A 230686-nucleotide genomic window follows, 5' to 3' on the forward strand; every position below is an offset into this window, starting at 1 on the left:
CGTCTCTCGCTCAGATCAAGCCCTTGAAAAAAGGGCTTTCTTGTTTCAAGTCACAAGTAGCTCAGGCATATGCCGGAGTGAAGCCGGGATGGTGGAATTGGTAGACACGCAAGACTTAAAATCTTGTGCCCATTTGGGCGTGCGGGTTCAAGTCCCGCTCCTGGTACAGAAGCCTCGCAGCAATGCGGGGCTTTTTGTATTAAAAGTCGTTGGTTTCGTAATCGCGAGTGAAACGAAGCGATCTCAATTTTGATTTAAAATAAATCAAGGAAGATTGCTTCACTCCGTTCGCAATGACGAAAATTTTTGAGAGAGCCTCTTAAATTTTTTTGGGTTTGGCAATTATTTTTCAATAATTCCTTTTAAATCAGCTGGAGAATAGTTGACCGATTTTAAGGTCTTATGATCTCCTTCTCTAAAGACCAAATACAAATCGCCCTCTTTTTCATAAAAACAAGGAGTTCCTTTGGCTTCGTAATGTGCTACTGTTGCTTTGGCCTCCTGTTCCGTTTTACAGGCTTTGCTCATATTAGAGCGTTGAACCTCGTCAAATAGGGCTTTGAATTTTTCTCCTAGTCCAAACTCTAGGATCGCACCCGACAATACATATTGTAAATCACAGAGAGCATCAGCGATTTCTACCAAGTCCTTATTCTCAATCGCTTCCTCTAGTTCTCTCAATTCTTCAGCTAAAAGAGAAACCCTGAGATTACATCTAGTATCGGAAGGAATGGTAGGCTCTTTCAATACAGGATGTTTGAAGGTCTCATGAAACAAAGCAACGGAAGTAAGGGATTTTGGATCTTGCATAGATTAATTATTCTTTTCGAAAATCGAATTAAACAAAAAAGACCGGAAAACCCGGCCTTTTTTGCTTCGAAGTCTCGATAGTTTTACATGGATGCTGCAGCAAATCGCTCTGCTACCGTTTTCCAATTGATGATATTCCAGAATGCAGAAACATAATCCGCTCGCCTATTTTGATAATGCAGGTAATAGGCATGTTCCCAAACATCAAGACCTAAAAGTGGCGTTCCTTTGAAATCCGAAATATCCATCAATGGATTGTCTTGATTTGGGGTAGAGCCCACTGCCAATTTTTTGTCTTCTCCCACTACCAACCAAGCCCAACCTGATCCAAATCGAGTTTTGGCAGCAGTCTCGAATTGTTCGGCAAAGGTTTCAAAACTTCCAAATGATTCATTGATGGCTGCAGCAAGTGCTCCTTCCGGTCTTTCGGCGGCGTCTGGAGTCATGATTTTCCAAAACAATTCATGGTTGTAATGCCCCCCGCCATTATTGCGCATTTTAGTAGAGTATTGAGAAATTTTCCCTAAAACTTCTTCCAACGGTTTGTTGGTATCGACATTTTCCTCGCTAATTGCCGCCTCTAAATTTCTAGCATAGCCTGCAGCATGTTTTGTATAATGGATTTCCATGGTCATAGCATCGATATGAGGCTCCAACGCAGAAAAGTCAAATGCCAAAGGAGTTTGGGTAAAGCTAGTGGCTAAGATAGCCTGCGAATCACCCTTTGCATCCCCTGCACAAGCACTTAAAATGGCGGTGCCCCCCAAACTTAAAGCTAGGCCGGCTTTGCTGCTATTTGACAAAAATGCTCTTCGTGAAAGGTTGAAATTTAAATTATCCATAGGGTATTAGATTCTTAAGATGATCATACAAATGAGATGCTGAAATTAAGGATTATCTGTCGAAATTAGAATTGGAATCGGACATATAGTCTGAAACTGTGACAAGATGTTAAAGTTTATAAGGATAAAACTCTCTTGGAGAAGTTTTTGAAACAAAGCCCATAGATTCGATAGCAATGGAAATTACATTTTATAAATATCAAGGAACCGGAAATGACTTTGTCATGGTGGATGACCGTGAAGAAAAGCTGAATCTGCACGATATTTCATGGGTAAAGCAGCTTTGTGATCGCAAGTTCGGTATCGGTTCAGATGGCCTTATCGTTATTAGAAATCATCCCGATTTTGATTTTGAGATGATTTATTTCAATGCAGATGGAAGCCAAAGCATGTGTGGGAATGGGGCCCGATGTGCAGTTGCTTTTGCAGGTTTTTTGGGAATTATTCAAGGCAAGACGCATTTTCTTGCCATTGATGGGCCTCACGATTCAGTTCTCAATGACAAGCAAGTAGAATTAAAAATGGGTAAGGTTTCGGGTGTAGACCCGAAAGGGTCTGACTGTTTTGTAAATACAGGATCTCCGCATCACATTCGATTTGTTTCCGAAATCGAGAATTATCCGGTTTTTGAGGAAGGTAAGAAAATCCGTTATGCAGAGACGTATGCCCCTGCTGGTACAAATGTGAATTTTGTAAAAGCAATTTCGGATCAGGAGCTATTTGTACGCACTTATGAACGAGGGGTAGAAAATGAAACCCTTTCCTGTGGAACAGGAGTGACGGCTGCGGCTTTGGCTTTTGCCCAAGAAAAAGATGCAGGAGAGGTCAAAATTCAAACCTTAGGAGGCAACTTGTCCGTTCGATTTGAAAAAGGTCCCCAAGGTGATTTTGAGACCGTTTGGTTGATTGGACCTGCCGAGCAGGTTTTTCATGGGAAAATCAGTCTTTAATCTGTTTTTCGAATACTCATCAGGCTTTTAAAGCCAATTATCAATTCTAATAAAAAGGGCTTAATTTTAGGCCCGCAAGTAGCATAAGAAAAGAAAGATGTTAGATTTTATTGCAAAAGGAATAGCAAAAGTTTTCGGCACTAAGTCCGATCGAGATATTAAAGAGTTACTTCCCAAGGTTAAGGAAACAAATCAGATTTTTGCAGGATTAGCCAAATTAAGTGACGAAGAACTCCGAGCCCAGACTTCCGAAATCAAAGATAAAGTAAATGCTTATTTGAAGGATTATGATGAAAAAATCGAAAGCCTTCGCTCTGAGGTAGAATCCTTGCCTGCCGATGCCATTCACCAAAAGGACCAACTGTTTTCCCAAATCGAAGAAATCGAAAAAAACAGGGACAAAGCTCTCGAGGAAGTATTGGAGCAGGTAATGCCGCAAGCATTTGCAGTAGTGAAAGAAACTGCCCGTCGTTTCAAAGAGAACGGTAAACTAGTGGTGAATGCCACCATTAAAGATAAAGAACTAGCTGCCCGAAAGCCGAATGTGGAAATTGACGGCGAACAAGCCATTTGGCACAATCGCTGGGAGGCTGCCGGAAGCGAGGTCGTATGGGATATGGTCCATTATGACGTGCAGTTGATTGGGGGTATGGTATTACACTCTGGTAAAATTGCCGAGATGGCGACAGGAGAAGGTAAAACATTGGTATCTACTCTTCCTGCTTACCTTAATGCACTTGCTGGACGAGGTGTACACATCGTAACGGTCAATGATTACCTAGCGAAGCGTGATTCCGAATGGAATGCGCCACTTTTTGAATTTCATGGCCTTTCTGTGGATTGTATTGATAAATACCAACCCAATTCCCTGGGAAGAAAGAAAGCCTACCAATGCGATATTGTTTATGGTACCAATAACGAATTTGGTTTTGACTACCTCCGGGATAATATGGCCCGGGATGCTTCGGATTTGGTACAAGGAAAGCATCACTTTGCCATGGTTGATGAGGTGGACTCTGTATTAATTGACGATGCTAGAACGCCATTGATTATTTCTGGGCCTGTTCCACGAGGAGATGTGCATGAGTTTGAACAAATGAAACCTCGTGTGTCCACCTTGGTAGATGAACAGCGGAAGTTGGTTCAGGGATTTTTGACAACAGCAAAAAGACAAATTGCTGAAGGTGATGAAAAAGAAGGTGGTTTGGCTCTTTTCCGCGCCTATCGCGGAATGCCGAAATACAAGCCTTTGATTAAATACCTATCCGAGCCAGGCATTCGGGTGATTTTGCAAAAAACCGAAAACTACTACCTGCAGGATAACAAGCGAAATATGCCGGAAGCGGATGAACCGCTACTTTTCACCATCGATGAAAAAAGTAATGTGGTGGATTTGACAGACCGGGGAATTGAAACTCTGACTTCAAAAAATGAAGATCCTAATTTCTTTATTCTTCCGGATATCGGGATGGTGATCGCCGAACTTGAGAAAGATGAATCGATAGAGGATAAAGAAAAGCTCATCCGAAAAGAAGAGGTCATCAAGGATTATAGTGTCAAGGCGCAACGTATCCACACAGTCAATCAGCTTTTGAAAGCATATTGTATGTTTGAGCGGGACACCGAGTATATCATCGTTGATGGAAAGGTGAAGATCGTCGATGAACAAACAGGGCGTGTGATGGAAGGTCGCCGTTATTCAGACGGTTTGCACCAGGCAATTGAAGCGAAGGAAAATGTGAAAGTGGAGGATGCAACGCAGACCTACGCTACCATTACACTTCAAAATTACTTCAGAATGTATCATAAGCTTGCCGGTATGACTGGTACAGCGGAAACGGAAGCTGGAGAGTTTTGGGAAATCTACAAGCTTGATGTGGTAGTTATTCCTACCAATAAGCCTATTCTTCGTCAGGACAAGGAGGATAAAGTATATAAAACAGTCCGTGAGAAGTTTAATGCAGTAGTAGACGAAATCAATGAATTGGTGGCTCAGGGCAGACCGGTATTGGTGGGTACTACGTCTGTGGAAATTTCGGAGGTGCTGAGCCGAATGCTGACTTTGAAGAAAATCCCTCATCAAGTATTGAATGCGAAGCAACATGCCCGGGAAGCGGAAGTTGTTGCGGAAGCTGGAAAGCCAGGTACCGTGACCATTGCAACGAACATGGCAGGTCGTGGTACAGATATCAAACTTACAGCTGAATCCAGAGCAGCAGGTGGACTAGCCATCATTGGTACAGAACGCCATGAATCACGTCGAGTAGACCGACAGCTACGAGGTCGATCCGGTCGTCAGGGTGATGTGGGATCATCTCAATTCTTTGTGTCTTTGGAAGATTCCTTGATGCGTCTTTTTGGTTCCGATAGAATCGCCAAACTGATGGATCGAATGGGGCTGGAAGAAGGAGAAGTGATCCAGCACAGCATGATTACCAAATCAATTGAACGTGCGCAGCGTAAGGTTGAGGAAAACAACTTCGGTACCCGAAAGCGTCTACTTGAATATGATGACGTGATGAACTCTCAGCGGGAAGTGGTTTATCGCCGTCGTCGAAATGCCCTGAAAGGGGAGCGATTGGAGTTGGATATTCTGAACATCATGTATGATGTAGCAGAAAGCATCATCGAAATGGCCAAATCAACCGAAGATGCGGAAAACCTTCGAATGAATATTTTCACTTCGCTTGGTTTGGATTATCAAATCTCAGATGGGGATTTGAAATCCAAAGATGCAGGGGTATTGACTCAGGAATTGTACGAAGCCGCATTTAAAAATTATCAGCAGAAAAATCAGCGAATTCTTCAAACAGCCTTGCCAGTTCTTCAGCGAGTTCAGGATGAGCGAGGTGCTACTGTAAAAGACATCATGGTGCCAATTTCTGATGGAATTAAGCAGATTGGTGTGGTAGTGAATTTGGAAAAAATGCTTGAGTCCGAAGGCCGGGAATTAATCCGTTCGCTAGAGAAAAGCGTAACCCTGGCGATCATCGACCAAAACTGGAAAGAGCACCTTCGGGACATGGATGATTTGAAGCAGTCGGTACAAAATGCGGTTTATGAGCAAAAGGATCCTTTGTTGATCTATAAATTCGAAGCTTTTGAAATGTTCAAACGTTTCATTGGCAAATTGAATGAGGATATGATTTCCTTCCTTACCAGAGCGGAATTACCGAAGCAGGATCCTGCCCAAGTGCAACAAGCTCAGGCACCGCGTACTTCTGAACCAAATGTTCAGGCATCGAAGGCGGAGGCTGGAAGTACCCTCAATCCGGGAGCGAATCGAGCTGCAGCAGCAGCTGCTACCGCAGGAAGACCTGCCCCTCAGGTTGTTGCTCCTCGAAAATCTGAAAAAACCTACGGTAGAAATGATCGCATTTCTGTACAATACAATGATGGCTCCACCAAAAAAGACGTCAAGTTCAAAAGTGTGGAACAGGATATCCATGAAGGAAAGTGTGTAATTATTGAAGATTAAGAAATGCGTAGAATCTGGATATTGGCGTTCGTAATTCTTGGTTTTTCTTGCACTTCTAGCAAGACTGTGGTCAGTAGTGCAGAAAGCTTTGCAAACTATCAGGAGGATTTGAGTTCAAGTCTTCCTTCCTATCCGGATTATAAAGAACAATTAGAAGCGATTCCTGCTATTCCACTCGAAGAATCTCCTCAGGCCATTGATTCCAAACTAGCAGAATTAGGCCGTCTGGAATACGAAAAAAACACATCTGAGCCATATTTTAACGGGTTTAGAGTATTAGTGTATTCTGGATTGAACAGGGATGAAGCCTTCAAAACACAGGAGGAAATGGCCGAGGCTTTTCCCGAAATTAATGCAGAGATGCAATACGAGCAGCCTCGGTATCTTCTCAAAGTCGGAAGATATGGATATAAAGTGGAGGCCCTGAAAGTACTTTATGAAATCAAAAGTCTCTTCCCATCAGCAAGGATAATCAGAGATCGCATTCAACGTAAGGACTTTACCTTACCAAGCCAAACAAACAATGCTGAAGGAGAAAATTAAGTCCCTAGCCCAATCGTATAAAGAAGAAGTCATTTCCAATAGACGTCATCTTCATGCGAATCCGGAGCTTTCCTACAAGGAGTTTCAAACCGCTCAATTTGTAAAAGAAAAACTCCAGGAAATCGGTATTAACCAAATCGAATCCAAAGCCGATACCGGATGGACGGCCTTGATTGAAGGGGAAAACCCTACAAAAAAGGTCATTGCGCTTCGAGCGGATATGGATGCACTTCCGATTGTTGAGGCTAACGAAGTTCCCTATAAATCTCAAAATCCGGGAGTCATGCATGCTTGTGGGCATGATGCTCATACGGCTTCTTTATTAGGTGCTGCCAAGATTTTGTATGAAGTTCGGGATCAATTTGAAGGAACAATAAAATTGTTGTTTCAGCCGGGAGAAGAGGTGGCCCCGGGGGGAGCCTCATTCATGATCCGTGATGGAGCTCTTCAAAACCCCAAACCATCCGGAATTATTGGCCAGCATGTGATGCCTTTCATTCCTGCTGGAAAAGTAGGCTTTCGTCAAGGAATCTACATGGCCAGTGCGGATGAACTGTATCTCACTGTAAAAGGAAAAGGAGGTCATGGTGCCATGCCGGAAACCTTGATTGATCCGGTTTTGATTGCTTCGCATCTCATCGTCGCATTACAACAAGTGGTAAGCCGTGCAGCCAACCCTAAAATTCCTTCTGTTCTATCTTTTGGCCGAGTGGAGGCTTTGGGCGCAACCAATGTGATCCCGAATGAGGTTAAAATTCAGGGTACTTTCCGGACTTTGAATGAAGAATGGAGAGCAGCTGCCCATCAGAAAATGTTGCAGATCGCACATGGATTGGTAGAAGGGATGGGAGGAAAATTGGATTTTGAAATCCGGAAAGGGTATCCATTTCTCCAAAATGACCCGGAATTGACTGCAAGAGCAACAGACGCTGCCAAAGAGTATTTAGGGGAAGAAAATGTCTTGGATTTGGATATTTGGATGGCTGCTGAGGACTTTGCTTATTACTCCCAGGAAATCAATGGATGTTTTTATCGGCTTGGAACCCGCAATGAAGCAAAAGGAATTGTTTCGGGAGTTCATACACCGACATTTGATATTGATGAGGATGCCTTAGAAATAGGAGCCGGATTGATGGCCTGGTTGGCAGTTTCAGAATTACAGCAAGCATAATACTTGGATAACCTATTTATAAAACTCTGCTCCTAGTTTTGTGAGTAAATGATCACCTATGAAAGCATTTAAACAGTTTTTACTATCCTTGATCCTTACCTTATTTGTTTCACAGGCTTTTGCTTGGGGCCAATTGGGTCATTATTTAATCGGATACATGGCCGAAAAGCAGATGAAGAAATCTGTTCTCAAAAAAGTAGAAAAAGTTTTGGACCCCATGTCCTTGGGAAGAAGTGGAACCTGGATGGATGAGATTCGATCAGATCGAGCCTATGATTATGCGACCACTTGGCATTATCTCACCAGCAAAAATGGTGAATATGATCCAACTATTCAGGAAAAAACTGGAGATGCGTACGAGGCGATCAATCGACTGAAAAGTGAATTGAAAGCTGGCGGCCTATCTGCTAAAGAAGAATCTGAGAAGCTCAAAATGCTCATTCATATGGTGGAGGATATCCATCAGCCACTTCATGTGGGTACAGGAGAGGACCGAGGAGGTAATGATGTGAAAATCGAGTTTTTTGGACAACCCACCAACCTTCATGCTTTGTGGGATAGTGGAATGATTGATCGGCAGGGCATGAGCTATTCTGAATTGGGTGATGAACTCTTTCGAAGAATCACGCCGGAACTTCAGGCAAAATATCGGTCTGCGTCCATGGAAGATTGGCTAAAAGAAGCAGTAAGTTTACGTGGAGATGTTTACAACTTGCCGGAAAGCCGCCGAATCAGCTATGCTTATATGTATGAGAATTTTCACATCGCGGAGGAGCGAATGATTGCAGCAAGCGTTCGGCTAGCTCAGATTTTGGAAGAGATTTACGAATAACTTCTTTTTCTATAAGATTTTGACCGGTAGATGTTTAGCGCTACCGGTCATTTTTTTTACATTGAATTCAGTTTCTTAAATAGGATTTGTTTAACTGAATTTTAGTGGGGTATGGCGATCAAATTGGCTATTGCTGAAGACAATTCATTTTTATTAAAAGCGGTCAAAGAGAAAATTTCCTTTTATCCAGAATTGAATCTGAAATTCCATGCTTTCAATGGCGAGGAATTATTGAAAAAATTGGAGGAAGACTCGAATGTCCAATTGATTTTAATGGATATCGAAATGCCAAAATGGATGGGATAACCGCTGTATCCGAAGTAACGCGGCGCTATCCTCAAATCAAGACAATCATGTTGACTGTTTTTGATAATGATGAAAATATTTTCAAAGCCATCCAAGCGGGAGCGAGTGGGTATTTTCTCAAGGAAGTTTCTCCTCTAGAGTTATTTCAAGGAATTTTGGACACTCTCGACGGCGGTGCGGCCAGGTCCCCAAGTATTGCTTTGAAAACACTAAAACTTCTTCGGAATCCACCCCAGTTTGAAGAACCTAAAGAGGAAATTTCCCTTACAAATCGGGAGACAGAAATTTTGGAGCAAATCGCAAAAGGGTTGAGCTACAATCAAATTGGTGAAAATTTATTCATTTCACCCAAGACGGTTCGAAAGCACATTGAGAATATTTACAGTAAACTCCAAGTGCACAATAAGATGGAGGCCGTTCAGAAAGCCATTAAAAATCGGATCATTGAAGGATGATTAAAGATTCCGAATTCTCCATTCCTTTGGGTAGTAGTTATTGACACGGTTACCGAGGTTTTTTACCCATCCCAGCGGGAGCTTTTGATAAGTCAAAAGCACCCATCCTACTTTTTCCAGTGTCAATTCAAGATCATTTTTTCTCAAAAATTCCAATGCCTCATTCTCAGAAATTTCTTGGTTTGAAAAGTCTTTTTTAGGCAAAATGGATACAGCCCAATCATGAGAAGGAATCCATTCCTCTTTCTGTTTTTTGCCGATTTCAGTTCCAAAATATCGGATATTTAAACTTTGGAGAATTTGCTCAAAATGAGTTTTCCACATACTTGGAAACCGAAAATAGGAATCGTTTAAAAGGTAATATTGGCTGTTTTCAAAGCCCAATTCTTCATCTAAAGTCTGGCAGGTTTTTTCATCCACCATCTTCAAAAATGGATGCTTAAAGTCTTTTTTCTTTTTAGGCTCCTGATTGTAGGCATCATTGGGTCGCTTCAAAACTGAAATGAAAAATCCTTCACCCGGCACCCGATGTGGATAAAAACGGTATCCAAAAAATGTTCCTTCCTCCGTTGGAATGGAAGATTCTTCAATTTTCCACTTTGGGTCTAATTCCATCCGAACAGGTTCGTAAGCAAACTCTGAAACTAGAAAGCGTATCATTTCTTCATTTTCCTGCTCATTGAAGGTGCAGGTACTGTAAATGAGATAACCGCCTCCTTTTACCAAGCCGCCAACTTGATCCAAAATTCGCTGTTGCCGTCCTGCACATAGCTTGACGTGGTCAGGACTCCATTCATTTCGGGCTTCAGGATCTTTCCGAAACATTCCTTCACCTGAGCAGGGAGCATCAATCAAAACCAGATCAAAAAATCCTTCTAGTTCTTGAAAATGTGCCGGATCGTTATTGGTGACTATGGTATTTCCCAAACCCCATTTGATCAAATTCTCCTTTAAAATCTGATTTCTGCTTTGGATAACTTCATTGGCAACCAAAAGGCCTTCCTGCGCGAGGTAAGTAGAAAGAAGGGTGGATTTTCCTCCGGGTGCAGCCGCCAAATCCAAAAAGATTCCTTTCGGAACTTGAAGCTGGCGGAGGATCTCCGAAATAAACATGGATGAAGCTTCCTGGACATAGTATGCCCCCGCATGAAAAAGAGGATCCAAGGTAAATCCTGGCCGTTTCTTTAAGGTAAACCCATTCGAGGACCATGGAATAGGGTTTCCTTCAAAAGGGCAAGTCGAAATTTTGAAAGGGTTTAGCCGGATGCTCGTTAAAGAATCTTCCTGTAGGGCCATTTCAAACTCCTGATATTCTACCTCTCCCAGTAGAAGATTCATTCGCTTTTGAAATTCCGGATGAATAGTTATCTCGCTCATGGCTTCCAAGATTCTTCGACTTAAAATTGGGGCTTTTTTCTGAATTGCCTGTTTCGATCTTCTCTGGAAATATCTAACTTCCTGCAAATCAAATTCTTGGTATGGAAATCTTTTTAAAAATCTTGATTGGTACTATTGCCCTGCTTCATATCTTCTTTTTTTGGATGGAAAGTGTGGCTTGGACTACACTGGGTCGTAAGGTTTTTGGTGGGAAAAAGGATTTTTTCCAAACCACTAAATCACTTGCAGCTAACCAAGGCCTTTATAATGGATTCTTGGCTGCAGGCTTGCTATGGTCAATCTGGTCAAAAAATCCAGAGGTTTCAGGTCCTGTTTCTCATTTTTTTCTGGCCTGTGTGGCTATTGCAGGAATTTTTGGTGCCCTTACCGTCAGTAAAAAGATTTTTTGGGTACAAGCTTTTCCTGCTATTTTGGGATTAATTCTTCTTCATTTGCAGTAAACAAGCTATTCGATATGAAACTGTATAAAACCGCTCTAGGCACTCTTTTGTGTGATTCAGATCAAAATTATTTAGGCCCAAACTATAACTGGGATCAGTTATTGGCTAAGGAAAATTTAAAGGAATATCTAAAGTCAGTAATTAAAAATTGGGAAAAGATATCCTCTGATCGGGCCCGAGAAATTCAAGAATCGGGCTTGATGGCACCCATGGGAAATCAAGAAATATGGGCAGCGGGAGTTACTTACTATCGAAGCCGAACAGCTCGAATGGAAGAATCCAAGGATGCAGGTGGTGCTGACTTTTATGATAAGGTTTATGCAGCAGACCGCCCCGAGCTATTTTTCAAAGCAACCGCCTCAAGAGTTTCTAATCCTGGAGAGGCAGTGAATATCCGCCAGGATTCTACATGGGATGTACCAGAACCTGAGTTGACGCTGTTGATTTCGCCATCGGGAAAAATTCAGGGTTTCACGATAGGGAATGATATGAGTAGTCGGAGCATTGAAGGAGAAAACCCGCTCTATTTGCCTCAAGCGAAGGTTTACCAAGGCTGTGCATCCATTGGTCCTTGCCTTCTGATTCAAGATGAGTTGGATCCATCTACAGCCATTGAGCTAGTGATTGAACGTAACGGGAAGCAAGTTGCAAGCGGAAAAACTGATTTGACACAATTAAAACGTAAACCACAGGAATTAGCGGACTGGTTGTTTCGCGCAAACACATTTCCTAATGGATGTTTTTTAATGACAGGTACTGGAATTGTTCCGGATGATTTTACCCTACAAGCAGCTGACTTGGTAAAAATTAGTATTTCGGGAATTGGTACGTTGACCAATGCGGTGGAAAAAATATAAAAAACAGTAGCGAATTCCAGATGCTATGCGTTAAAGAATTCGTGAACCAATAAAATACCATGAAAAAAGTATTCGGCACCTTCTTCATAATTCTAGTAATTTTTTCCTGTCAAGATGAAACTGATCCCATTCATCCGGTTTTCGATCGGGACTGGGTTTTTTCAGGCTATCAAAGTAGCTGGTCACCCGATCCAACCTTTTACCCGATTTCAGACTCCTTATATACTTATCGGTTCAATTCCAATGGGGATTTTTCAAAAATCATAGGATCGTATACATTGACCGGTACTTTTGAGATTGAGGATGATCAGGTAAATGAGCGTGAATATTTGCTCTTGGAATATGATGAAGACTCTTATCAATTGCACCGAAACTCCAACGGTTTTCCTTTGATTCACTCTTGTAATGCAGGAATCGAAACATTATTTTTTGAAGACCCTGAAACCCTTTTTGGTTCTTGGAGCGCCTGTGATGGACCGGTTTTGTTTTTTACCAGAAAATAAAAAGCATTCCCAAATTCAAATGTTGTTTCATTTCCTGAGGCAGCTTTTTTTAATTTGCTTCATGAGCGAATTCTTCCAGAAAAAACTTAGTCTTCCTCCATTTCCTAGTGGATATCATTTAATCACTGATTTAGTGGAGGAAGGAATTCCCGAAATCCGGCAGATTCAGACGGGGTTTTTGCAGGTTTTTATTCAGCATACCTCAGCGGCTTTGACTATTAATGAAAATGCTGATCCAACCGTTAGAAAAGACTTCCAAACCTTTGTAAATGAGTTAATTCCAGAAAATTATCCACGCTTTATCCACACGTATGAAGGGCCGGATGATATGCCTGCGCACATTAAAGCCAGTTTTTTTGATTCCAGCCTTCAAATTCCCATTTCCGGTGGAAAACTTGCGCTTGGCATTTGGCAAGGGATTTATCTCTGTGAATTTCGAAGATATGCCTCCCCTAGAAGCTTGATTTTGACCGCTTTTGGGACTGTTAATAAATGAAATTATACCATTCATAAAATTGTCCTCTTGATCGTATAGGACTAGTGTACTTTTGTGAGATCAACTAGTCTATGAGAGTTCTATTAAGCCTATTAATCCTAGGAAATGTCTTGCTGTTTGGTGCCCAGCAACAGGCATTTTCCCAACAAGTCAATGCCTTCGCTTTTAAAGTAAAGGATCCGATTGTTCTTGATGGAGTTTTGGATGAGGAAATTTGGACTTCAGAAGAAGGTTGGAACGATAATTTTACCCAATATTTTCCCTACGATACTTCTGCCGCCGCCGCACAAAGTCGGGTGAAAATTGCATTCGATGAAAATAACCTGTATCTCGCTGCGGTCATGTTTAATAATGGTCCAAGGAAATATGTGTCTACTTCCTTGCGTCGAGATTATCGGGGAGAGCAAAATGATGGGATTAGTTTTGTCTTCGATACCTTTAACGACAAGACTAATGCCTTTCAGTTTGGAATCAATCCTTATGGTGTGCAACGAGAGGCACTTTTGGCAAATGGGGGGGCACGATCCGAAGACCTGAATTTGGCTTGGGACAATAAATGGTTTGCAAGAGCCTCCATTCATGAAAACCATTGGCAAATAGAGGCAATTATTCCACTTTCAACTTTACGTTTCAAGGACGGCGCTCAAAACTGGAATGTCAACTTTTACCGAATCGATAGCCATTTGGGTGAACGTAGTACTTGGGCACCAATCCCCCGAAATTTTCCGATTATTTCTACTGCATTTAGCCGAAAGCTAATTTTTGAAGAACCGCTCAAAAAAAACTCAGCCAATATTTCCCTGATCCCTTACATGGCTGCCCGAACCTCCACGAATTATTTGGAGGGTACTTCTGAAAAACTCACTCCGGCATTTGGAGGGGACGCCAAGGTTGGAATTGGCCCAGCTCTGAATTTGGATTTGACTTTTAATCCAGATTTTTCTCAAGTGGAGGTCGATCAGCAGGTAACCAACTTGGACCGATTTGAGATTTTCTTTCCTGAAAGGCGACAGTTCTTTCTTGAAAATGGAGACCTTTTTGCCAGCTTTGGTCACCCTTTAGCAAGGCCATTCTTTTCCCGAAGAATTGGAGTCGACCGAGATGAGGCTACTGGTCAAAATGTGCAAAATAAAATTATCTATGGAGCCCGACTTTCTGGGAAAGTGACGGATGATTGGCGCGTTGGTTTGATGAATATGCAAACTGCTACCGAGGAAGAACGCGGCATTGTAGGTAAGAACTTCAGTGTCATGGCAGTTCAGAAAAAAGTCTTTTCTCGTTCCAATGTGGGGTTGATTTTTGTGGATCGGGAGTCCTTGGCTGTGGATGAATTCCAAAGCCTTTTTGATCCAACTGCCTACAATCGTATGTTGGGTGTAGAGTACAACTTAGCCTCTGAGGATAATCGTTGGACTGGAAAGGCTCTTTACCACAGGACTTTTGAAAGTACTGAAAAGGAGGCTCCCCGAACGCTCAATGCCTATCTTTTGTACAGTGATTTGCATTGGCGATGGAGCATCAGTTATTTGGATATCGGCGCGGGATACAATCCAGAGGTTGGTTTTGTACCTCGGGTAGATTACAAAAGATTTAATCCTGATTTAGGCTATCGATTTTTCCCAAAATCAACGTTTATCAATAGCCATGGCCCGCAAGCGGAATATGAATTGAGATGGAATGAGGCCTTTGGGTCGACAGACCGGGACATCAAATTTCAATACGAAGTTCGGTTCCAGTCTTTAGCCCAACTGACGTTCGGCTATACGAATAGTTATATCTATTTGTTTGATGATTTTGATCCTACACGAACGGGAGGTGAGCCATTGCCTGCTGGCACGGACTATACTACCGACCGCTTTGGGTTTGAATTTCGAAGCAATCCTCGACAGCCGTTCAATGTCAGATTAGAAGGTCAGGCAGGAGAATACTTCACTGGAGATATTGCCTCGCTTCGAAGCGAAATTGCTTGGCGAATTGGGTATATAGCAAATATCGGAATGAATTTTAGTTATAATCGCATCCGTCTTCCGGAGCCTCAAAATGATGCGGATTTGCTTTTAGTTGGCCCTAGAATCGATCTTACCTTTTCAAAATCCCTTTTCTGGACAACGTTTATCCAATACAATAATCAGATCGAAAATATCAATATCAACACGCGCTTGCAGTGGCGTTTTGCCCCTGTATCCGACTTCTTCCTAGTTTATACAGACAATTATTTCCCAGATTCCTTTAGCCCCAAACAGCGAAGCTTGGTATTGAAGTTGAATTACTGGTTGAATATTTAAGGTCTGGGATTTCCAAATAGGGCTTCCATTTTACTGAGGATTCTTCCTTTGCGGTAGCTATTCCAGGTTTTTTCGATTTTTCCCTCTGGACTGATTAAAATATAGGTGGGCCAAACTTTTACTTCATAAAGCTGGGTAACCTTCCCGGTTTTATCCCAGAGATCCGTCCAGCGAATCAATTCTTTGTGCTTTTTGGCTCCATTGAGCCAAATATCCCGACTTTTATCATTCCAAATACTTATTACCTCGAGGCTTGCACCAAATCGGCTAATAATCTCGCTTATTTCCGGAAGTGCATCCAGGCATGGTTTGCATCCGGTAAAGGAAAATTCCAAAAAGGCAGTATTTTCCTTCAAAATCATTTAAAGAAACCTGTTTTCCTTCTCGACTTTCTAGAGAAAAATCAAGGCTTTCCGACCCTTCTTTTACTTCAAAGGACATCCCAGTTAATTCGAAATTAGAGGCAAAGCGTTTAAAGGAATTTAAATTTTTTAGCTCAGGAGAAACTTGATTAAGTGCCTTCTCTAATTCCTGCTTTGAAAAAATTTCAGATTTCGAAATAAGCGCATTCAAGGCGACTTCTTTGTCCAGATTTTCCAGAATTAACGCCTTTTTCTTTTCAATTCCGCTTTTCTCAATCTCACGGGAGAGTTCTTCAAAAGGATGCTTCTGATCAATTTCTAATGTGGATAAGTCATTCACCTGACCACTAATTTGATATGTTCCATCCCCAACCCAGAATTCTCGTTGGTCAATTATTTTACCGTTGTTTTTTATGATATAAAAGGAAATCTGGGAAGGTTTTTCCAATTTCGCCCTCAATTCCCCTTCAAACTTATTCACACTTTGATAAACCTGCTCGTCAAAACTGGTTCTCAAAACATCTTTTCCCGAAAGCGAACCTTCTAAATCAATGATGATTTGAGTTTCTTGAGCTGCTACGGGTAAATAAAGAATATAAAATAAGAGAGGAAAAAGCAGTCTAGACTTTATCATAAGTAAAGCTAAATTATTGAATAGCTTTACGGGAAATTTTGTTTGTTAGTTTTTACTAGCCTCAATTCTAACCTTTGCTCCCGTCATCAGGATTCGTCGATAGCCTTGTTGAGTATCCGAACTTACCTCCTTGCCTAAGATTTTTACTTTGGAATAACTTTCAGGAATTTCAATCGATAAGCCCCATTTCTTTTCGCTTTGTTCTACTTCAATGACAAGTTCCCCGTTTGATTTTTGATAGCTGAGTGAAATTTCATTTTCTCCTACATGTACTTTTTGAATGGAAGCATTTTCCCAAGAGCTAGGCATCTGAGGACGAATGTGGATAACTTTATTGCCTGTATCGGGCTGTATACCAAAGAATTGAGTCACCATGGGAACCGCATAACTGTACAAATTCCAGGCTTGGGTAAACATTCCATAATCTGGCGATACTTCGTAAATGGAGCCGGGCAAGGCAAAGCCAAAGCTTCGTGTCATTCGTTTTAGGTAATCTAGTGCTGCATCGGGATTCCCATACTTGTTCTCCCCGATGGCAGAAACACCGGTAGGCAAAGTCATAACGGCACCGGTATAGGAAAAGGCCTTACTTCCTGCAAACGAACCATCCTCATTTTCTGCGCTTTCATCCCGGTCGATTCCAGTGACAAATACGCCAAATGGATTGGTATATTTCCTTCCCGTCTCTAAGGCAATTTTAGCTTTTTCGGGATCAGCAACCCCCACTTCCATGGGTGTATTGACCACCCAATTGTGATAAAGGACAAATCCTCTCTTTTTATCGTTGGGCAATGTGGATAACTTCGCTTTGGTGGCTTTTAGTTCTTCCACTGCCCAAGGTTTGTTTAGTGTATCGGCTCGGATGATAGCTCCATCAATAAGATGAAGCGCATCTTCCACTGTACCGATAAAATCTGCATAGCTTCCAAATTCATCAACCCAGAAATCGGAATTGATTTTCTCAGCCAAGGTATCTGCTGTCTGTTGATAACTTTCAGAAAGGGCTGTTTTTCCCAAAATTTCAGCCATTTTGGAGGCATCTGAAAATGCTTTGTAACTATAAGCCGCCACATCAATCATTTCTGATTTCAAGCCATGGATTTCCATCATGCCATAGCCGTCAGCTAATAGATTCCCATCCGAATCATTTTCCTCCAAAAGCCAATTCAGACCTTTTTCCGCAGATGGAAAATACTTCTCCAAAAATTCCCGGTCCCCGGTCCAACGATAAACTTCCCAAATAGTGGATACCCACTGGGGAGTTTCGTTGATATTTCCTGGATTGAAAACCACGCCATTGGTAGAAGCTTCATGAATGATGCGCCCATTGCCATTGGTTTTTTCGGAAAGATTGTGGATTAACGCTATGGTACTGTAAACCAGATCTTTTTGTCCCGTTGCCAGCAAACCTTGAATTGTGTATTCACTATCCACACCAAAATACCAGGGATAATCCGGTAGTCCTGCTCCAAACCCTCTTCCCATTTCAGGCACTTCTCTGACTAGCCACTGCGTGTTGTATTTCACCCATTCAAAGGCTTTTTGGAGTTCTGGGTCTGGAATTTCAATTTTTGATTTTTCAAAAACCGCTTGAAAATTGCTTTTCTTCGAAAACCAATCAGATTGGAGATTATTCCGCAAGTCTGCTAAGGTCTCCAATGCCTTCAATTCGCTTTCTGTAGAGCCTGCAATGAAAATCGGGAAAATCAATGTTGAGTTTCCGGGTATAGTCAAATTTACCCCAAAGGCAGCTTTCTTGCCCTTGCCTAATGATTCGAAGGAACAAATCTCCTCTCTTGGAGTAAGGGGAATTCCTGCTTCACTTCCCCAAACCGTATACCAATCGTTTCCTTGGTCTTTTGCGGTAAAGGTACCTGTCAATTCATTGAAGTTAATCTCATCTTCTAGATCGATCATTCCGCTTCTATCCCCCAACCAAACGGGTCGAAGATCCACTTGTGCCACCCATGAAAAATCGATGCTTTTCTCCTCAGAGGATCCATTTTCAAAACGATAAAAAATAGCCAAGCCTTCCCTACCATCTGGAACGAAGTGAAGCCGGTCTATTTTTAAGTCTGAAGCAATAGTTCCGAAATGGATCCGGTTAGAGAATGGATAATTGATGAAATTTTGGCCTTGATTTAGACAAATTGCTTGCCCTTCTATTTCAACTTGGGCAGAAAAACCATCCATTAATTTGATGGGATGCATCCAAATGCCACCCATTTCTCCCTCCACATGCCACCCTAAATCCGGGAAACTCCCATCTTGATGCCCAATCAAATAAACCCGATCTCCAGCCGTGACGAATGGAGAGTTTAAATAATTTGCATTGCCTGAAAGCCCTTCCTGATTTTCAAGATCATTAAAAAGGACCGCATAGGGATTACTTTGCTCTTGGCATGAGGCCAATAGTAAAGAGATTAAAAAAAGATAAACAAGTGTATTTCGCATTTTTAAACTAGTCCGATTCGGGGTAAAATGAGTTTTCAGATAAACTGTGAATATAAAAAATCACGTCATTCTTAGAATTTAAATTTTTTAAAACACTTCGATTCCACAGCCTGTTGGGACTACATGAATTTCAAAAGAATCATTGTTTGGTTTCGAAATGATCTTCGAACTAGAGATCAAGAGGCACTTTATAAGGCTTGCCAAACCGGGGCTGAAGTGATTCCGGTCTATTGTTTTGATCCTCGTCATTTCGAAGCAACTGTGCTTGGATTTCCGAAGACTGGGAACTATCGAACAAAATTTCTTTTGGAATCCATTCAAGACTTGCGAAAGAACTTACAAGATCTGGGAGGAAATCTGGTTTTATTGAGGGGTAAACCTGAGTTAGAGGTAATCACCTTTGCGGAGCGGATTGGAGCTGATGCAATTTTCTTCTCAGAAGAAGTAACCGCTGAAGAGCGAAATGTGGATAAGCCTTTGGAGAAAGCAGCCTGGAGTAAAGGTATTGCTACAGAAAGCTTTTGGCAGAGCACCTTGTATCATATCGATGATCTTCCATTTCCAGTAGCTCAAATTCCTGAAGTTTTTACGCAGTTTCGAAAATCTGTGGAAAAAATGGCGGCTGTTCATTCCACTTATCCACAGCCAAGTTCCATTAATTTTCCCTCGAAAGATCTTATTCCTTTGGAAGGTACACTTCCTGATATTACTACTTATGGTTTGGAGGAGCCTGAGGCCGAGCACCGGTCGGTGATGCAGTTTGATGGTGGAGAAAGTGCTGGTCTCAGGCGAATCCAGTCCTATTTTTGGGAAGAGGATAGATTAAAATTCTATAAGGAGACTAGAAACGGGCTTATTGGTTCCGATTATAGTTCCAAGTTTTCGGCATGGTTAGCACTGGGATGTATTTCTCCTCGAACTGTTTATGAGGAGGTAAAGCGCTACGAAAAAGAGCGGAAAAAGAACCAGAGCACTTATTGGTTGGTATTTGAGCTGATTTGGCGGGATTATTTTCGTTTCATCTGTAAAAAACACGGCAATCAAGTTTTCCACATTGGTGGCATCAAACATCAAGAGGACTCCTGGCGAAGGGATAATGCTGATTTTCAGCGTTGGTGTGAGGGGCAGACGGGAGTTCCTTTTGTTGATGCCAATATGCGGGAATTAAAATACTCTGGTTTCATGTCGAATCGGGGCAGACAGAATGTGGCTAGTTTTCTGGTCAATGATTTGGGAATTGACTGGACGTGGGGAGCAAGCTATTTCGAAAGTCAATTGATCGATTATGATGTTTGCTCCAATTGGGGAAATTGGATGTATGTAGGAGGCGTTGGGAATGACCCTCGAGAAAATCGCTACTTCAATATTTTGCGTCAGGGTAAAAATTACGACCGAAATGGAGATTATGTGCGTTTGTGGATTCCTGAACTTTCCAAACTGAACGGATTTGGAATCCATCATCCTTGGGACTTATCCACAGCTGAATTGAAAAGTGCTGGAGTGATTTTGGGAGCTACTTATCCACAGGCTATGGTTGATTTAGAGGGAGTATATTAAAAAAATGATTGTGGATAAGTCAATTTGACTTGCTACGTTTCTGTTTAATTTTTTCGCGAAAATTTGGATTGGGTTTCCAAAAAAGAAAAAACTCAAATGCAGCCCAAAATAGGATATAGAATAAAAGTGATAAATAGGATTCTGGTTGTTCAAGAAAACTCCAATCAAATCCTAACTTTAATCTGTAATTGCCTAAGGTTACGATCCAATTGACCACACCAACCAGAACCGTCCAAATCCAAAATGTTTTTAGAAAAAGCGTAAAATCAGGGAATCGCTCTTTTTTCATTTTTCTAATAATCCATTTTTAATTCCCCAAAATCCGGCTTCAAAATCTTTTTGCGTCCTAATTCCAATTGATACAAATATTCCCCTAACTCTGCAAAGAATGGTAAGCCAATCGTCTCGGTTTCATAGGTATCATCGTTCAACGTTTGATTCTTATTGGTGTAAATAATCGCTGAGACAAAGAATTCCACTCCGTTTTCATAATCCACAAAATAGGTTCCGTCAATTAGGTGTCCATAAGCCCAACCGGTTTTATTAAAGATTCGGAACCGATCAGGAATGGGACTTTTGTCAGTTCCAAACTTGAAAAATTTGGAATAACTGTCGTAGAAATCGGGACCCTCATACTTTGGAAAATCGGATTCACCCGGTAGCATACTCATGTATGTTAGGATGAATTTTCGATGCTCATCATTCAAATGAAAGCGCTCATCCTCCATAAAGGATCGAGGAAAAATGATGCGTTGTACTACCCCATGAAGGTCTGACAATGCAAATTTGTTTTTATAGGTAAACTCCATCCCTTTTTCAATCAAGGAATCACCTGCATAGTAAGCTAGTCCAATAACTGGTCGCTCTGGGTTGGAATAGATACTTTCCGTCTTTCGTTCTGGAATTTCAAGGATTACTTCTCCGGATTTATCCACAAATCGAATTGGATTGAAATAGCGATTTTCAATTTCGTTTGCTGGATAACTTAATCGATGGTTGATAACGGTATGATTCAGACCTTTTTCAGCTAATTTTTGATTAATATAATCCTGACCCAATAGCTCATAAAGGCGATTGTATGCATCATTGTCAGATACCAATAGGATTTTCTTGATGTAATGCCCAATGCTTGGAAGCGAGTCTGCTGATGAGTTATCCACATTAGCGGGTAATTGGGAAGGGCGAACCGAATCAGTCAGCATGGGGGTATTCAAAGTGAGGTTATCCACATTTTGTTCTTCCAGCCATTCTAGAGCTAAAATGGCTACTGGAAGTTTGACCGTTGAAGCGGGATAAAAGTATCGTTCATCATCTAAGTTGAATGAAAAAGTTTCGAACATAGGATTCATATGTTCATTTCGGTCAATCCTGGTGAATAAGATTTGAACCTGGTACTTATCCACACTATCTAGGACCTTTTGAAGGATGGGATAAGGTTCTATACCATCTTCAAAGGGTACTGGCTCTTTGGGGGAACAAGAAAAAATCAATAAAGCAATCGTAAAGAAATAAAGAAAGATTCGCATGCTGTTTTATGAAACTAGGTTATCCAGAATATCGGCTAAGAATTGAATATCTTCTTTTTCGTGAAAAGCTGAAAGAACAATCCGATTTACCTTTGGACTATGGGAGTGTGGATAAGGAAAACTGGAGGTTATGATTCCTGATTTTTCAAGCTGTTCAACCCAGAGATCTTTTGTGTATCGAAAAATCGGAAAATCTGCATATCCCACCACTTGAGGGAGAAAGGCTGTTCGCTCATAGAAATATTGGATGTTTTCTTTGAGCTGTTCTTGAGCAACCTCATAGGTATGCTGCATTTCGAGGAAGGTCTGTAGATGAGCAGGTGAACCCGGAGAGGCACCGGTAAAGAGCGGTGTTGATTGTATTTTTTCCAATTGTTGCTGATCACTCAAGACAATACCTGCGGGGAGACCCAAGCCTTTTCCAAGCGAACCGGAAACCGTCAAATGAATCGAACTGTGTTTCCATTTCGAATAGGTTCCGAAGATTCCATCTCCCACAATTCCAAAAGCATGGGAATCATCAATCAGAAGAAATACCTTGTGTTTTTTGGCGATTTCTTGCACCCAAGCATAATCGTGTATTTCAACATGTAAGGCATCTACCGCATTCCCAATAATTAGAATGCTCTGTGGAGACAGGCTTTCCGAAAGTTCTAAGCAGTGATTTTTCCATTGTTTAAAACTTAATTGGATACCTGCCTTAAGGCCGTCAGGGATGATTGACGGATGGGCATCGGGACCAATCCAGACTTCTTCAGATACCTCCCTTAAACTTTTCCATGCAGCAATGCCAGCTAGGTAGCCGGAACTAAACACTGCAGCACCTTCAGCTCCAGCTGATTGAGCAAAATATTCCTCAAACTCATCAAAAACCTGGAGTTGTATGTTGTTTTTGCGGCTTTGCCCAAAATTGGACCCGTATTCGAAAATATTATTGGCCAAGACGTCCAAAAAGTCTGAATTCTGAGCAATACCCAAATAGGAGGTGCCACTGAAATAGAAGTATTCCTTTCCTTCTACTTCAATCAACCTTCCTATTCCGGTATTTATATTGTGTTTTTTCAAGTAGGATTATTTCGCAAAAATCTGTGATTCGTCTTGGAATGATTTAAACTCCAAAGCATTTCCACAGGGGTCCAAGAAAAACATGGTGGCCTGCTCTCCTACTTCTCCTTTGAATCGAATATAAGGTTCGATCACAAAGTCGATTCCATGGGCCTTGAGCTTATCTGCCAAATCATGCCACTCTTCCCAAGGAAGAATTACTCCAAAATGTCGGACAGGTACATTTTTCCCATCTACTGCATTGGTTTTTGCTTGAGCTAATTCTTCAGGCTTGATATGCGCAGAGAGCTGATGTCCGAAGAAGTTGAAATCAATCCATTTGTCCGTGCTTCTACCAATATCGCAACCCAAAAGGTCGCCGTAAAATTTCCGGGTTTCCTCGATATCCCGAATCGGGAATGCCAGATGAAAGGGTTTAAATTGGCTCATATTGTGTACATTCGTTTGTAAATTTTTCATCCTAAAGATATGGCAAAAAAGCAGAAAGTTTCATTGGTTTTGAGTAGTGGTGGAGCTCGCGGATTAGCCCATGTCGGTGTCATTGAAGAATTGGAGGAAAGAGGCTTTGAAATTGCTGAAATTGCGGGTTGCTCCGCTGGTGCACTGGTTGGCGGCATGTATACTGCAGGCAAGCTGGCAGAGTTTAAAAACTGGATATGCAATCTGGATCGGATTGATGTCTTTTCCTTGATGGATTTCACCTTCTCTAGCCGAGGTTTTATTAAGGGAGAGAAAGTCTTTTCCGCGTTGAAAAAGGTGGTCCAAGATTGTCAAATTGAAGATCTTCAGATTCCATTTTCCTGCAATGCTGTAGATGTCCATAGTGGGAAAGAGGTGGTGTTTTCAAAAGGAAGTTTGTTAACCGCCATTCGAGCTTCCGGTAGTATTCCTTCTGTGATTATTCCGGCAAAGCAAGGGAAACAGCAATTGATTGATGGAGGTGTATTAAATCCAATTCCGATCTCACTCTTAAAAAAAGCGGAAAATAACCTGGTGATGGTGGTGGATGTAAATGGACTCGATCAGGATTATGTTTCGCCTCCAAAAAAGGATTCCGAAGGAAACCGCTTTATTTCGCTTCCAAAATGGCTTTCTGAATACCGAGATAAGATGAAGCAATATTTTCCAGATGATGAAGAGGAAGAAGAAAAGCCCACCTCTTTTTCAGCCTTGGATTTGGTGAGCCGTTCCTTTGATTTGCTGCAGGACCGCTATTGTGAAATGGTGATCGCTCAAAATAATGTGGAGGTTTTAGTCAAGATTGCACGAAAGCAGGCAGGAACTTTAGAATTCCATCGATCGGCAGAAATGATCGAAGTAGGCCGAATTAAAGCAAAAGAAGCCTTAGATAAATGGGAAAATGGAAATAGCTGAGCTAAATCGCCTGCTGGGCAATGTGGATATCTATCTTTTGGACCAAATTTTAAAAGGACGGTTTTCCAAGGAAATGCGAATCCTGGATGCGGGCTGTGGAGAGGGAAGAAATACGGTATATTTTATCAACCAAGGCTATCAGATTTTTGGTATTGACCCCAATGAACTGGCCATTCAATATTGCCGATATCAGGCAAAAAGCCTTCAATCTGAATACGATGTTCATCGCTTTCAAGTTGGGCGGCTTGAGGAAATCCCTTTTCATGCAGAGGCCTTTGATGCCGTTATTTGTTCAGCAGTGCTGCATTTTGCGGAAAGTGTGGATAACTTTTGGCAAATGATTTCAGAAATCCACCGAGTTCTAAAACCAGGAGGAATCTTTTGGTTTCGGATGTGTACCGGCTTTGGCGGGATTTTAGAGCAATCCAAACCTTTGGGAAAGGGTAAGTTCTTGCTTCCAGATGGAACAGAGCGCTTTGTTTTGAGTAATGAGCAACTGAAAGAATTAGAGCAAAAGGGGTTTCGGTTCTTAGAAGCTACCAAAACCGTTTTTGTCCTTGATCAGCGGGAAATGGGTGTTTTTTTGCTAGAAAAAATATAAATACAATTTAATTGTAAACAATATAAAATGACGCTTCAATACGCCTTAGAACTTGTAGGAACCTTTGTTTTTGCCATTTCTGGTGCCTTGGCAATTCGTGAACGGGAGCATGATCTGTTTGGAGCGGGCTTTACCGGTTTTATTACGGCTATAGGTGGAGGAACCTTGCGAGATATTTTATTGGATGCCTATCCGCTGGTTTGGATAGGTGATATTTATTTTTTGTATGCGATTTTATTGGGCGTATTAGCAGCTTTTATATTTCCGAATTTTCTCAGTCGATTGAGAAAGACTTTTTTCCTATTCGATACATTGGGGATAGGGTTTTTCACGGTTTTGGGGGTGGAAAAGGCACTGAGTTTGGGGGTTAGGCCAGAAATCGCTGCCATTATGGGGATGTTTTCTGCCGTGATGGGAGGAGTGATTCGGGATACCCTGACGAATGAAATTCCGATTTTATTCCGAAAGGAAATTTATGCATCCGCCTGTCTAGCAGGAGCGATTTTATACCTGGTATTGAATTATTTTGGATTGGATCGAGATTGGAATTTATTGATTTCCATGTCCACGGTGATTTCTATTCGAATGATTGCGGTGAAGTATCAATTGAGTTTACCGAGATTGGATTAAGGAGTTTGGCGCGCCAAGACGCAAAGTCGCACCGGATTTTTTCTCCCGCAAAGAATCGAAGAGGCATAGGTTTGGTTCCGTCACTACGAGCGAAGCTTGTGGAGCGCGTTAGTATCAAACTACTATTGGATATAGCTTTTTGACTTCACTCTAAAAAAAGAAGGTCTTTTCTATGTGACTATGTGGTTCTTTTTTTTAAAACCACATAAAAACATTGCACATAAAACAGAGCTTATTAGAGGCTTAATGCCTTGCAAAATCATTTGCTCTATCCAATTTGGAAAAAAGAAAATCAGCCTATTCTTTAGGTTGGAGATGCGGAAAAGAATTACTCCACTTTAGATTTAAATCTTTGCGCCGTCGCGACTTTGCGATGGCATTAAAATTTAAAATCCATCACCGCAAAGCCCAATTCGTCCTCCACATTGACATAGGACCAGAGCTTGCCGTCTTTGAAAAAGGGGCTGCTAGGTGTTTTGTCTAATTCGGGAAGAGCTGTCTCTCCGATAAGATTCAAGTTATTATCAAAGGCAAACAAAAATACTTCTGCCTTGGAGGGAGCCTCGGGATCATCACCTTTGGGCTCATAGATCCTCCCAAAGCGATAGAAACGTTTGGTTTGCTCATCGTACAGGAGTTTTTCAAACCCGATCTGGGTCCTTGCCTTTTCCATTTCAGCCCTAAACTCCTCCAAGGAGGAGACCTCTCTTCGGATCGGAGTCTCCTTTTGATTAGATACTAGGCTAAAGTCATACTCAAATAGTTGGAGAGAATCCTGACCCGGTTCCAATCGATAAATGCTATTGCTCGTTTCAGCAGTGATATAAAATTTCCCAGCTATTTCCTGTAGTGAAACCTCTTCCATGTAGATAGAAAAACCATCGCCGGATTGCCAGAGAATTAGATATTCTCCCGCAATGTCCAAAGCTGGAATGGGTAGAACAGTTCCGCTTTTGGTTTCCAGATTGATTTTTGCCATTTGGGTGGTACCCTCCATAAAGTCACCTGGAAGAGAATAGGCTATTTTTCTATCGGGAGAGAGGCGGATGGAGTTGGTGACATTGAATTGGGCATTTTCTCCCAGGCCCTCAATGTCGAGTTCCTCCGGCTTAAGGGTCAGATCGAGAACCTTTTTGCCTTGTTTATTAAAAATTCCCGTCGATTGAAAATTGGAAAACAGGAACTCTTCACCCGGGAGATATCGGGAAGTGGTAATAAAATTAGATCCGATGCCATTTGGACCTTCCTTCTCAAATGGAATTTGCTCCTCTAAATAAAGTTCATCCAAATTGATTTTATTCATCTGGGTGGTCGCCTCATCAAAAAGATAGAAATAGGTTTTGGTCTCATCCAAAGAGCTTCCCCTTACTCCCCTAGAGAGATTGATAATTTCTTCCCCTGGATCAACCACCAGTGTATCCACACTGAAAGTGAAGTTTTCGAGGATATTGGATGGTGTTGATTCGGCAGAATCATTTTCTCCGCCACAGGAAAAAGCCAATGCAGCGAACAGGCTTGGAAAAAGTAGTTTTTTCATAAAATAGTTATTCAGAAATCTAAAGTCATGATCACAAAGCCAGGATCCTCGTCGACGGGAAGGTAGTTGTATATTTTCCCTTCGTAGAAAAAGCTTTGATAAAAGAAATTGGAGAGGTTTTCAAGTTCGGTTTCGCCGAGTAAGTTGAAATTTTCATCGTATGAAAAAAGATACCAATCGGATTTTCGCGGTTCGCCGGTTTCCAAAAGGCCATTTTGTTTGTTGGCAAAACGGAAATATTGCTGACGGCTATCATCCCAAAGTAAACCCATGAAAGAGACCTGATTCCGGATTTGCTGGGCAATTTCCATCAGTTCCTCTCGCGATCCTGCCTCCGTTGGGAAGTCGCCGCTTTTTCCATTAGGGACCAATTGATGGTCAAATTCGATCAATTTCAATTCTTTACTATTCCAGTCATATACATAGATGTCGGCTGTACTGGCAGAATATATGACAAATTGATCGCGAACTTCCTGAATAACCAGATTATCCCCCATAGTCGTGGTGCCGCCACCTTGTGAAAAGGAAGCCCTGAATTTTTTGGTGATTTCCAATCCGGGTAAAGAAAGTACTTGTCCTGTTTTGTTTTCCAAATCCATCAATACGAGGCTTACGGACTCCTTTCCGTATTCTAAAGGTCTGGAAATAGCCAACTTTTTATCCGGACTGACATGCAAAAAGCCATACAAACTGCTTAAGGACTCATCCAAACCTTCATATTCTTCAGGCAGGGCTTTGATATCCAGGATTTTTTCTGTCTGATCATTAAAAACTGCCTGAATGGCATAGTTGGCTAGCATGAATTCTTCGTTGGGGAGAACTTGAAAAAAGTTGATAAAATCGGGAGCTTGATTTGGTCCGTCTTTTTCAAAAACAATTCGACGCTCCAGCTTCCTTTCTCGCAGATTATACCCATGAACTTCCGTATTCATGCCATCTGCGAAGTAGATTCGTTTCTTATCCGTGCTAAGTCCAAAGCCAAAATAGGCAGTGGCATTTATGATCTCTTCTCCGACGTCTACTTTGATGGTATCCATTGTAATTTGGAGATTTTCTAGTTGGTTTTCGGTATAGGAATGAGAGCCTGAGGGATTTTCTTTTTGTTGATCAGGTGTGCCGCAGGCAAAAAATAGGGCAAGGGAAAGCAGCAGGATGATTTTTTTCATAGGCATTTTTAAAATCTCCCGTAAAACTAAATTTATACAGCTAAAAACCTAGTGAATAATTGTTAAACCCGTTGATATGATAAGGACTTTAATTTAACCACCAAATCGAAAAATTGAGCACGCTTGCAAAGGTCACCCAAGCCAGGTAAGGAATCATCAACCAAGAAGCCCAGGAAGAAACAGGCTTGAATTTTTGGATACAAATGAAAATCAAAACCAACAAGGGCAAAATGATGATCAGTCCCATTAGCGGAGATTCCATTCCAAAAAATGCCGGGGACCAAATTCCATTTAGGGCAAGCTGTACAAAATACAAGGTCAACAGGTTCTTTTTCTGGGGGTGATCACTTTTCCAAATTAAGTAGCAAGCGATACCCATCAGAATGTATAAGGTGGTCCATACTGGACCGAAAAGCCAATTGGGTGGATTGAAGCTTGGTTTGGAAATGGTTTGATACCAGCTTCCAACCGAAGAAATGGTGAAATAAGCCCCTGTTCCACCGACCAATTGTGGAAGAATGAGGCTAATGATCAATTTGAGCCAATTGGGCATTTTTAGAGAATTTCTAGTAAGGTACGGAAAGCCAAGGCCTTGTCCTGATAACGTTCCAGGGTTTTTGCACGCAATGTGGGAGCAAAATTCTTTTCGTAATCCTGCATTCGCTCCATGCTTTCTGTAAAGAACTGAACCGCATAATTGGTGCTTCCATCATCGGCTTCATGCAAGAGTCGAAGAAATTTGTGTTCGGTAAACATACCTGTAGCCATGACTTCCGGAATATGCGTTTCCCTCATCCATTGGATAAAATCAGACTCAATTTCCGGTGACACGTTGATGGTTACATTATAGAGAATCATCCTTTTTTTCAATTAATTACTTTCCTTTGTCAACAAATTACGATTTGCAAAGTTAGGAATCCCAAACAGAAAAAAGTATTTCTGCCAACCCAAGCACCCTATGCATCAAGTAGTACCCGAGCGCGGCACCTCTTATCAACTTCGATTAACCATTGCGAAGGCAGTGATTATTATTCTTCATGTGGTTGGAATCGTGGGGTTGAGTTTGCCGGAATACCAAGATTGGTTTCTGTCCTTGACGCCGGTGCAGTTGTTGACCAGCTTATTGATCATTTTGCTGTTTCATCGAGGCTGGACGGATGCATTTCCGATTTTTGCAGCGGCAGCATTTTGGATTGGGTTTGGAGCTGAATTGATCGGGATTCATACGGGATACCTGTTTGGGGATTATGTATATGGACCGACTTTAGGACCAAAATTGTGGGAAGTTCCCATCATAATTGGAGTCAATTGGTTTATCCTGTCCTATTTGACGGGTTCTGTTTTCCATAGAGTTCCTAATGATTATTATGCTGCCTTTTTGGGAGCTTTTGCTATGACCGCCTTGGATTACATCATGGAGCCAGTTGCCGTTGCCTTGGATTTTTGGTATTGGAAATTCGACATTATTCCAGTTGGAAATTACATCGGTTGGTTTGGGGTTTCCTTTGTGGTTCATTTAATATATCGGAAGGCAAATTTTGAAAAATACAACCCCATTGCGTTGTTGTTATTGCTGACGCTTGTGGCTTTTTTCACCATCTTGAATTTTACGGTATTGTAGTTGCTGATGAAAATCATGAAATTTTCTTATACAAATTCAAAACACAAAAGCCTTTTGTAAGATTAAACATAAGGTGAAGTCTATCAGTTATTAACGTCATGTTGGAAGCTATTGGGTTTACATTCTTAGGTTTTCTTTTGATGGAACTTGCGGGATGGTTCATTCACAAGTATATCATGCATGGACCTTTGTGGATGATCCACAAGACGCACCATCAACCTTCCAAGTCATTCTTTGAGTTGAATGATTTGTTTTCCTTAGGGTTTGGTACAGTCGCAGTAGTATTGATTTTCCTAGGAATGGAAAGCATGGACTATCGATTTTGGATAGGAATGGGAATCAGCCTTTATGGCATTTCGTATTTCTTTCTTCATGATGTTTTAGTTCATCGGAGATTAAAATGGTTTGATCGCCCAAAAAATGCCTTTTTGAAAGGAATTTTCCGGGCCCACCAAGCACATCATCGGACCAATAAAAAAGATGATGCCGTTTCATTTGGCCTTTTTATTGTTCCCAAGGAATTCTTTAAAAACAAAAAGCAGTGAGTACTTATTCGATTAAGGATTTAGAACAACTTTCTGGTATCAAAGCGCACACCTTGCGGATTTGGGAGCAGCGCTATAACCTTTTGAGCCCGAAACGAACTGACACGAATATTCGCTATTATGATGATGCGGATTTAAAATTGATTTTGAATGTAGCCTTGTTGAATGACAATGGTTTCAAGATCAGCAAAATCGCATCCATGGAAGAGCGCGAACTTCGGGAAGAAGTCATGAAGTTAACAGAGCGTTCTCTTACTCATGACGATCAAATTCATGCTTTGACCATCTGCATGATTGAAATGGACGAGGAGCGATTTGATAAAATTTTGTCCTCCAATATTCTCAAGCTTGGATTTGAGCAGACCATGCTTAATATCATTTATCCCTTTATGTCAAAGATAGGGGTACTGTGGCAGACCGGTGCGATAAACCCTGCCCAGGAACATTTTATTTCCAATTTGGTACGGCAGAAGCTCATTGTGGCGATTGACGGCCAGCTTTCAAATGGTGGAGGAAAGAAATTCTTGTTGTTTCTTCCAGAAGGTGAATTGCACGAGATATCCATTCTTTTTGCTTCTTACTTGATTAAAAGTAAAGGGCATAAAGTTGTGTATTTGGGACAAAGCACTCCCAATGATGATTTATTGGCTGTTTATAAGTTGCATCAACCGGATTATTTGATGACTGTCGTGACCACCTCTCCAAGCTCAGAATACGTTCAAGAATACGTTAATGCATTGGCTGATCGATTTAAAGATGCAAAAATCCTGATTTCTGGTTATCAGGTGATTGGGCAGGATTTGAAGCTTCCAGCAAACGTCGAACAGCTTAATTATATCCGAGATGTCAAGGATCTCTTGGAGGAAATAGACCGGGTTCCACAGGAAAAATAGATTGGTCTAATTAATTTAACAAAAACTTAAACAAAAGGCGGTTTCCAAAAACCGCCTTTTTTTTGCCATTTATCCTCCAGAATCTCCATTTAGCTGGATTAATAGAGCCTCAGATTTATTTTGTTTAAGAAAAAGAGAAAAAAATTAGACAAAATGTTTTCATTTTGTTTAATCATTCCTACATTTGGTTAAACAAAAAATCGCTACGGCCATGACAACTCTAGAATTCAGTTACTCACTAAACAAATTGTCCAGTACACTGAAGCCTTTTGCGCTGAAGTTGACCCGGGATATGGATGATGCCAACGACCTTCTCCAGGATACTATGGTAAAGGCGTTCACCAATCGAGATAAATTTACGGAGGGTACCAACTTGAAAGCTTGGTTGTATACCATTATGAAGAATACCTTCATCACGAATTATCAGCGAATGGTTCGACGTGGGACATTTGTCGATACGACAGACAACCTTCACTATATCAATTCCAGTGATTCATTAATCGAGAATGATGCCTATGGTAATTTTACAATGGATGACATTACCGAGGCAATCGAAAGACTAGACGATGTTTATAAAACTCCTTTCATGATGCATTACCGAGGTTTTAAGTATCATGAAATTGCAGACAAGCTTCAAATTCCAATTGGAACTGTCAAAAATAGGATTCATATTGCCAGAAAGCTACTCAAGGAGGATTTGGTAGTGTACAGACACAAAAATTGATCCTATGAATCAAAAACATGTGGTGGTGATCGGTTCTGGTTTTGCCGGACTATCGGCAGCCACCCATCTAGCAGAGGATAGTAGTTGTAAAATCACCCTTTTAGAAAAAAACAGTACCCCCGGTGGTCGAGCCCGAAAGTTCGAGCACCAGGGGTTTGTTTTTGACATGGGGCCCAGTTGGTATTGGATGCCGGATGTATTTGAAGACTATTTTGCCAAGTTTGGGAAAAAGCCTTCGGATTACTACGATTTGGTCCGATTGGATCCTTCCTATGCGGTGGTCTACGGCAAAGACCGAATTTTAGATATTCCGGCCAATTTGGATGAATTTAAATCCATGTTGGATCAGTTGGAACCCGGTGCTGGAAAGCAACTCGATAAATTTTTAGAACAAGCCAAATACAAATACGAGGTTGGAATTCATGATTTGGTCGAAAAGCCAAGCCGTTCCCTTTTGGAATTCGCTTCCCCTGGTTTATTGGTGGATGTGGTTCGGATGGACATATTCCAATCCATGGCGAAGCATATACGGAAATTTTTTAAGTCTGAGGAAATTATCCGCTTGATGGAATTTCCGGTTTTGTTCCTAGGAGAGACCGCTGAAAATATTCCTGCACTTTATTCCTTGATGAACTATGCTGATATCGCTTTGGGAACTTGGTATCCCAAAAAAGGAATGCATGAGATTATCAAAGGAATGGTGGCTCTAGCAGAAGAAAAGGGTGTAGAGATCCGCTTAGATGCTGAAGTGGAGGAAATCGAAATTGAAAACGGCTTGGCAAAATGGGTTCGCCTGGTTTCAGGTGAAAAAATTGAGGCGGATGTCATCGTAGCGGGAGCAGATTACCATCATGTGGATAAACACCTCGTCAACCCTAAATACAGCAACTATTCAGATGACTATTGGGACAAGCGTGTGATGGCCCCTTCCAGTTTGCTTTTCTATTTGGGAATTGATAAAAAATTAAAAAATCTACGCCATCATAATTTGTTTTTTGATGAGCCACTAGGGCCACATGCTGATGCGATTTATAAAAATCCGAGATGGCCTGAAAAACCGCTCTTTTATGCATCGGTTCCTTCAATGACTGATCCAACGGTAGCTCCCGAGGGGAAAGAAAATATGTTCCTGCTAGTTCCTTTAGCACCGGATTTGGAAGATGGTGAAGAGATGCGGGAAAAGTATTTTGACATTATCATGGATCGTTTGGAAGAGATTACGGGACAAGAAATCCGGTCTCACATTATCTACAAACGTTCCTATGCGCATTCAGATTTCAAATCAGACTACCATGCATTCAAGGGAAATGCGTATGGACTGGCAAATACCTTGTTGCAAACGGCTATTTTGAAGCCGTCTTTGAAAAACAAAAAGGTTAGAAATTTGTATTACACAGGCCAGTTAACCGTTCCCGGTCCCGGCGTACCACCCTCCTTGATTTCAGGAGGAGTCGTTGCTCGGGAAGTGATCAAAGAAAACAATCTGTAAATAAATGGGTATATTATGGCAATGGATGCTAAAAAACTTTTTGACCAAACTACCCTAGAGTGTAGTCGTTTGATTACACAACGCTACAGCACAAGCTTTACCCTGGGCATCAAAACCTTGGATAAAAAGTTTCATTTGCCGATTTATGCGATTTATGGATTCGTTCGCTATGCTGACGAAATCGTAGATACCTTTCATGATCAGGATAAAGCTGGTCTTTTGGAACGATTCAAGGCTGATACCTATGAAGCGATTGAAAGGAAAATTTCCCTTAATCCTGTTTTACATGCATTTCAGCTGATTGTCAATGAATATGAAATCGGCTTAGATCTAATCGAGGCTTTCCTGCACAGCATGGAAATGGACCTTGATTTCAAAACCTACAATGACTCCCGATACAAGGAATATATTTATGGTTCAGCCGAAGTAGTAGGCCTCATGTGTCTCAAGGTCTTTTGTGGAAACGATACAGCATATTATGAGCGATTGAAAGAACCTGCCTGTAAGCTGGGAGCCGCTTTCCAAAAGGTGAATTTTCTTCGGGATTTAAAGAGTGATTACGAAGAACGTGGTCGCGTTTATTTCCCTGGGGTGGACTTCAAACTATTCGATAGCATTGTAAAGGAGGAAATCGAAAAAGACATCCAACAGGATTTCGATGATGCCTTGGTAGGCATCGAGGCTTTGCCTGAAGGAGCCAAATTGGGTGTAAAAGTGGCCTATCTGTATTACCAAAAATTATTTGACAAGATCAAGGGCCTTCCTGCAGAAACCATCACCCAGCGAAGAATCCGTATTCCAAACTCACAAAAACTTTCCTTATTGGTAGGAACCTATTTTGGAACCAAATTGGGAATCAGCTGATGGAAAAGTACCTGTATTTCGGCGTCTTACTTTTTGCCATATCCTATCCTTTGGCACAATCCTTTGAGCATCGAATTCGCTATGCTACCAAATGGGGGCAGATGCTGCCGGGGATGGTTATTACGGCAGCCTTTTTTATCATTTGGGATGTTTGGTTTACAGATATTGGTGTATGGGAATTTAACCCAACCTACATTTCCGGTTTGTACCTTTTGAATCTTCCGGTGGAGGAATGGCTTTTCTTCTTTGTTATTCCCTTTGCCTGTCTATTTATATATGAAGTATTGATCTATTTTTTTCCCAAAGATCCTTTTCGGGATTGGGGCAAGCCTTTCGTCTACATTATGGTCCCTTTTCTGATAGGATTCGCGCTTTTGCATTTAGACAAATGGTATACTTCTGTCAATTTTTTGGTGGGAGGTATTGCCTTATTGACTCATTTTCTGCTATTTAACGATAAGTATTTGGGTAAATTTCTCTTTGCTTATTTTGTGCATTTGATTCCCTTCTTTCTGTGTAATGGAATTCTGACAGGAGGTTTAACCGAAGAACCGGTCGTGATTTACAACAATGCGGAGAATTTGGGAATCCGTATTTGGACCGTTCCGATTGAGGATAGTATTTATTCGATGACCCTGCTCCTGATGAATGTTAGTTTCTTTGAAGCTATTCGTGGAGCAAAAACAATTCATTCTGTCAAAAGTTTATAGGCTATGAAAAATCTCCATGTAGAAATCGACCAACACTCAGGATTCTGTTTCGGGGTGGTCTATGCCATTGAAATGGCAGAGGAGATTTTGGATGAACAGGGATATCTCTACTGCTTGGGAGATATTGTCCACAATGATGAGGAGGTAAGTCGACTTACCCGAAAGGGCCTACGAATCATCGACCATCAAGAACTCAAGCAACTTACCAATGAAAAGGTTTTGATTCGAGCTCATGGTGAGCCACCCTCTACCTACGAGCTATCCATACAGAATAACCTTACGTTAATTGACGCTTCCTGTCCGGTTGTTTTAAAGCTTCAGAATCGTATCAAAAATTCCTTTGATAAGGATGAGACGATCTATATCTATGGAAAACATGGACATGCGGAGGTTATTGGGCTTTTGGGACAGACGAATAATAAAGCTGTTGTTTTTCAGGATATTTCAGAGTTGGATATTCCTTCCCTTCCTAAAAATTTGACGCTTTACAGTCAAACGACCAAGAGTACCGACAAATTCTATGAGATTAATCAAGTGCTTCGGGAAAATGGGATTACGGTAAATACCAATGATACCATCTGTCGTCAAGTATCCAATCGAGACAAGGAACTCCGGGAATTTGCAGATAAATACAACAAAATTGTATTCGTCAGCGGAACAAAATCCTCAAATGGGAAGGTTCTGTATAATGTCTGTAAAGAAAAAAACCCGAACACCTACTTTGTTTCCAATCCAGATCAGATTGAAGAATCTTGGTTTAATCAAAATGATTCGGTGGGCATTTGTGGAGCTACCTCAACACCTATGTGGTTGATGGAGCAAGTTCGGGAACGTATCCTCACTTTCTAAATCGGAAGGCCTTTATGGCTCAAATTCGAAAAATTTACAAAAAAGTTGATCCGCAGGGACTCCTCATCGGTTGGGGTATAATTTTGCTGTGGGCGGCCAGTCTGATTTTTTTGTTGCAAGTTGAAATCAATTGGAAAAGCCCACTGACCTATTTGGGAATACTTATTCAAATGCATTTATACACAGGGCTTTTTATCACAGCCCATGATGCCATGCATGGAGTAGTATCGAGTAATAAGCGACTTAATCATTTGACAGGCTGGATCGCTGCCATCCTTTTTTCTTATAATTTCTATTGGAAATTATTTCCAAAGCATCATGAGCATCACCGACATGTGGCTACAGATCAGGATCCGGATTATCACCCTTCTGGGAATTTCTTCATTTGGTATTTCTCCTTTATTCGTCAATATGTCAATCTTTGGCAGATCTTACTGATGGCGGTCACTTTTAATATTCTAAAGCTTTTTCTTCCCACGGAAAATCTTATCGTTTTTTGGATGCTGCCAGCGGTTCTTTCTACGCTTCAGTTGTTTTATTTTGGAACCTATCTTCCTCATCGGGGGGAAAGCGACAACATTCACCATTCCAAATCCCAGCCTAAAAACCACATGTGGGCCTTCTTGAGCTGTTACTTTTTCGGATATCATTACGAGCATCATGATTCTCCCGGTACGCCATGGTGGAGACTTTGGCGGGTCAAGGAGCAACAAACGGCCGATTTTCGATGATTTATGTCAAAATCTTCTGATTTTCTGAAACTATCCTAGGCGAATTTGATTTTCATAGTAATTGAAAAACCAACTATGAAATCAAAACTACTTTCACTGATTCTGGTCTTTTTGTCTTTGCAGCTTTTTGGGCAGGGAATTATCCGGGGAAGGATATATAATCCCGTGAATAATGAGCCCATTGCGTATGCCAATATTTTGATCTTGGAGACTGATTTGGGAGCAATTTCTGATGAAGATGGGAACTATGAAATCCAAGGAATTCCTCCAGGGTTGTACAACGTGCGAGCAAGCTTTGTAGGCTATAAAACATCCACCAAGTACGAGATTCAAATTACCCAAGCGAAGGCGGTTCAGCTTGATTTTGAATTATTGGAGGATGCATCTGAGCTAAATGAGGTAGTGGTAAGCTCTGAGTTTTCACGTTCAGAAGAAACGCCTCTTTCCGTAAGGCGATTGAATACCAATGAAATTGAACGTTATCCTGGAGGAAATCGTGATATTTCGCGGGTTATTCAGGCATTGCCGGGAGTAGCAAGTACGCCTAGCTTTCGGAATGACATTTTGATTCGTGGTGGGGCTCCCAACGAGAATAAATTTTTCATTGACGAAATCGAAGTTCCAGTCATCAATCACTTCGCAACTCAAGGTTCTTCTGGAGGTCCAGTGGGGATTTTGAATGTAAATCTGATCAAAAATGTGGATGTGATTACAGGAGGATTTCCTGCTAACCGGATGAATTCATTGAGTTCGTTTTTTGAAATTCAGCTTAAAGAAGGACGCCGCGATCAAATGTTCACCCAGTTGACCTTGGGTGCTTCTGAATTGACCCTGTCTAACGAAGGGCCTATTGGTGAGAATACTACCTATTTATTGTCTGCCCGCCGTTCTTATTTGCAAGGACTTTTCAGGCTGCTTGGTCTTCCTTTTCTACCAACATTCAATGATTTTCAGCTTAAGACAACCACCAAGCTTAATGACAAAACTGAATTGACATTCTTGGGAGTTGGTGCGATTGACAACTTTGTTCTCAATCAAGATATTCCAGATGATGAGACGGAAGAAGAACGTGAAAATAGGCTCTATTTATTGGATGTTTTACCCATTCAGGAGCAATGGAATTATACTACGGGATTAAAGCTCAAACGCTATCGCGATAATGGCTTTTGGACTTTCGTGCTCAGTAGGAATATGCTGAATAATCATTCCTACAAATACGCCAATAATGACGCGAGCAATGAGGATAATTTATTGTTTGATTACTTATCCCAAGAATCGGAAAATAAATTCAGGGCAGAAAATTCCATTTTTGGGGCCGGTTACACGTTGAAGTATGGGGTCAACTACGAATATTCCCGATACTTAATTGATAATTTTGATCGGGCGACTCTTGCTGGCATTGGAGAGGTAATTGATGTACAAGCCACTTCCAATTTTAGCTCGTACGGAGCCTTTATTTCCGGAAGCCGCACCTTGGATAATGAACGCTTGTTGTTGACGGGTGGAATTCGAATGGATGGGGCAGATTTTGGATCTACAGCCCAAAACCCCCTCAATCAAATAAGCCCTCGGTTTTCTGTTTCCTATCAGTTGAAGCCAAATTTATTTTTGACTGCCAACTCTGGGATTTATTACCAAAGACCTCCTTACACGGTTCTTGGGTATCGAGACAATGAGGGAAATTTGTTGAACCAGGAAAATGACGTTCGTTTTATCAGGAATACACAGTTTATTGCCGGGTTTGAGTTACTGAAGCCTGAGAAAAACCGCCGCTTTACAGTGGAAGGATTCTATAAAAAATATTCCAACTATCCCTCCTCGATCCGAAATGGAATCTCATTGGCAAACTTAGGAGCTGATTTTGGGGTAATTGGAAATGAGCCTGTGGTTTCCAATTCAGAGGGAAGAGCCTATGGTTTGGAGTTTTTAGCGCAACAGCGCTTATTCCAGGATTTTTATGGAATTGCAGCATTAACCTTAGTTCGAAGCGAATTTACCAACCCGAATACGGACGGGTTTATTCCTTCCTCCTGGGATAATCGGGTGATTGTGAGTTTGACTGCGGGAAAAAGGTTTTCCAGAAACTGGGAAATCGGAGCACGTTGGCGGTATTTAGGGGGAACACCGTATACCCCTTATGATTATGAAGAATCTTCCTTGATCAGCAATTGGGATTTGAGAAATCAAGCTGTTTTGGATTATGATCGGATCAATGAGGAGCGCCTGCCTGCCTTTCATCAGCTGGATCTTCGCATAGACAAAAAATACTATTTCAAAAACTGGAATTTGAACTGGTATCTGGACATTCAGAATGCCTATAATTTTGAGGCTCTACAGGCCCCATTATTGGTTCCTGTACGCGATGATGCAGGGCAAATTCTGATTGACCCAAATGATCCTTCCCGTTATCAGTTGAAAGAGATTAAGAATACAGCAGGAACGATTCTTCCAACTGTCGGGATAATCGTAGAATTTTAATAATTGCCGGAAGAATCTTTCTTATTTGGTGGGGGCTTCAGGAAAGCTTATCCAACAATTGGATGATTCTTTCGGCTTTTTGATTTTCTGATTTTGCAGCGTAGATAAAGGCTAGCCAGTCAGATTTTTCCTTTATCTCTAAGGCAAAAAACGTTTCTAACTTCCCAGGATAGTCTTTTAGACATTCGATTAATTCTGCTGGAGCCTTTGTAGGATCTTTGGGAATTACCAGAAGTAAATGGATGGGATCTCCTGCCTCTTTGCCAATGGCTTTTCGGATAGGTTTGGAAATAGGAAGAAAAACCTGTCCATCACCTTTGGGCATTAGATGCTTTTTTTCAAAGGGAAACTCATCGATTTTTCCGGAGACCATGTGCATTCCAAAGTAATAGCCTTTCTTTTCAAACGAAAGGGGTATTTGGGCATAGGTCCAACCTCCTATTCCTAAGAATTTTTCCAGGTAAATCGTTCCTTCAAAAATTTTTTTCATAAAAAAAGCAGGACAAAATTGCCCTGCTATCAAATTTTTAAATCTTAATCATTCGGTCCAAATCGCCATCTGACGTTAAATCCAAATCCATCTCCCACGAATCGGGTATTTTCTACGATAACGAATACCGGTCTGTAATCTGCACCGATGGTGATGGGCACATCCGCAAATGCATATTCAATCCCGATTTCACCTGCTGCTCCTAAGGTAAATGGATCACCAAGAAACAAAGAAGGACCAAAACCAGCATACCAATTAAAATCGCTGCTGCCCACAGGTTTGAAAATCGGATTCCACAATGCATCGATCCCTACACCTCCACCGCCGAAGCTGACGTCAGCATGGATTCTGGAAAATTCTCCTAAAGCAAATACTCCGTCAACAGCAACATTATTTCCTGAGAAATTTCCGAATCGGATACCTACTTCCTGAGAGTAGGCTTCTACACTGACAAAAAGAGTCAGAAAAAAGAAGATTGAAAGTAATTGTAGTTTTTTCATATAAAATTAGAGTTAGATGGTTCTCATTTCGACCAGTATTAGCTGCCAAAATCGCACCAATTTTTGATTTTTATTGGTGAGGAGGATCAGATAGTACCTATTAAATTAATCCAAGTCCTACTTTAAGGCTTTAGATAAAGGTAAAAATTATTGACATAGATGTTGCTTTTACTTGGCCATTTGCCCAGGTATTTTTTGAATCTCGAAACCAATCCTTAAAATTTCTTTCACTAGCAAATCCATATCCTCAAATCGGGTGCGTTGATTTACATTAGCCACTCTAAGTGTGAATTTTCCATTTAATATAGTAGAACTAGGAGAAGCGATGCCTTCCTCTTGAAGTCGAACTAATATCTCCCGATTGAGATCTCGAATTTGTTCCTCCGTAAAATTGGGTGGAGACATTCGGAAGCAGGTAATACTCATGGAAGTAGGAGCCATGAGTTCCAAATAGGGATTCTCCAGAACCAACTGGGTTAGGTATTCTGCCTGTCGGTTGTTTTGTGCAATCATTTGGGCATACTTTTCTCTCCCATGTTCTTTGATTGACATCCATATTTTTAGGGCTTTAAAACCCCGGGAAAGTTCGAACCCATAGTGATTGATGGAGTCCAGCCCTCCTGACAAACCCCGACTTTCCTGAAGAAGATAGTTTGGTGTGTATGCAAAGGCATCCCGATGCTTTTTGGCATCCCGAATGAGGGTACATCCTACTTCATAAGGTACATATAGCCACTTGTGGAGGTCGAATGCCAAGCTATCTGCTTCTTCTATGGCTTTTAATCGATCGGAATAAACGGGGTCTAATTTCGCCAAGGCACCATAGGCGCCATCCACATGAAACCATAAACCATAGGATCGGGCAATTTCCGACAAATCGTCCAAGGGATCGATAGCTCCTGTATTGACAGTTCCGGCAGTTCCAACAATTGCAAAGGGGCTGAGTCCTGATTTTAAATCCTCCTCAATTTGAACCTTTAATAGGTCGGACCGCATTTCAAAGGCTTCATTTACAGGAATATTTCGAACAAATTCACTCCCTATTCCCAGAATCTCAGCAGCTTTTTTGATGCAGGCATGGGTCTCCGTGGAGCAATAAAGTACCAACTGTTCTGCATTTCCAAGTAAGCCTTTTTCACGGATTTTTCCTTCACCAAAGGCATTTCGGGCAACAGTGAGCGCTGTTATATTGGCCATGGATCCACCACTTACCAAAATTCCGGAAGCATCGCTTGGGAAGCCCATTAATTCCTTGCACCAGTTGACCACTTGGCGATCCACATACATGGCCGAGTGCTCCCCAATGGTGGTGTTTGGGTTCATTCCTGAAGCTAGGAGATCTGCAAAAGTTCCCATGGGGGTGCCTGTCCCTTGAATCCATGCAAAGAATCGAGGATGAACATTTCCTTTGTTGTAAGGAAAAATGGTTTTCTTGAAATCCTCGTAAACAGCTTGTGGATCCAATCCATCTTCCGGAATGGGTGTGTCCAAGCGTTCCTTAATCTCTTTCGGAATCGGTCTCCAAATTTTTTCTTCTCGGATTCCTTTCCAATAATCGATGAGGTCATCAATCATTTGATGTCCCAATTCTCGCATAGCTTCCCAATCCTGGGGGTCGAGGGTAAGGTTTTTAGAATTGTTCATGTAGAAATTTTTTGTTGGCAAAGGGTTGAATGGGATAAGAATGCAAGCGTTCCTGTCGGATTTATGATATCCTGCTCCAATTGACAGCTGTTTTTTTCTGTTGTTGGATTTGCTTTAAAACAGGCTGATTTTCAGGTAAAGATAAATGTGGATCAGCTGTCAATAGTTGCTGTGCGGCATCCCGAGCTAAGGTCAAAAGTCCCGCATCCTTACTTAAATCTGCTATCAGTAAGTCAGTTACCCCGCTTTGTTGGGTTCCCATGAGATCCCCAGGGCCTCGAAGCCGAAGATCTACATCTGCGATTTCAAATCCATCATTGGTTCGCACCATGGTTTCCAACCGAATTCTAGAATCTTTGGACAATTCATACTTGCTCATCAGGATGCAATAGCTTTGCTCCGCTCCCCGTCCTACACGGCCTCGCAACTGATGCAATTGGGAAAGGCCAAAGCGCTCTGCATTTTCGATGATCATGACGGAAGCATTGGGTACGTTTACGCCTACCTCAATGACTGTAGTCGCTACCATGATTTTAGTCTCTCCCTTTACGAATCGCTGCATCTCAAAATCCTTTGCTTCGGCTTTCATGCCTCCATGGACTATGCTTAGCGGGTATTGAGGAAAAGCCCTTGCAATACTCTCATAGCCATCCATGAGATTTTTTAAATTCAATTTTTCTGACTCCTCGATCAAAGGATAAACGATGTATACCTGACGCCCTTTTTGGATTTCTTGATTGATAAAGCCAAATACCTTCAGCCGGTCTTTGTCGTAGCGATGGACGGTTTGAATCGGTTTTCGTCCTGCGGGTAGTTCATCAATGACAGAAACATCCAAATCTCCATACAGGGTCATGGCAAGAGTTCGAGGAATGGGCGTTGCGGTCATGACCAGGACATGGGGATAAAACTCCTCATTTTTTGCCCACAACTTTGCCCGTTGGGCTACGCCAAATCGATGCTGCTCATCCACAATGGCCAATCCCAAATTTTGAAATTGTACTATATCCTCCAAAAGCGCGTGGGTGCCGATCAGGATTTTAAGTTCTCCTGATAACAACCCCTCATGAATTACCTTTCGGCTGGATTTTTTCACGGAACCAGTCAATAAAGCGATGGGTATGCCCATCATATCAGCATATTCCTTCAAGCCTTCATAATGCTGATTGGCTAGGATTTCTGTCGGTGCCATCAAGCAGGCTTGTGCACCAGATCCTATGGCAAGCAACATACAGATAAATGCCACCATGGTTTTTCCACTGCCTACATCTCCCTGAATCAGTCGATTCATTTGTTTGCCCGACTTCATGTCTTGGTAGGACTCCCGGATGACTCGTTTTTGGGCTCCTGTCAATTCGAAAGGAATATTGTTCTGGTAAAAGTCCGTTACCAACGCGGTGTTATCCAAAACTTGACCCCGGAATTTCTCAGTTCGAGCGACTTTCATCTTGAGTAGCCGCAATTGCAAAAAGAAAAACTCTTCGAATTTCAAACGCTTTCGAGCTTGTTGTAGAAGTTCGGGACGACTCGGAAAGTGAATTTCCCGCAAGGATTCCTTCTTTCCAATCAATTGGTATTGTTCTAAAATATTCAAGGGCAGTGTTTCCTGAACATGAGGCAGGCTCACTTGAACCAGCTGCTCCATAAGTTTGGAGATTCCTCTTGAATCCAGGAATCGGGACCTTAGTTTTTCAGTAGTTGAATAAACCGGCTGAAAACTGTTTCGATTTTCGGAAGCGTGACTTAGGGGCTCCATTTCCGGATGGGCAATGCTCCACTTTCGACCGAATTGGGCAGGCTTTCCGAAGAAAATGAAGACACTACCGATGGGTAATTTCTTTTGAACCCACTGGATACCCTTAAACCAAGTCATTTCCATTTCCCCGGTTTCATCGGCTACATGCGCTACCAAACGCTTTTTTCCGCCTACACCGACGATTTCCATTTTCATTACCCGTGCAATGACCTGGACATTTTCCAAATCAGGATTGAGTTGGTGGATTTTATAAAACTTGCTCCGGTCCTCATAGCGAAAGGGATAATGCTGTAATAAATCCCCATAGGTAAAAATTTGGAGCTCTTTATTGAGCAGCTCGGCGCGTTGTGGACCGACTCCTTTGAGGAACTCTATTTTGGTGGAAAAAAAACCAGACAAGGGATGGATGAATTTGTAAGAGGCAATTTACTCTTGGCAGGAAAATTTTACCAAGTTTTCAAGCTAATTGTCTGAGGACTGCACTTTTTCAAGTGATTTTTCCCAAATATCCCGCAAAATTGCTCGTTTTGCCTGTTGATCACGTAGCAAGATCATTTGGTTTTTTGCCCGATGGAGGTTTTGCTCCGGATAGTTTACTCGATAATACACATTCCCTTGAAGGTGATCGGTAAAAAAACGTAGTCCCATCATGCAGGTCATGACCTCTCCGCCGATCAGAAGTGATTCAAACTCTGCTGGACTCCCCATATGTTTGATCCCTTCTAAATATCCTACTACCAATTGCTCAAAAATTTCCTCCTGAAGACGAATTTCCTCCCAGTGAGTGCTGGTTTCAGGTTGACTACATGTGACCGTTCGCACCAAATCCCCAAAATCATAAAGCAGCAAACCCGGCATGACGGTATCGAGATCGATAAGGGCCTTTATTTGTTGAAGGTCTTCCGAAAAAATCAAGTTGTTGATTTTGGTATCGCTATGGGTTAATCGAAGTGGAAGTTGCTTTCGTTGGATTTTGTAGAATTCGATTAAAGGTTTTTGGTTGAGGTAAAAATGCAAAAGCCCTTTCTCCTCCTCAGACAAATGAGTTGCAGTACTCGCTACCTCCTGAAAACGATCAAACCGAAGGTCCAATCGATGAAAGTTGGGAATGGTCTCTTGGAAAGCCTCCATGGATAAATTTTTCCCTGCTGCAGAAAAGGCTCCGAACGCCCTAGCTGCTAACCAAGCTTGATTTGGCGCTTGAATTTGTTCCAAAGTTCTACCAGCCACAAAAGGAAAGATCCGCCATCGTTTTCCTTGAAATTCAGTTAGCTGTTGTCCTTCTTGGTTGGGAATCGGAAGGGGTAATTCAAAAGGGAGCGTGTCGGCAACTTGATTTTGAAAGAGAATTTCCAAATTATTCTGAATCCGTTCAGGATAGGGAAATACAGATTGATTGTAGCCCTGCAAAACTACCTGCTTTTGTGGGGTGGATATTTTCCATGTTTCGTGAATTAAGCCATTTCCCAAGGCTTCAATTGAAAAATCATTCGAATCAAAAAGATTCGGATAATAGGTGAGAAGTAGGCTGATTTGATCCAGATTCATTCTCAAAAGTAGGGAGATTTTGGTCTGTTTTGAAAACTAAAAATCTTTTGGTGCCATCCTAAGTAACTCAAAAATTCATGGGATTTCATGTAGGTTCTTAAATAGCAGTTGTGTTTTAATGGATAGATGCTGATATCTAGAGTGTTTTTAAAATTTATTAAAAAAGTGAAAAGACATTCAAATAAAATTTTGTTTATTGGATGATTGATTAATCCCTCATACTATGAATGTTACCGCGATTGATTGGGCGATTATCGGCGCCTTCTTTGTCATCTCATTGCTAATCGGAATTTTTACTTCCAAAAAAGCAGGTACCTCGGCGAAGGAATTTTTCCTTTCAGGTCGAAATATGCCTTGGTGGTTATTAGGTGTAAGTATGGTGGCGACCACCTTTTCTGCAGATACCCCCAATTTGGTAACGGATATTGTCCGAAAAAATGGGGTCAGTGGAAACTGGGCTTGGTGGGCTTTTCTTTTGACAGGGATGTTGACTGTTTTTGTCTACGCCAAGCTATGGCGAAGATCCGAAGTCACGACGGATTTGGAGTTTTATGAACTTCGATATTCTGGAAAAGGAGCAGCCTTCCTGCGTGCATTCCGAGCACTTTATCTTGGGGTATTTTTCAATGTGGTAATTATGGCTACGGTTTCCCTTGCGGCCATTAAAATCGGAGGGGTCATGCTTGGTCTCAGTCCTATTCAGACCTTGTTGATGGCCTCGATCGTGACAGTTATTTATAGTTCCTTGGGTGGATTAAAAGGGGTTTTATTGACCGATTTCTTTCAGTTTTTCATAGCGATGATCGGAGCCTTTGGAGCGGCTTATTTCGTCTTGGATCTCCCTGAAATAGGAAGTTTACAGGGCTTACTGTCTCATGAAAATGTGATTGAAAAATTAGACTTTGTTCCGGATTTTGATGATCCGAATGTATATATCCCATTATTTATCATTCCTATTGCCATTCAATGGTGGGCTACCTGGTATCCTGGAGCCGAACCGGGAGGTGGAGGTTACATCGCGCAGCGAATGCTTTCTGCAAAGGATGAAAACAATGCCGTAGGAGCGACCCTGTTTTTCAATATTGCTCATTATGCTTTGAGACCTTGGCCTTGGATTATCATTGCGCTTTCTTCCTTGGTGGTTTTCCCATCGATTTCTGATATCCAAACCGCATTTCCCGATATCCCTGTTGATAAATTAGGAGATGATTTAGCTTATTCAGCGATGTTGACCTTCCTGCCAACAGGCCTATTGGGAATTGTTTTGGCATCTCTGATTGCAGCCGTGATGTCCACACTTTCTACCCACCTCAATTGGGGTTCTTCTTATATTGTGAATGATTTTTACCTTCGATTTATCAAGCCGGAAGCTTCGGATAAAGAACTAGTTGCTGTGGGAAGAATTTCTACGGTGGGTTTGATGGTTTTATCAGCATTTTTGGCCTTGGCGCTATCCTCTGCTTTGGATGCTTTCAATATTTTGCTTCAGATCGGAGCAGGTACCGGTCTTATCTTTATCCTAAGATGGTTTTGGTGGCGAATCAATGCCTTCACGGAAATCTCTGCTATGGCGATTTCCTTCGTGGTCGCGATTTTCTTTGAAGTTATCAACCCGAAAGTCAACTGGATTATGATTCCGGAAAATCAAGCCTACCTCAAATTGATTTACTCGGTTTCTATTACCACTGCAGGCTGGTTATTGGTGACTTTCTTGACACGACCTGAAAAGGATGAGGTATTGTTGAGTTTCTACAGAAAAGTCCATCCTGCTGCTTGGGGATGGAAAAAAGTGTTGGATCGCTATCCCGCCGAAAAGCAGTTTACCGGTCAGCTTCCACGAGAAATTGGATTGATGCTGATTGGGTCCATAATGATCTACTCAGCCCTTTTTGCTACGGGTTTCTGGATTTACGGAGAGGCTTTAGCAGGAAGTATTGCCACAGTAGTTGCTTTGGCCGGAGGGGTAATTGTATACAGATCTTGGAAGTATATCAGCTAGTTTTCAAATTTCAATGAGTTCATCAAGTGGGCCATGTCCACTTTGATGTACTCTATGACAGGTGCCAACGAGTCATTTTTCATGGCAGTGTTGAAATACAAGGCGCCACGCAGGAAATGTTCCGTTGAGTCGGTAACAAAAAACTGAAATTGTGTAGGAACTTCCCCTGATAGCTCAGCCACTACTCCTGTATAACCTTCTGGGGTCATGAGAACAGATTCTTCGATTCCATAGGCTTTGATTTGATGCTTGGCTGTCAGCTTAAAGGCATCATTGGATAAGGTTCGAAAATCTACCTCATCAGAAATGGCTTTGTAGGTTAGGTGCACCTTAGCCCCAAAATCCTTATAGTTCAAATTGATCCAAGCTTTTTCTTGTAGGTTAAAGGAATCCGGTTCTATTTCACTGAATCTTGAATATTCCAATTGGTAAGGATATCCCTCTTCCAGTGCTTGATAATTGTGATTAGGTAAGTCAATTCGGTTGTACCCTTTGGGTTTGGGCAAAAAGGTATTTTCACAACTTGCTAATAATCCAGCAATTAGAAAGAAAATCAGGAATCGTTTCATCATATAAAATTAGCCTTTCGATTTGATTTCATTTTGGAATAGTGGAACTTTAATATCTAACTAACCTAATCCAAAAAATGAAAAAGCAAGTTAAAACACTTTTATCCAGCCTCTTTACTTTGGTATTTTTGTTTGTCTTGGGAAATCTTCATGCTCAAACGACGATGGATGAATTTCTCAGTAAATGGAGAAATGGAAAGCAGTTTACTATAGATGTATTAAATGCCATGCCTGAATCCGGTATGGATTACAAAACGGATCCGGAGGCAATGAGTTTCAAAGAGCAGATTCACCACATAGCTTCTTCAGCTGTGGGGATTTCTCAGGGATATTTAATGGGTAAAGACCCTGGTTTTAGCATCGATGTGGCTACTGCAAGCAAGGCAGAATTAGCAGATTATGTAGCAAAGGCCTACGATTATGCTGAAGCAACGATGAAAGCAGTGCCTGCTGACAAGGCTGGTGAAGTGATTGAAGTTTTTGGAATGAATGCCAGCAGAAGACAGATTATGGCATTGATCATGGACCATAGTACACACCATCGCGGCGCAGCTATCGCATACTTAAGGGCGAATGGGATCACTCCTCCTGCATTTGTAGCACTTTAATAAAAATGGCCGCTAATTTTTAGCGGCCATTTTTTTATTCTCTGATCCAACCAACACGGTCTGCGATCGGCTCCCGCTTACCAGCAGGCCAATTATCCGTTGCAGGTTTGGCTACATAGAAGAATCCCATCAACATGTCTTCACCTTCCAAACCGAAATCTTCCCGCGCTTCCTCCCAGAAAGTCGGTCCACCGGTGCCCCAGTAACAAGCTAATCCATGAGCACAAGCCGTCAAATACATATTTTGAATGGCCATTGAAACAGCAGCGATTTCTTCCATCACCGGAATACCGGAACCTTCTGTTCGGTTCATCAAAATGGCAATCACGTGTGAGGCTTTCAGTGGATTTTCCTTGAATCGCTGATAGGTTGCCTCGATGAAAGGAGTCCCGTTTTTCTCAGCTCGCTTTTTATACAACTCTGCCTGATAGTCAGCAAATTTCTTTAATCCGGCTCCTGTGTACACGATGAATCTCCACGGTTGAGTCAATTTGTGAGTAGGTGCCCAATTGGCATTCTCCAGCATTTCCTCAATGATGGCATCATCTACCGGGTCATTTTCTTTGAATTGAGCGACGAACATCGATCGTCTGCCGCGAATGATTTTAGTAACTTCTTCGCTATTGAAATTTGGTTTTTCCATTGGAATTAAACGGCTTTTGAGGTTTCCATTTTGTTGATAATGTCTTCATAGTCTAGGCGCTCCCAATTTTCAGTGATCAAGGGATCTGCCATTACCCGATCCATGATGGCTTCTTGCAATTTTCCCTGTGCATAGGCTTCTGCATAGCCCATATCCGAAAAGGTCACCATAGAATAGAGGGGAATCCAGTCCTTCGGATATAATTCATGGAGCTTATTTTCGATGTTTTTGCGGATAGTAAATTTGGGATCTGCCACTGTATCGCGCATTTCGATGAAATTTTCCATTGCTAATCGGCAAATCGCATCGGTATCAGGCTTTCTCTTCTTCTGAAATTTTTCAAAAACCAAATCCCAGGAGTTATGCCCATACTTATCTATCAATTGGTTGAGGATATAGCAATCCTCGAAGCCACAATTCATGCCTTGTCCATAGAAAGGAACCATCGCATGAGATGCATCTCCCAAAAGCAAACTGTGACCCTGTACCCAAGGATAGCATTCGATATTGATCAGCGCTGAAGTAGGGTTTTTGAAAAACTCGGTTTTCAAGTCCGGCATCAATTCGTAAGCATCATTGAAGTAGCTTTGGAATACGGTCTCCAAATCATCCTCGTCATTGATCTTGTCGAAGCAAACTTTGGTGCCTTCAAAAGGCAAAAAGAGGGTACAAGTGAATGATTTATCTGGATTGGGAAGAGCAATCAACATGAATTTTCCTCGCGGCCAGATGTGCAGTGCATTCGGGTCCATGGCAAATTCCCCCTCTTCAGTTGGTGGGATAGTCAATTCCTTGTAACCATGGGAGATGTATTCTTGCTTATAGTTGAAGCGAACTTGCTTCTGCATGGACATGCGCAAAGAGGAATATGCCCCGTCCGCACCAATGATGACCGGAGCTTCCTTTTCCAATGTTCCATCAGGGGTCGAAAAGGTGATTTTTTGGTCACGAAAATCCACTTCTTCACACTTATGCTCAAAATTTATTTGAGCACCCAGTCGCTCCGCTTCCTCCATAAGGAGTTGATTGAACTTGCCACGGGAAATGGAATAAATAGCCTGCCCTTCCAGCCCATAAGGCATGAATGATGTTCCTCCATGTTCATCATGAATCCGGCGCCCATACATGGGAATGGCGAGTGGCTTGACTTGGTCGATTAGGCCAACTTGTTCGAGACTTTTCCATCCACGATGACTCAACGCCATATTGATGGTTCGTCCACCTTCATAATATTGGGATTTTCGCATATCAGGGCGCTTGTCGTACACCTGTACGTCTAGTCCCTGTTTTTTGAGAAAGATGCTGATTAGGGAGCCGATCAAGCCCGCCCCTAGCACCGTAATTTCTTCTTTTTTCATGGGGGATGAATTAATCCTCGCTTCCTTAAGCGAATTTCTCCAAGGATTGTTCCAAAATCTTTGCAAAACGGAACACATCCAAGTAGCTGTTATACAGAGGAGTAGGCGCTAGGCGAATCACATTGGGGTTGCGCCAATCCCCTACTACTCCATGCTGATACCATTCATCGAATACTGCTTTACCTCCTCGATGAATCAGCAAAGATAATTGACATCCCCGTTCAGCCGGGTTTTCGGGAGTAATAATTTCCAAAACCCCTGATTCTCCGCTGATTTGCTGGATAAGGTAAGCCAAATAACCGGTCAGTTTTTCGCTTTTTTCCCGTAGGTTTTTGATGCCTGCTTCCTGAAAAATATCCAAGGAAGCTTGATGGGCTGCTAAAGCTAAGACGTTGGAATTGGCAAGTTGCCAACCGTCTGCACCAAACATGGGGATAAAGCCTTTTTCCATCAAGAAGCGTTTTCCCTCATCATACCCCCACCAGCCAGCAAAACGTGGAAGATCAGGTCGTTCTGCATATTTTTCATGGACAAAAATTCCAGAGACATTCCCGGGACCGGAATTCAGATATTTATACGAACACCAAGTTGCAAAATCTACCTCCCATTCATGCAAAGCCAAGGGAGCATTCCCTACCGCATGTGCCAAATCAAATCCAGCATAGGCACCTACTGAATGAGCCGCTTCGGTTATGGCTTTCATATCAAAAATCTGCCCTGTATAATATTGCAGCCCAGCCATATTGACCAAAGCCAATTGATCGCCTTGATTTTTGATTTCTGTAATGATGTCTTCGGTTCGAAGGGTATGTTCTCCAGGCCTAGGCTTTAATTCCACAATTGCTTCAGCGGGATCATAGCCATGAAACTTCACCTGACTTTCCAGCATATACTGATCGGAAGGAAAAGCTCCTGCTTCGATGATAATCTTAAATCGCTCAGAAGTAGGTTGGTAGAATGAAACCATTAGCAAGTGCAAATTCACACTGAGGTTATTCATGGCAACTACTTCATGCTCATGTGCTCCTAAAATTTCCGCTAAGGCAGGTTTGGATTTTTTTCGGATATGATACCATGCATCTTCCCCATGAAAATGTCCATCTACTGCTAATTCAGCCCAATTCGAAAGTTCTCGATCCAAATAATCCCGAACACTTTTGGGTTGAAGTCCGAGAGAATTCCCGCAAAAATATAGGGCCTCTTGACCGTTTACTTTTGGGAAATGAAAGCGGTTTCGAAAATCCTTCAAAGGATCCTCTGCATCCATTTTTCGGGCAAATGATTCTGAAAATTCGTAGTTCTGATGACTCATAGGAAATAGGGTGGTTTGAGATGGGCTTATTTTTCCATGACAGTTCCGCAATTCTTACAGGTGCGGAGTTCTAGATTGGACCAGAAGCGTTCCATAATAGGAGGCAGCTGGTTGACGATATCGGTCAGTTCCACATATTCTTCATGGAGGAGGTGATTGCAGTTTTCACAATACCACATAAAACCATCCTTTTCTCCTTCTCGTCGGTAGCGTTCCATGACCAAACCGACCGTATTGGCAGGACGTTGTGGAGAATGTGGAACGCGGGGTGGTAGCAGGAATATTTCCCCTTCCTTGATGGGAATATCTTTTGGCACTCCCTCATCAATCACTTTGAGGACAATATCCCCTTCCAATTGATAGAAAAACTCCTCACCTTCCTCATAATGATAATCTTTCCGCGCATTGGGTCCACCGACTACCATCACGATAAAGTCGTCATTCCCTTTGAATACTTGTTGATTCCCTACAGGGGGTTTCAATAAATGTCGATGTTCATCAATCCATTTTTTGAAACTGAAAGGAGGAGTAAGTGCCATGTCGTGATTTTTTTGATGATCTTAAAATCTAACTCGCTGAGGTGCTAAAAGTATTAAAAAACACGCATTTTTTTGGTTTACTTTGTTTGAAACTACCTGCCAATGAACTTTCCCATTTACGACCTTCATTGCGATATGCTCTCCTATTTGGCGAAAGTGCCAAATGCGAATCCCTTTTCTTCGGAGGATATTGCCTGTGCTGTTCCCCTACTTCAAAAAGGGAATGTGAAGCTCCAAGTGATGGCGATTTACACGGATGTCCGTCCAGGCTCAATGGCGTTGGCCAGAAAACAAGCCGATATTTTTCAGGAGCTTTTGCAAAACCACCCCGAAACCTTTGCCTTTTTTGAGCCGGATAAGGAAATTAAATCCGACCAAATCGGAATCATGGCATCCATTGAAAATGCTGCTGGCCTGGGTGAGGAGCATGCAAGTTGGAAGGAGATTGAGCAGCAGCTGGAGGCAATTCTTGAATCCGTTGGCAAATTGGCCTATATCAGCCTGACCCATCATACTGAAAACCGATTTGGAGGAGGAAATTACACAGAAGCAATTGGCCTGAAAGCAGATGGAAAACGACTGCTAGATTGGATGAGTGGAAAACGCATCCCCATCGACTTATCCCATACCTCGGATTTATTGGCAGCAGGGATTTTGAATCACATTGATCAGCAAAACCTAGATATCCCAGTGATTGCCAGCCATTCCAATTACCGGTCAATTTGGGATCACAAGCGAAACTTAACGGATGAATTTGCCCAAGAGATTATCCGAAGAAAAGGGATTATTGGCGTAAACTTTTTACGGGCTTTTTTGGATAATTCGGTACCTGAGCGTCTATTTGAGCATATTTTACATGGATTTGAAATTGGAGGAGATAATGCGCAAAGTTTTGGAGCCGACTTTTTCTATACAGGTGATTTTCCGGATCCAAGTCGATATCCTTTTTACTTTCCTCTGGCTGAAAATGCATCTAAGTATCCTGAAATACTAGAAACATTGAAGGGATCCTTATCTGCTAGCCAATTGGGAAAATTGGCCTATCAAAACGTTCGAAACTTCTATCAAAATCTCTATACCTGATGTCTTCCCATCATTTTGTCAAAGAGCAGCAGGAGCCAGCAGTAGTAATACTTGATATCGAGGATTTTACTTGGGATCAATTATCGGGGCTCTTGGAATGGGTACCAACGGTTTTAGTGGCCGAGCCTGCTGTAGAGCAAGTCCTTTCTTGGGGAATTAAAGTTGATGTGATCTTGGCATCAGCAGCATTTCAAAAGGAAAACATTCATCTACTAGAAGAGCAATACCCATTACGATTTTATGAAAGTGGAAAAGGGAAATTTATCAATGATGCCCTACACTATTTGATGGCATCTGATCATCGGGCTGCTCATTTGGTGGGTTTTCCCATCGGTCAATTTGAAGAGTTGCAGCTATTCATGGAAAAAATGGATTTGTGCATTTTCGATCAAGGCAGAAAGTATTTTCCAGTCAAATCAGGGGAATTAAAAAAGTGGTATCCGAAAGGAGAATTGGAGCTTTTTGGACGAAAAGGGCAATCTGTTCAAATAGAAAATCAGGAAGAAGTCCTTGACCCTTCAGCTTCTATCTGCATCTCGGAAGGTTTGAATCACTTTTATTCGGAAAAGCTCTTTTGGATCGGGGAATCCTTAGCTTAAATCTGTCGGGCAAGGATTTCCATCAACTGCTCTAAATAGTGCTGATCCTCCTTGTCAAAGTCATTCAATTGATCACTGTCCACATCCAAGACCAGTTGGACCTCCCCGTTTTTAATCAATGGAACCACAACTTCGGATCGGCTAGCTGAACTGCAGGCAATATGTCCAGGGAATAAATCCACATCGGGAACGAGTTGGGTTTTGGCTTCTTTCCAAGCGGTACCGCAAACTCCCTTTCCAAAATTAATCCTAGTACAGGCGATGGGTCCCTGAAATGGTCCCAAAACGAGTTGATCATTTTTTACCAGATAAAAGCCCACCCAAAAAAATCCAAATACCTCCTTAAGCGCGGCGGCGATATTGGACAGATTTGCATAGAGGTCTGGTTCTCCATGGATAAGCGCCTCAATTTGTGGGAGCAAATTCTCGTATTTTTCAGCCTTGGTGGCTTTTTCAGGGATATATAAATTTTCAGCCATGGATGTAAAAGGAAAGTAAATCGTCTTCTAATTGTATCTGTGAGCTCGGCGGAATAGGCATGACAGGGGCAGCAATTCCCTCACCAAATCGAACTTGGCTGGTAAACACTCTGGCCTCGTCCCAAAGTTCAGCATTCAGAAATTTTTTCAATATAAAAGCACCGCCTTCTATGAGGACACTTTGAATTTTCCGCTGCTTAAGGTCAGTCAAAATTTCTGATGGGTGCATTTCGGGCGAGACTTGGACATATGCCAGATTTTCGGATTCCTCGGTTTTTAGGGTATTGTAGCAGATGGTTGCCTGATTGCGATCAAAAAGCTTAAGCCCGGGATCCAAACTTAATTCGGGATCGAGGACGATGCGTATAGGATCTTTCCCTTCCCAGTCCCGCACATTCAGGGAGGGATTGTCATAAGCAGCGGTATTTTTTCCAACGAGGATAGCGTCTTCCTCCCCTCGCCAGCGGTGTACGAGTTGACGGCTCAGCGCATTGGAAATCCATTTGGAAGAAAAGTCCTTCCTCGCCACAAAGCCATCTGCTGTTTGAGCCCATTTCAGGATTACATAGGGTCTGTTTTGTTCGATTTGTGTAAAAAAGCGTCGGTTTTGTGTACGTGCTTCCTGTTCCAACAATCCCGTTTCAACCTCGATACCCGCTCGCTTCAAAATTTCAACACCCTTTCCACCTACCAAGGGATTGGAGTCCATTGCTGCAATCACCACTTTTTTTACTCCTTTCTGAACCAATAAATTGGCGCAAGGAGGTGTCTTTCCAAAATGAGCGCAGGGCTCTAGGGTAACATAAACCGTAGCTTTCGAAAAAAGACTCGAGTCTTGAACGGAATTGACTGCATGAACTTCTGCATGCGGACCTCCATACTGTTGATGATAGCCTTCACCAATGATTTTTCCATCCGCTACAATGACACATCCCACCATTGGATTAGGACTGACACTGCCCTTCCCCAATTCGGCCAGTTCCAAAGCTCTGCGCATGTATGCTGCTGGATTTTCCATTAGGGTTTGGGTCTAAAGCTGATTCGGTCCAAGGTTATACTCTTACGATTAATAATTTCCACTCCAAAAAGCGTATCGGCAAGAAAAGCATCATCCTTGGGATCTAAGTAAATATCATAGATTCCTTCAGGAAGTCGAAATAAAAAAGAGCCGGAGGAATTCGTATGGGTGCTGGTACTGTCTCCATTTCGGATCGCAAAAATGGCAGGCCTTAAGGTGGTTTGGGAGATACTTCCTTTTAGTTCACCAAACTGACCGGGATAGATGGTTTCGATTTTTGGGTCTAACTCGAAAGAAAAGGGTTCTAGTGAGATAGTTCGAATGGATTTTTCCAAATCAAAATCTAAAATCAAATCATAGGAAAGGCCAGCGTCTAGGCTCAGTTCTGCATCAATGGGAATAAGCGGATCCAAATCGGATTTTAAGGGAAGGGGATATGATTTTTCATTTTCCCAAAGACTATGGCTACTTCCTAAGCGCATTTCCATCCCAATAATTTGACCGGGAGGAAGTGTACCTCGACCTAGGAGAAGAACCTCCCCTGCTACTAAATCAGAAATTTTAATCCGTTTATCACCTAGCTCATACGGAATGAAAAAAGATTGCTGTTCGGTATCCCTGCCTTCTACATTCATCAGGACATCTACTCCGAGGATCTCTACGAAGACAGAATCATAAGCGGGAGGAGCGTCGACCAGAACCAGATTGAGCAGGGCCTTGGGGCTTTCGTCACCACTGGAGCAGCCGAGAAAGCTCAGGGAAAGGATAGAAAAAATAAAAAGGGCGTGGATTTTTCTCACGCCCAAATTTAGGTCAAAACTTTGATGGAATCGAGTTCCAATTCCGGAAAATTGAGTTTTTGCTTTATTCCACAGGGACTAAAACAATAGGGTCGGCTGTTGTGATTTTTCCTTCTTCGACCACTACGTCAATTACTTCCAAAGCTTGGAATGATTCATTGGGTGTGATTTTCAAGGTATAGGTTCCGGGTTCCAAGCCTTGAATGACAAAGGCTCCTTCTCCATTGGTAAAGGTGGAGAATGAATTCCCATTTTGGAGGGCTTCAACTAAGACAGGTTGAGCTTCTGTAGGAAGAACCTGTCCCTGAATACCTGCTGTTTCCTGCAAAAATGCCCGAAGTACTGGCTTTAAGTTGATGTTTCCTGAATTGCCTGCGACGATAATGGATTTAGCTACATCAAAATCAATGATAATTCCATAGGCATTTCCTGCTATGATTTCCTGATCCAATTTGATTTTGAGTCCGCTTTGCTGGGCGGAAGGTGTTTTCAATTCAAATTGCTCCTCCCCTTTGACTACGTAGTTATTTTCTCCAAGAACAAGCCGGATTTGATTGATTCTTCCGGATTCAAACCCTTCTGTCCCAATCAAGAAAGAATTTTCTCCTGTTAATTCCATCAGGTTAACCAGTTGGCTACCTCCTTGGACGGGGATTTCTTCCCAAGTAGATTCGTCCTCATTTTCTGCTTCATTCTCCGAAATATGCTGAACGCGTACTGATAGCACTTCAACCCATACCTCGTCAAAATCACCTGGGGCATCCACTAAAGTAAAGCTGACAGAGGCCTTGGGGTCTTCTGGGGAGTCATTGAAATCACAAGAAAAAGAAATGAGAAGAATGGATAGGATTAAGAATTTTTGGATAAGATTTTTCATAGTATGGTTTAATTTCTGGTTATAACATACAAGGGTGATGCCAAGGAATAACGAATCAAGGAAAGATTTCGCATGAAGATTGAATAAAATTGCGGAATTGGAGCCCGGGATTTTAGTATCAAAGCGAAATCCCTAAAAATCCCGTGAATTCTTTGTGAGCCTTCTTATTTTTGGGCATGATGAAATGGGAACGCCTCCTCAGCCGAGGAAGATTTGGAGAAAAACCGGGATTTATTCCCACACAAGCAGCACGTAGTGAATTTGAAGTCGACTATGATCGGATCATTTTTTCAGCGCCTTTTCGAAATCTGCAGGATAAAACGCAGGTTTTCCCCCTGCCCGAACAGGCCTTCGTGCATACGCGGTTGACCCATAGTCTTGAGGTTTCTTCTGTAGGGCGCTCTTTAGGGAAAGCTGCTGGGGAATACTTACTTGAAAAATATCCCAACCTGAAAAAAACGGAGCTTTCTGCTTCTGAAATTGGGGGGATTGTGGCAGCCGCTGCCCTAACCCACGATATTGGGAATCCACCTTTTGGTCATGCAGGTGAGGAAGCCATCTCCGATTTCTTCAAATTCCACCCAAAAGGAATGGCCTGGGAAAAGCACCTTCGTCCAGAGCAATGGGTAGACCTTTGCAATTTTGAAGGAAACGCCCAAGGCTTCCGTATATTGGTTTCCAAGCAAAATGGACTGAAACTTACCTATGCGACGCTGGCGGCCTTTACCAAATACCCAAGACCAAGTTTTATTTCCCATCGGGATATTGCCCGCCGAAGTCAGAAGAAGTTTGGCTTTTTTATCAATCAGCTTTCGGATTTTGAGCAATTGACCGATTTTCTGGGAATTGAAAAATCCAGTGAGGAATGTTGGTTTCGCCACCCTTTGGCCTTCTTGGTGGAGGCAGCAGATGATATCTGTTATTCCATTATAGATTTGGAAGATGGTTGTACCATGGGCTTGGTCAGCTTTGAAGAGACCCTCGCTTTACTAAAGCCTATTTTAGGCGACAAGTTTGATTCCAAAAAACTGCAAAACCGAACTCTTTCGCAAAACTTGGGGGCCTTGCGCGCCTTGACAATCGGGATTTTGATCCAAGAGACGGTGGAGGCTTTTGCTCAATATGAAGAAAGTATGTGCAAAGGCCATTTCGACAAAGCTCTGACGGATGTGATCCCTTCCGCAAAAGCTTTACAGGCCATCTCAGAACTCTCCATTCAAAATATTTATCGTTCCAAGGTGGTGTTGGAAAAAGAAGCCGCGGGATTCCAGGTTTTGGAAGGACTGCTGGATGTATTTGGGCAAGCCTTGTATCATAAATTCTATGCCCCAGAATTATTCTCCGGTCAGGACAAAAGCATTTTACGTTTGCTTCCTGAAGATTTCCCGCTGAAGGGCTGGGGAGCAGAAGTAAACCCCTATCCTTTATTGAGGCAATTGATTGATTTTATTGCTGGGATGACTGATAAATATGCACTTAATCTCTATCGTCGCGTAAAAGGCATCTCCTTCCCGGGAGTTTGATAAGTTTGCCTTCTTCCTCCTATCTTTGGCCTATGTGGAAAGAAATCAGCGTCTTGATCCGAAAGGAAATTACCTTAGAGTGGCGACAAAAGTATGCTCTGAATGGGATTCTCCTTTACGTGGTCTCGGCTGTTTTTATCACCTATCTGAGCGTAGGAGCCAAGATGGGAAATCTTTCCGTACCGACCTGGAATGCACTGTATTGGATCATTATCCTGTTTTCAGCAGTGAATGCCGTGGCCAAAAGTTTTGTACAGGAGCATCAGGGGCGGCAACTTTATTACTATATGATCGCATCTCCTGAAGCGATCATCCTTTCCAAAATCATCTACAATACGGCCCTAACCCTGATATTGGCGTTGTTGGGCTATGTGGTTTTTTCAGTGATTTTGGGAAATCCTGTCCAAGATCAAACCCTCTTTTTACTCAACTTGGTTTTAGGAGCTATGGGCTTTTCAGCATGCCTGACAATGGTTTCGGGTATCGCTTCAAAAGCTGGAAATAATGCCACCTTGATGGCAATTCTGAGTTTCCCTGTGATTATTCCGATTTTGTTGATGGCCATCCGAATTTCCAAAAATGCCCTAGATGGATTGGACTGGTCAGTTAGTGCAGACAAGTTGTTGAGTTTGCTAGCGATCAATGCGATTGTAGCCGCAGCCGGGTATTTGCTATTTCCTTATCTGTGGAGAAGCTAGGACAGTATACAGTTAGCAGTTAACAGGAGGCAAGCCCGATGTTGGTCAAAGCAGGGATGGTTTGAGAATTTGTGGAAAGTAGAATTATCCTAAACTTAATGATCGGCTTTTCCATTCCGGGAAAGAATTTTTTACCTTTCATCAAGCACTATTTAAAAATCCCCCTCAATATGAAGAATTCGATCATTTGGATCAGTCTTTTTGCGATCAGCTTTTTCTCCTGCTCTCCCCAAAAGCAATGGTACAAAGGAAATCTGCACACCCATTCCTATTGGAGTGATGGGGATAATTATCCGGAGATGATCATGAATTGGTACAAAAACCAAGGCTATGATTTCGCTGTGCTTTCCGATCACAATACCCTGCAAGTAGGAGAAAAGTGGAAATTGATTCCCAAGTCTCCAATGCACGAACAAGCTTTTGAAAATTATCTCGAAAAATATGGGACTGATTGGGTGGAGTATCGAAAGGATACTGCAGAGCGGATTCACGTGCGCTTGAAAACCTTGGAGGAATATCGTCCGCTTTTTGAAGAAGAAGAGAAATTTTTAATCATCCCCTCTGAAGAAGTAACGGCAAGTTTTGAAAAGAAGCCGATACACATGAATGTTACCAACATTCAGGAATACATTGAGCCAGCCACTGGTAACTCTGTCTCGGAGGTTTTGCAGCGGAACATTGACCTTGTAAAAAAGCAACGGGAGGAAACGGGGCACCCCATGTTTTTACATATCAACCATCCGAATTTTATTTGGGCTATCACGCCGGAAGACATGATGAGTTTAACGGGAGAGCGATTTTTTGAAGTTTACAATGGTCATCCGGAGGTTCATAATTATGGCGATAGCCTCCGCCCAAGTATGGAGGCACTTTGGGATAAAGTTCAGGTGTCTTACCTCCTCTCGGGGAAGCCCTTACTTTATGGCTTGGCAGTAGATGATGCCCATCATTACCATGTTTTTGGAGAAAAGCAAAGTAATCCCGGCAGAGGATGGGTCCAAGTTTGGTCCAAATCCCTGAGCGCTGAAGATTTGATTGAGGCGATGGAAATGGGGGATTTCTATGCAAGTACGGGGGTCTTGTTGAATGAAGTTGATTTCAATGGTAAGCGGCTTGAAGTATCCGTAAATCAGGAGGAGGGAGTAACTTATACCATTCGCTTTTTTGGAACTAAAAAGTCCGATCCTCAAGCAGCAGGGGTCTTACTTGAGGAGATTCAAGGAACGGAAGGATCTTATACCTTAGCGGATAACGACCTTTATGTCCGAGCCAAAGTCACCTCTTCTAAATCCAAAGAAAACCCCTATCGACCCGGGGATTTTGAGGAGGCTTGGACCCAGCCTGTAGTGAAAAGGTAAAGAAGGGAGCTCAAAAAGTTTATCCCTCCCAATCCAAATAATTTCTCCAATTATGCTGCTCTTTGAAACCAAGGACCTCGCGAATTTTACGGTTGGAAAAAAGGGCTTCGTGTTCTTCGAGTTCGCGGGTGAGAGGCACTCCCGGGAAAAAGCGTTCGGCTAACTCCTTACTAGGAATGACAGCTCCATTGTGGTCATTGCCAGCATTAAAAACCTGATACCCCAGTCCGTCTTTTTTCAGACATAAGTCCACAATCTGTCCCAAATCACGCGCATCGATGTAGCAAAAAGCATTTCTGCGACGTACCTCTGGATGTTTAAAATAGTGAGGAAAAAGTTCGGCATATTCATGTGGCTCGATGACATTTCCAATTCGAAGCGCATAAATATCCACTCCAGATCTGCGCTGAAAACTTCTGGCTGTTTGTTCATTCACCACCTTGGAAAGCCCGTAGCTATCCATAGGATCCACATCATATTCTTCATCTAGCGGAAGGTACTTTGGGTTGGTTTGCCCATCGGAAAAACAAATGCCATAAGTCGTTTCTGAAGAGGCAATGATGATCTTCTTGATTCCCAATTTTACCGCAGCCTCTATTACATTGTAAGTCCCGATGGTGTTGACGCGAAATGTTTCATTGTCCGGTTTGAGTAGGATTCGGGGAACTGCCGCAAAATGTACGACTGCATCAAATTTGGGAACGCCAGTGCCCAGTTCTAGTTCATCGAAGCCTGCATACATGCTCATGGCATTGAACATTTGCCCCGAATCGGTGATATCGGCTGTAAGATTATCTACCCCCGGATAATCCAAGGGAGTAAGGTCTACATTCATCACACGATGGCCTTGTTGAAGCAGATATGGGATGACGTGCTTTCCGGCTTTTCCTGATCCTCCGGTGAAGAAAATTCGCATTTTTTTCATGGCTTCTGGTAAATGGGGTGAAATTCAAACTAAATACGAGGTAGGAAATCCCTCTAAAGAATCCAAGTGATTTTACGCAGAAAGTTGGTCATAGTGAAGTAGCGGAACTCCAAAAAATTCCCATTTCAGGGTGCTTGTGAAAATTGTAAAGCTGAGTCCTAGTCCATTCTGGCCCAGCCTTGGACCAATTCGGTTCGACCTGCCTTGTATGATAATATCAAATAATCCCGATCCGCATTCATTGAATAGGAAGCTAGGATATCTGTACCGTCTTTCCCCCGAAAAATGAGTTCTTGTTTGGTAGGATCCACAATAAAAACCCCATCAATGTTCCCGGAATTGTCCTCAGAATAGGTGTATTCACCTACTAAATCATTGGGATTTCCATCCAGGTAAAAATTAAAATACTTGCAACATTTCTGAAGCAAGTCAGATGACCCATTGATTGACTCTTCTGATATTTCCCAAGAACCTGAGAAGCCGTTTTCCAATAAGGGGTCATCTTCCGAAAAAATTTCCTCTCCACATTGAAATGCCATCAAAAAGGGCAGAAAAATTAAAAGTCTTGAAAATTTTATCTTATTCATAATAACTTCAAGATACGAGGTGCAATCCTTCAGGTTTTATTTTCTACGTTTTTTAATTGTTAAGAATGGGTCAGAGAGAATTTTTGCTGAAATCCTATCCGCTGTGGTTTCCCATTTTCCCGGTAGGCTTTCTGGAGATTTTCTACAAAATCCTCAGTTCGTTAGTTTGGGGCAGGCAAATTTTAATGATGATTCAGGCGTAGGCTAAAATAGGCGGGGGTAAGAAAACTCTATCTAAGTGTACATTTAATCCGCTTATATATTTTTCTTTTTCCCTCACGTGGACTTTTTCTGATATTCCCATTCTAAAATCACCATGACATGAAACCATTTAAATACCTTACGCCTATCCTGTTTTTTGGATTGATCGGTATCAGCTATGCGCAGGAAGCTCCACCGCAGATTGATACCCGCATTTATGAAATCATAGAAAACACCTCTTCCGAGCGTATCGAAAAAGATATTCGGACCTTGGCAGGATTTGGAACGAGAAATACCTTTTCAGATACAGTTTCTAATACGCGCGGAATTGGAGCAGCCCGAAGATGGATCAAGGCGCAGTTTGATCAAATTTCTGAGGAATGTGGGGGATGCTTAGAGGTCTTCTATCAAAAGGATTTTGTGACGAAAGAAGGAAATCGTCGCGTTCCAAAAGACGCCTATGTGGTGAATGTGGTCGCTATCCTTCGAGGAACGGATTATCCGAACTCTCACGTAATCATGTCAGGAGATATTGACTCACGAGCTTCGGATACCATGGATTTTGAAATCGATGCACCAGGTGCCAATGACAATGCCTCTGGAATGGCTGGTACTATCGAAGCGGCTCGGGTTCTTTCAAAGTATAAATTCAAGCATAGCATCGCCTTTGTTGGTTTATCCGGCGAAGAGCAGGGCTTGTTTGGAGGAGCAGGTTTGGCACGATATGCCCAGGAAAACGGCTGGGAGATCGTCGGTGTTCTGAACAATGATATGATCGGAAATATCGAGGGCGTGGATGGAGTTATTGATAATCGAACCTTCCGGATTTTCTCAGAGCCTACTCCTGCAAATGAAACCGAGCAGGAGCGAAGAGCTCGAAGATTCACAGGGGGCGAAGTAGATGGGATTTCCAGACAATTGGCTAGATATATCCATAAGCAAGTCAAAACATATATGCCCGAAATGAACCCCATGATGATTTATCGCTTGGATCGATTTGGCCGTGGTGGTCATCACCGACCGTTTAATGATCTAGGATTCGCCGGGGTGCGAATCATGGAGGCGCATGAAAATTACAACCGTCAGCATCAGGATATCCGTGTGGAAAATGGAATAGCCTATGGCGATGTGATCGAGGGAGTGAATTTTGACTATGCAGAAAAGTTAACTTCCGTTAATGCCATTTCATTGGCAGGCCTGGCCTGGGCACCACCAGCTCCTAAAGATGTACGAATTGGGGGAGCCGTTCGTCCTTCTACGACCTTGGCTTGGGAGGAAAGTAATGACCCAAATATTGCAGGCTACAAGATCTATTTCCGATTGACGACTTCTCCTACCTGGGATAATTTTGTGTATGTATCTGGGGTGAATGAGCACACCTTGGAGGGAATTGTCATTGACAATTACTACTTCGGTGTGGCTGCCGTCGGCAAAGATGGCAATGAGTCCCCAGTGGTATTCCCTTATCAACAAATTAGGAGATAATTCAATGGGCTCGGACCCATTGAGAATCTTAGAAAGAGGTTTTTAGCTTTTTGAATACACCGTGAGTGAAGACACTCACGGTGGCATTTAAGCGCTTTCGCTTTTTGGAAATTTAGAATTTTCCTTGAAGGGGGTTAAAATTTTTCAGCCAAGGTAATAATAGCCATGGCTGCAAATAGTAAAATACCACCGAATAAGAAGTATAAAATGTAGTTGAGGAAAGTTCGGAAGATCCGGCCTGCTGGTTTGGCTTGATCAAACAAAAACCAAAATACCCATAGCGTATAGCCAATGGAGAAAATGATTGTAAGGCTTTCGAATAATTCATTTCGGAAGATTGCTTCCCCTAAAATGCAAAGCGAGTAGAATAGTGCCTGTTGCCCGGTGATGTAGCAATTGATTACGATATGTTCCAGATAATTGAAGCCAAACTTTCGGAACGCAAGGAAAGAGGCGAATGAGTAAATAGGAAGTAAGAATAGGGTGGAGAATCGATAATTGTTCACAAACCAGGCTAATACTTTCTCAGCATTGCTTTCTTGGTCAAAATCGGATGCCCCCGAAATCCAGCCATTACCGAAGTCGCCAAGCCAGGTGCTTTGATCGGTCATTTCGGCGAGAAGAAAGTAAACAGTGGATAAGGTTAATAAGAATGCAAAAGGCTTGAAATAGGCTTTTCGCTTTCCCTAAAGAAAGTTTTTAAGGCTAATTCCCGGCCGAACGATCATCTCCCAAATCGTGAAAAATAAACCCCGCTCTACCTGAAAGACTGAGGAAGACAGTTCCTGAATAAAATTTGAAAAGTTGATTCTGCCTACCCGCCGGTTTTGTCCGCAATTGCTGCAAAAATTTCCCTCGACCAGCTTTCCACAATTTTTACAATTCATCGATTGACGTATTTTGGAATAATCTACCGATTTTTTTGAAAAACAAGGATTGAAATTCAGAAGAAGATCTTGTTTCGGGAAGTATTCAGGCTTTTGAAAGATTTAAAAAGCAGCATACAATGCTGGTTCTTTTTCTAATTATAGAAAATACTCATAATCTGTGACTTATACTGATCCACCCTTGCAAGAACTCTGACTGTATAACCACCCCACCTAGGCAGGAAAACGTTCAACTCGAAAGATTGATGGCCAATTTCATCAACTAAATGGGTGAAAACGTTATTAGTTTGGGATATACCACTTGTTTTCTCGCAGATTTACGCCTCCATGGAGCTCTTCCTGAACTACCCGGTCGATGATCCAGATTCCTTTTTTTGCCATTTTTTCGAAGGTATCGATGCCCTCCCCGTCAAAACCGATCCGAGTTCGGTGAATATGAAAACGATTGGAAAATTTCCTCCCGAATGCTTTTTCTATCCCTTCTTTACCGATAATAAAACCAATTAATCCTCCCCAAGTAGCCGTAGGGTTATCCGAATCCCAACCGGCAAGCACTCCGATTTTGAGGGTTTCGATTAAATCCCCTTCTCCGTAAAACAGACTGACCAAGCTTGCCGCAAAGTTGATCCCTGCTGCAAAACATCCATTGCAATAGAGGTTTCGACTGGTCAACTCATAACCATCCAATTCATTGACCTGGTAGCGGTAGTACACCGAATCGCGGGCTTGCTCCCAGGGAATGCCTTCCTCATACTTTGATTTGACATACTCATACATCAACGCGGGATAAGAGCCTGATGGAAGCTGTTTTTTAGCCTCTTCGGCCATCCTAAAGAGCTGTTCCTTCAGGGGTTGAGAAGGATCTGCAGTTGCGGCAAGGGAAAAAAGAGTTACATAAAAATTCGAAATCCATTCGCTTTCCTTTCTTGCTGTTGTCTGAATAGGAAGTTGAGCCATTTGCAAAGCTAATTCCGGTCTTCCGGGAGCATAGAGCCCAAAGATTTCTGTGGTGAGTTGGGCGTCGATCATCTCGTATTCAGGATTGTTTGCGGGATCTCCTGTGGCGGGAGGAATCAAACCCTCATTCATCAGGTCCAGCGCTTTTTGATTGGAAACCCACAGGTAGTTTTCCTCTTCGGCCTTGATATGACGGAGCCAACCTTCCCGGATTTGTTCTCCTGTGAGGAAGGAGGTTTGATTTCTGAGGAGGAGTTCCTGATAGATGTATTCGATATCAGTATCATCATCTGCTCCCCAGACACTGTCCTCGTCGGCAAAAATAAAATCGATAGTTGGAGACAAGGCACTTGGAATACCGGCTGCCCAGATGCTGGGTTGATCGGCTTTTCCCCAATCCTCACGGGTATAAAAATCTCCTGTTTGGATTTCCCCAATATTTCCGATTTTATCCATCTCGGTAATCAGTCCCGTCCAGTTGGCGATACAGGTTCCCAACCAAAACCCCTGTAATTTGGATTCATAGGCTTCTCGATCCAGGACCCAATCTGATGCCTTCGGTTCATAGTTGAGGTACTCTATGTCAGGATTTTTTTCAGAACTCTGCTCTGATTTGCAGGCAAAGAGCATAGCCCCAATCAAGGTGATACTTAAGGCTCGGAATTGGATGAAATTAGAGAAGTTCATGGTGCCAAATGGTGGATTTTACTGCTATGTAGCTCTATTTGCCTTCCTCCAAGTAAGGATAATTCCCAAGACAATGAGGATAAAAGCTGGGTAACGTGTCAATACTATCAAGGGGCCGGTACCTAAGGCAAAGTTTCCTGACGTAACCAAACCCAGAGAGTCCAAAACCATCACAATCAGGAATGGAAGTGAACCGAAAATAAGAAGGAGAATCCCGATTTTGAGGGTAATGTGAAATTTTTTCCAGGTAGTTTTCATGCTTTAATCTAAAAAACAGCGAAGAGTTATCCAATTAAGGGTCTATTGATTACTGAGGCTAGTTGGGCTTAAATTTTTTGGCCAAAAGGCCTATTCAACGAGAATTGGATCAGTACAAAAGATCAGCATAGCCTTGGGCAAAGTTTTGCCAAAGCTCACTATAGTCGATCTGCCAAAGAATGGAACCGATTAAGAATACGATGAAAATGTTGAGATTCGGTTTGTAGTCTTTTTTCTTAATCAAATCATAGCCTAGAAATGCACCTACAATCAGCAGGTCAAGTACATCAGTTGTAGTTAACGCAGCCTGTAAAGAAAAATCAAAAGTATTTGTTAACCCTCGCCCAATCCCTGGCCCAATTGCCAATAGGCCTGTCCCAATCATGTAGCGCATATGAGCAGAAGAGTTTTTTCGATAGGCCATGGCTAAAGCCCAAAAGATCGCGAAAGTGATATAACCTCGAATATCCAAAACCATCGTAGCTAGGAGATCGCTGACTTGAAAAGGACCGGGGTTTGCGTTTATGAAATCCAGGCCTCTCCAGTAGGAACCTCTTCCCACTAAAAACATGGAGATAATAATTAAGGGACCAAGTACCCATGAAACTTTACCAAGGCTTCGGTGCCATTTTGCCTTTTTCAAATAGATGAGCATGGGCTGCACCACTAGGAGCATCATCCAGGCCATTAATAGGGCTCCGTGAACATGGATAGTTGGAGTGGAGTCTACAAAATTGGGAAACTGGCTGAGGTAAGGTCTATAAAATCCCCACTGTATGCCGAGGATCAATATGATCATCAATAATGAGGTAAGACGATAGCTGTCTTTTGTGGAGATTGTTATCATGGCTGGGAAGGGTTAAAAGATTATCTAATCTATTGATTTTTATGGTCTTGTGAAATAGGCGGAAAAAAAGGGTCAAGTGATCATCCCAGTACTGAGATGAAGAGGGTTCGTTCAGAACTGCAAATTCTGTGTGATTGAAAAGTATATATACAACCTCCCCCTGTAAGGAGATCATTTCTTCGGTAAGAGCAGATTCATTTTTCCGATTTCCAGTTCATCTAAATGCCCCATTTTAGTTTCGTCTTTGGTGATCAAGTGCATATGTACAAAGGAGTCGTGGTGGGTAAAAACTCCTTGGTGTTCGGTTGAGAAAAATCCAACGATTTCTACCTCTTCATTTTCCAGTTCATAATTGATTTGCCCTTGATGTGCTTCATCCGGAGATGATACGCTTGTTCCTTCGGGTAAATTCTGAATATGGATAATCGCATTAGAAACCTGTCCGGTTAATTTGAAGGCAAAAGGTCTTTTAAAATTCTTTGTCTGCTCGTCAATAAACTGCTCCAAATCTTGAAGGGTCTTCACTTGGGCAGGCAATTCGATTTCATTCCAATCCTTCACATTTCCATACACAAAGAAAGGGGCAGAAATTTCAAATGTTTCTTCAAGGGACATGCTTGAGTCGGATGTTACTCTTGAGACATAACTTTTTCCGTTATTGATCAGCAATTCCCCTCTCAAGTAGCTAACAGGTCCAATTCCATAAAGTCCGTTTTTGTCCCAAATGGTATCTAGGTCAATGTTACTGCCTAATTCCCCTTTCCACATCACATTGCGCATAGCACCGGCAATTTTAAGGTCGAGATAGGTTTCTCTTTCACTTGAATTCGAATGACAGCTAATCAGTACACTAGTCAGAAGTCCGAAGAGGGAGTGTTTTAGGTTCATTTTTTCTATTTCTCAAAATTCCGAAACTCAACAGCTCTTATTCTTTTTTTGCGCAACTAATTCTGTGGCCTTCGAGGAGGAAGATACAATCTAATTTGAGGCAAAGGTATATTTTCTACCGCTCTCTTAATTTACTGCTTTCCCTTTTGATCCAATCGATGGCAATCGTAATAGGCTCCTTGGAGGCAACATTCCCTGTATTATGTCCCAATTCTGGGAAAAGGACATATTCATAGGGTTTGCCCTGTGCTTTTAATAGGTTTAGATGCTCCATACACATTTTTACAGGGATTTGAATGTCTTTTTCACCGAAAACCCAAAGTCCCGGAATTGAAAGATTGCTCAAAGCATCTATTGGGTCAGTGGCTATAAAATCGAAGCGATCTGGGTCGTGAAATGTGTGAAACCTTACCTCTTCTTCGGAATGATTTTTCCAGAAATCTTGATCTCCATTAGTATAAAACTGAAACCGGAGTTGTTCTAGCGTAGTGATCGTTGGCCCACTGAATAAAACCATAAATTCGATCAAGGGATTTTTGTTGGCAGCGAGGGGGATGATCCAACCGGCTTGACTGAAGCCCATCAAACCAATTGGCAGGTTTTGATACTCTTGATGAATCAAATTTACTGCGGCACTAGCATCATTTGCCAATATGGTAAGGTTTTCATTACTGATATTATTTGTGCCAACTTCCGGACCTGCATAAACTCCTCCCGATTCTCCAACTCCGCGTTTATCATAGGTCAATACCAATAAGTTATTTTCCGCTACAAATTCGGCAAAGGCTGTCATCCGTGGCACTTGGTCTGAGCCATGTACAAGGACAAGAGCAGCGATAGGGTTTTGGGGAATGTAAATGGTACCTGCCAGTCTAATTCCTGCACTTTCAAATGTCACATTTCTAGCGATGATTGAATCAGTCCGTGTCTGGGTCTTGGACATCGCTTTTTGTTGGAAGCTCACTAAGGTGAAAAATAATGACACTAGTGAAAGGGCAAGACTTGCCTTCATAGTTTGGTAATTTTGATGGTTCATTCCCTACTTCTTCTTTCCTTCTCCAACCAATTACATCATTTTAAGATGAAGTTTCTATTCTCTGATTTGGATAAGGGAATTTCCGGGACGGAATTCCCTTGGAGCCACGAATTCTCCGCATTTAAAAAAAACTGTTTTAGAAATCGGGGGAAAGGTAGCTGAAATCGACACCTAGGAACATTACCTTCCAAACCGTCAAAAATCTGCCAAATGATCTCCCTAGACCCAACCAAAGGAGAAAGAGAACTCCCTATTTAATCCAATAATTATCAGATATTTAATTTTATTAATGGCTTTACGTATTTTTTTCTATATTCTTACAAAAAAATCTTCAATATGAAATCGAGCATGGCTAAAAAGTCACAGAGTGGTATGTCCCGAGACATCGGGAATACCTGCGAGATTCCATGTGACTTTCCAAAATCAATTATAAACACATGAAAAAGAACAGCTTTTTACTCACGGTACTCATCCTTCTGTTTTTAGGGTCAACCAATGCTTTTAGCCAGCGGGCAAAGGATATCACGATTAATTTTAAAATTAATGCTGAAGCTATCTTTCATGGAGCAAGTGTAGAGGAGAACTCTCAACTTTCCGATAATAACAATGGTAGAAGCAATAACGGAAAACCTTCTGATTTCGAGTCAACCGCCTATCCTTCCAAGTTTGTCAATTGGGAAATTTTTGATGTCGGTCCCCATCAAGATAATTATCAGTTGAAATTTTTAGACTTCCCCTGGACTGGCAATGTTGCAGCATTTGCGCAGAATCCAATCCCGGGAGGTGGCAGGAAAGCCAAGGTCAAGGTGGAGGATAATACACCGGACGGAACGGTAAAATATACTATCCGCTTTACGATTACATCTAAAACAACTGGTGAGACTCGTACCTTTGTATTGGATCCTAAGATCAGAATTACCACCAATCCCTAACCAATCTTTTGATCTAGTCATATCGGTTCAGAAATTAACTTTAACCTGGGTTTTTGAGAAAAAAACGGGAGTGAGTTGATTGTTACCTGTTAGGTAGAAACTGATTAAAAATTAGCTTAGACTACTCTAAATGCCTTAAAAGCGCGCAGTTAAACTTGAAAAATCTGGTTTTCTTTTTTCTGTACTTTTCGATTTTTAATCTGGCACTTGCACAGTCTGTGGAGGAGTCTAATAATATTCGTACTAAAGCTGATAGCATCAAGGATTTATATTTCGCCAGTGGGGAAGAAAACCTAGACTACTTGGCTAGCTTCATGGTATATGAGACCAATCCGGATAGCCTATTGAAATATGGGGAAATCTACTTGGAAAAAGCCCTGCGAGATTCCCTTGATAACCATATTTCCAGTGCCAATACGATGATTGGCTATTCCTACAAATTCAAGGGGGACTTGTCCAAGGCCCTTGAATATTTTTTAGAATCGCTGAAGTATGCCCAAAAGTCAGGGTCCATGGAAGCGCAGGGCGGAGCTTATATAACGATCGCTGACACCTATTCTGTCAGCGAAAACAGTCAAAATGCGGCAATTTATTACCGAAAAGGAATTGAAATCCTGGAGCAGGAAAACGATTCCACCGCGCTTGGCTCGGCCATCTTCAATGCAGGGGATGAGTATTTGAAATTGGGAAAGCTGGATTCTGCTTTGCTTTTTATAGAACGGGCCCAACTAATTTTTAAAAAGGTAAATTTTGAATTGGGACAGGCCTATTGCCTCGGAAACCTAGGGATGATTTATGCGGAGAATGGAGATAAAATAACTTCCGAAAAAGAGATCAATCAAGCGATTGAGATTCTTGAAAAGTACGAGGACTACTATGCCATATCTGACTATCTGAACTATTTGTCCAATATTTATTTGGAGAAAGGGGATAACCAATCTGCTTTGCCTTATGCCCTCCGGAGTCTTGATCTCGCAAGTAAATATGGGTTGAAAGACCAGATCAGTGAAGCCAACCTTCTCCTGTCCACTATTTATGAAGGTTTGAACAATTCGGCCAAAGCGCTGGAGTCTTACAAAAGGCATATTCAGTATAGGGACAGTGTCAATAATATCCAGGCCGTACAGGAAATGGCCAATCTGCGTACCGATTATGAGGTTTCCCAAAAACAAGCCGAAGTAGATCTCCTCGAAAGTGCCGCGACCATCGCCACTCTTCGGGCCAAGCGCCAGACTTTGCTTCTTTATGGGGTCTTGTTGATGCTCATTTTAGTGGCTTTGTTGGCTATAGGTTCCTATAGACGTTTCCAATTTGAAAACAAGACGAAAAAAATTATAGAGGAGGAGAAAAATCGCTCTGACGAACTCTTACTCAATATTCTCCCGGAGGAAATCGCGGATGAGTTAAAGGTCTATGGAAAAGTAAAGGCACATCGCTTCAATTCTGCGACGGTACTCTTTACAGATTTCAAGAGTTTTTCTACCATGGCCGAACAAATAGCTCCAGAACAATTAGTGGAAAGCATTGACTACTATTTCAAGGAGTTTGATGTGATTGTGGATAAGTATGGGCTGGAAAAGATCAAAACCATCGGGGATTCTTACATGTGTGCCGGTGGGCTACCTACTGAAACCGAACGGCATGCCTTTGATGTGGTCCATGCTGCAATCGAAATGATGGCTTTAATTAAAAAACCAAAGCCAGCCGGAATTGTGCAATTTGAAATGCGGATAGGAATCCACACAGGCCCCATTGTTGCAGGTATTGTAGGAGTGAAAAAGTGGCAGTACGATATCTGGGGTGATACGGTCAACATCGCTTCCCGAATGGAAAGTAATTCAGAAGAAGGAAAGATCAATATCTCGGGAACGACCTATGAGATCATCAAGGATGAATTCGAATGTGAATACCGAGGCAGTGTCGAGATCAAAAATCGAGGGATCTGGGATATGTATTATTTGAAGACTTAAAGGGAAAGGCAGGTAAAGTCTTAATTTCCCAAAACCCTGAATCATTCATCATTAACTAGGTTGGCTATGTTTCTACGTGGTTCAAAATCTAGATTATTGAATCTTCTCCATTAATTGCCTCGGCTTTAAAGCCGAGGATAGGGAATATCAACCCTAATTGGCTTTAGCCAAATATTTTCTCTTTTGTAGTAACCCGTCCTGAGCTCCTCCATTGCTATTCTATTCCTTACTTTTTGTTGTCAAAAAGTAACAAAAAAATTTTCCCTGAATCAGGCTGGAATGGCCTTCGGACCATTCCTGCTTGAACTTGCCAAACGCTAAAAATTGGTGGATCACCGAGACAAGCTCGGCGCTAACCGATTTTCTTCACGCTTATTGGCTGCGTTCAATTACCGCCTGCTTCAAAGGCAGATTGAATTCAATGGGAATTCTTTTCGCTTCGAAAAACGCTGTGCTATTCTTTAATCAAAAACCTATGTGGTTTTAATCCCACAATAAAATGGTGAGAACCCGCATTAATTGCCCTGAGTTTTAACTCGGGGATAAGGAATGCCGACCCTAATTGGCTTTAGCCAAATAGCATGCTTCTTAGGTTCTCAAAGCATCCAAAATATCCTTCCATTTCACTATAGTTTTTCCTGAGAAAGCAACCTTTTTCTTTCCTCCAACCCAGCATTTATCATTTCCTCAAGCTGACTTCTCAATTTGAGCAAAACCTCCTGATAAGCTGGGTCCCCTGCTAAATTTCTTTTTTCCAGAACATCTTCCCTTAGATCATAGAGTTCTTCCTGTTCGGGATGATTGATATAGCGGAAGTATTTCCAGCGATCCGTTCGAATGCCCTCACTCGGGGGAATGATGGGAGTCTGCCAAAGGTGTTCCACCAATATGGATTTTCTCTTGCTCAGCTCAGGAACAAGAAGCGGGACACCTTGCCAGTATTTAGGTATTTCGGCGTTGGCCAAATCCAAAATCGTGGCAGGCACATCAATATTCAGGGCCAATTCTTTTATGCGTTTTCCTCCTTCCTTTCTTGGATCATAAATGATCAAGGGGACTCGAAGCGAATTTTCATACATCAACCACTTTCCTGCAAGCTGTCTTTCACCGAGAAAATATCCATTATCCCCCATCAAAATGATAATGGTGTTTTTTGCCAAGCCTTGCTTTTCCAGGGTCTTTCTGATTTTCCCAATCTCTGCATCCACTTCTGAGATCATTCTGAAATACCCTTTGACACTATGCTGGTATTTCTCCGGGGTATCATATCGCCAATGCCAACGGGTGCGGTTTTCACCGGTTCGTACATCTTCTGGTTGATCTAAAAAATATCCTTCATCCCCCAGCATGGGGGCAGGAATCTCGATGTCTCCGTACAACTCATCAAATTCCTCTGACCAGAAATACTGTAGCTCAGCAGGATCATGCGCATGGGGTGCGCTAAAGCTTAGCGAAAGCATAAACGGTTTATCCGGAGGAGCATTTTTGATAAAGTCTATCGCTTGCTGACCGGTATATCTGCTGAGATGGACCGTATCGGTATCAAGGGTTTTAAAAAAATACCCTCTTCGATCCGTAAAATTTCCGTTTCGATCATAGCTTTCCCCTACATCAAAAAGCGCTGAGAACCCGGAGAAGTTGACTCCAAACTTCCCAAAGAAACCTGTGAAATAGCCGACTTTTCTCAGCTCTACCGGATAGGATTGATCCATAAATGCCTGATCGATCTCCCCTTGTCCAAAGGTATAGCCATGGGTGCGCTCATACAGTCCTGTCAGGATACTCGCCCGACTTGCCGCACAGATAGGAGTAGTGACAAAGGCGTTTTCATAGTAAGTCCCTTCCTTGGCTAGGGCATCCATTTCCGGGGTTTGGATGATTGGATTTCCTGCAAAACCCAAGGCATCCCATCGCTGATCATCGGTGAGAATAAAAATGATATTCGGGCGATTATCACGTTGAGCAAATCCACGATAGAAAAGGAGAAAGAAGACTAGAAGAAAGAGGAACTTTTTCATTTCTCAATATAAGAAAATGGTAAATCAAGGTATTTCTATTTGGTCCAGGAAAAATGAGGGGGGATTAGAATTTGGGAGCTTTTTTTTAATCAAAAAACTTTGCCCGCTATATTTCTATGTGGTTCAAAACCAAAACCATTAAAGTGACTTTCAATTGCTTGTAATCAATGGAAGTCTTACCAACTGAATGAGATGCATTGAATTGGGCAACTTTCGGTATTTTTAAAGTGCAACACCACTATCGCCATTTTGGTCATTCAAAATTATCATCCAGAAGAACCCTTCAATGCCCTTTTTAAGGAGTGTTATTACATCCATATGGAAAGAGGTTCCGGAGTGCGCAGCATTCCGGTAATCGATGATTGCTACTATGATTTGGTCTTTTTCAAAGAGGCTAAGGGCGCTTTATGCTATGGCCCAAAAGCCACGGTCCTGCCCATCCATCACAAAGTCTTTACCATCCATGATTTGCAGCCACCTTATCGTATTGAAGTGGAGGGAGCGCTTACCTTCTTTACCATTAAGGTGCAACCTTGGGCCAATGGGTATTTTTTTTCTGAGTTAAAAGGAAAGGGGATTCTCGATATCAAAAACAAAGAGCTGGGTGAATTATGGAAAGCCTTGTTTGCTGCTACTTCCCTGGCCGAACGCTTCCAATTGGCAGAGGGGTTTATGGAGTCGCATCCGGTGGAGGCATCTCCCTCGATGACCCTGGCTCGGGAAATCTGTGAATACATTTGTGAACAGCAGGGCAAGGTTTCGGTAAACGAAATCAGCAATCGATTTGGACGCTCCCGCCAATATTTGGGTAAGGTCTTCAGAAAAGAGGTGCTCTATCCCTTAAAAAAATTCATCATTACCGTCCGCATTTTAGATTTGGTCAAGTACAAGGCAAGCCATCCTGAAATTTCCTTGACCGAATTGGGGTATTTGTACGGCTATTTTGACCAACCCCATTTTATCAACGATTTCAAGAAAGTCTGCGGGGTTCAGCCTATGCATTTTTTCAATAAGCTCCCCGAATTTATGCTGCGGCATGTGTAGGTTTCCATTTTTACAATTTTATCTGCAAAGCAGGCCCCTTCTTTGCACAAAATTGAAGCACATGCGGTACATAGGAATTCTGTTTATACTGTTGATGGGTATGGCCTGCGGGCAGCCTAATACGCTTGAAGACAAAGTGCTAGTTTCCGAATGGTCTGGAATGCGGGATTCAGTGGACACCTATTTTTCCAAACTGACAGCCTTGAAGCAGTTCAATGGGGTCGTGATGGCCTACCAAGGGGATGAAGTGATCCTGCATCAAGCCTACAATCTTCAAGGAGATACCAGTTCTTTGTTTGTGACTACGGAATCCCAATTCGACATCCACTCTGTTTCGAAACTGATGACCCATTATCTCCTGGTGCAATTGGAATCGCAGGGCAAACTGTCCATGGATCAGACCCTGGATGATTTTTTTGAAGGTTTTCCCCAAGGAGACCAAATCACCCTGCAAATGCTCTTGGAGCATCGCTCCGGATTGCCGCGAGAGTTAACGAATTTGGAGGGAGAGGAAATCGAACTGACACCGACCGAAATCGTCGCATTGGCCAAGAAAGAACCCTTGCTTTTTGAACCGGGAAGTGATGTGCAATATTCCAATGTAGGCTATGAACTCCTGTATGAAATTGTGGCCCAGATCTACGGCAAGCCCTTTGCTCAATGTGTGGTGGATGAACTCTTCGTACCCTTGCAGATGGACCATAGCGGAGTCCATTTTTATACCCAAGATTCCCAAATCACCCATTTGGCCAAGAACCACGTGTTGCAGGATACCCTATTGGTGGAGGTACCTAATATTTCTCGTGATGAGTTCCGTACGGCCCGTTTGTTTTCGACCACGGCCGATTTAAAGAAGTTCCTGGATGCCGTATCCCAAGAGCCCTTTGAGAGCGCCTTGCGACATCAGGGAATCATTCAAAAGGATGGCGGTTCCCGAGGGATTCGGGCGCAGGTATACCGGGATTTAAACCATGATTTTGGCTTTGTGCTCTTGGCCAATTATGATGAAATGCCCTTTTTCCAAACCGTGGAGGACCTGGCCAAGATGATGAAATCCGAACCGGTGGACTATCCCCAAGAAATCAACCGGAAGGCTATAGAAGTGGAGGAATCTATTTTAGAAAACTATGTTGGTTCCTACATCTTTCCCGACTTTGATGGATTGGTCCTGGAAGTAGCGATCCAAGATGGGGAATTAGTGATCCTGCAGGATGGGGAGATTATTGGAAGGCTTCAGGCTGAATCGCCCACGGTATTTTTTGAAGATCCCAAATCCCGGGAGTCCTTTGAGTTTGTGAAAAACGAATCAGGAACCTATGATGCGCGTATGGGTTGGAAGGGTATTGTCGTGGAGGGGGCTAGGAAGAGGGTGGAATAAAAAAGTAGAGGAGGCTCGGTATTAGGGTATAGATGCATTTTCGCCTAATAGGATTACGTGTTTTTCAATCAATGCCTAGCCTTTTGTGTAATTCGTACATTTGATTTGCAAGATCAATTTTTTCTAAGGTTGCTTTTCGTTTTTCTTCTGGCAAGCATTGAATGCATGTTTGATATTGAATTCCTTTATAGTTTTTCTTACAACTTGGACACAGATCCATTTTATTTATATCAAAATTGAATGCACATCTATTACAGGCTGTAATAGTATCCTCAAAGGAAAGGTATTTAATCTGATCATCTAGATAGAGCAAAAATGCTTCGCGTTCAATTTTCTTGGCATTCCTATTTTTGGCCTCATCCCTTTGGAAGTAGTATTTTATGTTAAAAAGATTTTGACGGTTTTTCCACTGATTTCTAGAAACAAAACATTTATCCCTTGTATCAGCTGAATCTATATCCTTGAAAAATATGTCAATCAATTCTTCAACTGATCTAGAAACTGTTTCATCGAATTCATAATGACAGGATGTACACAGATACTTAGGTGACTTCTTCATCCTTACGTTTGGTTTCCTGCTGAAACATTTTGGGCAGAGAGGAGCAGCTTTGTAGTCGAAGTCATTTATAACGTGCTCCCTAAATTTATTTTTGTCAAATACATCAGTATTGCTGATATGAGATTCTGTATACTCCCTGATGATTAAGTTTTCGTATTCATTGTATTTTTTGGGATGGGAAAGATGCTGTAAAGTGAGTTTATCTGTACTACCACAAATCTGACAATTATCCTTAATGAAATTTTTACGCCTTTCTTGCCAGTCTTTTGAACGCCAAGATTCTTTTCCTTTTTTATTCTGTTCCCAGAATAAACCCTTTGCTTTTTCTAAAGAAATGCAATCAGATTCAAGGTCTTTTTTTAATTGAATAATCTCTTTTAATGCAAGCATATTCCAATCATTTTTAATTAACCAGAAGTCGAGAAATTTTGTCAATTCTCGATTCTTTATTTGTTAAGAGGTTCTCAAGTTTAGCGATAATGAGAATAAATAATGATATAGGATTCAACATGGATAGTCGATTAGTGTCAGAAGAATTTTAAGTTTTAGTCCTTGTCATTCAAATAATTCCCCCCTTCCCGTTTTTAAAAAGTAATAGTATATCAGAGAGAGGGAGTGACTTTCAGTAGTATTTTAGAAAAATTTCAAATTTGTAAGGATAGGAAGGAGTAGATACAATCTACACCTAGGTGGGGGGATTAATAGTATCCTTTGCCCTTTATACAATGTCGGATTCCTCCTCTTGGATCATCCATATCTCCCTTATATCTAGGAATAACATGACAATGAAAATGCATAACAGTTTGTCCAGCAGCTGCTCCACAATTCATTCCGATATTAAACCCATTTGGTTTCCGGTCCTTTTCAATAATTTCTTTCGCAAGATTAATAAGGGAGGTTAATTCACTTTGTTCTTCCTTATTTAAAGAAAAATAGTCACTCTTTTCTTCATTTGAAATAATCAAAATATGACCTGGCGATACGGGGTATCTATCATAGATCATAAAGAAAAATTTACCTGAGTAAATCTTCTTGTCTTCAGATATTTTTGAAAATATACTCATTAAAATGTTCCTTCAAGTTCTTCACTAGGTGTCCAAGTTACAATTGAATTCTCTAAAGCTAGATTGTATTGTTTTTCTAAAAAAGAACGTCTTTGTTCTTTTGTTTTTCCCGTTTGGTTAATAATGGTCTCAGCCAAGGGATGTTTACTGCTTATATAAAACTCATTTCTATTAAAAAGTCTTTGTAAGTATTTACGATCTGGAACTTTTGCGCCTTTTTCCTTCGTGCTGTTCATAGATGAATGTGCAAGAACAAGATTCCAAACTCCGTTGATATTTGCTCCATTTTCCGCATGTATTTGCTTATTAATGTGGGGAAGAAAATGATCAACATGGCAAATATCTGGACTTCCTTGTATCACAGAAATATCTAGGAAACTATAGAAACATTTCCCTTTTTGGTACCCATTTAGTGAATCCCTTACGGAGGTAATATCAACTCTTCTCATCAAGTCATTCTCGAGGAAGAAAAGAGAAGAGTCTTCATCATACTTTACCTCTAGTAGATTTGGATTTATTTTCAGATTCCAAGCAGTTTCGACTAATTTCCACCTTGCTTCTGTTTCGTATTCAAAGTTTTCAAAGTGAAAACTTTCTTTTAGTTTAAGTAAGTGGTCTTTTATGATAATTCTCTTATTTCCATTTGAAAAGTCTTTTTCGTAAAACAAGTTTGGAATTTGCCCACCATTCACATTTTGAAATGCGTCAACTACATTGACGAAGCCTAATCTTTCGGTCTGAAATAGTAGTTGGGCTTCATCAATTATTCCATTGTTGTATTCCCTACAATAGTTTAAAAACTTGCTTGAGCTAGAATTCCCTTGTTTATCACTTTGTTTTAAATGATCTGTAATGTTGTGAGAAAATGGTCTGGCTAATTCTTTTAATGAAATAGATGTGGTTTCCTTTTCAATCAGCTCTAAAAGACTTTTAGCGAAGGCAAATTTGTAGGTCGCTGAATTTTTTCCAAATAGAATTAAAGCTCTCCATTGAGACTCTAAACTAGGGTCATTTATTTGGAAATTTGTCATTGTTATTTAATTCAATTTTTCCCTAGGTGAGGCAAAGTTTGAAATCACTCCAAGGACTTCAATCCCTTATTAATTTAATAACCTTGAAATCCCATCTACAAATTTTTTCTTACCACCATTGGCGGGATGCCTAACATATTCATAACTAATATTTAGACTTTGTAATTTCGATTCGGGCTTTCTTCCTACTGCTGCAATTAATTCGATATTGAATAGGTGGAGAAGTTTAAGGAGATATTCTTTTCCTAATTCTAATTCGGTATCAGTCGGGGTTCGATTACTATTCAGATTTATTCCATCATAAGGATGAAAAGGGAAAATATTCCAAATCAATGGTTTGTTTTCAAAATCTTGGAGGACATTCCAAACAATAGTTGCTGATTGTTCTGATTCAAGCGTTTGATTTATGAATTGAAAATTTTGATTCTTAAAAAAATCGTGATTTGCTAATATTTTTTCACTAGTAAAAGGGACGCCTGTAAGTCTACAACCTTTATATCCTGGGGCTTCTCCTAACAAAAGAATTTTTGGATTTAAAGATTTCATTTTCGAAAAATAGGTCAAAAGATTGTGTCTTCTTATGTGAGCATCTCTATCGTTACCAGAATACAGATTTTCAGAAAATCCAAGTCTATGATTTTTTTCATTTTTTAAATCTTCTATAAAACTCTCAATTGTGTACATTTATTCTTAATCAAACTTGGCTTTAGGATCGTCAATCAATTATGGCTCAAAAAACAGATATAGTTAAATTAGACATTTGGCACCCTGGCATTGTAAGAATCCAAGACTTCAAAATTCTCAGCTTCTTTAAGGAGTACGTCCAATTGTGAATAAGGCTCCCCTAATTCTTTGAGATTTTTGATTTTGATAGCTGTTCCTGCCATGCATACCATCAGCATTCCTTTTCCTGCTCCTGCCTCGGAATAATCAATATCGGTAGCAATGATCGCATGGCATTTCAATTTCATAGCTTGTGCACGCAACTGTTGTTTACAGTTTTCCTCCGCATCAATCAATTTCTGTCGATAGGTATTCGAGTTATTCCCAAAAAAATCCGACCAGTTGGAAGCGATTTCAGCAACCAAACCTGTTCCTGCTACAATTTGTGCTGTTACAATTGAAATTGGTTCATAATCCCATTGGGGAGGATTAGGTATCGTAAGAATGGGAATATTGGTTATGTGTTTGGTTATATACTCTTCTGCCTTCTTGAGTTTGGGTTGATAGTTTTTATTTGCCTCTTCAAATAAGGCAGGATAGCATTTTCCGCAGTAACCCTCCGCGTTTGACTCTGTAAAGTCATTGATAAAACGGACTTCTTTACCATCATATCTTTCATTACTAGAGACTAATCCGAATCCGGTTTTTGCTCCACAATTAGGACAGATTTCTTTGGTCATTTTTTAAGGAATTTAATGGTTTGCATTTGGCTTGTGGCGGCTTCGGAACTCTTTCCTGTCCGCTTGAAAGGAATTTTGCTACGGAGCGCCTTGCTGGTTTCCGTTCACCCGTATCAAGCTCTATGCGTTGTTACATTGCGTTTTTTATTATTCAAAGTCCATTTACAAAATCTCCAATATTAGCCCAAGTCCAAGAGACTTTTTTAATTCCACTTAATTCGATTGGTACGTCAAGTATATTGCAATCTTTCATATATACACCTAAGATTGGAATTCCTTCTTCCGTTGCACATTTGATCTCCCAAATTGCTCCGTCAGCATTCTTCAAGTGTTTAGAAATCAAAACTATTACACCATGACAGCCTTTTATTTTGGTACGACACCTTGTTTTCCATGAATCACTCCATGGCTCTTTTACTGACATGTCAACAAGTTCATAAGGTACTCTCGCGTTGCGAGCTTGACCAACGAATAAATCTCTTGTAGTTTTATCTTCGATTGCGAAGCTGGTGAAAATTCTCTTTACCATATTGTTTGTTTTAAATTGCAACTGTTTAATAAAGGGTAAATTTCATAAAGTAGATAGCCGATTTGAAACATTGCTAAGACTATTATAAAAACTCTAAATCTCTTGATTACTTTAATTTCTGTTTGACTGTTAGGCTCATACCCAATTTCTTTCAGTATTTGCCATTCATCTTCGAACATATTTGTACGGAGCTGTTTTTCAATTTTGTCAATGACCTTGAACTTACCTGTGTTCAGTGTACCATAGGAGTTAATCAGTTTTGCCCAAAAGAACGATACAATAAAGGCCATAATAGTCATGAAAAGCATTCCAATTACACCAAAAGTTGAAAACTCAAAAGCTTTGGCTAGAATGAATCCTATTGATAGAATTGAGGAAGTAACAGTAAAAAAGAGGTTGTTTACTTTTAATCGCTGGTCAGTAACCTTTTCCGTTGAACTTACCATCATTTTGTATTGCTCAAATTTTAATTTACGGTCGTCCTCATAGGTTTTTGTTAAAAATTTAAAGCTCTGCTTGGCATTATCAAATACCTGAAAACCCTGGCAGAATAGAATTGAATCTTCTGTTATCTCATTTAGCTTGATGCCAATTATTTGTTTGTTTAACTTCTTTGCTTTTGCATATTCCCATTTTACCTGATCACTTTGAAAAGTCTCCTTACCAATTGCGAAAACGATAAAATCAGACTCCTTCATCTTTTGTTCAACAATATTCTTCCAATTGTCGGAATGTTCAGTTTCTCGTTGTATGGCAAAAGTATTTTCTGAAACCTTGAGCAAATCGTCAATTAGCGATTCTACTTCCTGATTTTCAATTGTCCTATTGCAGATAAATAGCTTCATATTAAACTATTAATAACCTTAGGCAAATTTTCCCAAGACCAAGTGATTACTTTTTTTTTCCGTTAAATTTCAATCAAAACCCAATAAAACTATTTTCAAACTAAAAGTCTATACCATAAATAGGGGATATTGAGGTTTTTTTAGTCAATGGTTGATGGTTTTCGGTCCATAGACCACAGTCCATGGTCCATGGCTGGGGTGGAGTGGAAGGAGGTTAGGGCTTATACGAAGGAGATTGCTTTGTGCTGTCTCCAGTTGGGAGGCAAGTTCGCAATGACGTTTCCGACTGCCCACTGCTCCCGATTCCTATCGGGACTGCTCTCTGTGCCCTCTGTGGTAAAAAATAGTAAATCCTCCCCATGGATGGATGAGCATTATGCGGCAAATTCTTTTGTAATGAAAATCCAATATCTTGGGTATATATTCCAACCAACCACTGGGGCCATGTTTAATTGTACAATACCTAGAAAGGCAATCCTATCCCAATGAATAAATGCGCATAAATATGAGAATTCGACAATTATTCCCGGTGCTATTATTCACCCTAATCGTTTCATCTTGCAAAACAGAAAGAGAAGATGATCTCAGCCGAGATAGGCCTAAGCCAAATATCATCTTGATAATGACGGATGATCAAGGTTGGGGGGATTTGGGTATCAATGGTAATCCTGGGGTAAATACTCCGAATATCGATCAATTGACGAAAGATGGGGCCAGGTTTGACCGCTTTTTTGTAAGCCCTGTTTGCTCACCAACGCGTGCAGAGCTGCTCACCGGCCGATATGCTGTACGGGGAGGGGTTTATTCTACTTCTTCAGGCGGGGAACGGTTGGATTTGGATGAGACCACCATCGCTGAAGTTTTCAAGCGCGCCGGATACCATACCGCAGCTTATGGTAAGTGGCACAACGGTATGCAACCGCCTTACCATCCTAATGCCAGAGGATTTGATGATTTTTATGGTTTCTGCTCAGGCCATTGGGGGGACTATTTCAGCCCTATGCTGGAAAGGAATAATGAAATCGTCAAGGGGGAAGGATTTCTGGTAGATGACTTGACGGATAAAGGTTTGGCCTTTATAGAAGCCAACAAGGACCATCCTTTTTTTCTATACCTCCCTTACAATACTCCCCATAGCCCCATGCAAGTACCTGATGAATGGTGGCAAAAATATGAAGGGAAGGAGCTGGATAGCTTATACCAAGACCCTGAAATGCAAGATATTCCCTTTACGCGTGCTGCTTATGCAATGTGTGAAAATATTGACTGGAATGTGGGACGTATCCTTACTAAACTGGAGGAATTAGGAATGATGGAAAATACCATTGTCCTCTACCTTTCTGATAATGGACCCAATGGTTGGCGATGGAATGAAGGGATGCGTGGAAGGAAAGGGTCGACGGATGAAGGGGGTGTGCGTTCTCCATTGGCTATTAAATGGAAGGGAAAAATCGAAGCAGGCACGATTATTCCGCAGATTACATTCGCCCCTGATCTCCTTCCAACCTTGGCCGATTTAGCAGGAATCCCTGTTGATACTAATAAACCACTCGATGGAAAAAGCTTAAAATCGTTGCTGCTCAAGGAAGAGGGAGAATGGCCCGAAAGACTCTTGGTCAGTCATTGGGGAAACCAAACCAGTGTCCGTAGCCAAGACTTTCGCCTCGACCATGAAGACAGACTTTATCACATTCCTAGCGATCCAGGTCAACAGGTGGATGTGTCGTCGCAGTATGTTGATATCAAAGAGAAATTACTTGCCAAAAAGAAGGAATGGATATCTACTGTCTTGGTCGAGCTGCCGGAAAATGATACGCGTACATTTACTATTGGGCATCCGGATTTTGCAAACACCCAAATTCCGGCCCGGGATGGGCAGGCTCATGGCAATATCCAACGATCTAACCGATGGCCCAATGACTCATTTTTTACGAATTGGATCAGTACTGAGGATAAAATCACCTGGGAAGTGGAGGTCTTGGAAACAGGGACCTATGAAGTAGAAATCTATTATACCTGCACCGAAGAAAATATGGCTCCTATGATGCGTTTGAGCATGGGTGATTCATACCTAAGTGGACTTGTGAATGTACCTAATGACCCGCCTTTAGTGGGAATGGAGTACGATCGAGTTCCCAGAGAAGAATCCTATGTAAAAGATTTCCGGCCTTTCACTCTGGGGTCTGTTTACTTGGAAAAAGGTAAAGGGACTTTAACCCTAGAAGCCACTCAAATTCCCGGAAATCAGGCCATCGATTTTAGGTTGATGACGCTGCGAAGGGTGGAGGAGAATTGAATAAAAAAAGCCTCCCCATTGCTGGAAGAGGCTTTTTAGTCCACAGTCGATGGTCCATGGACCATAGCTGTGTCGTTTTGGACTAAAACAAATCGGCTGTCGACTATTGACTGTGGTCTGTTGACTACTTAAGGCTTCCAATCATATCCTCTGGCTTCACCCACTCGTCGAATTGCTCGGAGGTGAGAAGACCCAAGGCGATGGCAGATTCACGCAGGCTGGTGCCTTCTTTATGCGCTTTCTTAGCGATCGCAGCCGCATTTTCATAACCGATATGGGTATTCAAAGCGGTAACGAGCATGAGGGAGTTTTCCAAGTGACGCTTGATGACTGGCGTGTTTGGTTCGATACCAATAGCACAGTTGTCATTGAAGGACACACAAGCATCCCCGATCAAGCGGGCAGACTGAAGGAAGTTAGCCGCAATTAAAGGCTTGAATACGTTCAGTTCGAAATGACCATTGGAACCTCCGATAGAGATGGCTACGTCATTACCCATTACTTGAGCAGCGACCATGGTTAGGGCTTCTACCTGGGTTGGGTTGACCTTGCCTGGCATAATGGAAGAACCGGGTTCGTTTTCAGGAATTAGGATCTCACCGATACCGGAACGTGGACCGGAAGAAAGCATGCGGATGTCATTGGCGATTTTCATTAGAGATACTGCCAATTGCTTCAAGGCACCATGGGCTTCTACCATACCATCATGGGCAGCCAAAGCCTCGAATTTGTTGGGTGCTGTCACGAAAGGTTGTCCGGAAAGTTCAGCGATTTTCTTCGCCACCAATTCCGCATAGCCTTTTGGTGTGTTCAAACCTGTTCCTACTGCTGTACCGCCTAAAGCCAGTTCAGACAGGTGGCTTAGGGTATTTTTCAAAGCTCTTAACCCATGATCCAATTGGGCGACATAGCCGCTAAACTCCTGTCCCAAGGTAAGAGGAGTCGCATCCATAAAGTGGGTTCTACCGATTTTCACCACATCCTTGAAAGCTTTGGCTTTGGCATCCAAGGTATCACGTAACTTCTGAACGCCTGGGATGGTGGTTTCCATGACCATTTTGTAAGCAGCGATGTGCATGGCCGTTGGATAGGTATCGTTGGAAGACTGAGACTTGTTTACATCATCATTCGGGTGGATGGATTTCTTTGCATCTTCCAAGGAACCGCCTAGTAGAACGTGTGCTCGGTAAGCGATTACCTCATTGGTGTTCATGTTGGATTGGGTACCGGAACCGGTCTGCCAAACAACCAATGGGAATTGGTCGTCCAGTTTTCCTTCCAAAATCTCGTCGCAGACCGTGGAAATGATATCGGCTTTGTCCTGCGCCAAGACGCCCAGTTCAGCATTGGTTTGGGCAGCAGCCTTTTTCAGGATGGCAAAAGCGCGGATGATTTCAATCGGCATGCGGTTTTTCTCCCCACCGATTTTGAAGTTGTTGATGGATCGTTGGGTCTGTGCGCCCCAGTACTTATCAGCAGGGACCTCTACCGGGCCCATGGTATCTTTTTCGATTCGGATGCTCATGATATCAGGGTTTGTTGTTTCGATTTTCAGCACGCTAAATTAAGACCTAGCGCCTTTATTCCCTACCGCTTAGGGATTTAATCCTTCAATTGGTAATTGATGATTTGATGGAAGTTAGCCCGGGATTCCTTGACTTGGCGATCAAAGAAAAAAACAGCCAGAAAATAGTTGATCAAAGCCAATCCCAGACAGATTCCTCCATTGAGCCAATGTTGGGAGATTCCCCAATAAAAGGCCGTGAATCCGAGCAGTACCAAACTCCAGAAGACCACAAAGAACAAGGCTCCGGGGAAAAGTTTGTATCGGAGAAAAATAATGGATCCCCGAGGGGTGTCCTCTACTTTTCCCAAGATGAGGGGAAGAAAGGTATTGCTGCGCTGTATGACTTTGGAAATGCGGAAACTCTGATTCCCGACAATCCCATTGAAAGCAATGCCTTTTTGATTTTGTAGCTGATTTTTATCCAAAAAATTCACCTCCCGGGTTTTGCGGGAAATATGCTCCATGACTTCCTCCTTGGAGAGCGCACTAACCAGGGTTTCGGTATGGAAAGGGATTAGGTTCATGGGTTTTATAACTCGATTTTGGAGAAAAGGGTTGGCTAATTTACGATTTACAAAAGGGAAGTACGAATTACGATTGACGAATTAGGAGGAGCAAAGGAAGTTTTTGGCTCGCGCAACGGCGCAGTGGCGCAACGGATTGTCTTCCGTGAAGAGGCAAAGAGTGAAGAAGATTGGAAGGAAGTACGAATTACGAGATACGAAGTACGTAGGGAAGAGTAGTTTTTATGGTGATTTCGCTCTCTGGGTACAATTGAAATCATTGTCAGTCCGAGCGGAGTCGAGGACAACATAATTACGAAATACGAAGTACGAGATACGCGGGGCAGAGAGGTTGCTTGGTGGATTTTTAAATATCGAATGATGAATAATGAATGTCGAATGATGAAGTTCGACTTACTACTTACCTCTTAGGAAGTATGGGAGGCAAAGTAGTTTTGAAGAGGACTCACTCTCTGTGTGCAATTGAAATTATTGTCACCCTGAGCACTTGAGAGACGTGAGTCTCGAAATCGAAGGGTCCCCTAATCTCAAGACTCCCGTTTTTCGATTGCTCGGACTGACATGGAATAATTTTCCAATCTTTCAATCTTTCAATTTTTCAATCTTCAAATCTTCCAATCACCTCACCGCAATACAGGAAATCTCCACATTCACGTTTTTGGGAAGTTTGCTAACTTCGACGGTTTCCCGGGCAGGAGGATTGGATTTGAAATACTGTCCATAAGCCTCGTTGATCGTCGCAAAATCATCCATGGATTTGATGAAAATGGTGCATTTGACCACATCGGCAAAGCTAAATCCAGCTGCACGCAGAACCGCTTCCAGATTTTTCATGACTGCATGAGTTTCCTCGGTGATGTTTTCATTGATCAGCTCGCCGGAATCCGCATCCAAGGGAATTTGACCGGAAACATAGAGCGTATTTCCTGCCAAAACAGCCTGGGAATAAGGACCAATAGGAGCAGGAGCCTCAGGGGTGAAAATGATTTGATTTGCCATAGAAAAGCTGTGTTTAGAAGGTTGGGAGTTCAAAGTTAGAAATCTTATCGAATTACGATTTACGAAGGACTAATTACGAAGCGTAGAGATTTAAAAGTGGGGGTCGATTTTTGGATGCAAATGCAATTATTGTCAGTCCGAGCGGAGTCGAGGACAGCAGAATTACGAAAGGCAGAGTAGTGTTTGGCGGGTTTTAGAATATCGAATTATTGACTCACACTAAGGCGCTACGACGCAACGGATTTTTTAAATGTCGAATGGTGAATGAAGAATGTAGAATGATGAAGTTCGACTCACTACTTACTTCTTACGATGTATGGGCGGCATAGTGGTTTGGACGAGGACTCACACTCTGGGTGCAATTGAATTTATTGTCACCCTGAGCACTTGAGAGACGTGAGTCTCGAAATCGAAGGGTCCCCTAATCTCAAGACTCCCGTTTTTCGATTGCTCGGACTGACATGGAATAATTTTCCAATCTTTCAATTTTTCAATCTTCCAATCATCTACTCACCACTTACTGTTCACCATTTACTCTCAAAACCCTACTTACCAACTACCCCCGGCACCGCCGCCACCGAAGCTTCCGCCACCGAAACCTCCGAATCCGCCGCCACCGCCGCCGAATCCACCGAAGCTTCCTCCCCCACTGGAGAAGTCACCGAATTTTCCACGACCACCGCCTTTAAGCATATTGGCCAGCATGATGGTCGTCCAGAGGTCAACGCCTCCTCCCCGGCCACCCATGTGGTTGTCATTGTCCCGTCGGTTGCGAATCATCGGAATGATTACAAACAGAATGATGAACAGGATAATGATGGCAATTCCCCCACCCTCATTTCCATTTTCCATGACTTCTTCAGCCTGGTATTCGCCGGAAGCAAGTTTGATAATCATATCCGTCGCCTGATTAAGTCCCTCGTAATAATTCTCCATTTTGAAATTGGGGATAATCAGGTTATTAACGATTCGCTTGGCCAAGGCATCCGGTACCGCTCCTTCCATTCCGTAGCCCGTGGCAATAAATACCTTTCGGTCATCCATTGCAGCTAGGATAAGGATCCCATTGTCATTTTGAGCGCCACCGATTCCCCATTGATCTCCGAGTTGGAAGGCGTAATCGGAAATGTCATAAGGACCCACCGAGCGAATCATGACAATGGACACTTGTGTGGAGGTGCTGTCATTGTAAGCGACCAACTTGCGCTCCAATTGGTTGACTTCGCTTTGACTCAGGGTTTGGGTAAAGTCATTGACCAATCGGGGTGGATTGGGAGGAGGAGGAAAGTCCTGTGCAGCCAATCCGGTCAGTATGAAAAAAGTTAGAAATAAAGAGAAAAGGGTCTTAAGACCCGAATGAAATTTCATCAGATAGTTCGTTTTCGTCAGAATCCCCCTGGTAAGGGAAGTGTTCGGAAAGGGCATGACCTGCTTCGTGGATGCCATCGATTAAGCCTTGGGTAAATTGCCCTTGACTGAAAAGCTTGGCCATGCGGTTTTTGATTTGTTCCCAAAAATCAGGGGGTACAACCTGATTGATGCCTGCATCCCCCAAGACAGCGAACTTGTGGTCTTCTACAGCCAAGTAGAAAAGCACCCCGTTCCGGTCTTTGGTTTGGTACATTTTCAAGGTTTCGAAGACCTCTGCCGCCCGATCGAGTACGTCGATGCGGCAGTGGTTTTCAATATGCACTTGAATTTCTCCGGAGGTAACTTTTTCTGCCGCTACAATGGCTTGGACGATTTGTTCCTTGTCTTGTGCGGAAAAGAGTTTCTCTGCCATTTTTCAGTGATTAAAACTGAACCGTTGGTGCATTCTCAGCGCCAGCTGAGGCTTCAAAGGTTCCTTTGGTTTCAAATCCATACCAGCCCGCAAAGATGTTGTTTGGGAAGGTTCGCAGGTTGGTGTTATAAGCGACAACTTCTTGGTTGAAGTTTCTGCGTGCCACGGCAATTCGGTTTTCCGTTCCTTCCAATTGTGCCTGTAGTTCCAGAAAGTTTTGGTTGGCTTTCAGATCCGGATAGCGCTCGACGGCCACCAATAAGCGACTCAAAGCCCCTGAAAGTTGATCCTGAGCCTGCTGGAACTGCTCCAGATTTTCAGGAGTCAAATTGGTAGGATCGATGGTGATGGATGTAGCTTTTGCACGGGCTTCGATGACGCCTGTCAGGGTTTCCTGCTCGAAATCTGCATAGCCTTTCACTGTATTTACCAAGTTTGGAATAAGATCTGCCCGACGTTGGTACTGGGTTTCTACTTCAGCCCACATACCATTGACTTGCTCTTCCGTAGCAACAAAGCTGTTGTAAGTTCCTACCGCTTTGGTGTAAATGAAAATTCCCAATACAGCGAGAATAGCAATTGGAATCAATACTTTTTTCATAGTGTCTGTTTTTTAAGCTGTGATCAAGTTGGTTAGTTTTTGATTTTTACTGGATTGTGATCAAAAGTAATAATTTTTTGATGCTTTGCTTTCGATCAAATCTGTTTCTGCAAGGTAATCTGATACGTAAAATCCTCGTAACGGGTTAGGGTATCGTCAAAGTACCTGCGCACTTCAAATTCTACTACCTTTCCTTCCTCTGACCGAAGGAGTTTGATGACTTCTGCAAGCTCCCAAATAATTACTGGGATTTTATTGATGCTAAGAACTTCATCGTAAGGTAGGATTCCGGCTTTGGCAGCAGGAGATCCTTCACGCACAGTTCCGATGTAGAATCGCTGGTCATCCGTGGGTACTTTTTTGACGGTCATCCCGCTCATGTCATATTCATAAGGAACATAAAAAGTCTCTCCTTTCTTAAACATGGCCCGCTTCCGTGGATAATCCAGAATAATTCGAGTTCGGCCCAGAATCTCCGATCCCAAACTTCCATAGCGACCTGTTTCTTTGATTACATAGCTAAAAGCCGTTTCCTCAGGATAGGAAGTGAGGACTTCCCGTTGCTTTAGACTGTTGATTTTAACCCAATCCACCCGGGCGATATGCCCGAAAAGCGTTCCTCCCAGGCTTTGTCCCAATTCGGTTTCAATATTCAATGGAGGGAGTTCGATGCGATCGGTGGTTTCCTGATTGAGCAAAAGCCCGTGATTTGCACCGGTATCGATAAGTAATTTGGATTCCAGAATTTCTCCGTTTCGTTGCTTGACAGTGGCATTGATATAAGGTTTGTTTTGCTCAATGGTCATGTCCAGTTTCGTATAAAAAGGCGGTCGCCATTTCATAGCATTCCTTCGGAAAAATTCAATTCGCTCATCATCGTAATTGATTTTAACAGGGTTGAATTTGAAAAACTCATAGCCAATAATTCCATAAATCGGCACCCCTACTACTGATTCCAATTCCAAAAAGTCCTCTTCCAATACCAGCAGGCTTTGAGCAACACCTTCAATAGGTCCCAGGTCCAAATGATTCACAGGAGAAACCTGAGCCATGATTTCTTCTTTGCCATCGGCTCCCATAAGATTGAGTCTACGGGAATATTCCAAGCCCATGGCATCGCCAAGATTTTTACTGAAGAGAATATTGGAGCGTACACCGGTATCGATCAGAAAGTTTACTGGATAGGTGCCATTGATGGATACGGGAACGATGATCAGGCTATTGGATGCATAAAAAGGTAAAATCACACGCCGCTTATCTTCTTTCATGAAGAAGCCCGGAATTTGGGCGATTGCTCCAAACTCGATGGAAAAGATGAGGAAAAACAGAAAAAGGAATCGTTTCAAGTCTCTTGGGTTCGGGTGGTTTCTTAATTTACAATTTTGAGCGAAAACCTCTTACTGACTTAACGAAAATCCCTACCCTCAATGTTTCCCTAAATTTTAATTAGATTGAAACCAAATTATCTTAAAGACACAGGGGCTATTTGTCAAAAAATCGAATATCCCGCATCTTTAATTTTCAGACTCAAAAGAAATGGCAGATACGGCGCTGATTGAAAAAGCAAAAAAGATTTTCGAGAATTTTCTGATCAAAAAAGGAAGCCGAAAAACCCCGGAGCGTTTTTCAGTAATCGATGAATTGTACCTGCTTCCACAAGATGAGCACATCGATGTGGAGGGACTTTTTCTCAAAATGCGAAATAAAGGCTACACGATCAGCCGGGCGACCATTTACAATACCTTGGATTTGTTGGTAGAAAGCGGTTTGGCCGTTAAGCATCAGTTCAAAGACAAGGTGGCCTTGTATGAGCAGGCGCTCACTTACAAGCATCATGATCACCATGTTTGCAATCAGTGCCGAAAAATCCGGGAATTTTCAGATCCCAAAATCAATGAGATCAAGGAAATGATCGGCAAGGAATTTCAATCGTCCATTACCTCGCATTCCCTCGTATTATATGGGGATTGTCAAATTGAAAATTGCGAGAATCTCACGCAGCTCTAAGACTTTTTGAAAAAGCGTCGGTAGATGGGCTTTCGGTAGAGAAATTGCCCCCAAAGTGCAGGATAGAGTAGAATTGTTAAGAGTCCGTTGGGTCCTTCAAACTCGATTTCATCCCGAATAATGCTGCCCTTTTCCGCAGCGATTACGCGATGCTTGTGTGTCCATTTTTTGAGGAAAAAAGGAAGCCGGGTTCCCTGATCGATGAAATAAAACTCTCGCTCATCCGTATGATCCTCGGTAATATCGCTTACCCATTTTTGCTTGAAAAAGATAAAATTCAGTTCCAAAGCCACTTGATCCCCTTTTTTCGAACCATCAAATCGCAATAATTTCACCGGAGGAAAAGGGGGGCTCAGTTTTTTGAAAAGCGCTTCATGAAACCCTTCCTTGACGGTCAGGTAGTCTTGTTCTACATGGGTTTCGAGGATGAGTTTCATTTTTTACAAACTGATTACAAATAATAAAAAAAGGACTAACCAAATCCCATCCATGAATTGCCAATAAACCGTGAAAAGGCGGAGGCGCATTTTTTCAAAGGGATTGGTAAAGAGGATGAGTCGTTGAATCTGATCGTTTTGGCGTTTCCTCAATTGAACCCATAGAATCATGGCAAAAACCATGGCACCCAACAGATGGAAAATATGGATTCCTGAAAGAAGATATAGAAAACTACCGCTGGGTATTCCTTTAAAATCGATACCCATGGCCTGTAATTCCATCCATCCGGAAACTTGGAGTGAGGTAAAGATGATGCCCAAGAGGAGGGTTGTTCCCAACGCTCGGGTGACTTTTTCTGCGTTTTCCTCTTGGTAAAAGATGCGCATTTTGGTTGCTGTATAGCCACTGGAAACCAACAAGAAGGTCGAAATCAAAAAGGAAACAGGGATTTTTTTATTCAATCCACTGAGCTGATCCAAGCCTGAAAAAAGAAAGGCTACCACGAGAAAGAGAAAGATCAAACCACTTCCAATCATTCCCAGATAGAGGAGCGTCTCGTAGGGGTGCAGGGATTCGATCCGCTGGAACCAAGTTTTTTGTTGGGAAGTTTGATTCATTGTGAGGAAAACAATTTAAAGCGGCTTAGGTTCAGGACTTGGGATATTTCAGGCAAAATCTAAGCTGAAAAATTGAAATCGCCGTAAATTGCGCCCCCAACTAAAAATCCACTGTCTTGGATAGAGCATCCTTCCTTTCCATTTATCATTCGGATCCCTTTCTGCGAACGTTCACGGAAAAGCTTGCCCAAAGTGCGCTTGGGAATTTCCAAATAAAAGGACTTTCCGGCAGTTTGGATATGGTCGTTTTTGCCACCATTTTTCAGCGGATAGGAGGATTCCATCTGATTATTGCGCAGGATAAGGAAGAAGCCGCCTATTTAAATACGGATCTGCAGAACCTGTTGGGAAAAGAAGAATACCTGGTTTTTCCTTCCAGTTTCAAAAAGCCTTATCACTATGAGGAAGTGGACAATGCCAATGTGCTGCTGCGTTCCGAGATTCTAAATCAGGTATTGAATGAGGAAGAGAAAGCTCAAATTCTGATCACCTATCCTGAGGCCTTGTATGAAAAGGTCATCAACAAGCGCTCACTCCAGGAAAATACCTTTCAGGCTAGGGTCGGCGAGCAAGTGGATATGGAGTTTGTATCAGAGCTCCTGCATAGCTATGATTTTGAGCGGACTGATTTTGTGTATGAACCCGGACAATTTGCCATTCGGGGTGGGATTTTAGATGTATTTTCTTTTTCCAATGAGCACCCCTATCGGTTGGAATTATTTGGGAAAGAGATTGAAAGTATCCGGACCTTTGATCCGGAATCGCAGTTGTCCATCGCCGAGGTGGAGCTGATTTCCCTGATTCCAAATACTCAAACCAAGTTACTTCAGGAATTTCGCCAGTCCTTTTTGGCCTTTTTACCAGAATCAACTACCCTGTGGATCAAGGATTACCAGCTTACCGCAGATGTGATGGGGGAATGTTTTCACAAAGCGGAAATGGCCTTTGATCAAATTCTGGCGAAGACCAATCAGACAAAGACCTTGCTGCAACCTGCTGATCTTTTTGAGACCTCGGAGGATTTTATCCGTTTGGTTAAAGGCTTCAAGATTGTCGAGTTTGGAAAGCAATTCTATCTTAAAGGAAGTACCGAATTAGCTTGGGATTCCAAACCCCAGCCTTCATTCAATAAGAATTTTGACCTATTGGTAAGCACCTTGGCGGAAAATGAAAAGCAGGGCTTTACCAATTTGATTACAGGGGAAAATGCCAAGCAGATTGATCGGCTCATCGGGATTTTTGCCGAATTGGATCCCACCTTGCAGGTACAGACGATGTTGATGGGCCTTCGGGAAGGATTTGAAGATCGGCAGAACAAGTTGATTTGTTATACCGATCATCAGTTGTTTGAGCGTTTTCATCGCTATCGATCCCGTAAGAAGGCCAGCAAATCCAAAGCCCTTACCCTAAAGGAACTGAAAGCTTTACATCCCGGGGACTATGTGGTCCATGTGGATTATGGGGTAGGACGTTTTGCCGGCTTGGAGAAGGTAGAAGTTGGTGGAAAAATGCAGGAGGCCGTCCGTTTGGTGTTTCGGGATGATGATCTTTTGTACGTCAACATTCACTCCCTGCATAAGATTTCCAAATATTCCGGACAGGAAGGCCAAATGCCTACCATGTCCAAATTGGGATCTCCGGAGTGGGAAAATAAGAAGAAAAAGGCCAAGAAACAGGTCAAGGACATCGCTAAGGACCTGATTGCACTTTACGCGAAACGCAGATCCGCACAGGGTTTTGCTTACTCAAATGATTCTGTGATGCAAGTCGAGTTGGAGAGTTCTTTTATATATGAAGACACTCCAGATCAGGCGGCAGCAACAAGCGATGTGAAGGCTGATATGGAAAAAACCTATCCTATGGATAGACTGGTCTGCGGGGATGTGGGATTTGGTAAAACGGAAGTAGCCATTCGAGCTGCCTTCAAAGCGGTCAATGATGGAAAACAGGTAGCTGTCTTGGTGCCTACCACCATTTTGGCGATGCAGCATTTTCAAACCTTTAAGGAGCGGCTTTCGGGATTCCCGGTGACGGTTGATTACATTAACCGATTCCGAACTGCAAAAGAGGTGAAGCAGATCGTGGAGGAGGTAAAATCCGGTAAGATTGATATCCTAATCGGAACACATAAGATTGTTAATAAAAGCCTTGAATTCAAGGATTTGGGCTTGTTAATCATTGATGAGGAGCAGAAGTTTGGGGTCCGGGTAAAGGACCAATTGAAAAACCTACGGGTGAATGTGGATGTGCTGACCTTGACGGCCACGCCGATTCCGAGAACCCTCCATTTTTCCTTGATGGGTGCAAGGGATCTTTCTGTAATTTCTACTCCTCCCCCAAATCGCCAGCCCGTAACAACAGAGGTACAGACCTTTCAGGAAGAAGTGATTCGGGATGCAGTAGCATACGAACTCCGACGTGGAGGGCAAGTGTTCTTCGTTCACAATCGGGTTGGGGAGATTGACAGCATTGCTAGCCTGATCAAAAAGCTGGTTCCGGATGCACGTGTCGTAGGGGCCCATGGTCAGATGGATGGAAAGAAGCTGGAAAAAATTATGGTCGATTTTATTGAGCATGAATACGATGTGCTTGTTTCCACGAATATCATTGAATCCGGACTGGACATCCCGAACGCCAATACCATTATCATCAATCGCGCACACATGTTCGGCTTGAGTGACTTGCACCAAATGCGTGGTCGGGTAGGCCGAAGTAATAAAAAGGCCTTTTGCTATCTGTTGACGCCACCGATGTCAGGCTTGACTCCCGAATCCAGGAAGCGATTACAAACTTTGGAGGAGTTTTCAGATCTGGGAGATGGATTCAAGGTGGCGATGCGGGATTTGGATATTCGGGGAGCGGGAAATTTACTAGGCGCTGAACAAAGCGGGTTCATTACTGACCTGGGTTTTGAGATGTATCATAAAATCCTGGATGAAGCCGTGCAGGAGTTGAAGGAAAATGAATTTGCTGCTTTGTTTGAAGTGGATTTGAAGGAGAAGGTGAAAGTACTGGTACAGGATTGTACGGTGGAAACGGATCTCGAATTGTTGATTCCGGAGGATTATGTGGCCAATATCAGCGAGCGCTTGAGTTTATATTCCAAGTTGGATTCCATCAAAGACGAAGAAGAACTGGGACAGTTTGCCCAAATGCTGGATGATCGCTTTGGGCCGGTACCTCCGGTCGTTCAGGATTTGATGGAAACTGTAAGATTACGATGGAAAGCGGAGAAGTTGGGTATTGAAAAACTGGTATTGAAAAATGGGCAGATGAAATGTTACCTCCTGCCTTCAGACCGAGCTGATTTTTACTCCTCTCCTATCTTCCAGAAAATCATGGCATTTGCTCAAATAAACTCCCGTTATTTTAAAATAAAAGAATACAAGAATCGTTTGATTTTAACCATTTCACATGTTTCAAGCATTTCTGAAGGCCAAAAATGGCTCAAAGACATGCTAGAAAGTTAATTTTACAAAAATTTAACTGGCATAAATATTGCAGTTTCGCACTGGAATTTTGCAGATACTTTGTGATTTGGGCAAATTTGGCAAAAATCAATGATTTTAGGCGGTTGGCGATAATTGCAAGTCCATCCGAATGAACCTATATTAGCAAATCAAATTGGGCATAAAAACCTCTTTTCATATGAATTCGAGTAGAAAATCTTGGGGATTATGGGCTACAGCTCTACTAATTGTAGGTGGCTCTATCCTTTCTTCTTGTAACAAAACTCCAGGCTATGGCCGGAGAACTGCTGCAAAACCTGGTAAGCGAAGTGCTACCACCGGAGCGGAGTTTTCCTTTGATGAGCAGGACACCACGCAATTTTTTGTGGCTAGAAATGCTGAACAGATTCCTGGTCCAAACTTGAAATTTATTCAAGGCGGTCGTGCTGTTTTAGGTTCTCAGGAAGAGGATATCATGGCCTTCCGTGACAACTTGGAGCGAACAGTGACGGTTGCGAATTTCTACATGGACGAGACAGAAATTACCAATAATGACTATCGGGAATTCCTGTTTGACATGAAGAAAAAAGTTAGTGCAGACTCTTTATTGAATCTCGAGCCTAGAGAAGACGTATGGGGTGGTGCTTTGTCGTTCAATGACATGTACCAGTCCTATTATTTCCGATTCCCTGGTTTCAATTTTTATCCGGTTGCAGGGGTTTCTTGGAAGCAAGCTAATATTTATGCCAAGTGGCGTACTGATTATGTTCAGGAATTGATCAGAAAAGAAAGAGAATTGGATTCCACTTTTACCAAAGCCCAATTGATTGAAAGAGGTGTAGCCATGGCCGATTTCCGACTTCCATCTGAAGCAGAATGGGAATACGCAGCTAAGGCGATGATTGGAACCCAATATTTAGATGAAAATCAAGAGTACGGACGAATCTATCCTTGGGATGGCCGTGGTGTTCGTAATCCATACAACGTGAAGCGTAAAGGTAAGCAAGGTGACTTCTTGGCTAACTTTAAGCGAGGACGAGGTGACTACGGAGGTATTTCCGGAAATCAGCGAAATGACGGTGAGATCCTACCAACCAATGTATATGATATGGCGCCGAATGACTTTGGCTTGTATCACATGGCTGGTAATATGAACGAATGGGTTTATGATGTATACCGTCCTTTGACTTATCAGGATGCGGATGATTTGAACCCACTTCGAAAAGACGGATATGGTGACGAGGCAGAAAACTATGAAGTTTCCATGATCACCGACGAAATGCGTGTTTACAAGGGAGGAAGCTGGAGAGACGTAACCTACTGGTTGGCTCCGGGTACTCGAAGATTCATGCATCAAGATTCCGCAACCAATCATATTGGATTCCGATGTGCAATGATTTCTATCGGAGAAAAAGGAAAATAATAAAGGTTAAATCAATAAAAGAAGGCTAGCTGAATATTCGGCTAGCCTTTTTTGTTTGGGTTGATTTTATTATTACTCTACTGCTTTAACGTTCACTTCAATATTTCCACGTGTTGCTTTAGAATAAGGGCAAACTTCATGTGCAGCTTCGACTAATTTTTGGGCGTGCTCCAAAGATTCTGCCTGTGGAATTTTTACTTCTATATCCACTGCCAAACCAAAGCTATTAGGGCCGTAATTTCCAAGATGAACTTTGGCTTTGATTTCGGAATTCCGAAGGCTGGTTTTGCCTGCAACAGCACCTAATGCGCCACCGAAACAAGTAGCATAAGCAGCTGCAAAAAATTGTTCCGGATTGGTCTTTTCTCCGTCACCCCCAATTTCCTTGGGCATGGATACTTCAAAATCCAATTTTCCATCGTCCGTTCGAACATGTCCTTTTCGGCCACCGGTATTGATGGCTACTGCTGTGTAGTCGATGTTTAGTTTTTCCATATTAGTCAAGTGATTTTAATTGGGATAACAAGTCCGAGAGGGAACTGTTTAGCTTGGTCAACTTAGAATCTGATAAAAGCTCTAACCCTTCTGAAAACTCTCCTAAAATTGACTCAACTTTTGTCTGAAGTGATTTCCCTGGATAGGTGAGTTCAACTTTTACTTTCCGTTCGTCTTCTTCACTTCGAATTCGCCGGAGGTAGTTTTGGGCTTCTAGTTTTTTCAACAAAGGGGTAAGCGTCCCGGAGTCCAATTCCAACTTCTGGCCAATTTGGTTGACATATTGGCCATCCTCTTCCCAGAGTACCGACAGGGTTAAATATTGGGTGTAAGTAAGTCCAAAATCCTGAAGTTTGGCCTGGATTTGCTGGATGAGTAGGCGAGAATTGCTGTAGAGCAAATAGCTGAGTTTTTGTAAGGAATCCATTGAATTTCAATTTGACTCAATTTAATTGAAAAAATTTATTTTTCGGGATTTTCTGCCTCCAGCTAAAGCTGGGGAATGGGGAAGAAAAACAAAAATGATATTAACCGAATGCGTTTTTAGGCTAAAGCCAATGAGAAAAATAGATTCTCTAGGGAGGAGCTAAAGCACCCTCCCTATTGAAAGATTGGAAATAAAACTTTGGATAAAAGCATTAGGAGTATTAACAACTCTAAAATTCAATTTGTATAATCACTTGCCTCCATCTTTAGCTGGAGGAATTAGAATTGAAAAAGTAAGATTGGCTTTAGCCAAATGATTCTCTTTTTTAGGCTAAAGACACATAAAAAGAACTTCTTTTTTAAGGAGGGGCTGAAGCGCCCTCCCTATTGATGTATTGGGAAATCCAATGGGAGAGACTAGATAGATTTAGGATTTATTGATAACAAAATTTTATTACTGAATCATTTGCCTCCAGCTTTAGCTGGAGAATATAGAATTCAAAAGCCAAAAATTGGCTTTACCCAAACACTTCAATTCTTTGTGCCAGGAGATAAAATGGGAGGCTTTCTGTGTTTAGTCCCTTGCTCATAAGAATAGGTCAGCCGAATTAAGGTAGGCTCAGCATACATCCTTCCCAAAAATTGAATTCCTGCAGGTAAATTTCCACTTACAAATCCCATCGGAATCGTAAAAGCAGGTTGGCCGGTATGTGGAGCAATGATTTGGCTGTTGTCTCCTCGGTATTCCTCCTGAAAATTCTCGATTCGGGCCGGCTTGTGATTCCAAGAAGGATAGACGATTGCATCTAATTGCAAGGAGTCCATGACATGTTCAATGGCTTCGCGAAAGGCAATTCTTCTAGGATCCTCATAAGCATTACCGCATGCTTCTCCTTCAAGTCCCCATCTTCCTGAATTATCTTTCATCATTTCCAATCGATCTTGGGCGAATTGAGAATTTGAGCCGATTCGAATAATATCCTCCAGAGTTTGAATCGTGTCATTTTTCACATATTCTGCCAAGAATGCTTCCAAATCCTCCCGAAAGGTAGCACACCATTGATTCTGTCTAAGCGTTGAAAAATCGGGAATAGTCACGGGATCGATGACGGTTGCACCAAGGGTTTGAAGATCCACCAAAGACTGTTCAAATAATGCTTTCACTTCAGGATCTAGGTCCTGCATAATTTCACGAAGTACCCCAATTCGAGCGCCTTGCAAGCCGTTTGGATCCAAGGATTGTTGGTAACTGGTTTGAGCTTTCCCATCGGAATACTGCGTAAGCGGATCATTAGGATCTATTCCTGCCATTACCTCCATTACTCGGGTAGCATCTTCCACGGTCCGGCACATAGGCCCTACCACGTCATTTCGTAGATACAAGGGCACAATTCCCGTTCGACTGATCAGACCCAAAGTGGTTCGAAATCCTACCAAGGCATTGTGGGAGGAAGGACCTCGAATGGAATTTCCCGTATCGGTTCCCAAACCCACCGTTCCGAAATTTGCTGCGACCGCGGCTCCTGTGCCTCCACTGGAGCCAGCAGGTACATAATCCAAATTGTATGGATTATGGGTGGTGCCATGGGTAGAACTTTCGGAATGCATGGGGGAAAATGCCCATTCGGCCATATTGGATTTTGCGAGAACAATTGCGCCCGCTTCTACTAATTTGGAAATAATGGGAGAATCCTTTTCCGGAATAAAGTCATTTAAGGCTAAAGCTCCAGCAGTTGTAAGAAGTCCTGCCGTATTGATATTGTCCTTGACGATGATGGGAATGCCATGAAGCGGTCTCAGTTTTCCACTTTGCTCAAATTCCTGATCGAGCTCTTTAGCCTTTGCAATCGCATCTGGATTGATGACAGTAATAGAATTAATTGGTCCATCAAAGGCGGCAATTCGATCTAGATAAGCCTTTGTTAAGTCCTCTGCTGAAAAAGTCCCATTTTGAAAGGCCTCATGAATTTCTGAAATGGTCAATTCTTCCAGTGAAATAGGAGCTTTTTCCTCGGCTTTTTGGCACCCGAAAATTCCAAAAATAAAAAGGTATAAAAACGCGTGAAATTTGTTCATAGTTGAATTTTGGATGTATCGATTCAAACCAACAAGAAGATGTTTTCACCGAATTTAAGCGATTTTAAATCAAATTGTAGCTGACATCTTTCTCTTTAAACCAATCAATAGAATCACGCAAGTAGCAATCATTGCTATCGAAAGTGAAATCAATGAAAATCCGATTATTCCTTCAACAATTGGTGAACTTTCATCGGTTGGAGCCATTATTCCCAGCATTTTTCCTCCATTGAAAATTGCGGACAATAGGATTCCAAACCAATTCATAAAGGTTCCATAAATCGCCAACCAAAAAGTGATCTTCAGCCACTTTTCCGAAACGAGGATTTTATCCCAAATCAGCCCCAAGATGATTAGGAACATTCCATTCAAAATTCCTTCAATATGACTGGAAACCCCCATTCTTGGATTGGCAAAAAGAGGAGCCATTAAACCTACGACTAGACCTAGAAGAAAAAGGAAAACGCCCCAATAGATAAGTCTATTGGATTGAATTTTTAATAATAAAGACTTTTCCATGGATTATAGGGGTTAGAAATAAAAAGAGAGCCTTAATTATAAAAGGCTCTCTATCGGAATTTGAAAACCTGATTTTTAACTATAAGGAATTCCTACTAGCGTAGGGAAATCCCATTTTGATACGTGTAATGCAATTTGGTATTGGCTTCAAAATCATCCCCAAAATGCTGCAAAATCGGATCCCACTTGAGTGGCCGGTTCAATTCCTTAGCAATGTTTCCAATCGTACAAGAAGTACAGGTGCTATGACCAATTTCTACAGGTACGATAGGATCCTTCCGTCGCTGAATGGATTCGATGAAGTCGATGTAATGTTGGGAATAATTGAAATTTTCATCGTTTTTTTCAAGGCTGATTTCTGGAAGAGAGCTTTCGAAATTTCCTCGCGAAACCTTGATCCATCCTTTTTCTCCCATGAATTTCACTCCCTGACGGCCCTCATCGAAGGAAGTAATTTTCATCGGGATACCATCGGCAAAACGATAGGTGAGCGGAGCATCACCCATAGGAGGAATGACTTCAACGGGACCTTTTCGGTCCTGATTCAAACCCCATTGAGCAACGTCAACCATATGGGCACCCCAGTCAGTCATTAGTCCGCCGCCAGTTTCTTTAAACCATCGCCAAGCGGCCCAAAGCTTCTCATTTTCTACTGGATCCAATGAAATGGGGGGATTTAAGTTAGGGTGGTAAGGTAAATCAGGTAGGGGACCCAACCATGCCTTCCAATCAAGCCCTGTAGGAACTGCTTCAGGAGTTAAGTCAAATGGTTTTGGGAATGGGTTATCTCCCACATGTACAAGCACCTCTTGAATTTTACCAATGCTTCCTTTTTGGACGTGAGCAACGGCTGTTTGAAAATTGACTGCGGAACGCTGCATGCTCCCTACTGCGAGTACGGTTCCATTTTCACGGACAGCTTTCACCAGTTGCTGTCCCTCATAAACCGTAAAAGTCAGTGGTTTTTCCAGATAGATGTCCTTCTTGGCCTTGCAGGCGTCTATGGCGATTTTGGCATGCCAATGATCAGGTGTTGCAATCACAACGGCATCTACCTCCGAACTGGCCAATAGATCTCGATAGTCGTCATATACTTTTAAACTGAGCGGTTGAGTACCTCGCTGTGCATATGCAGCTCGGACTCGCTGTTCGAATCGCGTTCGTTTAATTTCATACACATCTGCTCCAGCGGTGACTTCCACCTCTGGGAGTTGCATAAAACGATTTAGCAAGCCCATGGCTTGTCGGCCTACACCGATGAAGCCGAGTCGGACTGTTTTGCCAAAAGATGTACGCTTGGTTTTGGCAAAGGAAAACTCAGGAGCAATTGTCAATCCTGCCCCTGCAAGGGCGCTGGTTAAGAAAAATTTTCTTCTGGAAATAGCCATAGCTTATTGGTTTTTTGGGTTGAAAACATTGGAATTTAAGTATTTCGAAGAATTTTTTGACTATTTTTTGATAAAAGGCATTCTTCTAAGTGAAATATGAAAATGTCCAATGGGGGGTTGAACTATTTGAGGTTTTTCTAACTTAGGGATTCAGATTTAGGTCCCTTATGACGATTCAGCAGCTCGAATATTTGATTGCCGTGGATAAGCACCGGCACTTTGGCCATGCGGCCGAATCCTGTTTTGTAACACAACCCACCCTTAGTGCCCAATTGAGTAAGTTGGAACGGGAACTGGGTGTAATTCTTTTTGATCGGAGCAAGATGCCTGTTATCCCGACTGAAATTGGAGTTCAGGTAATCGCCCAAGCCAAGCGGGTGGTTTCGGAAAGCAAGGGTATTTACGAATTGGTCGCCCAGTTGAAGGGGGATATTTCAGGTACTATCAAACTGGGCATTATCCCAACCCTAGCTCCTTACTTGTTACACCTTTTTGTCCGGGGATTTTTGGAAAAGTACCCCAATGTCAAGCTAGAAGTTCAGGAGATGGTGACTGAAGAGGTAGTGCGGCGATTGAAAAATGATGAGTTGGACTTGGGGATTATTGTGACACCTTTGGATGAACCAGGTATTTTGGAAAAACCCATGTTTTACGAAAAGTTCTATGCCTACCTGTCAAAAGATCATCCACTTTTAGAGAAAAAGGAAATAACAGCTGATGAAATCAAGTCCAATGAATTATGGATTTTGCAGCAAGGACACTGTTTCCGGGATCAAGTGATAAATTTCTGTGATCAGACTGCAAGTGGACCGGAGAATTTTCATTACGAAAGTGGGTCTTTGGAAGGCCTTCGGAATATGGTAAATCGCTACAAAGGCGTGACCTTACTTCCAGAATTGGCAACGCATGATCTTTCTGGAGAAGAAAAAGCCAGGCTTCGTCCCTTTAAGGGAGCAGCTCCCATCCGGGAGGTAAGTATCATTTTGAATCGAAGTTTTTTGAAGCAAAAATTGGTAGAGCTGCTATTTAATGAGATTTCAGCCGCTATCCCTGAAGAAATGACTTCCAAGGCGCATGGGAAAATTGTGCGCTTCAAATAAGCTATTGCTTCTTTAAAATATAACGGTCCGCCAAATCCCCTTCGATGCGATTTCCATTCTCATCGAGGTGCCATAGCTGGTTTTCTCCTACCTGATATTTTCCGGGTGCTCCTTCCATTTCCAGAAGAGTTATCATGGAACCTGTCTCATCCCATTGGAAAGGGGCGGAAATTTCAAAACCTTGACTCCCTTTCCTAAATAAGTGGCTTTATAGAGGTAGTTGCCATCCAAGTTTAGGGTAAGTTCCGTTTCGATTCCCTCACAGTCAGCACAGGGAAGGGTTCCCTTGTAGGTTCCGTTCCAGTCTAGGGCATTTTGAGAAGTATCCCCAATTGGAATCTGGTTTTTAATCGTATCATCCCTTTCTATTTCGATAGTCTTGGTGATTTCTTCAGTAATTTCCACCGTTTTTTTCTCCTCTTTTTGGCACGAAAGCAAAATAAATGCGGGAAGGATAAATAAGTAGCTGAGTTTTTTCATAATCCCAATTTAAAAATTTACGGTCCCCTGAACTACTCGAGTACTGACTACTCCAAAGACTTTGATATCGATTTTTGCCAGCGTTTTTTCCTGAAGCCGCTGGTTTTCCAAAAGATCAGCGGTTGCCGCTTCTTCATTTCCAAGTTGCCGATTGATCTGGGACCGAAGCTCCAGATAGGTTGGTTCAAAAGGCTTTTGAGTCACCAGGCGATCTGCAATTTTTAGAGCTTTTTCAGGTTTTCCTTTGTAAATGTATTTCGTGGCCGCTTCAATCGCCTCATCAGGAGTATTGGCATCAATCATTTCAAAATTGAAGATCAATTGATAGGTTTCATCCCGATTTCGATCCCCCAGCATTTCCGGTTTCCAAAGTTCCAAGGCATTCTCCAAGGCTGTCTCAGCGGATTTTTGCATTTCCTTGTATTTGGTCTCAGCAATTTCATAGGAAGAGATATTGCCCTCCTCGTCAAAATTGATATCCAAGATGATGAATCCACTTTTTCTTGCCCTTAGATCGGCAGTGGGATACCGGGTATGAGATGCCAGAACTTTTTCCCAAACTTTCAACGCACCATTGGAAGCTTGGGCTTCTTGAGCCAAGACAGGGGAGGAAAAGATAAAAGAAGCAGTGAAAATAAGAATCAGAAGTCTGATAGGACGCATTTTAGGTTAACTCAATGTTGTACTAACAATATAATTTTTTCCAAAAAATAAGTAAAAAACTAAACACCAAATTGAGTCAAATGATGATCGAGATGTTTGTAGAATAAATTATTCCATTCCTTTGCCGTCATTGTCCCGAAGGAAGGAGATTCTTTTCCTTCGAAATAGGAGGTCCCCAGTTCTTGGGTTTTTTTGATGTAGTCAATTAATTTTTTCTTTTCTTTCTCAAAATCCCTGCGGTCCGCGATGATAAAAACAGGAGCCGTTCGGGCATTTTTTGGATAAGGCTTTTCATTGACTACTCCGGATTTCACAAAGGTTTTGAGTAAAAACCGCATCACTGCATTAGGTTTGGGATGCTTATCAGTGTAGGCCATTTCATAAGCCATAGCACAATGGGCTAGCATTTGATCCACACTCATTTTCCCCCAAATGGGTTGCGAATCGGGCTTGAGGGACTCAATTCGGGCTATAAGTTCATCGGTGACAGGCTTTTCAAAAATATTTTTCATGGGCTGGTGATTTTGGGTTTTTTAATTGTTTTTTCCAAATGGAAAGAATTAGATGAAGTTGTAGATTTATTTTTCCTTTCCAAAAAAGCCCTCCTTGTAAAAAATTCTAGGCAGTCCCTTATGGATTTGTATTTTTGCCGGCAAACTATTCCAATTATGACGCTTTTTCAATCGATCATCATTGCCATTATTGAAGGACTGACGGAGTTTTTGCCAATTTCCTCTACCGGGCACATGATTTTGGCATCTACCGCCATGGGCATTCATGATGATGAATTTGTGAAAACCTTTGAGGTCTTTATTCAGCTAGGGGCCATTTTAGCCATTGCCCTGATGTACATCAAACGATTTTTCCGGGGCCTGAAAATTTATTTCAAACTTTTGGCAGCATTCATTCCTACTGCTATCGTTGGATTGCTGGCCTATGACATCATCAAGGGGTATTTATTCAATCCCGTGGTGGTTTCGGTTTCGTTGATTTTAGGGGGTGTGATTTTGATTTTGATTGACAAAAAGGTGGTTAACCAAACATCTCATCTTTCGGAAGTGGAAGATATTTCCTACAAAAACGCCTTTTTCATCGGGCTATTTCAATGCCTGTCTATGGTACCTGGCACTTCCCGGGCTGCTGCCACGATCATTGGTGGAGTATTTAATGGGTTGGATAAAAAACAGGCCACTGAGTTTTCTTTTTTATTGGCGGTACCTACCATGATGGCTGCTGGTGGTTATGACTTAATCAAGTCAGATTTGGCATTTACCCAAGAGCAAATCATTCTTTTGGCGATTGGTTCAGGTGTGGCCTTTATTTCCGCTTGGATTGCTGTAAAGCTTTTTATCCGTTACGTTTCCAATCATGGATTTACCGCATTTGGCTGGTATCGAATTGTCCTGGGGATTCTTTTCCTTGCCTTGATGTGGGGAACGGATTTAGGTTGATTGCAAAATACAATTAACAAAAAACTGTCACTTTTGTAAAACTAATATTGCAAAACAAAACCCTCCTCAGCTCATGCCGGGGAGGGTTTCTACTTTTTATCTTCTGCCTCTTTTATTTAGACCGATCGATTTGATTTCGGTTTTTCACATATTTCTCCAGCCAGGTATCCATTTCATACAAAGTATGCAGGATGGATTCTTGTGCCGCATAGCCATGGCTTTCATGCGGTAGGAATACCAATCTTGCGGTAGCTCCATGACCTTTTAAGGCATTGTAATAACGTTCCGACTGAATTGGGAAGGTTCCGGAATTATTATCCGCTTGTCCATGAATCAAGAGAATCGGAGTTTTCACTTTGTGTGCAAACGAGAATGGAGACATGTTGAAATACACCTCCGGTGCCTGCCAATAGGTACGTTGTTCATACTGGAATCCGAATGGAGTCAAGGTCCGGTTGTAGGCACCACTTCGGGCAATGCCCGCAGCAAATAAATCCGTGTGCGAAAGCAAATTGGCCGTCATAAAGGCACCGTAAGAATGCCCACCTACAGCAATTCGATTGCGATCACCGATTCCTAAGCTGACGATGTGATCAATCGCTGCTTCAGCATTTGCTACCAATTGCTCGATGAAGAAATCATTAGGTTCCTGATCACCTTCACCTACAATGGGCATCTCGGTTTGATCCATGATAGCATAGCCTTGTGTCACCCAATAGATCGGAGAGCCCCAGCTCAATCGGGTAAAGCGATATTTAGAACCTCTTACTTGAGCCGCGATTTCAGCAGATTTGTACTCCCGTGGATATGCCCACATCAAAACAGGCAGCGGACCATCAGTTGCCGGATTATATCCTTCTGGCGTGTAAATTACTGCAGAAAGATCCAAGCCATCGTTTCGCTTGTATTTAACCAATTGCTTATTGATTCCTTTGAGACCCTCATAAGGATGGGCGAAATCCGTGATTTGCATTGGTGCAATTCGCTTTTTGGTATTGACCATCCAGTAATTTGGCTGAATATCTGTACTTTCTTTTAGCGTGATAAATTCCGTAGCATCTTCACCGACTACTTTTACTACTCGCTCGTAGTAAGGGGCCTGTGATCTCCAAAGTATTTTTTGCTCCTTGGTTTTTACATTGAAAGTAGAAAGGAAAGGCATGCTTCCTTCTGGGCTTCCTCCTTCGGAAGTCATAAACAGCAAATCCCCTTTTCTTTTCAACACATTTTTACCAAACTCATTGGTCTCGTAAATAGGGTCCCCCGGATCATTGTAAATGTCATCGTAAGAGCGATCGATGATGACTTGTTTCCCTTGGGAAGGATTGGAAGGATTGATGACAGAGCGGATTTCTCGTCGGGCACCAAACCAGCGCTCATTTAAAATTGCGAAATCATCGGTAGACCAAGCTATTCCACCAAAACGCAGGGATGTGGTTGCCAATTTTTGATTTTCACCTGTGAAAGGGGCTGCGAGTGTATAGACAATCTCTCGATTTTCCATTTTTACTTTTCCATCGCCACCATCTTGGGCTTCTACCCAGTAGAGAACAGCACCTTTATCTGCTCGCCAGTTGATGCTTCTGGGACCAGTGACAGTTGCATCGAAACCAGTAGGCCTTACCTCATCCAAAGGAATCTGGGCAAAAGTTTTCACTTTTTGACCGGTACTGGACCAGATTTCCACATCATATGGGAATCTACCCGCAGGAACTAAGTAAGAGAAAGGTTTTTTGATAATATCCACCAAGATGTATTTTCCATCCGGAGAAAGGTCAAAGGATTTGATCATGGCAGTAGGGCCTACTGCTTTTTTGGTACCATCCAGACTGATCATCATCAGCTGAGAGTCCATGAAATAAGCGAATAATTGCTCATCATATGGGTTTTTCAACAAATCCTGATAGGTTCGACTAGGTGCAGCATCTCCTGATGTTTCCTGTACAATCGGACCAGCAGGTGCTGATGGCGCCTGAGGCATGCTTCCTCGGGATGGATTGACCGCCTTGATCAAAATCTGATTATCCGGAGTCCAGGTCATCACATTGCCATAGACATCATTAAGGATAGCATCGGTCAATTTTTTCGCTTCAAATGTGTTTAAGTCCACCACCCACAAGCTGATTCCATTGGACTCGGTGTGGGTAAAAGCCAGGTATTTTTCATCATTGGAAAGGGCAATATCTCCAATGGAGGTATTTGCAGGTAGGTTTTTGATCTGGATTTCTTCTCCGGATCGGGTCATCCGAACTTTCAGGTTTTCGATTCCTCGAATTCGGCTAGGTCCGGAGGTAGCAGGATTAATTCGCATGCCTGCGATCCGCAACTCAGGTTGGGAAAGGGTTTCGATCGATGGATTGTCTGCCCGCTCTAGGAGCAGCATCCAATCTGCATTTTCTGAAAACACCACGGAAGGTGTACTCGGTGCATTTACCAAATCCGCAATGGCTTTGGGAGGGGTTTGGTAAGTGATTTGGGCCTGAAGTCCTGAAAAGACTCCCCAAACCAATAAAATAAGTAGGGAAAGCTTTTTTAATTGTGGGCTCATATAGATTTAGTTTTTTAGAAAAATACTATAATTCACCTTGCTCGATCCGGAAAACTCCGTGTATGGTTAACGGAATGTTTAAAGGGATAGAAAGCGTATTTTATCTGATTGTTTAACCAAATGAAACTTGGGAATATGTTTAATCCCGACCTAGTTCACTTTTAATCAGCTTTTCAGAATATCCGATTGATTTTGACACCTCTTCTATACTACTTCCTGAATCCAGGAGTTGTTTTGCCTGCTTCAATTTTACCTTTTTTAGGAATTTACCTGGGGTAATGCCCATTTTTTTGAAGTTGCGGTTGAGTTGAACGGTATTGGTATCCAAGGCAGTGGCTAGACCCTCAACGGTGAGTATTTTCTCTTGAATCACCCTCTGTTCCAAATCTTTTAAATTCCATTCTTCAGCTCCGGATTTTCTAAGGTTCAAGACCCGTTCTTTTTTCTTTTTCATGTAAAATAGGTACCCTCCAACAGAAATGAAAACCAAAATAAAAGCACCAACTATCCACATGGATTTTCGCTCATTTTTCGATACTTGGAGCGTATTTAATATATTAGGCAAGTAGGATTTTTCAATTTCATAGGTGTTTAATGTATAGAGACCATCCACTGCCCCTGCATAGAGCATTTCACTCTGAAGAAGAAGTGCTTCCCTGTTAAATTCCACATTGGGGATGATGATAACAGGGTCTGGAAAATCAGGCGTTAAGACGTAAAGCCCATTTTCAGTAGCTATCCACAAGTTGTTAAAATCGTCCAATGTGCTCATGACAGCAAAGGGGGTGTCAGCCAGTTTCTTCGGTTCATTTTCCTCGTCTTTCCATTCAAAAACCCCCGAATCTGAACTTAAAATGAGTCTGTCCCCAACAGGATAAATATCTTTGACTTTTGCAGGGAGAACGGCTAATGTATCGATCCGATTCCCATCCCATTTCAGACAGACACCCTGAAATGTTGAGAATACTAAACCATCCTGAAATTCTTCCAAATCTAGATATTCTAGTCCTTGGTGAATGGGTTGGAGTTCAAAACCAGGAAGAACTTTTGAGACAGCCTGAGTATGCAGCGTGTAAAGATCTTCTCCTGAAGAAATGATCTTTCTGGCTTTTCCTGAAAAGCGGCTTGTTCCGTTTGGAATTAAAAAAACGGAATCAGGTGGGAAGAAAAGACTGATTTCATCCCAAGCAAAGTAATACTTGCCACCTATTTTAGATAAAGGCCCGTTGGAGTAAAGTATCTCCTTTAACCGAATGGTATCATTTACGTAAATCCCCGAATAAGTAGAAATTACTTTTAAACTGTCCTCCAGAAAGATGTCCCGAATGGACCTATTGTGATAGGTTTTGGTGTAGTGATCCCGAATTTCATATTCGAATAATTCACTGCCGCTTGCTACAAAAAACCTGGATCCTACTCTCGCCGCAGTTGCTATAAATTTACCCCGCTGCGGGACAAGTTCCTTGATAGGATAAATATCAAAAAGCTCCGAATTGGGAATAAAATCGGACTCATAAAAATTGTCTTTAAAGAAAACGTAAGGTTTTGAGAATTGCTGTTCGAAAGGAATCCAATTATCACCTTCTAATTGAAATAATTGCCCTGTAGTTTTTACAAAAACCCGCCCCTCGGCATCAAATACATTTTGTACCGGGCTAATAAACTGATGTTTATTGACAAAGAGAGTATCTTGAGAAAATGCAGAATTCCAAAGTAACAAAAAGCTTAAAAGAGTAAGAAGAAGCCTCATTTCATTGTTTATAACAGTTAAAAATAACGAGATTAACAAAAAAAACAGTCATTGTAATATTTTTTGAAATTAAAAAATCATGTTATCGATTCGGAATGCCGAAATTTTCAATCGATAATTTTAAAAACCTTTTAACATGAAAAAATTATGGATTTTGACTGCTGCTCTATTTGTGATGGCAGTGGGTGCTCAGGCTCAAACCCAAGTGAAGCCGGGAATTGGATTAAATTTCACCAATATTAGTGGTGAGGGAACAGACGCCAAAGGACAAGCAGGCTGGCAAGTTGGTGCTAGCGTGGCCTTCGGAGAGAAGTTTTATTTTGAACCTGGAGTATTTTATCAAACCAATTCTTTTGAATTCACAACTGCAAATGGTGGGCCTGTAACGGACCTCACCTACAGTGGTCTCCGGATTCCAGTAGCAGTAGGTTTGGATGTATTGGGAAATGCAGATTCTTTCGCTGGGCTTCGGGTTTTTGGTGGAGCATCCGGATTTCTGGTAACTGGAACCAGTAGTGAATTCTTCGACAAAGATGAAATCGAGTCTCCGCAATGGGGTGTTTTCGCAGGTGCTGGTTTGGATATTGCCCTATTTTATATAGACTTCTCCTATCAGTGGTCTTTATCAAATGTGCAAAAGGATATTGATCAGATCGACATCGGTAAATCAAAAGGCATTTTTCTTACAGCAGGTTTGAGGTTCTAATCTTTTGGATAAAACAATCGAGTTCGTAATAGTAACCACTAACCTGAAGGGAACCTGAATTTTCAGGTTCCCTTTAATACCATTCCCTTTAATACCATATGAAAAACTACCCTATAAATTTAATTTTTATTTTCCTTCTTTTTTGGGGATGTAAGCCTTCTGAATCATTAGAGGATTTAGCGGATGAGCTCGAAATCATCTCTGAAGAGCCAGGTGATTCTCAGGAAACTCAAACATTCACAGAAGAAGACCAGAAAAATATTCAGCGACTGATCCAATTGACACTTGGTGATCTGTTCCAAGAAGAGCTGGCTGGTGATTTTTTGGATTCCCTCGACAGAAGATACATGTATGATCAGGTAGACCTGAATGCTGATGGAAATAAAGAAATTTTGGTAGGTCTTGCCGGACCTTATTTCTGTGGATCAGGAGGTTGTACTCTCCTTTTGCTCACTAATCATGGTGATGTAATCACTCGATTTTCCGTAGTCAAATACCCAGTATTTATAGATCAAGAATCTACCAATGGATGGAAGAATTTGATCCTATACAGTGGTAGCGAAAATAGATTAGTAACCTTCGATGGACAAACCTATCCTTCGAATCCTTCTACTCTGGAAGTTTATGGCTCTTCTATAGATGAATTATCAAAAATTCTTGAATGGGAAAGCAATAATATCTTCAGCTTTTAAATCGGCCTATAGATTTTTTTCTTCTTTCACAATCAACACACCCTTTCCGAGCATTTTTAGACCTAGGATATCCTGTAGGCCTTTGTATATATTTTTCATTAGAATGGAAAACCGATCATTTTCCGTGATTTTCCATTACCTTAAGATTATCACTTCCCAATCCCCTCACTATGAAAATCGTTCTTGCTTCCCTATGCCTCTTGTTCTTTTCTTATTCCCTTTCCGCTCAAAGACTTAAACCTAGTTGGGGATTAAATTTTTCCAATGTCAGTTCATCAGAGGATGTCTTAAATGGAAAAAGCGGATGGCAGGTAGGTCTTGGTGTTGAGTTTGGGGGCGAGAAAATGTATGTGGAGCCAGGGATTTTTTATACAAGTAAAAATCTAGAGTTCAATCAAGGCTCTTCACCAAACATACAAGTTGAGTTTCCTGAATTAAAAGGAATTAGAATCCCCCTAAATCTTGGGATGTATCTTGTTGGAAACTCAGAATCTTCGGTAGCATGGCGGGCATTCGGTGGACCTTCAGTCTTCTTCCTTCTTGATCAAAAAGATTTTGGCGATGAACTTCAATCGACCAATTGGGGAGTATTTGCCGGCACTGGATTAAATATTTCTTTCCTGTTTATTGATTTGTCCTATGAATGGTCTGTGACTAATATTTCAACTCAATTTGCAAGTATAGATTTTGGCAGGACGAATGGTTTTTTTGCCAATGCTGGCTTTCGCCTTAAGCTTTAGAAGGACCTTTTTTTCAAGAAATTTCATCCCGATCCTGTTCAATTTTTATTCTCATCATCCAATCCAACTGTTCATCGGAACCTAGTTTGAAAATGTGCTGATCGAAAATCTGAAACCCGTTTTTTTGATAAAAATCCATCGCCTTGGTATTCTTTTCCCAGACTCCCAACCAAAGCCATTTTGCTCCTAATTCTTTTCCAAATTGAAGAGCCTGTTTCAAAAGCAAGCTTCCAGTTTTTCTTCCTTGAAAATCCTTTCTGACATAAATCCGGGCGATTTCAACTGATGAATCCAAGTTTTCACTCTGTGCTTTCCCCCAATTGATCTGAAGGTATCCTATGATTTCACCTCCGTTTAGTGCGAAAAAGAATTTAACATTAGGCTCATTCAAAAGCTCTAGGATTTTTTCTTCTGAAAACTCCTCTTTTAAATAAAGACTCATGTTCTCTGCTGTGTTTTGACTGGCATAGGTATCCACAAAACAATCTCGGGCAAACTGAAGTAATTCCTTCAATTCAGAAATATGCACTTCTTTAATTTCGAATGGGGGCATTAGAACCTTTATTTTTTAAGGTTTCACAATCACCACACCCTTCCCGAGCATTTTTCGATCCAGGATGTCCCGTAAGGCCTTTGGGGAATTTTCTAAAGAAAAACGTTCGCCAATGTGTTGCTGGATTTTTCCATCTTGGACCCATTGCATGAGTTGAGCGATATTTTGAAAGCTTTTCTCTGGTTCGAGTTTGGAGAATTGTCCCCAAAAAACCCCGACGATAGAGCAGCCTTTTAACAAGGGTAGGTTCATGGGAATCTTTGGAATTTCTCCATTGGCAAAACCAACGATCAGGTAGCGTCCTTTCCAGGTCATTCCGCGAAGTGCGGGTTCTGTAAATTTGCCGCCTACAGGATCGTAGACCACATCAACTCCCTTTCCAGAAGTCAATTCTTTGATTCTGACTTTGAGATCTTCCTTTTCATAATTAATGGTTAGTTCAGCACCTTTTTCCTTGCAAAGCGATAATTTTTCCTCGGATGAGGCTGCAGCAATGACTTTGGCTCCCAACAATTTTCCCAATTCCACGGCAGCTAATCCCACCCCTCCTGCAGCGCCAAGAACCAAAAGAGTCTCGGCTTCCTGCAGCTTGGCTCGGTCTTTCAAAGCGTGAAAGGAAGTCCCGTAAGTGTATAAGGTAGTGGCTGCGATTTCCGCCGGAAGATTAGGTGGAAGTTTAAACACTCGTTCAGCATCTACCGCAACTTTTTCAGCGAAACCTCCCCATCCACATAATGCCAATACCGAGTCGCCGATTTTGGAACCCCTCACATTTTCGCCTATTCCAATGATTTTACCGGCAACTTCGCCACCTGGGGAAAAAGGCAGTACGGGTTTGAATTGATATAGGTTTTGAATAATCAGGACATCTGGAAAATTCACCCCGCAGGCTTCCACTTCAATCAGGACTTGATTGGGGCCTGGGATTGGATCTGGGAGTTCTCCAAATCTAAGGGTTTCCGGTAGTCCAAATTGCTCGCAAATAATGGCCTTCATGTTTGTATGTATAGTTTGTCACCAATAAAAGATCATTGGAAAATAGGCATTTCCTATTGAATCCGATAATTTTGGGGACTTTCATTAATCTCATAAGACATGTCAGTTAACAACTATATTCAAACCCATAAAGACCGATTTTTAAATGAATTGCTGGATCTACTGCGGATTCCATCTGTCAGTGCCGATCCCAAATTCAAAGAAGAGGTTTTTAAAGCAGCAGATTTTGTAAAAGATAGTCTCCTTAAAGCTGGAGCCGATGTGGCGGAAATTTGTCAAACAGCTGGCTATCCGATCGTTTACGGAGAGAAGATCGTAGATCCCAATCTTCCTACTGTTTTGGTATATGGTCACTACGACGTGCAGCCTGCCGATCCCTACGAACTGTGGGATTCACCGCCTTTTGAACCGGTGATCAAAAAGACAGAAAATCATCCGGAAGGAGCGATTTTCGCTCGGGGTTCGGCCGATGACAAGGGGCAGTTTTACATGCATGTGAAGGCATTTGAAGCGATGATAGCCGCTGATGATTTGCCTTGCAATGTCAAATTTATGATCGAAGGCGAAGAGGAAGTCGGGTCAGATAATCTAGAAGCCTTCGTTTTGGAAAATAAGGAAAAGCTAAAATCAGATGTTATTCTGATTTCGGATACCCATATGATTTCCATGCAGGATCCTTCTATTACGGTAGGTTTACGTGGTTTGACTTACATGGAAGTAGAGGTTACAGGTCCAAATCGGGATTTGCATTCCGGTACCTATGGAGGAGCGGTAGCCAATCCAATCAATGTGCTTTGTAAGATGATTGCTTCATTGAAGGACGAGAATGAGCACATCACTATCCCTGGATTTTATGATAAGGTGCAGGAGTTGACCGCCGAGCAGCGAGAGCGATTGAATGAAGCTCCCTTTGATTTGGCAGATTATAAATCCAAACTGGATGTGGCTACAGTTCATGGGGAAAAAGGCTACACCACCATCGAACGGGTCGGAATCCGTCCAACTTTGGATGTAAATGGAATTTGGGGGGGCTATACGGGAGAAGGAGCTAAGACCGTTTTGCCATCCAAAGCCTATGCGAAAATTTCCATGCGTTTGGTGCCTGATCAGGATTGGAAAGAAATCGCCCGATTGTTTGAAGATTATTTTAAATCATTGGCACCTTCTTCGGTAAAAGTAAAAGTGAAAAGTCACCATGGGGGCTCTCCGGCAGTTGTTTCGGATACTTCCATTGGCTATCGCGCTGCAGAAGCCGCGATGGAGGAAACTTTCGGAAAAAGACCCATCCCTACCCGGGAAGGCGGGTCCATTCCAATTGTGGCCTTATTCCAAAAAGAGCTGGGCTCGGATCCAATTCTATTTGGCTTTGGACTGGATACGGATGCGCTTCACTCGCCCAATGAGCATTATGGGGTTCAAAATTACTTTATCGGAATCGAAACTATTGCTGCTTTCTTCCGACACTTCCGTAAACTGAATGAAGCCTAATCGGAACTAAGCCGCTATCATTTTCCTTTCTCATTAAAAGCTGTTCAAAAGGTATGAAGAACTCCAATTCTTGGACTAAAAACCTCCTGCTCATTTTATCATTTTTGATGAGCCTGGGGGCGCAGGCCCAAATAATTTCTCCACCCCAGTGGACGGTCAGTCTTTCATCTGAGCAGCTCAAGGTCGGAGAGGAGGTTAAATTGATTCTCCAAGCTCAAATCCCTGGAGGCTGGTATATCTACGGAACGGATTTTGACCCCGACTTGGGACCTTTAGTCACTACTTTGATATTGGACGAATCAAGTGCTTATGAGCGGGTCGGAAGCTTACAGGAAATAGAGGGGAAGAAAAAATATGATGAGATTTTTGAGGGAGATATTACCTTTTTCATCAAGGAGGGAAATTTTGAGCAACTTCTAAAAATTAATTCTTCCGGGACCATTTCAGGGACTTTGGAATATCAGATGTGTTCCGATTTGACGGGGCAGTGCATCAACTATGAAGAGGACATTGAATTGTCATTTTCGGCAGTTGAGTCCCCTGAAAATGTGAGCGCTTTTGAAAGCGAGGACTCAGATGAAGGAGAAACCCTGTTCAACCAAATTGACTCTGAGGAATCCACTCCTGAACTTGAGCCAGTTGTTACCGATTTTGAACCTGAGGGAGGAACCGAAGAAAGTCTTTGGGGATTTATGGTTTTGGCTTTCTTGGCGGGGCTGGCGGCCCTATTGACGCCTTGTGTTTTCCCTATGATCCCAATGACCGTGAGTTTCTTCACAGGTAGGGCGAGTAGCCGATCTGCGGGGATACGACAAGCTTTTATTTATGGCTTTTCTATCATTGGGATTTATACCATAGCAGGAACTGCGGTTTCAGCCATACAAGGCCCTGAATTTGCCAACTGGTTGGCGACCCACTGGCTTCCCAATCTCTTTTTCTTTGGAATCTTTATCGTTTTCGCATTGGCATTCTTGGGAATGTTTGAGATTACGCTTCCTTCCAGCTTTGTTAACAAAGTAGATGCAAAAGCAGAAAAAGGAGGTTTGGCTGGGATTTTCTTCATGGCCTTTACCTTGGTTTTGGTGTCTTTTTCCTGCACGGGACCTATTGTCGGATCGATTCTGATTTCTTCCGCTGGTGGAGAATTGATCAAGCCGATTTTGGGGATGTTTTCCTTTTCCTTAGCCTTTGCCATTCCTTTTACCCTTTTTGCGATTTTCCCGGAGTGGTTGAACCGACTTCCCAAATCAGGAGGCTGGCTCAATTCCGTGAAGGTGGTACTTGGATTTTTGGAACTAGCCCTGGCCTTCAAATTCCTTTCTATTGCCGATTTGGTTTACCATTGGGGAATTTTGGACCGGGATATCTTCTTGGTGATTTGGATTGTAATTTTTGGAGCCTTAGGCTTATATCTGTTGGGTAAGATTCGTCTTCCGCATGATTCCCCATTGGAATTCATTTCGGTTCCTCGCCTGCTATTGGCACTCTTGACCTTCATGTTTGTGGTTTATATGATTCCCGGATTATGGGGGGCTCCCCTCAAATATTTAAGTGGATACTTGCCGCCGATGAGTACCCAACAATTCAAAATGGAAGGGGGAATGAGTAGCGATTTGGGCTCCGGATATGTGTTGGATGAGCCCGTGAAATATGCAGATATCTTGGAAATTCCTCACGGAATCAAGGGCTATTTTGATTATCAGCAGGCTTTGAAAGCAGCAAAAGAAGCCAATAAACCCTTATTGATTGATTTCACCGGGCATGGCTGTGTGAATTGCCGAAAAATGGAAGAGAATGTCTGGGTTGATCCAGATGTACTTCGCCGACTCAAAGAAGATTTTGTAATGGTGGCCTTGTATATCGATGAGCGCCTGGAGCTTCCGGAAAGTGAATGGTATACCTCTTCCTATGATGGGAAAGTGAAAAAGACCCTCGGAAAGCAAAATGCGGATTTTCAGATCACTAGATTTCAAAATAATGCCCAGCCCTACTATGTGATCTTGGATCATGAGGAAGAGTTGCTTGCCAAACCCCGGGCCTATGATACCGATATTCAGGCTTTTATCGAGTTTTTGGATGGGGCGAAACGGGAGTTTGAAATTCGGGACTAACTATTTTTCCGGGTTTACGTCGGAGCTTGGTTGATTCTTTCTGGAATAAAGCATCGCGCCGATTGCGAGAAGAAGATAGCAGCCGAGAATCACTATAAATTGACTTAGGTTTTCCGTGAACTCGAAATACACGATCAAAATCGCTGCGATTAAAAGACCAAACATGGCTATTCCAGTGAACCAAGGACTAGAATTGGTTTCTTTCCGCTTTTTAAAATTTGCGACAGCCATCAAAAAAGAAACGAGAATAAACGTAATACTTCCGAATTCCAGAATGACTTGCAGTCCTCCGGATAGGACTAGGATCCAAGCAAGTATGCTCATGGTAATGATGGCCTTGTAGGGAATATAAGTTTGAATTTTTTCACCGAGAGGCTTGGGAAAAAACCCATCTTTGGAGATGACGGCCATTAGACGGGAAGCGCCAAAAAGAGTTCCGCTGATGGCACTTGAAGTGGCCAATAGAGCTCCAAATATGACGATGAATTGCCCAAATCCGCCCAAAAATGTTTTGGCACCGGCCGCCAAGGCGTATTCTTTATCGGCAATGATATTTTCCTTTGGGATGACCGAGAGTGCGGCTACCGCAAGGACGACGTATAACGTAATGGCAATTCCGATGGAGATGTAAATGGCTCGCGGAATATTCACCTGCGGTTTATCCATTTCATCATAAGCATTTATTACAAGTTGAAATCCTTCATAGGCCACGAAGGTGATCGCAGATACAATTAGAACTTGCATCCAGGTGGTATCGACTGAAATCAGAGGTTGAAGTTTTTGCAAATCCCCTTTTCCAGCCAGAAGTCCAGATATAAACAGAAGGATAATAATCTTAGTGTAGACCATGACGTCTTCCACTTTTCCCATTCCCTTCACAGAGATTAAATTCACAATGGCGAAAACCGAAATTATCGCTCCAGCTACTAGTTTTTGCCCTAGAGGATGATTTAAGGACTCAATTTGACTGCAGAAATAGGAGGAGAAGGTAAAAGCATAAAGGGCGAGTGTGCTGATATATCCGAAAGTAATGAGCCATCCAATTATGGATGAAGCCATTCGGCTTTGAGGAAATGTTTTTTTGAAAAATGAATAAGTAGCACCCTCATCTTTGTATAGCAGTGCCAATTTCACGTAAGAATAAGCCGCGAAAAAGGCCAATAAGCCACCGACAAGAATGGCTATAGGAGTAGCGTTTCCAATTTGTTCGGTTGAAATCCCTAAAATGGAGAAAATACCTCCCCCTACCATCCCTCCAAGTGCCACAGCAATGAGTTCTCCTAGGCCTAGGGGATTATTTCTTTCTCGGCTAATTTTATTCATGCAGGATAGGTCATGGTCTTTGACAAAAAGAATCCAGGTGTATTTAAACAAAAATGCCTTCCGAGTCAATCAGAAGGCATTTTAAAGTTAGAATTTCACTTTTGCTTCGAGTCGTTTTCCATCCCGTTCATAGACGACTTGGGTTTCTTCTCCTTTTTGGAAGGCACTTAGAGAACGCATATAGCTCATCATATCCACAATGGTTGAATCTCCCAATTGGACAATTACATCACCCTTTTGTAAGCCGGCAGCTTGGGCAGGTTTGTCTTCCGAAACCCCATCGATTCGCATTCCTTTTCCATCAAACAGGTAATCCGGAACTACGCCCAAGGTCACGGTGAAGCGAGGGGAATCTCCCGAACTATCTTTGGTTTTTGTGAAAGCCAGTTTAGGCTCATTATCCAATTCCCCGATTAATCGGTGGATGTATTGAACTACTTGAAGGAGACCTTCGTAATTGATCTTTTCAGAATCATCGGAAGGACGGTGATAATCCTCGTGCTGTCCGGTGAAGAAATGCAGTACTGGTAAATCTTGGAGGTAAAAAGAGGTATGGTCAGAAGGGCCTACTCCTGATTCAGAAGTGACTAGTTTTAAACTATCGCTATTTACCAAGTCCAAGGCAGGTACAAAGCTCGGGCTAGTTCCTACTCCATTGATAGCAAGTGTATTTTCCTCGTTCAGGCGACCTACCATGTCCATGTTGATCATGTAATTCACGGTGGATAAGTCGATGGTTGGGTTTTTCACAAAATAATTCGACCCCCAAAGTCCATTTTCTTCTCCTGAGAAAGCAATGAAAAGGAAGTTGGAAGGATGCTTTTCATGCTTAAGAATGTCAGCAAGTGCAACCAAAGCTGATGTCCCAGAGGCGTTGTCATCGGCGCCATTGTGGATGGCAGAATCTCCTCGGTACAAAGATCCAGATCCTCCATATCCTAAATGGTCAAAGTGCGCTCCAATGACGATGGTATTTTCGGATTGGTTATCAATAAATCCGATTACATTTCGTCCGGTTACCCCTTCACCATCGGTACCGATAATAGCTTCTTCATGAGGGTTGGTAGGCTTCGAAACAGTAAATTCCTGAAAAAAACCGTCTGTCCCCTTAGGGCTAAGTCCGATTTCTGCAAATCGCTCAGCAAGGTAGGTAGCGGCTTGTTCTTCCCCCGAGGTTCCAATGGCCCGACCTTCCAATTTGTCAGCAGCTAGGTAGCTCACATCGGTTCTTAGATTTTGAAGAAGTATATCATTCGAAGGCGCGCTGTTGCAGGCCAGTAAAAGGCTTGCAGCAATAATTGATAGGCGATAGATTTTCATTATTCAATTTCAGTTTAGCTCAAAGATAATAATTGGTATCTTCGCGCTTCAATGATTATCAACTAATATCTATCATGCGATTTCAAATTCTGATTTTATTGATGTATGTCATGGCCTGCTCACCTAAGGCCACAGAGACAGTAGCTATAGATGAACCACAGCATACCGCGCAGGATTCCCTTTTGCTTTCTGAAAATGAAATGAAGTATCTCCGAAATATCAAGCAGTTGACTTTTGGAGGAAATAATGCAGAAGCGTATTGGTCATTTGATGACGAAATGCTGGTATTCCAATCCGATTATGCAGGTTGGGGATCAGAATGTGATCAAATTTTCTATACCCATTGGAAGACCGATGATTTGAAAAATAATGCTCCTCAACGGCTTTCTACTGGTTTAGGACGTACTACTTGTTCTTATTTTCTTCCTGGAAATGAAACCATTGTGTATGCTTCTACTCACTTGGGAGGAGATGCCTGTCCGCCTGTTCCGGAGAGACGCACCGATGGCAAATATGTATGGCCGATTTACGACACCTACGATATTTTTACCGCTGATTTAGAGGGGAATTTATTGGCTCAATTGACGAATGAGCCTGGGTATGATGGAGAGGCAACCGTTTCTCCGAATGGAGATAAAATCGTATTTACTTCCATGCGTACAGGCGATTTGGAACTGTTTACCATGAATATTGATGGTTCCGATGTGCGTCAGGTAACAAATGATTTGGGGTATGATGGTGGCGCTTTCTTTTCTCCCGATGGCACCAAATTGATTTGGAGAGCTTCCCGTCCTCAAACTGAAGAGGAGATTGCTGAATACAAAGAATTGTTGGCTGAAGGTTTGGTGAAGCCAACAGAAATGGAATTGTACGTTTCCAATGTAGATGGATCTGACTTACGAAAAATTACCGATCTCGGCCAGGCTAACTGGGCACCATTTTTCCACCCATCCGGTGAAAAAATCATTTTTGCTTCCAACCACCACACGGAGCGAGGCTTTCCTTTCAACTTATATATGATCAATTTGGATGGTACCGGCTTGGTCAGAATCACCGAGAATGACACCTTTGATGCTTTCCCTGTTTTCTCGAATGATGGAAAGTATTTGGTCTTCTCTTCCAACCGAAATAATGGAGGTACACGGGATACCAACTTGTTTGTGGCAGAGTGGATTGGAGATTAAGGTTAGGATATATCTTTTGTTAAAGAATTCGAAGCGGGGGTAGTTCACTCCCGCTTTTTTTGTCGTATGGGATTCCTTTTTTAATTTGACTGCTTACCAATTGATTTTTAGATGAAGATTTACCGCAGATTAATCATTCCCCTGTTGGTTACCTTACTTTTGGTGTTTGCCAAAATTTATTTTCGAGGCCAGTCGGAAAACTGGGAGGGCTTACTGGGCTGGTTGCCCCATTTGAATACCATACTCATTATTTCTGGTTTCACTTGGTGTCTTCTCGTGTTAACTGGGATCTTGAAAAGGATTTTTTTGAAGCAATTTGATATCAGTCAGGAGGATAATTTAAGGGCTAGGAAGATTTATACCCAGCTGAATATCCTCCAGAAGATTGTCAATTTCATCATCATCATCTTAGGGATAGGATTGATTTTGGTCTCTTTTGATCCCATCCGGAAAATAGGAGTAGGGCTCTTTGCTTCAGCGGGGGTGGCTGGAATCATCATCGGTTTTTCAGCTCAAAAGGCCATTGGAACCTTGATAGCAGGAATTCAGATTGCATTTGCCCAACCTTTTCGCCTCGATGATGCAGTGGTTGTAGAGGGAGAATGGGGCTGGATCGAAGAAATCAATTTAACCTATGTGGTGGTGAGAATTTGGGATCAGCGCCGTCTGGTACTTCCAACCACCTATTTTTTGGAAAAACCTTTTCAGAATTGGACCCGGACTTCGGCAGATATCATTGGTTCGGTTTTCATCTATACGGATTATACCGTGTCTTTTGATGCCATGCGTCAGGAATTAGACCGCATCTTGGAAAAAACGAATCTTTGGGATAAAAAAGTAAAAGTCTTGCAGGTAACTGATGCAAAAGAGCGAACCGTAGAAACTCGGATTTTGGTCTCTGCGAGAAACTCGCCAACAGCTTGGGACTTGCGGGTCCATGTACGGGAGAAAATGATTGAATTTTTGCAGAAAAATTATCCCGAAGCACTTCCACGTACACGTATTGTATTAGATGGCGCAACTGAAAAATGAAAAGGCTTCTTCTGGTATTTCTTTTTTTAATTTCGTTTTCTGCCTTTTCGCAGGAAAAGAAAAGTGGGCTTCAATGGGATTTTTCCGGGTTTTTGGATCTGTATTATGGCAATGATTTCGATGATCAGACGGAAGGATCACCAAGGCTTCCTTTTCTTTACAATCACACCAATCAAAGTCGGATTGGAATCAATCTGGCACTGGTAACTGTCAGTGTGAAATCTGATTTTTTCCGTGCTAATCTTGGCCTACAGCAAGGTTCTTATATGCGTGACAATTATGCAAACGAACCTCAAACGCTGAAATGGATTCACCAAGCAAATGTAGGAGTCGCAATTGATAAGGAGCAAAAGCTTTGGTTGGACATTGGGGTGCTGCCCTCTCACATAGGATTTGAAAATGCTGTTTCTACAGAAAATCTTACGCTTTCAAGGTCAATCATCGCCGAAAATTCACCCTATTTTGAAACAGGTGCCCAATTAAGTTGGCAAAAGGATGCACATTGGTATTTTGCTTTTTTGTATTTGAATGGATGGCAGCGGATTCGGTCCATTCCTGGAAGAAACAGACCTTCCTTTGGTACGCAAGCCACTTTTACTCCAAACGAAAACACCAAGCTAAATTGGAGTACTTTCTTGGGAACGGATCAGCCCTTAGAAGCTGAAACCATGCTGTACTTCACCAATTTCTATGGAGATTTTCAGTTGGGAAATGATTGGAGATTGATTGCTGGGGTAGATGGGGGAAGAAGAACTTTGGCCTTTGATTTTGATCGAAATTGGTGGGGGATGTCTACGATTCTTCAAAAGCGATTTTCTGAAAAACTAGCCGCTGCTGCCCGATTTGAGTATTACAATGATCCTTTCCAGGCAATAGCAACCAGTCTAATTGATCAAGGAATCCAAACGAGTGGAATTTCTTTGAATGGAGATTGGAAGCTGGGGAAAGTAGCCACTTTCCGATTGGAAGGGCGCTGGTTGACCGGTCCGGAATTGGGTTTGGACAGTAGTAATTCAGACAACTTCTTTTTGCTTGGCTCCTTTGCTTTTTCGTGGAATTAAAGCGATTCGATTTCGGAGAGGTATTTTTCCGCCTGATTTAAGATTTCTTGCTTGTTTTTCATTTTGTCCCAGGTTCTATAGGCCATTCCGATCCGTGGATTTTTCTCTAGCTTTTCCCGGTTTCGGTCATAGAAATGCCAGTACAGGCTATTAAAAGGACAGGCTTTTTCGCCAACTTTTTCCCGATGGCTGTAGGCACAATGATCACAGTAATTTCCTTGTTTTTTGATGTAATTCGCGGAAGAAACATAGGGTTTGGTTCCTACGATTCCTCCATCCGCAAACTGGCTCATTCCACGGGTATTTGTGATTTCTACCCATTCCAGCGCATCAATGTAAATTCCCAAATACCACTGATCGACTTCATTCGGATGGATTCCGGCCAGAAGTGCAAAGTTACCCGTAACCATTAAGCGCTGAATGTGATGGGCATAAGCCAGATCTAAGGACTGAGTGATGGCTTCTGAAAGGCATTTCATTTTGGTCTTTCCGGTCCAAAACCAATCGGGAAGTTTCCGCTCATGTCCAAAGTAATTCAGTTGGGCATAGTCTGGCATTTTTGCCCAATAAACTCCACGCATGTATTCCCGCCAACCGATAATTTGGCGAATGAATCCCTCTACTTGAGCTATCGAAATCTCGTCTTGATGACTTTCCCAATATTTTTCAACTTTTTGAACCACTTCCAGTGGAGAAAGCATTTTGCTGTTCATTGCAAAGCTCAGTCGGGAATGAAATAAATAAGGATCCCAGGTGGTCAAAGCATCTTGGTAATCCCCAAAGTGTACCAACAAATTTTCGCAGAAGTAATCCAACACCTCTAGGCATTCCTGCCGAGTTGTCGGCCAAAGGAATCGTTGAGGATCAACCTCTCCAATGGTTTTTATGTTGGCCTTTTGAATACTCTCATAGAGTTCCCTGGCATCTTTCGGGTGGGTTTTGGGTTTCCGAAGGAGGCGTTTATCCTTAAGAGCAGATCGGTTTTCCAGATCAAAATTCCATCTTCCCTGTACTGGCTCTTTCCCGTCCATCAGGATGTTATATTTTCGACGCATTTCCCGGTAGAAGGACTCCATCAAGTAGGTCTTTTTACCCTTGAAGAAGTTTCCTAAAAAGGCCCGATCCGTCAAAAAATGTTCAGTGCCTGAAACCTCGGTTTCGATCTCTAAGTCTGCGCAAATTGCCTTCAATTGTTTGTCCAAGCGGTATTCATCCGGGAGTTGGTATTCAAACTTTTCAATTCTGTGCTTTTTGATGCTAGTGAGAATAATTTGTTCCAGCTCCTGTAGATTGCTGGAAACGTCAATTTTAAAATAAAGAACCTGATGCCCATGCTGTTGGAGCTTTTCAGCAAAGGCTCTCATTGAAAGAAAGAAAGCGAGGATTTTTTGAATATGGTGCGTAACATAATCTGTTTCCTGACGCATTTCTGCCATCAGATAAAGTACCTGGTCGTTTTTTTGATCAAACCAAGAATGAGCTTCATTAAGCTGATCGCCTAGAATTAGTCGTAATATTCTTGCCATAAAAAAAGGCTTTACCCTAAGATAAAGCCCCTTTGATCAACTATTGTTTACTAAAATCAATATTTAAAGCATGGCATGGAAGACTTTCTTCCAGCACCTTTCGCAGATCCTGCCAAGAAGCTGTATCGGATAGAAATTTCATTGGCACCTCCGGTAGTAGCATTCCCTAAGGAAGAAAGGGTAAAATCATGACTATACCCAATATCCAAACCTCCTCCAAGAGAGATGCCTACCAAAGCGATGATGGATTCATGATTTGGGATGGAGTTCTCTTGAATTGGAATACCCCGGTACCAAACTCCTAAGACGAGGGGTTGAATATTAATTTGAGTCCCTAAATCCAACTGGGTAAAAGGGCCTTGGTTTTTATAATTAAAGGCAAAAGTCAATTCTCGCGTACCGGTTCGTTGGTTGAAAAATTCGGTTGAAGTTCCGCCCGATAAATCCAATTTCACACCTCCATGGGCTGAAAGCTTGAGTGGAAGTTCGCTGATTTCTCCATCGATAAAGGAAATATTAGGCTGGGTTACATGATGTGCTGAAGCGCCAAACCAAAAATTATCATTGTGGAAAAGCATTCCAAAACTGTAATCCACAAACTGGTGGCGCATGTCTTCTCCTAAGTTTTCCCCTGAAAAATCACCGATCGAACCTGTCATATCGTCGATCTGGCTTCCAAAAACTAAATCCCCAAAATAAGCGTCACGATCCATGTAGCTCACCTGTCCACCTACTCTCAAAAAAGAACGGAATCCCAATCGGGCTCTGTAAGAGTAAGTTGCACCAATTTCGGAAACACTGAGGTTGGCCATACTTTGCTCAGAGCGATTGAAAATGATTCCAACGCCACTGTTTGCTCCAAAAATAAAATGATCAAGATATGCTGAATAGGAATTGAATGATTGATCCAATCCAGGCCATTGGTTGCGGTAATTTACCCCGATTCGGGTCATTTCGGAAGCACCAGCCATGGCTGGGTTGAGGTACAATGGGTTGGCATAGAATTGAGAATATTGCACATCCTGGGCGCGGAGGCCCAGGCTGGCAATAAAAAGGATGATAAACGTAAAGATTCTTCTCATAATCTATCGGATTAAGGTGACACCACCGGTTTTCTCGGTTAGTTGAGAATCCCGATCGATATAGGTGATTTTGTAGAGATAATTCCCAGGTGGAAGCAACTGTCCACGATAGGTACCATCCCAACCTTTGCTTTCCTGTGAATTGGTGAAAAAGAGTTTTTCACCCCAGGTATTAAATATTTCAAGGGTAATGGATTCGATATTTTTTGCCTTAGGGAAGAAGTAATCGTTCAGTCCATCTCCATTAGGAGTAAAGGCATTTGGAATGACTACTTGAGCGTCAGCGCTGGTTACCTGCACTTGATTGACTTCAACTGCAGAGCAGCCGAAAATGTCATAGCCCGTCAACTTCACTTCGAAAACACCCGGACTTTCGTAGACATGAACAGGATCTTTTTCAGTGGAAGTTAATCCGTCACCGAAGTTCCATTCCCAAGCGATGATTTCAGGAGCGATTTCACTTTCAAATAGGATGCTTTCATCTGTGAATACTTCAGATTGGCTGGTGATTTGGAGTTTTCGATATTGGAAATCCAAGCGACCGCTTCGATTTACTTCAGATGGGAAGTCCAAAACCGTAGAAGTTTTAGAGGTACAGCCATTAGCATCTGTGACAGTCACTTCTACAGTTCCCGCATTGAAATAATTTATTTCACGGGTATTAGCTGCGCCTGTGCTCCATTGAATGATGTAAGGTTCTTTACCACCGGTGATTGAAACCCAAGCATGACCTGTCACACTTCCTTGATCACAGTTGACATCCAAAGCAGATTCAATTCGGGCATTTACAGCTTCCGCTTGAGATACGGTGTAGGAACCCTGAATTTGACAGCCGGACTCATCGGTAATCGTCACCTCATAGGTTCCTGCATTTAGATTGGATCGTTCTAGGACATCTGTTTGTCCATCAGACCATACGATAGAAGTCTTTCCTTTAGATCCAGTAAGCTTGAGGGTAATTGTTCCGTCAGGTTCTCCTCCGCAGCTTTGAGGAGTGATATCTACCAAATCTAGATTTAAAGCTGATTCAGCAGAAAGATTGACTTGCTTCTCAACTGTACATCCCGATGCGTCGGTGATGGTAGCTAGATAAGTTCCTGCTGGGATATTTTCTAATTTTTTCCCATTAGCACCCGTATTCCATGCGATGGTGTATGGAGCGGTTCCGCCATTGATGTTCAAATCAATCCAGCCATTGCTATCTCCTGAACAAGTTGGGCTTGTGGATTGAACATTCACCTGCATGGATTGGGGTTCTTCAACCCGGTAGGAAGCTTGAAGCGTGCACCCGCCCTGATCTTGGATAAGCACCTCATAAATACCTGCTGGAACATTGCTTAGATCTTTTGTCTGAGCTCCGTTACTCCACTTATATATATAAGGAGCAACTCCTCCATTTACATTTAGAGAGATAATACCGTCTGATTTTCCTGCGCAGGATGCATTGGAAATGGTTTCGGCAACCTCAATTCCTGCTTCCTCAGATTCGATTTGGAAGCTCACCGAAACATCACAATTGTACTTGTCCGCAACAGTAACCGTGTACGTTCCTGGCTTAAGATTAGTAGCTTCCCATACATCTTTCAATCCGTTGCTCCAGGTTACTTGATAGGGCTCTCCTCTCCCTACTTTAACAGAGATTTTTGCAGAACCATCTGAAGAAGACCCGCAGGAAGCATCGGTTTTTTCAACAGGATTTAAAATAAGTGGATAAGGAGGCTGAACCACGATAGATTCTATATGCTTAAGGCCCTTTGAATCGGTGATTTCTACAGTGTATGACCCTGCGTAGAGGTTAGTTCTATTTTGTGTGGTCTCGTGGGTATTCCAAAGGAATGTATAAGGAGGTGTTCCTCCCGTAACATCTAAGATAATACTGCCCTTTTCAGAGTGGGAGCAAAGGGCAAGTTTACCGCTTACCGAAACTTGAATGCCATCATAACTTAAGATCCGCGCATTATCTCGTTGAGGGATTTCAAAAGCAAATTGACCTTGTGCAGAAAATACCAATCCCCAGCTCATGCATAGCACAGTTATAAAAGAGCGATATGTTCTCAAAATTCTTGTCATGGAGACAGCACTAGTTTTCAGAAGGGTAATTTTGCCTTATAAATCGAAGTTTTTGTATTTCATTTTTTAGAATATTATTTTTTGTAAATCATATACAACAAAATGATATTCTATAAAATCAATCATTTCGATGAAAAATAGCTTAAATATTCTAATTGTCAAGCGTTTGTAGGACTCGGTCAAAAATGAAATGCAGCTTAGAATTTTATCATTTTTCTTAAAAATGTACTATTGTTCAAAAAAGCAGGGAAGTGAAACTTTTTTCTAGGGACGAAATGAAAAAGGCCTGAAAATCAGGCCTGAATAAAAAATTGAAAAAATTTTAAAATTTTTTTCTGTGAGAGGGTGTTTTTGCCAAATTAATAGCGGAAACAAGGAATTGTTCGTGCCCGTTGATTTCGACTTTTGGGGTCTCCCCATAGAAAACGGTAGGTTACAGACACCTCATGAGCACCGCCAGAATTACGCATTCCCAACTTAGATACGGTATAATCAAAGGAATAACCGATATCTAAACCGGTAGGCAGGGAGACACCAACCAAGGCTATAATTGCCTCGTTATTTGGTAAGGAATTCTTTGTAGGTAGACCTCTATACCAAAGTCCAAAAACTAATGGATCAAGATAGATTTGGGTACCAATATCCAATTGGTTAAATGGATCCTGCTGTTTGTAATTGAAGGCAAAGGAGATTGCCCGTTCTTGGTAGGCGTGCGTAAAATAATCCCGGCGACCACCTGTAAGGTCAAATTTGATTCCCCCTTGAGCAGAGATCTTCATAGGTAGTTCGGAGATCTGTCCATCAACAAAGCTTACATTCGGTTCCCCTAAATGATGTGCTGAGGCACCCAACCAGAAATTCTTGGTATAAAACATACCGCCAACTGCAAAATCAAAAAAGTTGTATCTGCTGTCGATTGGGATTCCGTCTAATTCATCGGTGATCACTCCAATATTTCCGTTGATAATGTCTATCTGGGTTCCAAAAACTAGATCCGAGAAGAAAGCATCCCGTTGCATATAACTTGCTTGTCCGCCAAAGCGGAAAAACGTGTCCTCTCCCAATTGAAGTTTGTATGCATAAGAAAGGCCTACCTCATTAGTAGCGAGATTTGCCATGCTTTCTCGGTTACCATTAAAAATCAGACCGATGCCGGAGTTGTAATCAAAAACATAGTGATCAATGTAAAAGGAGTAAGAATTGAAGCTTTGGTCCAGTCCGGGCCATTGATTTCTATAATTGACACCGATGCGGGTAAGTTCTGAAGCTCCGGTTAGGGCAGGGTTGAGGTATAGCGGAGCTGCGTAGAATTGGGAATACTGTACATCCTGTGCTTTGCTCATAAAGCTAAGCCCAATCAGTACAATCGCTCCAATTAATTTCTTCAACATAACTTCTTCCCTCATAACAAAGGTATAGTCGGCTGATTATCAAGCCAAATCAAAATTCATAAAGTCTAGAAACGGCTAGGGCTTATGATTGGGGCGATCAATCAGGATGGTTTCTGTACTTTTTACAAATGTTGTCCATCCAAATACTCAATAACTATACCAAAACAGGCTTTTTGGCCACTTTGCTTAGAACTCCAAGCTGACTTGATTTTTTACCAAATCTTCAAAACTTTCTCGTTTTCGGATGAGATGAGCTTTTCCTTCCCAAACCAAAACTTCCGCAGGTCTCAATCGGGAGTTGTAATTGGATGCCATACTGTATCCGTAAGCTCCTGCGTTTTTGATGACAAGAATATCTCCCTGCCGAACTTCCGGTAATACACGGTCCGCTGCAAGCGTATCTGTTTCACAGATATAGCCTACGACATGGTACTTATTTTCGTTTCCTGCGGGATTGTTCAGGTTATACACATCGTGAAAAGCATCGTAAAGCATGGGACGGATTAAGTGATTTAGTCCAGAGTCCACTCCAACAAACGTAATGGTAGGGGTTTCCTTGACAACATTTGCCTCTACCAAGAAGTATCCCGATTCACTAACCAGAAATTTTCCCGGCTCTAGCCAAAGTTCTAGAGACCGACCGTATTGGTCACAAAAGTCCAAAAAGGCCTTTGATACTTTTTCTCCTACCTCCTTCATGTCTGTGGCGGGGTCTCCATCCTTGTAAGCAACTTTAAAACCTCCTCCACAGTCAATAAATTGAAGGTTTGGAAAATCTTTCGCGGCGTCAAAAAGGATAGTGGCGCCTTTAAGAAATATCTCTGCATCCAAAATATCCGATCCTGTATGGACATGTAGTCCTACGATATTCAGGTCATAGGAAGAAACGGTTGCAAGAATTTCCGGCAACTGCTCAATGGAGATCCCAAACTTGCTGTGCTTATGTCCTACTGAAATCTTAGCATTTCCGCCTGCAAGAATATGAGGATTAATCCGGATGCAGGCTGGAACTCGGTTGCCATATTGCTCGCCAAATTGACGCATCAAAGGGATGCTGTCCAAATTGACCATAACTCCTAATTCTACCGCTTCCTGAACTTCCGAAAAAGAAACGCCACTTGGAGTGTACATGATCTCAGTTGGATCAAAGCCCGCTAACATCCCCAGCTTTACTTCCTCGATAGAAACTGCATCGATTCCCGCTCCGGCTTTTCGGATCAGTTTTAATATAGAAATATTGGAAAGGGCCTTAGTGGCATATTTTATTTTTAGAGGAACTTCAGAAAAAGCGTTTTGAATGGAGCGGATTTGATTAACAATTTTTTCTCCATCATATACATAAAGTGGCAGCCCGAATTCCTTAGCCATGGACTCCAGGCTTACTCCTTGAATTTCGGAAGGGTGTAGGTTTAAATTCATGGTCTGAAATTTGCCCCCAAAGATAGGGATCATCCATCCAAGCAACGAATGATTGGAAGCATTTCCTAGGCGGATTTTCACCCATACTTGTTAAAAAGGCTTGTCCTTGATTGTCTGCCGGTTAAATATTGTTAAGGATTGATCCTCCCTTTTCAAAGGGCGTAAATTTGTGTGATGTCCAAGAATAAAATCATCCTCATCATTGTACTCATGTCCGTGGCTAGTTTAGGCCTAATGGGTTTTCAATATTATTGGGTGAGCAATGCCATTCGCATCAATCAGGAGCGATTTGACCAAGAAGTATATCAGGCACTTGCAGGTGCTGTCGATCAAATTGAAAAAGGAGAAACCAGTGATTTTTTATTGGGGCAATTGATGCGTGATCCTGTTTTGCAGGAGTCTCTTTTTGAAAAAATAGAGCCCATTGATTTGGATGAAATTAGACCTCAACGTCGGATTCAACCCACCACTTCTATTGTAGATACCTTGGAAATTGCCACAGTTCCTGAGGTGAGCGCCCGGTTTAAACGGATGTTGGAAGTACGGGGGATTGATTTGAGCCTGCTGGAAGAATTAGAACAGTTTTTTGCTTACATGACGCCAGAAGTAGCCTCATCTATTTTTACCCCAGATGAAATGGCGATCCTTTTAGAAGAAAAAGAGCGTCAGTTGGAATATCTGAGTCGTGTTGAGATTTATAGTTTTTCACGTGGAAGGGGAATTTTACCAACTCCCATGGTGGAATATGAACCGGTCATTTCCCCTGAAGCAATCGACAAAATTAGAAGGGCCAATTTGAAGATTGATTTGATGAATAAGGCCTGGGAAGAAATGGCTGAAGGTCAGAAGGAAATTTTGGACAGACTGGATACGACAAATGTCCGAAAGTTGGTAAAAAGCAATCTTTTGGAGCGGGGAATAATGGAAGATTTTGAGTTGGGAATTCTGAAAGATGATGGTTTATTGATGCCAATTGGACAGGTAGACCAACCCTTTCGCTTAGTCCAATATGGAACCCAAGCCAGATTATTTCCTAGAGATATTTTGGGAAAAGAAAACTACCTCTACATCTTTTTTCCGGAAAAAACACAGCACGTCCTTCGTCAAGTCTGGTTACCGATTAGTTCTTCTATTTTATTTATTGGCGTCATTATTTGGTGTTTTATTTATGCGATTCGGGTGATTTTTAAGCAAAAAGCCCTTTCGGACACCAAGAATGATTTTATCAATAACATGACCCATGAGTTCAAGACTCCCCTTGCTACGGTGAGTTTGGCTGTGGAGGCATTGCAGGATCCTGAGCTTTCAACACAGGATAAATTCAGAGCCCGTTATTTGGGGATTATCAAAGATGAAAATAAGCGGTTAGTAGCTCAGGTTGAAAATGTGCTTCAGGCTGCCGCCTTGGATCGCCAAGACTTCAAGTTGAAACTAGAGGAAATAGATCTTTCCGAATTGCTTGTTGACGTGGTTGATCACTTTAGCCTTCAAATTGAAAATAGGGAAGGAGAATTGGTTTTCGAAAACGAACTTCGGCATCCTATCATTCAAGCGGACCGTTTTCATATTAGTCATATTTTCAATAACCTATTGGATAATGCCAACAAGTACTCACCGGATAAACCAAGCATTACCATCCGGGCATGGGAGGACGCAGACCAGATTCTGATCAGTATTCAGGATCAGGGAATCGGCTTGAGCAAGGATGCACAACGGAAAATATTTGATAAATTTTACCGGGTTCCCACTGGAAACCTTCATGATGTAAAAGGGTTTGGCTTAGGGCTTTCCTATGTAAAAACTATGTTGGAGGCCCATAAAGGTGGGATTTCAGTGAAAAGTGAACTTGGAAAAGGAAGTACTTTTACCATTAACTTACCAAAAAGAAAATGAGCAAAGCAAGATTATTAGTCGTAGAGGATGACCCGAATTTGGGTGATATCTTAAAGGAATATTTGGAGATGAAAGGCTATGAGCCCACCCTTTGTAGGGATGGGGAAGAAGGTTGGAATAAATTCAAAAAAGATAAATATGACCTTTGTCTTTTGGATATCATGATGCCCAAGAAGGATGGTTTTACCTTAGCCAAGGAAATCAAGAAGGTTCAGGAAGACCTGCCTATTCTTTTTCTCACTGCAAAAAACCAAAAGGAAGATGTCATCGAAGGTCTTAAAATCGGAGCCGATGATTATTTGACCAAGCCGTTTAGTATGGAAGAGCTCCTGCTTCGGGTCAATGCTATCTTGAGAAGGACTCAAAAAGGTCAGGAAACAACAGCTTTAAAGGTTTATAAATTTGGAGACTTTGAGCTTCATTATGATAAGCAATTATTGGAGGGACCGAAAGGACCACACAAATTGACCTCGAAAGAAAATGAACTTTTACGGCTTTTAGCGGCAGAAATGAACCGATTGGTTAATCGAAGCCATGCCCTTAAGCAGATTTGGGGAGACGACAGCTATTTCAACGCCCGAAGTATGGATGTGTATTTGAGTAAGATTCGAAAAATCCTCAAAGATGATCCGAAAGTCCAAATCATTACCGTTCACGGAGAAGGGTTCAAATTGATTGTAACCGAAGACTAATCGAAGCCGGGGAACAACCCGGCTTTTTTATTTCAAAATCGCACCTATTCCGGGCCGATCTGGAAATTCTACTCCTGAGTCGGTAACTTTTACTCCATCGGCTGGGTCATTGGCGAGTAAAAGTGCTCCATCCATGTCCACATAATCCAGCATAGGAGCTAAATGTGCAATGGCCGAGATTCCGACAGAGGATTCGGTCATACAACCCACCATAGTTTTCATCCCTAGTGACTTTGCTTCTTGGATCATCCGAATACCCGGGGTGATTCCACCTGCCTTTACAAGTTTTACGTTGATGGCATGGAATAAACCCTGGCAGCGTTTCACATCCGATTCCACCATACAACTTTCATCAGCCATAACCGGGAGCTTGGAATGTTTATAGACTTCTTTCATTCCTTCCCAATCTTCTCGGGGCAGTGGCTGTTCCATAAACTCCACGCCAAGTTTTGAAAGTTCTTCAGAGTTTCGAATAGTTTGTTCTGGGGTCCAGGCACAATTTGCATCAATCCGGAAGACAGCATCTGTTTCTTTTCGAAGTGCTTTGACAATTTCCAAGTCGTGGTCTGTCCCTAACTTGATTTTGTAAATTGGCCAATTCACTTCTTTCATTTTGGCCACCATTTTTTCAACGCTGTCAATCCCAATCGTGAAATTGCTTTGCGGGATATGAGTTGGATTTAGATTTAATACCTCATACAGCTTTTTCCCAAGCTTTTTGGAATAAAAATCCCAAGCGGCCATATCCAGGGCGCATTGCGCAAATGCATCCTCAGAAAAATGAGCTTTGCCCAATTCCCACAATTCGGATGGATGGGTCCAGTTTTGAGTTTCAACGATAGATCGGAATTTTTCAAGGCTAGTTGTCATCCCTTCCACAGTAACTTCGTAGTAGGGATTGCTCGTAGCTTCTCCTAGTCCAAAAATTCCATCTTCCTCCAATTTGACAATCAAAGTATCCTGTACATCTCTGCTTTGATGGGCGATGGTAAATCGATGCTTTAGAGGAAGGTCAAATACCTGGTAATATAACTTCATGGGATAGTTGCTGGGATATGAAGTGATTGGCTGTTTTTTTCTAGTGATTTGCGTAGTTTTACCCGCAACCACACCATTGATTTTCAAAAGATGAAGTTAAATAAAAGTTCAATTTCTAGTCTTTTCTTCCTGTTTTTGTTTTTCGCCTTTGGATGCGAAACAGCAAGTCATCATTCCTCGGAATCCATCTCGCTGGAAACCCTTGAAAAAGCCCATGATCAATTTTTGGAAGGGGCCATTACGCATCGCCGTTTTAAGCATGAAGAGCTTCAACCGCTCATTCAGAAACATGCGGATGCATTTGAAATAGAAGTGCTGGGCAGTTCGGTGGAGGGAAGAAGTATTTCTTCGCTAGACTGGGGGCAGGGAGAAATGAAGGTGATGCTTTGGTCCCAAATGCATGGAAATGAAAGTACGGCTACCATGGCCTTATTTGATTTATTCAATTTTTTGAAAGCTTCAGGCGATGAGTTTGAGGAGATTCGTCAGACCTTGAAAGAGAATTTAAGGATCAAGTTTATCCCCATGATCAACCCGGATGGAGCAGAGGCTTTTAAACGTAGAAATGCATTGGATATAGACCTCAATCGGGATGCGATTTCTCAGATTTCACCGGAAGCTGTCGTTCTAAAAGGAGCTAGAGATTCATTTGAACCAGAGTTTGGCTTCAATCTTCATGATCAGCAGATTTACTATAATGTAGAAAATACGCCCAAACAGGCAACAATTTCTGTTTTGGCACCTGGGTACAATTATGAGAGAGATATTAATGAGGTTCGTGGGAGAGCCATGAAGACCATTGTGGGGATGAATGAAATTCTTCAGCAGTTGATTCCAGGTCAGGTTGGGAAATACGATGACGGTTTTGAGCCTCGAGCCTTTGGTGACAATATCCAAAAATGGGGAACAAGTACCATTCTGATTGAGTCGGGGGGCTACCATGGGGATCCAGAAAAGCAATATATCCGCAAGCTCAATTTCATGATCATTTTGAATGCTCTTCATCAGATCGCCAAAAAAGGATATGAAGCTTATACCATAGATCAATATTTTGAGATCCCAGACAATGGATTCCAATTGATGGACTTGATTTTACAAGAAGTGCAGGTTCCTGTCGAAGGTTCTTATTATCCGGTGGATATTGCCATCCGAAGGAGGGAATCCAATGCCGGTCCTACCTATTCTGTCACAGGAAATGTGGAAGATTTGGGGGATATGCAGGTTTATTTTGGTTTGGAAGAATTGGACGCGACAGGATTGAAATACCAAGAGGGAAAGGTTTTCGAACAGGTTTTTGATACTGTCGAGGATATTTCTGAGGGAAAAGCTATGGAATTGTTGAAGTCAGGCTACTTGGCTGTAAAGATAAAAGATGGTCAACCCGGGGATTTACATCAACTTCCAATTGTAGTTCTCCAAAGTACCGATCAATTCTCTTTTGGATGGAAAACCGGCTCAAATCCTACTTTCTTCCTAAGGGATGGGGAAAATCTTCGCTATGCTGTGGTCAATGGTTATTTGATTGATTTGGAAAATCCGAAAGAGCAATTGATCAAGCAACGTGTCTATTAAATGCAGGGAGTTAATCTTTTTAAAACCCGCTTACGGCGGGTTTTTTCTTGGCTAAAAATCCATAACTTTAATTTATAAACCTGCTGACTATGAGATCAAATGCCCTACTTTTCGCGACAGCCATTGTACTTTCTTCAATCATTTTTGGCTATGCTGTTATCAATAGAAATCGCCCCCAAGGAACAGTAAATGTTACCGGTTTGGGAGAGCAAAATTTTACTTCGGATTTAATTGTTTGGGAAGGGAATTTCAGTCGAAGTAGTGCTAACATCCAATCTGCCTATGCCAATCTGGAAAAAGACAGGGAAGCAGTTACTCAATACCTGGTATCCAAGGGGATTCCTCAGGAGCAGCTGGTATTTAATGCAGTGATCACGAACCCTACCTATGATCAAAATTATTCAAGTGATGGGCGGTATATGGGGCAGACTTTTACCGGTTATCAATTAAATCAGTCTTTGGTGATTGAATCCCAAGAGGTGGAAAAAGTGGAGAAAATCAGCCGGGAAATCACTGAATTGCTCAATCAAGGAATCGCTTTTTACTCCCAGCAGCCTCGCTACTATTATAGGGATTTGGAATCCCTGAAGTTGGAGATGATTGCAAAAGCCACAGAAGATGCTCGAATTCGTGCGGAGCGAATTGCTGAAAACTCCGGGGCTAAACTTGGCAACTTGATTTCAGCCAACATGGGGGTTTTTCAAATAACCGGTCAAAATTCCGGTGAAGATTATTCCTGGGGAGGAGCTTTCAATACGAGCTCAAAAAATAAAACCGCTTCCATAACGATGAAGCTAGTCTTTGAAGTCGATTAAATATTCTGGCTTTATCCCAAAGCCAATGCTAAGGGTATAAACAATCCATAGGCAAGTAGTCCGATTGCCCATCCCATCACTTTTTTAACTCCTGTGGATTGGCGAAGGCCCACGGTATTTTTGAAAATGATTCCTGCAAGGCCAGCGGCAATAGGCGTAAATGTAAAATAAATGGATAATTCTTTCAGGTTTTGCAGAGAAAGGCTGCTATTCACACTGAAAAAGACAAGAAGGATCAAAACAGCGAAAAGTGCGTTTTTTGCGAAAACCATACGATTGGAATCATAGGTCAGTCGCCTTTCTGAAATGGTATTCATGGTAATCTGGTAGTTGGTTTAGTAATCGTAGCAGAATCCTAACGAGATAAGCTGCGATAAAGTTCTAACAAAAAAAGATCCCGAAGGATCTTTTTGCAATGTTAAATTTTCTGAGCCTTAATTAAGGGTGTACTCGACAGAGATTTCCATATTTAAAGCTTTAGAAATCGGGCAGTTTTTCTCAGCATCTTTGACTAGTTCCGCAAATTTTTCTTCGCTGATTCCATCTACCTTCGCCTTGAGTACCAAATGCGATTTTTTCAAAGTTCCATCTTCAAAAGTAATATGGCTAGTCACATCTAATTCTTGTGGGGGGAAGTTTTCTCCGCTGAGGTTAAAACTGAGTTTCATGGCAAAACAACCTGCATGAGCTGCTGCGATCAACTCCTCTGGATTGGTTCCAATTCCTTCTTCAAATCGGGAGGAAAAAGAATATTGAGTTTGGTTAAGGACAGTACTTGCAGTGGTCAAATGGCCTTTGCCTTCTTTGCCGCTTCCATTCCATACGGCAGTTGCTTTTCTGATCATGGTATTTAGGATTTAGGGTTAAAAATCAGTTATACTTTGAAATGAATTTGAATGAGTTTTAGTTCTTTTAATTCGATTTTTTCCTTCGAAAAAGACTGGCCAATTTTTGAAGAAATTGCTTTTCTTTTTCCCAAAAAAACCGAAACTGGCCGAATAGAAAGCCATAAATCAATAAGAAAATCTGATAAAGCGGAAGTACCAGCAAGAGGTACACCACCGTATTTATGAATCCACCTTTTTCAACTCCAAAAAAATCCAAAATGGGATTTTTGATGAATAGAATAGTAAAACCTGTGCAGGCAAACACAATCAAAACAATTACAACCTGAAACAAGCTGTCCAAATGCCATTTGGTTTGAAGGCGTTTCAGAAAACCAGGCTTATCATGGGTATCGGACATGCGGCAAAAATAACAGGAATCGTTCTAAATAAAAGAGCCGAGATTTTTCGCTCGGCTCTTCGGGTCAAATTTTAATCCCAATTAAAGACACCTTCATTCAGATGTTGAAGGGCATCTTTTTTATACTGGGTGTCTAGTAACAAGGAAACATTGTGCCGGCTTCCTCCATAAGAGACCATTCGAATTGGAAAGTCCACCAAGCTGTCCATTACGGATTTTATGGCACCGCGTGTTTCAGAAACCATATTTCCGACAATGCAGATGATAGTTTGGTTTTGGTCGACTTCTACCGATCCAAGGGCTTCCAATTCTGCAATAATGGCTTTTAAATGACTGGTGTCGTCTATGGTCACTGAGACGGCAACTTCCGAAGTGGTGATCATATCGATCGGGGTCTTATATTTTTCAAAAATCTCAAACACCCTTCTTAAGAAACCATAAGCCAATAGCATCCGGCTTGATTTAATTTTGATGGCAGTGATTCCATCTTTTGCGGCAATCGCTTTGACACCTTTTGTTTCCACATCGGCTTTGATCAGGGTTCCGTGCGCTTGAGGATCCATGGTGTTTAGCAACCGAACTGGCACATTGTATTGTTGGGCCGGCCAAATAGAAGCTGGGTGGAGGATTTTGGCTCCGAAATAGGCTAATTCGGCCGCCTCATCAAATGAAAGTTCGGCGATAGGTCGGGTCTTGTCTACGATTCGTGGGTCATTATTGTGCATGCCATCGATGTCTGTCCAAATTTCACAGACTGATGCATTGATAGCCGCTGCGATAAGAGAAGCCGTGTAATCAGATCCTCCCCGCTTCAGGTTATCCACTTCGTTTCGGTGGTTTTTACAAATATAGCCTTGCGTGATAAAGAGCTTTTCTCCTGGATGTTGAGCCAAAATAGCCTTCAACTTTTCAGAAATCTTTCCAAGTTCTGGCTCTGAATTTTCATCAATACTCATGAAGTCCAAGGCCACTAAGAATACCGCTGGAATTTCTAACTCCTCCAAAAGTGTATAGAATAATTTGGTGGATAGTAATTCTCCCTGTGCCAAAATATCCCGGTTGATCGCCTCATTGAAGGAAATCTTCAGAATGATATTGAGAAATTCAAAGTGCTCTTTGATGATAGCCTCTGCGTTGATTCTGGCTTTTTCGGTTTTTAAGAGCTGAGGATAAAAATTCAGATAATGGGTATGGAGCGCGTCGATTCGTTCTTTCGCTAGGATTCGATCGGCCGCTGCTAAAGCTTCGCCGATGGATACCAATGCATTGGTTGTGCCGGAAAGTGCTGAAAGTACAACAATGGTTGGTTCGTCTGATGCAGTGACCAAGTCTTTGACTTGATGCATTCGCTCGGGTTTACCCACAGAGGTTCCCCCGAATTTCATGACTTTCATAAATGATCTATAGGTTTTCGTTTGAGTGCTTAAAATCCGAGCATTTTCACAGCTGTAATGGCTGCTTCGTCACCTTTGTTTCCGTGTTTTCCGCCTGCTCGATCCATGGCTTGTTGTTGATTATTAGGTGTCAAAACTCCAAAAATGACCGGTTTGTTATACTTCAAACCGACATTAGTGATGCCATTTGCGACAGCGTCACATATAAAATCAAAATGGCGGGTTTCTCCCTGAATCACACAACCCAAACAAATAACGGCATCGATATTTTCATCTTGGGCGCACCACTGAGCACCCAAAGAAAGTTCAAAAGAACCCGGTACATTTTTCCGGATAATATTTTCCTTTTTTGCACCATGTTGAAGCAAGGTCTGATAGGCACCAGAGTATAAAGCTTCTGTCACATCTTCATTCCATTCAGAAACAACGATGGCGAATTTTTTAGAACTGATATCGGAAATATTTTTAGAGCTGTATTCGCTCAGGCTTTTGTTGGAAGTAGCCATAAGATTGAAATTTCATTTGGGTTAAAACAAAAAAGAGTAAGACCGGGTGGGCCTTACTCTTCTAATAATAGCTTATAGTTAAGCATTACTTAGCGGCAAGGCCTTCTAAGCGAGCTTTATGTTTTCGGGCGAAAGAATACTCATAGGACTCATAGTACTTGTCCTCGATTTCACCATATGCCTCAATAGCATCTTCAATTCGGCCAGCTTCTTCAAAAGCGATGGCTAATTTGTATAAATACTTAGGGGTGAAATACTTGTTTTCGTTGTAATTCGCAGCTTTTTCATAGTTAGAAATAGCCTTATCCAAGTCGCCACTTTCCAAGTAAGCATCACCTAGCAAAGAATATGCTTTTCCTTGTACCAAGTAATCATCAGAAGAAAACTTCTCCAAGTAGTTGATGGCCTCAGCAAAATTTTGCTCGGAAAGATAGATGGATCCCAAGTAGAAGTTCGCTAGGTTCGCTGCGTCGGTATTTGGATAATCTTCCACGATTTGCAAAAAGCCAGGGTTGATCCCGTCTCCATTCAAAGCAAAATCGATACTGTCCTGCTCGTAGAAATATACCGCTTGGAACATTTCGGATTGGGCCTTGTCATTTTGGTTTTGATTGTTGATTTGGAAGAAAAGAATTCCTCCGATCAACACGATCGCTGCGATCAAGACACCAGCCAATACTTTACTATTTTTCTTCAAAAAAGCCTCACCTCTGCTGAGACGCTCTGCAAGAACTTCAGGGTTCTCAAGCAAATCATTTGCTGGATCGTGTGCTGCCTTTTTGGAATGTTTCGTTGCCATGTTACTCAATTTTCGAGTCGCAAATATACAGTTTTTATGATTTACACAAAGTCAAAGAAAAAAGCCATGAATTCAATTGAATCATGGCTTTAGGTCTGTGGTTTTGATTCTTATTCCATGACGAAAGGATAGTCCTCCTGAACGTAGACATCTTTGAAGGCATCCTGTCCATCAGGCCAAGGAGATTCTTCAGCAAATTTGACTGCGTCAGCTACTTGCTGCTTCACTTTTGCATTGATTGCAGAAATCTCCTCCTCGGTCAAAATATTGTTATCCTGAATGGTCTTCAAAACCTGTTCGACAGGATCTTTTTTCTTGTATTCCTCTACCTCCTCTTTGGTTCGGTACTTTTGAGGATCAGACATGGAATGTCCTTTGTATCGGTAGGTTCTGAATTCCAAAAGTGTAGGTCCATCTCCTCTTCGAGCTCTTTCTGCAGCTTCGGCTACTGCCTCATGCACTGCCTCTACGTTCATTCCGTCAACAGGGAAAGAAGGCATGTCATATCCGTCACCAATTTTATAAAGCTCAGTTACGTTAGAAGTACGCGCAACGGAAGTACCCATTGCATAGCCATTGTTTTCGATGACGAAAATAACAGGCGTTTTGTATAACATGGCTAGGTTGAAAGCCTCATGGACCGCACCTTGTCTTACAGCTCCATCACCCATGTGACAGATGCAAAGATTCTTCGTGCCTTTGTATTTTTCAGCAAAGCCAATTCCCAAACCCATAGGTACTTGAGCACCTACGATTCCATGGCCTCCCATGAAATTTCGCTCTTTGTCAAAAATGTGCATGGATCCACCTTTGCCTTTGGTGGTTCCAGTAGCTTTTCCATAAAGCTCGGCCATGACTGCTCCAGGGTCTGTTCCCAAGCCCAGTGGATGCGCATGATCTCTGTAGGCGGTAATCCACTTATCATCTTTTTCCAGAGCAGTAATTGCTCCTGAGGCACAGGCCTCTTGTCCGATGTAGAGGTGACAGAATCCTCGGATTTTTTGTTGACCATAAAGTTGGCCTGCCTTTTCCTCAAACCTTCTCATCAAAAGCATGCTTTCATACCAGAAGGCATAGGTTTCCTTGGAATATTTTACTTTGGACTTACTCGCTGCGCTTCTCTTTGCCATATCGTACTAATCAAAATATGCTAATTTAGGCCCCAAATATAACCAACCTCTCCTAAAAATCAGGCTGCCATTAAAATTATTCCTGTAGCTCATGTATCTAAAGTCCCTGGAACTCTTACAATTCAAAAATCATGAGAAAACCCGGTTGGACTTTTCCACTCAGATCAATTGTTTCACTGGCTTAAACGGGAGTGGCAAAACCAATATTTTGGACGGGATTCACTACCTGTCTTTAACCAAAAGTGCGGTCCAGTCCAGCGACTCCCTCAATGTGCAGCATGAGCGCGATTTATTCGCAATTAAGGGTCAATTTGAAATTAATGAAAAACCTCTGGAAGTGAGATGTACTTTCGAGTTGGGAAAAAAGAAGCAGATCTGGCAAAATGGGAAAGTGCTGGACAAAACTTCCGAGCATGTAGGCTTAATTCCCTTGGTACTGATCGCACCGGATGATACCGAACTGATCAAAGGAGGCAGTGAAGGTCGCCGCAAATTCTTCGATGGGTTATTGTCGCAATTGGATCGAAATTACCTAGCTGAATTAATCCGATATCATCATTTTTTGAAGCAACGAAATGCACTCTTGAAGCAATTCGCTGAGATAGGGAGAAGAGACTTGACACTTTTGGGAAGTTATGATGCGGAAATGGTCCGGCTAAGCCAAACGTTGGCGAAAAGAAGAAATGAACTGATGTCGGAATTAGCGCCTTTGCTTCAACAGCATTATGCCGAAATTTCCCAGGGCCAGGAAAAGGTGAGTGTGCAGTATGAAACAGAGGCTATGCGAGCTGATTTCCCTGATTATTTTCAAGAGCTTCGGAAAAAAGACTTCATCACCAAAAATTCCAATGCAGGAATCCATAAGGATGATTATAGTTTCTTGATTGGTGAACATCCAATCCGAAAAATCGGAAGCCAGGGCCAACAGAAGTCGTTTATCATTGCTTTGAAGTTGGCGCAATTTCAGATTTTTGAGCAAGCAAAAGGGGAGAAACCACTTTTATTACTGGATGATATTTTTGACAAGTTGGATGATATCCGGATCGCTCAGATGATGCAATTGATTTCCAAGCATACTTTTGGACAGATCTTTTTGACTGATGCACGCCCTGAACGATCTCATGCGATTTTGACCCAATTGGATTCGGAAGTCTTTTTCTTTGGAGTGGAAAAAGGAAAAGTAAATCCGAAGCAATAAAAAAAGAGGCCGAAGCCTCTTTAAATGATTACCACAATTTTTCAGGATATTCTCCGCTTTCATGTAATTTTTTCAGCGCCTCAATCACTACCGGTTTATCTTCCGTGTAGGTCACGCCAAACCAAGTTTTGCCACCTGGAAGAATTTCGAAGGCAGCTTTTCCGGATTGAATCAAATTATTCGCGACAGTTGGGATGTAAAATTCCGATTTGAGATTTTCTAGGTTGGCAGGAAGAAAATCCATCCACATTTGCTCAATATCTACAAATACGGCTGGGTGGAAGCCCCAAAAATTCATAGAAACAGGAGTATTTTCCGGAATTTCAATGATTTCACCTTCTCCTCTGCTCACAATTTTGTCTCCTTCGCGAGCAATAGAAGTTCGTTCTGTCATGCCGATGAGCTGCCCTTTTTCATTGGTTTGGCAAACTCCACGGCTTACGGTCCCGTTTTCAGAAAGCACGTTTTGGATGGCATACCCTACCATGGCATGAAGGCCTGGCTTAACTTCTGCCGAAAGGAATTTCCCTAATACCTCAAAAGCCTCTTTTCCATAAAAATCATCCGCATTGATCACGGCAAAAGGTTCTTGAATGGCATCCTTGGCGCAAAGAACTGCATGGGCGGTCCCAAATGGCTTTTTACGATCAGCCTGCTTAAATGCTTCAGGGACGAAGCTGTCTAAGGATTGAATCACCCAGTCCACTTCGATTTTTCCGTCTAACTTAGGCAGGAATTTTTCTTTGGCTACTTCCAATATTTCCTCACGAACGATGAATACGACTTTCCCGAATCCAGCTCGTATCGCATCAAAAATCGAGTATTCTAGGATGGTTTCGCCGTTGGGGCCAAAGCCATCAATTTGCTTATTTCCGCCATAGCGGCTTCCCATTCCGGCAGCTAAAACTAATAAAGTTGGTTTTTGAGTCATGTTTCTGTATTCCATATAAAAACGCTGCAAAATTAATCGAATTGCCGGCGGTCACAAGGTCAAACCGGAAACAAATTCGATTGCTTCAGTTTATTTTTTATCCTGAATTTTAAAAATGGAGGGTTTATTTTTTAAAAAGTAGCTTCAATTTGAACCTAGAATCCTTTTTTAGACAAAAAAATATTGAATTGATATATTTTTTTTACCCTCCTTTTCATTTTTGTTTAATTTTTGAATTACTTTCATGCCAAATTCTCAACAAAGCCTTAAACCTATTGTGAAAATGAAAAAAATTGAAGCGATTATTCGAACCTCCCGCTTCGAGCAAATCCATACTTGCCTCTCAGGCTTGGGAGTAAAATTCCTCTCTTTTTACGAGATCAAAGGGATGGGTTTTGAGCATGCACGCCAAGAAATGTATCGAGGGGTAGCCTATGAGCCTGCTTACATTCCAAGGACAAAATTAGAAATCGTGGTACCCGATGAGTTGAAAGATTCCGTGATACAGTGCATCCTTTCCGAAGGGAAAACTGGGGAAATCGGAGACGGGAAAATCTTTGTCTTTGATGTCTTGGAAGCCTATCGAATTCGAAACAATGATACGGGAGAAAGCGCGCTTTGATTTTATCATTTAAAAAGAATCACTCAAACCTATGCAAGACTTATTTACCATTAATAATTTGTGGATGATGATGGCGACCATTTTGGTCTTCATCATGCACTTGGGCTTTGCCAGTCTCGAAGCCGGACTCACACGAGCCAAAAATACTGTCAACATTCTCTTTAAAAACACCATAATTCCTGCCATTGGTCTTTTAACCTATGCCTTGGTTGGTTTTAACTTAATGTATCCGGGAGCAGGATTTGAAGGCTCTGTCTTCGGATTTGCCGGATTTGGATTGAGTTTGCCAGAGGGCTGGGATACCTCAAATTATAATGAAGGCTATACCTATTTTACGGAATTCATTTTCCAAGCCATGTTTGCAGCAACAGCGGCTACGATCGTATCTGGTGCGGTAGCTGAGCGAATCAAATTGGGCCCCTTCATTTTCTTTTCAATCCTATATGTAGCAATCTGTTATCCCATTGTCGGTATGTGGAAATGGGGTGGAGGATTTTTGAATACTTTAGATACGCCTTTTTATGATTTTGCAGGTTCTACTATTGTCCATTCCGTAGGAGGATGGGGCGCTTTAGTGGGAGCATTTTTGCTCGGACCTCGTATTGGGAAATATACCGAACGCGGTATGAGTGCCATTCCAGGCCACAATCTTCCATTGGCCACTTTCGGGGTATTTCTACTTTGGTTTGGCTGGTTCGGGTTCAATGGAGGTTCAGTATTAAGTGCCAGCCCCGGCGCCGTTTCCAAAGTATTTGTTACCACTTCTATTGCTGCTTCTGCTGGTGCTTTTGGTGCTTTGTTTATTTCCTATTTGAAATTCAAGTCATACGATATCACCATGGTGCTGAATGGGATTTTAGCAGGTCTGGTGGGAATTACAGCAGGAGCTGATCAGATGGGAGTAGGAGAGTCGGCAATCATAGGATTTATCGCAGGGGGATTGATCGTTTTTGCCGTTGTTTTCTTCGATAAGGTCAAAATTGATGATCCAGTTGGTGCGATTTCAGTGCACTTGGTTGGAGGTATCTGGGGAACTTTAGCTGTTGGGATTTTCGGAGAATTAGCCGGCTGGGGTCAGTTTGTTTCCCAATTAATCGGTGTTGGAGCTGTAGGGTTTTTCTGTGTTTTGTTTTCAGGATTGATTTTCTACACCATGAAGCGAACAGTCGGTATTCGAGTGGATGAACGAGAAGAAGTGGAAGGGCTCGATATCAACGAGCATGGCATGAGAGCTTATCCAGATTTTGCAAGTAAAGATTAAAAATAAAACCACCAATCAATCAACTAGCAGCGGAGGGCGAAAGTCCTCCGTTTTTTTTTAGCATAAAAAAACCCTGCTGATAAGCAGGGTTTAAACTCTATAGGGCCGGTTGGAAGTACCGGTTTAATATGGCCAAATGGACCTTTCGGAACATTTTGTAACACCAGTCTCTAAATTCCTTCAACTCATTCGGTAAAATAAGTCTCAGGCCCTTTCGCAGCTCCTTCTCAAAGAGATACTTCGAGAAGCTCACCTTTTGCAAAATGGTCTTCACGTATTCTATCATAAGATCTAGAGTTTAGGGTTTATTTTAACTGATTTTAAGTAACCATACGGAGACAATATCCCTATAGTTACGTAAAATTGACGTTCGAGAAATTGAAATATCCTTAATTTCGCAACCATGTCTAAAACGCTGATCACTTCTATTTTGGTATGCTTGATTTCCCTTTTTACAGGGATTGCGTTGGCCCAGCAAGTGGAGGTGGAACTGGGACCTGACCAAATCGGGCTCAACGAAACTTTCACGATTAAAATAAGTGTGGCTAATGAAAAAATCAAGTCCTACGATCAGTTCCCGGATATCCCAAGTTTTCAAAAGCAAGGGATTTCTCAGTCTTCTTCCATGAACGTGATCAATGGGCAGGTTACCAGCTCAAATAGTATCATCCAATACTACAAACCTACCCGTAAAGGGACTTTTACTCTTCCTTCTTTTTCTATTACGATCAATGGGAATCAGTTTAATTTTCAAGGAAAAGAAATAACCGTTGGGGATGCAGTAAGTAGCCAGCAGAATTCGGGAGGAGGGTTTTTTGATCCGTTTTCTGATTTTTTCGGAAGAACACAAGAGGAGCCTGAATACATCGAATTAGATGATGAAGCCTTTTTCTCCGTAACTGTTGATAAGGAAGAAATCTATGCCCGAGAAGGCTTTACTGTTGCATTAGCTTTTTATATGTCAGAGAATAATCAGGCTCCGTTTAATTTTTACAAACCCGGAGAGCAGCTGGATGATGTATTGAAAAAAATCAAGCCTACCCAAGCTTGGGAAGAAAATTACAATATTACCAATATCGAGCCTGAACAAGTCACCATCAATGGAAAGCGCTGGGTTCGCTACAAGGTTTATGAAGCAACGTTTTTCCCTTTTTCTGAAGGTACGATTGAAATACCAAGCATTCCTTGGGAAATGATCAAGTATAGGGTAGCCCGCAATCCAAGTTTCTTTGGCTCCAATCGCCAAGAAGATTTCAAGACCTTTTATTCTTCTCCCAAGGCTATTAATGTAAAACCCCTGCCTCCACACCCATTACGAAATGAAGTAGCTGTCGGGCAATTCCAACTACGGGAGAATATCACCAATCTCGAAGTTGAAACAGGACAAGGCTTCAATTATAATTTCGGTATCAGTGGAGTAGGGAATATCAATTCTATTTCCCAACCAAAGCTCATCTCAGGTGGAAGCTTGAATACCTATGATCCTAATGTTCGTCAACAAATTAACCGAGGCTATGGACGTGTATCGGGGATAAAGGAATATTCTTACTACATCACCTTAAACGAACCTGGGGAAGTGGATTTAGGGGATCATTTTGAGTGGATTTATTTTGATCCAGACAGAGCAGTATATGATACTTTGCGTCCCGCGGCCAAAATTCAAGTGGTGGGAGAAAGTAAAACCAACCAAGCAATTTCCAATCAGCGCTTAGGAGGGATTTATGATCGAATCAGCGCGGAAGACAATAAGTTTTCAAACGAGCGATATAAATACTATTTTGGCACGGCTATTAATATCCTTTTGCTACTGACCGTAATCCTTTTGGCAGTGCTTATCATCCGTAACAAATAATGGGAAATTCATTCGGTAAACTTTTTAAAATCACCACATTTGGGGAATCACATGGATTGGCTTTAGGCGTCATTCTTGAAGGTTGTCCTGCTGGTCTTTCTATTGATCCATCCTTCATTCAGTCTGAGATGCAGCGTCGTAAACCGGGCCAATCCAAAATTACTACGCAGCGAAAGGAAGAGGATGAAGTAGAAATTCTTTCCGGGGTTTTTGAGGGGAAAAGTACCGGTACCCCTATTGGCATTGTCATTCGAAATGCCGATCAAAAGAGTAAGGATTATTCCCACATAGCAGATAAGTTTCGCCCTTCCCATGCAGATTTTACCTATTTCGAAAAATATGGAATACGCGATTACCGTGGAGGCGGAAGGAGTTCAGCGAGGGAAACTGCTGCACGGGTAGCGGCGGGTGCCATTGCCAAACTTTTACTTCAGGAAAAAGGAATTACGGTTCAGGCTTTTGTTTCACAAGTTGGTAGCTTGAAGCTGGAAAAGCCCTATCAGGAATTGGATTTAACTAAAACGGAAGACAATATTGTCCGATGTCCCGATCCAGAGACCGCAGAGCAGATGATTGAACTAATCGACTCAGTTCGGAAGGATAGGGATACCATTGGAGGCGTCATCACTTGCGTTATCAAAAATACTCCTCCGGGATTAGGAGAACCTGTTTTTGATCGTTTGCATGCCGAATTAGGGAAGGCCATGCTTAGTATTAATGCGGTTAAAGGTTTTGAATATGGATCTGGCTTCGATGGAGTCACCATGCATGGGAGCCAGCATAATGATTCTTTTGTAAAAGAGGGGAATCAAATCAGAACGACAACTAATCATTCTGGGGGAATTCAAGGCGGAATTTCCAATGGAGAAGACATTTATTTCCGGGTAGCATTTAAACCCGTAGCCACGATCATGCAGGATCAGGATTCGGTCAATGAAGCTGGCGAAGCTGTGACAGTTTCTGGGAAAGGTCGACATGACCCCTGCGTTGTTCCTCGAGCTGTACCGATTGTGGAAGCGATGGCAGCTTTGGTCATTGCCGATTACTTATTATTGTCAAAAAGCGATAAAATTCAAGATATATAAATCCAAGCAGGATGAAGAAGAAAATACCCTTGCATACCAAGATCATAATTGGACTGGTCTTAGGACTGGTTTTTGGATTAGCAGTAATAAAAACCTCTATTCCCAATTCATTTACTCTCGATTATATCAAGCCGATCGGGACCATCTTCATCAATGCACTAAAAATGATTGCTGTACCGTTGGTATTGGCATCTTTGATTGTAGGAGTTTCCAATTTGGGAGATATTTCTAAGCTGAGTCGAATTGGGGGAAAAACAATTGCGACTTACTTGATTACCACGGTTGTGGCTATTTCAACTGGATTGATCTTGGTCAATGTCTTCAAACCTGGCAAGAGTTTGCCGCTCGAGACTAGAGAAAGCTTGATGCAGATGTATGAAGGGGATGCAGGGGCACGGGTAGGGCAAGCTGCACAATTGCAGGAGCAAAGTCCTTTACAGCCTTTGGTAGATATCGTGCCTCAAAACTTCTTTCTTGCGACAACGGATAATGGAGCTATGCTTCAGGTAGTTTTCTTTGCTATTATTGTAGGAATCGCTCTTCTTCAGATTCCAAAGGAGAAAGGAAATCCAGTTATTGCCTTCTTCGATGGATTTAATGATGTGATCATTCAGATCGTCAATTACATAATGATGATTGCCCCTTATGGAGTGTTTGCTTTGATGGCATCACTGATTGTTGAAATAGCAGGAGAAAATCCTGATTCGGCAGTTGAATTACTTTTGGCATTATTGAAGTATAGTTTAGTAGTAACAGGTGGTTTACTACTGATGGTGATATTTGTTTACCCAATGATCTTGGTTTCTTTTACCAAAGTCAAGTATTTAGATTTTTTCAAAGCAATTCGACCTGCTCAGTTGCTGGCATTTTCTACAAGCTCCAGTTCAGCTACGTTACCTGTAACGATGAAGCAAGTGGAGGAGGAAATCGGAGTTTCGGAAGAAGTATCCAGTTTTGTATTACCTCTGGGGGCCACAGTGAATATGGATGGCACTAGCCTTTATCAGGGTGTGGCGGCAGTTTTTATTGCCCAAGCTTTAGGGATGGATTTATCGCTTACGCAACAATTGATGATTGTATTGACGGCCACTCTGGCTTCGATTGGTTCGGCAGGAGTACCGGGTGCTGGATTAATTATGCTGATTATCGTTTTGGAGTCCATCGGGGTTCCTGCAGCAGGTATCGCCTTGATCATTGCTCCTGATCGAATATTGGATATGTTTAGAACGGTAGTTAATGTGACGGGAGATGCAACAGTCTGTACTATTGTGGCAAGCACTGAAGGAGAATTGCCAGAGGGTTTGATTCGAAAAAATAATCCATTGACTCCGGATCTATAAAAATTGCAATTGACAAGCAAAGGCCAGTCTTATTCCAGTCTGGCCTTTTGTCTTTTCTGATAAAAACCGGAGTTTTCAGAAACTTATGACTTATTTTTGCGGTTCAAAAGCCAAATAATTCTATGCGCCAATCCTGGTGGAAAATACTGGCTGTAGTCCTTTTGCTCTACACAATCGTCGCAGGGCTACTGATGGATGTCCCCCGACTTCCAATTCTCAATGAGACCATTCGAGCATTGCATTTCCATGTGACCATGTGGTTTGGGATGATTCTCATGTTAATGGTTTCAGTTTATTACAGCTTCCGGTACCTTAGAAGTAATAATCTTCAGCATGATGATATGGCCATTGAGTTTACCAATGCTGCCATTCTTTTTGGGGTATTGGGAATTACAACAGGGATGCTGTGGGCAAAATTCACCTGGGGGGATTATTGGAGCGGGGATCCCAAGCAAAATGCCTCCGCGATTGGTTTGCTCATGTATTTTGCCTATTTGATTTTAAGAAATTCCTTGACCGATGTGCAGCAACGAGCCCGCATCGGAGCTATTTATAACATATTTGCCTTTGCTGCCTTTATTCCCTTGATCTTCGTTTTACCGAGATTGACCGACAGCTTGCATCCAGGGAATGGGGGGAATCCAGGTTTTAATGCTTATGATTTGGACTCGAAACTTCGCATGGTGTTTTATCCGGCTATCATCGGATGGACACTTTTTGGGGCTTGGATAGCAACTGTTCGAGTTAGAATGCGTAGGGTTCAACGGGTACTCGAAGATCAACTGATCAATTCCTAACCATGAAAAAATTTATCACACTTATTTTGCTGCTAGTCAGCTTGCATGTAGTAGCTCAGGAAAAAATCCCTGTTACTGAAGCAGATTATGGGAATAATTCCATAGAGATGGCTGACAGAATGCGTGCAGATGGTAAAATTTATGTGTTGGTGGGGATTATTGGAATCATCTTTACCGGAATTACCGTTTATCTCGTGAGTACCGAGCGAAAAATCGCGAAAATCGAAAAAACAATTTCTACTCAGAAATAACATGAAAAAAGGACATCTAGTCGGAATCGGAATAATCGCCATTGCCATCATTATCATCATGACCTCTATCGGCGATGCCTCAAGCTATGAAACATTCGAGACAGCCTTGGTAATGAAGCAGTCTGGAAATGATAAGGCCATTCATGTAGTGGGTCAATTGAAGAAAAATGAATCCGGAGAAGTGATAGGGTTGAATGTTCGAGAGGACAAAACCTCATTTACCTTTCTTTTAGTCGATAATGAAGGAACCGAGCAGGAAGTATTTTATAATGAACCGGTACCTGCAGACTTTATCCGTTCAGAATCTGTAGTAGTCATAGGTTCTTACAAGAACGAGGATATATTCATCGCTGATAAAATCCTAATGAAGTGTCCTTCCAAATATCAGGAAACAGAAGTGCAGGCGGCGGGCATGTGAGGCTGAAGCAATAGAAAAAAATCCATGATCAATACCTTTATCGGGAATTTAGGCCATTTGATGACTATCGTGGCCTTTGTGAGTGCATTGGTGACGGCCTTTGCTTATTATCAATACTTTAAAGCCAATGAGCTGGAAAAGAAAAGTTGGCAGCGATTCAGCCGGATTTCTTTTTACATCCATGCGGTTTCAAGTACAATGATTGCGTTCTCACTATTTGAGATCATTTACAATCACCGATTCGAATACTTTTACGCATATTCTCATTCCAGTAAGGCCCTTCCAGTTCATTACATGATTTCCAGTTTTTGGGAAGGTCAAGAGGGTGCCTTCATCTTGTGGATCTTTTGGAATGTTGTTCTTGGCTTGATTCTGATCCATACCAATAAACTTTGGGAAGCTCCTGTAATGATTGTGTTTGCCTTGGTGCAGGCATTTTTGGTTTCGATGATTTTGGGAGTTGTGGTGGGTGATTTGAAAATTGGAAGCTCTCCTTTCATATTGCTTCGAGATGCAACCCAAGCTCCGGTTTTTCAAATTAATCCTGACTTTGTTCCTGAAGATGGAACGGGATTGAATCCGCTTTTGCAGAACATTTGGATGGTTATTCACCCTCCAACGCTATTCCTGGGATATGCTTCCACGTTGGTTCCTTTTGCATTCTTGATAGGTGGTTTAGCGATGAAACGCTATTCCGAATGGATTCGACCGGCTTTGCCATGGGCGATTTTCTCAGCTATGATTTTGGGAATGGGAATCCTGATGGGAGCCTATTGGGCCTATGTGACCTTGAACTTTGGAGGGTATTGGAACTGGGATCCTGTGGAAAATGCAGTATATGTTCCCTGGCTTATTTTGGTGGCTGCAGTCCATACCATGATTACCTTTAAGAAGAGCAGTACAGCACTAAAGACTTCCATGGTACTGGTCATTTTGTCATTTATTTTGGTGCTTTATGCCACATTTTTAGTGCGCTCGGGCGTATTGGGAGATGCTTCTGTGCATTCCTTTACCGATTTGGGACTATCCGGTCAACTTTTGATTTACATGCTGTTTTTTACAGCTGTGGCCTTATTCTTCACCATTCGATCTTGGAAATATATTCCTACTTCCGAACGTGAAGCTTCCGTTTATTCCAGAGAGTTCTGGATTTTTATTGGTGCCACAACCTTGGGATTGATGGGCTTTCAGGTCATTCTTCCTACATCTATTCCAGCGTGGAATGCTTTGGTGGAAAGTTTTGGTGGAATTAGTAACCTGGCACCTCCTGCAGACCAAGTGGAGTTTTATACCAAATTTCAACTTTGGTTTGGAATCGCGTTAGCCTTGCTGACAGCAGTAGGGCAGTTTTTCTGGTGGCAAAAGATGGATAAGAAAGCATTGAAAGATGCCCTGTTGACACCATATATTATTTCGGTGGTGATTGCCGCCCTGGTTATAGTACTTACGAAGGTTTATGATTGGCGATATATGATTATTGTGATTGCCGGAACTTTCACCATCGTTGCCAACTCTGTGATTCTATCCCGTCTTTTGAAAAGATCTACTTTCAAGCTTGCCGGAGGCTCTTTGGCACATATTGGGTTAGGGATGATCTTGATTGGGATCATGTTTAGCTCCGGTTATTCAGAAACGATTTCCATCAATATGTCTGGCTTGACATACAGCAATTCCTGGGAAGATGAGCTTAATAAGGAACATGTGCTTCTTTGGATAAACAAGCCTACTCAAATGAAAGACTACACGGTTATTTATCGTGGTCGTCAGAAAAAAGTAGTAGGTGTGCCAGAGTATGTGCCTGCCAAAATCCTGGAATCTACAGGGAATGTCAACGAAGCCATCGCTTTGGAAGATTTCAAAGATTACTTTAAGAAGGGGGAAGTAGTCGAGTTGGTTCTGGAGGAAAACGATTATTTCAAAATCGATTATTTCCAGAATGAGGTTCTGAAATTCTCCCTTGCTCCGATGTCCCAGTTTAATGAAGGGATGGGAGGCTTGATTTCATCTCCTGATTCTAAAATCTATTTAAATCGTGACCTCTATACCTATGTGGCTGCGATGAATGATTATTCTGATCCCGAGTGGAAAGAAGATGAATTCTACGAAGTTACTCCGGATGAGCAGTTCCACATTGCTGATTTTGTGACTTATTTTGATGGGGCGGAAGTTTTGAACCAAGTGGAGGATTATGTGCTTCAAGAAGGAGATGTAGCTGTTCGGGCGAATTTGCGGATTTTGGATTATGATGTAGAAAAAGTCCTTCAACCCACTTTTATCATCCGAAACAATCAGGTTGGGAAAATTCCTGTAGTAGATAATGAATTGGGAATTCGCGTAACCTTGGATAATATTCTGCCGGAGCAAAATAAGTTCGTTTTCAAAGTTAACCGCTATCAAAAAGACTATGTGGTGATGAAGGCGATTGTCAAGCCTTATATCAATATTCTTTGGCTTGGTTCCATTATTACTTTGATTGGGTTTACTGTCGCGATTTATCGTCGTTTTGATGAATTCAAAAAAATGAGAGATAAAGGAATGGAATAAACTTCCATGCATTGAATTTAAGGGGCATTGGCCCCTTTTTTTATTTTTACTAGTGTTGAAAAATTATATCTTCAGGACTTTGTTTTGTTTTTTATAACCAGTTTGAGAAAGCTTTTACTATGAAAATTACCAAGAAAGATTTTGAGCAAATGCAAAAGAAATACGATCAGGAAATCCGAAAAGGGAAGCCTGGGCGTGGTCCAAAACGGGATGTAGACAATCAGACCAAATGGATATTTTTTGATCGAAAAACACTAGAAGAGGTTTTAAGCAAAGCGGCAAAAGACCCCAAAAAAGGTGGAATAAAATTTTTCTTCACTGAATATACCGAAGAAACGGCAAGAGCATTTTACCCTGAAAATCCCGAAGAATATATCGGTCGGTTGAGTTTGGTAATGGAGCCTGTGGATGATTCGGAAAGCAATCTCGAAGGGGATGAAGGAGACTATTACAATCGGGGTGAGACCTGCCCTCCAAAATGTGAATAAATAGTATTCCTGTGGTAAATGATTTTTTATCTAGAATAGAGGGCAACTACTATGGTTATTTGGTATACCTATTTGGTGTGCTGGCTGTTATTTTCTTTTCTTTACTCAGTCGTGAGAAAAAGAAAAAACCTGAGTTTTTGATCCCTTTTCTGATTGTTGTGGTCGTATTTTTCTATGAGTTTATGGGAGCCTTTTTGATGGTTAATAAGAGCTTTAATGAAAAGATTCATCAATTGATTTCGAATGAACCCTTTCAGGGATGGAACCTTTGGGTTTATAATATCTTCAATTATCAGGTTTCTAAGTTTCTGTTTTTGCTGCTTCTTTGGTTCAATATTCATTCAAAAAGGAAAAAGAATGCGGTTTTATTCCTAATGATCATCTTCAGCTCTTATTGCCTTTTTCTCTATGTATCCCCCAATTCAGAAATTACTAATTTTCAACCTTTGCTATACTTCTTAGGAAATGGGCTAATCATTATCGCAAGTGGATTGTTTTTTATTGATTTGGTTGCCGAAGATTATTTTGTTTCTATAAACCCCTTGACTTACTGGCCTTTTTGGTATATGACTTTGATACTTTTTCAAATGGTGATCGTCTTTCTAGGAGACGTGGCTTTCGAATACCTTGCTTTTGAAAATGTCCCTGTCTATAAATTTTTCAATACCGTATCGATGGTTCTTTACCTTCTTATTTTAGGGGTATTCCTTAGGATATTATTTACTGGTAGTAATTTTATATACAGTTTGAATAAAAAGTAATGGGGGCAGACGATAACCAAATTATTTTTATCCTTTTCTCTGGAGCATTTTTGGCGGCCATTATGGCCACATTTGTCGTTTCGATGGTTGTTTTGCATAGGCAGCGTCAAGTCCAAAACAAGCAGAAAATGGACCAAATCAAAGCAGAATATGAGAAGACGCTCTTGAATATTGAAAGTGAAATTCAGCAGGATACACTAAAACACATTGGAAGAGAATTGCATGATAATATTGGCCAATTGCTCTCTCTTTCCAAACTCTATTTGGCTTCCTCCAAACCAGAGAAACAAGCGGAAGGAAAGCAGTTGATTAATCAAATAATTTCTGAAGTCCGAGGTCTATCCAAAACCCTGAATTTGGATTGGGTAGAGACGCTTTCCTTGGAAGAGTTCATCGCTCAGCAATTGGACAAAATCAAAGAAACGGGATTTTGTGAAGTTGAATTTAAGCATGAAGGGGAAAATTGGAGCTTGGATAAAGATCAAAAACTAGTGCTGATTCGGGTTATCCAGGAATGTCTTAACAATGTCATCAAGCATGCATCGCCTAGTTTGATCCATATTTCATTGGAGCAGCAGGATGGTCATAGGCTGATTCGGATTATTGATAATGGAAAAGGTTTTGATACTTCCGTGCCTACACAAGGAAGTGGTATGAATAATCTTCGGAAACGAATGGAAACCATAGGTGGGACCTTCCAAATCAGTTCATCACCCGGAAAGGGGACTGACATTATTCTTTCTTTGCCAATCTAAGTTTTCCTACTATTTTAGAATTAATTGCTTCAACTATGATCCGAATCGCTATCGCAGACGACCACACTTTATTTGCCAAAGGGATTGAAGGATTGTTGGAAGAAGAGAAAGATTTCAAAATTCTTGGTCTATTTAAAAATGGCCTTGAGTTGATTGATTTTCTCAAAGAGAATCAGGCAGATATTGTTTTGACGGATTTAAACATGCCTGAAATGGATGGCTTTGAGGTTTTAGAAAAGATCAAAGCTTCCAAGATACCTTCCAAGGTCATTGTTCTTTCCATGTATGATGAGGAGAAGATTTTTAAAGAGTGTGTAGAAAAAGGCGCTGATGGATTTATTCTGAAAGATGCAGATCCAGATGAGTTGGTGTTTTCTATTCGTGAAGTCCACGAAGGACGACACCTTATCAGTTTTGACCGGATTATTGAGCAAGCACGCCCTAATGCATTTTACGATTCATTCAGGGAGCGGTATAAGCTTTCCCGACGTGAAGTCGAAATCATCCAACTTATCAAAGATGGCAAAACCTCCAAGGAAATTGCCTCTCAATTGACACTAAGTGTAGGGACTATTGAAAGCCATAGAAAAAATATCTTTTCCAAACTGGGGGTTAAATCCAGTATTGAATTGGTCAACAAGGCCTACGAAATGAACTTATGAGAAAGACCTCCTCTCCATTAAAAGTAGCCCTTGTAGGTTATGGATCTGTTGCCGAAAAGATGCATGCCCCTTTGATTGATGTTTGCCCAGATTTAGAGTTGGCAGCTGTGGTAGAGCGGCATTCCAATCGATGCGAAGAAAAATATCCAAAGGTTAAGACTTTTAGAAGTTTTGACTCCCTTTTAGAGCAAGGAGATATTGACCTTGTGGTAATTACTACCCCTAATGAATTTCATTTTCCCATGGCTAAACAGGCCTTGGAAGCCGGAAAGCATGTAGTAGTAGACAAACCTGTCACGATTTATTCTTGGGAAGCTGAAGAGTTGGAAAAAGTGGCTAAGCAACAAGGCTTGATTTGTTCTGTATTTCATAATCGGCGTTTTGATGGAGATTTTAAGACTGTTCAGCAATTGATTTCTCAAAATATTTTGGGGAGAATAGTCTATCTAGAATCTCATTTTGATCGTTTCCGTCCAAATGTTTCGGAGAATTGGAGAGAGAAGGATGTGCCGGGAAATGGGATTACCTATGATCTCGGCTCGCATTTGATTGATCAGGTCGTTTTGCTTTTTGGGCTTCCGGATGCCATTCAGGCTGATATTCAAAAGCAACGGGACGGAGCTATCGCTGACGATCATTTTGACATTGTTTTGTTTTACCCAGATAAAAAAGCAAGAGTAACAGCTGGAGTTTTAGTCAACGCGCCTACTCCGAAGTTTTTGCTATTAGGTGAAAAAGGATCTTACCAGAAATATGGTTTAGATGTCCAGGAAGCAGCATTTAAATCAGGTGTCAAACCCGAAGGAGCTAATTGGGGAATAGAGCCTGAAGCAAGTTGGGGGAAATTATATCTTGAAAATGAGACGAAGCCTTTTCCTACTTTACCAGGAGATTATCGGGTGCTCTATCAGAATGTGGCAGATGCGATTCTTCATGGAGAGGATCTAAGCGTTACAGTAGCGCAAACCATAAGCGTTCTCAAAATCATCGAAGCCGCCTTTTTGAGCTCCAAAGAGGAACGAAGAGTTCATCGTTCAGAAGGAAACTGGTAAAAGCTTCAAGAATCCTAAAAAGGCAATTTCCCCAAATCCACATTTCCCCCGGAAAGTATAATTCCTACTTTTTTTCCTTTGAATTTATCTTTATTTGCCAATAGACCCGCTAAAGGAACAGCACAGGAGGGCTCGATAACAATTTTCATACGCTCGTAAATAAGTCGCATCGCCTCGATGATTTGGGGATCAGTAGCCAATAAAATATCTTTCACATAACGCTTGATGATTTCGAAATTGATCTCACCCAAAGAGGTTAGCAATCCATCTGCGATAGTTTGAGGGTTGGTTTGGGGAATAATTTTTCCGGCTTTTAAGGATCGGTATGCATCATCTGCTCCTTTTGGTTCGGCACCATAAACTTGCACATCCGGATCCCAATAGTGAGCTAATAGGGCAGTTCCTCCCAACAATCCCCCTCCACCTACAGGTGCAATCAAGCATTCCAAATCCGGTTGATCATCCAAAAATTCCAAGGCACAAGTAGCTTGTCCTTCCACCACATCCATATAATCATAAGGGGGAATAAATGTGGCGCCTGTCTCTTTCACAACTTTTTCCAGAGTTGTTTCCCTTGCCACCAAATTGGGTTCGCACTCGATGATTTCTCCACCATACCCTCGAACGGCCTTTTTTTTGATTTCAGGAGCATTGGAAGGCATGACTATGTACGCGGGGATTCCGACTACCTGAGCTGCTCTTGCCAAGGCAGCAGCATGGTTCCCACTGCTGTGTGTTGCCACTCCCTTTGCCCGTTCTTCTTCAGAAAGTTTCATGACTGCATTAGCTGCACCCCGCGCTTTGAAAGCACCTACTTTTTGAAAGTTTTCGCATTTGAAAAAAATCTCGCAGCCAGCTATTTCATTAATAGCGCTAGATGTTAAAATGGGCGTTCGATGGATGAAGGGTTTGATCCGAATCAACGCAAATTTGATATCATTCAGGGTGGGAAAAGTCATGTCTTTCATAATTGAAAATTAAAAAATCATTGGTCATTTTAAATCCTTTGATCAATAATTTTCTAATCTCTTTTTTGGATTGATTCAAATGATTTTCTTCGGGTATGGATTGGAAAAAACTAGCCCCCTTTCCCATAATGGGGGAAGCGTTAACAGCTGAAAATACTTTACAGATGGATTTTAGTGCCCAGAATCAAGCCTTGCAAAAGGTAGATTTGGGGAATACGGAGTCCTTCAATCAATTTGTTTTTGGCATATTGGCGGCAGCGAAGAAAAAGTATGGGATAGGTGGATATTTAGAGAACCGAGCTATTTATCAACGATCAGAAGTTTTTGCTACCAACCAGGCTGATTTCAGAAACATTCATTTGGGTATTGACTTATGGTGTGATGCTTGGACGCCAGTATTTGCTCCCTTGAATGGAAAAATTCACAGCTTTCAAGACAATGCTGGTTTTGGAAATTATGGAGCGACGTTGATCCTAGAGCATGAAGTAAACGGTAAAAAACTTTTTAGCCTTTATGGGCATTTAGCACAATCGGACCTTTCACATTATTCGGAAGGAAAGGTTTTTAAAAAAGGAGAAAAAATCGCGCATGTGGGGCCTTATCCTGAAAATGGCGATTGGCCCCCACATTTACATTTTCAATTGATGTGGGATATGGAAGGAAATTGGGGGGATTATCCTGGGGTCTGCTCCCAGCGAGAAATAGAGCGCTATGCGTCTAACTGCCCAGACCCAAACTTGATTTTAAGGTTTCCTTCCGAGAATTAAGCTTGGTTGATTTGGGTAATCAATCGGATTCCATCCAGTGTTAAGTAGCGATCAATTTCTTCAAATTCATCTCGAAGCGTCGTCAATATAGCCGAAAGACCTCCGGTTGCGATGATTTTAAAAGGGAGTGGTTTTTCATTTCGGATAGTTTCAAGCATGCCTTTTACCAATCCCGTATATCCATGAAGAATACCTGCCTGGATTGCATGAATGGTGTCCTGACCAATGGCGGATTTTGGGAATTCCAAAGATACTTCCGGCAACTTGGAGGTGTTCATAAATAAAGCCTTGATCGCCGTTTGTAAACCGGGAACGATATTCACTCCCAATACTTTTCCTTTTTCGTCAACTACAGTAAAGGTAAGGGCAGTTCCAAAATCAACGATAATCAAAGGTTGCTGATAATTGTTCCAAGCCGCCATGACATTGCACATCAGGTCTGTGCCTATTTCATTGGGTTTTCGGGCGACTATTGGAAGTTTCTTATAGCTTTTGGGGGAAATCAAATAGGCTTCTTTCCCAAAGAAATTTTGACAGAATTCTTGAATGGTATCCTGGATTTCAGGAACTACCGAGCTGAAGCCGATCTGTAAGATATCTTTCGGATGAATATCATGTTCTAAAAAGTATAATGGGACTTTTTTGCTCAATTGGGAAATAAGTCGATCCGTTTTTGTTTCTAATCGAAACTGGTTCGTCCACTTTTGGGTTTTTTCGTCGAAAAGCGCAAAAACCACATTCGAATTGCCGGCATCAATGGCTAAAAACATGCGATTTAAAGGTTTTGTCTAATTTAGGCTTTCCTTAATGAAAATTTAAATCCTAAAGAAATATGTATAGCATCCGAGAAGGAAAAGTTCCTGATTTACCACGTGTATTGGCGCTTATCAAAGAATTAGCCCTTTACGAAAAAGCCCCCGAGCAGGTGACCAATACAGTGGAAATGATGGAGAAAGATGGTTTTGGTCCCAATCCAGTCTATGGTTTATATGTTTGTGAAAAAAATGAAACAAGGGAAATCATAGGAATTGCCATTTACTATTACCGATACAGCACCTGGAAAGGGAAGCGGATGTATCTAGAAGATATTGTAGTAACCGAGTCCGAGCGAGGAAATGGCGCCGGTAAAATGTTGTTTGAGCGCGTGATGGCAAAGGCTTTGGAAGAGAATTGTACAGGGATGATGTGGCAGGTGTTGGATTGGAATGAGCCCGCTATTAATTTCTATAAAAAATATGGGGCAGATCTAGAGGCAGGTTGGCTTAATGCGCATCTGCAGGATTATGAGATTCGAAAACTGCTTGCATAAGCAAGAAAAAACCCAACGAGTATCGTTGGGTTTTTATTTGTTTTATCCTTTTAGGCTGTAGTTTGGAGCCTCCCTCGTGACACTTACATCGTGAGGATGGGACTCTTTTACCCCGGCAGCTGTGATTTTCACAAAGCGTCCATTTTTCTGTAAATCTTCAATTGTTTTGGTACCGCAGTAGCCCATTCCGGCTTGAAGCCCCCCTACCAATTGGTAAAGAACTTCGGCCACCAGTCCCTTATAAGGAACTCTACCAACGATTCCTTCCGGTACGAGTTTTTTGATATTATCTTCAGCATCTTGGAAATAACGGTCCTTTGAACCAGATTCCATGGCTTCCAAAGATCCCATTCCTCGGTAGGTTTTGAATTTTCTGCCTTCAAAAATGATCATTTCCCCGGGAGCTTCTTCAGTACCTGCGAGAAGAGATCCAATCATGATGGAACTAGCTCCTGCTGCAACAGCTTTTACCAAATCACCTGAATATCGAATTCCTCCATCTGCAATGACAGGGACATTTCGGGTTTTTAGGGCTTCTGCGCATTCAAAAACAGCAGAAAGTTGAGGAACACCCACACCTGCAATAACTCGTGTGGTACAAATAGATCCAGGTCCTACACCGACTTTAACGGCATCTGCTCCCGCTTCCGCCAATGCGATGGCAGCTTCAGGAGTGGCAATATTCCCTACGATTACTTCTAAATCTGGGAAGGCTTCCTTAATTTTTCTACAGGTATCGATTACTCCTCTCGAATGTCCATGAGCTGTATCGATGGAAACTACATCCACTCCAGCCTGAACTAAGGCATCAACCCGTTCGACGATATCTGCTGTAACACCCACTGCTGCTCCTACTCGAAGTCGACCATATTCATCCTTACAAGCATTCGGTTTGTCTTTTCGCTTCAGAATATCCTTATAGGTAATCAAGCCCGTCAACTTGTTTTCGTCATCGACGATAGGAAGTTTTTCGATTTTAAATTCCTGAAGGATTTCCTCTGCCTGCTCCAAGGATACACCAGACTTAGCAGTTATCAGATTCTCCTTGGTCATGATGGATTTGATAGGGAGGTTGTGGTCCTTGATAAATCGAAGATCCCGATTGGTGATAATGCCTTTCAGTACTCTATTTTCATCTACTACCGGAATTCCACCGATGTGGTATTCCCGCATAATAGCCTCAGCATCTTTGACTTTGGCGTCAATATCAAGCGTGATTGGATCCAAAATCATCCCCGCCTGAGATCGCTTCACCTTTCGAACTTGGGCGGCCTGCTTCTCAATGGACATGTTTTTGTGAATAAAACCAAGTCCACCTTCCAATGCAATCGCAATTGCAAGCTCAGCTTCGGTCACCGTGTCCATAGCAGCAGACACAAGTGGAATGTTTAAGCGGATTTTTTTGGTGAGTTGGGTAGAGGTGTTAGTCTCTCGGGGCAGTACTTCTGAGTAACCCGGGACAAGAAGCACATCGTCGTAGGTGAGTGCTTCAAAGAGGAACTTATCGGAATTTCGATTCATAGCAAATATCGGTTTGAGGTAACCCTATTTGCCCGCCAAATGTACAAACAATTTCTCAGGCCAACGCAAGCCTACAAGAAAAATAATTGGAATCTGACCAAATACTACTTGAAATAGAAAATAATCTTCGCCAAAGAGGTGATTTTTACTCGAATCGTTGAGATGTTGGATTTACTTTTCGGGCAACAGGATTTGATAGGTTTTCCCTCTTCGAACATTTAGGTTTCGTTCCCTTAACCAAGGGTTATAAATTTTTAATTCCTTGTAGGTGTAACCTTTGGATTTGGCCCATTGTGCGAGATTGGAAATATCTTGATTTACTTCGGTCACATGCAGTGGAGGATCTTTGTAATAATCAGATTCCCGAAGATTGAATCCATAGGCTTTCGGATTTTCAAAAATGACCTTAAAAGCCAAAATCCGAAACATGTATCGACTCGTTTCATCATTGAGGAGTAGGTGATAATAATCTTCTTCTAGTTGTTCTTTTTGTCTTTTTGAAAAACCGGTTTGACCCATATTGTAGCTAGCAGCAACAGAGGTCCAATTTCCAAATTTAGAGTATGCCTCCTTCAAATATTTGGTGGCTGCTAAGGTTGATTTTTGCCAATGGTAACGTTCGTCCACGTTTCTACTAACTTCCAATCCATAGTCTTTTGCAGTTCCCTGCATAAATTGCCAAAATCCTTTGGCTCCAGCAGGCGAGGTGACATTCATCAAGCCGGACTCTGCAATCGCCAGGTACTTGAAATCTTCAGGAATGCCTTCTTCTTTCAGAATCCTGGTGATTTCATCTAAATATTTTCCAGATCGCTTCATCAATAGGATCATGTTGGACTGCCAGTAGGCATTCACATAAATCTCCCGCTCCAGTCGTTCCAAAATATCCTGCTGATCTAGTGGTACAGGTTCTCCTGCGAAACTCAAGTTTTCCGGAATGGGAAAAATTCGGACAGAATCAACAGGTTGCGGCAAAAAACCTTGGGAAGAAATTGGATACCCGGAACCAGAGTTGGAAGAAGTGGGAGCCTGCTGAAAAATCAAATAGACTCCCAGACCTAGACTTAGGGCAAGTAATCCATAGATGATGAGAAAATGCTGTCTGTTCATTAAAAGTTTGGACTGAGTAGGTATTTACTGTAGAAGTCATCAATAACTTGAACTGCTTCGGTGGCATTTTCCACGACAGAGAACAAGTCCATATCCTCAGGACTGATGTAGTTATGATCCAAAAGGGTTTTTTTGATCCAGTCCACTAGTCCATCCCAATATCCTTTTCCTACTAAAACGATTGGGAAACGGCCTATTTTGTTGGTTTGGATTAGTGTCAACGCCTCGAAGAATTCATCCATAGTACCAAAGCCACCCGGTAAAACCACAAAACCCTGTGAATATTTCACAAACATGACTTTTCGGACAAAGAAATAATCGAAGGTCAAGAGTTTGTCCCGATCGATGTAAATATTATTAAACTGCTCAAAGGGGAGAACAATATTCAGACCCACGGATTTTCCTCCTTCAGAGTGCGCCCCTTTGTTACCTGCCTCCATGATACCCGGTCCACCTCCAGTAATAACACCATAGCCATGTCGGACTAATTTGGCAGCAATTTCTTCAGCCATTTGATAATGCTTGTGATCTCTAGGGGTCCTGGCGGAACCAAAAATGGAAACGCAGGGACCTATTTTCGCCAATTTTTCAAAACCTTCTACAAACTCCGACATCACCTTAAAAATGGCCCAAGAATCTGCGCTTTTTATCTCGCTCCAATCTCGCTCTTTAAAGGCTTGTCTAATTCTGTCTTCTTGTTTTTTAATCTCTTGGTTAGTCATAGGTCAAATGGTATTTTCTTACAAAACGAATCATTCCGCAATTGGTCGTAGATTCTGAAATTAAATTTTTTAAAAACGATCAAACAATGGACTGTGAAGGTAGAAAAATTTTAAAGGAGCTGGTATCAAGTAGGTGGTTTTGGTGGTAATTTTGAAGGCGAATTATTGAAATCTTGAAATTAAGCGAAAAGTCTCAAGCTGTTCTGGAATTGTTCCGGGACCTTGAAGTTGAGAGTAGGGCTTTTGCTGAAAGGGCGGATTTGGGATGTGTGGTAGGTTGTGGAAAGTGTTGTGCCAATCCAACTATTCCTGCCAGTCCTTTGGAGTTCCTTCCGTTGGCTTTTGAGCTGTATGAAAAGGGAGCCATCGAGGCAAGTCTCCGGATTTTGGAGAGCTTGGGTGAAGATGGATTTTGTTTGCTTTACCGGCCTACTTCCGAAGATGAATCAAAAGGATTTTGTAGCAATCATACCTCACGGGGGTTGATCTGTAGACTTTTTGCCAGTGCTGCACGTAAGAATAAGCATGGGCTGAAGGAATTGATTATCTGTAAAGTGCTCAAGGAGCATAAATTTGAACAATACAAGCAAGCAACCTTAGCGATTCAGGAAGACCTGGATGTTCCATTAGCTGCTTCCTTTTATAGTCAGCTTCGGGATATTGATAATTATCTGAGTCAAACCATGCCAATTAATCAGGCGATCCGAATTGCCATAGAGACTGTCTTACAATTTAAGTTCTATGAAGAATCTGAATCGGCAGAGGAGCTCTGATTTTTTTGCTCTTGGCAATTGGAGTATATTAGAGCATTGAAACCGTCTTTTTTGCTTTTGTTATGGTGAACATTTCAGAAATAAGCCAAACCATCCGTAAACTCGTTGAAACACGGGTGAATTTGATCAAGGAGGAAATCCAAGATCAGGTGATGGGTGTAGTCACTCGTGTGCTGCTGCTTGTTATTATTGGAGGATTGATGCTGTTGGTTTTATTGTTTTTCAGTCTTGCATTGGCGTTTTTCTTAAGTGGCCTTTTCGAATCCCCCTATCTAGGCTTTCTTTTGGTTGGGTTTCTTTATCTTTTATTGGTTGTCGGACTCTATTGGCTTCGATATTCTCCTTCTATTCGACGCGAAATCCAGGGAGGTATGAGCAATTTTATCTTTAGTAATAGCCCCAAAAAAGAAAAAGAGGATGAAGAAGGAGCTTGAAAACCAGGCAGAGGAGTTGGAACAAACCCTCCAAAAGCAACTGGACTTGCTAAAAAAAGATTCTGAAGATTGGTTGAAGGTCGGGGGAGCAGTTCTTGCTGGAGGCCTTTTGGCGTATACCTTGGTTAAGGCCTCTAAACGAAAAAAGAATCGAAAAACAGCCAAAGCGTTGGAGGTACTGGAGCGTGAAGGGTTGTTGGATAAAGAGCTCGAAGAAAAACTTTCCAAAACTCAAAAATCTACCTTTTGGCCAAGCTTGGGCCAGCGTTTATTATTAGTCGGTTTTGCCTTGGCTCAAGAGAAATTGTTGAAAAAATTGATTGATCCAGAAGATGCCGACCCCATCAAAAAAGGTGAGTAAAAAAATTCAGCACCTTTTTGAAAATCAAAAAAAAGGAGTTGCCTGGCTGATTGATCCTGGAAAATTAAAAGCAGAAGCCATTCCATCTACCTTTTGGGAATCATTGGATGGGTTGGAGCTCGATTTTATTTTTATTGGGGGAAGTCAGGATGAAATTGCTGATTTCGATGCTTTTGTCAGATTCATCAAAGAGCAAGTTTCAGATATTCCCGTAGTTCTATTTCCTGGATCTCATCAGCAAGTAAGTTCAGAAGCAGATGCGATTTTGTTTTTAAGTTTGCTGTCAGGGAAAAATCCCGAATACCTCATCACCCAACAAGTTCGTGCTGCTCAATCCATCAAGAAAGCCTCTCTTGAAGCACTCCCAACCGCTTATATTTTGGTCAATGATGGGGAAATCTGCAGTGTTCATCGAAAGTCTGAAACCTTACCTCTCCTGAATCAGGATGTGGAATTAATTGTGGATACAGCATTGGCAGGTAAGTTTTTGGGAATGGATTTTTGTTATTTGGATGCAGGGAGCGGGGCATCCTCAAAAGTGGCGCCTCAGGTAATCCAACGTGTATCCGAAGAAATAATGATCCCACTGATTGTCGGAGGGGGATTAACTAACTTGCAAAAAGTTCACGAGTCTTTTGAAGGAGGGGCAGATTTGGTGGTTATCGGAAATCAAATAGAAAAAGACCCCAGCTTTTTAACTGAGGTCTTGAATTTGAAGCGTTTTCTGAATGCTGGATTACACGTTAATTAATGACTCTCTTCGGCGCATTTTCCCTGCGGGAACGCCATACATCATTTTGAATCTTCGACAGAAATAGGCAGTATCTTTATAGCCTACTTCCTTTCCAATATCACGAATCGATTTTTTGGTTGTTCGGAGTAAGTCGACTGCTGCTTCCATGCGCTGGTATTCAATATAGTCTTGTGGATTGATTCCCGTCAACATCTTAAAATACTGACCCACATAATCTTCTGAAACATTGGCTACTTTAGCCAAAACCTTATTGGACAAATCTCCGCCTAAGTTGGTTTTAATGTATTTGAACAACTCAATAAGCCGAGGGTCTTTGAAGTAGGTAACATTTGTTGAGAGTTCTTCTACAAAAAGACGGTTTTTCAAAATATGTCTCAACACCTCTATCACCAAGGCTTCTGTGAGGGATCGAAGGATTCGCTCTTTTCCTACACTGCTTTGTTCCAGTTCCTTCATAATATCCTCAATCAAAATAGCGATTCGATCATTGAATCGAATGATAAAAGCCGGAATATCTAGGCTATTGAAAAAGTTTACTACATCAAAGACTTTAGACTCAAAGCTTACAACAGAGATGCAGTCTTCCTCTGCGTTTCGGATGTCTTTGAAACTGATACTCTGCAGGTATTTCCGTTTATTTTCAAGGAAATTTTCCATTGGAACTTCAGCCCGTTTATTGCCTCCGCCAATGGTCAGTGCTGTCTTTTTTTCTCCCGGTAAAAAAAGTACTTCTCCTTCATTGACGATTTCTTGCTCCTCACCAAACTTTAAGGTTCCATGGTGTAGCAAAATCAGCATATTGTCAAATTCCTTATGGTCAGGAATGAAAACAGGCTTTTCAACTTGATAATTGAAGCCTCTTAAAAATCTAATATTTACCGATTCAATTACCTTATTGTAATATTCCATTATTTTTTTTCAATATTATCCGATATGCAAAAATAGTATTTTTCCAATTAGGATCTTATACAAATAAGGGTTTAAAGTGAAATTAAATTAAAAAAGGCGCAATTTTTTGAATTGCGCCTTCAAAATTTCATGACTTTTCTTAGCGAAGAATGCCCCTAGATATTACTATTTTTTGAATTTCTGAGGTGCCTTCATAGATCTGCGTGATTTTTGCATCTCGCATGAGCCGTTCTACATGATATTCTTTCACGTAACCGTAGCCTCCATGAACCTGAACTGCTTCGATGGTTACATTCATCGCAACTTCGGATGCATAAAGTTTTGCCATCGCTGAAGCATGGGCGTAATCTTCACCTTGATCTTTGAGCCATGCGGCTTTGTAAACCAGCAAACGGGCAGCCTCAATTTGAGTAGCCATATCTGCTAGTTTGAATTGAATGGCCTGGTGCTGACTGATTGGTTTGCCAAACGCTTTTCGTTCTTTGGAATAAGCAATAGCGAGCTCATAGGCCCCTGCAGCAATTCCTAAGGCCTGGGCAGCAATTCCAATTCGGCCTCCATTAAGAGTTTCCATGGCAAAAGTGAAACCAAATCCTTCAGCTCCAATCCGGTTTTCTACTGGGACTTTAACATCATTGAACATCAAGGAGTGCGTGTCACTTCCGCGAATCCCTAGTTTATCTTCTTTTTTTCCTATGATAAATCCATCCCATCCTTTTTCAATAATGAATACGGAAATTCCTTTATGACCTTTGCTAGCATCTGTTTGGGCGATTACCAAGTATACACTTGCGGAAGACCCGTTTGTGATCCAGTTTTTGGTGCCATTCAATACGTAATGATCGCCTGCTAGCTTTGCTTCCGTCCGTTGGGAAGTAGCGTCAGAGCCTGCTTCTGGCTCAGATAAACAAAAGGCTCCAAGGATTTCACCGGTCGCCAATGGCTTCAGGTATTTCTCTTTCTGCTCCTCTGTCCCGTATTTTTCTAAGCCCCAACATACCAAGGAATTATTCACTGACATGGACACTGAGGCAGAGGCATCGATTTTGGAAATTTCTTCCATCGCCAATACATAGGAAATGGTGTCCATTCCACCCCCATTGTATTTTGGATCAACCATCATTCCCATGAATCCCAGCTCACCCATTTTTTGGATTTGCTCCTTTGGGAATCGGGCTTCTGCATCCCGTTCGATGACACCGGGAAGAAGTTCACTTTGGGTAAATTCACGAGCTGCGTCTCGTACAGCTAAATGTTCTTCAGTAAGTTGGAAATTCATCTCTGTTTTATTCGGATTTATTTTCGGATCGGAATTTATGTTAAAAAAAGAAAAGGGGCAAAATGTTGCCCCTTTACGAATTTAATTTTGATTTGAATCAATCTCGATTCCCAAAGAAAATAAATATATAGTAAGCAAGTGTTGCCAAAGAGGCTAATGCAGCAACCACATAGGTCATTGCAGCCCATTTTAAGGCATCTTTTGACATGTTATATTCTTGGGGAGTTACAATATTTCGATTTTTCACCCAGGCCAATGCTCGGTTGGAAGCATCAAATTCCACTGGTAAAGTCACAAGTGTAAACAAGGTCATGATTCCATAAGCACCTACCACAATAAATCCAATGAACTCATAAGGAAGTCCCAAGGCGAAACCTCCGAACAAAGAGGCAATTAGGACAATATTCAAAATTTTCCCGGAAATATTTTGAATGGGTACCATGGCTGAACGGAAATTTAACCAAGCATAGCTCGATGCATGCTGAACAGCGTGACCACATTCGTGAGCAGCAACGGCTGCTGCTGCTGCATTTCGGCCATAATATACATCTGGGCTCAGATTTACCGTCCTATTCATTGGATTGTAATGGTCAGTCAATTGACCTTCAACGGATACTACTTGAACATCATGGATATTATGATCTGCTAGCATAAGTTTTGCGATTTCAGCACCTGATAGATTGGCCTGAAGCGCCGTTTGGGAGTACTTTCTAAATTTGCTTTTCAATCGGCTGCTTACCACAAAGCCAAGGATTGCAAAAACAATAACAATAAGTATAATCATAGTCTTTTTATTTCTGGATTGCTTACGAATTTAAACTGTCGTTTGTTTATTCCAAACAGGTTTTTGCATCATATAAATCCAAGAAATCAAGCCCGCAATTAGAATCAAAAAGAGCTGAGTCCCGTGGATAATTGCCGCAAAGATTTTTCCATCCTGCTCGGATATTCCCAATTGTATCAAAATAAAGGCCACCAGTGCGTGGAAGGTACCGATCCCCCCTTGGACTGGCGCAACCATGCCAATACTGCCCATTACCATGACCAAAAGTACTTCCCCGCTTGACAAATTGGCAGTACTGACGATGCCCTTTGACACCGCATACATAGTTAAGAAATAGATGACCCAAATAGTAACAGAGCTGATCCAGAATCCCCAAGGGTTTTTCAATCGTGCAATTCCTTTTACTCCTGAAAAAATTTCGCGAAGAAATCCTTGAACTTTCTGAATGAAGCTGTTTTGACGGAATTTTTTAAATAGGAAATAAAGGAATAAAACAAGGACTCCTACTCCGCCTATTAAAAGGGGAAGATTTTGAGAGGCCTTCTGGAACAAAAGGTCCAAATTGATTAATTGATCTGCTAGGCCTAGAAATAACTGATTCTCGACCAAAAATGCGATCAGGATAGTTCCCAATAGGAATAATAAATCGATGGTTCGTTCCACGATCACTGTTCCTAACAAATGTCCCAAAGACATCCCAATGGTACGGCTTAAAATGCCACAACGAGCAACTTCACCGGCTCGGGGAACGAGTAAGTTTGCAAGATATCCTACCATGACTGCATGATAAGCTTCTCCTGAATTGACTTTTTTGCCTTCTTGAAAATCCATTAGCAAGGTCCATCGCCAGCCTCGAAGCCAAAAGCCAAAAAGTGAAATGAGTAAGGAGAATCCGATCCAAAACCAATTGCTGGTTGTGACTTGACGCCACAGGGTGTCTATTTCAATATCCCGATAGAGAAACCAAAAAATCCAGAGTGCCAATCCAAGGGAAAGCACTACCTGAATACTTTGTTTGATTCGGGGATGAAGCATTAGATCAGTCGGTTATGGTCGTCTGGGAATACAACAACGGGTTTGAATTTTTTTGCCTCTTCAAAATCCATTCCTGCATAGGAAATGATAATGATGATATCACCAACTGCCACTTTTCGAGCTGCTGGACCATTGAGGCAAATTTGACCGCTTCCACGTTCACCTTTGATGACATAGGTTTCCAATCGCTCCCCATTGTTGATGTTAACGATTTGTACTTTTTCGTTTTCGATGATGTTGGCAGCATCCATTAGATCCTCATCAACGGTAATGGATCCCACGTAATGAAGTTCCGCCTGAGTGACTTTCACCCGGTGGATTTTGGACTTCATGATTTGAATATGCATTGGTTTAGTTTTTCAGCCCGCAAAATTAAGCATTTAACGGGAGGTTGTCGATTAATCGGACAGGTCCTACATAGGCTGCAACACAAATGGATACTTTTTGATTAGGATCAAATTCATTTAGTAGTTCAAATTGATCTGGTTCAACCAATTCAAAATACTCCAATTCTACTCCTTCGCAATGCTTAAAATTTTGCGAAATTTCTCCTTGGACTTCCAACCATTTTTTTCCTTCAAACAGTTCCTTTTGTGCAAGAATCATTGATTCGTAAAGAATCAGGCATTTTTTTCGATCCTCAGGGCTCAATCTTCTATTTCTTGAAGACAAAGCAAGCCCGTCAGTTTCTCTTCGGGTAGGGACAATTTTCAATTCAATCGGAAAGGATAAATCCTGAACAAGTCGTTTTATGACGGCTACTTGCTGAAGGTCTTTTTGTCCAAAAAAAGCGAGGTCGGGTTGTATGATATTGAAAAGTTTAGAAACGATGATTCCGACTCCATTAAAGTGGCCGGGCCGGAAAGCTCCTTCCAAAATCCTTTCTACTGATCCGAAATCAAACCGCAGTTTGGTTTCTTGTGGATACATGGTTTTAACTTCCGGAACAAAGACATAATCTACACCCGCTTTTTCTAATAATTCCAAATCTTCTTGGAGGCTTGATGGATACTTTTCGAAATCCTCAGGGTTATTGAATTGGATGGGGTTAACAAAGATGGAAACGACGGAAATTGTTGAAGCCTTGACGCATTGCGCAACCAAATCAAGGTGCCCTTCATGTAGGGCTCCCATCGTAGGGACAAGGCCAATGCTTAGATTTTCTGCATGAAAATTGGACCTGATGGTTGCCCATTCGGCTCCTGTGTAAAATACCTGCATGCGATAGGAAATAGCTTGGGGAAGTTGTCGCAAAACTAGATTAATATTCAGAAAAACAAGGCTTTTCAGGCTTTTTTTATTATCTTTGCGTCGTTGTTTATCACTTTACTTAAAAAACAATTAATATGTCCAAACTACGTATCCTCTACGTTGCCAGTGAAATCAACCCCTTTCTCCAAACTTCAGAAGTAGCCAATTTCTTACGGACCCTTCCTCAAGCCATGCAAGAGCGTGGAATGGAAATTCGGATTTTGGTTCCTCGATTTGGGCTTATAAACGAGCGCAAAAATCGACTTCATGAAGTAGTAAGACTTTCAGGGATAAATATCGCCGTAGGAGACGAAGAAAAGCCATTGGTAATTAAGGTGGCTTCCATTCCACAGGCAAAATTGCAAGTTTATTTCATTGATAATGAGGATTACTTCCAGCGTAAGAGTGTCTTTCATGACAAGCAAGAAAAGTTTTACGAGGATAATGACGAGCGGGCCATATTCTTTTGTAAAGGAGTGATCGAAACGGTCAAGAAATTAGGATGGGCTCCGGATATCGTTCATTGCAATGACTGGATGACCTCATTGATTCCTATGTATCTGAAGACTACCTATAAAAACGAACCTCTCTTTAAGAACACAAAATCCGTCTTTGCTATCTACAACAATGGATTTTCTCATACCTTTGGCGATGATTTGTTAAACAAGGTTAAGATGGTGGACATTGATGACACGATTTTAGCACCTTTGGAAAGCAAAGACTTCGAAGGCTTTATCCGCATGGGTATGGAATACGCCGACTTGGTAGTCAAGGGTGGTGAAGTCTCCGATGAATTAAACCAACTAATTGAGGATTTCTCTAAAGACAAGAAGTTTGAAATCAGCATTGAAGAAGAGGAACAGGCTCACGAAGAGCTTTACGATATCTACAACAATTTGGCAGGCTAAGTGGACAGCCCTCGCCTTTGTATTCACTATTTTCTTAAATTCTTGTTCTGACCCGTCTTCCGTAGGGATCGAATTGGATCCAGGAAACAACCAAGTAGGTGTTTTCTTTACTGAATTCGAACTTCCTGCGGAAGTCGTGCTGTTGGACTCTTTTAACACGACCAATCAAAGTTTATTGGTAGTTGGAGAAGAGGAAGATCCCTATTTCGGGAAAACTTCAAGCACGGGCTATACCCGGATGTTTTTTGAAGCGACCGATGAACGTCCTAAGGCTGAAGCCATTCTGGATTCTGTCTTCTTTTCAATGGATGTAGTGTCGGTGAATGGGCAGGATTTGGATGAGCCTAAATTCTACAGTGTACACCGATTGACGGAGCCCATTCGGGATACCTTATATTACAACTTCAGTGAACTTACATTTGAAGAGGAACCGATTGCCAGTGTGGAAATTGAATTTGGGGAGACCAAGGACTCCACGGTTTTATTTCCGGTAACACCAGAGTTTTCTGAAGAACTTTTTGGAAAACTTAAACGAGGTACCGAATTCAACAATATTTTTACTTTCCGAGAATATTTTCCGGGTATTGCGATTCAGGCAAGAGAAGGAGATAATACAACTATCGGGATAAACCTTGGTTCACGGACTGCTATTTTGACCTATTTCCATTATCCCGGAGATACAGTCGCTACCTCTTATGAAATTATTACAGCTTCTTCTAGAAGTTTTAATGGTGTGAAGAGTGATCGAAGCGGGACCCTTACAGAAATTGTCCAAGAAAAACAGGTTGCCTATCAAACAGGGGATTTGGTAGGGATGAAAGCGAATTTGGGGATGACGATTAAAATCGACAGTTCTCCTTTGGATACGTTTTTGGACACCTTATCGGGGGTTATTTTCAAGCAAGTGCAATTAGAGATTGGAGAGATTGAAACTGTACCAGAAGGTCAGAATCCTCCAGCATTCTTTGTTTCCTATTTCACGGATGATTCCAATGAAATTTTAACTCGAGGAGATGGTCAGCCTTTGACTATTCAACGAGATGGTCAGCCTCAAAATGTGTTGGATGAAAATGAGCAACTCCAACCTGCGGTCATAGCCCCGGCAATTGGTAACTATATCCAAAATGAAGAAGTTTACAGATTGGGAATCACTTCTTATATCAATGGGATTTACCGTGGAGATGTAATTCGAAAGGATTGGCTTCTCTATGGAAACTCCTCAGAAACAACGGGTGATGATTTTAAGCGGTCGTTGCGCCAATTTGTAGTTCAAAACAATCGATTTAAGGTTCGGGTGATATACTCAAAAATCCGCTAATCAATCGATTTCGAAAAAGTTGTTCGAATCCACTTTCAAATTTTTAGGAAGTGGATTCTTTTTTTTGGCACGAAACCTGTTTCTTTGTGCAAGTTCTGACTACCTAAAAGAATTTTTCAATATGTGTGGAATTGTTGCGTATGTGGGCCAGCAGGAGGCTTTGCCCATTATTATCAAAGGATTAAAAAGGTTGGAATACAGAGGCTACGACAGTGCAGGAGTTGCATTGTTAGATCAAAACGGCCTGAGTATTTACAAGAAAAAAGGGAAAGTTTCCGAACTCGAAAAGCATTTGGAATCCAATGGAGAAATCAATTCAAAGATAGGAATTGGTCATACCCGCTGGGCTACCCATGGGGAACCTAACGATGTAAATGCGCACCCCCATTATTCTTCCTCAGAAAAACTAGCCATGATCCATAATGGCATCATTGAGAATTATGAGGTTCTAAAAAAAGACTTGCTGCAAAAAGGCTATACTTTCCAGTCTGAAACCGATACAGAAGTATTCATCAAATTCATTGAGGATATTCAGCTTCATAATGGTTGCTCATTGGAAGAAGCGCTTAGACTTGCTCTTCATAAGGTTGTCGGTGCCTATGCGATTGTATTAATCAATTTGGAAGAGCCGGATACGCTTATTGCTGCGAGAAAAGGTTCTCCGTTGGTGATTGGGGTGGGAGAAGACGAATACTTTTTAGCATCTGATGCAACACCTATCATTGAGTACACCAATAAAGTGGTCTATTTGGATGACTATGAAATTGCAGTGATTCGAAACAATCGTCTTCAGGTAAAAACCATTGAAAATGTAGAGACCAATCCTTATATAAACCAATTGGAATTGGAGTTGGAAGCGATTGAAAAAGGTGGCTACGATCACTTTATGCTCAAAGAAATCTACGAGCAGCCAAAGTCTATTGCTGACTGTCTTCGGGGCCGATTGGATGCGAAGTCTGGAAGATTGGTTCTGGGAGGACTGCGGGATTATATGAATAAGTTCCAAAATGCCGAGCGAATTATCATTACGGCTTGTGGGACTTCTTGGCATGCAGGATTGGTTGCCGAATACCTTTTTGAAGAATTTGCCCGTGTACCGGTTGAAGTGGAATATGCTTCTGAATTCCGATACAGAAATCCGGTTATTAACGATCGGGACTTTGTAATCGCAATTTCTCAATCGGGAGAAACAGCAGATACCTTGGCTGCCATTGAGTTAGCAAAATCTAAAGGAGCCACGATTTTTGGTGTTTGTAATGTGGTTGGATCATCTATTCCTCGAGCAACACACGCCGGTTCGTATACCCATGCCGGACCTGAGATTGGGGTTGCTTCCACGAAAGCCTTTACAGCTCAAATTTCTGTCTTAGCTATGATGGCCTTGAAGCTAGGTTTTCATAGAGGTACGCTTCCTGAAGGTAAATACATTCAATTATTACATGAATTGGAAGCTATTCCAGGAAAGGTAGAAAAGGCATTAGAAACTAATGATATCATCAAGTACATCGCTGGCGAGTACAAGGATGTTCGAAATGCATTGTATCTAGGTCGCGGGTATAATTTCCCTGTTGCTCTTGAAGGAGCGCTGAAGTTAAAGGAAATTTCCTATATCCATGCAGAAGGGTATCCTGCGGCAGAAATGAAGCATGGACCGATTGCTTTGATCGATGAAGAAATGCCTGTGATTTTCATCGCGACACAGGATAGTTCCTATGAAAAAGTGATCAGCAATATTCAGGAGGTAAAGGCTCGCAAAGGAAAGGTAATCGCTGTCGTAACGGAAGGTGATACCCAAGTGCGAAATATGGCGGACCATGTGATCGAAATTCCTGAAACGCACGAGGCTTTTGCTCCATTAGTAGCTGTAGTTCCTTTGCAATTACTCTCTTATCACATCGCCGTCATGAGAGGATGTAATGTGGACCAACCACGAAACTTAGCAAAATCAGTTACTGTGGAATAATCATAAGGCCCTTTATCAGGGCCTTAATTTTTTTATTCGCATGTACCCTGGGTAAATGATGTGACCCCGGCATTGATAGCTGTGCATTCATTACCATAGGTTTTCCCATCACATCCGCAGACCGGTTGATAGACGGCGATACATCCTGCATCTGGATTAATTTTCGATTCATCGATACAATCAGGTAACTGCGTATCTTCCGAGCATTGAAACAAGCCAGAGGCAATAAAAATGAAAATAGAAATCCGAATGGTTTTCATTACTTGCAAATTACCATTTGTAAACGAAAGTAGGGGCGGAAATGATACATGCAAGCGCTAAGGCCTCATCCATGCGAGAATTAATCCTTACTTTTGCGATGCGATTGAAAAATTATGCTGGATAAATTACAGGCACTTAAAGATAGGTTCGAAGAAGTAGGACAGCTTTTGATCCAACCGGATTCCATGTCCGATATGAGTAAATACACCAAACTTACCAAGGAATACAAGGACTTGGAAAAGGTGGTCAAAGCTTATGATGAGTATAAGTTGATTCTACAAAATATCGATAGCTCCAAGGAGATTTTGGAAAAAGAAAAGGATCCAGATTTCCGGGAAATGGCTAAGGCAGAGTTGGAAGATCTTCGAGAACGAAAAGAGGAACTTGAAGAACATTTGAAACAATTATTAATCCCTAAAGACCCGAATGATTCGAAGGACTGTATTTTGGAAATCCGAGGGGGAACAGGTGGTGACGAGGCAGCCATTTTTGCAGGGGATTTATTCCGAATGTATCAGCGGTTTTGTGAAATGCAAGGTTGGAAATTGACCGTTTTGGATTTGACATTTGGATCTGCTGGAGGCTATAAGGAAATCATTGCCACCGTTTCCGGGGAGGATGTCTACGGAAAGTTGAAATATGAATCCGGTGTTCATCGGGTGCAACGGGTTCCGGCAACAGAATCTCAGGGTAGGGTACATACCTCTGCTGCATCGGTTGCGGTTTTGCCCGAGATGGATGAGGTCGAAGTTCATTTGGATATGAATGATATCCGGAAAGATACCTATTGTTCTTCCGGTCCCGGTGGTCAGTCAGTAAACACTACCTATTCTGCAGTTCGTTTGACCCATAATCCGACAGGATTGGTTGTGACCTGTCAGGATGAAAAATCTCAGATTAAGAACTTTGAAAAAGCCCTGAAGGTGCTCCGTTCGCGCTTGTACGAAATCGAATTGGCCAAGCATAATGAGTCTGTTGGAGCCCAACGAAAATCCATGGTAGGAAGTGGAGATCGCTCTGATAAAATCCGAACGTATAATTACCCTCAATCCCGTGTGACTGATCACCGCATCAACAAAACAGTTTATAATTTACCTGAGGTGATGGACGGCCATATTGAGGAATTTATTTCTGCACTTCGTTTGGCAGAGAATTTGGAAAAAATGCAGAATTCGGGCTTAGAAGAATAATTTGACCATTTGCATAAATGTGTCCGTATTTTTGTAGATTGGTCAGATAGCTAGTTATCTTACCTTTGGATAGGATCAGTTTTTATGATAATTGCAGGAGAAAGAGAAATAAATTTAGTCACATGGCATGAAGCGCACTTTCATCAGCTTTATCCATTGGCAAATAACCCCAAAATAGCCATGAATCTGCGGGATAGTTTTCCACAGCCGTATACGATTCATGATGCCCGTCATTGGATTGAACACAATCAAAAATTCAATCCTCCTCAAAATTTTGCCATTGAGTTTGAGGGGAAACTCGCAGGAGCAATTGGTTCGGAAAGAGGCAAGGATGAATTGAGTACCAATGTAGAATTGGGATTTTGGGTAGGAGAGCCTTTTTGGGGAAAGGGAATTGCAACCGAAGCGGTCAAATTATACACAGACTATTTATTCAACCGATTTGATATCCAACGCGTTTTTGCCCAAGTGTATGACTACAATGGAGAATCCATGCATGTTTTGGAAAAAGCGGGGTATGTGCCCGAAGCAATTCTAAAAAAGGCCTATATCAAGCGAGGGAGTATCGGTGATATTTTCCAATATGTAAAAGTGAGAGGCGAGGAATAATCCCCGCCTCTTTTTCTTTAGACTTTTTCTAGGGCATTTGAAATGTCCCAAATCAAATCTTCATAATATTCTACACCAATAGAAAGTCGGACTAGGTTTTCTGAAATCCCAATTTCAGCTCTGTCTTTTTCATCCACATCACTATGTGTCATGGTTGCTGGATGCTCAGCAAGAGATTCAGTACTTCCTAAGGATACAGCTAATTTGAATAGTTTTAAACCATCCAAAAATCGGAATGCAGCTTCTTCCCCTCCAATGACATCAAATGAAACCATCGCACCTGCACAGGAAAGTTGGTTCTTGAAAATCTCATACTGAGGGTCACTTTCCTGTAAATGACCGAGGTAATATACCTTACTCACTTTCGGATGGGTTTTGAGAAAATCAGCTACCTTTTCAGCATTTTGAGCTTGTTGGGTCATTCGAACTTTCAGTGTTTCAAGACTTCGCATCAAAAGCCAACCTGTCCAAGGACCGGCCATATTTCCCAAGAAGGTTCGTAGTGTTCGCACACGAACCATGAGTTCCGATCTTCCTAAGACTGCTCCCGCTATCAAATCCGAATGCCCTCCGATGTATTTTGTCGCTGAGTATACGACTAAATCAGCCCCTAACTTCAGAGGATGTTGCCAAAGTGGTCCCATGTAGGTGTTATCGACGACTACATAAACCGGATTTTCCGGAGTGCTGAGGCGATCAGCTACCCTTCTGCAGAGCTGTAAATCAAACAAGGCATTGGTTGGGTTGGCTGGGGTTTCAACATAAATCAGCCGGATATTTTTTCCTTCTGCCATTGCAATGAGGGTTTCCTCATCCATTAAATTGGTGAATCCAACTCCTTGTATATGATATTGAGGGAGAACTTTGTTGATAAAATGATCCGTTCCTCCATACACTGGCTTGCTATAAAGCAGCGCATCTCCCGGTCTCAAAAATTCCAGTAAAACCGTAGAAATGGCTGACATACCACTTTCAAATACGGCACATTCATCAGCTCCATCCCAAAGGGTAAGCCGCTCTTCCAAAATCTGTAAATCCGGATTGTTTAATCGGGAGTAAATTAATCCAGGTTGTTCGCCCGGTGATTTCTCCCGTTTTCCATAGGCAATTTCGAAGAATTCCTTTCCCTCTCGAGCACTTTTGAAAACAAAGGTGGAGGTTTGGAAAATGGGACATTTGACAGCGCCCTCTGACCATTCGGGATGGTAGCCATAGGACATCATGAGGCTTTCAGGTGCTAGGGATCTCATGGTTATATTTGGGTTTAAATCTCCCCAAATCAGGAAATTTTTTTTGGATTTATCAAATTTTGAATCCTAATAATATTTTGTCTAAATAGTATTTTCAGGAACATATTTGGAAAAATCACAATAAAAAATAAATAATTTTTCTATTACAGAATAATATTTTGTCAAAGCCGAAAAACGGGAGGTGTAAAAAAATTCCATATGGGGAAAAATTTTGCCTTAGTGTACTAGAATTTTTTTCACAGCACTCCCTCGGGTTCCCAAAAGTCTTATAAAATATAATCCCGGCTTCAAATCAGTAATTTCAAGCCTTCTCATACCGGTAGAAATTTCGTTTTGAATCAGTGCTTGGCCCTGGCTTGAAAGAAGCTCAACAGCATTCCATTGATCTAGAAATTCGGCTTCGATATAGATTTTGCCAGTACTTGGATTTGGGTAGATCTTTAAACCTGTCAAGTCAGGAGTTGGCTCTAGTCCAGTAATAAAACTCACTTGGACTGCTAATTCCTGCTCGGGACCAAAATCACAGGCATTTTGCGCCGCAACTCTCAAGGAATACTCACCCTCTTCCTCCCAAAGTACTGTCACTTGAGGACTTCCCTGACCCGCAAGGATTCGCCCTCCGGAATCAATGCTCCATTGATAGGTTAGTCCTTCTACCTCTTCCACTTCATATATGAATTCACCAGGAGGAACGATACTTTCACCAACGATTTCAGAGGGTCTCTCTGGGGATGCATTTACCTGAATGGGGAGCCTGACAGGAGGATTTGTACCGCAAGAATTTTGGGGAACTGCAAATAGCTCTGTTAAACCAGGAGAATTCCAAAGAATCTCAACAGTAGCTGTTCCTTGCCCAGAAACTATCTCACCTCCATTAACACTCCAATTGTAACTTACCCCTTCCAGCGCGGGGAGGGTGTAGGTTTCAGTTTGATTTACACAGGTGGTGCCTTGTCCTTCAATCTGTAAGGTTTCAGGAGGAAGGTCTGAAACTATCACCTCGATGTAAGATGTTTCTCCAGTACCGCAAAAATTTTGTCGGCTGACAAACACTCCTTTCCTTCCGGGATCGAGCCATTGAACCTCAATTTGGGAGGTGCCTTGTCCATTGATGATTTCTCCCCCATCCACGCGCCATACAATGGATGAACCCGCAACGGGAGTGTCTTCAATTCGATAAGTTTGATTTTGCAAACAGGTTTGTACAGGGCCTTCAATTTCACTCAGGCTACCTTCCGGTGGAAAACAATTATACCTCAAAATTGTCCCATCATCCCCGACTGCATAGGCAACCAGTGGTGTTCCTACACTAATGGAGTGAAGATCGCGGCTGGTACCAGATTCAATTTTTTCCCAAGATTCTCCTCCATCTTTTGTTGCTAGTGTAAGTCCATTTCTCCCTGAGATAAATCCATATTGATTATCAAAAAAATCTACAGAAAGAAGATCTTCAGTTATTCCAGTATCAATGATTCTCCAGGTTGCTGCTTGGTCCTCAGTTTTCAAAATCACCCCTTTGTTTCCTACGACTACGGCGATGGAATCACTTAGCTTGGCCAAAGCATTTAAATCTTCACTAGTTGGGGAATCTTGACTGAACCATTCAATTCCTCCGGCTGAGAATGAAATTTCACCACCTTCACCCACTGCAATTCCGGAAACAAAATCAAAAAACATCACTGCTTTTAAGTTTTGATTAGTTTCAGTAGTAGGTAGGTCATTCCAACTGTCTCCCGAATTAAAGGAACTTGCAACGAAGCCTTCGTTTCCTGCAACGTAGAAAACCGATGGGGCGAAAAGATAAAAGCCATTAACAATATTGTTTTCCACCGGAGTCACATCCAGCCAGGTACCGCCTGCATTCGTACTTCTGTATATTTTCGAGCTCCCAGTTGAAACATAGCCAAAAGATCCATTCCAAAAACTCAAACCCCTAATAGTAGAGTTTTCAGGAATAGGTCGGGAAACGATGCTTTGGGCAAAATTTGAAGTCACAAAAAACTGTCCTTCTTCACCTGCAATTAATCCGTATCGGTCTGTTTTAAAATCTACCTCCAAAAAATCAATCGCCTGACCGGCTTGACGGTGGGAGTAGGTGGCTCCCGCATTAGCGGATGAGATCACGTAACCTATTTGTCCAACCGCCCATACGGTATTCGTATTAGGGATATAAGCTAAATCAGAAAGATTTCGCTCATTTCCGGATCCCAAATTTGCAATCGAAAAAGTAGCTCCTTCATTGGTGGAGCGTAGCGCGCTGGCTTGGTCTCCTACGATGGTAATAATTCGTGGATCTAGGGGTGAAATCTTCAGCTTTCTAAGAGTTTTTGTAACACCGGAAATCAAAGCTGTCCAAGTTTCACCAAAGTCTAGGGTCTTTAAAACCACTCCACTTTCACCAACAGCGTATCCTATGTTTTTTGAAGAAAAAGCGATTCCATAAAGGTTTGAATTAATCCCGCTGTTTTGTATTTCGTAAGCTTCTCCTTGATCCCAACTTCGAAGAATTGTGCCTTGACTTCCCACAAGAAAAAGGGAGTCAGTATTGATGAAGTCGCCTCCAAAAAGTTCCTTTTTTGGGCTTGGAGAAATATCTTCCCAATTTTCGCCAAAATCTACACTTCGAATCACCAAGCCACTCTCTCCGATTAATAGCCAAGTACCTTCTCCGTTAAAAAGAACTTGAATCCAATTGTCAGAGAAAGCAATTTTATGCGGTTCCCAGGTTTGGCCTTTATTGGTCGTGCGAAAGATCAATCCATCAGAACCCACTGCAAAGCCTTGTGAATTTCCAGCAATTTCAATGGAACGAATATGGCCTTCAAATTCAACAGAAGCTTCTTTCCATGTTTGCCCTCCATCGGCAGTTTCAATAAGTAAATTTTCCCCTCCAGCAACTGCAAGTTGATTGTCAATCCAAGTTATTGCTGAGATATCCAATCCCCACCCTTGCATTCGGGTCCAAGTTTGTGCGCTTAGATGTGCCGCTAAAAAAATAAAAAATATGGCAAGGCCGAATCTTTTCATTGTCATGAAGTCTCTTAAACAAAATTAAGTGATTTCCCCACTTGTCAAAGTTTGTCGGCTCATCCATTAAGCAAATAGGGAGTTCGCTACGATTTATGCCGATTGATTAGTAGATTTAGCTAATTCAAATCGTTTTTAGGGATGAAAAAAATAGTTTCAATTATTACTGTATCCTTGATTTTAACCGCTTGTGGTAGTGGTGAAAGGGTTTCAAAAGATGTCTTTGAAGAAGTCAATGAAGCAATGGAAATCAAAAAACTCAGCGAAGCCGAAATCATCGAGGCGGCCATTGTGTGGGGCGATTCCATTAGTATGGAGGCACAAAAACAATTGGTTGGACAACTTCAACAGGCAATCTCAGAAAAAGGAATTCCAGGCGCTATTGAATTTTGCAATGTCCAAGCTTTACCCATTTTGGAGGAGGTTGGGAGACCCTATGGTGTAGAAATACGAAGAGCTTCCAATCGGTACCGAAATCCAGCCGATCAACCTACCGATATGGAATTGAGATATCTGGAGACTTATGAATATGATGTGGAGAATGGTAATCCGCTATCGCCAAATATCCAAAAAATCAATGAGGGAGAGGAATTTTTGTATACCAAAGCAATCGTGATACCCGGAGGCTTGTGTCTCAACTGTCATGGTAATCCAGGTACAGAAATCAATGAAGAAACCCTTCAAAAGTTGAATGAACTCTATCCCGAAGATAAAGCCACAGGGCATAAAGTAGGAGATCTAAGAGGAATGTGGTCTATAAAGATTCCTAAAAAAGAGGTTGTCAAACGAATGTAATTGCTCCCATCCATGATTCAATTTATTCTCTGGTTTTCTTTTTTATCCTCTCTCCAACTGCTTGAGAAAAGGGATTTACCTTTTGATCTATATGAGCAAAAAATTCCCGGTACTTCAGTTTCTTTTTCTATGACTCCCATTCCGGCAGGATCTTTTCAAATGGGTTCGGAGAGTGGAAGTTTAGAAGATGAAAAACCAGCTCATTTAGTAGAATTAGATGCATTTTGGATGGGAACCCACGAAGTTACTTGGGATATTTTTGAGCTTTTCGTTGACAAAAACTATGAATTAGCTATTTCAGAAGAGTCAATTGGTGAGCGGGTGGATGCTCTTACCCGACCTTCCTTGCCTTATTTGGATATGACGTTTGGGATGGGCAAAGAGGGAAAGCCAGCGGTGGGAATGACACAATATGGGGCGATTCAATTTTGTCACTGGCTTTACCTGAAGACAGGTATTTTTTATCGTTTGCCTACTGAAGCAGAATGGGAATACGCTGCAAAAGCTTCAACCACTACTCCTTATTTTTTTGGTGAGGATGTTAGTTTAATGTCGGAATATGCGTGGACAAAGGAAAATTCAGAGGATTCTACCAACCCAGTAGGTCAAAAAAAGCCCAATCCTTGGGGTTTGTTTGATATTTATGGAAATGTCTTAGAATGGACTACAGACCAATATGACCCAAATTTCTACGAAAATTCTCCTCAGAAAAATCCCGTCAATCCTGCTGAAAATCTCTATCCAAGAGTCGTTCGAGGAGGAAGTTTTAAGCATACAGCCGATGAAATAAGCTCAACGAGGAGGTTTACAAGTGACCCCAAGTGGAAGCAAATTGATCCACAAATTCCCAAGAGTCAATGGTGGTTCCCTGAGGCTCCCTTCTTGGGAATCCGTCTGGTTCGGCCTCTTAATCCTCCCAGTGAAGAAGAAATCAAGGCCTACTATGGCCAAGCACCTATTGATGATTATTAAACCTAAAATAACACTATGAAAAAAGATCAAACCCGAAGAACCTTTATCAAAAGTTCTGCCTTGGTAGCAGGAGGATTGATGGCGTCTCCATTTGCTATTCCAGGGGCCTACGCTGCTCCTGATAACTATCTGAAACTTGCATTGATCGGATGTGGAGGTAGAGGAACTGGCGCAGTTTTCCAAGCTTTCGAAACTGGGCATCCCATTAAACTCGTCGCTATGGCAGATGCATTCCAAGACCGATTGGAAAATAGCCTCAAACCCATTTTGACAAAATATGGTCCGGAAAAAGTTCAAGTTCCGGAGGAAAAGCAATTTGTAGGCTTTGACGCATACAAACATGCTATCGCAGAGGCTGATGTGGTCATTTTAGCGACTCCTCCTGGGTTTAGGCCCAGTCATTTTGAAGAGGCTGTTCGACAAGGCAAACAGGTTTTTATGGAAAAACCTGTCGCTACCGATGCTCCTGGAATTCGACGGGTATTGGCGGCAGCAGAAGAAGCAAAAGCTAAAAAATTGAACGTGGTTGTTGGCTTGCAGCGTCATTACCAGAATAACTATCGTGAAACCATCCGTCGAATTCATGATGGAGAAATTGGAGAAATTATCGGTGGTCAGGTGTATTGGAATGATGGGGGTGTTTGGGTAAGAGAGCGGCAGCCTGGTCAAACCGAAATGGAATACCAAATGCGGAATTGGTATTATTTCAACTGGCTTTGTGGGGATCATATCACGGAGCAACATGTCCATAATATCGACGTGGCCAACTGGGTCAAACAAGGTTACCCAGTCAAAGCAGAAGGAACTGGTGGTAGATTGGTTCGAACCGGAAAAGATCATGGAGAGATTTTCGACCACCACGTATTGACTTTTACGTACGAAGATGGCTCTGTTATTCATAGCGAATGCCGCCATTTCCCGGGAGCTGCTAATCGCGTGGATGAAAGTTTCCAAGGGACCAAGGGAAAAGCATACCTAAGTGCCGGAAATCATGGAAATCTAACAGATTGGAAAGGAAATGCACTGTATACACATGATCGGGAGAATAATCCCAATCCTTATCAACAAGAACATGATGAACTCTGGGCGGCACTCGTAAAAGGTGAATACAAGTTTGCTGATGCCGAAAATGCAGCAAAAAGCACGATGACATCTATTATGGGGCGCTACGCGACCTATTCCGGAAAAGTGATCACTTGGGATGAAGCCTTAAATGGTAGCGTAGATCTTTTCCCAGATCAGCTTGCTTGGGATGCATTGCCCAAGATTTTACCGAATGAAGACGGATATTATCCACATGCCATACCAGGAAAAACCAAAGTCATTTAAGCTATGAAAAGAAGAGGATTTATTAAAAAAGCCGGTTTAAGCGGATTTTTAATGGGAGCTACAGGTGGCTTTGCTTTCCCTAATTCAATTGAAAAGAAGAAGGCAGAAGCTTTTACTATGGATTTTGCTCCGCATTTTGGAATGTTCAAAAATCACGCTCCCGGGGGAATTATTGATGAATTGAAATTCATGGCAGATCAAGGCTTCCGCTCCTTTGAGGATAATGGAATGCTCCAACGTCCGGTAGAAGTTCAAGAACAGATCGGAAAAACGCTGGATGATCTGGGGATGCGAATGGGTGTTTTTGTGATTGAAGGAGGGGATAATTGGAAAGTGTCGCTCACTACAGGAAAGCAGGAGTTTATGGATACTTTTCTTAAAACTTGCCATGCTGCTGTGGAGACTGCGAAGCGTGTCAATGCCAAATGGATGACGGTGGTTCCCGGATATTTTGAACGAAGATTGCCGCTAGGAATCCAAACTGCCAATGTTATTGAAGCTATGAAGCGGGGAGCCGAAATTTTCGAGCCTCATGGATTGACGATGGTTATGGAGCCGCTAAGCGATAATCCTGATCTATTTCTTCGTCATGCAGATCAGACTTATATGATTTGTCAGGCTGTCGGAAGTCCTTCCTGTAAAATTCTTTACGACATTTATCACATGCAGCGAAATGAGGGAAATTTGATCGCTACCATGGAAAAAACATGGGATGAAATCGCCTACATTCAAATCGGGGATAATCCAGGCAGAAAAGAACCTGGAACCGGAGAAATCAATTTTGAGAATGTTTTCAAATTCATTCAAAGTAAAGGGTTCGATGGTATTTTGGGTATGGAGCATGGAAACGCTCTTCCAGGAAAAGAAGGAGAGCTTGCGCTTATTGAAGCCTATCGGAAAGTTGATGTCAAGGGTTAATCAAGTGGTATATCTCCTCCTCCAAATTGGGATTATCATAAGTGTTTTTTCCTGCCAATCACCAAGGGAAGAGGAAATAACATCTTCTCCAACAGGCTGGAAGGTTTTTGAAACACCGATTGAAGCTTCGCTTAGAGGACTCAGTCCCGTTTCCGAAAATATTGTTTGGGCAAGTGGATCAAGGGGGACTTGGCTAAAAACATTGGATGGTGGAGAGTCCTGGGAATCTGGGATAGTTGCCGGATTGGATTCGGTAGATTTCCGTTCCATTTATGCTTTTGATGAAGAGCAGGCTATCGTTGTTGCGGCAGGTCAACCTGCTCATATCTATAAGACAATGGATGGTGGAAAGACTTGGGAGCTGAAGTTGGAAGCCTCCTCTGATGCATTTTTTGATGGAATCAGCTTTGTAGATGAAAGCCGAGGCTATGTTTTTGGCGACCCAGTTGATGGATTTTGGATGATTTATGAGACCACAGACAAAGGGGACACTTGGAACCTATTGGATTCCTTGCCGGCGGCAGAAGTTGGAGAAGCGGGATTTGCAGCTTCAGCCAGCTCGATGTTAGCATCTGGCGAGGAGCTATGGTTGGGTAGCGGGGGTAGTTATTCATTCCTGCATTATTCTCCGGATCGTGGGAAAACTTGGTTAAGGCATCCAACTCCTTTAATTCAGGGAGAATCTTCGCAAGGGGTGTTTTCTCTATGTAAAATGAAAGAAGAATTGGTTCTCGCAGGCGGAGATTACTTGATGCCTGATGTCAATAAAGGGAACTGGGGGATTTTTTCAATAACTCAAAAGGAGTGGATGGATACCTCAACTTCTTCCCCGGGAGGTTACCGCTCAGGAGTAACCTTTTGGGTAAAAGGAAACTACCTGATAGCCGTAGGCCCCTCAGGATCAGATTTCTCCGAAAATGAAGGTGGAATATGGAAGACATTTTCAGAAGAAGGATTTCATGCAGTATCGGCTAGTAGGTCTGGTCAGACTGTTTGGGCTTCTGGTTCAGGAGGAAGAGTGGCAAAACTACTATTTTGAATTTTTTTGAGCAGATGCTAAGAAAATCCCACTTTTGACCCATTTTTGTTTAAAAAAATGTAAAGTTTTGATTGGGATTTTGAATGAAAGATCAGTTCTGTATTATCTTTAGGAATCAAATTTTTAATGCTTAACTTAATATCACCTCATTCGAAAAAAATATGTTTGAAATAGTACCATCCATTTGGTTGATAAAAGGCAAATGTGTCCGACTAGAACGTGGGGATTTTGCTACCGAAGAGGTGGTATCTTCCAATCCACTTGGCATTGCTCAGGATTTTGAGTCTATTGGGATCAAACGACTCCATCTGGTTGACTTGGATGGGGCAAGACGCGGAGAGCCAAAAAATTACCATATACTTGAAGCCATTGCCGGCTACACGAATCTCAAGATCGATTTTACAGGGGGTGTCTCAACTGATGGAGATGTAATCAAGTGTTTTGAATACGGGGCAAAATCAGTGACGATTTCTTCGGCAGCAGCCAATTATCCAGAACGATTTGCGCAATTCATTCTTTCCTATGGTAGAGAAAAAATAAACTTGGCAGCAGATACAAGTCCCGTAGACCATAAAATTAAAATCCGAGGTTGGCTTAAGAAAACAAGCATAGATTTATATGATCACATTCAATTCTTCTATGACCGAGGATTGAAATATCTAAAAGTATCTGACGTCACCCGAGACGGAGTGATGGAGGGACCTAATTTTGACCTGTATAAAAGCGTCTTGGAAAAATTCCCTTCGATCCAGTTAGCCGCAAGTGGTGGTGTGAGAGGGATTGACGACTTTAGAGCCCTTCGGGATATGGGGGTTCATTCTGCTGTTTTTGGAAGAGCCTATTACGAAGGAAAAATTTCCCTTCAGGATTTGGAGAAATTTCTTGCCGAGGGTTAACTCAGATTTTATCCAAACTCTCAATTGGATTTTAAAAATAATCCAAACAAAAAAGGGACCTTCTAAAAGGTCCCTTCTCATTCATTAAGAAAACACAAATTAATCTGCTTTGAATTTTTCTAAGACGTAAAGGAAAATATTGAATGATAATGTGGAGGGTGTCTCCGGTTTTTTTCCTTCTGGCCCGATAACTACCTCTCTTCGAATAGGCGTAGAGGGGATAAGGGGACTTAAAGTTTTGGATTCTTGTGAGGGTTTTGCTGCAGATGGAGAAATGAATGGCTCATGATTTAATCCTAGATCCTCCTCCATAAGAGGTTTTTCCAAAGGACGATTCATATCCATCACAGGTTTATCCTGTTCTGTTTGCGCCATAGATTTTTCTGCGAATAAGCAGAAACCCAAAACGGCAAAAGCTAGAAAACCTAGCTTTGTAAAAGAAAATGTTGATTTTCTTGACATCTTTGAGAAGATCTTACCTGATTTAAACTGAGAGTTTTGTAAAAGGTTCCTAAAATTAATAAAAAATTTGTCTATGCAAACGATTGACTACGAAGATTTCGCCAAATTAGAGTTTCGAGCAGGGACAATTATCCGTGTTGAAAATTTTGAAAAAGCCCGAAAACCTGCTTATAAAATTTGGGTCGATTTAGGTGAGGAATTGGGTATTCGAAAATCTTCGGCTCAAATTACAGACCTGTATTCTCCAGAGGATCTGATTGGGAGGATGGTGGTTTGTGTGGTCAACTTCAATCCTCGGCAAATTGCAGATTTTATGTCTGAAATTTTAATCACAGGTTTTCCCGATGAGCAGGGACATGTAGTCCTTACTTCTATTGAACGAAAAGTGCCAAACGGCTCCAAATTATTTTAATTATGAGAAAAGTTTTCCCGCTAGTTCTTCTTTTTAGTGTGTGGTTTGCAGTAATCACATTTGCGCAAGACTCCGCTAGTTTCCATCAAAAGCCTCTGGTTTTCGAGCGAAACCATTCAGGCTCTTTTAATGGACAGCGAATCAATTTTCGCTCCATTGTAAAAGAAACCTTTCTAAAAAATTCAAAAAATGAAGTTACGGCTTCATTTTGGAGTACAAGCTATATCAAGGAAGGAGCAGACCAATCTCGTCCAGTGATTTTCATTTTTAATGGAGGACCAGGTTCTGCTTCCATTTGGTTGCACATGGGATTCTTTGGACCGAAGGTGGTCCGAGTTGATTCGGATGCCAAAGAAGATGATGGAGCAGCTCCCTATACTACCGAAACAAATTCGATGGCACTACTAGATTTGGCGGATTTGGTTTTTTTGGATCCAATCGGGACAGGTTTTAGTCGAGTTACGGACAAAGGAAAAGTGGAAGATTATTGGGGTCTTGTGGAAGATGCCCAATCTATTGCTGAATTTATTCGAATCTGGATCCGGGAAAATAACCGATGGCAAGCACCTAAATTTTTGGCAGGGGAGAGCTTTGGAACCACCCGAGCCGCAAAAGTTGCAGAGGTTTTGGAAGGAGATGGGCAACATGTAGCCTTGAATGGATTGATCCTGATTTCTCAGGCATTGGATTATGCGGGTTCTTCTTCCTGGGAGGATAATTTGACTTCCTTTTTTACCTACCTACCATCCATGGCTGTGACAGCCTGGTATCATGGAAAAGCTGGTGAAGGAAAACGTTTGGAAGAGTTTGCTCAGGAGGCACGGGATTTTTCCTATCGGGAATATCTTCCTGCTCTTTTTCAGGCTCAGAAACTCTCTGAAGAAAGAAACGAACAAATTGCCGAGAAACTGGCCTATTTCACGGGCTTGGATAAAAATTACATTCTTCAATCTGACAATCAAATCTTAATGCACCGCTTTAAAAAGGAGCTTCTGCGAGATCAAGGGAAAGCCATTGGAACGTTGGACGGTCGCTTTGCCGCTAGGGAAACTGATCAAGTAGCTGAAGGACCCGTTTTGGGAGATCCTAGTGATTACATGACAGAAGGAGCTTATACAGCAGCATTCAATGCTTACTTAATCAATGATTTGGGTGTCGATTTGGAAATGCCGTATTTATCCTCCAATGGTGAAATTGGGAGTAAATGGCGCTGGAGACCTGTGCCTGATGGAAGTTATTGGGAGCCCAGCTATGTAAGTACGGCAAGAGGTTTGAGCGAAGTGATGCACCGAAACACCAAACTTCGGGTCTTGGTTGCGAATGGATATTATGACTTGATTACACCGTTTTTTGATGCGGAATTTACCTTTTCGAGACATGATTTCCCGCAGGATCGGATCGAAATGAAGTATTACGAAGCGGGACACATGATGTATAATCGACGGGAGGATTTCGATGCCTTAGCAAGTGATATCCGTTCGTTTGTAGAAGAAGTGCTTTCTGGAAATTGAGTTATTTCATCAGCTTCAGAAGCTCGTCTAAATACTCTCGATTATTAGAAAGACGAGGCACTTTATTTTGACCGCCTAATTTTCCTTTTTGACTCAACCAGTTTTGGAATAATCCCTCGTCAGCAACATGAATGATGGGTTTGGTCAAGGCAAGGTCTCTGTGTCGCTTTGCATCATAATCCGAATTGATTTCACGCAAATGCTGATCCAGTAATTCCCCAAAACGGGTCATATCTTCCGGATTTTTTGCAAATTCTATGATCCACTCATGCGCTCCTTTTTCACCGGAGTTTCCAAAATAGGCGGGTGCGGCCGTGAAATTTTCGATGCTTACACCGGTTTGTTCTGCAGCATAGGCAATGGCTTTTTCTGCATTTTCCACGATCACTTCTTCTCCAAATGCATTGATAAAATGCTTGGTCCTTCCGGAAATTTTAAATCGATAGGGGTTCGTGGATGTAAATCGAACCGTATCTCCGATTTTGTACCGCCAGAGTCCGCCATTGGTTGAAATTACCACTGCATAGTTTTTTCCCACTTCAACATCTTGCAATTGAATTACCTCGGGGTTTTCATCATCCCAATGGTCCATGGGGATAAACTCATAAAAAATCCCATAATCCAACAAAAGTAAGAGCTCATCAGAGTGGGGCTGGTCCTGCAATCCGAAAAATCCCTCCGAAGCATTATAGGTTTCCATGTAACGCATCCGCTCAGAAGGGATCAATTCTTGGAAAAGGCCTTTATATGGTCCAAAAGCTACTGCGCCGTGAAAAAATACTTCCAGGTTTGGCCAAACTTCAAGGATGTGCTTGGCTTTTTTGATTTCTAGAATTCTTCTGAGAAGGACAATAGTCCAAGTTGGGACCCCTGCGATACTAACCACGTTTTCGTTCATGGTTTCATGGGCCATCTTTTCGATTTTGGACTCCCATTCGTTCATTAGTGCTGTTTCCAAGGAGGGTGTTCGAGCAAACTGAGCCCAAATCGGCAAGTTGCGCATAATGACAGCAGAAATATCTCCTGCCTTTGCTGTTCCTTGAGGATTCAAGGGGTTTTTTTCCAGTGAACCTCCGATGGAAAGTGATTTTCCGGAAAAGAGTTTCGAATCAGGATAGTTGCTGACATACATAGTGACCATGTCCTTGCCCCCTTTGAAATGACAATCTTCCAAACTTTCCTCAGTCACGGGAATGTATTTGCTACGGCTGGACGTTGTGCCAGATGATTTGGAAAACCACTCGACTTCTGTATTCCAAAGTACTCCTTGCTTTCCCCTCATCACTTGATCGATGTAAGGCTTTATCCCTTCATAATCAAATAAGGGAACTTGCTTCGCAAAATCTTCATAGGTTCGGATCCTTGAAAATTCATGTTCCTTTCCAAATTGAGTTTGCTTTCCAGCATCAATTAATTCCTGAAAGACTTGTGCTTGGGTGGAATGCGGATCATGCTTGAAAGCCTCTATCTGGCCCAAGCGATTTTTGAAGATCCAGGTCATGAAACTATTAATGACCTCCATTAATTCGAAAAAGTTTTACGTTTCAACTCGAATTGACTGCCCAGATAGACTTTTCGAACTTGCTCATCAGCAGCCAGTTCTTCTGCCGTTCCTGCTTTTAGAAGTCTCCCTTCAAACATTAAATAAGCCCGATCGGTGATGGAAAGGGTTTCATTCACATTGTGGTCTGTGATGAGAATCCCAATATTCTTGGTCTTGAGCTTGGCGACAATGGTTTGAATTTCTTCCACTGCAATCGGGTCTACTCCTGCAAAAGGCTCGTCCAAGAGCACGAATTTGGGATCAACAGCCAAGGCACGGGCAATTTCGGTTCGTCGACGCTCTCCCCCGGAAAGGACCATTCCTAAATTTTTGCGCACATGGGTCAAACTGAATTCCTCCAATAGACTTTCGACTTTTTCTTTTTGTGCTTGCTTGGAAAGGTCAGTCATTTCTAAAACGGCCATGATATTTTCTTCTACGGAAAGCTTTCGGAAAACCGAAGCTTCCTGAGCCAAATAGCCGATTCCCTGTTGCGCCCGCTTGTACATAGGAAGTCCGGTAATATCTTCCTGATCTAAAAAAATCTTTCCTTCATTTGGTTGAATCAAGCCGACAATCATATAAAATGAAGTGGTTTTTCCGGCTCCATTAGGCCCTAAAAGTCCTACGATTTCCCCTTGACTTACTTCCACGGAGATATCATTGACCACTTTTCGTCCCTTGTATATTTTGACCAAATGTTCGGCTTTGAGTATCATATTAGTCGAATTTGATATCTTTCACGTAGAGTTGCAAGCTACTTTTATCCCGGAAGAAATTTTCCCTCATTTCCGCTACCAAGTCAAAGCGCATTTTGGATCGGAGGAAATTCACGGTAGTTAAATCCGGATCTTTTGCTCGGTCTGCCATGCCAAAACCAAGGCAAACAGGTGTTGTCTCTTGGCCATCTTGCTTTATTTTGAAACGCAGATGTTTTTCTTTCAAAACCACCACATCTTCAGCATAGACATTTGAAATTCTGAATATGGGTTCAGGGTTTCCTGGCCCAAAAGGTGCCATCTGCTTTAGAATATTGTAAAAACGGTAATTTATCTGATCCAACAGCAATTCATCATCGATTTCAATTACCGGTTTCCGATGAATCTCTTCAATTCGGCTTTTGACTACTTCTTCAAACCTAGCCTGAAAGGCAGGTACTTTATCCACAGAAAGTGTGAGTCCTGCTGCGTATTTATGCCCTCCAAATTGATCTAATAAGTCACTGCATTCAGCAATGGCCTCATAGATATCAAAATCTACAACTGATCGGGCACTACCCGTGGCTTTAGCATTGGATTCGGTGAGAATAATGGTAGGCCGGTAATATTTTTCGATGCATCGACTCGCTACAATTCCGATCACCCCTTTATGCCAATCTTCTTTAAATAAGACCGTGGTATTCCAGGTTTGTTCTTCCTCCCTGGCGGCAATCATCTCAAAGGCCTCTTTGGTGATGTTTTCGTCAAAATTTCGCCGAGTGGCATTGACTTCATCCACTACCTTTGCACGCTCTAAGGCTTCATCCAAATCTGTGGAAATCAATAATTCAACAGAAGCTTTGGCATGTTCCAAACGTCCAGAAGCATTAATTCTTGGTCCGATTTTGAAAACGATATCCGAGATCCCGATTTCCTTTTCAATTTTACTGCGCAAAATCAAAGCCTTCAATCCCGGTCTTGGGGTATTGTTGATTCTATCTAATCCGTAGTATGCTAAAATCCGATTTTCTCCAGTTATAGGGACAATATCAGCCGCAATGCTAACCACTAGCAAATCAAGGTAGGAGTAAAGGCTGGACTCATCCATTCCCCGCTTTTTGGCAAAGGCTTGAATCAATTTGAATCCCACCCCGCAACCACTCAACTCCTTATAGGGATAGGGACAATCTTCTTGTTTGGAATCCAAGACTGCTACCGCTTCGGGTAAAAATTCTCCTGGCGTATGGTGGTCACAAATAATGAAATCTACGCCCAGTTCTTTTGCAAGCGCCACTTTGTCAATGGCCTTGATCCCGCAATCCAATGCAATGACTAAAGAGAAATTTTCCTCAGAAGCATAGCGAACTCCACGTTCCGAAATTCCATAGCCTTCTTTGTATCGATCCGGAATGTAGAAATCCACATTGGGGTAAAACCCTTTCAAAAAGCTAAAGACCAATGCTACAGCCGTTGTGCCATCCACATCATAGTCACCATAAACAAGGATTTTTTCTTCGGCAGCGATAGCCTGCTCAATCCGTTCGACGGCTCGGGTCATTCCTTTCATCAAAAAAGGATCATGCAGCTGGCTCAAGCTCGGACGGAAATAATCTTTAGCCTGATCAAAACTCTCCACACTGCGGTTAATAAGCACATTCGCCAAGGTGGGATTCACATTGATTTCCTTGCTAAGCTTTTCCAATGCAGCCTGTGTGGCTTTCGGCTTCGATTTCCAGACGTACTCCATGCTTGTAAATTACGAAAGTTCTTCAGTTTCGATCGGACTGATTTAAAGAATGGGGATTTGAATTAACGGATTTTAGGAAGACTTTCCCTGACTTTTTTGGTATAGAAACCAAAAATAACCGGGAAAGATCAGTGCTTTTAGCTTCCAATCATTCTTTTCCCGAAGGGACAAGCTGGAATTTTCATGGACCTTTCGATACATTTTGCTAGCCAAAAGCGTGTGTCCGATCAATAGTAAAAAAAGGACAGCATAAAGAATCAGTTCCTCCATATTATTTTTTAGTGAAGACTAAAGCAGCCCAATTATCCTTGTTTGACTGTTTAATCAATTCAAGATTTAGTCCTTTACAATGATTGACCAAATCGGGAATATCTTCTACATAAAACCCACTCAATAAAAGAAAGGCTCTCGGTTTCATTAATTGGGCATAGACATCTAATTCATCCAGCAAAACATTCTTATTGATATTGGCCAAAACGATGTCATAGGGTCCTTGGGGATTGACTTCTCGAATGGTTCCCAGTCCCATTTGGGCAGGAACTTGGTTGAGTTGGAAATTTTCGTTTCCATTATCCACACACCAATCATCGATATCAAAAGCCTCGACTGAAGTTGCACCTAACTTATTAGCCATGATGGCCAAAATTCCTGTACCGGAACCTACATCCAAAACTCTTTTTCCCTTATGATCAATTTGACCCTGAAGTTGGAGCATTTGGTAGGTCGTGGCATGATGACCGGTGCCAAAGGACATTTTGGGATTGATCACAATTTCATATCGATACCCCGCTTGGCCGGGATGAAAAGAGGCACGTACATAGACCAAATCATCAACAGCAATGGGATCGTAGTTTTTCTCCCATTCTTCATTCCAGTTGACTTTTTGGGTAAGACTTTCGTGGATTTGGATTTGAGCTGGCTCCCGGTAGCGATCAATGATTTCTTCGAAAGCCTCTTTATCAAAAGTATCCAAGGGAGAATAGCAATCAAACCCTTCCTCCGTTTCCAGAAATGCGTCGAACCCTATCGCAGATAATTCAGCAATCAAGATTTCTCGAAAGTCCTCCGTACAGGCGACCTTAAATTCCCGGTAGTCCATCCCTTTTTAATAGGATTTAGCGATATCGATAAAGTCGCGTGATTTCAAGGAAGCTCCTCCTATTAGACCACCGTCTACATCTGGTTTGGAAAGCAATTCGGCCGCATTGGAAGGTTTCATGCTTCCTCCATACAAGATGGAAATCGAATCCGCTACTTCTTTTCCATATTTGGAAGCGATATGTCTGCGCAGGGCAGAGTGCATTTCTTGGGCTTGTTCAGCAGTTGCGGTTTTACCGGTTCCGATCGCCCAAATAGGTTCGTAAGCAATCACCACCTGCGAAATTTCTTCTGCCGAAAGGTCAAAAAGACTATCTGTCAATTGGTATTTCACATTGGGTTCATGGGTACCAGCTTCCCGGATATCCAAGGATTCACCACAACAAAAAATCGGTTTCAAACCAGCGGCAAGCGCTTGCTTGACTTTTGTAGCGAGGAGTTCATTGCTTTCTTTGAAATATTCTCTACGCTCGGAATGCCCGATGATCACATAATCAACGCCGAAAGAAGCCAAAATTGGAGCAGAAACTTCCCCAGTGTATGCTCCAGATTCCTTGTCAGAGCAATTTTGAGCACCTACAAAAATATTTGATGCTTCTCCGATCAATTTTTTTACCACATAGAGATGCGGAAAAGGTGGATTCAGAACTAAGGTCACTCCGTCCAAATTTTCATCTTTGGCCATTTGAACAATTTCGGAGGTTAGTTTTTGACCTTCTTCATAGGTCATATTCATTTTCCAGTTTCCGGCTATGATTTTCTTTCGCATCGTCAGATAAAATTTTGTTAGGTTTGAGAAAAGCTTAAGAATAAATTTTCGATAAAATTAATCAAAATGTCCGGTTGGGGAAGGAATAACCCGCAGCAAGCCCGAAAAACCACTTGGTCCGCTGAAGAAGCCAAAGAAAAAATCGCTGCTTTTTGTGCATATCAGGAGCGATGTATTTGGGATGTTCGAAGGAAGCTGTTTGAAAAAGGCATTTCTGGTGCAAAGGAGGAGGAATTGATTCAATTCTTGCTGAAGGAAAAATTTTTGGATGAGGAACGTTTTTCAAGAGCTTTTGCCCGGGGAAAGTTTCGTCTGAAAAAGTGGGGGAGAAACCGAATCCGAATGGAATTGAAAATGCGGCAAATCCCGGAACCATTGATTCGGAAAGGGCTAGCTGAAATTGATCCTGTGGGATATTACGATACCTTATTAGGAGAGGCAGAGAAGAAATGGGAAAAGACCAAGGAATCTGACCCTTACAAAAAACGCTTTAAGGTCGTGGGTTATTTGATGCAGCGGGGCTTTGAACAGGATTTGGTACAGGAAGCGATAGATTCACTATTGTGAGATAGGGAGTAATAGGAACGAAATATGAATGGCTGTTTTGGGTTGTCGCTATTTTTGAAATACGAGTTACGAAGTACGAAATACGAGCGGAAGAGCACGGTTAGAAGTGAAACTTAGAGTCTTTGCCCGAACTTTCCAACTTTACTACCTTCAAACATAAAGCTTTGCTAGTAGTGCTGTCAATCCGTTTTGGTGGACAAATTTTTCAATCTTCCAATCTTTCAATTTTTCAATCCTTAATAAACCCACACATAATCTTTGCAGAAAGAAGCGAAAGGGGAATTCCGCCTCCAGGATGAACAGAACCTCCGCAGAAATAGAGATTTTTGATATCGGAGGAATAGTTGGCGTGGCGTAGGAAAGCAGCGAATTTGTTATTGGAGCTGTTGCCATACAAAGCTCCATTAGCACTCGATGTTTTGAACTCTATACTTCTCGGCTCGAGCACATCTTCTACTTCTATTAAGGGCTCCAAGTCTGTTTTAAGAATCCGATTGATCTTGGCGATCATGTTTTTTCGTGCTTCTGCAATGAGACTATCCCAATCCTGTCCTTGATTATTGGGGACATTGATCATGGTAAACCAGTTCATACAGCCTTCTGGGGCATCATCCGGTTTACAGACTGAGGTAATGTTGATGTAAACGGTCGGATCTTGATAGATGCTTCCCTTTTTGAAAATGTGTTCAAATTCAGTTTGATAATCCTCCGAAAAGAGGATATTGTGAAGCCCCAATTCCGGGAATTGTTTTTTGATACCCCAATAAAAAATCAAGGCAGAACTGGATTTGGGTTGACTGAGTAGTTTTTTGGGTTGCTTTTGCTTACGTAAAATAGTTTTGTAAGCATTCACCATGTCCATATTATTCACCACCACAGCTGCAGGATGTGATTTGCCTTTTACTTGGATGCCCACTGCTTTGCCATTTTCCACTAGAATTTCCTCTACTTTGGAATTGAAATGGAATTTTACTCCTAAATCCAGGGCCAATTGATAAAGGCTAAGCGTAATGTCATGCATGCCTTTTTTGGGGAAATAAGCTCCGATGTTGAATTCCAAATGAGGGATAATATTCAAGGTTGCGGGCGTCTGATAGGGGTCCGAACCGTTATAAGTTGCATAGCGATTGAATAGTTGAACCAATTTCGGGTTTTGGAATTGGCGCTCGTTGGCTTGATTCATCGTAGAGAATATCCCCAACTTTCCCATTTTCAAATAGGATTTGATGGCTTGGGCATTGGTCCAGGTGCTAAGCTGGTGCAGGGAACGGTGCATGAAGAGTGGTGCCAAATGCTCATAGATATAGGCTGAGTTTTGGAGCGCTTTTCGGATATGGTCGGCCGGTTCACCCAACTTGCTCTCAACCTCCTCGGCAAATCGGTTAATATCCGCCCAAGCTTTTACTTGCTTGCCATCCTCCCAAAAGTAATGACAGGCCACTTCTAATTTCTCATAATCGAAGTAATCTTGCGGATTTTTCCCCGCCAATCTAAAAAGTTCTTCCACTTGCTCTGGCAGGGTGAAAAGGGAAGGACCTGCATCGAATCGGTAACCTTTTAATTGAATTTCGGAGAGTTTGCCACCGGGATAGGCATTGGCTTCGAATACTTCGACTTGATAGCCTTGGACAGCTAGACGGATAGAGGAGGCGATCCCGGCTATCCCGGATCCGATGACGATGGCAGTTTTCTTCATATCAACCCAATAAAAACAAGAATGAGGGGGTCTTGTTTAATCCCATTTTGAGTATTTGAAGATAGTATAGAATATGCGAAGATGGAATTTTACTTTCCGAAAGAATTATTTGAATATTTCTAGAAAATATTTTTCAAAAGCATTTTTTTGTATTTAAAAAACACTTAATATTACATTAGAATATCTTATCATCACTATGAAAAAAACTTTTACATCGGGCTTCTTGGGATTGGTAATCTCTGGCCTATTACTCAGTGCTTGTAGCCAAGTAGCTACGTATGAAAGCGAAGATTTGACTTTGGAGCAAGCCAAAGCAGACAAGGGGGGATTCACCTTGAGTCCTTATGGGAATACCAATGGAAATGAGAATGCTGCTGTACTTAATGGAGGAGGTAATTGTTCAGTTGATTGTATAACTGATTCTTCTTCGGATGAATTTGCAGCTACTGCTTCTTCTCTCCCTGTTTCTTGGGGTGGCCCAAATCAGGATAGAGATAGCAAAGTTCTTTCTGTTAAAGTTTGGAATACTTTGACCACCATTGAATATGAATTAACTATTAATACCACAGCTAACAATGCTGGAAACCTTCAATATTATGATGAAGACCTTGGTGATTGGGTGAACATTGGTTCAATGGAGGACGAAGTCCCTTTCTCCGTTTCAAGACCTTTACCTGATGGTTGGTCGTCTTGTGATGTAATCACCGAGCAATGGAGACAAAATGGAGGAGGAGCTGTAGCAAGTTTGGGAGATGTATCATATAATTTGATCGGTATCTGTACCACAACTACCATTTCGGAAGGTACAGAGGAGCCAATCTGTGAGGGTGATGTATTTACAATTACAGCCTCAGTCGAATCGTATGGTGACTTCCAAGGAGGATCTATACAGATTTGGGATGAAAATGACCTAGTAGTTGCCTCTGCTGATGTGACCGAGTCTGTAAAATCTGTTTCTTATGATTTCTCAGGAAGTGCAGGTTCTTATGATTTTACTGCTCACTATGTGGGTGCTGGTTCTAACGGATACAATGACAGTGCGTCTAATCCGATTACTGTGGAAGTGGAAGAGTGTGATGATTGTGATGAAGAATCCTTTTCCTATAATGCAAATGTTGTAGATACAGATTTAGTGAATATTGTTTTTACATATGATGCTTCTGAAGCTTTAGAAAATGCTGAAGTGAAGTTTACTTTCCCTCAAATCCAAGACGCTAGCGTTGATGGTGAATACATCGCTCCAGATGAAAAGAAATATTCAGTGAATAATGATGGCAATAATACTGTGTTTACGTGGGTAGGTAATATTGGATGTACCGATGATACAGCAGTTACATTTGAGTTTGAAGTTTCAGCAGATTGTAATGCAAGTGGTAAAGCACAAATTTGGACTGATGCTAAAGTAAATGGAGAAAGTGTTAAAAATGATGATACTCCAAATATTAAGTTTTCTTGCACAGATCAAGAAATTACAGAAAGTAATGAGGATTAATTGAAACACTCATAAAACCTCTGAGATCACTCTCAGAGGTTTTTTTATGCCTTTTCGTTTCTTACAATTACAACTTCACAAATACTCTTCTAAAGCTCGTTGCCTCAGCTATTCTTCCAAGAAGTTATGCTTCTCGGAATTTGTAATTCCGAGTCCCTCTCATAGGATTTTAATCCGAAATAAACTTGATTTATAATAAGCGCAATATTTTTAGCCATCCTAAAAGTTCAAGATTGCAAATCTTGAACAGCAAGGCCCTAAACAGCAATGTCAGCCACGATTTCCTTTTCTCCTTTCATTTCTCTTATTTTTAGTTCCCAAACCTACTCAACTATGAAATCAAGTTTATTCGCATTTTTTCTAATCTTTGCTTTTGCCTGTTCACCCAAAACCGAAACCCAAGAAACCCCTCCTAAGCTTTCGGGTAACCCCATTTTTGAAGGCTGGTATGCAGATCCGGAAGGGGTAGTTTTCGGAGACGAATATTGGATCTACCCGACTTTTTCGGCACGCTACAAGGATCAGCTCCATTTCGATGCATTTTCTTCCAAAGATCTAGTCACCTGGGAAAAGCACGAAAGAATCCTGGATACTGCCGCCATCAAATGGGCCCGTCAAGCCATGTGGGCTCCGGCAGCCATCGAAAAAGATGGAAAGTATTATCTTTTCTTTTCTGCAAATGACATCCAAACTCCAGATCGTCCGGGCTATGATCCCAATAATGACATCAACCATTTTGGAGGAATAGGAATTGCTGTGGCAGATAATCCCGGTGGACCCTTCAAAGATTATCTGGGTGAGCCTCTACTTTCTGAATTTTACAATGGCGCTCAGCCTATCGATCAGTTTGTCTTCAAGGATGTAGACGGAACGCATTACTTCTTTTATGGGGGCTGGGGACATTGTAATTTGGGTAAATTAAATGCTGATTTCACCGGCTTTGAGCCTTGGGAAGATGGTGAACTTTTCCACGAAATCACGCCTGAAGGCTATGTGGAAGGGCCTTTTATGTTCTTAAGAAACGGAACCTATTACCTGATGTGGTCCGAAGGAGGTTGGACTAATGAAAGCTACAAAGTGGCCTATGCCATGGCTGATTCCCCTACAGGACCTTTTGAACGAGTGGGAACCATACTGGAAAGAGACAGCATCGCGACAGGAGCAGGACATAATTCCGTAATCCATAAACCAAATTCAGACGATTGGTATATGGTCTATCACCGAAGACCTATCCCCAATGAGGATAGGGATCATCGTGTTACCTGTATCGATGTGATGGAATTTAATGAGGATGGAACCATCAAACCAATCGTGATGACATTTGAAGGGGTGGCGGCAAATCCAATTGATTGATATCAGAAGGATAAAAGTGATAAAAATATTCTGATCTTCAGAGTTACAAATTCCAAGGAGCTATATAAGAGCCTGAAAATAAAAAATGCTGCTTCCGGAGAAGCAGCATAATAATTGTCTTTGAAGCTGTCATTGTCTAACAGTAATAGCAGGAATTATATCTTCTCAAAAACCCGTCTAAAGCTCGTCGCCTCAGCGATTCTGCCATGCAAATCGGAGATAGCAACTCGTTCTTGCTCAGTAGTATCTCGATGACGGATGGTCACCGTATTGTCTTCCAAAGTCTGATGATCTACGGCGATACAGAATGGCGTTCCGATCAAATCCTGACGGGTGTATCGCTTACCGATGGATGCAGCTTCCTCGTAAATAATATTGAAATCATATTTCAAAAGCTCCACAATTTCCTGAGCTTTTTCCGGTAAACCGTCTTTCTTGGTCAAAGGCAAAATCGCTGCCTTTACCGGAGCAACTGCAGGGTGGAACTTCAGATAAACGCGTGTTTTGTCCTCGGTTTTCTCTTCAGTGTAGGCATTACAAAGCGTCAAGAGGAATAAGCGGTCCGCTCCAATAGAGGTCTCAATCACATAAGGAATGTAGTTCTGATTGATCTCCGGATCGAAGTACTGCTGCTTTTTCTTGGAGTATTCCTGATGAGATTTCAAGTCAAAGTCTGTGCGTGAGTGAATTCCTTCGACTTCTTTGAAACCAAATGGGAATTCGTACTCGATATCCATGGCTGCATTGGCATAGTGCGCCAATTTCTCATGGTCATGCTTTCGGAGCTTTTCAGCCGGCGTACCCAATGCCAAATGCCAGTTCATCCGGGTCTCAGCCCATTGCTTGTACCAATCCAGCTCGGTGCCGGGGCGTACGAAGAATTGCATTTCCATCTGTTCGAATTCTCGCATACGGAAGATAAACTGGCGGGCGACGATCTCATTTCGGAAGGCTTTCCCAATTTGGGCGATACCAAAAGGAACCTTCATACGGGCAGTTTTCTGCACATTCAGGAAGTTGACAAAAATCCCCTGAGCCGTCTCCGGACGCAGGTAAATGGTGGAAGCATCGTCAGCTACAGAACCAACCTGCGTAGAAAACATCAGGTTGAACTGGCGCACATCGGTCCAATTGCTTGTGCCACTGATCGGACAGATGATGCCTTCATTGACGATTAAGTCACGAACTCCAGCCAAGTCCTCTGCTTCCAGCAATCTCGCCAGTGCAGCGGTGAGTTGTTTGGCTTCTTCAACTTTCCCCTCATTTTCTAACTTCGCAGCATGCTCCTCGACCAAGACATCGGCGCGGTAGCGTTTTTTGCTGTCCTTGTTATCAATCATGGGATCATTGAATGAATCCACGTGACCGGAAGCCTTCCAAGTCGTCGGGTGCATAAAAATCGCCGCATCGATTCCCACAATATTCTCGTGGACACGGGTCATGGTTTCCCACCACAATCGCTTCAGATTGTTTTTCAACTCAATCCCATAAGCTCCATAATCATAAACCGCTTGCAGGCCGTCGTAGATTTCCGAACTAGGGTACACAAACCCATACTCTTTGGCATGGGCAATTATATCTTTCAGTTGGGCGTTTTCCGCCGGAGTCGCTGTCTTTGCCATAGGGCGCAAAATTAAGGAAACAAATTGATTTGGGGGAGGAAGGGATAGAAATTGATATTTCAGGTTTGAGTTGGCACAAAATAAAAAAGCCCAAATCTCTCGACTTGGGCTTTTCTCAATTCAACATATTCAATTTATCATTTCTTACTCTCCGCCACCGCATGGTGTGCACCTCTCGCCGCAAAAGCCATATAGGTCAGTGATGGGTTCTGCGTAGAAGTGGATGTCATGGAAGCGCCATCGGTCACATAGACATTCGGTACGGCATGCAATTGATGGTTGGCATTGAGCAGGGAAGTCTTAGGATCTTTTCCCATTCGAACTCCTCCCATTTCATGAATATCCAAGCCAGGAGCCTGCTTGCTGTCATTTGATCGGATATTGGTGAATCCCGCTTTGGTAAACATCTCCGTCATCTGCTCGATGTAATCCTTGACCATTTTTTCATCATTGTCATCGTAGTCGACTGAGATTTTGAGCTGGGGCATGCCCCATTCATCTTTCAGGTTCGGATCCAAAGCTACATAGTTGCTTTCCTTCGGAATGGTTTCGCCCATCATATGCGAACCTACGCGCCAAGGGCCGTATCGATCGGGGTTGAGTAGGCTGTTTTTGAGATCCATTCCCACTCCGCTTGTATCTGCGCCTGCACCACGGCTGGCAGAGAATCCTGCCGCATACCCTCGTAGAAAGTCCGTTTCCTGCTTGTACACATTTCGGAATCTCGGGAAATAGCCACTTGTTGGTCTTCCTCCGGAAGTAGTGTATTCGGAATGACCTTCGTATTCTGCTGAAACCCGTGCCCGGTAGTTGTGGAAGGCCACATATTTCCCAAGTAGCCCATTGTCATTGCCAAGACCATTAGGGAATCGAGTGGACGTCGAGTTCAATAAAATGGCATTGGTATTCAAAGCGGCTGCATTTACAAAGATCACATCTGCGTAGAACTCTTCCATTTCTTTGGTCAAGCGATCGATGATTCGGACGCCTGTGGCTTTCCCTTTTTCTTCATCATAAATAATAGAATGAACGATGGAGTCAGGGCGAAGAGTCAAGTTTCCTGTTTTCAGGGCCCAAGGGATGGTGGAGGAATTGGAACTGAAGTATCCTCCAAACGGACAACCTCGCTGACAGAGGTTTCTGTTTTGGCAAAGCGCTCTTCCCTGCTGGGCATAGAACTCCGCATTCCCATGAATATGCGCACATCGGGCAGAGATCATATGGCGATCATTCCCGTAGTGCTTTTTTAATTGCTCGGCAAAGTATTTTTCTACTACATTCAATTCATAGCCTGGTAGGAACTCACCATCTGGCAATTGAGGAATACCATCTCGGTTGCCGGAAACGCCAGCAAATTTCTCCACATGGCTGTACCACGGTGCAATGTCTTTGTAGCGAATCGGCCAATCCACGGCAAAGCCATCCCGGGCAGGTCCTTCAAAGTCAAAATCCGACCAGCGTTGCACCTGCCGGGCCCAAAGCAAGGATTTTCCCCCGACCTGATAGCCACGAATCCAATCGAATGGTTTTTCCTGTACATAAGGATGCTCTGTGTCTTTCACGAAAAAATGCATGGCATCTTCCCGGAAAGCATAACAGCGACTCACTACGGGATTTTCCTGTTTGATTTCCTCCGGAATTTGACCCCGATGCGGAAATTCATAGGGGAGCATATTCGTAGTGGGGTAGTCTTTGATGTGCTCCACATTACGGCCACGTTCGAGCATGAGGGTTTTGACGCCCAAGTCACAAAGTTCTTTGGCAGCCCAGCCGCCACTGATTCCCGAACCAATCACGATGGCCTGATAAGTTCGCTCTTGTTTGCTTCGAATATTGAGATTAGCCATTGACGCGAGGTTTTTGAAGGTCAGAAATCAAAACAGCCCCATTGTATTCTCCCGGAATAAGGGAATAGGGTACCACTTCGGTTTGAATGTATTCGGATGCCATGTAGCCTTGAATGGTGAAGCGCTTGGCGGAATTAACAAAATACGAGATGTTCCCATTTCGCTTGCCCGCTTCGGAATCATCTCCTTCCAATTTGGCCGCATCTAAAATGAGTTGTTCACGTTCTTTGGTGCTAAGTCCATCGAATTTTTTACCGCTTTGCTCCTGAACGAAATCCGGGAAAGCTGTTAGACCAGCTGTGAATTTCTCCTGATTTTCCGATGTAAAACAGTCATTCACCATGACCAAAATGAAATCATGAACTTCTAGGTCTAGGGCTCCTTTGATTTCTCCTGCAGGAATAATGGTATCTGAAATAGCTCCCAAAAGGGCTTTTTGGGAAGGTGTAATTTTGAGATGGTCATACGCGGCAAGAATGTCTTCCTGACTGAAATCGCAGGAAGGAATCAGGGCAAGTCCTCCGGAAATCAGTGCAATATGCCGCAAAGCATGTCTTCTATTCATTAGGTTTTGGGTTTAAAGCAATCAGATTTAAAAAGTAGGGATTTTTCAAGCAAAATCCCAGATCAAGCCCATTACTGGTGGATTTCATTTTTTATCGGGTCATAACTCCGAGTTCTCCAACTGTGGCTGGATTGCCATCAGCCGTATTTAAAGCTTGAAGTTTAATGAATTTGGCTTCTCTTGGATCAAATCGGATGAATTGTTTTACGGGGCTATTGACTACGTTGGAGAATTCGCCTCGGCTGACTTCCTGCCAATTTTTCCCATCTGAACTTACCAAAAAGGCATATTCGGTGATATGACCACTGGGATAGCGGGCCTGCATGGGCAGATATGAGAATCCCTGAATTGATAATTTCTTCTCTAAATCCACAATTAGTTCATTTTCCGAAGTAGTAAAATAAGTTGCCGGATTTTCATCTATGGCTCGCTCACCCTCGCTTTTCCACTTTGCTTTGCTTATCTCTAAATCTTTTCTGAAAATCTCACTTTTTTGACCGGATATTGGGTCAAAAGAAAGTACCTGGAGTGTAGTGGCTCCCTCAACTTGGAATGGATTGTCATAGATTTGGGTAGGTTCGCTACCATCTAAGGAATACCTGATTTCCAGGCCTTCATCCGGAGAGATTAAGCTTACTAATCCTGATTTTTCCCGTTTGATTTCCGGTGCCAAAAGTAATTTTGGGGCATAAAAGACACCTACTTCGGAGATCAGCGGAATGTCTTTTCCATCTTCGAAACGAATCCGGATCTTTTGAGAGCTCACATCAGGAAACCGTAAAATCCGCTTGTAACCGATAGTGGTACCCGATGTGATTTTTTCCCAACTTCCATCTTTTTCAGCTTCCAAAGAAAAGGCTTTCACTCGTTGCCCTAAGGGTGTAAATTCCTGTAAAAGCAGTCGATTGAAGCTGATTTCTTTTCCAAAATCCAATTCCAATTGTGCTTCAACTGCTCCATCAGGAGTGGTCCAATAGGTAGAATAATCTCCATCGATTGTCAATTCCGCTTCATAGCCATATCCTCTATCTAAACTGGCAGATACTGTTGCCTCTTGGGCAAGGTTTGTTTGAAAATCTTCTCGGATTTTTGCAGCCATCTTCAAGATAGCTTCTTCATCATTTTCATGAATCAAGCCTCTTGTGTCCACAGGGAAATTGATCAAAAGGGAAGAGTTTCGGCCGATGCTTTTGTAGAAAATTTCCATCAATTGGGGAAGGCTTTTGACCTTGTGGTCCTCGTAGGCGTGATAGTACCAACCCGGTCGAATGCTCACATCGGACTCTGCAGGAACCCAATGTGTCCCGTTTTCCTGACCCGAAGCCCATTTTTCTGAGTATTCAGGCATGCCTGCATAGACCGAGTCCCGCATCAGGTTGGACCATGTGGTTTCATAGGCAAAGCCGTGTTCATTACCCACCCAACGTACATCCGGTCCCGCATCACTAAATAGCATGGCTCCAGGTTGTAAGTCACGAACCAATTGATGGGTCGTCGGCCAATCATAGTAGGTCAATTTATCCACTTTTCGCTCTTCGTTGGCACCACCATACCAACCCGTACCTCCATTGGCCCCGTCAAACCAAACCTCGAAGATTTCCCCATAATTCGTTAGCAATTCGGTCAACTGATTGCGCATGTAGATGATGTATTCCGGCTTGCCATAGTCGGGATGATTCCGATCCCAAGGAGAATAATAAATCCCCACTTTCAATCCATATTCCCGACAAGCATCTGCAAATTCCTGAATCAAATCCCCTTTTCCATCTCGCCAAGGGCTGTTTTTGACCGAGTGTTCGGTGTATTCGGAAGGCCAGAGGCAAAATCCATCGTGATGCTTGGCGGTGATAATTAGACCTTTCATCCCGGCTTCTTTGGCGATGCGGGCCCATTGTCGGGCGTCAAGCGCAGTAGGATTAAATTGCTCTGGCTTTTCATCTCCAAATCCCCATTCCCGATCGGAAAAGGTATTCATATTGAAATGCACAAAACCATAAAATTCCAATTCCTGCCAAGCAATTTGGCGCTCATCAGGGATAGGAAAGACTGGATTTGGTGGAGTTGCTTTTTCCTGACAATAAGTAAAAAGAAGAAGTAGTAGCGGGAGGAGCTGTTTTTTCATAAACCGAATTTTAAGAAGCATTCTAAGAAATTTCGAAGGATTTGGAAAGGAAAAGGAAGATTCAAACAAGCTTTTCTGCCATTTGGAAAAATAAGGGAAACTATTGCTGTCTATTCCTTGTATTTTCAGGGTATGAAAAAGCTGCTACCTCTTTTTTTGGTTTTCTTTTCGTTTTCCGCTTGGGCTCAAGTTACACTGACTATCCGCGATGGATTGACATTCGACCTGCTTTCGGAGGTGAGTATTCGATTAGAGTCAGGAGATGAGTTTCAAACCGATCGATTGGGTCAGGTGATTTTGGAGGGGAGCACCCCTTTGAAGGTTACCTTTTTTAAAGCCGGATACGAGTCTTTTTCGGAAACTATACAGTCCAAAGAAAAAACCATCTTTTTGTTTCCGCTTAGTATATCCCTTTCAGAAGTCACTATCAGTGCTTTCGAAACGGAAAGACCGCTTCTGGAGCAATCGGCTTCGATTAGCCTGATTGGAGAGTCTGATTTCTTTCGCTTCAATGAAACCTCTATTGTAAATGCTTTCAATACTAAGCCGGGTGTACGGATTGAAGAGCGGGCGCCTGCCAGCTATCGGGTTTCTATTCGGGGAAGTTCGCTTCGGGCTCCTTTTGGCGTTCGTAACGTGAAAGTCTATTGGAATGAGGTGCCTATCACCGCACCGGATGGAACGACTGCTTTGAATTTGTTGGACCTGAGTAATATTCGGACTGCAGAAGTGATCAAGGGTCCTTCTGGAAGTATTTATGGTGCAGGAAATGGCGGAGTGATCAACCTACGAAGTCAAGCCAATCCCCAAACTGGCTTACTTACCTCGGAATGGGTTTCCGGTTCATTTGGTTTGAATAAAGGCCGATTTGCAATTGCCCAACCCATAGGAGATGGAGGATTGGAAGTTTCTATTGTGAATCAGGAAAGCGAAGGCTATCGGGAGCATTCGGCTGTGGATCGAACTGTTTTTCAAGCCGGGGGATATTTTCCTATCAATGAAAAGCAAGAAATCCGAACACAATTGTTGATTTCAGATTTGGATTATCAGATTCCAGGAGCTCTCAATGAAAACCAGTTGGCAGAGGATCCACGGCAAGCCCGGCCTGGTTCGGTCGATCAGAACAGTTCGATTTCCCAACAGGCAGTTTTAGCTACGCTAGGGCATCGTTATCGTTTTTCAGAAAAAGTTGAAAATAACACTAGCCTGTACCTGAATACAAATGATTTCGAAAATCCATTCATTTTGGATTACAAAAAAGAATTGGGCTTTGGTTATGGAGGTAGGACACGATTCACCTTTGATTGGGCCTTGGCAGGGAAACCATTCCGATTGATCGCGGGAGCAGAATACCAACAAAGCCTAACCGATGCTCAAAATTTTGGGAATCGAGATGGAGTTGCGGATACCATCCGATTTGCAGATAAGTTAAAAGCTACGCAAGGATTTTTGTTTCAGCAGGCAGAATGGGAGTTGTCCGAAAAATTGCTGGTGACTCTTGGGCTTAGTCAAAACTTTTCCTCCTTCGAAATCGATCGGCAAATTGATGCGAGTGGAGGCCCTACGGGGTTACAGAAGCGGACTTTCGACCCCATTTTGGTTCCCCGATTGGCCATGAGCTATAGTTTAAATGAGTTCTCTGCCGTGAGGGCTTCTATCAGTAGCGGGTTTTCTCCTCCTACGATTGATGAGGTTCGTACCAACGAAGGAAGCCTGAATCTGGATTTGGAAGCAGAAAAAGGTACCAATTTCGAAGTAGGCTATCGATTGGGAAAAGATCGATTGAATCTTGACTTGACGGCCTTTTATTTCAGATTAAATGAAACGATCACGACCTATACGAATGAACAAGGGGTAGTACTTTTCCGGAATGCAGGTTCTACGGACCAAAAAGGAATCGAAGCCGCAATAGATTATCAGATTTTAGTGCAGCGGAATGCCGGATTGGTGCGGGGAATTAAATGGGGTACAGCCTTTACTGGACACTATTTTAAATTCAAAGATTATCAAAAAAGGGAGAATGATTTTTCCGGAAATCAATTGACTGGAGTTGCTCCAAATACGCTGGTCAGTACCTTGGATTTTAGATTTTCGGGGAATGTGTATTTGAACTTGACCCATCAGTTCACCGACGAAATTCCTCTAAATGATGCTAACACGGTTTATCAGGATTCCTTCAACTTGATGAATCTACGGATGGGTTTTATCGAACCAATTTCCAAGCGATTGGATATGGAAATCTATTTCGGGGTTGATAATTTATTGGATGAATTGTATTCTTTGGGAAATGACTTGAATCCTTTTGGAGGTCGCTACTATCAGCCAGCTCCAGAGCGGAATTTTTACTTCGGGGCAAAAGTCAACTTTCGGTATTAAATAGAAATCAACAATCCTTCATCAGTCAATTCAGTTTTGAAAACAGGTAAATCGGGGCATATACCGGCTTTCACCTGTCCTGTTTTTAACTCGAATCTGTATTCGTGTAATGGGCAGACGATCTCCCCGTTTCCATTGATGCGGCCTTGCAGGAGAGAGGCGCCTCGATGGGGACAGGTAGCGTCAAATGCAAAAAATTCTTCATCCATTCTGATGATCCCTATTTCCTTTTCACCCAAGCGAACTTTCTTGATTGTCCTATTTGGGAAAAGGGAAATAACTGATTCTCGAGAAGAACCGAGTTGGTAGTTTTTCATGCTTGAGTTTAGGTAAAAATTAATGAAATCCAACCGCTGAAAAGAAAAGGTTGGATTTCCAGAGTTTGTTTTGGTAATTTCCTACAAACTGAATGAAAATAACATGAAAACATACCTTTTAATAATAGGAATGCTGCTTTTTGGTTGGGCAAATGCTCAGTCCATCGAAGGGGCTTGGAAAATGACGCATCAGGACGGGCAGCCGGTGGAGGACATCGAATACGTTAAAATTTATCAGGATGGTTATTTTGCTTTTGGGGCAAAACAAGTAGCAGACAATCATTTCGTAGGTGCTGGGGGAGGGCCATTTGAGTTGAATGGAAATGACTACACCGAAACTTTGGATTTTTTCACCTTAGATCCATTTCAGGTAGGAACTGTCAATAAATACACCCTGGATTGGGTAGATGGTAAAATGGTAATTTCTAGTGAAATCAATGGGAAAATGTTGGTGGAGATCTGGGAACGTGTATCAGATGCCAAAGATGATTTGACCGGAAATTGGGTAATCACTGGTAGAAAGCGGGATGATGAAATTCGTCGTTCCACTCCGGGAGCCCGGAGAACGATCAAGATTCTATCCGGAGGAAGATTTCAATGGGTGGCTTTCAATTCCGAAACCAAGGAGTTTAGCGGTTCTGGTGGGGGTACTTACACCGCAGTGGATGGAAAGTATACCGAAAACATCACCTTCTTTTCACGGGATGATTCCCGAGTGGGAGCAAGCTTGAGCTTCAATTATGAAGTGATTGATGGAGAATGGCATCACAGTGGCTTGAGCTCAACGGGAAATCCTATCTATGAAATTTGGACACCCTATGCGATTGGGTATCCAGGGGCGAAGAAGTAATTGTTTTCCCGTATCCCACAGATTAGCACTGATTTCTCTCACAGATAATCACAGATTTTGTTATAGCTGATCGGTGTTGATCTGTGACTTTTTCTATGAATATCTGTGGGAAATTTAACTTCTACTCAGAAATTACAGCTTGAATTGACAGGAGGGTTTAAAAAGTTAAAAAGAAAACCTTTAGACTCTTTACTATCCCACAGATTAACACTGATTTCTTCCACAGATATTCACAGATTTTGGTAAAGCAGATCTGTGGGGATCTGTGTTTTTTTTCTGCGTGAATCTGTGGGAAAAAGGAAATAAAAAAGGAGCCTCCCGGGCTCCTTTTTTTATGCTTCTACTGTGTAGAGTTCTTTCAATTTCTCTACCGTATAATCTACTTCTTCCAGCGTATTGAATCGACTGAAGGAGAAACGGACTGAGTCCCGCTCAGGATTATGATCGAGGGCTCTCAAAACATGGGATCCCACAGTAGCTCCCGAACTGCAGGCCGAACCTCCAGAAGCGGATATTCCGGCCAAATCCAAATTGAACAGCAACATCCCTGCATTCGCCTCGGATGGTGGCATGCTGACATTCAATACTGTATATAGTGATTTTTCAGTTTGTCCTGAAAGTCCATTGAATTCAACTCCAGGAATTTCTGATTTTAACTTTTCGATAAAATGCTTCTTTAAAGCCTGAATATGAGCTTCATGTGAAGCCATATCTTCGTAGGCAAGTTCCAAGGCTTTCGCGATCCCGATGATTCCGATTACATTTTCGGTTCCTCCTCGCATATTTCGCTCTTGCGCACCTCCATGAATGAATGGATGGATTTTCTTGTCTTTTCGAACATACAAAAAGCCTGATCCCTTGGGTCCGTGGAATTTATGTCCACCAGCCACCATTGCATCTACAGGGAGAGTTTTTAAATCATGGCTGTAGTGACCCATAGTTTGCACCGTGTCGGAATGGAAAAACGCTCCATATTCTCGAGCTAATGAACCGATTTTTTCCAAATCGTTCAGATTTCCAATCTCATTGTTTGCATGCATCAAGGATACCAAAGCATTGGGGTGCTTTTTCAAAAGCTCCTCCAACTGATTTAGATCAATTTCCCCTTGGGCATTCACATCCAGTGTGTGCAATTGGATTTTTCCTTTTTGCTCACAAACTTCTAATGTGTGCAAAACCGCATGATGCTCAATAGGAGAAGTGATGGCATGTTGGATGCTGTGGGTTTCAATTCCACAGACTAAAGCCGTATTGTCAGCTTCAGTTCCACCAGAGGTAAAGAAGATTTCTGAAGGGGTTGCATTGAGCAATTCCGCCACTTTTTTTCGCGCTTTTTCAATCGCCGTACGTACCTCCCGACCATGGCTATGCACTGAGGAGGGATTTCCGTAGTGATTTTTCATAAAGGGCAACATGGCTTCGATTACTCGCTCATCCATGGCCGTGGTGGCGGCATTGTCAAAATAGACCTTCATCTTTTCTTCGTTAATTGGGTTTTTCGTTAAATCAGGGAAGCGCTGACTACTTCCTTGATATCAAGCATGATTTTTTTGGCTAAGTGCTCGGCTTTTGCCTCTGAATCCGATTCCGCATAGATGCGAATGATTGGTTCTGTGTTGGATTTACGCAAGTGAACCCACTCTTTTTCAAATTCAATTTTAACACCATCGATATCGTTGATGGGCTGTTTTTTATATTTTTCCCTGATTTCAGCTAGGATTTTATCCACATTGATATCAGGAGTGAGTTCGATTTTATTTTTGGAAATATAGTAATTCGGATAAGTAGCCCGAAGCCTAGAAATTGATTTTCCGAATTTGGCCAAGTGGGTTAAAAACAACCCAATCCCTACCAAAGCATCACGGCCGTAGTGAGAGGCTGGGTAGATAATCCCTCCATTTCCTTCACCGCCGATAACAGCTTCAACGGCCTTCATTTGGTTGACTACATTAACTTCCCCAACAGCTGCTGCGGTGTAATTTCTTCCTCGTTTTTCAGTAACATCCCGAAGTGCTCGAGTGGAGGAAAGGTTGGAAACGGTATTTCCAGGAGTTTTGGAAAGCACATAATCTGCGACTGCCACCAAGGTGTATTCCTCCCCAAAAGGAGAACCATCTTCATTGATCAAGGCCAATCGGTCTACATCTGGATCGACCACAATACCTAGGTCAAAATTTCCTTTTTCCAGTTTTTGTGAAATATCTCGAAGGTTTTCTGGAAGTGGCTCTGGGTTGTGGGGGAAATGACCATCCGGTGTACAATACATTTCTTCGACCACTTCTACGCCCAAGGCTTTCAAAAGCTTAGGTACCACAATTCCTCCCGTAGAATTCACCGCGTCCACTACAATTTTGAATCCCCTGGCTCGAATTGCTTCCACATCTACCAGTTCCAAATCCAAAACATGCTGGATGTGCCGATCCAAATAATCGTCAATAGCGGTGTAGCCCCCTAATTTTTTTACCTCTGCAAAAGAAAAATCCTCATTTTCGGCTTTCTCTAAAACATCTTTTCCTTCTGCATCGGAGATAAATTCACCTTTAGCATTCAAAAGCTTTAAAGCATTCCATTGAATTGGATTGTGGCTTGCTGTTAAAATGATTCCTCCGCCGGCTTTTTCCAAAGGCACGGCCAATTCCACCGTTGGGGTAGTGCTGAGTCCCAAGTCTATGACATGAATGCCCAAGCCTTGTAAGGTAGCCGAAACCAAGCGGGAAACCATGTCCCCTGAAATACGCGCATCTCTTCCGATGACGACCTTCGGGTTTCCTGTTTTCTCCAATACCCATGCCCCGTAGGCAGCTGTAAATTTGACGACATCAATAGGAGTCAGACCTTCTCCGGCTTTCCCTCCAATGGTCCCCCGGATTCCGGAAATTGATTTGATCAGTGACACGTACAGTAAATATTTAGGTGAAAAATCGTAAAAAATCCTGCCCGAGGCAGGAATTAAGTTTATTTGAATTTGGCTAGAACCCTGTCGACTTCATTGTCGGGATTACCGCAGGAGCTATTCGCATCCACGGTTTTGCCACAGTAGCTACAAGTTCCACCATCTTTGTTCAGATAAGGATTTTGGGAAGCACAAGTACCCTTGAATTCCCCGTTTTTTATGAATAAAAGCCTTACAGACATCAATACAAAGAATAATGCTACAAAGCCGAGTGTGATTAATACAGTTGCCATAACCGATAAATTTGCACAAATTTAAAGCTTTACTTCGAAAACGACTACCAAATCAACTTAGTTTCCCAAATCATGTCAAATTTAAGTTCCCGCGCCGAGCAATTGGCTGCTTTTGATCGACTATTGACCATTATGGATGAACTCCGTGCTCAATGCCCTTGGGATAAAAAGCAGACTACTGAAAGCCTTCGACATCTCACGATTGAGGAGACCTTCGAATTGTCCGATGCCATATTGGAAGGAAATCCAGAGGAAATTAAGAAGGAGTTGGGAGATTTACTTTTGCACATCGTTTTTTATGCTAAAATCGGTTCTGAAGAAGGGAATTTTGACATGGCTTCCCTGACCCATTCCCTTTGTGAAAAACTAATTCGCCGACATCCTCATATTTATGGAGATACCCAAGCCAATGATGCGGATACGGTGAGTCAGAATTGGGAGAAAATAAAACTTAAGGAGAAAGGTAATCAATCTGTTTTGGGGGGTGTGCCCAAATCTTTGCCTGCTTTAATCAAAGCGATGCGAATCCAGGAAAAAGCTCGTGGTGTTGGTTTTGACTGGGAGGAAAAGCACCAGGTTTGGGAAAAAGTGGAGGAGGAGATGCAGGAATTCAAAAATGAATTTAATGCAGCCTCCAATGAAGAAATTGATAAGGAAAAGGCTACTGCCGAATTCGGGGATTTACTTTTTTCTCTAATTAATTACGCACGGTTTATCGACATCAATCCCGAAGAAGCCTTGGAGCGAACCAATTTGAAATTCATCAAGCGGTTTCAATATTTGGAAAAGGCTGCCAAAGATGCCGGGAAAAACCTCAGTGAAATGTCTTTGGCTGAGATGGATGTGTTTTGGAATGAAGCCAAAAAGCTTTAATACCCTTCGGGTTCTAATAAAACCAACTCTTTTTCCAGCCTAAATCCTGTGAGGAATAAATACTTCCTTTCCCGCTGAACACATAGGCGATTCCACAAGCTAGGGCTAAAAAGACTCCTGCTTCTGCTCCAAATAACTCCATCCCCATGACTGTGCAGGCAAGGGGTGTATTGGTTGCTCCTGAAAAAACAGCTACAAAACCACAACCCGCTAAAAGTGCTAAGGGTAGCGGAATGAACCCATGCAAGGCATTTCCCAAAGTAGCCCCTGTAAAAAATAAAGGCGTCACTTCTCCCCCTTTAAATCCGGCTCCTAAGGTAAACCCTGTCAATCCTGTTTTCGCCAGCCAGTCATACCAAGGTAAAGGGTTTTCAAAGGCGTTTAAGATTCTCGGAACCCCTAATCCCAAATAAGTGGTGTTGTCCGAAATCCATACAAATAAAGCGATCAGGAGTCCGCCAACGACCGGACGAAGCGGAGGGTATGAAATAGACTTTGAAAAAATTTTTGAAAAAAAATGAGTGGATTCCCCAAAGAGTCTTCCAGACAAACCAAAGGCAATTCCAGCAGGAATCATCCACCATAAATTGGTCAAGCTATGAGTCGGTACTTCCGAAATATGGTATGCCGTGTGACCTACTCCCCATAGGCTTTCACAGACCCAGTGGGCAACCCAAGCTGTCCAAAAAGCAGGATAAATAGATCTCCATCGAAGTTGTCTGGAGTGCATCCATTCTAAAGCAAATATGGCTCCTGCTAGCGGGGTTCCAAATACAGAGGCAAAACCTCCAGCAACCCCTCCAATTAGGATTAAACGGCGATTTTCGGGTTCAAAGCCAATGATTCGAGTGAGTTGATCAGCTAGGGATCCGCCCATTTGGACGGCTGTTCCCTCTCGTCCCGCCGAACCTCCAAATAAATGTGTCAATATCGTCCCAAAAAGTACCAAGGGGGTCATACGGAGAGGAATAGGGCTTTTGTGTTCGTAAAGTTCATCCAAAAGCAGATTATTTCCTTTGACCGAGTTTTGTCCAATTTTATAATAAGACCATCCAATCAAAAATCCGGCAATGGGTAAGAACGCGATGATCCATAGATGGCTTTCTCGGAAGTTATTAGCCCAATCCAAAGCGATTAGAAAAAAGGCTGAGGCACTGCCTGCTAGAAGCCCAATAAGTAGTCCTCCAATGAGCCATTGAAAAAAGTAAATAGCAAATGATTTGATAGCCAAAGTTGGTTTCCGTTCTTGCAGTTGACAAATTAGGAATAGAAATTGAATTTTTGGAAATCAACAGCTGGCTTTCAACCAAAGGCTGGCCAAATTGGTTATCATTATAAATCTGCATTATGAAAAATATTCTCATCACCGGAGGCTCGGGGCTGATTGGTCGAAAGATCACTGCATTACTCGAAAAAAGAGGGATGGAGGTGGCTTGGCTAAGTCGCTCTTCTCAGGGACGAAAATCTTTCCAATGGGATATTTCAAAGCAAGAGCTCGATCCGGAGGCCATGGAATGGGCAGATGCTGTCATTCATTTGGCAGGAGCTGGAGTTGCAGATGAAAGATGGACACCGGCGCGAAAAAAGGAGATTTTGGATTCTAGGGTAAAAAGTACCCGTTTGTTATATGCTGCCATCGAAAATTCAACTCAAAAACCAACCACCTTTATTTCTGCCTCTGCGGTAGGATATTATGGATTTAATACCGGGACTACATTGGTAGATGAGAATTCTCCTGCTGGAGAAGATTTTCTAGCTGAAGTAGTTGTGGCTTGGGAGCAGGAAGTCAAACGGATTGAAAATCTAAATCTTCGAACTGTACTTCTTCGAATAGGGATTGTTTTGGATGCAGAAGGAGGTGCTTTGGGTGAAATGCTAAAGCCACCAGTGGCAGCACCTTTAGGAAATGGAGACCAATGGATGAGCTGGATTCATATTGAAGATCTGGCTAGGATGTTTGTGTTTGCTTTGGAGAAAACCACGCTTCAAGGAATTTATAATGCAGTAGGTCCAAATCCTGCAACTAATCAATTATTGACCTTAGAGGCCGCCCGTGCCAAAGGCAAGCCGTATTTAGGCATAGGTGTTCCAGGATTTTTACTTAAACTGGTTTTGGGGGAAATGGCGGCTATGGTTCTGGGTGGAAATCGTGTTTCTTGCCAAAAGATTCAAAAAGCTGGTTTTGACTTTGAATTTGAGGATTTAAAGGAGGCGTTAAAAGATTTATTTAAAAAATGATCCTATAAGCGCTTCGCTCTCCCAACCACAAACCAAAGTACCGTTCCCAAAAAGGGAACAAGCACCACAATCAGTAACCATATCAATTTATCTGTTTCATTGGCAAAATTGCTTACCACTACATCGTAGATGGTGTAGGCATAAATGGCCAGTCCGATGATTCCTAGTCCAAACATCAGTAGGAGTATTTTTTACCGCTATTTCCCATCAAAATATAAACGATAGGCCCGATCCCTTGGGCAAAGACCAAAATCAAAACCCAAATCAATTTCATGTTGGGGTCTTTGAATTCAGAACGTAGCACGTCTACCAGGCAATAGACCCAGAAGATAAAATAGAGGATACTGAATAAAAAGAGGATGATAAAACCTCCTCCGATATTGTTGATAAATAGCATAAATCAGTAGTTTAATTTTGGTATTTTCTTGAAAAATCAGGCTGAAATTTTCGCTTTTCTTTGTGATTTCTACTCAAGGCTAGGTATAGAAAAACTCCAAAAGGCGTTGTAAATAATAAAATCAGTAACCACATCATTTTTTCATGGGGTGCCCGAAAATCGCTTTTTATTAAGTCTATCATTGCATAAAGCCAAAAGCCAGCATACCCAACCAAAAGAAATGCACCTCCCACTTGCCAAATCCAAAGTCCTTGTCCAGGTGTGATTAAATCCATTGCGTTTCTTCAGTTATTTTTACCATTGTTCCAAAATAGCTTTTTTTGAGAAAAATAAGTAAGAATTTAGTCGGAAGTTTAATCATCATATCATGAGAAAAATTGTATTTCTGCTTTCCTTTTGCTTTCTGAGTACTTGGGCTAGTGCTCAGGTAGATCTTTCCTACTATTTGCCTGAAGGATATACCTACAACCCAGATGTTCCTACCCCAAAAGAGGTTTTGGGTTATGAAGTGGGTGAATGGCATGTGACCCACGATCAATTGGTGATGTATATGAAAGCCGTCGCTGCTGCATCGGACCGGGTCATTTTTGAAGAAACTGGTCGAAGCTATGAAAAGCGACCTCAAACCTTATTGACAATCAGTTCCCCCGCCAACTTGGCTCGTTTGGATCAAATCAAAGCGGATCGAAAAAAATTAAGAGATCCCAATGCAAGCGTTTCCATTGAATCTATGCCTGTGGTAATGTTTATGGGGTATTCTGTTCATGGCAACGAGCCCAGTGGAGCGAATGCGTCCCTTTTGGCGGCTTACCATTTTGCAGCGGCAAATGAGCTAGAAGCGGAATTAGAAAACATTGTATTGTTGTTGGATCCAGCCATCAACCCTGATGGTTTGAACCGATTCGCTTCTTGGGTCAATTCTCATAAAGCGTATAACTTAAACGGGGACCCTAATGGTCGAGAGTATAATGAAGCTTGGCCAAGAGGCCGAACGAATCATTATTGGTTTGATTTGAACCGCGATTGGTTGCCTGTACAGCATCCTGAATCCAGAAACCGTGTTCGAGTTTTCCAAAGTTGGTTGCCGAACATTCATTTGGATTTCCATGAAATGGGAACCAATAGCACCTTTTTCTTCCAACCAGGAGTACCTTCCAGAACTCACCCACTTACGCCAACCAAGAATTTTGAATTGACCGAGAAAATCGGGACTTATCATGCCAAGGCTTTGGATAAAATTGGCTCCTTGTACTACAATCAGGAAAACTATGATGACTTCTACTATGGAAAGGGTTCCACCTATCCGGATGTGCAGGGTTCAATTGGAATTCTTTTCGAGCAAGCAAGTTCCCGTGGGCATCTTCAGGAATCCGCAAATGGCATGTTGAGTTTTCCTTTCACTATTCGAAACCAATTCACCGCCAATCTTTCTTCTTTCCAAGCAGCAAAGGAAATGCGAGTAGAATTGAATCAGTGGATGCGGGATTTCTATCAAGGAATTGCTGAGGAAACAGCGGCAGATGTAAATAAGGCCTACATTTTCGGCAGTGCACAGGATGATGCAAGAAGTTTTCACCTAGCGGATTTGATTCTTCAGCATGACATTAAGGTTTTTAGCCTAAAAGAGGATATCACCGTGAATGGAAAGGAATTTAAAAAGGAAAATTCCTACATCGTTCCAGCGGATCAACCTCAGTATCGTCTGATTAAGGCCATGTTCGAAACCCGTACAACTTTCCAGGATTCCCTTTTCTATGATATCTCCGCTTGGACCTATCCGATGGCGTTTGGCTTGGATTACATGGCCTTGAACAGCCGCATCCTCAATTTGGCCAATGTACAGGAGATCAATAAAAATGGATTCAGCTTAAAGCCAGGACAGGTTGTAGGTGGATCAGGTGCCTATCAATATGCGGTAGAATGGACAGATTACTATGCGCCAAAAGCTGCCTATAAACTTTTGAAGGAAGGATATCGCGTGCGAGTAGCCAATGCAGAATTCACCACCCCTGAAGGAAAGACATTTGGCAGAGGGACCATTTTGGTTGATGCTGGAGAATCAGGTCAATCCGATCAGACTTTCTTCCAAAAACTACAGGAAATTGCCGCTTCCTCGACTGTAGATATCCATGCCATCAGTACGGGATATACTTCGGGAATTAATATGGGGTCTACCTTTATCACTCCACTGGAAACTCCGAATGTTGCACTTTTGGTTGATGGAGGCGTAGATAGCTATGAGGCTGGAGAAATCTGGCATTTGATGGATCAGCGCATTGAAATGCCAATCACGCTGTTGCCCATGGACCGGGTTAGTAGCAACGTAATCGAGCGATACAATGTGATCATTATGCCTGATGGATCTTATGGTAGCTTGGGTTCTTCAGGAGCCAATGCAATTAGATCCTGGGTTGCAAAAGGAAATACATTGATCGCGAAAGGTAGAGCGCTTCGATGGCTGGCACAAAGTGAAATTGCCGACATTAAATTCAGATCGGTAGATACTGATGACAAAGGTCTTCAGCGATCCTATGCCGATTACCAGAATGCTACAGGGGCGAAGGTGACTGGTGGTGCGATTTTCAACGCCAAACTGGATTTGACACATCCGATCGGGTATGGTTATACTGATTCAGATATCCACACCTTCCGAAATGATAATTTGTTCTTGGAACCAGCTGAGAATCCATATGCCAACCCATTGGTGTATACTGAAAACCCGCTAGCATCAGGATATCTTCACCCGAGTAATTTGCCGGGAATACAAAATGGATCCGTAATTCAGGTCCGTGGCGTAGGACGGGGACGTGTGGTGGCTTTTGCAGATAATATGAATTTCCGGGCCTTCTGGTTTGGAACTAATAAACTGTTCCTGAATGCCATCTTCTTCGGACAAGTAATTAATGGTGGTACCACCCGATAACATTTCTAATCCCAGTTCGTGAAAAGAACTGGGATTTTTGTTTCAACCCTTTTTCCAAATCCATGAAATGCCCAATAGAATTCTTCTTAAACTGGTGGATGATTAAATCCCGGGCATTCCACGTGGTTGCTTAAATCAAATTATAACCACATGAAAAACCTTCAAATCTTTGCAATCGCTATTTTATTTCTAGGCATGAGTCCGATTGCCTGGGCTCAGGAAATGAGCTTCGAGGAATACAATCCTCCCTCAACCCTTAAGGTTCCTGAGAATCCAGTTACCCGAGCAAAGTTTCCCTTTGTGGATATTCATAGCCATCAGGGAGGAATCAATCAGGAGAAAATTGAAAAGCTTCTTTCTGATATGGAGGAGCTGAACATGGGGGTTTTGGTGAATTTGAGTGGGCGAGGTTTCGGAAGAGGAGACTCCAATAGCCAGCAGGAGTATATCCGAGGCATGTTGAAAGAATTTGAAACTCATGCTCCTGGGAGGTTTATGGTCTTTACCAATTTGAATTTTGCGGGGTTTGGGGATGAAAATTGGAGTCGGATTGCCGTGAAAGAATTGGAAGAAGATGTACAAGCCGGAGCTGTGGGGTTGAAGATTTACAAAAGCTTGGGTCTTTCCGTTAAGGATATAAATGGAAATCGGGTACCCGTGGATCATCCGGATTTAGACCCTGTTTGGGCAAAGGCTGGTGAATTGGGAATTCCGGTCATCATCCACTCCGCAGACCCTGCTCAATTTTGGCAGCCGATGGATGCAAATAATGAACGCTGGCTGGAACTGAAAACCCATCCTAACCGACAGCGCTCCGATACGGATCCGGCTCCCTTCGAGCAAATCATCGCGGAGCAACATCACGTTTTTGAAAAGCATCCCAATACAACCTTTATCAATGCCCATATGGGTTGGATGGCTAATGATTTGGATAAGGCCGAGGCACATTTGGAACGCTACCCGAATGTGAATTTCGGAATCGGTGCAGTCATTGCAGAATTTGGAAGACAACCAAGGAGAGCTCGGGAATTTTTCATCAAGTATCAGGATCGACTACTATTCGGGAAAGATGCATATAATCCGGAAGAGTTTCACACCTATTTCCGAGTATTGGAAACAGCAGATGAGTATTTCCCTTACTACAAAAAGTATCATGCATTCTGGCGGATGTATGGATTGGATTTACCTGATGAGGTATTGAAAAAGGTCTATTACAAAAATGCCCTTCGGATTGTACCGGGTATGGATGCCTCTATTTTTCCGGAATAATCATTCCTTGAAAATAATTTCAGGTTCACTTTTTTACAGTTCAGTTTCGATATTCTACACTTCAGTCAGCTTGATTTTATAGGGATAGGTTGAAGGTTCATATTTGAGTCAAATACGATTCACTATGAACCTTCGACTCATACTTTTCTGCTATCTTTTTCTTCTCCAGACCCTTGCAATTGGGCAAACGGTACTTTCAGGCCGTGTTTTGGATGAAAAAGGGCTTCCCCTGCCAGGCGTTAATGTTTTGATCAAAGGCAGCTATGATGGGACTACTTCGGGTGTAGAAGGTGAATTTGAATTTCAGACCCAACAGGAAGGAATGCAGATTTTAGTATTTCGACTGATGGGTTTCAAGACAATCGAGATCCCGGTTGACTGTGAAGGCGAGCTCTTGTTGATTCCCAATCAAAAACTCAAGGAAGCAATCACTGAAATGAATGGGGTGACGATTTCTGCCGGAGCAATGGAGGCTTCGGACGAAAAGAAGTCAGTCGTGCTTCGCCCTTTGGATATTGTGACTACGCCTAGTGCAGTAGGAGATATTGTAGGAGCCTTGCAAACACTTCCAGGTACCAGCGCTGTAGGGAATGATGGACGTCTTTTTGTCCGTGGGGGAGATGCTAGCGAAGTGGGAATTTATATCGATGGCCTGCGAGTAGCCAATGCCTATGGTACGACTGCTGGAAATGTACCCACCCGTACCCGCTTTAATCCCAATCTGTTCAAAGGAACTTTTTTCTCCACAGGAGGCTACTCGGCTGAGTATGGACAGGCACTTTCTTCGGCTTTGGCTTTGAATACAAAAGATCTTTCCATCCGAAATCAGGGTGATTTAAGCCTGATGTCTGTTGGTGGTGGCTATTCTCACACTTTAGCAAATGAGGAGCAAAGTATTACTCTCATGGGAAATTATTTTGATCTGTCACCTTATCAAGGATTGGTGAAACAGGATTTTGACTTCGAAAGAGCTCCGTTCGGTTGGGACTTAGAAGTGGCGGCTCAAAAGAAGCTCGGTAAAGATGGACTCTTGAAAGTTTTGGGCCGGACAGAATCAGGTGGTATGAAAATCCGCCAGCCTGAGCCTGGACAAGAAGGAAGCGGTCCGTTGATTGATCTTCGAAACCAGTATAGCTATGCTCAAAGTAATTGGTCTAAAATTAGCCCAAAGGGTTGGACTTGGTTTGTTGGGGCTTCCATTTCTTCCAATTCGGATGAGATTGCGTTTGACAGTATTCAGACTACCCGGGACAATCAATTGGCCCACTTGAAAGCCTCTACAATCCGGGATTTTTCGGACCGTGTTTCCATGAAATTAGGAGTAGAGCATTTTATCAACACCTATTTTGAAGCTCTTCCTCTCCAAGATCTGAAGCGAAGCTTTCAAGATGGTCAAAGTTTTATTTACACAGAGTGGGATTGGTATCTCAGCAAGAAGCTGGTTGTTCGAGGAGGAATTCGATCGGGTTATAGTTCTTTGACACAAGAAAATTGGCTAGATCCACGGGTTTCATTTGCCTTTCAGACCTCAGAACATGGTCAGGTTTCCTTGGCTGCAGGCAAATTTTCACAGGCTCCACTTGAGAATTATCGAGTTCTGAACAAAGACTTGAAAAATACGCAGGCCGATCATTTGATCCTAAATTATTTCTGGAATAAGGATGGAATTACCTTCAGAGCGGAAGGTTTTGTGAAAGAATATTCCGAATTGGTTCGCTTTGAAGGAGTACCTATGGATCCTGTGAATCTCCGAAATGAAGGAAGCGGTTATGCCCGAGGCTTTGATTTATTCTTCCGTGATCGTCAAACCCTAAAAAACACAGACTATTGGGTGACTTATAGCTTTGTAGACAGCAAGCGAAGCTTTGAAAAATTTTCTACCCAAGTTCAGCCAGGCTTTGCTCCCAAGCATAATCTTTCCGTGGTAGTAAAGCACTTTGTGACGGGTCTTAAGTCTCAATTGGGAGCCAGTTTCGCAGTGAATGACGGCTATGCTTATACCAATCCTAATCTATCTGGTGAGATGAATAGTAAAACGCCCGGATTTCAAAATCTAAGTCTTAGCTGGAGCTACCTGCCTCGTCCTAATCTGATCATCCACGGAGCCATTACCAATATACTGGGTAGAGAAAATATTTTCGGCTATGATTTCTCAGCCACTCCCAATGCACAGGGAGTCTATGAGTCCCGTGCCATTGGTCAGCCGGCACCACGTTTCTTTTTTCTAGGGATCTTTTTGACTCTTTCCAAAGACAAAAATGCAAATCAATTAAATAACCTCTAAATCAATTTACCATGAAAACGTACACATTCTTAATCGCATTTGTATTGCATTCAGTTGCTTCTTTTTCACAACCCAACCAGGCCTTTGAAGAGGCCATGAAGGTTCAGATTCAAGCTATGAATGAAGTTTCCGACGCTGAATCAGCCCAAGAGGTAAGCAATGCCTTTCTTCGAATTGCTGAAGCGGAATCCACTGAATGGTTGCCTTTGTATTATGCCGCTTTGATTAAAATTGAAGCAGCTTTTCGATTTGACATCAACAAGGATCAGGAATTTGATTCCGCTATAGAATTGATTCATCAAGCTTCTGAATTATCACCAAACAATTCAGAACTTACTGCTTTACACGGCTATGCCCTGATGGGGAAATTATCCCTTGATCCTGTATCGAGAGGACAAAGTATGAGTCCACAGGTAATGCAATTATTTGGGATTGCTATTAACCAAGATCGGGAAAACCCAAGAGCAGTGACTTTGATGGCTCAGATGGAGTTAGGAATGGCTGAGTTTTTCGGGTCAGGACCGCAAAAAGCCTGTGGCATGGCACGAATCGCTTTGGATTTATACAAAACTGAGCGCGCAAAAGTGGATGAAAGCTACATTCTTCCAACTTGGGGAGCTCCAACAGCCGAAGAATTGGCGAAAAAATGTCAATAATTTTCCTGAAGGAATTTACAAACCAACGAATCTGATTTTTGGGTTCGTTGGTTTTCTTCTTAATTTCCAGTAATGCAACTTGAACTTAAAAATCCAGATGTTCATAAGGATATATTCACCCGAATTGGACCTTTTATTCTTATTAATTTATTCATCGCGGTGATTTTGATGGTCATGAATTGTCCAAGCTGTTTTCTTTCTCTAAAAGGATTCAAACTTATTATTCCGGATTTAATCTTTTCCTTTTTCATTTCCTCAGCGTTAAGTTTTGGGGGCTCTGTTATAATAGGATGGCTTGATGATCGAATCTCTTGGATTGAATTTCCAATCAAGCGACTTTTAGCAACGGTTGTCATTTATATGGCCTATTCATTCCTGGTGTCTTTCATCATGGGATTTTTTTATGCGTTGATTTTCGGAAAGTTTTCTTTGACTGATATACCTTGGAGAGAATTGATCGGTGTAACGACGATGCCTATGAAAGTAGCATTGATCATTATGGCAATTTTCACCACCTGGTCTTGGTTGGGTGAATGGCGAAAAGCTGCTGTGGAGGCTGAAAAGCTGAAAACCGAGAAAATCTCGAGTCAATACCAAAGTTTGAAAGACCAACTCAATCCTCATTTTTTGTTCAATTCGCTGAACGTTCTCACGAATTTGGTCTATGAGGATGCTGATCGCTCTGCCGAATTCATCCAAAAACTCTCCCGTATTTATCGTTATGTTTTGGAGGTTCAGCAGGAAGATTTGGTCTCACTCGAAAAGGAGCTGGAGTTTGCCAAAAACTTTCTTGATCTTCAAAAAATCCGTTTTGAAGATAAATTACAATTTCGGGTGGAGGCTCAGGAGCAGGAAGGGTATTTTCTGCCTCCTTTGTCTTTGCAGTTACTTTTGGAAAATGCGATCAAGCATAATATAACTTCCAAGGAAAATCCGCTGTTTATCGATATTCGGCAAAAGGAAGGATCACTTTGGGTGACCAACACCCTCCAGTTGAAAAGTCAATCCGGTTCCGCTTCTTCCGGTATTGGGTTAAAAAATATTTCCCAGCGATATCAATTGCTAAAAGCCCCAGCTCCAACGGTCAAAAAAGGCGAAGATGAGTTTTTGGTTATTCTTCCATTGATAAAGATTGAGGCATGAGAATTCTAGTAATCGAAGACGAAAATCCTGCTGCAAAACGATTAATGACACTGTTGAAACCTCACTTTCCTGATGCTTGGGTTTTTGGAAATTTGGATACAGTCAAGGAGTCGGTGGATTGGTTGGGAGCGCATCCTCAACCTGATTTGATTTTTTGCGATATTCAATTGGCTGATGGATTGAGCTTTGAAATTTTTCAAAAGTGCCCTGTTGCTTCACCAGTTATTTTCACAACGGCTTTTGACCAATATGCCATTAAGGCTTTTCAGGTGAATGCGGTTGATTATTTATTGAAGCCCATTGATCCGAAAGAGCTGGAAAATGCAATCGAAAAATTCAAGCGAAATCAACTTCAGAAAAATCTCGATCTGCAGCTGCTGAAAGATTTGCTACGTCCCAATCAACAGACCTACAAATCCCGCTTTTTGGTCAGGTTTGGCGAGAAAATCCAAAGTATTCCGGTGGAGGAAGTTTCTTTTTTCTTCAGCGAGGAGCGGATTACATTCTTGCAGACGTTGGAGGGGAAAAAGTATGTCCTCGATCAGACCATGGAACAAACCGAGGGACAGGTAGATCCCTCGAAATTTTTTCGCCTAAATCGAAAATTCCTTGCATCCTTAGAGGCTATTGACGGTGTTTTTACCTATTCCAATAGCAGATTGAAAGTTGCCTTGAAGAATTGTCAAGACTCGGATATTTTGGTCAGTCGTGAAAAAGTTGCTGATTTTAAAGGATGGCTTGATCAATAATTAGTATAATTAGCTGAAAAATAGTCTTTTAATGGAAGAGTTAGACAGTGATCGGAAGAGGGAAGAACTTTCCTGGTTAGAAAATTTGCAACGAAACAGCTGGGAGCCTGAGGTCATTATCTCGGGTATTATCTTGGCCTTTTTATTTGCCTTTCCTTCAAAAATATATGCTTTTTCTGCTATGCTGGTTCAAGAAATTGGGCTTAGCTATCTGGGAGCTGTTTTGGTACTTTTTTACCTAAGTGCGATGATCAGTGTGTTTAAGATTTTTTTTATTGTCCACTTGATACTCCGGTTTATTTGGGCAGGGTTTTTAGGTTTGAGTTATGCCTTTCCACAGGGTGTGATCAAAGAAAAGCTTTTTAAAATTTCTCAGCATTATGAGTATCAGAAACCCGGAGAAATGGTACTTGCCATGGAGCGAATCTGTAGTTTGACTTTTGCCTATCCTATTTCATTGGTATTTCCAATTCTTATTTCTACTGCTTATTTGGTTCTGCTGCTTTTTATATACCTGTGGTTTGAAATCAATTTTTTCATCGTTTATCTCATCTTTATTGTTTCGCTTTTACTTTTCGCTATAATTTCCTTGATCTACAGAAAAGCAAAGTGGAGGGCTAAATTGGCCAAGTCCATGATGGCCTCGGTGAGTGCGATTTATCAAAGTAACCTGGGCAAATGGTTCAGTATTTTTTATGGGTTGGGAATATTTATTCTGGCTATACCTTTGATTTTCAATGATGTTCGGGATTTTTCCCTCTTCTTTAATGAAGCGAATCTACTGGAAAATGAGTTGAAATGGCCTACCAAGGAACTTTCCTTCGTAGAATTTCACCAAGAGGGCAAACGGTATCCAAGAGCATTTTTGCCTTCTGAAACAGTCAGTGGGGATTACCTAAAATTAGGAATTGCCCGGTATGCGGGGGATGATAAATACGTAGTTGACTTAAGGGAAAATTTCCAAAAGGAATTGGATTCGCTTGGTTGGCACGAGTTGGAGGATACTCCGGATTTATACAGATTTTCAATTGGGGGCGAGGTGATTAAGGCAGATTCCTGGAAAAGGAATCGACTTCAGGTCTCAAATCAAAAAGTTTATGAAGGCATGCTTCCTATTGGAAATTTATCACCTGGGATCTATACACTAAAAATTGAAAAGTTATTGATTAACTATAATCTCTTTTCTAATAATCCAGAAAGCATTCGACTTCGAAAGCGATGGGATGAAATAGATTTCATCAAGGAGTGACTTGAATAGAAATAAGAAAAATGATTTCGAGTGAAGAATAAAAAAAGCGAGACTTACTCAGTCTCGCTTTTTACGTTTAGCTCTATTTCCTCTCCAGATTCATCTTCAAATCTGTATTCCGTCACCGGTAGGGAAGAGTCTTTGATCAGTTTTATCCATTTGAAATATTTGAAAAACCACTTCACCTGACGGCTAATCAGACCGACGGTAAAGTAGGCGTGCAGGTAGGGATGAAGTCCGATTTGCACTTTTGCAATGTTTTGCATCGTCAACAAATGCTTTAAGTCGCTTTCTAATTTGTCCGCAATCAAGATAGATGCCTGGATTTTGCCAGTGCCATTACAAGCAGGACATACTTCTTTTGTTACAATGTTGACCTCGGGACGTACGCGCTGACGGGTGATTTGCATCAATCCAAATTTGCTCAGCGGTAGTACAGTGTGCTTGGACCGGTCTGCCTTTAGCTCATTTTTCATCGCATCGTAGATGGCCTTTTTGTTTTCGGCCCGCTTCATATCGATAAAATCGACTACGATAATTCCTCCCATATCTCGGAGGCGGAGCTGTCTGGCGATCTCTTTGGCAGCAACCAAATTGGTCTTTAGTGCCGTGGATTCTTGGTCGCTTTCCTGATTGGATTTATTGCCGCTATTGACGTCAATGACATGGAGCGCTTCCGTATGCTCTATGATAACATAGCCTCCCTGAGGCAAACTGACCGTTTGTCCAAACAGACTTTTGATCTGTTTTTCGATCCCAAAACTTTCAAATAATTTAGCCTTACCGTTGTAAAGCTTGACAATTTTTTCTTTTTCAGGCGCAATGGACCTGATGTAGGATTTAATCTGATCGTAAGTAGATTCTTCTTCTACGGTGATTGCATCGAAGGATTCATTGAGTAGGTCTCGCACAAGCGAGGAAGCCATACTCATCTCTCCAATTACCTTGTCGCGGCTTTTGGCTTTCATCAATTTCTTCATTCCTTCTTCCCATTTGTAGAGAAGATTTCGAAGGTCTTTGTCAAGTTCAGTAACTGACTGACCCTCGGCCACCGTACGGATGATTACTCCGAAATTGGCAGGCTTGATGGAAGTGATGAGGCGTAATAGCCTTTTTCGTTCGTCATTGCTGCGGATTTTTTTCGAAACATTAACTGTATCCGAAAATGGCACCAAGACGAGGTAGCGACCTGGAAGAGAGAGCTCACAGGAAAGTCGGGGTCCTTTGGTAGAAATGGGTTCTTTTACCACTTGTACCAAAACCTGATTATTTTTTGACAAGATCGAAGATATCTTTCCGATCTTGTCAATTTCAGGTTCGATTTCAAAGCCCTTCAGGTTGTAATTGCTGTAGTTGTTGTTACGCACCATTTTGGTGAACTTCTGCAAGCTTTGGAAATTGGGGCCTAAATCCTGATAATGTAGAAAAGCGTCTTTTTCGTAGCCTACGTCAATAAATGCCGCATTTAGGCCATTTACGATTTTCCGAACAGTACCCAGATAAATGTCCCCTACCTTAAATTGGTTTTCCAAGCCCTCTGAGTGTAACTCTACGAGGCTTTTGTCCTGAAGCAGGGCAATCCGACTTCCATTTTGAGCAGAATCAATTAACAATTCCGTACTCAAAACCTAGTCTAATAATATGTAAATGAACGTGTGGTTTTCTTTAAAACAGGAAAAGAAGAAGTGTATTACTTCTTCTTATGTCTGTTCTTTCT

217 protein-coding genes, 1 tRNA gene and 1 pseudogene are annotated in these 230686 nt (G+C 42.1%); 105 read left to right on the forward strand and 114 right to left on the reverse strand.

From position 1 onward, the window contains the following. Positions 1-82 precede the first annotated feature (82 nt). Positions 83-166, forward strand: a tRNA-Leu gene (locus HWE15_RS08890). 176 nt (positions 167-342) lie between these two features. Here HWE15_RS08890 and HWE15_RS08895 read toward each other — a convergent pair. Further along, positions 343-810: a nucleoside triphosphate pyrophosphohydrolase family protein gene (locus HWE15_RS08895; protein WP_290507170.1), complete on the reverse strand. Its 468-nt coding sequence runs from the start codon at positions 808-810 to the stop codon at positions 343-345. 83 nt (positions 811-893) lie between these two features. Continuing rightward, complete coding sequence (locus HWE15_RS08900) at positions 894-1652, reverse strand: superoxide dismutase (protein WP_290507171.1); 759 nt, start codon at positions 1650-1652, stop codon at positions 894-896. 176 nt (positions 1653-1828) lie between these two features. Between HWE15_RS08900 and dapF the strand changes: the two genes are divergently transcribed. From dapF to HWE15_RS08935, 7 genes are all read left to right on the forward strand, one after another. Next, positions 1829-2602: a diaminopimelate epimerase gene (dapF, locus tag HWE15_RS08905; protein ID WP_290507172.1), complete on the forward strand. Its 774-nt coding sequence runs from the start codon at positions 1829-1831 to the stop codon at positions 2600-2602. 97 nt (positions 2603-2699) lie between these two features. Then, on the forward strand, positions 2700-6080 hold the full coding sequence (gene secA, locus HWE15_RS08910) for a preprotein translocase subunit SecA (RefSeq protein ID WP_290507173.1): 3381 nt from the start codon (positions 2700-2702) through the stop codon (positions 6078-6080). A 3-nt stretch (positions 6081-6083) separates the two neighbouring features. Further along, positions 6084-6623 carry a hypothetical protein gene (locus HWE15_RS08915; RefSeq protein WP_290507174.1) on the forward strand — a complete coding sequence of 180 codons (540 nt, stop codon included), beginning with the start codon at positions 6084-6086 and terminating at the stop codon, positions 6621-6623. Further along, positions 6604-7794, forward strand: coding sequence for a M20 family metallopeptidase (locus HWE15_RS08920; protein WP_290507175.1), 1191 nt, complete (start codon positions 6604-6606; stop codon positions 7792-7794). The genes HWE15_RS08915 and HWE15_RS08920 overlap by 20 nt, the downstream gene beginning before the upstream one ends. A 58-nt stretch (positions 7795-7852) precedes the next feature. Continuing rightward, positions 7853-8626, forward strand: a complete 774-nt coding sequence (locus HWE15_RS08925) for a S1/P1 nuclease (protein ID WP_290507176.1) — start codon at positions 7853-7855, stop codon at positions 8624-8626. A gap of 111 nt (positions 8627-8737) precedes the next feature. Next, on the forward strand, positions 8738-8932 hold the full coding sequence (locus HWE15_RS08930) for a hypothetical protein (protein WP_290507177.1): 195 nt from the start codon (positions 8738-8740) through the stop codon (positions 8930-8932). Further along, positions 8920-9387: a response regulator transcription factor gene (locus HWE15_RS08935; protein WP_290507178.1), complete on the forward strand. Its 468-nt coding sequence runs from the start codon at positions 8920-8922 to the stop codon at positions 9385-9387. The genes HWE15_RS08930 and HWE15_RS08935 overlap by 13 nt, the downstream gene beginning before the upstream one ends. Here HWE15_RS08935 and HWE15_RS08940 read toward each other — a convergent pair whose 3' ends face one another. Beyond that, the gene (locus HWE15_RS08940; protein ID WP_290507179.1) at positions 9388-10764 is read right to left on the reverse strand and encodes a tRNA/rRNA cytosine-C5-methylase; all 1377 of its coding nucleotides are present in this window, start codon (positions 10762-10764) and stop codon (positions 9388-9390) included. 101 nt (positions 10765-10865) lie between these two features. Here HWE15_RS08940 and HWE15_RS08945 point away from each other — a divergent pair, with 101 nt between their 5' ends. From HWE15_RS08945 to HWE15_RS08965, 5 genes are all read left to right on the forward strand, one after another. Further along, positions 10866-11225, forward strand: coding sequence for a DUF1304 domain-containing protein (locus tag HWE15_RS08945; RefSeq protein ID WP_290507180.1), 360 nt, complete (start codon positions 10866-10868; stop codon positions 11223-11225). A gap of 14 nt (positions 11226-11239) precedes the next feature. Continuing rightward, positions 11240-12082 carry a fumarylacetoacetate hydrolase family protein gene (locus HWE15_RS08950; protein ID WP_290507181.1) on the forward strand — a complete coding sequence of 281 codons (843 nt, stop codon included), beginning with the start codon at positions 11240-11242 and terminating at the stop codon, positions 12080-12082. Positions 12083-12141: 59 nt separating this feature from the next. Continuing rightward, a complete protein-coding gene (locus HWE15_RS08955) occupies positions 12142-12585 on the forward strand; it encodes a hypothetical protein (protein WP_290507182.1) in 444 nt (147 codons plus the stop codon). 61 nt (positions 12586-12646) lie between these two features. Next, a complete protein-coding gene (locus HWE15_RS08960; protein WP_290507183.1) occupies positions 12647-13081 on the forward strand; it encodes a secondary thiamine-phosphate synthase enzyme YjbQ in 435 nt (144 codons plus the stop codon). Between the two features lie 71 nt (positions 13082-13152). Beyond that, positions 13153-15366, forward strand: coding sequence for a DUF5916 domain-containing protein (locus HWE15_RS08965; RefSeq protein ID WP_290507184.1), 2214 nt, complete (start codon positions 13153-13155; stop codon positions 15364-15366). On the opposite strand, the gene HWE15_RS08970 is transcribed toward HWE15_RS08965, so the two are convergent. Genes HWE15_RS08970 through HWE15_RS08980 form a run of 3 tightly spaced genes read right to left on the reverse strand, consistent with a single transcriptional unit; the run spans position 15363 to position 18816 of the window. Continuing rightward, positions 15363-15701: a thioredoxin family protein gene (locus HWE15_RS08970; protein ID WP_290507185.1), complete on the reverse strand. Its 339-nt coding sequence runs from the start codon at positions 15699-15701 to the stop codon at positions 15363-15365. The genes HWE15_RS08965 and HWE15_RS08970 overlap by 4 nt on opposite strands. Continuing rightward, positions 15634-16362 carry a hypothetical protein gene (locus HWE15_RS08975; RefSeq protein WP_290507186.1) on the reverse strand — a complete coding sequence of 243 codons (729 nt, stop codon included), beginning with the start codon at positions 16360-16362 and terminating at the stop codon, positions 15634-15636. The genes HWE15_RS08970 and HWE15_RS08975 overlap by 68 nt, the downstream gene beginning before the upstream one ends. A gap of 45 nt (positions 16363-16407) precedes the next feature. Further along, positions 16408-18816 (reverse strand): glycogen debranching protein, encoded by a 2409-nt coding sequence (locus HWE15_RS08980; RefSeq protein ID WP_290507187.1) that lies wholly within the window; start codon positions 18814-18816, stop codon positions 16408-16410. Between the two features lie 123 nt (positions 18817-18939). On the opposite strand from HWE15_RS08980, the gene HWE15_RS08985 reads away from it, so the two are divergent. Then, complete coding sequence (locus HWE15_RS08985) at positions 18940-20373, forward strand: DASH family cryptochrome (protein WP_290507188.1); 1434 nt, start codon at positions 18940-18942, stop codon at positions 20371-20373. A 293-nt stretch (positions 20374-20666) separates the two neighbouring features. Here HWE15_RS08985 and HWE15_RS08990 read toward each other — a convergent pair whose 3' ends face one another. Genes HWE15_RS08990 through HWE15_RS09000 form a run of 3 tightly spaced genes read right to left on the reverse strand, consistent with a single transcriptional unit; the run spans position 20667 to position 23393 of the window. Next, entirely contained in the window at positions 20667-21899 is a 1233-nt protein-coding gene (locus HWE15_RS08990; RefSeq protein ID WP_290507189.1) for a serine hydrolase, read from the reverse strand. 6 nt (positions 21900-21905) lie between these two features. After that, positions 21906-22964, reverse strand: coding sequence for an aminotransferase class I/II-fold pyridoxal phosphate-dependent enzyme (locus tag HWE15_RS08995; protein WP_290507190.1), 1059 nt, complete (start codon positions 22962-22964; stop codon positions 21906-21908). Between the two features lie 6 nt (positions 22965-22970). Then, on the reverse strand, positions 22971-23393 hold the full coding sequence (locus tag HWE15_RS09000; protein ID WP_290507191.1) for a VOC family protein: 423 nt from the start codon (positions 23391-23393) through the stop codon (positions 22971-22973). A gap of 39 nt (positions 23394-23432) precedes the next feature. On the opposite strand from HWE15_RS09000, the gene HWE15_RS09005 reads away from it, so the two are divergent. The 3 genes from HWE15_RS09005 to HWE15_RS09015 are packed head-to-tail and all read left to right on the forward strand — an operon-like array spanning position 23433 to position 25569. Then, the gene (locus HWE15_RS09005; protein ID WP_290507192.1) at positions 23433-24338 is read left to right on the forward strand and encodes a patatin-like phospholipase family protein; all 906 of its coding nucleotides are present in this window, start codon (positions 23433-23435) and stop codon (positions 24336-24338) included. Beyond that, positions 24325-24939 (forward strand): bifunctional 2-polyprenyl-6-hydroxyphenol methylase/3-demethylubiquinol 3-O-methyltransferase UbiG, encoded by a 615-nt coding sequence (locus HWE15_RS09010; RefSeq protein WP_290507193.1) that lies wholly within the window; start codon positions 24325-24327, stop codon positions 24937-24939. The genes HWE15_RS09005 and HWE15_RS09010 overlap by 14 nt, the downstream gene beginning before the upstream one ends. A gap of 27 nt (positions 24940-24966) precedes the next feature. Next, positions 24967-25569, forward strand: coding sequence for a trimeric intracellular cation channel family protein (locus tag HWE15_RS09015; RefSeq protein WP_290507194.1), 603 nt, complete (start codon positions 24967-24969; stop codon positions 25567-25569). A gap of 379 nt (positions 25570-25948) precedes the next feature. Here HWE15_RS09015 and HWE15_RS09020 read toward each other — a convergent pair whose 3' ends face one another. From HWE15_RS09020 to HWE15_RS09035, 4 genes are all read right to left on the reverse strand, one after another. Then, positions 25949-27106: a DUF4221 family protein gene (locus HWE15_RS09020; protein ID WP_290507195.1), complete on the reverse strand. Its 1158-nt coding sequence runs from the start codon at positions 27104-27106 to the stop codon at positions 25949-25951. An 11-nt stretch (positions 27107-27117) separates the two neighbouring features. Continuing rightward, the gene (locus HWE15_RS09025) at positions 27118-28272 is read right to left on the reverse strand and encodes a DUF4221 family protein (RefSeq protein ID WP_290507196.1); all 1155 of its coding nucleotides are present in this window, start codon (positions 28270-28272) and stop codon (positions 27118-27120) included. A gap of 88 nt (positions 28273-28360) precedes the next feature. Then, positions 28361-28825: a TspO/MBR family protein gene (locus tag HWE15_RS09030; protein WP_290507197.1), complete on the reverse strand. Its 465-nt coding sequence runs from the start codon at positions 28823-28825 to the stop codon at positions 28361-28363. A gap of 2 nt (positions 28826-28827) precedes the next feature. Next, positions 28828-29130 carry a DUF4286 family protein gene (locus HWE15_RS09035; protein WP_290507198.1) on the reverse strand — a complete coding sequence of 101 codons (303 nt, stop codon included), beginning with the start codon at positions 29128-29130 and terminating at the stop codon, positions 28828-28830. Positions 29131-29230: 100 nt separating this feature from the next. Here HWE15_RS09035 and HWE15_RS09040 point away from each other — a divergent pair, with 100 nt between their 5' ends. The 10 genes from HWE15_RS09040 (at position 29231) to HWE15_RS09085 (ending at position 39176) form a co-directional block, all read left to right on the forward strand. After that, positions 29231-29893, forward strand: coding sequence for a carotenoid biosynthesis protein (locus HWE15_RS09040; protein ID WP_290507199.1), 663 nt, complete (start codon positions 29231-29233; stop codon positions 29891-29893). A gap of 98 nt (positions 29894-29991) precedes the next feature. Next, complete coding sequence (locus HWE15_RS09045) at positions 29992-30438, forward strand: sterol desaturase family protein (protein ID WP_290507200.1); 447 nt, start codon at positions 29992-29994, stop codon at positions 30436-30438. Continuing rightward, positions 30435-31331 (forward strand): MerR family transcriptional regulator, encoded by an 897-nt coding sequence (locus HWE15_RS09050; protein ID WP_290507201.1) that lies wholly within the window; start codon positions 30435-30437, stop codon positions 31329-31331. Before HWE15_RS09045 ends, HWE15_RS09050 begins: the two co-directional genes overlap by 4 nt. A gap of 211 nt (positions 31332-31542) precedes the next feature. Then, positions 31543-32055, forward strand: a complete 513-nt coding sequence (locus HWE15_RS09055) for an RNA polymerase sigma factor (RefSeq protein ID WP_290507202.1) — start codon at positions 31543-31545, stop codon at positions 32053-32055. Positions 32056-32059: 4 nt separating this feature from the next. Beyond that, complete coding sequence (locus tag HWE15_RS09060; RefSeq protein ID WP_290507203.1) at positions 32060-33544, forward strand: NAD(P)/FAD-dependent oxidoreductase; 1485 nt, start codon at positions 32060-32062, stop codon at positions 33542-33544. 21 nt (positions 33545-33565) lie between these two features. Next, positions 33566-34408 carry a phytoene/squalene synthase family protein gene (locus HWE15_RS09065; protein WP_290507503.1) on the forward strand — a complete coding sequence of 281 codons (843 nt, stop codon included), beginning with the start codon at positions 33566-33568 and terminating at the stop codon, positions 34406-34408. Then, positions 34408-35118: a lycopene cyclase domain-containing protein gene (locus HWE15_RS09070; protein ID WP_290507204.1), complete on the forward strand. Its 711-nt coding sequence runs from the start codon at positions 34408-34410 to the stop codon at positions 35116-35118. Before HWE15_RS09065 ends, HWE15_RS09070 begins: the two co-directional genes overlap by 1 nt. 3 nt (positions 35119-35121) lie before the next feature. Then, positions 35122-35967, forward strand: coding sequence for a 4-hydroxy-3-methylbut-2-enyl diphosphate reductase (locus HWE15_RS09075; protein ID WP_290507205.1), 846 nt, complete (start codon positions 35122-35124; stop codon positions 35965-35967). Between the two features lie 14 nt (positions 35968-35981). Then, positions 35982-36698, forward strand: coding sequence for a fatty acid desaturase (locus tag HWE15_RS09080; protein ID WP_290507206.1), 717 nt, complete (start codon positions 35982-35984; stop codon positions 36696-36698). Positions 36699-36773: 75 nt separating this feature from the next. After that, positions 36774-39176: a TonB-dependent receptor gene (locus HWE15_RS09085; protein ID WP_290507207.1), complete on the forward strand. Its 2403-nt coding sequence runs from the start codon at positions 36774-36776 to the stop codon at positions 39174-39176. 37 nt (positions 39177-39213) lie between these two features. On the opposite strand, the gene HWE15_RS09090 is transcribed toward HWE15_RS09085, so the two are convergent. The 5 genes from HWE15_RS09090 to HWE15_RS09110 all read right to left on the reverse strand — a co-directional run bounded on the left by HWE15_RS09090 (position 39214) and on the right by HWE15_RS09110 (position 45114). Continuing rightward, positions 39214-39666 carry a YdeI/OmpD-associated family protein gene (locus HWE15_RS09090; RefSeq protein ID WP_290507208.1) on the reverse strand — a complete coding sequence of 151 codons (453 nt, stop codon included), beginning with the start codon at positions 39664-39666 and terminating at the stop codon, positions 39214-39216. Positions 39667-39710: 44 nt separating this feature from the next. After that, complete coding sequence (locus tag HWE15_RS09095; RefSeq protein ID WP_290507209.1) at positions 39711-40166, reverse strand: outer membrane insertion C- signal; 456 nt, start codon at positions 40164-40166, stop codon at positions 39711-39713. 168 nt (positions 40167-40334) lie between these two features. Further along, the gene (locus tag HWE15_RS09100) at positions 40335-41810 is read right to left on the reverse strand and encodes a pyridoxal-dependent decarboxylase (protein ID WP_290507210.1); all 1476 of its coding nucleotides are present in this window, start codon (positions 41808-41810) and stop codon (positions 40335-40337) included. A 61-nt stretch (positions 41811-41871) separates the two neighbouring features. Continuing rightward, positions 41872-43965, reverse strand: a complete 2094-nt coding sequence (gene recG, locus HWE15_RS09105; RefSeq protein ID WP_290507211.1) for an ATP-dependent DNA helicase RecG — start codon at positions 43963-43965, stop codon at positions 41872-41874. Between the two features lie 63 nt (positions 43966-44028). Continuing rightward, entirely contained in the window at positions 44029-45114 is a 1086-nt protein-coding gene (locus HWE15_RS09110; RefSeq protein WP_290507504.1) for a phosphotransferase enzyme family protein, read from the reverse strand. A 223-nt stretch (positions 45115-45337) separates the two neighbouring features. On the opposite strand from HWE15_RS09110, the gene HWE15_RS09115 reads away from it, so the two are divergent. Continuing rightward, positions 45338-47113 (forward strand): sodium:solute symporter family protein, encoded by a 1776-nt coding sequence (locus HWE15_RS09115; RefSeq protein ID WP_290507212.1) that lies wholly within the window; start codon positions 45338-45340, stop codon positions 47111-47113. Here HWE15_RS09115 and gldD read toward each other — a convergent pair. Next, complete coding sequence (gene gldD / locus HWE15_RS09120; protein ID WP_290507213.1) at positions 47110-47682, reverse strand: gliding motility lipoprotein GldD; 573 nt, start codon at positions 47680-47682, stop codon at positions 47110-47112. The genes HWE15_RS09115 and gldD overlap by 4 nt on opposite strands. 77 nt (positions 47683-47759) lie before the next feature. Here gldD and HWE15_RS09125 point away from each other — a divergent pair, with 77 nt between their 5' ends. After that, positions 47760-48290, forward strand: coding sequence for a DinB family protein (locus tag HWE15_RS09125; protein ID WP_290507214.1), 531 nt, complete (start codon positions 47760-47762; stop codon positions 48288-48290). A gap of 34 nt (positions 48291-48324) precedes the next feature. Here the strand turns inward: HWE15_RS09125 and HWE15_RS09130 are convergent, their stop codons facing one another. Genes HWE15_RS09130 through HWE15_RS09145 form a run of 4 tightly spaced genes read right to left on the reverse strand, consistent with a single transcriptional unit; the run spans position 48325 to position 52142 of the window. Next, a complete protein-coding gene (locus HWE15_RS09130) occupies positions 48325-48933 on the reverse strand; it encodes a nitroreductase (RefSeq protein ID WP_290507215.1) in 609 nt (202 codons plus the stop codon). A gap of 5 nt (positions 48934-48938) precedes the next feature. Continuing rightward, positions 48939-50291 carry an NAD(P)/FAD-dependent oxidoreductase gene (locus tag HWE15_RS09135; protein ID WP_290507216.1) on the reverse strand — a complete coding sequence of 451 codons (1353 nt, stop codon included), beginning with the start codon at positions 50289-50291 and terminating at the stop codon, positions 48939-48941. A 25-nt stretch (positions 50292-50316) separates the two neighbouring features. Then, complete coding sequence (gene kynU / locus HWE15_RS09140; RefSeq protein WP_290507217.1) at positions 50317-51603, reverse strand: kynureninase; 1287 nt, start codon at positions 51601-51603, stop codon at positions 50317-50319. A 26-nt stretch (positions 51604-51629) separates the two neighbouring features. Continuing rightward, positions 51630-52142, reverse strand: coding sequence for a 3-hydroxyanthranilate 3,4-dioxygenase (locus HWE15_RS09145; protein ID WP_290507218.1), 513 nt, complete (start codon positions 52140-52142; stop codon positions 51630-51632). A 102-nt stretch (positions 52143-52244) separates the two neighbouring features. On the opposite strand from HWE15_RS09145, the gene HWE15_RS09150 reads away from it, so the two are divergent. Continuing rightward, positions 52245-53225: a membrane dipeptidase gene (locus tag HWE15_RS09150; protein WP_290507219.1), complete on the forward strand. Its 981-nt coding sequence runs from the start codon at positions 52245-52247 to the stop codon at positions 53223-53225. Continuing rightward, on the forward strand, positions 53225-53824 hold the full coding sequence (locus HWE15_RS09155) for a thiamine pyrophosphokinase (protein ID WP_290507220.1): 600 nt from the start codon (positions 53225-53227) through the stop codon (positions 53822-53824). Before HWE15_RS09150 ends, HWE15_RS09155 begins: the two co-directional genes overlap by 1 nt. Here HWE15_RS09155 and HWE15_RS09160 read toward each other — a convergent pair. The 4 genes from HWE15_RS09160 to HWE15_RS09175 form a co-directional block, all read right to left on the reverse strand. Further along, positions 53821-54303, reverse strand: a complete 483-nt coding sequence (locus HWE15_RS09160; RefSeq protein WP_290507221.1) for a GAF domain-containing protein — start codon at positions 54301-54303, stop codon at positions 53821-53823. The genes HWE15_RS09155 and HWE15_RS09160 overlap by 4 nt on opposite strands. Next, a complete protein-coding gene (ribD, locus tag HWE15_RS09165) occupies positions 54296-55321 on the reverse strand; it encodes a bifunctional diaminohydroxyphosphoribosylaminopyrimidine deaminase/5-amino-6-(5-phosphoribosylamino)uracil reductase RibD (RefSeq protein ID WP_290507222.1) in 1026 nt (341 codons plus the stop codon). The genes HWE15_RS09160 and ribD overlap by 8 nt, the downstream gene beginning before the upstream one ends. After that, on the reverse strand, positions 55321-56121 hold the full coding sequence (locus tag HWE15_RS09170; protein ID WP_290507223.1) for a DUF4382 domain-containing protein: 801 nt from the start codon (positions 56119-56121) through the stop codon (positions 55321-55323). Before HWE15_RS09170 ends, ribD begins: the two co-directional genes overlap by 1 nt. Positions 56122-56185: 64 nt before the next feature. Then, positions 56186-56998, reverse strand: coding sequence for a DUF4382 domain-containing protein (locus HWE15_RS09175; RefSeq protein ID WP_290507224.1), 813 nt, complete (start codon positions 56996-56998; stop codon positions 56186-56188). A gap of 179 nt (positions 56999-57177) precedes the next feature. Between HWE15_RS09175 and dgt the strand changes: the two genes are divergently transcribed. The 3 genes from dgt to HWE15_RS09190 all read left to right on the forward strand — a co-directional run bounded on the left by dgt (position 57178) and on the right by HWE15_RS09190 (position 60577). Beyond that, entirely contained in the window at positions 57178-58521 is a 1344-nt protein-coding gene (gene dgt / locus HWE15_RS09180) for a dGTP triphosphohydrolase (protein ID WP_290507505.1), read from the forward strand. 32 nt (positions 58522-58553) lie between these two features. Then, entirely contained in the window at positions 58554-59219 is a 666-nt protein-coding gene (locus HWE15_RS09185) for a heme exporter protein CcmB (protein ID WP_290507225.1), read from the forward strand. Positions 59220-59389: 170 nt separating this feature from the next. Further along, positions 59390-60577 (forward strand): histidinol-phosphatase, encoded by a 1188-nt coding sequence (locus tag HWE15_RS09190; RefSeq protein ID WP_290507226.1) that lies wholly within the window; start codon positions 59390-59392, stop codon positions 60575-60577. A gap of 19 nt (positions 60578-60596) precedes the next feature. Here the strand turns inward: HWE15_RS09190 and HWE15_RS09195 are convergent, their stop codons facing one another. Together HWE15_RS09195 and HWE15_RS09200 are read right to left on the reverse strand one after the other, a co-directional pair. Then, positions 60597-61502 carry an NAD(P)-dependent oxidoreductase gene (locus HWE15_RS09195; RefSeq protein ID WP_290507227.1) on the reverse strand — a complete coding sequence of 302 codons (906 nt, stop codon included), beginning with the start codon at positions 61500-61502 and terminating at the stop codon, positions 60597-60599. 158 nt (positions 61503-61660) lie between these two features. Next, positions 61661-62041, reverse strand: a complete 381-nt coding sequence (locus tag HWE15_RS09200) for a hypothetical protein (RefSeq protein WP_290507228.1) — start codon at positions 62039-62041, stop codon at positions 61661-61663. A gap of 369 nt (positions 62042-62410) precedes the next feature. Between HWE15_RS09200 and HWE15_RS09205 the strand changes: the two genes are divergently transcribed. Beyond that, positions 62411-63775, forward strand: a complete 1365-nt coding sequence (locus tag HWE15_RS09205) for a M28 family peptidase (RefSeq protein ID WP_290507229.1) — start codon at positions 62411-62413, stop codon at positions 63773-63775. 134 nt (positions 63776-63909) lie between these two features. On the opposite strand, the gene HWE15_RS09210 is transcribed toward HWE15_RS09205, so the two are convergent. The 6 genes from HWE15_RS09210 to HWE15_RS09235 all read right to left on the reverse strand — a co-directional run bounded on the left by HWE15_RS09210 (position 63910) and on the right by HWE15_RS09235 (position 69311). Beyond that, positions 63910-64386 (reverse strand): hypothetical protein, encoded by a 477-nt coding sequence (locus tag HWE15_RS09210; protein ID WP_290507230.1) that lies wholly within the window; start codon positions 64384-64386, stop codon positions 63910-63912. Positions 64387-64944: 558 nt separating this feature from the next. Then, entirely contained in the window at positions 64945-66306 is a 1362-nt protein-coding gene (locus HWE15_RS09215) for an ADP-ribosylglycohydrolase family protein (RefSeq protein WP_290507231.1), read from the reverse strand. Positions 66307-66330: 24 nt separating this feature from the next. Then, positions 66331-66564 carry a hypothetical protein gene (locus HWE15_RS09220; RefSeq protein ID WP_290507232.1) on the reverse strand — a complete coding sequence of 78 codons (234 nt, stop codon included), beginning with the start codon at positions 66562-66564 and terminating at the stop codon, positions 66331-66333. A gap of 109 nt (positions 66565-66673) precedes the next feature. After that, a complete protein-coding gene (locus HWE15_RS09225; protein ID WP_290507233.1) occupies positions 66674-67411 on the reverse strand; it encodes a hypothetical protein in 738 nt (245 codons plus the stop codon). Positions 67412-67582: 171 nt separating this feature from the next. After that, a complete protein-coding gene (locus HWE15_RS09230) occupies positions 67583-68299 on the reverse strand; it encodes an acetolactate decarboxylase (protein WP_290507234.1) in 717 nt (238 codons plus the stop codon). Positions 68300-68414: 115 nt separating this feature from the next. After that, the gene (locus HWE15_RS09235; protein WP_290507235.1) at positions 68415-69311 is read right to left on the reverse strand and encodes an alpha/beta hydrolase; all 897 of its coding nucleotides are present in this window, start codon (positions 69309-69311) and stop codon (positions 68415-68417) included. Between the two features lie 461 nt (positions 69312-69772). On the opposite strand from HWE15_RS09235, the gene HWE15_RS09240 reads away from it, so the two are divergent. Together HWE15_RS09240 and HWE15_RS09245 are read left to right on the forward strand one after the other, a co-directional pair. Continuing rightward, the gene (locus tag HWE15_RS09240; protein ID WP_290507236.1) at positions 69773-70267 is read left to right on the forward strand and encodes a hypothetical protein; all 495 of its coding nucleotides are present in this window, start codon (positions 69773-69775) and stop codon (positions 70265-70267) included. Positions 70268-70422: 155 nt separating this feature from the next. Beyond that, a complete protein-coding gene (locus HWE15_RS09245) occupies positions 70423-72237 on the forward strand; it encodes an adenylate/guanylate cyclase domain-containing protein (protein ID WP_290507237.1) in 1815 nt (604 codons plus the stop codon). 626 nt (positions 72238-72863) lie between these two features. Here HWE15_RS09245 and HWE15_RS09250 read toward each other — a convergent pair. Next, on the reverse strand, positions 72864-74255 hold the full coding sequence (locus HWE15_RS09250; RefSeq protein WP_290507238.1) for a sulfatase: 1392 nt from the start codon (positions 74253-74255) through the stop codon (positions 72864-72866). 249 nt (positions 74256-74504) lie between these two features. On the opposite strand from HWE15_RS09250, the gene HWE15_RS09255 reads away from it, so the two are divergent. Both HWE15_RS09255 and HWE15_RS09260 read left to right on the forward strand, forming a co-directional pair. After that, entirely contained in the window at positions 74505-75299 is a 795-nt protein-coding gene (locus tag HWE15_RS09255) for a helix-turn-helix domain-containing protein (protein WP_290507239.1), read from the forward strand. Positions 75300-75360: 61 nt separating this feature from the next. Continuing rightward, positions 75361-76677 carry a serine hydrolase gene (locus HWE15_RS09260; protein ID WP_290507240.1) on the forward strand — a complete coding sequence of 439 codons (1317 nt, stop codon included), beginning with the start codon at positions 75361-75363 and terminating at the stop codon, positions 76675-76677. A gap of 64 nt (positions 76678-76741) precedes the next feature. Here HWE15_RS09260 and HWE15_RS09265 read toward each other — a convergent pair whose 3' ends face one another. From HWE15_RS09265 to HWE15_RS09295, 7 genes are all read right to left on the reverse strand, one after another. Further along, positions 76742-77626, reverse strand: a complete 885-nt coding sequence (locus tag HWE15_RS09265) for a hypothetical protein (protein WP_290507241.1) — start codon at positions 77624-77626, stop codon at positions 76742-76744. A gap of 308 nt (positions 77627-77934) precedes the next feature. Then, on the reverse strand, positions 77935-78300 hold the full coding sequence (locus HWE15_RS09270) for an HIT family protein (RefSeq protein WP_290507242.1): 366 nt from the start codon (positions 78298-78300) through the stop codon (positions 77935-77937). Continuing rightward, positions 78300-79331, reverse strand: a complete 1032-nt coding sequence (locus tag HWE15_RS09275; protein WP_290507243.1) for an HNH endonuclease domain-containing protein — start codon at positions 79329-79331, stop codon at positions 78300-78302. The genes HWE15_RS09270 and HWE15_RS09275 overlap by 1 nt, the downstream gene beginning before the upstream one ends. Positions 79332-79400: 69 nt before the next feature. Then, positions 79401-80015 carry a uracil-DNA glycosylase gene (locus tag HWE15_RS09280; RefSeq protein ID WP_290507244.1) on the reverse strand — a complete coding sequence of 205 codons (615 nt, stop codon included), beginning with the start codon at positions 80013-80015 and terminating at the stop codon, positions 79401-79403. Positions 80016-80083: 68 nt separating this feature from the next. After that, positions 80084-80734 (reverse strand): heavy metal-binding domain-containing protein, encoded by a 651-nt coding sequence (locus HWE15_RS09285; RefSeq protein ID WP_290507245.1) that lies wholly within the window; start codon positions 80732-80734, stop codon positions 80084-80086. A gap of 151 nt (positions 80735-80885) precedes the next feature. Further along, on the reverse strand, positions 80886-81263 hold the full coding sequence (locus tag HWE15_RS09290) for a TIR domain-containing protein (protein WP_290507246.1): 378 nt from the start codon (positions 81261-81263) through the stop codon (positions 80886-80888). Beyond that, a complete protein-coding gene (locus HWE15_RS09295; protein WP_290507247.1) occupies positions 81257-82108 on the reverse strand; it encodes a TIR domain-containing protein in 852 nt (283 codons plus the stop codon). Before HWE15_RS09295 ends, HWE15_RS09290 begins: the two co-directional genes overlap by 7 nt. A 505-nt stretch (positions 82109-82613) precedes the next feature. On the opposite strand from HWE15_RS09295, the gene HWE15_RS09300 reads away from it, so the two are divergent. Continuing rightward, positions 82614-84404, forward strand: a complete 1791-nt coding sequence (locus HWE15_RS09300) for an arylsulfatase (RefSeq protein ID WP_290507248.1) — start codon at positions 82614-82616, stop codon at positions 84402-84404. Between the two features lie 124 nt (positions 84405-84528). Here HWE15_RS09300 and fumC read toward each other — a convergent pair whose 3' ends face one another. From fumC to HWE15_RS09335, 7 genes are all read right to left on the reverse strand, one after another. Continuing rightward, on the reverse strand, positions 84529-85929 hold the full coding sequence (gene fumC / locus HWE15_RS09305) for a class II fumarate hydratase (RefSeq protein ID WP_290507249.1): 1401 nt from the start codon (positions 85927-85929) through the stop codon (positions 84529-84531). 77 nt (positions 85930-86006) lie between these two features. Next, on the reverse strand, positions 86007-86495 hold the full coding sequence (locus HWE15_RS09310) for a hypothetical protein (RefSeq protein WP_290507250.1): 489 nt from the start codon (positions 86493-86495) through the stop codon (positions 86007-86009). Between the two features lie 618 nt (positions 86496-87113). After that, complete coding sequence (locus HWE15_RS09315) at positions 87114-87494, reverse strand: RidA family protein (RefSeq protein ID WP_290507251.1); 381 nt, start codon at positions 87492-87494, stop codon at positions 87114-87116. Between the two features lie 549 nt (positions 87495-88043). Continuing rightward, positions 88044-88862, reverse strand: coding sequence for a YgcG family protein (locus HWE15_RS09320; protein WP_290507252.1), 819 nt, complete (start codon positions 88860-88862; stop codon positions 88044-88046). Next, positions 88840-89277, reverse strand: coding sequence for a TPM domain-containing protein (locus HWE15_RS09325; protein WP_290507253.1), 438 nt, complete (start codon positions 89275-89277; stop codon positions 88840-88842). Before HWE15_RS09325 ends, HWE15_RS09320 begins: the two co-directional genes overlap by 23 nt. A 10-nt stretch (positions 89278-89287) precedes the next feature. Beyond that, positions 89288-89878, reverse strand: a complete 591-nt coding sequence (locus HWE15_RS09330; RefSeq protein ID WP_290507254.1) for a LemA family protein — start codon at positions 89876-89878, stop codon at positions 89288-89290. A gap of 95 nt (positions 89879-89973) precedes the next feature. After that, positions 89974-91224 carry an aspartyl protease family protein gene (locus HWE15_RS09335; RefSeq protein ID WP_290507255.1) on the reverse strand — a complete coding sequence of 417 codons (1251 nt, stop codon included), beginning with the start codon at positions 91222-91224 and terminating at the stop codon, positions 89974-89976. Between the two features lie 190 nt (positions 91225-91414). Between HWE15_RS09335 and HWE15_RS09340 the strand changes: the two genes are divergently transcribed. Then, complete coding sequence (locus HWE15_RS09340; protein WP_290507256.1) at positions 91415-91885, forward strand: Fur family transcriptional regulator; 471 nt, start codon at positions 91415-91417, stop codon at positions 91883-91885. Here the strand turns inward: HWE15_RS09340 and HWE15_RS09345 are convergent. Beyond that, positions 91882-92322: a hypothetical protein gene (locus tag HWE15_RS09345; protein ID WP_290507257.1), complete on the reverse strand. Its 441-nt coding sequence runs from the start codon at positions 92320-92322 to the stop codon at positions 91882-91884. The genes HWE15_RS09340 and HWE15_RS09345 overlap by 4 nt on opposite strands. Before the next feature lie 3 nt (positions 92323-92325). Then, positions 92326-92940: a cytochrome c oxidase subunit 3 gene (locus HWE15_RS09350; protein WP_290507258.1), complete on the reverse strand. Its 615-nt coding sequence runs from the start codon at positions 92938-92940 to the stop codon at positions 92326-92328. Positions 92941-93056: 116 nt separating this feature from the next. Here HWE15_RS09350 and mfd point away from each other — a divergent pair, with 116 nt between their 5' ends. Together mfd and gldJ are read left to right on the forward strand one after the other, a co-directional pair. Beyond that, the gene (mfd, locus tag HWE15_RS09355; RefSeq protein WP_290507259.1) at positions 93057-96410 is read left to right on the forward strand and encodes a transcription-repair coupling factor; all 3354 of its coding nucleotides are present in this window, start codon (positions 93057-93059) and stop codon (positions 96408-96410) included. Positions 96411-96588: 178 nt separating this feature from the next. Continuing rightward, positions 96589-97812 (forward strand): gliding motility lipoprotein GldJ, encoded by a 1224-nt coding sequence (gene gldJ / locus HWE15_RS09360; protein ID WP_290507260.1) that lies wholly within the window; start codon positions 96589-96591, stop codon positions 97810-97812. A 72-nt stretch (positions 97813-97884) separates the two neighbouring features. On the opposite strand, the gene HWE15_RS09365 is transcribed toward gldJ, so the two are convergent. The 5 genes from HWE15_RS09365 to HWE15_RS09385 form a co-directional block, all read right to left on the reverse strand. Next, positions 97885-98307: an organic hydroperoxide resistance protein gene (locus HWE15_RS09365; RefSeq protein WP_290507261.1), complete on the reverse strand. Its 423-nt coding sequence runs from the start codon at positions 98305-98307 to the stop codon at positions 97885-97887. Position 98308: 1 nt separating this feature from the next. Continuing rightward, complete coding sequence (locus HWE15_RS09370) at positions 98309-98734, reverse strand: MarR family winged helix-turn-helix transcriptional regulator (RefSeq protein ID WP_290507262.1); 426 nt, start codon at positions 98732-98734, stop codon at positions 98309-98311. Positions 98735-99264: 530 nt separating this feature from the next. Beyond that, on the reverse strand, positions 99265-100809 hold the full coding sequence (locus HWE15_RS09375) for an amidase (protein ID WP_290507263.1): 1545 nt from the start codon (positions 100807-100809) through the stop codon (positions 99265-99267). A 69-nt stretch (positions 100810-100878) separates the two neighbouring features. Further along, entirely contained in the window at positions 100879-101328 is a 450-nt protein-coding gene (locus HWE15_RS09380) for a hydrogenase (RefSeq protein WP_290507264.1), read from the reverse strand. 95 nt (positions 101329-101423) lie between these two features. Next, positions 101424-102716 carry a Gfo/Idh/MocA family oxidoreductase gene (locus HWE15_RS09385; protein WP_290507265.1) on the reverse strand — a complete coding sequence of 431 codons (1293 nt, stop codon included), beginning with the start codon at positions 102714-102716 and terminating at the stop codon, positions 101424-101426. 167 nt (positions 102717-102883) lie between these two features. Between HWE15_RS09385 and HWE15_RS09390 the strand changes: the two genes are divergently transcribed. Continuing rightward, positions 102884-103816 carry a hydrogen peroxide-inducible genes activator gene (locus HWE15_RS09390; protein WP_290507266.1) on the forward strand — a complete coding sequence of 311 codons (933 nt, stop codon included), beginning with the start codon at positions 102884-102886 and terminating at the stop codon, positions 103814-103816. Between the two features lies 1 nt (position 103817). Here HWE15_RS09390 and HWE15_RS09395 read toward each other — a convergent pair. From HWE15_RS09395 to HWE15_RS09405, 3 genes and pseudogenes are all read right to left on the reverse strand, one after another. Then, positions 103818-104296 (reverse strand): annotated as a pseudogene (locus tag HWE15_RS09395) (copper resistance protein NlpE). Positions 104297-104305: 9 nt separating this feature from the next. Further along, positions 104306-104959 (reverse strand): energy transducer TonB, encoded by a 654-nt coding sequence (locus HWE15_RS09400; RefSeq protein ID WP_290507267.1) that lies wholly within the window; start codon positions 104957-104959, stop codon positions 104306-104308. Positions 104960-105018: 59 nt separating this feature from the next. Further along, positions 105019-105471 (reverse strand): DUF1569 domain-containing protein, encoded by a 453-nt coding sequence (locus tag HWE15_RS09405; protein ID WP_290507268.1) that lies wholly within the window; start codon positions 105469-105471, stop codon positions 105019-105021. Between the two features lie 156 nt (positions 105472-105627). Here HWE15_RS09405 and HWE15_RS09410 point away from each other — a divergent pair, with 156 nt between their 5' ends. After that, positions 105628-106410 carry an undecaprenyl-diphosphate phosphatase gene (locus tag HWE15_RS09410; protein ID WP_290507269.1) on the forward strand — a complete coding sequence of 261 codons (783 nt, stop codon included), beginning with the start codon at positions 105628-105630 and terminating at the stop codon, positions 106408-106410. A 112-nt stretch (positions 106411-106522) separates the two neighbouring features. Here HWE15_RS09410 and HWE15_RS09415 read toward each other — a convergent pair whose 3' ends face one another. Together HWE15_RS09415 and HWE15_RS09420 are read right to left on the reverse strand one after the other, a co-directional pair. Continuing rightward, the gene (locus HWE15_RS09415; protein ID WP_290507270.1) at positions 106523-108958 is read right to left on the reverse strand and encodes a prolyl oligopeptidase family serine peptidase; all 2436 of its coding nucleotides are present in this window, start codon (positions 108956-108958) and stop codon (positions 106523-106525) included. A gap of 139 nt (positions 108959-109097) precedes the next feature. Then, entirely contained in the window at positions 109098-110708 is a 1611-nt protein-coding gene (locus HWE15_RS09420; RefSeq protein ID WP_290507271.1) for an AraC family transcriptional regulator, read from the reverse strand. Between the two features lie 136 nt (positions 110709-110844). Between HWE15_RS09420 and HWE15_RS09425 the strand changes: the two genes are divergently transcribed. From HWE15_RS09425 to HWE15_RS09435, 3 genes are all read left to right on the forward strand, one after another. Further along, complete coding sequence (locus HWE15_RS09425) at positions 110845-111414, forward strand: outer membrane beta-barrel protein (protein WP_290507272.1); 570 nt, start codon at positions 110845-110847, stop codon at positions 111412-111414. A gap of 98 nt (positions 111415-111512) precedes the next feature. After that, the gene (locus HWE15_RS09430) at positions 111513-112106 is read left to right on the forward strand and encodes a hypothetical protein (RefSeq protein WP_290507273.1); all 594 of its coding nucleotides are present in this window, start codon (positions 111513-111515) and stop codon (positions 112104-112106) included. 170 nt (positions 112107-112276) lie between these two features. Next, entirely contained in the window at positions 112277-112846 is a 570-nt protein-coding gene (locus tag HWE15_RS09435; protein WP_290507274.1) for an outer membrane beta-barrel protein, read from the forward strand. A gap of 13 nt (positions 112847-112859) precedes the next feature. On the opposite strand, the gene HWE15_RS09440 is transcribed toward HWE15_RS09435, so the two are convergent. Both HWE15_RS09440 and HWE15_RS09445 read right to left on the reverse strand, forming a co-directional pair. Beyond that, positions 112860-113399: a GNAT family N-acetyltransferase gene (locus HWE15_RS09440; protein ID WP_290507275.1), complete on the reverse strand. Its 540-nt coding sequence runs from the start codon at positions 113397-113399 to the stop codon at positions 112860-112862. 15 nt (positions 113400-113414) lie between these two features. Then, positions 113415-114395: an NADPH:quinone oxidoreductase family protein gene (locus tag HWE15_RS09445; RefSeq protein WP_290507276.1), complete on the reverse strand. Its 981-nt coding sequence runs from the start codon at positions 114393-114395 to the stop codon at positions 113415-113417. 99 nt (positions 114396-114494) lie between these two features. Between HWE15_RS09445 and HWE15_RS09450 the strand changes: the two genes are divergently transcribed. Next, positions 114495-115883, forward strand: a complete 1389-nt coding sequence (locus HWE15_RS09450; RefSeq protein WP_290507277.1) for a dipeptidase — start codon at positions 114495-114497, stop codon at positions 115881-115883. Positions 115884-115936: 53 nt separating this feature from the next. Next, entirely contained in the window at positions 115937-117994 is a 2058-nt protein-coding gene (locus tag HWE15_RS09455) for a cytochrome c biogenesis protein CcdA (protein ID WP_290507278.1), read from the forward strand. Here HWE15_RS09455 and HWE15_RS09460 read toward each other — a convergent pair whose 3' ends face one another. Continuing rightward, entirely contained in the window at positions 117995-119317 is a 1323-nt protein-coding gene (locus HWE15_RS09460) for an APC family permease (protein WP_290507279.1), read from the reverse strand. An 87-nt stretch (positions 119318-119404) separates the two neighbouring features. Beyond that, positions 119405-120637: a M28 family peptidase gene (locus tag HWE15_RS09465; protein ID WP_290507280.1), complete on the reverse strand. Its 1233-nt coding sequence runs from the start codon at positions 120635-120637 to the stop codon at positions 119405-119407. Positions 120638-120711: 74 nt separating this feature from the next. Between HWE15_RS09465 and HWE15_RS09470 the strand changes: the two genes are divergently transcribed. The 3 genes from HWE15_RS09470 (at position 120712) to HWE15_RS09480 (ending at position 123914) form a co-directional block, all read left to right on the forward strand. Then, a complete protein-coding gene (locus HWE15_RS09470; RefSeq protein ID WP_290507281.1) occupies positions 120712-121821 on the forward strand; it encodes a hypothetical protein in 1110 nt (369 codons plus the stop codon). Between the two features lie 306 nt (positions 121822-122127). Then, positions 122128-122853 (forward strand): mechanosensitive ion channel domain-containing protein, encoded by a 726-nt coding sequence (locus tag HWE15_RS09475; protein WP_290507282.1) that lies wholly within the window; start codon positions 122128-122130, stop codon positions 122851-122853. Beyond that, positions 122850-123914, forward strand: coding sequence for a porin (locus HWE15_RS09480; RefSeq protein WP_290507283.1), 1065 nt, complete (start codon positions 122850-122852; stop codon positions 123912-123914). The genes HWE15_RS09475 and HWE15_RS09480 overlap by 4 nt, the downstream gene beginning before the upstream one ends. On the opposite strand, the gene HWE15_RS09485 is transcribed toward HWE15_RS09480, so the two are convergent. From HWE15_RS09485 to lysA, 5 genes are all read right to left on the reverse strand, one after another. After that, entirely contained in the window at positions 123911-125440 is a 1530-nt protein-coding gene (locus tag HWE15_RS09485) for a cryptochrome/photolyase family protein (protein ID WP_290507284.1), read from the reverse strand. The two genes, HWE15_RS09480 and HWE15_RS09485, sit on opposite strands and share 4 nt — an antisense overlap. A gap of 56 nt (positions 125441-125496) precedes the next feature. Continuing rightward, positions 125497-126522 carry a type IX secretion system membrane protein PorP/SprF gene (locus tag HWE15_RS09490; RefSeq protein ID WP_290507285.1) on the reverse strand — a complete coding sequence of 342 codons (1026 nt, stop codon included), beginning with the start codon at positions 126520-126522 and terminating at the stop codon, positions 125497-125499. A gap of 3 nt (positions 126523-126525) precedes the next feature. Continuing rightward, positions 126526-128544, reverse strand: a complete 2019-nt coding sequence (locus HWE15_RS09495) for a T9SS type B sorting domain-containing protein (protein WP_290507286.1) — start codon at positions 128542-128544, stop codon at positions 126526-126528. Between the two features lie 407 nt (positions 128545-128951). After that, positions 128952-129998, reverse strand: a complete 1047-nt coding sequence (locus HWE15_RS09500) for a type IX secretion system membrane protein PorP/SprF (protein ID WP_290507287.1) — start codon at positions 129996-129998, stop codon at positions 128952-128954. 171 nt (positions 129999-130169) lie between these two features. Next, entirely contained in the window at positions 130170-131402 is a 1233-nt protein-coding gene (gene lysA, locus HWE15_RS09505) for a diaminopimelate decarboxylase (protein ID WP_290507288.1), read from the reverse strand. A 174-nt stretch (positions 131403-131576) separates the two neighbouring features. On the opposite strand from lysA, the gene HWE15_RS09510 reads away from it, so the two are divergent. Both HWE15_RS09510 and HWE15_RS09515 read left to right on the forward strand, forming a co-directional pair. Then, positions 131577-133295 carry a HAMP domain-containing sensor histidine kinase gene (locus HWE15_RS09510; RefSeq protein WP_290507289.1) on the forward strand — a complete coding sequence of 573 codons (1719 nt, stop codon included), beginning with the start codon at positions 131577-131579 and terminating at the stop codon, positions 133293-133295. Further along, positions 133292-133987, forward strand: coding sequence for a response regulator transcription factor (locus HWE15_RS09515; RefSeq protein ID WP_290507290.1), 696 nt, complete (start codon positions 133292-133294; stop codon positions 133985-133987). Before HWE15_RS09510 ends, HWE15_RS09515 begins: the two co-directional genes overlap by 4 nt. Positions 133988-134014: 27 nt before the next feature. Here the strand turns inward: HWE15_RS09515 and HWE15_RS09520 are convergent, their stop codons facing one another. Then, the gene (locus HWE15_RS09520) at positions 134015-135025 is read right to left on the reverse strand and encodes a dipeptide epimerase (RefSeq protein ID WP_290507291.1); all 1011 of its coding nucleotides are present in this window, start codon (positions 135023-135025) and stop codon (positions 134015-134017) included. A 90-nt stretch (positions 135026-135115) separates the two neighbouring features. On the opposite strand from HWE15_RS09520, the gene HWE15_RS09525 reads away from it, so the two are divergent. Further along, on the forward strand, positions 135116-136597 hold the full coding sequence (locus HWE15_RS09525; RefSeq protein WP_290507292.1) for a M14 family zinc carboxypeptidase: 1482 nt from the start codon (positions 135116-135118) through the stop codon (positions 136595-136597). An 89-nt stretch (positions 136598-136686) separates the two neighbouring features. Continuing rightward, complete coding sequence (locus HWE15_RS09530) at positions 136687-137412, forward strand: SIMPL domain-containing protein (protein ID WP_290507293.1); 726 nt, start codon at positions 136687-136689, stop codon at positions 137410-137412. A gap of 11 nt (positions 137413-137423) precedes the next feature. On the opposite strand, the gene HWE15_RS09535 is transcribed toward HWE15_RS09530, so the two are convergent. The 7 genes from HWE15_RS09535 to pdhA form a co-directional block, all read right to left on the reverse strand. Continuing rightward, positions 137424-137729: a hypothetical protein gene (locus HWE15_RS09535; RefSeq protein ID WP_290507294.1), complete on the reverse strand. Its 306-nt coding sequence runs from the start codon at positions 137727-137729 to the stop codon at positions 137424-137426. Positions 137730-137846: 117 nt separating this feature from the next. Further along, positions 137847-138257, reverse strand: coding sequence for an OsmC family protein (locus HWE15_RS09540; RefSeq protein ID WP_290507295.1), 411 nt, complete (start codon positions 138255-138257; stop codon positions 137847-137849). A gap of 67 nt (positions 138258-138324) precedes the next feature. After that, complete coding sequence (locus HWE15_RS09545; protein WP_290507296.1) at positions 138325-138657, reverse strand: DUF6787 family protein; 333 nt, start codon at positions 138655-138657, stop codon at positions 138325-138327. Between the two features lie 71 nt (positions 138658-138728). Beyond that, a complete protein-coding gene (locus tag HWE15_RS09550; RefSeq protein WP_290507297.1) occupies positions 138729-140051 on the reverse strand; it encodes an aspartate kinase in 1323 nt (440 codons plus the stop codon). A 29-nt stretch (positions 140052-140080) separates the two neighbouring features. Next, positions 140081-140557 carry a 6,7-dimethyl-8-ribityllumazine synthase gene (ribH, locus tag HWE15_RS09555; protein ID WP_290507298.1) on the reverse strand — a complete coding sequence of 159 codons (477 nt, stop codon included), beginning with the start codon at positions 140555-140557 and terminating at the stop codon, positions 140081-140083. Between the two features lie 85 nt (positions 140558-140642). Further along, positions 140643-141356 carry a tetratricopeptide repeat protein gene (locus tag HWE15_RS09560; protein WP_290507299.1) on the reverse strand — a complete coding sequence of 238 codons (714 nt, stop codon included), beginning with the start codon at positions 141354-141356 and terminating at the stop codon, positions 140643-140645. A 110-nt stretch (positions 141357-141466) separates the two neighbouring features. Then, positions 141467-142486 carry a pyruvate dehydrogenase (acetyl-transferring) E1 component subunit alpha gene (gene pdhA, locus HWE15_RS09565; protein WP_290507300.1) on the reverse strand — a complete coding sequence of 340 codons (1020 nt, stop codon included), beginning with the start codon at positions 142484-142486 and terminating at the stop codon, positions 141467-141469. Between the two features lie 91 nt (positions 142487-142577). Here pdhA and HWE15_RS09570 point away from each other — a divergent pair, with 91 nt between their 5' ends. Further along, entirely contained in the window at positions 142578-143684 is a 1107-nt protein-coding gene (locus tag HWE15_RS09570; protein WP_290507301.1) for a DNA replication/repair protein RecF, read from the forward strand. 28 nt (positions 143685-143712) lie between these two features. On the opposite strand, the gene HWE15_RS09575 is transcribed toward HWE15_RS09570, so the two are convergent. Continuing rightward, on the reverse strand, positions 143713-144615 hold the full coding sequence (locus HWE15_RS09575; RefSeq protein ID WP_290507302.1) for a sugar phosphate nucleotidyltransferase: 903 nt from the start codon (positions 144613-144615) through the stop codon (positions 143713-143715). A gap of 283 nt (positions 144616-144898) precedes the next feature. Between HWE15_RS09575 and HWE15_RS09580 the strand changes: the two genes are divergently transcribed. The 14 genes from HWE15_RS09580 (at position 144899) to HWE15_RS09650 (ending at position 158503) form a co-directional block, all read left to right on the forward strand. Further along, positions 144899-145237 carry a P-II family nitrogen regulator gene (locus HWE15_RS09580; RefSeq protein ID WP_259414507.1) on the forward strand — a complete coding sequence of 113 codons (339 nt, stop codon included), beginning with the start codon at positions 144899-144901 and terminating at the stop codon, positions 145235-145237. Positions 145238-145268: 31 nt separating this feature from the next. Next, positions 145269-146498 (forward strand): ammonium transporter, encoded by a 1230-nt coding sequence (locus HWE15_RS09585; protein ID WP_290507303.1) that lies wholly within the window; start codon positions 145269-145271, stop codon positions 146496-146498. A 403-nt stretch (positions 146499-146901) separates the two neighbouring features. Continuing rightward, the gene (locus HWE15_RS09595; protein WP_290507305.1) at positions 146902-148350 is read left to right on the forward strand and encodes a BatD family protein; all 1449 of its coding nucleotides are present in this window, start codon (positions 146902-146904) and stop codon (positions 148348-148350) included. Beyond that, a complete protein-coding gene (gene aroC / locus HWE15_RS09600) occupies positions 148350-149435 on the forward strand; it encodes a chorismate synthase (protein ID WP_290507306.1) in 1086 nt (361 codons plus the stop codon). The genes HWE15_RS09595 and aroC overlap by 1 nt, the downstream gene beginning before the upstream one ends. Positions 149436-149446: 11 nt before the next feature. Then, on the forward strand, positions 149447-150775 hold the full coding sequence (locus tag HWE15_RS09605; protein ID WP_290507307.1) for a dicarboxylate/amino acid:cation symporter: 1329 nt from the start codon (positions 149447-149449) through the stop codon (positions 150773-150775). Between the two features lie 122 nt (positions 150776-150897). Beyond that, entirely contained in the window at positions 150898-151572 is a 675-nt protein-coding gene (gene ccsA, locus HWE15_RS09610; RefSeq protein ID WP_290507308.1) for a cytochrome c biogenesis protein CcsA, read from the forward strand. A 2-nt stretch (positions 151573-151574) separates the two neighbouring features. After that, complete coding sequence (locus tag HWE15_RS09615) at positions 151575-151823, forward strand: CcmD family protein (protein WP_290507309.1); 249 nt, start codon at positions 151575-151577, stop codon at positions 151821-151823. Between the two features lies 1 nt (position 151824). Then, complete coding sequence (locus HWE15_RS09620) at positions 151825-152241, forward strand: cytochrome c maturation protein CcmE (RefSeq protein WP_290507310.1); 417 nt, start codon at positions 151825-151827, stop codon at positions 152239-152241. A gap of 24 nt (positions 152242-152265) precedes the next feature. Next, positions 152266-154785 carry a cytochrome c biogenesis protein CcsA gene (gene ccsA / locus HWE15_RS09625; protein WP_290507311.1) on the forward strand — a complete coding sequence of 840 codons (2520 nt, stop codon included), beginning with the start codon at positions 152266-152268 and terminating at the stop codon, positions 154783-154785. Positions 154786-154904: 119 nt separating this feature from the next. Further along, entirely contained in the window at positions 154905-155273 is a 369-nt protein-coding gene (locus HWE15_RS09630) for a molecular chaperone DnaK (protein WP_290507312.1), read from the forward strand. A gap of 11 nt (positions 155274-155284) precedes the next feature. Beyond that, positions 155285-156034, forward strand: a complete 750-nt coding sequence (locus HWE15_RS09635) for a hypothetical protein (RefSeq protein WP_290507313.1) — start codon at positions 155285-155287, stop codon at positions 156032-156034. Then, positions 156034-156789 (forward strand): sensor histidine kinase, encoded by a 756-nt coding sequence (locus HWE15_RS09640; protein WP_290507314.1) that lies wholly within the window; start codon positions 156034-156036, stop codon positions 156787-156789. Before HWE15_RS09635 ends, HWE15_RS09640 begins: the two co-directional genes overlap by 1 nt. A 35-nt stretch (positions 156790-156824) precedes the next feature. Next, positions 156825-157451, forward strand: coding sequence for a response regulator transcription factor (locus HWE15_RS09645; RefSeq protein ID WP_290507315.1), 627 nt, complete (start codon positions 156825-156827; stop codon positions 157449-157451). Further along, on the forward strand, positions 157448-158503 hold the full coding sequence (locus tag HWE15_RS09650) for an oxidoreductase (protein ID WP_290507316.1): 1056 nt from the start codon (positions 157448-157450) through the stop codon (positions 158501-158503). Before HWE15_RS09645 ends, HWE15_RS09650 begins: the two co-directional genes overlap by 4 nt. 14 nt (positions 158504-158517) lie before the next feature. Here the strand turns inward: HWE15_RS09650 and HWE15_RS09655 are convergent, their stop codons facing one another. Next, positions 158518-159462 carry a pyridoxal-phosphate dependent enzyme gene (locus HWE15_RS09655; RefSeq protein WP_290507317.1) on the reverse strand — a complete coding sequence of 315 codons (945 nt, stop codon included), beginning with the start codon at positions 159460-159462 and terminating at the stop codon, positions 158518-158520. A gap of 104 nt (positions 159463-159566) precedes the next feature. On the opposite strand from HWE15_RS09655, the gene HWE15_RS09660 reads away from it, so the two are divergent. Beyond that, complete coding sequence (locus tag HWE15_RS09660) at positions 159567-160238, forward strand: peptidoglycan DD-metalloendopeptidase family protein (RefSeq protein ID WP_290507318.1); 672 nt, start codon at positions 159567-159569, stop codon at positions 160236-160238. Here the strand turns inward: HWE15_RS09660 and HWE15_RS09665 are convergent. Further along, positions 160235-161008, reverse strand: coding sequence for a type III pantothenate kinase (locus tag HWE15_RS09665; protein WP_290507319.1), 774 nt, complete (start codon positions 161006-161008; stop codon positions 160235-160237). The two genes, HWE15_RS09660 and HWE15_RS09665, sit on opposite strands and share 4 nt — an antisense overlap. A gap of 62 nt (positions 161009-161070) precedes the next feature. Here HWE15_RS09665 and HWE15_RS09670 point away from each other — a divergent pair, with 62 nt between their 5' ends. Then, positions 161071-161547, forward strand: coding sequence for a GNAT family N-acetyltransferase (locus tag HWE15_RS09670; RefSeq protein ID WP_290507320.1), 477 nt, complete (start codon positions 161071-161073; stop codon positions 161545-161547). A 42-nt stretch (positions 161548-161589) separates the two neighbouring features. Here the strand turns inward: HWE15_RS09670 and guaB are convergent, their stop codons facing one another. The 3 genes from guaB to HWE15_RS09685 form a co-directional block, all read right to left on the reverse strand. After that, positions 161590-163068, reverse strand: coding sequence for an IMP dehydrogenase (gene guaB, locus HWE15_RS09675; RefSeq protein ID WP_290507321.1), 1479 nt, complete (start codon positions 163066-163068; stop codon positions 161590-161592). 171 nt (positions 163069-163239) lie between these two features. After that, entirely contained in the window at positions 163240-164178 is a 939-nt protein-coding gene (locus HWE15_RS09680) for a lytic transglycosylase domain-containing protein (RefSeq protein ID WP_290507322.1), read from the reverse strand. Next, positions 164178-164900: a TIGR00730 family Rossman fold protein gene (locus HWE15_RS09685; RefSeq protein ID WP_290507323.1), complete on the reverse strand. Its 723-nt coding sequence runs from the start codon at positions 164898-164900 to the stop codon at positions 164178-164180. The genes HWE15_RS09680 and HWE15_RS09685 overlap by 1 nt, the downstream gene beginning before the upstream one ends. A 173-nt stretch (positions 164901-165073) precedes the next feature. On the opposite strand from HWE15_RS09685, the gene HWE15_RS09690 reads away from it, so the two are divergent. From HWE15_RS09690 to HWE15_RS09705, 4 genes are all read left to right on the forward strand, one after another. Then, complete coding sequence (locus HWE15_RS09690; protein ID WP_290507324.1) at positions 165074-165673, forward strand: YkgJ family cysteine cluster protein; 600 nt, start codon at positions 165074-165076, stop codon at positions 165671-165673. Positions 165674-165735: 62 nt separating this feature from the next. Further along, the gene (locus tag HWE15_RS09695) at positions 165736-166107 is read left to right on the forward strand and encodes a phage holin family protein (protein WP_290507325.1); all 372 of its coding nucleotides are present in this window, start codon (positions 165736-165738) and stop codon (positions 166105-166107) included. After that, positions 166091-166468 carry a hypothetical protein gene (locus HWE15_RS09700; RefSeq protein WP_290507326.1) on the forward strand — a complete coding sequence of 126 codons (378 nt, stop codon included), beginning with the start codon at positions 166091-166093 and terminating at the stop codon, positions 166466-166468. Before HWE15_RS09695 ends, HWE15_RS09700 begins: the two co-directional genes overlap by 17 nt. Further along, a complete protein-coding gene (locus tag HWE15_RS09705) occupies positions 166461-167219 on the forward strand; it encodes a geranylgeranylglyceryl/heptaprenylglyceryl phosphate synthase (RefSeq protein WP_290507327.1) in 759 nt (252 codons plus the stop codon). Before HWE15_RS09700 ends, HWE15_RS09705 begins: the two co-directional genes overlap by 8 nt. On the opposite strand, the gene HWE15_RS09710 is transcribed toward HWE15_RS09705, so the two are convergent. The 6 genes from HWE15_RS09710 to panC form a co-directional block, all read right to left on the reverse strand. After that, positions 167205-168131, reverse strand: coding sequence for a helix-turn-helix domain-containing protein (locus HWE15_RS09710; RefSeq protein WP_290507328.1), 927 nt, complete (start codon positions 168129-168131; stop codon positions 167205-167207). The genes HWE15_RS09705 and HWE15_RS09710 overlap by 15 nt on opposite strands. 139 nt (positions 168132-168270) lie before the next feature. Then, entirely contained in the window at positions 168271-169410 is a 1140-nt protein-coding gene (locus tag HWE15_RS09715) for an acyl-CoA dehydrogenase (protein ID WP_290507329.1), read from the reverse strand. A gap of 97 nt (positions 169411-169507) precedes the next feature. Beyond that, positions 169508-170194, reverse strand: coding sequence for a zinc metallopeptidase (locus HWE15_RS09720; protein WP_290507330.1), 687 nt, complete (start codon positions 170192-170194; stop codon positions 169508-169510). Between the two features lie 30 nt (positions 170195-170224). Continuing rightward, the gene (locus HWE15_RS09725) at positions 170225-171229 is read right to left on the reverse strand and encodes a lysylphosphatidylglycerol synthase transmembrane domain-containing protein (RefSeq protein WP_290507331.1); all 1005 of its coding nucleotides are present in this window, start codon (positions 171227-171229) and stop codon (positions 170225-170227) included. After that, entirely contained in the window at positions 171229-171576 is a 348-nt protein-coding gene (gene panD / locus HWE15_RS09730; RefSeq protein ID WP_290507332.1) for an aspartate 1-decarboxylase, read from the reverse strand. The genes HWE15_RS09725 and panD overlap by 1 nt, the downstream gene beginning before the upstream one ends. 25 nt (positions 171577-171601) lie before the next feature. Further along, positions 171602-172483 carry a pantoate--beta-alanine ligase gene (panC, locus tag HWE15_RS09735; protein WP_290507333.1) on the reverse strand — a complete coding sequence of 294 codons (882 nt, stop codon included), beginning with the start codon at positions 172481-172483 and terminating at the stop codon, positions 171602-171604. Between the two features lie 92 nt (positions 172484-172575). On the opposite strand from panC, the gene HWE15_RS09740 reads away from it, so the two are divergent. The 3 genes from HWE15_RS09740 (at position 172576) to glmS (ending at position 176669) form a co-directional block, all read left to right on the forward strand. Next, positions 172576-173388, forward strand: a complete 813-nt coding sequence (locus tag HWE15_RS09740; RefSeq protein WP_290507334.1) for a glycogen/starch synthase — start codon at positions 172576-172578, stop codon at positions 173386-173388. Continuing rightward, positions 173315-174706, forward strand: a complete 1392-nt coding sequence (locus HWE15_RS09745) for a DUF4270 family protein (protein WP_290507335.1) — start codon at positions 173315-173317, stop codon at positions 174704-174706. Before HWE15_RS09740 ends, HWE15_RS09745 begins: the two co-directional genes overlap by 74 nt. Positions 174707-174827: 121 nt before the next feature. Next, entirely contained in the window at positions 174828-176669 is a 1842-nt protein-coding gene (gene glmS, locus HWE15_RS09750; protein WP_290507336.1) for a glutamine--fructose-6-phosphate transaminase (isomerizing), read from the forward strand. A 32-nt stretch (positions 176670-176701) separates the two neighbouring features. Here the strand turns inward: glmS and HWE15_RS09755 are convergent, their stop codons facing one another. Then, the gene (locus HWE15_RS09755) at positions 176702-176983 is read right to left on the reverse strand and encodes a Kazal-type serine protease inhibitor family protein (RefSeq protein WP_290507337.1); all 282 of its coding nucleotides are present in this window, start codon (positions 176981-176983) and stop codon (positions 176702-176704) included. Positions 176984-177043: 60 nt separating this feature from the next. Here HWE15_RS09755 and prfA point away from each other — a divergent pair, with 60 nt between their 5' ends. Together prfA and HWE15_RS09765 are read left to right on the forward strand one after the other, a co-directional pair. After that, positions 177044-178120 carry a peptide chain release factor 1 gene (prfA, locus tag HWE15_RS09760; RefSeq protein ID WP_290507338.1) on the forward strand — a complete coding sequence of 359 codons (1077 nt, stop codon included), beginning with the start codon at positions 177044-177046 and terminating at the stop codon, positions 178118-178120. Between the two features lie 84 nt (positions 178121-178204). Beyond that, complete coding sequence (locus tag HWE15_RS09765; RefSeq protein WP_290507339.1) at positions 178205-178729, forward strand: GNAT family protein; 525 nt, start codon at positions 178205-178207, stop codon at positions 178727-178729. Between the two features lie 17 nt (positions 178730-178746). On the opposite strand, the gene HWE15_RS09770 is transcribed toward HWE15_RS09765, so the two are convergent. After that, the gene (locus HWE15_RS09770; RefSeq protein WP_290507340.1) at positions 178747-179979 is read right to left on the reverse strand and encodes a cystathionine gamma-synthase family protein; all 1233 of its coding nucleotides are present in this window, start codon (positions 179977-179979) and stop codon (positions 178747-178749) included. A 216-nt stretch (positions 179980-180195) separates the two neighbouring features. Continuing rightward, positions 180196-183006 carry a YCF48-related protein gene (locus HWE15_RS09775; RefSeq protein WP_290507341.1) on the reverse strand — a complete coding sequence of 937 codons (2811 nt, stop codon included), beginning with the start codon at positions 183004-183006 and terminating at the stop codon, positions 180196-180198. A gap of 141 nt (positions 183007-183147) precedes the next feature. On the opposite strand from HWE15_RS09775, the gene HWE15_RS09780 reads away from it, so the two are divergent. From HWE15_RS09780 to HWE15_RS09805, 6 genes are all read left to right on the forward strand, one after another. Then, positions 183148-183801 carry a DUF3365 domain-containing protein gene (locus HWE15_RS09780; RefSeq protein ID WP_290507342.1) on the forward strand — a complete coding sequence of 218 codons (654 nt, stop codon included), beginning with the start codon at positions 183148-183150 and terminating at the stop codon, positions 183799-183801. Positions 183802-183813: 12 nt separating this feature from the next. Then, a complete protein-coding gene (locus HWE15_RS09785) occupies positions 183814-184773 on the forward strand; it encodes an SUMF1/EgtB/PvdO family nonheme iron enzyme (RefSeq protein WP_290507343.1) in 960 nt (319 codons plus the stop codon). A gap of 15 nt (positions 184774-184788) precedes the next feature. Continuing rightward, entirely contained in the window at positions 184789-186102 is a 1314-nt protein-coding gene (locus tag HWE15_RS09790) for a Gfo/Idh/MocA family oxidoreductase (RefSeq protein ID WP_290507344.1), read from the forward strand. Between the two features lie 3 nt (positions 186103-186105). Beyond that, entirely contained in the window at positions 186106-187020 is a 915-nt protein-coding gene (locus HWE15_RS09795) for a TIM barrel protein (RefSeq protein WP_290507345.1), read from the forward strand. Next, the gene (locus HWE15_RS09800) at positions 186944-188059 is read left to right on the forward strand and encodes a YCF48-related protein (protein ID WP_290507346.1); all 1116 of its coding nucleotides are present in this window, start codon (positions 186944-186946) and stop codon (positions 188057-188059) included. Before HWE15_RS09795 ends, HWE15_RS09800 begins: the two co-directional genes overlap by 77 nt. Before the next feature lie 161 nt (positions 188060-188220). Continuing rightward, positions 188221-188955 (forward strand): 1-(5-phosphoribosyl)-5-[(5-phosphoribosylamino)methylideneamino] imidazole-4-carboxamide isomerase, encoded by a 735-nt coding sequence (locus HWE15_RS09805; RefSeq protein ID WP_290507347.1) that lies wholly within the window; start codon positions 188221-188223, stop codon positions 188953-188955. A gap of 99 nt (positions 188956-189054) precedes the next feature. Here HWE15_RS09805 and HWE15_RS09810 read toward each other — a convergent pair whose 3' ends face one another. Next, complete coding sequence (locus HWE15_RS09810; RefSeq protein WP_290507348.1) at positions 189055-189330, reverse strand: hypothetical protein; 276 nt, start codon at positions 189328-189330, stop codon at positions 189055-189057. Between the two features lie 160 nt (positions 189331-189490). Between HWE15_RS09810 and HWE15_RS09815 the strand changes: the two genes are divergently transcribed. After that, positions 189491-189829, forward strand: a complete 339-nt coding sequence (locus tag HWE15_RS09815; protein WP_290507349.1) for a tRNA-binding protein — start codon at positions 189491-189493, stop codon at positions 189827-189829. A gap of 2 nt (positions 189830-189831) precedes the next feature. Then, positions 189832-191340: a peptidase S10 gene (locus tag HWE15_RS09820; protein ID WP_290507350.1), complete on the forward strand. Its 1509-nt coding sequence runs from the start codon at positions 189832-189834 to the stop codon at positions 191338-191340. 1 nt (position 191341) lies between these two features. Here the strand turns inward: HWE15_RS09820 and HWE15_RS09825 are convergent, their stop codons facing one another. From HWE15_RS09825 to tpiA, 5 genes are all read right to left on the reverse strand, one after another. Next, on the reverse strand, positions 191342-192862 hold the full coding sequence (locus tag HWE15_RS09825; RefSeq protein ID WP_290507351.1) for a GH3 auxin-responsive promoter family protein: 1521 nt from the start codon (positions 192860-192862) through the stop codon (positions 191342-191344). Continuing rightward, complete coding sequence (gene lptB, locus HWE15_RS09830; protein WP_290507352.1) at positions 192862-193602, reverse strand: LPS export ABC transporter ATP-binding protein; 741 nt, start codon at positions 193600-193602, stop codon at positions 192862-192864. Before lptB ends, HWE15_RS09825 begins: the two co-directional genes overlap by 1 nt. Before the next feature lies 1 nt (position 193603). Next, the gene (gene recJ, locus HWE15_RS09835; protein ID WP_290507353.1) at positions 193604-195328 is read right to left on the reverse strand and encodes a single-stranded-DNA-specific exonuclease RecJ; all 1725 of its coding nucleotides are present in this window, start codon (positions 195326-195328) and stop codon (positions 193604-193606) included. A 271-nt stretch (positions 195329-195599) separates the two neighbouring features. After that, a complete protein-coding gene (gene prmA, locus HWE15_RS09845) occupies positions 195600-196427 on the reverse strand; it encodes a 50S ribosomal protein L11 methyltransferase (protein ID WP_290507355.1) in 828 nt (275 codons plus the stop codon). A gap of 6 nt (positions 196428-196433) precedes the next feature. Beyond that, on the reverse strand, positions 196434-197195 hold the full coding sequence (gene tpiA, locus HWE15_RS09850; protein WP_290507356.1) for a triose-phosphate isomerase: 762 nt from the start codon (positions 197193-197195) through the stop codon (positions 196434-196436). Positions 197196-197261: 66 nt separating this feature from the next. On the opposite strand from tpiA, the gene HWE15_RS09855 reads away from it, so the two are divergent. Next, complete coding sequence (locus HWE15_RS09855; protein WP_290507357.1) at positions 197262-197762, forward strand: regulatory protein RecX; 501 nt, start codon at positions 197262-197264, stop codon at positions 197760-197762. 229 nt (positions 197763-197991) lie between these two features. Here HWE15_RS09855 and crtD read toward each other — a convergent pair whose 3' ends face one another. Continuing rightward, positions 197992-199458, reverse strand: coding sequence for a 1-hydroxycarotenoid 3,4-desaturase CrtD (crtD, locus tag HWE15_RS09860; protein ID WP_290507358.1), 1467 nt, complete (start codon positions 199456-199458; stop codon positions 197992-197994). Between the two features lie 196 nt (positions 199459-199654). Between crtD and HWE15_RS09865 the strand changes: the two genes are divergently transcribed. After that, complete coding sequence (locus tag HWE15_RS09865) at positions 199655-200950, forward strand: Ig-like domain-containing protein (protein ID WP_290507359.1); 1296 nt, start codon at positions 199655-199657, stop codon at positions 200948-200950. A 333-nt stretch (positions 200951-201283) separates the two neighbouring features. Beyond that, positions 201284-202303 (forward strand): glycoside hydrolase family 43 protein, encoded by a 1020-nt coding sequence (locus HWE15_RS09870; protein ID WP_290507360.1) that lies wholly within the window; start codon positions 201284-201286, stop codon positions 202301-202303. Between the two features lie 155 nt (positions 202304-202458). On the opposite strand, the gene HWE15_RS09875 is transcribed toward HWE15_RS09870, so the two are convergent. The 4 genes from HWE15_RS09875 to HWE15_RS09890 form a co-directional block, all read right to left on the reverse strand. After that, a complete protein-coding gene (locus HWE15_RS09875; protein WP_290507361.1) occupies positions 202459-203925 on the reverse strand; it encodes a glycine--tRNA ligase in 1467 nt (488 codons plus the stop codon). A 137-nt stretch (positions 203926-204062) separates the two neighbouring features. Continuing rightward, positions 204063-205772 (reverse strand): GMC oxidoreductase, encoded by a 1710-nt coding sequence (locus HWE15_RS09880; RefSeq protein ID WP_290507362.1) that lies wholly within the window; start codon positions 205770-205772, stop codon positions 204063-204065. Continuing rightward, positions 205765-206337, reverse strand: coding sequence for a gluconate 2-dehydrogenase subunit 3 family protein (locus HWE15_RS09885; RefSeq protein WP_290507363.1), 573 nt, complete (start codon positions 206335-206337; stop codon positions 205765-205767). The genes HWE15_RS09880 and HWE15_RS09885 overlap by 8 nt, the downstream gene beginning before the upstream one ends. 91 nt (positions 206338-206428) lie before the next feature. Continuing rightward, positions 206429-208459, reverse strand: coding sequence for an alpha-L-fucosidase (locus HWE15_RS09890; protein WP_290507364.1), 2031 nt, complete (start codon positions 208457-208459; stop codon positions 206429-206431). Positions 208460-208591: 132 nt separating this feature from the next. On the opposite strand from HWE15_RS09890, the gene HWE15_RS09895 reads away from it, so the two are divergent. Then, positions 208592-210835: a TonB-dependent receptor gene (locus HWE15_RS09895; protein WP_290507365.1), complete on the forward strand. Its 2244-nt coding sequence runs from the start codon at positions 208592-208594 to the stop codon at positions 210833-210835. Here the strand turns inward: HWE15_RS09895 and HWE15_RS09900 are convergent. Next, positions 210832-211152 carry a Rieske (2Fe-2S) protein gene (locus HWE15_RS09900; protein ID WP_290507366.1) on the reverse strand — a complete coding sequence of 107 codons (321 nt, stop codon included), beginning with the start codon at positions 211150-211152 and terminating at the stop codon, positions 210832-210834. The two genes, HWE15_RS09895 and HWE15_RS09900, sit on opposite strands and share 4 nt — an antisense overlap. A 103-nt stretch (positions 211153-211255) precedes the next feature. On the opposite strand from HWE15_RS09900, the gene HWE15_RS09905 reads away from it, so the two are divergent. Beyond that, entirely contained in the window at positions 211256-212002 is a 747-nt protein-coding gene (locus HWE15_RS09905; RefSeq protein ID WP_290507367.1) for a hypothetical protein, read from the forward strand. 332 nt (positions 212003-212334) lie between these two features. On the opposite strand, the gene HWE15_RS09910 is transcribed toward HWE15_RS09905, so the two are convergent. From HWE15_RS09910 to HWE15_RS09920, 3 genes are read right to left on the reverse strand one after another with little or no spacing between them, the layout of a single operon-like run. Further along, the gene (locus HWE15_RS09910; protein WP_290507368.1) at positions 212335-213477 is read right to left on the reverse strand and encodes a cysteine desulfurase family protein; all 1143 of its coding nucleotides are present in this window, start codon (positions 213475-213477) and stop codon (positions 212335-212337) included. 26 nt (positions 213478-213503) lie between these two features. After that, entirely contained in the window at positions 213504-214898 is a 1395-nt protein-coding gene (glmM, locus tag HWE15_RS09915; protein WP_290507369.1) for a phosphoglucosamine mutase, read from the reverse strand. 59 nt (positions 214899-214957) lie between these two features. Next, positions 214958-215188, reverse strand: a complete 231-nt coding sequence (locus HWE15_RS09920) for a hypothetical protein (RefSeq protein ID WP_290507370.1) — start codon at positions 215186-215188, stop codon at positions 214958-214960. Positions 215189-215260: 72 nt separating this feature from the next. On the opposite strand from HWE15_RS09920, the gene mazG reads away from it, so the two are divergent. Next, positions 215261-216061 (forward strand): nucleoside triphosphate pyrophosphohydrolase, encoded by an 801-nt coding sequence (mazG, locus tag HWE15_RS09925; RefSeq protein ID WP_290507371.1) that lies wholly within the window; start codon positions 215261-215263, stop codon positions 216059-216061. Between the two features lie 13 nt (positions 216062-216074). Here mazG and HWE15_RS09930 read toward each other — a convergent pair whose 3' ends face one another. Further along, a complete protein-coding gene (locus HWE15_RS09930) occupies positions 216075-217292 on the reverse strand; it encodes a voltage-gated chloride channel family protein (protein ID WP_290507372.1) in 1218 nt (405 codons plus the stop codon). Between the two features lie 116 nt (positions 217293-217408). Here HWE15_RS09930 and HWE15_RS09935 point away from each other — a divergent pair, with 116 nt between their 5' ends. Then, the gene (locus tag HWE15_RS09935; protein ID WP_290507373.1) at positions 217409-218299 is read left to right on the forward strand and encodes a TIGR01777 family oxidoreductase; all 891 of its coding nucleotides are present in this window, start codon (positions 217409-217411) and stop codon (positions 218297-218299) included. 2 nt (positions 218300-218301) lie between these two features. On the opposite strand, the gene HWE15_RS09940 is transcribed toward HWE15_RS09935, so the two are convergent. Genes HWE15_RS09940 through HWE15_RS09950 form a run of 3 tightly spaced genes read right to left on the reverse strand, consistent with a single transcriptional unit; the run spans position 218302 to position 218971 of the window. Continuing rightward, positions 218302-218475: a PLDc N-terminal domain-containing protein gene (locus HWE15_RS09940; protein WP_290507374.1), complete on the reverse strand. Its 174-nt coding sequence runs from the start codon at positions 218473-218475 to the stop codon at positions 218302-218304. After that, positions 218475-218696 carry a PLD nuclease N-terminal domain-containing protein gene (locus tag HWE15_RS09945; protein ID WP_290507375.1) on the reverse strand — a complete coding sequence of 74 codons (222 nt, stop codon included), beginning with the start codon at positions 218694-218696 and terminating at the stop codon, positions 218475-218477. Before HWE15_RS09945 ends, HWE15_RS09940 begins: the two co-directional genes overlap by 1 nt. A gap of 11 nt (positions 218697-218707) precedes the next feature. Continuing rightward, positions 218708-218971: a PLD nuclease N-terminal domain-containing protein gene (locus HWE15_RS09950; protein ID WP_290507376.1), complete on the reverse strand. Its 264-nt coding sequence runs from the start codon at positions 218969-218971 to the stop codon at positions 218708-218710. 92 nt (positions 218972-219063) lie between these two features. Between HWE15_RS09950 and HWE15_RS09955 the strand changes: the two genes are divergently transcribed. The 7 genes from HWE15_RS09955 to HWE15_RS09985 all read left to right on the forward strand — a co-directional run bounded on the left by HWE15_RS09955 (position 219064) and on the right by HWE15_RS09985 (position 228969). Further along, positions 219064-221619, forward strand: coding sequence for a M14 family metallopeptidase (locus HWE15_RS09955; RefSeq protein ID WP_290507377.1), 2556 nt, complete (start codon positions 219064-219066; stop codon positions 221617-221619). Positions 221620-221814: 195 nt separating this feature from the next. Continuing rightward, on the forward strand, positions 221815-222888 hold the full coding sequence (locus tag HWE15_RS09960) for an amidohydrolase family protein (RefSeq protein ID WP_290507506.1): 1074 nt from the start codon (positions 221815-221817) through the stop codon (positions 222886-222888). A 124-nt stretch (positions 222889-223012) separates the two neighbouring features. After that, positions 223013-225172, forward strand: a complete 2160-nt coding sequence (locus tag HWE15_RS09965; protein ID WP_290507378.1) for a TonB-dependent receptor — start codon at positions 223013-223015, stop codon at positions 225170-225172. A gap of 11 nt (positions 225173-225183) precedes the next feature. Further along, positions 225184-225828 carry a hypothetical protein gene (locus HWE15_RS09970; RefSeq protein ID WP_290507379.1) on the forward strand — a complete coding sequence of 215 codons (645 nt, stop codon included), beginning with the start codon at positions 225184-225186 and terminating at the stop codon, positions 225826-225828. A 72-nt stretch (positions 225829-225900) separates the two neighbouring features. Further along, positions 225901-226971: a sensor histidine kinase gene (locus tag HWE15_RS09975; RefSeq protein WP_290507380.1), complete on the forward strand. Its 1071-nt coding sequence runs from the start codon at positions 225901-225903 to the stop codon at positions 226969-226971. After that, on the forward strand, positions 226968-227720 hold the full coding sequence (locus HWE15_RS09980; protein ID WP_290507381.1) for a LytTR family DNA-binding domain-containing protein: 753 nt from the start codon (positions 226968-226970) through the stop codon (positions 227718-227720). Before HWE15_RS09975 ends, HWE15_RS09980 begins: the two co-directional genes overlap by 4 nt. 31 nt (positions 227721-227751) lie before the next feature. Then, entirely contained in the window at positions 227752-228969 is a 1218-nt protein-coding gene (locus tag HWE15_RS09985) for a hypothetical protein (protein WP_290507382.1), read from the forward strand. 53 nt (positions 228970-229022) lie between these two features. Here the strand turns inward: HWE15_RS09985 and HWE15_RS09990 are convergent, their stop codons facing one another. Then, positions 229023-230594 (reverse strand): Rne/Rng family ribonuclease, encoded by a 1572-nt coding sequence (locus HWE15_RS09990; protein ID WP_290507383.1) that lies wholly within the window; start codon positions 230592-230594, stop codon positions 229023-229025. Positions 230595-230686: the final 92 nt, after the last annotated feature.

Source organism: Algoriphagus sp. (genome assembly GCF_013373065.1).
In the GTDB taxonomy this organism is placed as follows: Bacteria; Bacteroidota; Bacteroidia; order Cytophagales; family Cyclobacteriaceae; genus Algoriphagus.

Bases quoted from the DNA above. Each gene is read 5' to 3' on its own strand.
- HWE15_RS08895 (WP_290507170.1), bottom strand. From the start codon at position 810: ATGCAAGATCCAAAATCCCTTACTTCCGTTGCTTTGTTTCATGAGACC.
- HWE15_RS08900 (WP_290507171.1), bottom strand. From the start codon at position 1,652: ATGGATAATTTAAATTTCAACCTTTCACGAAGAGCATTTTTGTCAAAT.
- dapF (WP_290507172.1), top strand. From the start codon at position 1,829: ATGGAAATTACATTTTATAAATATCAAGGAACCGGAAATGACTTTGTC.
- secA (WP_290507173.1), top strand. From the start codon at position 2,700: ATGTTAGATTTTATTGCAAAAGGAATAGCAAAAGTTTTCGGCACTAAG.
- HWE15_RS08915 (WP_290507174.1), top strand. From the start codon at position 6,084: ATGCGTAGAATCTGGATATTGGCGTTCGTAATTCTTGGTTTTTCTTGC.
- HWE15_RS08920 (WP_290507175.1), top strand. From the start codon at position 6,604: ATGCTGAAGGAGAAAATTAAGTCCCTAGCCCAATCGTATAAAGAAGAA.
- HWE15_RS08925 (WP_290507176.1), top strand. From the start codon at position 7,853: ATGAAAGCATTTAAACAGTTTTTACTATCCTTGATCCTTACCTTATTT.
- HWE15_RS08930 (WP_290507177.1), top strand. From the start codon at position 8,738: ATGGCGATCAAATTGGCTATTGCTGAAGACAATTCATTTTTATTAAAA.
- HWE15_RS08935 (WP_290507178.1), top strand. From the start codon at position 8,920: ATGGATGGGATAACCGCTGTATCCGAAGTAACGCGGCGCTATCCTCAA.
- HWE15_RS08940 (WP_290507179.1), bottom strand. From the start codon at position 10,764: ATGAGCGAGATAACTATTCATCCGGAATTTCAAAAGCGAATGAATCTT.
- HWE15_RS08945 (WP_290507180.1), top strand. From the start codon at position 10,866: ATGGAAATCTTTTTAAAAATCTTGATTGGTACTATTGCCCTGCTTCAT.
- HWE15_RS08950 (WP_290507181.1), top strand. From the start codon at position 11,240: ATGAAACTGTATAAAACCGCTCTAGGCACTCTTTTGTGTGATTCAGAT.
- HWE15_RS08955 (WP_290507182.1), top strand. From the start codon at position 12,142: ATGAAAAAAGTATTCGGCACCTTCTTCATAATTCTAGTAATTTTTTCC.
- HWE15_RS08960 (WP_290507183.1), top strand. From the start codon at position 12,647: ATGAGCGAATTCTTCCAGAAAAAACTTAGTCTTCCTCCATTTCCTAGT.
- HWE15_RS08965 (WP_290507184.1), top strand. From the start codon at position 13,153: ATGAGAGTTCTATTAAGCCTATTAATCCTAGGAAATGTCTTGCTGTTT.
- HWE15_RS08975 (WP_290507186.1), bottom strand. From the start codon at position 16,362: ATGATAAAGTCTAGACTGCTTTTTCCTCTCTTATTTTATATTCTTTAT.
- HWE15_RS08980 (WP_290507187.1), bottom strand. From the start codon at position 18,816: ATGCGAAATACACTTGTTTATCTTTTTTTAATCTCTTTACTATTGGCC.
- HWE15_RS08985 (WP_290507188.1), top strand. From the start codon at position 18,940: ATGAATTTCAAAAGAATCATTGTTTGGTTTCGAAATGATCTTCGAACT.
- HWE15_RS08990 (WP_290507189.1), bottom strand. From the start codon at position 21,899: ATGCGAATCTTTCTTTATTTCTTTACGATTGCTTTATTGATTTTTTCT.
- HWE15_RS09000 (WP_290507191.1), bottom strand. From the start codon at position 23,393: ATGAGCCAATTTAAACCCTTTCATCTGGCATTCCCGATTCGGGATATC.
- HWE15_RS09005 (WP_290507192.1), top strand. From the start codon at position 23,433: ATGGCAAAAAAGCAGAAAGTTTCATTGGTTTTGAGTAGTGGTGGAGCT.
- HWE15_RS09010 (WP_290507193.1), top strand. From the start codon at position 24,325: ATGGAAATAGCTGAGCTAAATCGCCTGCTGGGCAATGTGGATATCTAT.
- HWE15_RS09015 (WP_290507194.1), top strand. From the start codon at position 24,967: ATGACGCTTCAATACGCCTTAGAACTTGTAGGAACCTTTGTTTTTGCC.
- HWE15_RS09020 (WP_290507195.1), bottom strand. From the start codon at position 27,106: ATGAAAAAACTACTTTTTCCAAGCCTGTTCGCTGCATTGGCTTTTTCC.
- HWE15_RS09025 (WP_290507196.1), bottom strand. From the start codon at position 28,272: ATGAAAAAAATCATCCTGCTGCTTTCCCTTGCCCTATTTTTTGCCTGC.
- HWE15_RS09030 (WP_290507197.1), bottom strand. From the start codon at position 28,825: ATGCCCAATTGGCTCAAATTGATCATTAGCCTCATTCTTCCACAATTG.
- HWE15_RS09035 (WP_290507198.1), bottom strand. From the start codon at position 29,130: ATGATTCTCTATAATGTAACCATCAACGTGTCACCGGAAATTGAGTCT.
- HWE15_RS09040 (WP_290507199.1), top strand. From the start codon at position 29,231: ATGCATCAAGTAGTACCCGAGCGCGGCACCTCTTATCAACTTCGATTA.
- HWE15_RS09045 (WP_290507200.1), top strand. From the start codon at position 29,992: ATGTTGGAAGCTATTGGGTTTACATTCTTAGGTTTTCTTTTGATGGAA.
- HWE15_RS09055 (WP_290507202.1), top strand. From the start codon at position 31,543: ATGACAACTCTAGAATTCAGTTACTCACTAAACAAATTGTCCAGTACA.
- HWE15_RS09060 (WP_290507203.1), top strand. From the start codon at position 32,060: ATGAATCAAAAACATGTGGTGGTGATCGGTTCTGGTTTTGCCGGACTA.
- HWE15_RS09065 (WP_290507503.1), top strand. From the start codon at position 33,566: ATGGATGCTAAAAAACTTTTTGACCAAACTACCCTAGAGTGTAGTCGT.
- HWE15_RS09070 (WP_290507204.1), top strand. From the start codon at position 34,408: ATGGAAAAGTACCTGTATTTCGGCGTCTTACTTTTTGCCATATCCTAT.
- HWE15_RS09075 (WP_290507205.1), top strand. From the start codon at position 35,122: ATGAAAAATCTCCATGTAGAAATCGACCAACACTCAGGATTCTGTTTC.
- HWE15_RS09080 (WP_290507206.1), top strand. From the start codon at position 35,982: ATGGCTCAAATTCGAAAAATTTACAAAAAAGTTGATCCGCAGGGACTC.
- HWE15_RS09085 (WP_290507207.1), top strand. From the start codon at position 36,774: ATGAAATCAAAACTACTTTCACTGATTCTGGTCTTTTTGTCTTTGCAG.
- HWE15_RS09090 (WP_290507208.1), bottom strand. From the start codon at position 39,666: ATGAAAAAAATTTTTGAAGGAACGATTTACCTGGAAAAATTCTTAGGA.
- HWE15_RS09095 (WP_290507209.1), bottom strand. From the start codon at position 40,166: ATGAAAAAACTACAATTACTTTCAATCTTCTTTTTTCTGACTCTTTTT.
- HWE15_RS09100 (WP_290507210.1), bottom strand. From the start codon at position 41,810: ATGAACAATTCTAAAAACCTTACCCTCGACCCCCAGGATTGGGAAGCT.
- HWE15_RS09110 (WP_290507504.1), bottom strand. From the start codon at position 45,114: ATGAATCTGGATCAAATCAGCCTACTTCTCACCTATTATCCGAATCTT.
- HWE15_RS09115 (WP_290507212.1), top strand. From the start codon at position 45,338: ATGAATGTTACCGCGATTGATTGGGCGATTATCGGCGCCTTCTTTGTC.
- gldD (WP_290507213.1), bottom strand. From the start codon at position 47,682: ATGAAACGATTCCTGATTTTCTTTCTAATTGCTGGATTATTAGCAAGT.
- HWE15_RS09125 (WP_290507214.1), top strand. From the start codon at position 47,760: ATGAAAAAGCAAGTTAAAACACTTTTATCCAGCCTCTTTACTTTGGTA.
- HWE15_RS09130 (WP_290507215.1), bottom strand. From the start codon at position 48,933: ATGGAAAAACCAAATTTCAATAGCGAAGAAGTTACTAAAATCATTCGC.
- HWE15_RS09135 (WP_290507216.1), bottom strand. From the start codon at position 50,291: ATGAAAAAAGAAGAAATTACGGTGCTAGGGGCGGGCTTGATCGGCTCC.
- kynU (WP_290507217.1), bottom strand. From the start codon at position 51,603: ATGAGTCATCAGAACTACGAATTTTCAGAATCATTTGCCCGAAAAATG.
- HWE15_RS09145 (WP_290507218.1), bottom strand. From the start codon at position 52,142: ATGGCACTTACTCCTCCTTTCAGTTTCAAAAAATGGATTGATGAACAT.
- HWE15_RS09150 (WP_290507219.1), top strand. From the start codon at position 52,245: ATGAACTTTCCCATTTACGACCTTCATTGCGATATGCTCTCCTATTTG.
- HWE15_RS09155 (WP_290507220.1), top strand. From the start codon at position 53,225: ATGTCTTCCCATCATTTTGTCAAAGAGCAGCAGGAGCCAGCAGTAGTA.
- HWE15_RS09160 (WP_290507221.1), bottom strand. From the start codon at position 54,303: ATGGCTGAAAATTTATATATCCCTGAAAAAGCCACCAAGGCTGAAAAA.
- ribD (WP_290507222.1), bottom strand. From the start codon at position 55,321: ATGGAAAATCCAGCAGCATACATGCGCAGAGCTTTGGAACTGGCCGAA.
- HWE15_RS09175 (WP_290507224.1), bottom strand. From the start codon at position 56,998: ATGAAAAATCTTATCCAAAAATTCTTAATCCTATCCATTCTTCTCATT.
- dgt (WP_290507505.1), top strand. From the start codon at position 57,178: ATGAAATGGGAACGCCTCCTCAGCCGAGGAAGATTTGGAGAAAAACCG.
- HWE15_RS09185 (WP_290507225.1), top strand. From the start codon at position 58,554: ATGTGGAAAGAAATCAGCGTCTTGATCCGAAAGGAAATTACCTTAGAG.
- HWE15_RS09190 (WP_290507226.1), top strand. From the start codon at position 59,390: ATGAAGAATTCGATCATTTGGATCAGTCTTTTTGCGATCAGCTTTTTC.
- HWE15_RS09195 (WP_290507227.1), bottom strand. From the start codon at position 61,502: ATGAAAAAAATGCGAATTTTCTTCACCGGAGGATCAGGAAAAGCCGGA.
- HWE15_RS09200 (WP_290507228.1), bottom strand. From the start codon at position 62,041: ATGGCATTTCAATGTGGAGAGGAAATTTTTTCGGAAGATGACCCCTTA.
- HWE15_RS09205 (WP_290507229.1), top strand. From the start codon at position 62,411: ATGAAACCATTTAAATACCTTACGCCTATCCTGTTTTTTGGATTGATC.
- HWE15_RS09210 (WP_290507230.1), bottom strand. From the start codon at position 64,386: ATGACCGATCAAAGCACCTGGCTTGGCGACTTCGGTAATGGCTGGATT.
- HWE15_RS09215 (WP_290507231.1), bottom strand. From the start codon at position 66,306: ATGAACTTCTCTAATTTCATCCAATTCCGAGCCTTAAGTATCACCTTG.
- HWE15_RS09220 (WP_290507232.1), bottom strand. From the start codon at position 66,564: ATGAAAACTACCTGGAAAAAATTTCACATTACCCTCAAAATCGGGATT.
- HWE15_RS09225 (WP_290507233.1), bottom strand. From the start codon at position 67,411: ATGATAACAATCTCCACAAAAGACAGCTATCGTCTTACCTCATTATTG.
- HWE15_RS09230 (WP_290507234.1), bottom strand. From the start codon at position 68,299: ATGAACCTAAAACACTCCCTCTTCGGACTTCTGACTAGTGTACTGATT.
- HWE15_RS09235 (WP_290507235.1), bottom strand. From the start codon at position 69,311: ATGAAGGCAAGTCTTGCCCTTTCACTAGTGTCATTATTTTTCACCTTA.
- HWE15_RS09240 (WP_290507236.1), top strand. From the start codon at position 69,773: ATGAAAAAGAACAGCTTTTTACTCACGGTACTCATCCTTCTGTTTTTA.
- HWE15_RS09250 (WP_290507238.1), bottom strand. From the start codon at position 74,255: ATGAAAAAGTTCCTCTTTCTTCTAGTCTTCTTTCTCCTTTTCTATCGT.
- HWE15_RS09260 (WP_290507240.1), top strand. From the start codon at position 75,361: ATGCGGTACATAGGAATTCTGTTTATACTGTTGATGGGTATGGCCTGC.
- HWE15_RS09265 (WP_290507241.1), bottom strand. From the start codon at position 77,626: ATGCTTGCATTAAAAGAGATTATTCAATTAAAAAAAGACCTTGAATCT.
- HWE15_RS09270 (WP_290507242.1), bottom strand. From the start codon at position 78,300: ATGAGTATATTTTCAAAAATATCTGAAGACAAGAAGATTTACTCAGGT.
- HWE15_RS09275 (WP_290507243.1), bottom strand. From the start codon at position 79,331: ATGACAAATTTCCAAATAAATGACCCTAGTTTAGAGTCTCAATGGAGA.
- HWE15_RS09280 (WP_290507244.1), bottom strand. From the start codon at position 80,015: ATGTACACAATTGAGAGTTTTATAGAAGATTTAAAAAATGAAAAAAAT.
- HWE15_RS09285 (WP_290507245.1), bottom strand. From the start codon at position 80,734: ATGACCAAAGAAATCTGTCCTAATTGTGGAGCAAAAACCGGATTCGGA.
- HWE15_RS09290 (WP_290507246.1), bottom strand. From the start codon at position 81,263: ATGGTAAAGAGAATTTTCACCAGCTTCGCAATCGAAGATAAAACTACA.
- HWE15_RS09295 (WP_290507247.1), bottom strand. From the start codon at position 82,108: ATGAAGCTATTTATCTGCAATAGGACAATTGAAAATCAGGAAGTAGAA.
- HWE15_RS09300 (WP_290507248.1), top strand. From the start codon at position 82,614: ATGAGAATTCGACAATTATTCCCGGTGCTATTATTCACCCTAATCGTT.
- fumC (WP_290507249.1), bottom strand. From the start codon at position 85,929: ATGAGCATCCGAATCGAAAAAGATACCATGGGCCCGGTAGAGGTCCCT.
- HWE15_RS09310 (WP_290507250.1), bottom strand. From the start codon at position 86,495: ATGAACCTAATCCCTTTCCATACCGAAACCCTGGTTAGTGCGCTCTCC.
- HWE15_RS09315 (WP_290507251.1), bottom strand. From the start codon at position 87,494: ATGGCAAATCAAATCATTTTCACCCCTGAGGCTCCTGCTCCTATTGGT.
- HWE15_RS09320 (WP_290507252.1), bottom strand. From the start codon at position 88,862: ATGAAATTTCATTCGGGTCTTAAGACCCTTTTCTCTTTATTTCTAACT.
- HWE15_RS09325 (WP_290507253.1), bottom strand. From the start codon at position 89,277: ATGGCAGAGAAACTCTTTTCCGCACAAGACAAGGAACAAATCGTCCAA.
- HWE15_RS09330 (WP_290507254.1), bottom strand. From the start codon at position 89,878: ATGAAAAAAGTATTGATTCCAATTGCTATTCTCGCTGTATTGGGAATT.
- HWE15_RS09340 (WP_290507256.1), top strand. From the start codon at position 91,415: ATGGCAGATACGGCGCTGATTGAAAAAGCAAAAAAGATTTTCGAGAAT.
- HWE15_RS09345 (WP_290507257.1), bottom strand. From the start codon at position 92,322: ATGAAACTCATCCTCGAAACCCATGTAGAACAAGACTACCTGACCGTC.
- HWE15_RS09350 (WP_290507258.1), bottom strand. From the start codon at position 92,940: ATGAATCAAACTTCCCAACAAAAAACTTGGTTCCAGCGGATCGAATCC.
- gldJ (WP_290507260.1), top strand. From the start codon at position 96,589: ATGAATTCGAGTAGAAAATCTTGGGGATTATGGGCTACAGCTCTACTA.
- HWE15_RS09365 (WP_290507261.1), bottom strand. From the start codon at position 98,307: ATGGAAAAACTAAACATCGACTACACAGCAGTAGCCATCAATACCGGT.
- HWE15_RS09370 (WP_290507262.1), bottom strand. From the start codon at position 98,734: ATGGATTCCTTACAAAAACTCAGCTATTTGCTCTACAGCAATTCTCGC.
- HWE15_RS09375 (WP_290507263.1), bottom strand. From the start codon at position 100,809: ATGAACAAATTTCACGCGTTTTTATACCTTTTTATTTTTGGAATTTTC.
- HWE15_RS09380 (WP_290507264.1), bottom strand. From the start codon at position 101,328: ATGGAAAAGTCTTTATTATTAAAAATTCAATCCAATAGACTTATCTAT.
- HWE15_RS09385 (WP_290507265.1), bottom strand. From the start codon at position 102,716: ATGGCTATTTCCAGAAGAAAATTTTTCTTAACCAGCGCCCTTGCAGGG.
- HWE15_RS09390 (WP_290507266.1), top strand. From the start codon at position 102,884: ATGACGATTCAGCAGCTCGAATATTTGATTGCCGTGGATAAGCACCGG.
- HWE15_RS09400 (WP_290507267.1), bottom strand. From the start codon at position 104,959: ATGCGTCCTATCAGACTTCTGATTCTTATTTTCACTGCTTCTTTTATC.
- HWE15_RS09405 (WP_290507268.1), bottom strand. From the start codon at position 105,471: ATGAAAAATATTTTTGAAAAGCCTGTCACCGATGAACTTATAGCCCGA.
- HWE15_RS09410 (WP_290507269.1), top strand. From the start codon at position 105,628: ATGACGCTTTTTCAATCGATCATCATTGCCATTATTGAAGGACTGACG.
- HWE15_RS09415 (WP_290507270.1), bottom strand. From the start codon at position 108,958: ATGAGCCCACAATTAAAAAAGCTTTCCCTACTTATTTTATTGGTTTGG.
- HWE15_RS09420 (WP_290507271.1), bottom strand. From the start codon at position 110,708: ATGAGGCTTCTTCTTACTCTTTTAAGCTTTTTGTTACTTTGGAATTCT.
- HWE15_RS09425 (WP_290507272.1), top strand. From the start codon at position 110,845: ATGAAAAAATTATGGATTTTGACTGCTGCTCTATTTGTGATGGCAGTG.
- HWE15_RS09430 (WP_290507273.1), top strand. From the start codon at position 111,513: ATGAAAAACTACCCTATAAATTTAATTTTTATTTTCCTTCTTTTTTGG.
- HWE15_RS09435 (WP_290507274.1), top strand. From the start codon at position 112,277: ATGAAAATCGTTCTTGCTTCCCTATGCCTCTTGTTCTTTTCTTATTCC.
- HWE15_RS09440 (WP_290507275.1), bottom strand. From the start codon at position 113,399: ATGCCCCCATTCGAAATTAAAGAAGTGCATATTTCTGAATTGAAGGAA.
- HWE15_RS09445 (WP_290507276.1), bottom strand. From the start codon at position 114,395: ATGAAGGCCATTATTTGCGAGCAATTTGGACTACCGGAAACCCTTAGA.
- HWE15_RS09450 (WP_290507277.1), top strand. From the start codon at position 114,495: ATGTCAGTTAACAACTATATTCAAACCCATAAAGACCGATTTTTAAAT.
- HWE15_RS09455 (WP_290507278.1), top strand. From the start codon at position 115,937: ATGAAGAACTCCAATTCTTGGACTAAAAACCTCCTGCTCATTTTATCA.
- HWE15_RS09460 (WP_290507279.1), bottom strand. From the start codon at position 119,317: ATGAATAAAATTAGCCGAGAAAGAAATAATCCCCTAGGCCTAGGAGAA.
- HWE15_RS09465 (WP_290507280.1), bottom strand. From the start codon at position 120,637: ATGAAAATCTATCGCCTATCAATTATTGCTGCAAGCCTTTTACTGGCC.
- HWE15_RS09470 (WP_290507281.1), top strand. From the start codon at position 120,712: ATGCGATTTCAAATTCTGATTTTATTGATGTATGTCATGGCCTGCTCA.
- HWE15_RS09480 (WP_290507283.1), top strand. From the start codon at position 122,850: ATGAAAAGGCTTCTTCTGGTATTTCTTTTTTTAATTTCGTTTTCTGCC.
- HWE15_RS09485 (WP_290507284.1), bottom strand. From the start codon at position 125,440: ATGGCAAGAATATTACGACTAATTCTAGGCGATCAGCTTAATGAAGCT.
- HWE15_RS09490 (WP_290507285.1), bottom strand. From the start codon at position 126,522: ATGAGAAGAATCTTTACGTTTATCATCCTTTTTATTGCCAGCCTGGGC.
- HWE15_RS09495 (WP_290507286.1), bottom strand. From the start codon at position 128,544: ATGAGCTGGGGATTGGTATTTTCTGCACAAGGTCAATTTGCTTTTGAA.
- HWE15_RS09500 (WP_290507287.1), bottom strand. From the start codon at position 129,998: ATGAGGGAAGAAGTTATGTTGAAGAAATTAATTGGAGCGATTGTACTG.
- lysA (WP_290507288.1), bottom strand. From the start codon at position 131,402: ATGAATTTAAACCTACACCCTTCCGAAATTCAAGGAGTAAGCCTGGAG.
- HWE15_RS09510 (WP_290507289.1), top strand. From the start codon at position 131,577: ATGTCCAAGAATAAAATCATCCTCATCATTGTACTCATGTCCGTGGCT.
- HWE15_RS09515 (WP_290507290.1), top strand. From the start codon at position 133,292: ATGAGCAAAGCAAGATTATTAGTCGTAGAGGATGACCCGAATTTGGGT.
- HWE15_RS09520 (WP_290507291.1), bottom strand. From the start codon at position 135,025: ATGAAGTTATATTACCAGGTATTTGACCTTCCTCTAAAGCATCGATTT.
- HWE15_RS09525 (WP_290507292.1), top strand. From the start codon at position 135,116: ATGAAGTTAAATAAAAGTTCAATTTCTAGTCTTTTCTTCCTGTTTTTG.
- HWE15_RS09530 (WP_290507293.1), top strand. From the start codon at position 136,687: ATGAGATCAAATGCCCTACTTTTCGCGACAGCCATTGTACTTTCTTCA.
- HWE15_RS09535 (WP_290507294.1), bottom strand. From the start codon at position 137,729: ATGAATACCATTTCAGAAAGGCGACTGACCTATGATTCCAATCGTATG.
- HWE15_RS09540 (WP_290507295.1), bottom strand. From the start codon at position 138,257: ATGATCAGAAAAGCAACTGCCGTATGGAATGGAAGCGGCAAAGAAGGC.
- HWE15_RS09545 (WP_290507296.1), bottom strand. From the start codon at position 138,657: ATGTCCGATACCCATGATAAGCCTGGTTTTCTGAAACGCCTTCAAACC.
- HWE15_RS09550 (WP_290507297.1), bottom strand. From the start codon at position 140,051: ATGAAAGTCATGAAATTCGGGGGAACCTCTGTGGGTAAACCCGAGCGA.
- ribH (WP_290507298.1), bottom strand. From the start codon at position 140,557: ATGGCTACTTCCAACAAAAGCCTGAGCGAATACAGCTCTAAAAATATT.
- HWE15_RS09560 (WP_290507299.1), bottom strand. From the start codon at position 141,356: ATGGCAACGAAACATTCCAAAAAGGCAGCACACGATCCAGCAAATGAT.
- pdhA (WP_290507300.1), bottom strand. From the start codon at position 142,486: ATGGCAAAGAGAAGCGCAGCGAGTAAGTCCAAAGTAAAATATTCCAAG.
- HWE15_RS09570 (WP_290507301.1), top strand. From the start codon at position 142,578: ATGTATCTAAAGTCCCTGGAACTCTTACAATTCAAAAATCATGAGAAA.
- HWE15_RS09575 (WP_290507302.1), bottom strand. From the start codon at position 144,615: ATGACTCAAAAACCAACTTTATTAGTTTTAGCTGCCGGAATGGGAAGC.
- HWE15_RS09580 (WP_259414507.1), top strand. From the start codon at position 144,899: ATGAAAAAAATTGAAGCGATTATTCGAACCTCCCGCTTCGAGCAAATC.
- HWE15_RS09585 (WP_290507303.1), top strand. From the start codon at position 145,269: ATGCAAGACTTATTTACCATTAATAATTTGTGGATGATGATGGCGACC.
- HWE15_RS09595 (WP_290507305.1), top strand. From the start codon at position 146,902: ATGTCTAAAACGCTGATCACTTCTATTTTGGTATGCTTGATTTCCCTT.
- aroC (WP_290507306.1), top strand. From the start codon at position 148,350: ATGGGAAATTCATTCGGTAAACTTTTTAAAATCACCACATTTGGGGAA.
- HWE15_RS09605 (WP_290507307.1), top strand. From the start codon at position 149,447: ATGAAGAAGAAAATACCCTTGCATACCAAGATCATAATTGGACTGGTC.
- ccsA (WP_290507308.1), top strand. From the start codon at position 150,898: ATGCGCCAATCCTGGTGGAAAATACTGGCTGTAGTCCTTTTGCTCTAC.
- HWE15_RS09615 (WP_290507309.1), top strand. From the start codon at position 151,575: ATGAAAAAATTTATCACACTTATTTTGCTGCTAGTCAGCTTGCATGTA.
- HWE15_RS09620 (WP_290507310.1), top strand. From the start codon at position 151,825: ATGAAAAAAGGACATCTAGTCGGAATCGGAATAATCGCCATTGCCATC.
- ccsA (WP_290507311.1), top strand. From the start codon at position 152,266: ATGATCAATACCTTTATCGGGAATTTAGGCCATTTGATGACTATCGTG.
- HWE15_RS09630 (WP_290507312.1), top strand. From the start codon at position 154,905: ATGAAAATTACCAAGAAAGATTTTGAGCAAATGCAAAAGAAATACGAT.
- HWE15_RS09640 (WP_290507314.1), top strand. From the start codon at position 156,034: ATGGGGGCAGACGATAACCAAATTATTTTTATCCTTTTCTCTGGAGCA.
- HWE15_RS09645 (WP_290507315.1), top strand. From the start codon at position 156,825: ATGATCCGAATCGCTATCGCAGACGACCACACTTTATTTGCCAAAGGG.
- HWE15_RS09650 (WP_290507316.1), top strand. From the start codon at position 157,448: ATGAGAAAGACCTCCTCTCCATTAAAAGTAGCCCTTGTAGGTTATGGA.
- HWE15_RS09655 (WP_290507317.1), bottom strand. From the start codon at position 159,462: ATGACTTTTCCCACCCTGAATGATATCAAATTTGCGTTGATTCGGATC.
- HWE15_RS09660 (WP_290507318.1), top strand. From the start codon at position 159,567: ATGGATTGGAAAAAACTAGCCCCCTTTCCCATAATGGGGGAAGCGTTA.
- HWE15_RS09665 (WP_290507319.1), bottom strand. From the start codon at position 161,008: ATGTTTTTAGCCATTGATGCCGGCAATTCGAATGTGGTTTTTGCGCTT.
- HWE15_RS09670 (WP_290507320.1), top strand. From the start codon at position 161,071: ATGTATAGCATCCGAGAAGGAAAAGTTCCTGATTTACCACGTGTATTG.
- guaB (WP_290507321.1), bottom strand. From the start codon at position 163,068: ATGAATCGAAATTCCGATAAGTTCCTCTTTGAAGCACTCACCTACGAC.
- HWE15_RS09680 (WP_290507322.1), bottom strand. From the start codon at position 164,178: ATGAACAGACAGCATTTTCTCATCATCTATGGATTACTTGCCCTAAGT.
- HWE15_RS09685 (WP_290507323.1), bottom strand. From the start codon at position 164,900: ATGACTAACCAAGAGATTAAAAAACAAGAAGACAGAATTAGACAAGCC.
- HWE15_RS09695 (WP_290507325.1), top strand. From the start codon at position 165,736: ATGGTGAACATTTCAGAAATAAGCCAAACCATCCGTAAACTCGTTGAA.
- HWE15_RS09700 (WP_290507326.1), top strand. From the start codon at position 166,091: ATGAAGAAGGAGCTTGAAAACCAGGCAGAGGAGTTGGAACAAACCCTC.
- HWE15_RS09710 (WP_290507328.1), bottom strand. From the start codon at position 168,131: ATGGAATATTACAATAAGGTAATTGAATCGGTAAATATTAGATTTTTA.
- HWE15_RS09715 (WP_290507329.1), bottom strand. From the start codon at position 169,410: ATGAATTTCCAACTTACTGAAGAACATTTAGCTGTACGAGACGCAGCT.
- HWE15_RS09720 (WP_290507330.1), bottom strand. From the start codon at position 170,194: ATGATTATACTTATTGTTATTGTTTTTGCAATCCTTGGCTTTGTGGTA.
- HWE15_RS09725 (WP_290507331.1), bottom strand. From the start codon at position 171,229: ATGCTTCATCCCCGAATCAAACAAAGTATTCAGGTAGTGCTTTCCCTT.
- panD (WP_290507332.1), bottom strand. From the start codon at position 171,576: ATGCATATTCAAATCATGAAGTCCAAAATCCACCGGGTGAAAGTCACT.
- HWE15_RS09740 (WP_290507334.1), top strand. From the start codon at position 172,576: ATGTCCAAACTACGTATCCTCTACGTTGCCAGTGAAATCAACCCCTTT.
- glmS (WP_290507336.1), top strand. From the start codon at position 174,828: ATGTGTGGAATTGTTGCGTATGTGGGCCAGCAGGAGGCTTTGCCCATT.
- prfA (WP_290507338.1), top strand. From the start codon at position 177,044: ATGCTGGATAAATTACAGGCACTTAAAGATAGGTTCGAAGAAGTAGGA.
- HWE15_RS09765 (WP_290507339.1), top strand. From the start codon at position 178,205: ATGATAATTGCAGGAGAAAGAGAAATAAATTTAGTCACATGGCATGAA.
- HWE15_RS09770 (WP_290507340.1), bottom strand. From the start codon at position 179,979: ATGAGATCCCTAGCACCTGAAAGCCTCATGATGTCCTATGGCTACCAT.
- HWE15_RS09775 (WP_290507341.1), bottom strand. From the start codon at position 183,006: ATGAAAAGATTCGGCCTTGCCATATTTTTTATTTTTTTAGCGGCACAT.
- HWE15_RS09780 (WP_290507342.1), top strand. From the start codon at position 183,148: ATGAAAAAAATAGTTTCAATTATTACTGTATCCTTGATTTTAACCGCT.
- HWE15_RS09785 (WP_290507343.1), top strand. From the start codon at position 183,814: ATGATTCAATTTATTCTCTGGTTTTCTTTTTTATCCTCTCTCCAACTG.
- HWE15_RS09790 (WP_290507344.1), top strand. From the start codon at position 184,789: ATGAAAAAAGATCAAACCCGAAGAACCTTTATCAAAAGTTCTGCCTTG.
- HWE15_RS09795 (WP_290507345.1), top strand. From the start codon at position 186,106: ATGAAAAGAAGAGGATTTATTAAAAAAGCCGGTTTAAGCGGATTTTTA.
- HWE15_RS09800 (WP_290507346.1), top strand. From the start codon at position 186,944: ATGGAAACGCTCTTCCAGGAAAAGAAGGAGAGCTTGCGCTTATTGAAG.
- HWE15_RS09805 (WP_290507347.1), top strand. From the start codon at position 188,221: ATGTTTGAAATAGTACCATCCATTTGGTTGATAAAAGGCAAATGTGTC.
- HWE15_RS09810 (WP_290507348.1), bottom strand. From the start codon at position 189,330: ATGGCGCAAACAGAACAGGATAAACCTGTGATGGATATGAATCGTCCT.
- HWE15_RS09815 (WP_290507349.1), top strand. From the start codon at position 189,491: ATGCAAACGATTGACTACGAAGATTTCGCCAAATTAGAGTTTCGAGCA.
- HWE15_RS09820 (WP_290507350.1), top strand. From the start codon at position 189,832: ATGAGAAAAGTTTTCCCGCTAGTTCTTCTTTTTAGTGTGTGGTTTGCA.
- HWE15_RS09825 (WP_290507351.1), bottom strand. From the start codon at position 192,862: ATGGAGGTCATTAATAGTTTCATGACCTGGATCTTCAAAAATCGCTTG.
- lptB (WP_290507352.1), bottom strand. From the start codon at position 193,602: ATGATACTCAAAGCCGAACATTTGGTCAAAATATACAAGGGACGAAAA.
- recJ (WP_290507353.1), bottom strand. From the start codon at position 195,328: ATGGAGTACGTCTGGAAATCGAAGCCGAAAGCCACACAGGCTGCATTG.
- prmA (WP_290507355.1), bottom strand. From the start codon at position 196,427: ATGGACTACCGGGAATTTAAGGTCGCCTGTACGGAGGACTTTCGAGAA.
- tpiA (WP_290507356.1), bottom strand. From the start codon at position 197,195: ATGCGAAAGAAAATCATAGCCGGAAACTGGAAAATGAATATGACCTAT.
- HWE15_RS09855 (WP_290507357.1), top strand. From the start codon at position 197,262: ATGTCCGGTTGGGGAAGGAATAACCCGCAGCAAGCCCGAAAAACCACT.
- crtD (WP_290507358.1), bottom strand. From the start codon at position 199,458: ATGAAGAAAACTGCCATCGTCATCGGATCCGGGATAGCCGGGATCGCC.
- HWE15_RS09865 (WP_290507359.1), top strand. From the start codon at position 199,655: ATGAAAAAAACTTTTACATCGGGCTTCTTGGGATTGGTAATCTCTGGC.
- HWE15_RS09870 (WP_290507360.1), top strand. From the start codon at position 201,284: ATGAAATCAAGTTTATTCGCATTTTTTCTAATCTTTGCTTTTGCCTGT.
- HWE15_RS09875 (WP_290507361.1), bottom strand. From the start codon at position 203,925: ATGGCAAAGACAGCGACTCCGGCGGAAAACGCCCAACTGAAAGATATA.
- HWE15_RS09880 (WP_290507362.1), bottom strand. From the start codon at position 205,772: ATGGCTAATCTCAATATTCGAAGCAAACAAGAGCGAACTTATCAGGCC.
- HWE15_RS09885 (WP_290507363.1), bottom strand. From the start codon at position 206,337: ATGAATAGAAGACATGCTTTGCGGCATATTGCACTGATTTCCGGAGGA.
- HWE15_RS09890 (WP_290507364.1), bottom strand. From the start codon at position 208,459: ATGAAAAAACAGCTCCTCCCGCTACTACTTCTTCTTTTTACTTATTGT.
- HWE15_RS09895 (WP_290507365.1), top strand. From the start codon at position 208,592: ATGAAAAAGCTGCTACCTCTTTTTTTGGTTTTCTTTTCGTTTTCCGCT.
- HWE15_RS09900 (WP_290507366.1), bottom strand. From the start codon at position 211,152: ATGAAAAACTACCAACTCGGTTCTTCTCGAGAATCAGTTATTTCCCTT.
- HWE15_RS09905 (WP_290507367.1), top strand. From the start codon at position 211,256: ATGAAAACATACCTTTTAATAATAGGAATGCTGCTTTTTGGTTGGGCA.
- HWE15_RS09910 (WP_290507368.1), bottom strand. From the start codon at position 213,477: ATGAAGGTCTATTTTGACAATGCCGCCACCACGGCCATGGATGAGCGA.
- HWE15_RS09920 (WP_290507370.1), bottom strand. From the start codon at position 215,188: ATGGCAACTGTATTAATCACACTCGGCTTTGTAGCATTATTCTTTGTA.
- mazG (WP_290507371.1), top strand. From the start codon at position 215,261: ATGTCAAATTTAAGTTCCCGCGCCGAGCAATTGGCTGCTTTTGATCGA.
- HWE15_RS09935 (WP_290507373.1), top strand. From the start codon at position 217,409: ATGAAAAATATTCTCATCACCGGAGGCTCGGGGCTGATTGGTCGAAAG.
- HWE15_RS09940 (WP_290507374.1), bottom strand. From the start codon at position 218,475: ATGTTTGGACTAGGAATCATCGGACTGGCCATTTATGCCTACACCATC.
- HWE15_RS09945 (WP_290507375.1), bottom strand. From the start codon at position 218,696: ATGCTATTTATCAACAATATCGGAGGAGGTTTTATCATCCTCTTTTTA.
- HWE15_RS09950 (WP_290507376.1), bottom strand. From the start codon at position 218,971: ATGGATTTAATCACACCTGGACAAGGACTTTGGATTTGGCAAGTGGGA.
- HWE15_RS09955 (WP_290507377.1), top strand. From the start codon at position 219,064: ATGAGAAAAATTGTATTTCTGCTTTCCTTTTGCTTTCTGAGTACTTGG.
- HWE15_RS09960 (WP_290507506.1), top strand. From the start codon at position 221,815: ATGAGTCCGATTGCCTGGGCTCAGGAAATGAGCTTCGAGGAATACAAT.
- HWE15_RS09965 (WP_290507378.1), top strand. From the start codon at position 223,013: ATGAACCTTCGACTCATACTTTTCTGCTATCTTTTTCTTCTCCAGACC.
- HWE15_RS09970 (WP_290507379.1), top strand. From the start codon at position 225,184: ATGAAAACGTACACATTCTTAATCGCATTTGTATTGCATTCAGTTGCT.
- HWE15_RS09975 (WP_290507380.1), top strand. From the start codon at position 225,901: ATGCAACTTGAACTTAAAAATCCAGATGTTCATAAGGATATATTCACC.
- HWE15_RS09980 (WP_290507381.1), top strand. From the start codon at position 226,968: ATGAGAATTCTAGTAATCGAAGACGAAAATCCTGCTGCAAAACGATTA.
- HWE15_RS09985 (WP_290507382.1), top strand. From the start codon at position 227,752: ATGGAAGAGTTAGACAGTGATCGGAAGAGGGAAGAACTTTCCTGGTTA.